The 185,567-nt window shown below is 72.6% G+C and carries 67 protein-coding genes and 1 pseudogene; 35 read left to right on the top strand and 33 right to left on the bottom strand.

Annotated features, from left to right (window positions below):
- The 11 genes from ABTY62_RS34320 to ABTY62_RS34270 form a co-directional block, all read right to left on the bottom strand.
- On the bottom strand, positions 1–3,456 hold a 3,456-nt coding region (locus tag ABTY62_RS34320), incomplete at its 3' end, for a beta-ketoacyl synthase N-terminal-like domain-containing protein (protein ID WP_352133320.1).
- 127 nt (positions 3,457–3,583) lie between these two features.
- Positions 3,584–4,045 carry an Lrp/AsnC family transcriptional regulator gene (locus ABTY62_RS34315; protein WP_352133319.1) on the bottom strand — a complete coding sequence of 154 codons (462 nt, stop codon included), beginning with the start codon at positions 4,043–4,045 and terminating at the stop codon, positions 3,584–3,586.
- A gap of 41 nt (positions 4,046–4,086) precedes the next feature.
- The gene (locus ABTY62_RS34310; RefSeq protein WP_352133318.1) at positions 4,087–5,019 is read right to left on the bottom strand and encodes an NAD(P)-dependent oxidoreductase; all 933 of its coding nucleotides are present in this window, start codon (positions 5,017–5,019) and stop codon (positions 4,087–4,089) included.
- A gap of 267 nt (positions 5,020–5,286) precedes the next feature.
- Positions 5,287–6,078 (bottom strand): ABC transporter permease, encoded by a 792-nt coding sequence (locus ABTY62_RS34305; RefSeq protein ID WP_352133317.1) that lies wholly within the window; start codon positions 6,076–6,078, stop codon positions 5,287–5,289.
- Positions 6,075–7,052: an ATP-binding cassette domain-containing protein gene (locus ABTY62_RS34300; protein ID WP_352133316.1), complete on the bottom strand. Its 978-nt coding sequence runs from the start codon at positions 7,050–7,052 to the stop codon at positions 6,075–6,077. Before ABTY62_RS34300 ends, ABTY62_RS34305 begins: the two co-directional genes overlap by 4 nt.
- Before the next feature lie 67 nt (positions 7,053–7,119).
- A complete protein-coding gene (locus ABTY62_RS34295; RefSeq protein ID WP_352133315.1) occupies positions 7,120–7,464 on the bottom strand; it encodes a hypothetical protein in 345 nt (114 codons plus the stop codon).
- A gap of 195 nt (positions 7,465–7,659) precedes the next feature.
- Positions 7,660–8,085 carry an SHOCT-like domain-containing protein gene (locus ABTY62_RS34290; RefSeq protein ID WP_352133314.1) on the bottom strand — a complete coding sequence of 142 codons (426 nt, stop codon included), beginning with the start codon at positions 8,083–8,085 and terminating at the stop codon, positions 7,660–7,662.
- A 20-nt stretch (positions 8,086–8,105) separates the two neighbouring features.
- Positions 8,106–8,366 carry a hypothetical protein gene (locus tag ABTY62_RS34285; protein ID WP_352133313.1) on the bottom strand — a complete coding sequence of 87 codons (261 nt, stop codon included), beginning with the start codon at positions 8,364–8,366 and terminating at the stop codon, positions 8,106–8,108.
- Positions 8,363–8,725, bottom strand: coding sequence for a DUF2089 domain-containing protein (locus ABTY62_RS34280; protein WP_352133312.1), 363 nt, complete (start codon positions 8,723–8,725; stop codon positions 8,363–8,365). The genes ABTY62_RS34285 and ABTY62_RS34280 overlap by 4 nt, the downstream gene beginning before the upstream one ends.
- A gap of 123 nt (positions 8,726–8,848) precedes the next feature.
- Entirely contained in the window at positions 8,849–9,178 is a 330-nt protein-coding gene (locus ABTY62_RS34275; protein ID WP_352133311.1) for a branched-chain amino acid transporter permease, read from the bottom strand.
- Positions 9,171–9,815 carry an AzlC family ABC transporter permease gene (locus ABTY62_RS34270; protein WP_352133310.1) on the bottom strand — a complete coding sequence of 215 codons (645 nt, stop codon included), beginning with the start codon at positions 9,813–9,815 and terminating at the stop codon, positions 9,171–9,173. The genes ABTY62_RS34275 and ABTY62_RS34270 overlap by 8 nt, the downstream gene beginning before the upstream one ends.
- A gap of 165 nt (positions 9,816–9,980) precedes the next feature.
- Here ABTY62_RS34270 and ABTY62_RS34265 point away from each other — a divergent pair, with 165 nt between their 5' ends.
- A complete protein-coding gene (locus ABTY62_RS34265; RefSeq protein ID WP_352133309.1) occupies positions 9,981–10,439 on the top strand; it encodes an Lrp/AsnC family transcriptional regulator in 459 nt (152 codons plus the stop codon).
- Between the two features lie 80 nt (positions 10,440–10,519).
- Here the strand turns inward: ABTY62_RS34265 and ABTY62_RS34260 are convergent, their stop codons facing one another.
- Positions 10,520–11,566, bottom strand: coding sequence for an amidohydrolase family protein (locus tag ABTY62_RS34260; RefSeq protein ID WP_352133308.1), 1,047 nt, complete (start codon positions 11,564–11,566; stop codon positions 10,520–10,522).
- Positions 11,567–11,597: 31 nt separating this feature from the next.
- Positions 11,598–12,194, bottom strand: a complete 597-nt coding sequence (locus ABTY62_RS34255) for a 2-keto-4-pentenoate hydratase (RefSeq protein ID WP_352133307.1) — start codon at positions 12,192–12,194, stop codon at positions 11,598–11,600.
- Positions 12,195–12,211: 17 nt separating this feature from the next.
- On the opposite strand from ABTY62_RS34255, the pseudogene ABTY62_RS34250 reads away from it, so the two are divergent.
- From ABTY62_RS34250 to ABTY62_RS34240, 3 genes and pseudogenes are all read left to right on the top strand, one after another.
- Positions 12,212–12,424: pseudogene (locus tag ABTY62_RS34250) on the top strand (alpha/beta fold hydrolase); the annotation flags it as partial.
- On the top strand, positions 12,421–13,455 hold the full coding sequence (locus ABTY62_RS34245) for a VOC family protein (RefSeq protein ID WP_352133306.1): 1,035 nt from the start codon (positions 12,421–12,423) through the stop codon (positions 13,453–13,455). The pseudogene ABTY62_RS34250 and the gene ABTY62_RS34245, both read left to right, overlap by 4 nt.
- A 178-nt stretch (positions 13,456–13,633) precedes the next feature.
- The gene (locus ABTY62_RS34240) at positions 13,634–14,251 is read left to right on the top strand and encodes a TetR/AcrR family transcriptional regulator (protein ID WP_352133322.1); all 618 of its coding nucleotides are present in this window, start codon (positions 13,634–13,636) and stop codon (positions 14,249–14,251) included.
- A gap of 1 nt (position 14,252) precedes the next feature.
- Here the strand turns inward: ABTY62_RS34240 and ABTY62_RS34235 are convergent, their stop codons facing one another.
- Positions 14,253–14,888 (bottom strand): TetR/AcrR family transcriptional regulator, encoded by a 636-nt coding sequence (locus ABTY62_RS34235; RefSeq protein ID WP_352133305.1) that lies wholly within the window; start codon positions 14,886–14,888, stop codon positions 14,253–14,255.
- Positions 14,889–15,060: 172 nt separating this feature from the next.
- On the opposite strand from ABTY62_RS34235, the gene ABTY62_RS34230 reads away from it, so the two are divergent.
- Complete coding sequence (locus ABTY62_RS34230) at positions 15,061–16,692, top strand: MFS transporter (protein ID WP_352133304.1); 1,632 nt, start codon at positions 15,061–15,063, stop codon at positions 16,690–16,692.
- Positions 16,693–16,759: 67 nt separating this feature from the next.
- Here ABTY62_RS34230 and ABTY62_RS34225 read toward each other — a convergent pair whose 3' ends face one another.
- The 4 genes from ABTY62_RS34225 to ABTY62_RS34210 all read right to left on the bottom strand — a co-directional run bounded on the left by ABTY62_RS34225 (position 16,760) and on the right by ABTY62_RS34210 (position 20,884).
- On the bottom strand, positions 16,760–17,818 hold the full coding sequence (locus ABTY62_RS34225) for an iron-siderophore ABC transporter substrate-binding protein (protein ID WP_352133303.1): 1,059 nt from the start codon (positions 17,816–17,818) through the stop codon (positions 16,760–16,762).
- 130 nt (positions 17,819–17,948) lie between these two features.
- Positions 17,949–18,767 (bottom strand): ABC transporter ATP-binding protein, encoded by an 819-nt coding sequence (locus ABTY62_RS34220; protein WP_502997577.1) that lies wholly within the window; start codon positions 18,765–18,767, stop codon positions 17,949–17,951.
- Between the two features lie 18 nt (positions 18,768–18,785).
- Complete coding sequence (locus tag ABTY62_RS34215; RefSeq protein WP_352133301.1) at positions 18,786–19,892, bottom strand: FecCD family ABC transporter permease; 1,107 nt, start codon at positions 19,890–19,892, stop codon at positions 18,786–18,788.
- A 2-nt stretch (positions 19,893–19,894) separates the two neighbouring features.
- Complete coding sequence (locus ABTY62_RS34210; RefSeq protein WP_352133300.1) at positions 19,895–20,884, bottom strand: FecCD family ABC transporter permease; 990 nt, start codon at positions 20,882–20,884, stop codon at positions 19,895–19,897.
- 280 nt (positions 20,885–21,164) lie between these two features.
- Between ABTY62_RS34210 and ABTY62_RS34205 the strand changes: the two genes are divergently transcribed.
- The 12 genes from ABTY62_RS34205 to dgoD all read left to right on the top strand — a co-directional run bounded on the left by ABTY62_RS34205 (position 21,165) and on the right by dgoD (position 41,130).
- Positions 21,165–23,111, top strand: coding sequence for a potassium transporter Kup (locus ABTY62_RS34205; RefSeq protein ID WP_352133299.1), 1,947 nt, complete (start codon positions 21,165–21,167; stop codon positions 23,109–23,111).
- Positions 23,112–23,253: 142 nt separating this feature from the next.
- A complete protein-coding gene (locus ABTY62_RS34200; RefSeq protein WP_352133298.1) occupies positions 23,254–23,757 on the top strand; it encodes a hypothetical protein in 504 nt (167 codons plus the stop codon).
- A 6-nt stretch (positions 23,758–23,763) separates the two neighbouring features.
- Positions 23,764–25,323, top strand: a complete 1,560-nt coding sequence (locus ABTY62_RS34195) for an ATP-binding protein (protein ID WP_352133297.1) — start codon at positions 23,764–23,766, stop codon at positions 25,321–25,323.
- Between the two features lie 307 nt (positions 25,324–25,630).
- Positions 25,631–25,720: a K(+)-transporting ATPase subunit F gene (kdpF, locus tag ABTY62_RS34190; protein WP_009326374.1), complete on the top strand. Its 90-nt coding sequence runs from the start codon at positions 25,631–25,633 to the stop codon at positions 25,718–25,720.
- Between the two features lie 8 nt (positions 25,721–25,728).
- A complete protein-coding gene (gene kdpA, locus ABTY62_RS34185; protein WP_352133296.1) occupies positions 25,729–27,393 on the top strand; it encodes a potassium-transporting ATPase subunit KdpA in 1,665 nt (554 codons plus the stop codon).
- On the top strand, positions 27,390–29,522 hold the full coding sequence (gene kdpB / locus ABTY62_RS34180; RefSeq protein WP_352133295.1) for a potassium-transporting ATPase subunit KdpB: 2,133 nt from the start codon (positions 27,390–27,392) through the stop codon (positions 29,520–29,522). Before kdpA ends, kdpB begins: the two co-directional genes overlap by 4 nt.
- Positions 29,523–29,527: 5 nt before the next feature.
- Entirely contained in the window at positions 29,528–30,184 is a 657-nt protein-coding gene (locus ABTY62_RS34175) for a potassium-transporting ATPase subunit C (protein ID WP_352133294.1), read from the top strand.
- Between the two features lie 462 nt (positions 30,185–30,646).
- Positions 30,647–35,473, top strand: a complete 4,827-nt coding sequence (locus ABTY62_RS34170) for an amino acid adenylation domain-containing protein (RefSeq protein ID WP_502997575.1) — start codon at positions 30,647–30,649, stop codon at positions 35,471–35,473.
- Positions 35,470–37,845, top strand: coding sequence for an AMP-binding protein (locus ABTY62_RS47600; protein WP_502997574.1), 2,376 nt, complete (start codon positions 35,470–35,472; stop codon positions 37,843–37,845). Before ABTY62_RS34170 ends, ABTY62_RS47600 begins: the two co-directional genes overlap by 4 nt.
- Complete coding sequence (locus tag ABTY62_RS34160; protein WP_352133293.1) at positions 37,842–39,011, top strand: FAD-dependent monooxygenase; 1,170 nt, start codon at positions 37,842–37,844, stop codon at positions 39,009–39,011. Before ABTY62_RS47600 ends, ABTY62_RS34160 begins: the two co-directional genes overlap by 4 nt.
- Before the next feature lie 138 nt (positions 39,012–39,149).
- Positions 39,150–39,926, top strand: coding sequence for an SDR family NAD(P)-dependent oxidoreductase (locus ABTY62_RS34155; RefSeq protein ID WP_352133292.1), 777 nt, complete (start codon positions 39,150–39,152; stop codon positions 39,924–39,926).
- Between the two features lie 58 nt (positions 39,927–39,984).
- A complete protein-coding gene (gene dgoD, locus ABTY62_RS34150) occupies positions 39,985–41,130 on the top strand; it encodes a galactonate dehydratase (protein ID WP_352133291.1) in 1,146 nt (381 codons plus the stop codon).
- Between the two features lie 19 nt (positions 41,131–41,149).
- Here dgoD and ABTY62_RS34145 read toward each other — a convergent pair whose 3' ends face one another.
- From ABTY62_RS34145 to ABTY62_RS34125, 5 genes are all read right to left on the bottom strand, one after another.
- Positions 41,150–43,552, bottom strand: a complete 2,403-nt coding sequence (locus tag ABTY62_RS34145) for a beta-galactosidase (RefSeq protein ID WP_352133290.1) — start codon at positions 43,550–43,552, stop codon at positions 41,150–41,152.
- A gap of 174 nt (positions 43,553–43,726) precedes the next feature.
- Positions 43,727–45,076 carry a cytochrome P450 gene (locus ABTY62_RS34140; RefSeq protein WP_352133289.1) on the bottom strand — a complete coding sequence of 450 codons (1,350 nt, stop codon included), beginning with the start codon at positions 45,074–45,076 and terminating at the stop codon, positions 43,727–43,729.
- A 314-nt stretch (positions 45,077–45,390) separates the two neighbouring features.
- Complete coding sequence (locus ABTY62_RS34135; RefSeq protein ID WP_352133288.1) at positions 45,391–46,959, bottom strand: PfaD family polyunsaturated fatty acid/polyketide biosynthesis protein; 1,569 nt, start codon at positions 46,957–46,959, stop codon at positions 45,391–45,393.
- Entirely contained in the window at positions 46,956–49,433 is a 2,478-nt protein-coding gene (locus ABTY62_RS34130; protein WP_352133287.1) for a hotdog family protein, read from the bottom strand. The genes ABTY62_RS34135 and ABTY62_RS34130 overlap by 4 nt, the downstream gene beginning before the upstream one ends.
- Positions 49,426–55,632, bottom strand: a complete 6,207-nt coding sequence (locus ABTY62_RS34125; protein WP_352133286.1) for a beta-ketoacyl synthase N-terminal-like domain-containing protein — start codon at positions 55,630–55,632, stop codon at positions 49,426–49,428. Before ABTY62_RS34125 ends, ABTY62_RS34130 begins: the two co-directional genes overlap by 8 nt.
- 375 nt (positions 55,633–56,007) lie before the next feature.
- Here ABTY62_RS34125 and ABTY62_RS34120 point away from each other — a divergent pair, with 375 nt between their 5' ends.
- Complete coding sequence (locus ABTY62_RS34120; RefSeq protein WP_352133285.1) at positions 56,008–57,597, top strand: ricin-type beta-trefoil lectin domain protein; 1,590 nt, start codon at positions 56,008–56,010, stop codon at positions 57,595–57,597.
- Positions 57,598–57,679: 82 nt separating this feature from the next.
- Here the strand turns inward: ABTY62_RS34120 and ABTY62_RS34115 are convergent, their stop codons facing one another.
- Positions 57,680–58,789: a LacI family DNA-binding transcriptional regulator gene (locus ABTY62_RS34115; protein WP_352133284.1), complete on the bottom strand. Its 1,110-nt coding sequence runs from the start codon at positions 58,787–58,789 to the stop codon at positions 57,680–57,682.
- 153 nt (positions 58,790–58,942) lie between these two features.
- On the opposite strand from ABTY62_RS34115, the gene ABTY62_RS34110 reads away from it, so the two are divergent.
- From ABTY62_RS34110 to ABTY62_RS34080, 7 genes are read left to right on the top strand one after another with little or no spacing between them, the layout of a single operon-like run.
- On the top strand, positions 58,943–62,071 hold the full coding sequence (locus ABTY62_RS34110) for an alpha-mannosidase (protein WP_352133283.1): 3,129 nt from the start codon (positions 58,943–58,945) through the stop codon (positions 62,069–62,071).
- Between the two features lie 41 nt (positions 62,072–62,112).
- On the top strand, positions 62,113–63,417 hold the full coding sequence (locus tag ABTY62_RS34105; RefSeq protein ID WP_352133282.1) for an ABC transporter substrate-binding protein: 1,305 nt from the start codon (positions 62,113–62,115) through the stop codon (positions 63,415–63,417).
- The gene (locus ABTY62_RS34100) at positions 63,414–64,367 is read left to right on the top strand and encodes a carbohydrate ABC transporter permease (protein ID WP_352133281.1); all 954 of its coding nucleotides are present in this window, start codon (positions 63,414–63,416) and stop codon (positions 64,365–64,367) included. Before ABTY62_RS34105 ends, ABTY62_RS34100 begins: the two co-directional genes overlap by 4 nt.
- The gene (locus tag ABTY62_RS34095) at positions 64,367–65,236 is read left to right on the top strand and encodes a carbohydrate ABC transporter permease (RefSeq protein ID WP_352133280.1); all 870 of its coding nucleotides are present in this window, start codon (positions 64,367–64,369) and stop codon (positions 65,234–65,236) included. The genes ABTY62_RS34100 and ABTY62_RS34095 overlap by 1 nt, the downstream gene beginning before the upstream one ends.
- Before the next feature lies 1 nt (position 65,237).
- Positions 65,238–66,539 carry a glycoside hydrolase 5 family protein gene (locus ABTY62_RS34090; RefSeq protein WP_352133279.1) on the top strand — a complete coding sequence of 434 codons (1,302 nt, stop codon included), beginning with the start codon at positions 65,238–65,240 and terminating at the stop codon, positions 66,537–66,539.
- Positions 66,526–68,817, top strand: a complete 2,292-nt coding sequence (locus tag ABTY62_RS34085; protein WP_352133278.1) for a glycoside hydrolase family 3 N-terminal domain-containing protein — start codon at positions 66,526–66,528, stop codon at positions 68,815–68,817. Before ABTY62_RS34090 ends, ABTY62_RS34085 begins: the two co-directional genes overlap by 14 nt.
- Before the next feature lie 17 nt (positions 68,818–68,834).
- Positions 68,835–71,504 carry an endo-beta-N-acetylglucosaminidase gene (locus ABTY62_RS34080; protein ID WP_352133277.1) on the top strand — a complete coding sequence of 890 codons (2,670 nt, stop codon included), beginning with the start codon at positions 68,835–68,837 and terminating at the stop codon, positions 71,502–71,504.
- Positions 71,505–71,553: 49 nt separating this feature from the next.
- Here ABTY62_RS34080 and ABTY62_RS34075 read toward each other — a convergent pair whose 3' ends face one another.
- Complete coding sequence (locus ABTY62_RS34075; protein WP_352133276.1) at positions 71,554–75,687, bottom strand: Pls/PosA family non-ribosomal peptide synthetase; 4,134 nt, start codon at positions 75,685–75,687, stop codon at positions 71,554–71,556.
- Positions 75,688–75,971: 284 nt separating this feature from the next.
- Here ABTY62_RS34075 and ABTY62_RS34070 point away from each other — a divergent pair, with 284 nt between their 5' ends.
- The gene (locus tag ABTY62_RS34070) at positions 75,972–77,801 is read left to right on the top strand and encodes an FAD-binding dehydrogenase (RefSeq protein ID WP_352133275.1); all 1,830 of its coding nucleotides are present in this window, start codon (positions 75,972–75,974) and stop codon (positions 77,799–77,801) included.
- Positions 77,802–77,876: 75 nt separating this feature from the next.
- Here the strand turns inward: ABTY62_RS34070 and ABTY62_RS34065 are convergent, their stop codons facing one another.
- Genes ABTY62_RS34065 through ABTY62_RS34040 form a run of 6 tightly spaced genes read right to left on the bottom strand, consistent with a single transcriptional unit; the run spans position 77,877 to position 84,178 of the window.
- Positions 77,877–78,593 (bottom strand): sulfite exporter TauE/SafE family protein, encoded by a 717-nt coding sequence (locus tag ABTY62_RS34065; protein WP_352133274.1) that lies wholly within the window; start codon positions 78,591–78,593, stop codon positions 77,877–77,879.
- Entirely contained in the window at positions 78,590–79,654 is a 1,065-nt protein-coding gene (locus ABTY62_RS34060) for an ABC transporter ATP-binding protein (RefSeq protein ID WP_352133273.1), read from the bottom strand. The genes ABTY62_RS34065 and ABTY62_RS34060 overlap by 4 nt, the downstream gene beginning before the upstream one ends.
- Positions 79,647–80,660, bottom strand: coding sequence for an ABC transporter ATP-binding protein (locus ABTY62_RS34055; protein ID WP_352133272.1), 1,014 nt, complete (start codon positions 80,658–80,660; stop codon positions 79,647–79,649). The genes ABTY62_RS34060 and ABTY62_RS34055 overlap by 8 nt, the downstream gene beginning before the upstream one ends.
- On the bottom strand, positions 80,657–81,637 hold the full coding sequence (locus tag ABTY62_RS34050) for an ABC transporter permease (protein ID WP_352133271.1): 981 nt from the start codon (positions 81,635–81,637) through the stop codon (positions 80,657–80,659). The genes ABTY62_RS34055 and ABTY62_RS34050 overlap by 4 nt, the downstream gene beginning before the upstream one ends.
- Before the next feature lie 14 nt (positions 81,638–81,651).
- The gene (locus ABTY62_RS34045; RefSeq protein ID WP_352133270.1) at positions 81,652–82,581 is read right to left on the bottom strand and encodes an ABC transporter permease; all 930 of its coding nucleotides are present in this window, start codon (positions 82,579–82,581) and stop codon (positions 81,652–81,654) included.
- A gap of 1 nt (position 82,582) precedes the next feature.
- Positions 82,583–84,178, bottom strand: coding sequence for an ABC transporter substrate-binding protein (locus ABTY62_RS34040; protein ID WP_352133269.1), 1,596 nt, complete (start codon positions 84,176–84,178; stop codon positions 82,583–82,585).
- 295 nt (positions 84,179–84,473) lie between these two features.
- Here ABTY62_RS34040 and ABTY62_RS34035 point away from each other — a divergent pair, with 295 nt between their 5' ends.
- Genes ABTY62_RS34035 through ABTY62_RS34020 form a run of 4 tightly spaced genes read left to right on the top strand, consistent with a single transcriptional unit; the run spans position 84,474 to position 88,764 of the window.
- Complete coding sequence (locus ABTY62_RS34035) at positions 84,474–85,442, top strand: 2-hydroxyacid dehydrogenase (protein ID WP_352133268.1); 969 nt, start codon at positions 84,474–84,476, stop codon at positions 85,440–85,442.
- A 57-nt stretch (positions 85,443–85,499) separates the two neighbouring features.
- Positions 85,500–86,774 carry a glucarate dehydratase family protein gene (locus ABTY62_RS34030; protein WP_352133267.1) on the top strand — a complete coding sequence of 425 codons (1,275 nt, stop codon included), beginning with the start codon at positions 85,500–85,502 and terminating at the stop codon, positions 86,772–86,774.
- Between the two features lie 7 nt (positions 86,775–86,781).
- On the top strand, positions 86,782–87,780 hold the full coding sequence (locus ABTY62_RS34025; protein ID WP_352133266.1) for a 2-hydroxyacid dehydrogenase: 999 nt from the start codon (positions 86,782–86,784) through the stop codon (positions 87,778–87,780).
- 42 nt (positions 87,781–87,822) lie between these two features.
- Complete coding sequence (locus tag ABTY62_RS34020) at positions 87,823–88,764, top strand: NAD-dependent epimerase/dehydratase family protein (protein WP_352133265.1); 942 nt, start codon at positions 87,823–87,825, stop codon at positions 88,762–88,764.
- A 17-nt stretch (positions 88,765–88,781) separates the two neighbouring features.
- Here ABTY62_RS34020 and ABTY62_RS34015 read toward each other — a convergent pair whose 3' ends face one another.
- Positions 88,782–89,357 (bottom strand): helix-turn-helix transcriptional regulator, encoded by a 576-nt coding sequence (locus ABTY62_RS34015; protein WP_311723955.1) that lies wholly within the window; start codon positions 89,355–89,357, stop codon positions 88,782–88,784.
- Between the two features lie 806 nt (positions 89,358–90,163).
- On the opposite strand from ABTY62_RS34015, the gene ABTY62_RS34010 reads away from it, so the two are divergent.
- A complete protein-coding gene (locus ABTY62_RS34010) occupies positions 90,164–91,198 on the top strand; it encodes a GDP-mannose 4,6-dehydratase (RefSeq protein WP_352133263.1) in 1,035 nt (344 codons plus the stop codon).
- Between the two features lie 322 nt (positions 91,199–91,520).
- The gene (locus tag ABTY62_RS34005) at positions 91,521–120,383 is read left to right on the top strand and encodes a type I polyketide synthase (RefSeq protein WP_352133262.1); all 28,863 of its coding nucleotides are present in this window, start codon (positions 91,521–91,523) and stop codon (positions 120,381–120,383) included.
- Positions 120,384–120,475: 92 nt separating this feature from the next.
- Here ABTY62_RS34005 and ABTY62_RS34000 read toward each other — a convergent pair whose 3' ends face one another.
- Complete coding sequence (locus tag ABTY62_RS34000; protein ID WP_352133261.1) at positions 120,476–121,840, bottom strand: glycosyltransferase; 1,365 nt, start codon at positions 121,838–121,840, stop codon at positions 120,476–120,478.
- 338 nt (positions 121,841–122,178) lie between these two features.
- Here ABTY62_RS34000 and ABTY62_RS33995 point away from each other — a divergent pair, with 338 nt between their 5' ends.
- The 3 genes from ABTY62_RS33995 to ABTY62_RS33985 form a co-directional block, all read left to right on the top strand.
- Positions 122,179–144,705 (top strand): type I polyketide synthase, encoded by a 22,527-nt coding sequence (locus ABTY62_RS33995; protein WP_352133260.1) that lies wholly within the window; start codon positions 122,179–122,181, stop codon positions 144,703–144,705.
- A 41-nt stretch (positions 144,706–144,746) separates the two neighbouring features.
- Entirely contained in the window at positions 144,747–177,341 is a 32,595-nt protein-coding gene (locus ABTY62_RS33990; RefSeq protein ID WP_352133259.1) for a type I polyketide synthase, read from the top strand.
- 40 nt (positions 177,342–177,381) lie between these two features.
- Positions 177,382–185,567, top strand: an 8,186-nt coding sequence (locus tag ABTY62_RS33985) for a type I polyketide synthase (RefSeq protein WP_502997576.1), incomplete at its 3' end; no start/stop codon positions are given.

Genomic DNA, 185,567 nt, shown 5'->3' with positions numbered 1-185,567 from the left:
GTTGATGGACTGGGCGAAGACGGGTGAGGTTTCCAGCAGGCGCAGTCCCATCCCGGCCCACTGACCACCCTGACCCGGAAACACAAACACCACCCGGGCACTGGCCCTGCCGGCCAGACCGGTCACCACCGAAGCATGGGGCTCGCCGGATGCCACCGCCTCCAGGCCGGGCAGGAAGTCGGTGCGGTCCTGGCCCAGGATGACGGCGCGATGATCGAAGGCCGACCGGCCCACGGCCAGCGAGTGCCCCACATCGGCCGGATCCAGCTCCGGCTCGGCGCTCACGAACGCGTGCAGCTGTCGTGCCTGAGAGCGCAGCGCCTGCGCGGACTTCGCTGAGATCACCCAGGGCAGAGGCAGTGGCGGGCGGGTGGCCACAGGGCTGCCGTCCGAGGTGTCGGCGGGCTCCGCGGCGGGTGCTTCTTCGAGGATGACGTGGGCGTTGGTGCCGCTGACACCGAAGGAGGAGACACCGGCTCGGCGCTGGTGACCGTGGTCCGGCCAGGCGACCGAATCCGTCAACAGCCGCACCGTCCCGGCCGACCAGTCCACGTAGTCGGACGGCCTGTCCACGTGGAGCGTGCGCGGCAGCACACCGCGCCGGATGGCCAGCACCATCTTGATGACCCCGATGACGCCGGCGGCCCACTGGGTGTGTCCGATGTTCGACTTGACCGACCCCAGCCACAACGGCCGGTCACCCGACCGGCCCTGCCCGTACGTCGCCAGGAGCGCCTGCGCCTCGATCGGGTCGCCCAGTTTGGTGCCCGTGCCATGCCCCTCCACCGCGTCGACGTCCGCGGCCGTCAGCCGGGCGTTCGCCAGGGCCGTGCGGATGACACGCTGCTGTGACGGACCGTTGGGCGCCGTCAGGCCGTTGCTCGCCCCGTCCTGGTTGACGGCCGACCCCCGCACCACTGCCAGGACCCGGTGCCGGAGTCGGCGAGCGTCGGAGAGCCGCTCCACGAGCAGCATGCCCGCGCCCTCGCCCCAGCCGGTGCCGTCGGCCCCGGCCGCGTAGGCCTTGCAGCGCCCGTCCGGCGCCAGTCCCCGCTGCCGTGAGAACTCGATGAACATGCCGGGGGTCGACAGCACGGTCGCCCCGCCGGCCAGCGCCAGCGAGCATTCCCCCGACCGCAGCGCCTGGATCGCCAGATGCAGCGCCACCAGGGACGAGGAACACGCCGTGTCCACGGATATCGCGGGCCCCTCCAGGCCCAGGACATAGGAGATCCGCCCCGAGGCGGCGGCGCCGATATTGCCGGTGACCAGATAGCCCTCCAGCTCCGGTGACGCCTGGTGCATGCGGGGGCTGTAGTCGAGCGGAGCCACACCCGCGAACACCCCGGTACGGCTCCCGCGCAACGTCTCCGGGGCGATGCCCGCCCGCTCGATGGCCTCCCACGCGGTCTCCAGCAGCAGTCGCTGCTGAGGATCCATCGCCACCGCCTCGCGCGGGCTGATCCCGAAGAACTCGGCGTCGAACTTGTCGGCATCCCGCAGGAAACCGGCTTCCCGCTGGTAGTACGTGCCGGGCCGGGCTGGGTCCGGGTCGTAGAACTTCTCCGGATCCCAGCCGCGGTCCGACGGAAAGGGGGAGAGCGCGTCGACGCCGTCGGCAAGCAGCTCCCACAGCTCCTCCGGGGTGCGCGCGCCCCCGGGAAACCGGCCGGCCATGCCGATGATGGCGATCGGGTCCTCGTCGGTGATCGCCGCGCCCCCCGGGGCAGCCGGACCGCGGCCGTCGGCCGGGCTCGGCTCCGCGCCGGTGTCCTCGGGGGCGAAGAGGAGGGAGTGCAGATGGTCGGCGACCGCGGTGGGCGTCGGGTGATCGAAGGCCAGAGTGAAGGGCAGGAGCAGCCCGGCGGCGTCGCTGAGCCGATTGCGCAGTTGGACCGCGGCTGCCGAGTCGAAGCCGATGGCGCCGAAGTTCTCCTGTCGCGCCACGGTGGGGAGCGCGGCGTCGGCCTCCGCGACGCTCCCGAGGACATGGGCGGCCTCAGCGCGGACCAGGTCGCTCAGCCGCCGCTTGCGCTCCGCCACAGAATACGGAGCCAGTCGGTCCACCAGGGCTGATGTGCCGGGTTCCGCGGTGTCCGCGGTGTCGTCGGGGCCGTCTGGGTCGTCGGACGTGTCCGTCGGCAGCTCGACCGGACGGCCGCCGGGCACCGAGAACGCCGGTACGGGATCAATCGGCGCGCCCCGTACGTACAGCTCGGCCAGCGCGGTGCGGAATCCGTGGAGTCCCGGCTGGCCACGGTGCAGTGTCGGCGCGACCACCACACGCTCGCCGCGGACCACCTCCTCCGCGGTGGCCTGCACGCACATGGCCAGCGTCGGATGCGGGCTCACCTCGACGAAGCACCGTTGCCCCGCCCGCAGCACCTCCGTCGTCGCGCTCTCGAACCGGACCGTGGTGGCGACGTTCCGGTGCCAGTAGGACGCGTCGAGTCCTTCGGTGTCCAGGAGCCCTCCGGTGACCGACGAGTAGAACGGCACCCGCGAGGCCCCCGCGACGATCGATGACAGCGAGCCGACCAGATCATCCCTCAGCACGTCCACCAAGGCCGTGTGCGCGGCGAAGTCGATCGCCACCTCGCGGGCCCGGACGCCGGTGTCGGCGAGGTGGGCCAGCAGTTCTTCGGCGGCTTCCCGATCGCCGCCCACGACCGTCGCCATGGGGCCGTTGACCGCGGCGATCGTCAGCCGGCCCGCCCACCGTCGCAGCAGCGGACGCAACTGCGCTTCGGACTGTGCGACCGCGATCGACGCCCCGCATCCGGAGAGCGCCATCTCGGCGCGGCTGCACTCGATCACCACTCGCGCCGCGTCGGAGAGCGACAAGGCGCCGGCCACATGAGCCGCAGCGGCCTCTCCGATGCAGTGTCCGACGACGGCCGTCGGCTCGACCCCGTGGGACCGCCACAGCTCGCTCAGCCCGACCATGACGGCGAACAACGCGGGTTGCACCACATCGGTCCGCTCCAGGAGCGGTGCGCCAGGAGCACCCCGGAGCACCGCCTCCAGCGACCAGGCGACGTGTGGTTGGAAAGCGTCCGAGCAGTCGTCGATGGCCTGCCGGAAGACGGGGCTGGTCGTCAGGAGATCCGCCGCCATCCTGGGCCACTGGGTGCCCTGGCCGGGAAAGATGAACACCACGCCGTCGCCCGCAGCCGCCGCCGTACCCCGGACGACACCGGGGGCGTCCTCGCCCCGGGCCAACGCGTCGAGCCCCCGCAGATACCCCTCCCGGTCCGGGGCGAGCACCGCCGCGCGGTGCGCCGACGCCGGACGCGTGTGCGCCAGCGAGTGGCCGATGTCCTCCACCGGGAGCCGAGGGTGGTCGGCGACGTGGTCATGGAGCCGTCGCGCCTGAGCGAGCAGGGCGGCGGTGGTACGCCCGGAGAGGATCCACGGAAGACCGGCGGCCGCGCTCTCGCCCCGAGGCTTGGGCAAGTGAACCATCTCCAAATCCGGCAGAGGCAACAGTCAGGACCAGACGTTCATGGACTTATATGGCAGTCCGGTAGAGGGCTGGTCGGTTCAGACTTGAAAGTGCCTCAACGCCGTGGTGACAGTTGCCTTAGAGCGGAAGTTCGGAAGTCAGCTTGATCTTCTGCATCGGGATCTCCGTCTTGACGCTCTGCACACCCCTGATGCGTGTCAGATGGTCGAGCTGGAACTTGCGGTAGGCGTCGAGATCCGCTGCCACCACGCGGAGCAGAAAGTCGCAGTCGCCCGCCATCAGGTGGCATTCGACGATCTGGGGCAGCAGCTTCACTTCCTCGGTGAAGTGTTCAACGGTTTCGGCGTCCTGGCCGGTCAGCCAGATCCGTGCGAACACGGTGAGGCCCATGCCGATCTTCGCCGGGTTGAGCAGCGCCACATAGCGCTCGATCACTCCGGCCTCTTCCAGCATCTTCACCCGGCGCAGGCAGGGTGAGGGCGACAGCCCCACCTTCTCTGCCAGTTCGACGTTCTGGATCCTGCCGTTCTCCTGGAGCGCCCGGAGAATGCGGCGGTCGATGGCGTCCAGCTCCTTCACGGAGGCCTGCCCTTCTTCCTGTTTGTGAGGCATCTGAGGCATCAGGTGCGGTTGGCCGGGTCGATCGCTTCGGTGCGGGCCTCGATGGCCTCGATGACCGACACCATGTCGAGTCGGCCGTTGCCGAGGCCCACACTCTCGCCGTAGAGGGAGCTGCTCAGGTCGAGCAGGGGGGACGCCACTCCCGTGGCGCGCGCCGCGTCGGCGATGAGCCGGGTACTGGCGTACGCGTCGGAGGTGGCCGCCTGGACCGAGAAGTTCCGCTCGATGAGCATGGGGATCTTCACCCGGGTGACGCCGCAGGCCATCGGGCCCGCGTCGACGGCCTCCTTGAAGTTGTCGAGGTCGAGGCCGTGGCGGTCGGCGAAGTGCACGGCTTCCGCCAGGCCGGCGAGCATGGTGTTCAGATACAGGTTGACGGCCAGCTTCATCAGGAGCCCGTTGCCGACCGGACCGCACACCACGGTTTCCCGGCACATCGGGGCGAGCAGCGGACGGACCTCGGACACGGTGTCCGGAGCGCCGCCGAGCATGGCGACCAACTGGCCGGCCTCGGCGGGCTTCTTGGAACCGGACACGGGTGCCTCGACGAACCGGCCGCCTGCGGCGTCGACGTCCGCCGCGAGCCCGCGCGCATAGTCGGGTGCGGTCGAGCCCATGGACACGATGACATGGCCGGACACCAGCTTCGCGAACTCGGGCGTGCCGCGGCCCAGTACCGCGTCCGTGACCTGCTCGTTGACTAGCATGACGATCACCGTGCGGGTGCGGCTGAACACCTCGTCCACACTGCCCGCGACGGACGCGCCGAGGGCGCGCAGTGGTTCGGCGCGCTCGGTGGACCGGTTCCACACCACGAGGCGGGTACCGGCCTTGGCGAGGTTGAGAGCCATGGGCTGGCCCATCACGCCGAGCCCGACAAAGCCGATCTCCGCCTCGGGCGGGGAAACGGGGCGCTCTGCCGTGTGTGTCATCTTCGGAACTCCTGGGCGTAGTGGAGGGCCGATCTCCGGTCCCTTTCCGCGGTGGGATGTAGCCCACTTATCGACTCATGGCAGGGTAGTTCAGACAGCGCGGCATTCGATTGCGCAGAATGCCGAAGAGTGACTTCTGTGAGGAATCGAATGCCATGGATTCTGATGTCCATGGCATCGCCTGCTGCGGTGCTGGTGTCAGGGGCGGCGGCCTTTCCTGGCTGGGGCGGGACGAGCTGCGGGAGGTGGCCCGCGCGCTCGTGGCGGTTACTTCGGGTCGCGCTTGAACGACGCCGTCGACCAGCGGTAGCCGAGCGCGGCCAGGCCGATGGACCAGGCGACCGCGATCCACCCGTTGTGGCCGATCTCGGTGCCGAGGAGCAGGCCGCGCAGGGTTTCGATGGTGGGTGTGAAGGGCTGGTATTCGGCGATCGGCTGGAACCACCCCGGCATCGCGTCGATCGGGGTGAAGGCGCTGGAGACGAGCGGGAGGAGGATCAGCGGCATGGCCATGTTGCTGGCGGCTTCGGCGTTCGGGCTGGCCACGCCCATGCCGACGGCGATCCAGGTGAGTGCCAGGGCGAAGAGTGCGAGGAGTCCGAAGGCTGCGAGCCAGTCGAGGGCGGTGGCGTCGGTGGAGCGGAAGCCGATGGCCACGCCGACGGCGCCGACGAGGATCACGCTGGCGATGGCTTGGAGGACGCTGCCGATGACGTGGCCGATGAGTATGGAGCCGCGGTGGATGGCCATCGTACGGAAGCGGGCGATGATGCCCTCGGACATGTCGATGGAGACGGACACCGCGGCCCCGATGACGGTGCTGCCGATGGTCATCAGCAGGATTCCCGGGACGACGTAGGCGATGTATTCGGAGCGGTCGGCGCTGCCGCCGCCGATGCCCGAGCTCATCGCGTCGCCGAAGATGTAGACGAACAGCAGCAGCATCATGATCGGCGTGAGCAGCAGGTTCAGGGTGCCGGAGGGGTAGCGCCACGCGCGCAGCAGATTGCGGCGGAGCATCGTGTTCGAGTCGCGGGCGGCGAGGGAGAGGGAGCTCATCGGACGTTCTCCTTGGGCTGGTTGGTGGCGCTGGTGAGGGCGAAGAAGACGTCGTCGAGGTCGGGGGTGTGGACGGTGAGTTCGTCGGCTTCGATGCCGGCGGTGTCGAGCCAGTCGAGGATGGAGCGCAGTTCGCGTTGGCTGCCGTCGCTGGGGATCTGGAGCGACAGCGCCTCGTCGTCGCGGGTGGCCTCGCGGAGCGTGGTGGCGGCGGTCTGGTACGCGCCGGGGTGGGTGAAGCGGAGGCGGATGTGTCCGCCGGGGATGAGGCGCTTCAGTTCTTCGGCGGTGCCTTCTGCGGCGATGTTGCCGTTGTTGAGGACGGCGATGCGGTTGGCGAGTTCGTCGGCTTCGTCGAGGTATTGGGTGGTGAGGAAGACGGTGACGCCGTCGGTGACGAGTTCGCGGATGATCTGCCACATGTTGTGGCGGGAGCGTGGGTCGAGGCCGGTGGTGGGTTCGTCGAGGAAGATGATGCGTGGGTTGCCGACGAGGGTCATGGCGATGTCGAGGCGGCGTTTCATGCCGCCGGAGTAGGTGGAGGCGGGCTTCTTCGCGGCCTCGACCAGGTCGAAGCGCTCCAGCAGTTCCGCGGCGACCCGCCGCCCCTCCCGCTTGGAGAGGTGGTGGAGGTCGGCCATGAGGAGCATGTTCTCCTCGCCGGTGATCAGGCCGTCGACGGCGGAGAACTGCCCGGTGACACCGATCGCGGCACGCACCCCGTCCGGTGACGTGGCGAGGTCGTGGCCTGCGACCTGGGCCTGCCCGCCGTCGGCGGTGATGAGCGTGGAGAGGATCTTCACGGCGGTGGTCTTGCCGGCGCCGTTGGGTCCGAGCAGCGCGAACACGGACCCGGCCGGGATGTGCAGATCGATGCCGTCGAGGACGGTCTTGTCGCCGTAGGACTTGCGGAGACCGACGGTGGAGATGGCGGCCGGCGACTGCGGACCATCGCCCCGACTGGATGTGGGCATGACAGAAGACCCTCCCATTCGAAGGCTGAAGTGACGGGGGGAGTGCGCGAGTTGGCGGGGCCGGTGCTCAGACCTGGACGCGAACGATGCCGACGTTGCTGTGGGCGGTGGTCGCGTGGACGTTCAGGCCAACGGTGGTGACGGCGGCCAGGGAGGCGGAGAATCCGCGGGCGGCGGCGCCCGACACGTCGTCGGCCTGAGTGCACGGTACGACCATGCCGCGCACGGCTTCGGCGATCCGGATGTCGCCTTTTGGGGTGTTGATCTCCGCTGGGCCGCCGCCCAGGCGGTCGACCGACACGTTGGCGGCGAGGAGAGTGAGACGGGCGCTCGCGGCCTCGTAGAACTTGGTCGAGCCCCTGCGTGCCCTCGAAGGCGAGGTCGCCGAGCCGACGGGCAGCCGGATGGTCACCTCAAATGGATCCGGAGCTGCCGAGGATCCGGTTCTTCGCCGGTGAGGCGCGATCCGCGGGACGCCGCCGCCTTCACGTCGCGGCCCTTCAGGGCGTCCGCGGGCAGGGCCTCGACCGTGGTGTCGGTCCGGTCGGCCGCGATGAACCGGACGTGTCTCGCGGGGATGTCGAGGGCGGCCGAGACCGCGGCGGTGTCACTCGCAGAACACCTGCACCTTTCCGCCGGGGTCGTCGACATCGACGGTGACCTCGTCGAGGTGCTCGACGAGCTCCTCGAGGTGCTGCGGCTTGAGCTCGGCGAGGTCGATCGGTACCCCTGACTTGTGCAGCTCCGCGTTGACCTTGGTGACCGCCTGCGGAGGGATGAGGCTCGTGAGCCGGACCCCGGCGCGCAGCAGTTGTAGCGGGACCTGGACGTTGATGTGGCCCGGCCCGTCGCCGTAGTCCGCCCAGCTCACGACCACGCGCAGGTACTTGGGCCGGCGCTTCGGGCGGGTCGTGGCTCCCGGCAGCGACTCGGGCCGTTCTCGTTCGAGGGCGTCCATCAGCCTCTCGGCCTCGTCCGCGGTGATCTTTCCCGCGGCCAGCATCTCCAGGATCTGGCGGCGCTGCTCGTTCATCGTTGCTCTTCCCCTCGGGCTCATCTGATGCTTACCAGCACTGCCGTTCGGCCTTGGTCGAGCTCGAACCGGGTGCCGGGCAGCGCCCACAGCAGTTGCCCGGCGCCGCGCAGCGCGCCCACCGGGCTCACCCGGGTGGCGAGGCATGCGATCACTCCGCCCACCACGGCGAGCAGCAGCAGCGGCGATAACACCACCGCTACCGGCAGGACCGGGACGTACAGCCGCCGCCAGCGGCCGTCGGGGCGGCGACGGCGTACCGTGACCAGCTGCGGGATCATCGGGACCTCTCCAGCTCGGCCAGCGCCTCCTGGGCACTGATCTCCCCCCGCTGTAGGCGGTCGATGACGTCGGCGCTGGTGGGCGCCGGGTCGGTGTCGACGAAATCGAGGTGCTCGGCGATCCGTCTCAGCCGGGACTTGATCGTCGGGTAGCTCACCCCGAAGATCCGCTCCATCTCCTTGATCGAACCGTGCGACCGTACGAACGCGGCGACGAACACTTGGTCGTCGACGCCGAGCCGTGCCAGCTGCGGTGGCTCGAACTGACCCTCGACCGCGACGCCGCTGCCGACCAGCCGGATCCGCTCGACCACGAACGGCTGCCCCTGCGTCAGGTCCGTCAGTTCCTGCCAGTCCACCCTCGGCTCCCCTGTTCTCGGCGGCATGCTGTTGATTCATTTTTATCTTGAGTTTTTTAAGGCGTCAACGCGCAAAGCTTAATTTCTCTGATCTGATCTTCAATGATTCGGCCTGCGAGGTCGTCAGCTTGCGAAGACGGTGCTGGTGAGGGCGACGTAGGCGGCCGTGCCCGTCAAGATGCTCAGCAGAGCGTTGCGGCGCCACAGGTGGAGGCCGACCGTGGCGGTGAGCGCCACCAGCGGGGCCACCGCGCCGGACGCGCTCATCGGCACGTCCCGCAGGCAGTAGACGAGCAGGATCACCATGACCCCCGCCGGCATGCGGGTGCTCAGGTACTGGATGGTCCGGCTGGCGCGCAGTGGTGCCAGGAGGGTGAAGGGGAGGGCGCGCAGCGCCCAGGTGACGGCGGCGGAGAGGACGACCGCCGAGAGGACGTACAGGGGATCAGGCATGTGAGGCCCCCTTGCGCGCGATGGCGTGGCGCGCCAACAGCGCGGTGGTGAACAGGGCGAAGGCGCCCAACAGCGGCTGACCGGGCAGGACCAGCCGCGCCACCAGCGCGCTCAGCAGCGCCAGGAGGGGGGTGGGCAAATCGCCGCGCCGCTCGCGCACCGCGTCGACGGCCAGCACGGCGAAGAGGGCGGTCATGGCGAAGTCGAGCCCGGTGACGCCGTCGGGGATGAGCGAACCGAGCAGGGCGCCGGCGGTGGCCCCACCGATCCAGTACAGGTGCATGAAGCCCTGGAGCCAGATGACGCGCCGCCCCGACCAGGAACGTGCCCGCTCGCCGGTGGTCAGGGCGTAGGCCTCGTCGGTGAGGGCGAAGGTGCTGTAGGCCTTGGCGAGTCCGCCCCGCACACGGTCCAGGGGGAAGGACAGCGCGTAGAAGACATGGCGGACGTTCACCAGGGAGGCGGTCAGGGTGATCGTCGTCAAGGGTGCCGCCGCGCCCAGCAGGCCGACCAGCAGGAACTCGAACGATCCGGCGTAGATCAGGCTGGTGAACACGCTCGCCCACCACCAGTCGAGACCGGACTGGGTCACGAACACTCCGAAGGCGAGCCCCAGGGGCACCAGTCCCAGGCCCACGGAACCCGAGTCCCTGAGAGCGGACCGGAGGTCGGAGGCGGCACCGGGAGGCGGGGCGGGATGGGGGAGGGCGGAGTGTTCTGCGACAGTCGGTTCTCGCATATGGGAAATGATAGAAGGAAAATCGGGCATTTTGATTGCCAATAGTGGCGTTAGAATCCGATCATGGGCAATCAATCGCAACTGGATGTCGTCGACCGCGCAATCATCTTTCAACTCCAGCAGGATGGCCGACTGACCAATCTCGAGTTGGCGAAACGGGTCGGCCTGACCCCGGCGCCCTGTCTGCGCCGGGTCAAGCGTCTTGAGGAGGCCGGCGTCATCGTCGGCTATCGGGCGGTCGTCGACCCCGTCGCCCTCGGGCGTGGCCTCCAGGTGTGGGTGGAGGTCGAGGTGTACGCCACCGACCAGAAGACCATCGAGACGTTCGAGGACACGGTGGCCGGATACGACGAGGTCGTGGACTTCCACCGGATGTTCGGCCGCCCCGACTACTTCCTCCGCGTGGCCGTCGCCGACCACGCGGCCTACGAGGGTTTTGTGACCGGGAAGCTGACCGGTCTGCCCGGTGTCCAGCGGATCACGTCCCACCTCGCCATGAAGAAGATCAAGGCCGAGGCCTGAGGTCCGGCCTCCGGCCCGGCCTACGAGGAGCAGGAGGCCGCCACGGGCGTGAGCTCCCCGTAGCCGGTGGTGAGGGGCCCTCAGTTGGTCCCGGGCTGGATGAGCTTGAAGAAGAGGCGGGCGCCGGCCCGCTGCGCGGACTGGCGCAGCCGCACCGGGAGCGGACGGGCCGGAGCAGGCGTGGGGGCGCCGGCCAGGCGGGGGAAGAGCGCCTCGGCGTTGGTGCGGTTGACGGCCGGGAGGGTGCCGGGGCCGACGCCGCTGTCGAGGCCGTTGGCGAAGTACTGGCCGGCGGCGGCCGGCGCGAACGGCCAGTCGCTGCCGAACAGGACATGGCCGGGGCGGGCGAAGGCGAGCAGCGTGGGCAGGGCGGTGGGGCTGGAGGAGAGCGCGGTGTCGAAGTAGAAGCCACGGAAGTCATCCAGGATGTCGAGGGGGCTGCGCCCGGTGTCGCTGCCGAGGGCGACGGCCATGCGGTGGGAGGCGTACGGGAGGAAGCCGCCGCCGTGGCTGAGGATGAACCGGATGTTCGGGTACCTGCGCGGGATGCCGTTGCGTACGAGGAGGTAGGCGGCGCGGGTGGTGTCGAGGAGGAAGTCGGTGGCGAACGGCGGGATGCCGTCGACGGCGGGCGCGGGCAGTTCGGCCGGGTGGACGAGCACGACGCCGCTGTGTGCGTCGAGGACCCGCCACAGGGCGTCCTGGCCGGCGTCGCCGAGATAGATGCCCCGGTTGTTGGCGAGCAGGGTGACACCGTCGGCCCCCAGCTCGGCCAGGGACCGCTCGGCCTCCTTGGCCGACGCGTCGACATCGGGCATGGGCAGGGTGGCGAACCAGCCGAAGCGGTCGGGGCGCTCGGCGGTGAGCGCGGCGGAGCAGTCGTTCAGGCGCCGGGCCAGGGTGGCGGCTTCGGCCGGGTCGGTGAGAAAGCCGGTGCCGGGGGTGGAGACGGAGAGGATCGCCGTGGCGGTGCCGAGCAGGTCCATCAGTTCCAGGGCCGACTCGGGGCTCCAGTCGGGCAGGGTGCGGCCGCCCGCCTCGGTGATGCCGCGCTTGGCGAGCGCGTCGCGGTAGAGGGGCGGGACGAGGTGGTGGTGGACGTCGATCCGGCGGGGGGTGGTGGTCATGGGGCAGGCCTCCCGGCTTCTCTCGAACGGGTCAGACGAACGTCACCGACACGGGCCCGAGGCCACCGAAGCGCGCCTCGGCCCGCTGGCCGGCGCGGACTGAGGGGGCGGTGGTCATGGCCCCGGGCAGCACCACCTGGCCCGGTTCCAGGGCCGTACCGAAGGTGGCGAGGGTGTTGGCCAGCCAGGCGACCGCGGCGGCCGGATGGCCCAGCACCTCGCGCCCGCTGCCCGACGCCACCGGCTCGCCGTCGACGAGCAGCTCGGTGGTGACGGCGGCGAGGTCGGGCACATCGGCCAGGGGCGTCCAGGGCCCGTGGACGAGCCCGGCGGAGCTGGCGTTGTCGGCGACGGTGTCGACGAGGGTGATCTTCCAGTCGCGGATGCGGCTGTCGACGATCTCCAGGGCGGGCGCGACGGCGTCGGTGGCGTGGAGTACATCCTCGACGGTGATGTCGGGGCCGCGCAGGGGCCGGGCGAGGCGGAAGCAGATCTCGGGTTCGACGCGGGGCAGGCAGTAGCGCGCGGCTGGGACGCAGGCGGCGGGGAAGGGGCCGGCGTCGCGGTGGACCATGTCGTCCAGCAGATGGCCGAAGTCGGGCTCGTCGACGCCCAGGAGCCGCCGCATCGGGGCCGAGGTGAGGCCGAGACGCCCGGCTCGCCCGGCTATCCGTGCCCACCCTGGTGCTGTGGGGTGCCGCGGACAGGGTCAACCGGCCCAGCGGTGGCCGGATGCTGGCCGGGCGCATGCCCAACTGCGATCTGTACATGGTCGCGAACACCGGCCACTGGGTGCAGTGGGAGCGCGCCGAGCTGTTCAACCGGATGTGCGCCGACTTCCTGGCAGGCCGCCGGTGAGCACGTACGACGCCCCGTCCGTCTTCGGCGCGGTCCATCTCGGCTACCTCGTCATCGAGACCAACCGCTTCGCCGACTGGCGCCGCTTCGGCACCGACGCCATCGGCATGCACCACGACGGCCTCGACGCCGGCCTGATGCGCTTCCGCCTCGACGACCACGAATGCCGTTTCCTGCTGCGGCGCGGACCTGCCGAGGACGTCGTCGCCACCGGCTGGCACCTCGACGACCACACCACCTTCGAGCGGATCGAGGCCCGGGTACGCGCCCATGGCGTCCCCGTCGTCGAGGGCAGTGCCGAGGAGGCGAGGACGCGCGGAGTCGAACGCCTGCTGCGGTTCCCCGGGCCCAAGGGCATCGCCCAGGAGATCTGCACCACGCCGGTCGTCTCGCCGGAACCCCTGCGGATGCTCGCGTCCGGATGGATCACGGGTGACTCGGGCATGGGCCATGTCGCGATCACCTCGGCCAGACCGGGCCTGATGCGCCGCTACTTCAGCACCGTCTTCGACGCACGTCTCACCGACCGCATCGACGAGACCATCAGCGGCGTCAAGCTCAGGATCCGCTTCCTGCGCGTCAACGAGCGACACCACTCCCTCGCGATCGCCGCCGTCCGTGGTCTGCCGATCGACCCGGTCCACACCCGCGTCCAGCACCTCAACATCCAGGCCGCCGACCTCGACGACCTGGCTCGCAGCTATGAGCGGGTGCATGAACTGGGCTTCGGCATGGCCCTGTCCGTCGGTCAGCACACCAACGACAAGGAGTTGTCCTACTACGCCCGCACGCCCTCGGGGTTCGAGTGGGAGGTCGGCTGGAACCCCCTCGTGATCGACGAGAGCACCTGGGAGCCCAGCACGCACCAGGGCATCAGCGTCTGGGGCCACACCCCGGTCGGCCGGACCATCGTCGACAAACTCGCCCAGTTCCGCCTCGGGGCCCGCTCCCTCGCCCGCCCGGAGAAGACCGTTCCGGCCCTCAGCGGCGCCGGAAAACGGGGAAAGGTGATGAAATCATCAGAAATGTGACGTCGAAGCCCGCGTTGCTAGACTCACACGTATGCCGACGTCAGCACCGTCCCGCAACCGCTTCGAGCGGCGTCGCGCCGAGACCCGGCAGGCCCTCGTCCGCCGTGCGGCCGAGCTCGACTGACGAGGGATGAGTGCCTTGCCCAAGCCTGCCGTCCGCGCCGCCGTCCGTGAACCGATGCGGCGCAACTCGCGCTCCAACCGGGCGCGCATCCTGGCCGCCGCCCGGGAGGAGCTCGGCCGGAACCCCGATGTGACCCTGGAGGAGATCGCGCGGGCCGCCGGGGTGGTCCGCCGTACGCTCTTCGGGCACTTTCCGGGGCGCGCGGCCCTGCTGGACGCCCTCGCCGAGGAGGCGTCCGAGGCTCTGCGCGGCGTCGTGACCCGGGCGCCCGGCGCCGAGGAGACGCCCCAGCGGGCCCTGGCCCGGTTCGTGCTGTCGATCTGGCCGGTCGGCGACCGCTACCGGCTGCTTCTCGCGCTCGCCCGCCAGGACCTGGGCACGGAACGGGTGTCCGAGATCCTCGCCCCGGCCCGCGACGAGGCCACCGCCATCCTGGAGCGAGGCCAGGGGGCGGGCGTGTTCCACGACCACCTGCCCGCGGCGGTGCTGAGCGCCGCCCTGGAGGCCCTGACCCTCTCGCTGCTGGAGAGCGTCAACGCGGGGACGTGGGAGGACGACGGGACGCGCACCGCGGTGGCCTCGCTGGTCGCGGCGGGTGTGTCCGATCAGTCGGCGACCGTGATCGTCGAGGACATGGCGTCGGAGCTGCGAGCCGAAGCCTCCGACGGCTGACCTAAGCGCTGACGGGCTCGGTACGGCCGAGTTCCTGGACCCGGGCGACGGCGAGGCGGCCGTCCGCGCCCACCGCGATCAGGGCGGCCGTCGCGGTGCGTGTGCCGTCGTCGTTCAAGGCCCCGGTGTTCACGCACTCCAGGAGTGCCAGCAGAAGCCTCTCGAGTGCTCTGCTCAGCGGCGCGGGCGGAACGCCGGTCCGGAAGACGCCCTGCCGCTGCCCGCGCTCGATGATCGCCGTCGCCATGTCGCGGGCGGGGGAGAGGATTTCGTTCGCGCGTTCCGCCCCCAGGCCCTGGGGCGCGAGCCTCAGCAGCATGCGATAGCGGTCGCCGACGGGCCACAGGGCCAGGACGAAGCGCGCCATGGCGGTGGCGGCGTCGGGGTCCGGGGCCGCCACGCCCGCGAGGGCGCGTCTCAGTGCCTCCGCGGCGTCCGCGGCGAGCCCCTCGATCAGCGCCGGCCGGCCGGCGAAGTGGTCGTAAACGGTGCGGCGCACCACGCCGGCGGCCTCGGCGATGTCGGTGAGGCTGCTGTCGGGATCGCGGCCGAGCTCCTGCCGTGCCGCCTCGAGGATGCGGGCCCGGGTGTGCCGCGTCCGGCGGCGCCCACCCCCCGTGACGTGCGTGCTGGTCATGTCGGACCTCCGGTTGGCGGGAGAGGGCGGCTCAATATTTGCACATCGATGGGCAACAAATTAGTCTGCACATCGATGGGCAAATAACTGCCCGCGGTGCCGTGGCCGTGCTCGCACTGCTCCCGCCGATCCGCGCATCCCCGTAGCCGCCGCTACGCACTGAGGAGCTCCGATGCCGTTCTTCGTCAACACACCGGCCGAGAAGATGACGGCGCCCTATCCACGGCGCTGGTGGGCCCTGCTGGTGCTGTGCCTGAGCCTGCTGATCGTCGTCATGGCGAACACGTCACTGATCGTGGCGGCGCCCGACATGACGCGGGATCTCGGCCTGTCCAGTAGTGACCTTCAGTGGGTCATCGACGGCTACACGGTCCCGTACGCCGCGTTGATGCTCGTACTGGGCTCGATCGGGGACAAGTACAGCCGCCGCGGTGCGCTGATCCTGGGCCTGCTGATCTTCACGGGCGGCTCGGTGATGGGCGGCCTCGTCGACGAGACCAACCTGGTCATCACCGCCCGCGCGATCATGGGTGTGGGCGCCGCCGTCGTGATGCCGGCCACCCTCTCCCTGCTCGTCGCGATCTTCCCGAGGGCGGAGCGCGCCAAGGCCATCACGGCCTGGAGCGCCACCTCCGGCCTCGCCATCGCCGCCGGCCCGCTGGCCGCCGGATGGCTGCTGGAGAGCCACGCCTGGGGCTCCACCTTCCTGATGAACGTCCCCGTCGCGGTCCTCGGCGTCGTCGGCGCGCTGCTCCTGGTGCCGCCGTCCAAGGCGGAGAAGATGGGCCGGATCGACTACGTCGGCGGTCTGCTCTCGATCGTCTCCGTCGGCAGCCTGGTCTACGCGACCATCGAGGGTCCGCACTTCGGGTGGGGCGTCGGCCCGGTCACCGCGGCCGTGGTCGCCGGCGTCGGCCTGCTGGCCTTCGCCGCCTGGGAGCTGCGCCACCCGCACCCCATGCTGAACGTGCGCAAGTTCAAGGAGCGCGCCTTCAGCGGCTCGATGCTCGCGGTGCTGTTCTTCTTCTTCGGCACCTTCGGCTCGATCTACTACGCCACCCAGTTCCTCCAGTTCATCCTCGGCTACGACGCGCTGGAGACCGGCATCCGACTGCTGCCGCTGGCCGGAGCCGTCTTCGCCGGCGCCGCGGTGACCGGCCGGCTGGCCCCGAAGCTGGGCGTGAAGCCGGTGGTCGGGACCGGCATGGCGATCGGCACGGCGGGCGTCTTCCTGCTCACGCGGATCGAGTCGGGCTCGGCGTACACCGACTTCCTGGCGCCGCTGCTGCTGCTCGGCTTCGCCATCGGCCTGAGCCTGGCCCCGGCCACCGACACCGTCATGGGCTCCTTCCCCGAGTCGGAGCTGGGCGTCGGCGGCGGTGCCAACGACACCGCGCTGGAACTCGGCGGCTCTCTGGGCATCGCGATCCTCGGCTCGCTGCTGGGCACCGCCTACCGCGACAAGCTGACCGACCTGGTCGGTGGCCACCTCCCGGCCGCCGCGCTGGACATCGCCAAGGACTCGGCGGGTGGCGGCCTCGCCGTCGCCGAGCAGGTCGCGAAGAACCCCGGCGGCGGGCCGCAGCAGGCCCAGGCCCTGGTCGACGCGGTCCATGAGTCCTTCGCCCACGCCGTCGCCCACACCAGCCTCATCGGCGCCGCCATCATGGCCGTCGGAACCCTGATCGTCGTCGCGGTCCTGCCCGCCCGAAAGGCCGCCCGAAAGGCTGCGGGAAAGCACCGCGAGGAGGGGCCGGCGGCGGAAGCGGCCCGGGCCGAGGAGTACGCGGACGCCGTTCGGTGATCAGCCCGGACCCCCGGGAACCCTGCCCGGCCTCGCCCCGACGAGGCCGGGCAGGCGCCCGTCGCGGTCAGGACGCGGGCTGTGTCACCTTGGTGGCGGGCTTGCCGTCGACCGCGGCGGCCAGTTGCGGGACCAGCCGGTCGAGCGTGTACGGCAGACTCAGGACCGTCACGAAGGAGATGGCGTTCCCGTAGTCGCTGGACTCCTTGACGTACACCTCGCGGTCCTGTTGAGCCACCTTCAGATCGGCGTAGAGGGGGTTCTTGCCGAGCTTGGCCTCGTCCTCGGCCGGGTCGGCGACGATCCACACGATCGCGTCGGTGTCCAGCAGATCGGTGCGCTCCTTGCTGATGTTGGCGCCGAACTCGTCACCGATCACCTTGTCCAGGTCGGCGGGGAGGGTGAAGCCGAGATCGGTGAGGACACGGGAGCGGGGGTCCTGGCTGCCGAAGACGAAGATGCCGTCGTAGGGGGTGGCCATCACCGCGTCGGCCCCCGCGAAGGCCGGGTGTTCGGCGGTCGCGGCCTTGAAATCGGCCTGGACGCCCTTGACCAGTTCCTTCGCCTTGGTCTGCTGCCCGAGCGCGGTACCGATGATCTCGGTCTGCCGCTGCCACGGAACGCCGAAGTCGTTGTACTCCTTGGGCTGGGCGACCACGGGCGCGAACTTCGACAGGGTCTCGTACTGCTCCTTGGCGAGGCCGCCGTAGACCGCGAGGATCAGGTCCGGCCGGAGCGCGGCGATCTTCTCCGTCTGCGGCCCTGTGCCGGTGTCCTTGAGCACGGTCGGCGTCTCCGCGTCGCCCAGTTCGTCCCGGGCCCAGGGGCCGATGGCGCCCTTGTAGCCGCCGTTCCACTCGGTGGTGCCGACCGGAACCTTGCCCAGGGCGAGGACGGCGTCCTGGTCGGTCAGTCCGACCGTGACGATCCGCTTGGGCTCGCTCTTGACGGTGGTGGTGCCGTACTTGTGCGCGATGGTCACCGGAAAGGCGCCGCCCGAGGCGGCCGGCTTCCCGTCGTCGGTCCCGGAGTCCTCCCCGGAGCCGCAGGCGGTGGCGGTGCCGAACAGGAGCAGTACGGAGGCGAGCACCGCGGCGAGCCGGGTGCCTCTCAAAGAGCCGCGCATCAGTGGTCCTTCATGGTCGGGTCAGGTCGGGTCGGTGCCGTGACGGTGCGTGGTGGGTGTGCGGCCGCGGGCCGCCCACTCGGTGGCCCACCCCAGGAGGCGGACTCGGTCCCCGGCCACCAGGCCGGCGCTAAGTCGATATCCGGCGCTCCCGGTGGTGGCGCCCCATCGGGATGACCATCGGGGTGCCGCTGACCGGGTCCGGGGCGACCTGGCAGCTGAGGGCGAAGACGTCCTCGACCGTCTCGGCGGTGATGACCTCGGCGGGGGCGCCCTCGGCGACGATCCGCCCCGCCTTCATGGCCACCACGTGGTCGGCGTAGCGGCAGGCCTGGTTGAGGTCGTGCAGCACCATCACCACGGTGCGGCTCTCCCGCCGGTTGAGGTCGGTGACCAGGTCCAGGACATCGATCTGGTGCGCCAGGTCCAGATAGGTCGTCGGCTCGTCCAGCAGCAGCGCCGCGGTGCCCTGGGCCACCGCCATGGCGATCCAGGCGCGCTGGCGCTGGCCGCCGGACAGTTCGTCCAGCGGCCGGTCCGCCAGCTCGGCCATGCCGGTGGCGGCCAGCGCCCGGTGGACGGCCTGCTCGTCGGCGCTCGACCACTGCCGCCACCACGTCTGGTGCGGTGAACGGCCGCGCCCCACCAGGTCGATGACGGTCAGCCCGTCCGGCGCGGCCGGGCTCTGCGGCAGGATGCCCAGCCGCTGGGCCAGCTCCCGGGTCGGGATGGAGCGCAGATCCCGGCCGTCGAGGTGGACGGCGCCCCCGCGCGGCGCGAGCAGCCGGGCCAGGGCGCGCAGCAGGGTGGACTTGCCGCAGGCGTTGGCGCCGACGATGGCCGTGATCCGGCCGGGGGGTACGGCCAGGTCGAGGCCCTCCACCACCGTCCGGTTGTCGTAGGCCAGGCGCAGACCACTCGCCCGCAGGTCCGGGTCGGGCGCCGACAGGGGATCAGCCGACATGGATCAACCTCCTGAGCCCGCGCGGTTGGCGCGGACGAGCAGCCAGAGCAGGACGGGCGCGCCGAGCACGCCGGTGACGATTCCCACCGGCAGCTCCGTGCCGGAGATCAGGGTGCGGGCGATGAGGTCGCCGCCGAGCACCATCAGCGCCCCGGCCAGCCCCGAGGCGACCGTGGGCGGCCAGGCGGTGCCCGCCAGCCGCTGGGCGATCTGCGGTGCGGCGAGCGCCACGAACGCGACCGGGCCGGCCGCCGCGGTGGCGAAGGCGATCAGCCCCACGCCGGTGAGCAGGACGGCGAGCCGCACCGGCTGCACCCGGGTGCCGAGGCCGGTGGCGACGTCGTCGCCGAGTTGCAGGGTGCGCAGCAGCCGGCCCAGCAACAGCGCCGCCGGCAGCAGCACCGCCAGGGCGGCGACGAGCGGCACGGTCTGGGACCACGTCCGGCCGTTGAGGTTGCCCACCAGCCAGCCGAGGGCGGCCTGCGCCTGGAAGCGGCCGCCCTTGGCCATCAGGTAGTCGGTGGCGCTGGTGCAGATCCAGGCCACCCCGATGCCCACCAGGATGATCCGGTAGCCGGTCGCGCCGCGCCGCCACGCGAGCGCGTACACGGCCAGCGCGGTGACGAGCGCGCCGAGCAGTCCGAGCGTCTGGGTGCCGAGCCCGCCGTCCCAGCCCAGCACGATGCCCGCCACCACGGCGGTGCCCGCGCCCTGGGTGAGGCCGATCATGTCCGGGCTGGCGAGCGGATTGCGGGTCATGGTCTGGAAGAGGCCACCGGAGACGCCGAAGGCGATCCCGGCCAGCAGGCCGACCAGGGCCCGCGGCAGCCGCAGCTCCCGTACCACCAGGACGGTGGCCGGGTCGCCGGAGCCGGTGAGGGCCCGTACGACATCGGTGAAGGCGATCGGGTAGTCGCCGATCGACAGTTCCCAGCAGAACAGGAGGAAGACGGCGGCGGCGAGCAGCGCGCACAGCGCCACCAGCCGGGGCCGGAGAATCCCGGACACGGGCGGTACGGCGAGCCGGTAGCCGCGGAAGGACCGTACGGGCGGACGTCCTTCGGCGGCCGGGATCCTCGGCGGCCGGGGCGTGGAGCGGAAGACGGCCATCGTCACACCTCCGCCAGCCTGCGCCGGCGGACCAGGGCGATGAAGAACGGCCCGCCGATGAAGGCGACGATGACCCCGGCCTGCACCTCGGTGGGGCGGGCGATCATCCGGCCGACGATGTCCGCGGCGAGCAGCAGACCGGCCGCGAGCACGGCGGACAGCGGCAGCAGCCAGCGGTGGTCCGGGCCGAGCCCCGCCGACTGGGCGAGGACGCGGGCGAGGTGAGGGACCACCAGGCCGATGAAGACGACCGGCCCGATGGCCGCGACCGCCGCGCCGGTCAGCAGGGTGATCGCGGCGACCCCCTGGAGCCGGACCAGGCCCAGCCGCCGCCCCAGCGAGGTCGCCACGTCGTCGCCGAGGGCCAGGCTGTTGAGGGCCGGTGCGCAGGCGAGGGCCAGGGCGGCGCCCGCGAGAAGGAAGGGCAGCATACGCAGCACCGTGGCACCGTCCTGGTCCGCCATCGAACCGGCCGACCAGAAGCGGAAGCGGTCCAGCGCGTCGGGGTCGGTCAGCACAACGGCGCTGGTGAGCGACGAGAGCAGCGAGGTCACCGAGATGCCGGCCAGCGCCAGCTTGACCGGTGACGGGCCGGAGCGCCCGAGCCCGCCGAGGAGATAGACCAGGAAGCTCGCGGCGAGGGCGCCGGCGAAGGCGAACCAGATGTACCCGTGGAACGAGCCGAGCCCGAACACCCCCGCCGCCAGCACGATGGCGAACGACGCGCCCGCGCTGACCCCCAGCACCCCGGGGTCCGCGAGCGGATTGCGGGTCAGGGCCTGCATGACGGCGCCGGACAGGCCGAGGGCGGCGCCCGCCGTGAGGCCGAGCGCGGTACGCGGTACCCGGGCCGACCAGACGATGTTGTCCACGAGCCGGCTCGGCGGGTCGCCGAACAGCGCCCGCACCACCTGGTCCGGCGGGATACTGGCCGCGCCGAGGGCCAGGGACAGCAGACAGATCATCCCCAGCGCCACGACCAGCAGCGTCATGAGCAGCAGGGGACGGGCTCTCTCTCCTCGCCTCACCGCACGGTCCCCGACGGGCAACTCCGTTGAATCCGGAGTGGTTTCATCGCCCTGCGGAACATGGGATCCCCCACTCAGCGCCCCTTTTGGTTAGGCAAACCTTACCTTAGTTTGATCGCGATCCTCAGGCTGAGCCGCGCGCGACGCACAGCACGGCGTCCGACCCGTCGCGCGGTGGGATCGGTATCGTCCGCTCCAAGGCACCAGGCCCGCGGCGCGGCAGCCCACGCGGAGGAGGAACACGATGGTCGATCGCGGTTCCGCGGCGCGGCCGCCGGAGGCTCGTCGGCCGAGCGCGTACGACACGGCGCGTCTCGGGCTGGTGGTCGGCGCTCTCGGGGTGGTCTTCGGCGACATCGGGACCAGCCCGATCTACACCCTCCAGACCGTGTTCAACCCGCGCGACCCACACCCCGTACCGGTCACCACCGAGAACGTGTACGGGGTGGTGTCGCTCGTGTTCTGGTCGGTGGTGATCATCGTGATGGTCACCTATGTGCTGCTTGCGATGCGCGCCGACAACGACGGCGAGGGCGGCATCATGGCGCTGATCACCCTGCTGCGACGGTGGAACTCACAGCAGGGCCGGCGCACCACCGCCGCCCTGGCCGCGCTGGGCATTCTCGGCGCGTCGCTGTTCTTCGGCGACAGCATGATCACCCCGGCGATCTCGGTGCTGTCCGCGGTCGAGGGGCTCAAGGTCGTCGAGCCGTCGCTGGAAAGCGCGGTCGTGCCGATCACGGCGGCGATCATCGTGGTCCTGTTCGTGGTGCAGCGCAGGGGAACCGCGGCGGTGGGCCGGGTGTTCGGGCCGGTGATGATCGCCTGGTTCCTGGCCATCGGCGCATGCGGTGTCCTCGGCATCGTCGACCACCCGGAGATCCTCAGGGCGCTGTCGCCGTCATACGCCCTGGGCTTTCTGTACGGCCATTTCGGCACCGCCTTCTTCGCCCTGGCCGCGGTCGTGCTCGCGGTCACCGGCGCCGAGGCGCTCTACGCCGACATGGGCCACTTCGGCCGCCGGTCGATCACCCGGGCCTGGCTGGTCCTCGTCTTCCCCGCGTGCGTGCTGAGCTACCTCGGCCAGGGCGCGCTGATCCTCGCCGATCCGCGCAACATCAGCAGCCCGTTCTTCCTGCTCACACCCGACTGGGGACGGCTGCCGATGGTCCTGCTGGCCACGGCGGCGACGGTGATCGCCTCCCAGGCGGTGATCACCGGCGCGTACTCGGTCGCCTCGCAGGCCGCCCAGCTCGGCTATCTGCCGAGGCTGCGGATCGCGTACACCTCCGAGTCCACCATGGGCCAGGTCTATGTCCCCTGGGTCAACTGGCTGCTGATGGTCTCGGTCCTCACCCTGATCTTCGCCTTCCGCAGTTCCACGGCGCTGGCCTTCGCGTTCGGCATGGCGGTCACCGGCACCATCACCATCACCACCCTGCTGTTCTTCCACGTCGCCCGCGCCAAGTGGGGCACGCCCGTCTGGCTGCTCACCATCGGCGCGACCGCGCTGCTCCTCGTGGACCTGCTGTTCGTGGCGGCCAACCTGACCAAGCTCGTCCACGGCGCATGGCTGCCGCTGCTGATCGGCCTCACGGTGTTCACCATCATGACGACCTGGCAGCGCGGCCGTGAGCTCGTCACCGCGGAGCGGGTACGGCTCGAGGGCTCGCTGAGCGAGTTCATCGAACAGCTCCGCGGCGGGAGAGCGACGCTGCTCCGGGTCCCCGGCACGGCGGTCTTCCTCAACCGGGGCAGGCAGACCGCGCCACTGGCCCTGCGGGCCAACGTCCAGCACAACCACGTGCGCCACGACCACGTCGTGATCCTGTCCATCGAGACCGAGCCCGTGCCGCGCGTCCCCGCCGACGAGCGGACCGTCATCGACGACCTCGGCTACGCCGACGACGGGATCGTCTATGTCGCCGCCCGGTTCGGCTACATGGAGACGCCGGACGCGCCCGGAACGCTGGCGATGCTCGATCCGGCCCGGACCGAGGGGCGGTTGCGGCTGGACGAGGCGTCCTACTTCCTGTCGAAGATCGAGCTCCGGCGCGGGACGGCCACGACGATGGCGCCCTGGCGCAAACGGCTGTTCATCGCCACCTCCTACATCACGGCCGACGCCGCCGAGTACTTCGGCCTTCCCCGCGACCGCACGGTCATCATGGGCTCGCGCATCGAGGTGTAGGCGCGCGCCGGTCGCCGAGGGCGGTCCGGGGCTCTGAGCGCGGTCGGTGGCGTCAGAGGGGTGTCAAGGATGGGCGCCACGGCGTCAGGGCGGCGTCAGTCCCGGTGCCCGGCCGGGCACACCGCCGCGCGCCGTGCCTCACGTGAACCGCATGGAGAGGGGAGCCAGGCCCGACGGCACGACCGATGACCGCCACTGGCGGCCGGACGCCCGGTACGCGGGATTGTGCGCACTGGGGTTCGCCGGGCTGACGCTCCTGCTCGACTGGGGCTCGGGCGGGCTCACCGTGGCGCGCGCCGACCTGTGGGCCACCCGCCTCGTCCTGCGGGACACGTACGGCGGCTCGGTGGCCCTCGGCCCCGAGACCCTGGTCGCCAATCCGCTGCTGTGGCACCGGCTGGACGCCGGGGCCCACCGCTTGCGCGAGCGCGGCACCCTGCGGTACGGCGTGAGCACCCTGCGGCAACTGGGCGAGCGCATCGACGGGGGGAACGGCCCGGGACGTGCTCAGGGCCTCCGGGCTGGAGTAGAGAGCTCCGCCGGACATGGCCGGCCGGGCCTCGTCAAGGCGGTGTCAATCTCTCCGCGGGCAGCGCAAGAGAAACGTCAAGATCCATGGCCGGAGCGCGAACCGACGCTTTGCTGAGGGCTGATGAGTGACGTACGGGCCGGACGGCTCAAGGTCTATCTCGGGGCGGCCCCCGGCGTGGGCAAGACCTGCCGCATGCTCGAGGAGGGCCGCAGCCGGGCGTCGCGCGGCGCCGACGTGGTGGTCGGGTTCGTGGAGTGCCACGGGCGGCCCCGTACGGAGGCGATGCTCGACGGCCTGGAGGTCGTGCCGCGCGCCCACCGCGTCCACCGAGGCCGGGACTTCGCGGAGATGGACCTCGCCGCGGTGCTCGCGCGCCGCCCCCAGGTCGCGATCGTGGACGAGTTCGCGCACAGCAACGTCCCCGGCGGTCGCAACGCCAAGCGCTGGCAGGACGTCGAGGAACTGCTCGCCGCGGGCATCGACGTCATCACCGCGGTCGACATCCAGCAGCTGGCGTCCCTCAACGATGTCGTCGAGAGGATCACCAGGGCGCCGCAGGGCGAGACCCTCCCCGACGAGGTCGTCCGGCGGGCCCGGCAGATCGAGCTGGTGGACATGGAGCCCGAGGGGCTGCGCCGTCGCATGGCGCACGGCAACATCTACGCCCCCGAGGAGATCGACGCTGCCCTCGCCGACCGCTTCCGGCCCGGAAACCTGACCGCGCTGCGGCAACTCGCCCTGCTGTGGGTGACCGACCGGGTCGACGAGGCGCTTCGGAGGTACCGCGCCGAGGACGCCACAGGCAGCGTGTGGGAGACCCGGGAGCGGGTGGTCGTCGGGCTCACCGGCGGGCCCGAGGGGGACACCCTGATCCGGCGGGCGGCCCGGATCGCCGACCGGTCCGCGGGCGGCGATCTGCTCGCCGTGCACATCACCCGCAGCGCCGTCGAGCGGGCCCGGCTCGCCGAGGCCGCGGCCGAGATAGAGCCGATCAAGGCCGCCGACCGGATGCGCACGGCACTGCTGCGGGCCGTCGGGCACGATCTGCGCACGCCGCTCGCCGCGGGCTGGGCGGCCGTGACCTCGCTGCGCGGCCGGGATGTGGAGTTCTCGGACGAGGACCGCGAGGAACTGCTCGCCACCGCCGACGAGTCCCTCGCCAAGCTCAGCCGGCTCGTGGAGAACCTGCTGGACCTCAGCCGTCTCCAGGCCGGCGTTCTCACCCTCGACCTGCGCGGCACCACGCTCGAAGAGGTTCTCCCGGCGGTACTGGCCGACACCCCGGACGTCGAGGTGGGGGAGCTGGAAGAGATCCCCGCCGTCCTGGCCGACCCGCCCCTGCTGGAGCGCGTGATCGCCAACCTGGTCGAAAACGCCGCCCGCCACACCCCGCCCGGCGGCAAGGTCGTCCTGACCGCCGGCGCCCACGCGGGCCGGGTCGAGCTGCGTGTCGTCGACCGCGGTCCCGGCCTGCCGCGGACCGGCCGGGACCGGATCTTCGAACCGTTCCAGCGGCTGGGCGACACCGACAACACCACCGGACTCGGCCTGGGGCTGGCTCTGTCCAAGGGCCTGACCGAGGCGATGGACGGCACGCTCGTCCCCGAGGACACCCCCGGCGGCGGCCTGACGATGGTGCTCTCCCTGCCGTTCGCGGAGCGGGCGGCGTACTCCCGGTAGCTCCGTGGCCGCCTGGCCGCCCCCATCCCGGTGGTGTGCGCCACACGCGCGTCAGGGATGCGTCAAAGCGGCGGTCGGGGCCCGAAGTGGCGGCCGTAAGGGACGCGTCAAGGCTGCGCGGGCGGCCGTAAGAGCGCCGTCAACGACGGCCGAAACCAGCCACAAAGGCGCTTTCCTCGATTCGTCCGTGCTTGTCATTCTCGTTCGAATCTCACTAGGAGCTCGCGATGGCCGACGTGGCCTTCGTCGTCACCACGATCGCGGTGTTCGCGCTCGTGGCTCTCGTCGCCAAGGGGGTGACGAAGCTGTGACCGCCGAAAATGTCGTCGGCCTCGTCGTGGCCGTCGCCCTGCTGGGCTATCTCGTCCTCGCCCTGATCTTCCCGGAGAGGTTCTGAGCCCCGTCATGAGTCCCGTTCTTGCCGGCGTGCTCCAGCTGCTCGCGCTCGTAGCGGCGCTGGCGCTCGTCCACATCCCCCTCGGCAACTACATGGCCCGGGTCTACTCCTCCGACAAGCACCTGCGGGTCGAGAAGTGGATCTACAAGGGGATCGGTGCCAACCCCGACACCGAGATGCGCTGGCACGCGTATCTGCGCGGTGTGCTGGCGTTCTCCGCGGCCGGTGTGCTGTTTCTGTATCTGCTCCAGCGGCTTCAGGGTGTGCTGCCCGGCTCGCTCGGCTTCGCCTCGATCGACCCGGACCAGGCGTTCAACACGGCCGCGTCGTTCGTGACCAACACCAACTGGCAGTCGTACTACGGCGAGCAGGCCATGGGCCATGTCGTACAGACCGCCGGTCTGGCCGTGCAGAACTTCGTCTCGGCCGCGGTGGGCATGGCGGTGGCCGTGGCGCTGGTGCGCGGCTTCGCCCGTTCGCGCACCGGTGAGCTGGGCAACTTCTGGGCCGACCTGGTGCGCGGCACGGTCCGCATCCTGGTGCCGGTCGCCGCGATCGCGGCTGTCGTCCTGGTGGCGTGCGGCGCGATGCAGAACTTCTCCGGCATCCACGAGGTCGGCCAGTTCATGGGCGGCTCGCAGCAGTGGAACGGGGGCGCGGTCGCCTCGACGGAGGCCATCAAGGAGGTGGGCACCAACGGCGGCGGCATCTTCAACGCCAACAGCGCCCACCCGTTCGAGAACCCCACCCCGTTCACCAACCTCTTCGAGATCTTCCTGATCCTGGTGATCCCGTTCTCGCTGACCCGGACGTTCGGCGTCCTGGTCGGCTCGGTGAAGCAGGGGTACGCGATCCTCGCGACGATGGTCACCATCTGGATCGGCTTCACGGCGCTGATGATGTGGACGGAGTTCGCCCACCGCGGCCCGGCGCTCGAGATCGCGGGCGGGGCGATGGAGGGCAAGGAGGTCCGCTTCGGTGTCGGCGCCTCGTCGATCTTCGCGGTGGCGACCACGCTCACCTCGACCGGCGCGGTGGACTCCTTCCACTCCTCGTTCACCGGCCTGGGCGGCGGCATCACCATGCTCGGCATGATGCTGGGCGAGATCGCGCCCGGCGGTGTGGGCTCCGGCCTCTACGGCATGCTGATCATGGCGATCATCGCGGTGTTCATCGCGGGACTGATGGTCGGCCGCACGCCCGAGTACCTGGGCAAGAAGATCGGCACCCGCGAGATCAAGCTGGCCGCCCTGTACATCCTGGTGACCCCCACCCTGGTGCTCGTCTTCACAGCCGCGGCGATGGCCCTGCCGACCCCGGGCAACTCCATGACGAACAGCGGGGCGCACGGCTTCTCCGAGATCCTCTACGCCTACACATCCGGGGCCAACAACAACGGTTCCGCCTTCGCCGGCCTGAACGCGGACACGCAGTGGTTCAACACCACGATCGGCCTGGCGATGCTGCTCGGCCGGTTCATACCAATGGTGTTCGTGCTGGCGCTGGCGGGCTCGCTGGCGGAGCAGAAGCCCGTTCCGGCCACCGCGGGCACCCTGCGGACCGAGAAGCCGCTGTTCACCGGCCTGTTGGTGGGCGCGATCCTGATCATCACCGGGCTCACGTACTTCCCGGCGCTCGCGCTGGGCCCGCTCGCCGAGGGGATGGCGGCATGACCACCGATACCAAGAAGCACGAGGACCCGATGTCCACAGCCACTCCGACCCGGGCGCCGCACAGCGATGTACCCACCGGGCACAGGCCCGCCGAGGGCCGTGTCGGCGCGGGCCTGTTCGACCCCGGGCAGCTCGTCAAGTCGCTGCCGGACGCCTTCCGCAAGCTCGACCCGCGGGTGATGGTCAAGTCGCCCGTGATGTTCGTGGTGCTGGTCGGCTCGGTCCTGACGACGGTCTTCTCGATCAAAGACCCGACCGACTGGTTCGGCTGGGCGATCAGCGCCTGGCTGTGGCTGACCGTGGTCTTCGCGAACCTCGCGGAGGCGGTCGCCGAGGGGCGCGGCAAGGCGCAGGCCGACACCCTGCGCAAGGCGAAGACCGACACGGTCGCACGCCGGCTCAGCGGTGCCACGGAAGAGCGGGTGCCGGGCACCGAGCTGAGGATCGGCGACCTGGTCGTGTGCGAGGCGGGCGACATCATCCCCGGCGACGGAGATGTCGCCGAGGGCGTCGCCTCGGTGGACGAGTCGGCCATCACCGGCGAGTCGGCACCCGTCATCCGCGAGTCGGGCGGCGATCGCAGTGCCGTCACCGGCGGAACGAAGGTGCTCTCCGACCGCATCGTCATCAAGATCACGACGAAGCCGGGCGAGACCTTCATCGACCGGATGATCAATCTCGTCGAGGGCGCGGCCCGGCAGAAGACGCCCAACGAGATCGCGCTGAACATCCTGCTCGCGTCCCTGACGATCGTGTTCCTTCTCGCATGCGCCACGTTGCCGCCGTTCGCCGACTACGCGGGCAAGCACCTGACCATGGTCGTGCTGGTGGCGCTGCTGGTCTGCCTCATTCCGACCACGATCGGCGCGCTGCTGTCCGCGATCGGCATCGCCGGCATGGACCGGCTGGTCCAGCGCAATGTGCTCGCCATGTCCGGCCGCGCCGTCGAGGCCGCCGGTGATGTGTCCACCCTGCTGCTCGACAAGACCGGCACCATCACCCTCGGCAACCGCCGGGCAGCGGAGTTCGTGCCGGTGCGCGGCACCACGGAGGCCGAGGTCGCGGACGCCGCGCAGCTGTCGTCGCTGGCCGACGAGACACCCGAGGGCCGTTCCATCGTCGTCCTCGCGAAGGAGAGGTACGGGCTGCGCGAGCGGCACCAGGGTGAGCTGACCGATGCCGAGTGGGTCGCCTTCACCGCCCAGACCCGTATGTCGGGCGTCGACGTCGACGGCAGGAAGGTCCGCAAGGGCGCGGCCGGTTCGGTCGTCGCCTGGGTCGAGAAGCAGGGCGGCGCGGTCGCGAAGGACGCGGGCGAGATCGCCGACCGGATCTCCGAGGCGGGCGGTACGCCCCTGCTGGTCGCGGTCCGAGACGATCAGGGCGCCCGGATCCTCGGCGTCATCCACCTCAAGGACGTCGTCAAGGAGGGCATGCGCGAGCGGTTCGACGAGCTGCGCCGCATGGGCATCAAGACCGTCATGATCACCGGTGACAACCCGCTGACGGCCAAGGCGATCGCCGAGGAGGCAGGCGTCGACGACTTCCTCGCCGAGGCCACCCCCGAGGACAAGATGGCCCTCATCAAGCGCGAGCAGGCGGGCGGCAAGCTCGTTGCGATGACCGGTGACGGTACGAACGACGCGCCCGCGCTGGCGCAGGCGGACGTCGGCGTGGCGATGAACACCGGCACCTCGGCGGCCAAAGAGGCCGGCAACATGGTCGACCTCGACTCCAACCCGACCAAGCTCATCGAGATCGTCGAGATCGGCAAGCAACTCCTCATCACCCGGGGCGCCCTGACGACGTTCTCCATAGCCAACGACGTCGCCAAGTACTTCGCGATCATCCCGGCCCTGTTCGCGGCGGTCTACCCGGGCCTGGACAAGCTCAACATCATGGGCCTGTCCTCGCCCGACTCCGCGATCCTGTCCGCGGTCGTCTTCAACGCGCTGATCATCATCGCGCTGGTGCCGCTGGCCCTGCGCGGAGTCCAGTACCGCCCGGTCAGCGCCGACAAGATGCTCCGCCGCAACCTCACCATCTACGGCCTCGGCGGGCTCGTCGCGCCCTTCATCGGCATCAAGCTCATCGACCTGCTCATCTCGCTCATCCCCGGGATCGGCTGAAGGACATGAACAACTCCCTGAAGAACACCGCCCGGCTGCTGGGCGCGGGTCTGCGCGCCCTCCTCATGCTGACCCTGGTGACGGGCGTCATCTATCCACTGGTCATCACCGGCATCGCCCAGGGGCTGTTCAGCGACAAGGCGAACGGCTCCGAGATCACGGCGGACGGGAAGGTCGTCGGCTCGTCCCTGATCGGGCAGTCCTACAACCTGCCGCTGAAGAAGGGCCAGGAAACGCCGGAGCCCGACCTCAAGTGGTTCCAGGGCCGCCCGCGGAACGGCCTCGGCAGCAACAGCGTCAACACCCAGTACAAGCTCATCCTCTCCGGCGCCACCAACCGCTCCGCGGACAACGAGGAGCTCATCCAGTGGGTGAAGGACGCCAAGGCCGCCGTCGTCAAGGACAACTCGGTGCCCGGCCACAGGGTCGAGCCCTCCGACGTGCCCGCCGACGCGGTGACCTCATCCGGCTCGGGCCTGGACCCGGACATCTCCCGGGACTACGCCGACCTCCAGGTCCGCCGCGTCGCCGAGAGGAACGGCCTGTCCGTCTCCCAGGTGCGGAAGCTGGTCGATGAGCACACCGAGGGCCGCACCCTCGGCTTCATCGGCGAACCCCGGGTGAACGTGCTCGAGCTGAACATCGCCCTCAAGGGCCTGTAAACCTCGGCACCTCCCCGGCTACCTCCGGACGAGTAATGGCCCGGTGCTCGTCCGGAGGTTTTCCCGTATGCGCGGCAACTCACCCGGAAAATATGGGAGAATTCACGGTTTGAAGCGACGGGGATTGAAAACGGAGTATCAGCCACCGTTCATCGCAAGGATAAAGTGGCGCACGTCACAGTGGCTGCTTTCTCTGGCGCAGGCTAAGCTACGTTCGCTGAGCCGCCCTTTTTCGCGCAGGTCCGTCGACTGTCGATAAGAAGAAATTCAAGGAACAGTGCAGTTCCCTGTTCTCCTTCCCTGACCTGGATTTCCCTTACGCCGACGCGGAAGCGCGGGCCGCTCACCGTTTCCCGTCCGGGAAACGCCGTGGGTGCCTTCTGGCGCGCCCTCACCTCGGTCTTCTCATTCTTTCGTTCGACCGGTAGCCGACCCTCATCGTCTCACCCGGAGATCGTGACAATGACTTCGCCCGAGCCCTTCCCTTTAACGCGCTATCAACTCGACATATGGGTCTCCGCCGCACAATCCGAGGAATCACCGCAGTACAACGTCTCGCTGTACGAGAAGCTCACCGGGAACGTGAATCTCGACGTCCTCCGCCAGTGCGTCGAGCAGGTCCTGCGACGTCATGACGCGCTGCGTCTGCGATTCGACGAGCGGGACGGGACACCTCTTCAGTGGGTCGAGCCCCGGATCCCCGTCGTGGAGACGGCCGACCTGTCACAGGAAGGTGACCCGGCGGCGGCCTGCCGCCGCTGGGTGCGCGCATTCCAGCAGCGCCCGATGCCGCTGCGCGATCAGCCCATGGTCCGGGCGGCGCTCCTGGTGGAGAGCGCCCGCGTGACGCACCTCCGACTGGTCGCGCACCACCTGGTGATGGACGGCCGGACCCTCGGCCAGGTGAGCGCCGAGATCCTCGACGGCTATGCGTCGATGACGGCGGGCACCACCGCCGTAGAGAACAGCGCGCCGTCATACCGCTTGTTCTCCGAGCGGGATGCTGTGTACCAGGGATCCGAGGAGAACACCGCGGACCTGGCCGCCCACTGTTCCGCCCTCGCCGGCGCGGTCCCCGCGCTGTTCCCCAGGAAGCCGGCGAGCGCCCCCCGCGAAGCCGCGCGCTATTCCTTCAGCCTGGACCGTTCATGGGCGGCCCGCGTGCGCAAGGCGCAGTTGCCGCTGTTCCCCTATATCGCCACCGTGCTGGGCGCGTATCTGTCGCGCGTACACCGCGCCGAAGAGGTGACCCTGGGCGTTCCGGTGCTGAACCGGCCGAGGGAATTCATGGATACGGTGGGGCATTTCGCGAACACCCTGCCCTTGCGCCTGCCCGCCCACCACGGGATGCCGCTGCGCGACATCGTCAGCCGGACACGGACCGCCACCCGCGCGCTGCGCGTGCACGAGCGGGCGGCGCTGGGAGACGTGGTGCGCCGATTACGCGATTCCCACGGCGGAAACCGGCAGCTTTTCGACGTCACCTTGTCCTACCTCCGGACCGGCCACCCGGACCCCGGGCCGGGTATCGATGCCGAGACGTCGCTGGAATCGCCCTGCCATGAGCAGGATGCCCTCTCGGTGGTGGTGCTCGACTTCGACAACTCCCCGGAAATCCGCTTCGACCTGGATTACGCCACGGATGTCTTCGACGACGACTTCCCGGTCGAGGCGATGGCGGAGCACTTCAAAAACCTCCTCGAAGCGGCTGTGGACATGGCGGACGGGCCGATGTCCGCGGTGCCGATGCTCTCGGCCGCGGAGCGGGCGGAACTGATCCGGTACGGCAGGGGAGAGAACGTCGCATATCCGCGGGACGCCACCCTCTCCGGGCTCTTCGAGCGGCAGGCCGCCCGCGGCCCGGCGCGGATCGCCGTGGTGGGCCCGGGCCCCGACGACGCCCTGACCTACGCCGAACTGGACGCGCGAGCCAACCAGGTCGCCCGGGCGCTGCGGGCGGACGGCGTGGGCCCGGGCGACCGGGTCGCCGTCATGATGGAGCGCGGCCCGGACCTGCTCGTCGCGCTGCTGGGCGTGGGCAAGGCGGGCGGTGCCTATGTCCCGGTGGACCCGGGATATCCGCGCGAGCGCATCCGCTTCCTGCTCGACGACAGCCGCCCGGCCGCCGTCCTGACCTCGGACGAGAGCGAGCCACGGATCTCGACGGCGGCGGGCGTGCCCGTGCACCGCGTCCCGGACCTGCTGCACGGCGACGACACCCCGCCGGAGCCGCTGGCCGACGGCTCGGACCTCGCGTATGTGATCTACACCTCCGGTTCCACCGGCAGGCCCAAGGGCGTGCTGGTCCGCCACCACTCGGTGGCCAACCGGCTGGCCTGGATGCAGCGCGCGTACCCCATCGGCGAGGGCGACGTACTGCTCCAGAAGACGCCCGTGTCCTTCGACGTGTCCGTGTGGGAGCTGTTCTGGTGGGCCATCGAGGGGGCGAGCGTGGCCCTGCTGCCGCCGGGCGGTGAGAAGGACCCCCGCGTGATCGGCCGGACCATCCACGACCGGGGCGTCACCGTCGCCCACTTCGTGCCGTCCATGCTCGGCGCCTTCCTCGACGCCGTGGAGCAGGACCCGGACGTACACGCCGGAACGCGGACGCTGCGCCGGGTCTTCTGTAGCGGAGAGGCGCTGCCGGCCGCTCGTGTCGACCGGTTCAACCGGATCTTCCACGGTGCCGAGCGCGCCACGCCGGCCCTGGTGAACCTGTACGGCCCGACCGAGGCCACCGTCGACGTGACGTTCCACGACTGCCCCGGGGAGCCCGGCCGCCCCGTCGGCCGTGTGCCCATCGGACGGCCGATCGACAACACCTGTCTGTATGTGGTGGGGCAGGACGGGCAGCCACAGCCCCAGGGGGTCCCGGGCGAGCTGTGGATCGGCGGCGCCGGGGTGGCCGCGGGATATCTGAACCGGCCCGCCCTGACGGCCGAGCGGTTCATCACCGACCCGTTCACCGGCGAAGGCAGTCTGTACCGCACCGCTGACCTCGTGCGGTGGCTCGCCGACGGCACGCTCGAATACCTCGGCCGCCTCGACGACCAGGTGAAGATCCGCGGGAACCGGGTGGAGCCGGGCGAGGTCGGCGGGGCCCTGATCGCCGTGCCCGGGGTCCGGGACGCCCTGGTGGTGGACCGCACCGATGACGAGCGGGGTGTCCATCTGGTCGGCTACTACGTCGCGGAGGACGGGATCGCCGCCGCGGACATCCGCCGCCATCTCGCCGACACGCTCCCGGAGTTCATGACCCCGGCACTGCTGGTGCCGCTCGACCGCATTCCGCTGACGCCCAACGGCAAGGCGGACCGCCGGGCGCTGCCGGATCCGGTGGCCCGCGGCGGCGCACCGGTCTCACGCCCGCTCACCTCCGCGGAAGAGATCGTGGCGGACGTGTGGCAGGAGGTGCTGCGGTGCGGACCGGTGGCTGCCGAGGACGACTACTACGCGCTCGGCGGCGACTCGCTACAGATGCTGCGCATCCGCGCCCTGGCCGAGCAGCGCGGCCTGCGCTTCTCCCTGGCCGACCTGGTACGGCACTCCACCGTCGCCGGCCTGGCCGCGCGGGCCCGCCTCGACGAATGCCCCACCGACGTGTCCGAGGGCGGAACGCTCCCCTTCGAGACGGTCCCCGGTATCGACCGGGCGCGGCTGGGCTCGGTCTCGGACGCCTACCCGCTCACCCGGATGCAACTCGGCCTGATCTACCACAGCCGTCAGCAGCGCCGATCCTCCCTCTACAAGGACGTGTTCCGCTACACACTGCGGTGCGACTGGGACGAGCAGCCCTTCCGCGCGGCCTTCGACGGGCTCGTACGGCGCCATCCGGCGCTGCGCACCAGCTTCGGCCTGGCCGGGTTCACCGAACCGCTCCAGCTGGTGCACGCTCCCATGGAGGACGGCCTCGAAGTCGTCGATCTGCGGGCGCGTGACGGCGACGACGCGGAAGCGGAGGTGCTGCGGCACATCGAAGAACGCCGCCACCACGAGTACGTTTTCGACACCGCGCCCCTGTACTCGCTGCGCGTCCACATCCGCCGCTCCACGATCGACCTGGTCCTGAGCTTCCACCACGCCCTGTTGGACGGTGCGAGCGTCGCCAACCTCATCGGCGAGCTGCTGCGCGACTACGGGCACGCCCTGGGCCTGCACCCGACCCCGGTGCCCGAGGTCCGGCTGCCCTCGCCCGCCGCACACCTGCTGGCCGAGCGCCGGGCCCTGGCGTCGGAGGCCGACCGCCGGTACTGGCGGGCGGAGCTCGACGGAAGCGAGCCCGTCTCGATCGGCACCTTCCGCCCGCACCAGCCCCCGTCGTCCGTGAGCAGGCGGGGGTCGCACCGCTTCAACCTGCCGGCCGGGCTCGGCGAAGACGTGCGGACATTCGCCCGCGAGCAGGCGCTGCCGGTCAAGTCGGTGCTGTTCGCCGCCCACTGCATGACACTGCGGCTGTTGTCCGGCCGTGAGGACATCATGACCGGGCTCATCGCGCACAGCCGACCGGAACACCCCCACGCCGAGCGCATGGTCGGCCTGTTCCTCAACACCCTGCCCATGAGGGTGAACACGGCCCAGGCCAGCTGGCTCGAGGCGGTACGGGAGGCGTTCCGGCGCGAGCAGGGCGCGTATCCCCACCGCCACTACCCCATGAGCGCCATCCCGGAGGAACACGGCGGCGGACCGCTTTTCGACACCGTCTTCAACTACGTACGGTTCCAGCAGCTCACGGACGCACTGGGGGAGCCGGGGCTGGAGCTGACGGACTTCCGCACCGTGGAGGAGACCAACTTCACGCTCCTCGTCAACGCCGTGACGGACCCCGTCGACCAGAACATCTGGCTGCGCATCGACAACGACGGACAGACGGTCACCCACGATCAGGTCAGGCTCTTCGCCGACTACTACACGCGCATCCTCGGCCACCTGGTCCACCATCCCCTGGAACAGCCCGGCTGGGACTTCCTCACGCCCGTGCCGCAGCCGCTTCCGCCCGCCACGGACGTGGCACGGAGCGCGGTGGACCGCTTCGCGGAACAGGCCGCGCGCACCCCGCACGCCCTCGCCCTGACGACGCACGACGAGCGATGGACCTACGCGCGGCTCGACCGGGCGACCGCGGCCGTGGCCCGCAACCTGATCGCCCTGGGCGTGCGGCCCGGCGCCGTCGTCGGCCTCGCCGCGGACCGGTCACCCGAGGTGATCGCCGCCATCCTCGGCATCATGCGGGCCGGGGCGGCGGTCATGCCCCTGGACACCGGATACCCCGCCAAACGCTCTCCCGCATGATCGAGGAGGCCGACCCCTTCCTTGTCGTCGCCAGCCGGCACGATGCCTTCCCCGACCAGGACGCGCCGGCCGTACGGTTCGAGCAGATCGCCGGGCCGCCCACCGGTGAAGCGCCCGCCGCGACCCTCCGGACGCTCGCCCCGGACAGCACCGCCTGCGTCCTGTTCACCTCGGGCTCCACGGGGCGGCCCAAGGGGGTCGACATCCCCCACCGCACCCTGGCGGGCCTCGTAACCTGGCAGAATCGCGCCCGAAGCGCCTCGCAGGGCATCACCCTCCAGTACGCACCGCTGAGCTTCGACGTCTCCCTCCAGGAGATCTTCTCCACCCTGTGCGCGGGCGGCACACTCCGCCTGGTGCCGGAGGACATCCGCAGGGACATGCCGGCCCTGGTCCGCCTGATGCATCGGGAAGCGGTCGAGCGGATCTTCCTGCCCTACATCGCCCTCCAGCAACTGGCGCTCGCCTCCGCGGCGCTGGGCCTCGCACCGGCCGCGCTGCGCGTCATCGTCTCCAGCGGCGAACAGCTGAGGATCACCGACGAGATCCGGCGGCTGTGCTCGGCCCTGCCCGGAGTGGTGCTGGAGAACCAATACGGGCCCACCGAGACCCATGTGGTGACCCGCCACACCCTGACCGGACCGCCGGCCGACTTCCCGGACCTTCCCCCGGTGGGCACCGCCGTCGACGGCGCCCAGGTCGTCGTGGTGGACCCGCGGCTGCGCCCCGTGCCGCCGGGCGTGACGGGCGAGTTGTACCTCGGGGGCGCCTCGGTCGCGCGCGGCTATCTGGGCCGTGACGACCTGACCAAGGAACGCTTCGTCACGCTGCCCGGCACACCCGGCCGCTTCTACCGCTCCGGCGACCTCGGCTTCGCGCTGCCGAGCGGCGAGATCGTGTGCACCGGCCGCGCCGACACCCAGGTCAAGGTCCGCGGATTCCGGGTCGAGACGGCCGAGGTGGAGCTGGCCATCCGCGACCTCGTCCCCCGCCATCCGGGCATCGCGGAAGCCGCTGTCGTCGCCCACAGCCGCCCCGGCACGGACACGGTCCTGGTGGCGTTCCTGACCGGCGATCCCTCGACCGTGGACACCGGCGCGCTGCGCGGCAGGCTGCGGGAGACGCTCCCCGACTACATGGTGCCGTCCTACGTCCAGTGGCTCCCCGCCATGCCGTCCACCCCCAGCGGGAAACGGGACGACGCCGCCCTGCGGGCCATCCCGCTCGAGGCACCCGCCGACCACGACACCACCCCGCCGCGCACCCCGCTCGAAAAGGCCCTCGCCGAGATCCTCGCGGACCTGCTGCATCTGCCCGAAGTCGGCATCAACGACAGCATGTTCGACCTGGGCGGCACCTCACTGACCGCGATGCGGCTCATCGCCACGCTGGAACAGCGCTTCGGCACCGTCATCCCGCTGTCGGAGTTCATCGCCGCGCCGACCGTGGCCGCCATGGCCACCCGGCTGCGCTCCGGCGCGGCGGCACCGGCCCGCTTCGACCCGATCGTGCCGCTCAACAAGGCGGGTTCGCGGACCCCGCTCTTCCTGGTCCACCCCATGGGCGGCAATGTGCTGTGCTTCCTGCCCTTCGCCAGACACCTCGACCGCGAGCAGCCGCTGTACGCCCTCCAGGCGGCCGGCGCCGACCCCGGCACCGAACCGCTGGACACCATCGCCGACATGGCCCGCGGCTACCTCACCGCGGTCAGACGGATCCAGCCCGAAGGCCCTTACAAGATCAGCGGCTACTCCTTCGGCGGTTTCGTCGCCTTCGAAATGGCCTGCCAACTCCGCGCGGCCGGTGAGCAGGCCGAGGTGCTGATCCTGGACACCGTCGCCCTCAACCCACACCTGCGCGAGCTGTACACCGAGGACGCGCTGCTCGGCTGGTTCTTCTGGGAACTGCTCTGGCCCGTACGCGGCGGCGCCTCGCCACTGGACGAGATGCCCGAGCACGCCACCACGCTGGACGCGAAGTTCGCACACATCGCGCGGTGCGCCGTCGACCTGGGCGTATTGCCCGCCGACAGTTCCGGAACCGTCATCAGGCGCCTGTTCCGCCTCTACCGGGCGAACTGGCTGGCCACCCTGGACTACCGGCCGGACACCGTCGACCAGGACATCGTCCTCCTGCGGGCCGACGAACCGCTGCCCGCCATCCTCGAGGCCATGCACGGCGCCGCGGGCAGCCTGCACTACGAGCCGACCAACGGCTGGCGGCGGATGACCACCGGCCGCATCCAGGTGATCGGCATCCCCGGCGACCACCTCTCCATGATCGAGGAGCCCGGCGTCGCGCACGTGGCCAAGACGGTCGCCGACATCCTGCACCCCTCAACCCATCTCCGAAGGGACACCCGAGCCTCATGACATCCCACCGGCCCAAAGCAGTGGTCATCGGGGCGGGGATCGGCGGCCTCACACTGGCCGCCGCTCTGCGCCAGGTCGACATCGACGTCGAGGTGTACGAGCGCGCCACCGAATTAAGAGCCGCCGGTTCCGGCCTGGGTGTGCTGAGCAACGGCGGCGCCGCGCTGGACGCCCTCGGCATCGACATCGGCTTGGAAAAACGCGGGCAGGTCCTCCAGCGCTTCGGCATCAACGACGCCGAGGGCAACCACATCACCTGGTATCCCATTCCGGAGCTCAGCGAGGAGCTGGGGCTGCCGCCCACCGTGGTCATCAGCCGCAGCGCCCTGCAACAGGGCCTCCTGGAGGCGGTGGGAGACACCCCCATCACCCTCGGCGCCGCCGCCGTGGGCTATGAGAACGGACCGGACGGAGCGACCGTGCGCTTCGCCGACGGCAGCCGGGCCCACGGCGACATCGTGGTCGGGGCCGACGGGATCAACTCCGCCGTCCGCCGCCAGATCACCGGCCCGGAGCCGGTGTACGAGGCCGGATATGTGTGCTGGCTCGCCATCGTCCCGTTCAGCCACCCCAGCTTCGAGACGGGCTCGGTCCTGCACTACTGGGGGAGCGGACAGCGTTTCGGACTGCTGGACGTGGGCCACGGACAGACCTACTGGTTCGGCACCAAGAACATGTCCGTCGAGCGGGCCGCCGACTGGCGGGGCACGAAGGACGAGATCGTCCAGGCGTACGCCGGCTGGGCGGACGAGGTCCAGGCGGCCATCCGCGTGACGCCCGAAGAGGACATCATCGCCATCCCGGCCCGCGACCGCGCCTTCCTGGAGCACTGGGGCGACGGCCGGGTCACCCTCCTCGGAGACGCCGCGCATCCCATGCTCACCAGCCTCGCCCAGGGGGCTGGGATGGCCATCGAGGACGCCGTCGTCCTGGCCGGGACACTGGCCCGGGCCGGCGATCTCACCGCCGGTCTGCGCAGCTATGAGGACCAACGCCGCGAGCGCACCCGGCTCATGGTCAACGCCTCCCGCGCGCTGAGCGAACAGGAGCAACTGGAGGACCCGCGGCAGCGGCACGAGCGGGACGAGCAACTGCGCCGGACGACCTACGCCGCCTTCGCGGAACAGCAGCGGGACGTCCTCATGTTCCCCGGGATCCACCCCTAGGTACCGCAAGGCCGCAGGACGTTGACGAGGCCGCAGCGCTGTGCGCTGCGGCCTCGACGTGTGCGTCACCTCTTGGCACGTCGCATTAATTCATATTTAATGCGGTGAGTTGCTGCCGCCACCCGCAGGAGTCCTCCCGTGCATCCCACCCCCACCCCGTGCCCGGACCGCCTCGCCGGGCGGTGCGCGCTGGTCACCGGTGCGGCCTCCGGTATCGGCGCCGCCACGGCTCACCGGCTGGCCGCCGAAGGAGCCCGCGTGGTCGTCGCCGACATCGACGAGCCGGGAGGCGCGGCGGTGGCCGCGGCCATACGGGACGCCGGAGGCAGCGCGCGGTTCCAGCGCTGCGATGTATCGGACGAGGCGTCATGGGCCCAGGCCGTGAGGTCGGCCCGCGAGGCCTTCGGGCCCGTGCACGCGCTGGTGAGCAATGCCTACGCGGTCCGTGTCGCGGCGGCCCACGAGACCAGCGAGGCCGAGTGGAACCGACAGCTCGCCGTGAGCCTCACCGGGTCGTTCCTCGGGGTGCGCGCCTGCCTGGACGATCTGATCTCGACGGGCGGCAGCGTGGTGCTCGTCTCCTCGGTGCACGCCCTGGTGGGACTGCCCGGTCGGCCCGCGTACGCCGCGGCGAAGGCCGGGCTCACGGGGTTGGCCCGGCAGTTGGCCGTCGAGTACGGCGGCCGGATCCGGGTGAACAGCGTGCTGCCGGGACCGGTCCTGACCAGGGCCTGGGACGGCATCGGCGAGGCGGACCGGCGGGCAGCGGCCCGGGAGACCGCCGTGGGACGCCTCGGCCGGCCGGAGGAGGTCGCCGCGGCGGTCGCCTTCCTGACCAGTGCCGACGCCTCGTTCGTGACCGGGGCCTCGCTCGTCGTCGACGGCGGCTGGAGCGTGCTGAAGAACTCCTCGTGAGCCCCGGGGCGACCACGCCCTGTCCGGTCCTCCCGCGCCTGCCTTTGGAGCGACACTCTTGAGAATCACCCAGGTCGAAACGTTCGCCGTGCCGCCCCGTTGGCTGTTCTGCCGTATCGAGACCGACGAAGGGGTGGTGGGGTGGGGCGAGCCGGTCGTGGAGGGACGGGCGGCGACGGTCCGCACCGCCGTTCACGAACTCGCCGAGTATCTGGTCGGCCGGGATCCGATGCGGATCGAGGATCACTGGCAGCTGATGACGAAGGGGTCGTTCTACCGGGGCGGCCCGGTGCTCTCCAGCGCCGTCGCCGGAATCGACCAGGCGCTGTGGGACATCGCCGGCAAGACGCTCGGGGTGCCGGTCCATGTGCTGCTGGGCGGTCCGGTGCGCGAACGGGTGCGGGCCTACAGCTGGGTGGGCGGCGACGAGCCCGGCGAGATCGCGGAAGCCGTGACGGCACAGGTGGAGGCGGGCTTCACCGCCGTCAAGATGAACGCCTGCGGTCGGATGAACCGGCTGGCCACCGCCGCCGACATCGCCGCCGTCGTGGAACGGGCCGCCACCGCCCGCGACGCGCTGGGACCCGAGCGGGACTTCGCGATCGACTTCCACGGGCGGTTCAGCGCCGCCAACGCGCGCCGGGTCCTGCCCCATCTCGCACCGCTGCACCCGCTGTTCGTCGAGGAACCCGTCCTGCCCGAGTACGCCCACCGGCTCGGCGACGTGGTCTCGGCCTCCGCGATCCCGATCGCCACCGGCGAGCGGATCTACTCGCGCACCGAGGCACTCCCCGCGCTCCAGGCGGGCATCGCGGTACTCCAGCCGGACCTGTCGCACGCGGGAGGCATCTCCGAGGTGCGGCGCCTCGCGTCGCTGGCGGAGACGTTTGACGTGCTGCTCGCCCCGCACTGCCCGCTGGGGCCGATCTCGCTGGCCGCGAGTCTCCAAGTGGCCTTCAGCACACCGAACTTCCTCATTCAGGAGCAGAGTATCGGCATCCATTACAACAAGGGGTCCGAACTCCTGGACTACGTCATCGACCCCGAGGTGTTCCGGTTCGACGGGGGACACCTCCGCCGCCCGCTCGGCCCGGGCCTGGGCATCGAGGTCGACGAGCAGGCGGTGCGCCGTGCCGACGGCAGCGCGCCGGACTGGCACAGCCCCGTGTGGCGACACGACGACGGGTCGTTCGCGGAATGGTGACCGCGCTCCGGGCGTGCCGTCAGGCCATGGGGTAGGCGCTCGGCGCGGGCAGCGCCGTGCCGGTGGAGCCGACGAGGGTGGCGCGCGCCACGGCCACCAGCTCGGCGGCCTCGACCGCGGCCCGGGTGCGGGCGGCGTCCAGGCCCTCGCGCACCGAGGCGTCGACATGGACGCGCGCGGCGGGGTTCAGCGGCAGGACGCGGATCTCCACGCCGTACCGCACGGCGGCGTCGGCGAAGCGGCGCAGCCCGATCTCCCAGTCGGGCCCGTACCAGAAGTGGTCCGCGACGAGTGTCCCGCCGATGTACGCACGGGCGGCATCCCCGGTGTAGCGCAGCCGCAGCAGCACCTCCGCCTCCCCGTCCAGGGCCGATGCCGGGATGGTGACGCGGTACACGGCGGCCTTGTCGAAGTCCTCGTCGCGCGGCGCGGAGGCGCGCCGATGGGAGCCGCCGGTTCGGGCCGGGGCGGCGACGGCCTGGGCGTGACGGCATTCCAGGGCGGGCTGCGGCAGCCGCGGTGCGGGGTTCAGCGGCCAGCGGGTGAAGACGCCGTCCGGTCCGGGAAGCCCGACGCCTGCTCCCCGCAGGGCGGCCGGCGCGGGCAGCAGGGCGATGGACGGGGACGAGGAGGCGAGGTGCAGCCGCAGTTCGTCTCCGTCGGCGAGCACCAGGTCGTCGCCGAGCACGAGCCGGTCCCGGCCGAAGACACGTAGTCGGCTCAGCCGCAGCGCCTCGCGGTGGGGGAGCACCAGGACCCGGGCGCCGCCGGACGGGGCGGTCAAGGTCAGCAGTGCCCCGGTGCCCGGCTCGGTGACCGTCACGAGGGTGCCGTCAGCGCCGCGCTCCACCCGTGCCGGCCCCTCCACCCGCACGTCCGCGGGCAGGGACAGCGAAGCGGGGATGCCGTCGACGGCCGCCAGCACGGTCAGCGTGGTGCCGTCCGTCCCGAGCCGGGTGACGGGCTGGGCGGTGGCCCAGTCCAGGTGCAGCCCGGCGCCGAGATCCAGGCCGATCGGCCATACGAAGTGCGCGCCGGAGGGCACGGAGACGGGCCGCGCGGGCAGGGTGACGGTGCGTCCGCCGTCGAGATGGACGCGGAAGCGGACGCCGTCGTGGTCGGGCAGCGTCTCGTGCGGCTGGTGGTTGTTGACGAACAGAAAGCCCCGGTCGCCCGCCGAGCGAACGGCCCAGCGCAGCGTGGTGCGGTCGTCGAGCGAGGAGGGTTGGTCATCGGGCAGCCACAGCGGCATCCGCGCCAGTTCGGCGCCGTAGCCGCGCAGGAACAGGTGTTGCAGACGCAGCGCGTGGAAGGAGGGCCTGACCTGTCCGTACTCGCCCAGGGGCGCCTGGAAGTCGTAGGTGACCGTCGGCAGGTCGTTGGGGTAGCCGGTGTCATGGCTCTCCTGGTTGGGCTCCTTGAGGTCCAGCCGCTGCGAGCAGCCGTGATACAGGTAGTAGCCCTGCCAGACCGAGCCGCTGCCGAGCTTGGCCAGCGCCAGTGACGTGATGTCCTCGGCCGGCACCAGGGGCCGGCGGTGGTAGGCGATCGCCATGCCGCCGCCCAACTCGCAGGTGGCGTAGGGATAACGGCGGGGGTCGGGGCCGGTGCCGACCGGGGCGGTGGAGCGCAGGTCGGCGCCGATCGCGTGATCGTCGCGGATCGGCGTGAAGAAGTAGTGGCGGCGCATCTCCCGCGTCCACCCGTCGTACGCGTCCTCCCAGAACGCTTCCGGGTAGCCGCCGTGCAGCGGCAGCAACGTGTCGCGCGGAAGGTCCGCCGCGCCCCACCCGGTCGCGGTCCACAAGGGTGCGCGCATGCCGGCGTCCTCGGCCATGCGCCGCAGGGTGGTCAGATGTCCGGGCTGGTCGTAGAGCTCGTTCTCCACCTGGACCGCCACGATCGGGCCGCCGTCGTCATGGAAGAGGCCGCGCAACTCGTGGGCGATGCGCCGGTAGTAGGGCTCGACCAGTGCGAGATAGGCCGCGTCGTCGGTGCGCGGGGTGCAGCCCGTCTCCGCCAGCCAGTCCGGGAAGCCGCCGTTGCGGCACTCGCCGTGGGACCAGGGGCCGATCCGCACGGCCACGGCCAGGCCGAGCTCATCGCACAGGGTCACAAAACGGCGCAGGTCCAGATCGCCGTCGAAGCGCAGTGTGCCGCGCTCGTTCTCGTGCTGGTTCCAGAACAGGTAGGTGGCCAGCAGGTCCACACCACCCGCCTTGACCTTCAGGAGTTCCTCGCGCCACCCGGCCGCCGGGCAGCGGCTGAAGTGGAACTCGCCCATCACCGGGATCCACGGGCGGCCGTTCCTGATCAGGCTCTGGCTGTCGACCGTCACCGAGCGGGGAGCGGAAGCGGAACTGCCCATGGGCAGATGGCCGGTCAGCGGCGTGGGGGGTTCTTGGGCGTGCAGGGACAACATGACAGGCGGCTCCTGCGACGAAGGCTCAGTGAAGTGCGTTCATCGTGGGTGGGGCCCGAAACCCTGTCAAGATGTATTCATAATTAATGACTGAAGCGCGCTCTCCGGCGGCCGGGCGGGGGCGCCGCCCGGCCACCGGAGGCCACCCGGCCACGGCGTCGCCGCGAAGCACGGTCAGGGCTGGCCGCCACGTCGCAGGCTCGCGAGGAAGCGCCACAACGCGGAGCGGGGCCGGTCCTGCTCCGCGGAGATGGCGGCCGCCACGGGTTCCAGCGCCGTGGAATCGTCCGCCGCACCGGCGGCCGGGGCGCTCCGCGCGGTGGTGTTCTTCGCCTCCCGCATCCGGAAGCGGACCGGGAACGACCGCAGGCCGCGCACATAGGTGGAGGAGCGCCAGGGCAGCTGGTCGACCGAAAGGCCCAGCTCGAAGTCACACCGCTCGAACAGCCGGCTGACCGCCGTGGTCACCATCATGTCGGCGAGCCCGCGCCCCGGGCACGCGTGTACGCCGGTGCCCCACGCCAGATGGGCACGCGAGCTCTTGGACGCCTCGTGGTCCATCGCGCTCAGGAACTGCGGGTCCCCGTGCGCCGCCGCGATCGACGCCATGACCGCGTCGCCGGCCGCCAGCCGGAAGTTTCCCAGGTCCGTGTCGGCGACGGGGAAACGGAAGGTGCAGTTGGTCCACGGTGGCGAGGCGATGTGCACCCGGTTGACCAACTCGTCGGCATGGCCGGTCGTGAGGCTGGTCCGCACCCCGGAGTTTCCGGTGAGCACCTCCAGCACACTGTTGGTGATCGAGTGGCCCACGAGCTCGGACATGATCACAAGGATCGCGTACAGCTCGATACCGACCTGTTCCACCGACAGGGGCGGGTCGGCCGCCAGCAGCCGCGTGGTCAGGTCGTCACCGGGATGGGACTGCTTGTAGGCGGCCAGCTCGGTGGTCGCCTTCACCAGCCGCTCGGCCGCCGGGGCGGCGTCAGGGCCGGCGTCCACCATCCGCCAGGAGTCCATGAAGATGTCGTCGCCCTGCTCGACGGGGAACCCGAACAGCCGGTTGAGGACCATCAGCGGGAGCGGCCGCGCGACCTGGGCGCACAGATCCACCCACCCGCTGGTGGCGCCCTCCGCGAAGAACGTGATCAGCTCGTCCATGTGCTGGGACACGGCCTGGTTCAGCGCGAAGGCCTGCGGCTCGCCCGGGTCCTGGAACGGCTTGAGCGCCATGTCCACGGCCTGGCGTGTCGTCTTGTGCCGCTCATCGTCGCGCAGCAGCATGTGGCCGAACCCCTGCGACGCCATCAGCGGCCAGTCGGACGCCACCCGGCCCTCGCGCAGCGCGCGCCAGTTCTCCATGTCCTTCTTCCAGTGGCTCTCGTCGCGCATCACCTCCCGGACCTCGTTGAAGCCGAGAATCAGCCATGCGCGGGCACCGAACACATCCACCGGCGCCACCTGGCCGTACCGGTTGCGCAACCGCTCGTACACCTGCGCGGGCCGCGTCTCGAATTCCCTGGTCATCAGGGGTTCCACAGAGGTGAGGGAGTACAGGTCCGAGGGGGCGGCAGAGGTGTCCGAATCGGGAGGCAGTTGCGAATCCATGAACCATGTCCTTAGCACGACAGCGACGACCCACCGGCCAGGCGTCCGTCCGCGGGAGAAAAGCCGCACGTCATCCCAGGTGGAGAGCGCGGAAGTGCCGGGAACACCCTCCGATGCGGAGACAGACTAATCACGTTTGACGCGGCTGAATAGTCACCCCATCAAAACCGCCACAGAGCACCCGAATTGACGTCCGTGGTGTCCATGCACACCGTTTTCGGGCGCGCGCCGGGTCAGGGCGTGGCGGACACCGCCGAGGGCGCCGGTGGCAGGCGGTAGGAGGCGCACGCCGCCGGGATCCGCACCCCGCTGAAGCGAAGGTGGGCGAGACGGCGGTGGAACGCGGCGCCGTGCAGCAGATGGCGCGCCACCTCGGCGACCCGGCGCCGGCCGGGATCGGCCAGGACGGAGCCGGCGGCCCACTCGTTGAACGCGCCCATCGCCGGCCCGCACCAGACCTGGTAGTCGGCGGCGCGCTCGGCGCCGGTGACGGCCCAGCGGGACGACTGGGCCAGGTACCAGCGGAAGACCAGGGCCATCCGGTGCCTGGGGTCGATCTCGGCGCGGAGGAGCTGTTCGGGGTGGTGTTCGGCGAGATAGTCCGCGGTCTCCTGCCAGACCTCGGACAGCGGGCGCCGGAACACCTTCGCCTCCAGGCGCCGGCGGTCCGGGGCGGGGATCTCGTCCAGGCCGGCGTGGGCGCGGTAGAGCTCGTGCAGCTTGCGCGCCCGGCCGGCGAAGAGGCTGCCGCTGCGGAGGACCTGGACCTCGGCGCCCCCCTCGAACATGTCGGCGGCCGGGGCCATCGCGTAGTCGGCGGGCCCGGCCGCGGCGAGCAGGGCCTTGACCGCCGGCGAGGTGCCCGCCTCCAGACAGGCCTGGTTGACGGAGCCGGTGACGACGTAGGCGGCGCCCAGGCTGAAGGCGGCCAGCGCCGCCTCCGGGGTGCCGATGCCGCCGCCCGCGCCGATGCGTACCGGCGGCACCGCGTGGCCCAGCTCGCGGGCGACGCGGTCCCGCAGCCGCAGCATCGCGGGCAGCGCGGTGACCAGCGGGCGGCGGTCGGTGTGTCCCGCGGAGTCCGCCTCGACGGTCAGGTCGTCCGCCATCGGGACGAGCCGCGCCAGCGCGACCTGCTCGGCCGTGATCTCGCCGCGCTCGAACAGGGCGCGGACCATCGGCTCGGGGGCCGGACGCAGGAACAGCTCGGCCACCTCGGCGCGGGACACCTTGGCGATCAGCCGGTTCTCGGCGTACGCCCCGCCACCGGGGCCGGTGCGCAGCCCCGCCACCCGGTAGCGGACCAGGTCGGGGGTGAGCTGGACGAACGCCGAGGCCTCGACACAGCGCAGCCGGTGCCCCAGGTAGAGGTCGACAAGCGCCCGCTCCAGTTGGGGGGCGTGCGGCGCGTGGATGAGGTTGGCGGCGTGCGGCAGGCCGGGGATCTCCCGGGCGAGCCGCGTCAGGGCCCGCTCGACCCGCTCGGGGGGCAGGCCCGCGGCGCCGTAGGAGGCGAGGAAACCGGCGCGGGCCAGCGCCGCCACCAGCTCCTCGGAGGCGATGCCCGCGGCCATGGAACCGGCGAGATACGCGTGGGACACGCCGTGACGGCGCCGGAAGCCGGACTCGCCGAGCCGCGTGGACGGCATCGGCCCGGCGGCGGCCAGCAGGGTCAACGGGCCGCCCGCCGCAGGTGGTTCGGCGCTCGCGCCGACCCGGTCCCCGTTACGGACGACATAGCAGGGGGCGTCGAGGTCGGCGAGGACGGCGTACACCCCGTCCGGGTCGTATCGCACCGTCATGGCCGCACCTTCTCGTCCACGGTCCCACCGGTGTTCGGCAGGATCTCGACGCCGATGTTGTCCACCTGGTAGATCCGCAGATCGTCGCGCCACACGCTGCCGTCGGCGACCAGGAGCAGGCCATCGCCCTGACGCCGCACCCCGCGGATGTGCACCTCGCCGCGCATCCGGCGGTGATCGGGCGTGATCTGCCCTCGGTACTTCCAGGCCAGCTCCACATGGGCCGCGGGCCGCGCGGCCGGGTCCGGCAGGGCGTCGGCGAGGCCGGTGTGCAGGGCGTATGCCGCGACGGACTGGAACAGCGCCTCGACGCCCACCGAACCGGGCATCACCGGGTCGAAGCGGAAGTGGTGCGCCATGAACCAGTCGTCCTCCGGCACCGTCCGCTCCCACAGAAGGTATCCGGCGCCGTGTTCACCGCCGTCCGGCACCAGGTCGGCCTCGCGCAGCAGCGCGAACCGCCCGCGGCCGAGCCGGGTGTCATGGGAGAGGTCGAGCCGGCGGAGCTTTGCGGGCCGCGTCGGAAGGCGGTCCAGCCAGGGCGGAACGTACTGTCCGCCGTCGAGCCCCTGCTGGTTGTCCAGGACCTCCTTGGTGAGGAAGCCATGGACCGACTCGCCCGAGTAGACCGGCCCGTCGGGAAGGCTGAGTTGATAGGTGTAGCGATGGAGGATCGCCCCGGGCAGCTTCGAGTGGTCGGCCAGCGTGATGCGGTGCCGCAGGGCGAGACCGCGCGGGTCGGCGTGCCGGAGCAGGGTGGCACGCCCCTCCAGGTTCCGGCAGACGAAGGCGCTGTCGCGGTGCTGGTGAAGGATGCCCTGGATGGCGCTCAACTGGGCGGCCGCCTGAAGGCTTGACTCCATGTACAGCAGATTGGGCACGGCGCCGGAGCCGTTCTCCCGGCAGAACCAGGGGTCGGGGTGGACGCCGTACTCGCTGGTGAGGGTGGCACCCGACCGGAAGTCCAGAGGCTCGGCGTCGTAGTCGAGCGCCCGGTCGACCATCAGCAGGTCGCCGCGCGGCAACCGGGGCCGTACGGTCACCGAGGACGCCTCGATCTCTCCGGTGACGGCCGACAGGTCGCCCTCGGACGAGTGGGCGAGCAGCATCCGCTGAAGCGAGCCGCGCTGCCGCAGCGAATCGTGGGCGGCGGAGGAGTCCCGCGCCTCCCAGATCGTCAGGGCGCCGAGTTCGGTGCCCGGCGGCTCGTGGAGGGCGACGCCGATGCCGTGCAGACGGGCCACCGGCCGGTCGCCGGCGAACACCACGGCGTCGGCGACGACATGCGGGCGGGGTACGAGCCCCACCTCGGCCACATCCACCTCGCAGCGCAGGGCGGCGCCGAGCGCGGTCGGGTCGATCACCTCGATGGCGGCCGGGCCGCCGTCCCAGGGCTGGAACCGCGCGTCGGGCAGGCACAGATGCAGCCCGCAGCGGAGCGCGTACACCTGGAGGACGCCGGAGACGGCCTCGGCCAGCAGCGCGGTGGCGTCCGCTCCGCGCGCCGGCCCGCCGCCGTGGAAGGTGAGCTGGGCGGTCAGCGTGCCCTGCCCGTACCGGCCGCCCTCGCAGGTCGCCTCCGTGACGCTGCCGATCAGCCGCGGGGCGGGTCCTGGCAGCCGCGGGCCGGTGCCCTCGCCCTCGAAGTCGGGGCCGAGGACCTCCGCGAGGAATCCGCTGGCCAGGGCCCGCAGCTCCTGCCAGGTCAGCCGGGACCGCCCGGTGACCGCGAGCGGGCGGAACTGCCTCGGGTAGCGCGGAACTTGACGCTCCGGCCAGGGGGTTTCGTCCGGCAGGGGCTCGGCGGCGTGCTCGGGCGTCAGGAAGCCGCCCGCGCCGGTGGCCTCCACCAGGAGGTTCCCCTCGACGTGGACCTGCCAGTCGAAGGTGAAGCGGGTGCCGTGTTCGTCGCGGTGGACGGCCTCGGCGCCCGCCCGTACCAGGAGCTCCGCTCCGGCCTCCGGCAGCTCCCGGTGCCAGGTGAGGAGGGTGCGACCGGGCCGGTGGACGGTGCCGGCCGGGGCGAGACCGCGCTCCCCGAGCAGTGGCAAGGCCGCCGCGGCGGCGTCGAGGATCCACGCCGGGTCGGCCTGGCCCGACACGCTGTAGGCCGCGTCCGCCGGGACCGTCCGGACCAGCTCGACGCGCGCCGGGCCGTCCACGGGACGCGGCGCGGGCGCCGCCGGAGGCCGCGCGCCCGGCGCGCAGCGCGCGAGAAGGTGGCGCTGGACGGCCTCGTGGGCCTCCAGCACCGCGGCGTGCGCGCGGCCGACCCGGTCGGCGATGTCGCGCGCGAGGTGGCTCAGGTCGCCGAGGGCCCGCGGTGAGGTCTGCCGGGCGGGCGGGGTGGACGGTGCGGACGGGACGGGGACGAGGAACGGCTCACCTTCGAAGCCCAGTTCCTCGGCGCCTCCGAAGCCCGATTCCTCGACGGCGACGGCCGCGCCGCCGTCCGGAGCGCCAATGTCAGCCATGCCGCCCCCCGCGCTCCGCGGGCAGGAAGATGCCGCTGTCCTTCATCTCCGGCGAGGTGAAGATCATGCCGATCCGGCCCCACCGCTGGAGCACCTTGCCCTCCGGCGTGCAGGCGGTGACCGTACAGATCAGGTGCAGCGGGCTCTCCTCGACGGACTCGGCCACGAGGACGAACGGCGCGTCCGCGGGCAGCGGCGCGAAGAGCTCGACCCGCTCCACCGACACCGGCAGACAGAGCAGGCCGAGGCGCTGGCGGCCGAGCAGCGCCGCCGCCTGGAGCAGCAGATCGGTGAGGGCCGGGCTGTACCTGGCCCCGGCGAAGGCGCCCTGCCCGAAGACCGGGTCGGCCATCCGGGCGGCGAGGACCAGCCTGCCCGGCTGCTCCTCCAGCGTCGGGCCGAGGCCGCGCAGGGTCGGCCCGTGGAAGAGGAAGCCGTCGTAGGCCTCGTGGGTCTGGGGGTCGAAGTCGGGGAGCTCGTAGGGCGGCAGCTCGATGTCCTGCGGCTGGGCGGCCCGTTTCTCGAGCAGGAAGCCTCCCTCGAAACGGAGCACCGGCGCGGCGCCCTCCCGCTCGCTCTGGAGCCGGACGCCGATGGCGGTCGAGTCCCCGCCCTCGGGCGGCGAGACCGTCAGCAGGAAGCGGTCGTCCTCGGCCGTGCCGTCGAAGACCAGCCCCTTACTGATCTTGAAGTCGCGGCACTCCATCACCGGCTGCCCGCCGTGCATCGCCTCCACGACGCGCACGCCCCAGCCGACCGCGGCCGTCAGGGGCAGCACCGGCCACCCGTGGATGCGGTGGTCGGTGAGCAGCGGCTCGCCGGCGAGCTCCGCCATCCGCCGCTCCACGACCACGCCACCGTCCGGCAGCGTCTCGCCCCGCCGGTACATGGGCTCCAGCGGGCCGATGACCGTCACCAGGTCCGCGGCGTGCTCGGGGCTCATCTGCTCGGTGAAGTAGCCGGTACCGGTGTCCCGGGCGAGCATCGGCACCCCGTGCTGCATGAAGAGCTTCTGGACGCCGGGGGTGGCCATGCCGCCGGCCCACGGCCCCCAGGCCAGGGCGGTGGCGTGGCGGCCGGGGTGCCTGGCCTTCCAGGCGCAGACAAACCGGCTCAGCGCCTCGTTGGCCAGGGCGTAGTCGGCCTGCCGGAGGTTTCCGTAGATGCCGGAGACGGAGGTGAAGGCGACCAGGTGGTGGAGGCGTTCGGCATCGAGCGCGTCCAGTACGTTGCCGAGGCCGGTCAGCTTGGTGGCCAGCACCCGCCCGACAGACTCCGCGTCCTTGTCGGCGAGGAACTGGTCGGCGAGGACGCCGGCCCCGTGGACGACGCCGGTGACCCGGGCGGCGTGCGGGCGCAGCGCCGCGCGCACCGCCGCGCCGTCGGTCAGATCCACGGCCACGTACTCGGCCTGGGCTCCCGCGTCTCGCAGGGCGGCCAGGGTGGCGCGGATCTCGCGTCCCGCGGTGATCTCGCGTACCTGCCGGGCGATCAGCTCGGCGGTGGCCGGCTCCTCCGGGTCCTGGCCGGTGGCGCGCAGCTGGTCGGCGGCGGCCGCCGTCAGCTCCTCCCGGCCACCGAGTCCGGCCGCCCAGTCCGGCTCGTCGGCCAGCGGTGTGCTGCCGAGCAGCAGGTAGCCGCAGGCCACCTGCCGCGCCAGGGCGATGGCGCACCAGGCGGTGATGCCCCGCGCGCCGCCGGTGACCAGGAGAACATCGCCGGTGGTCAGCTCCGCGGGCGGCTCGACGGCCCCGTCCCGGCCGTCCGGCGCTGCCGCGCCGACCAGCGGGACCGGCTCGGCGACCAGGGCCGGCGTGCGGCGCCCGGCCGGCCCGGCGGCCACCTCGTGCAGGTCGACGGCGGCGTCGGCGATCTCGCCCGCGAGGCAGGCGCCGACCTCCTCCTCGGTCAGCTCGGGAGCCAGGTCGACCGTCCGGCAGAAGAGCTCGGGCGCCTCCAGCGCCAGCGACTTGACCAGCCCGGTGACACCGCCGGCCAGCGCCCGCTCGGGCTCGCCGCCCGACCCGGCGTAGCCGAGCGCGCCGTCGAGCCGGGTGACGGCGACGAACCCGGCGCGGCTGCCGTCGGCCGCGGCCCCGGTGAGGGGCTGACGCAGATGCTTGGCGACCAGGACGGCGTGGGCCAGGCGGCGCACCGCGTCCTCGCGGTCGGCCCCCGGGGCGTGGCTGAAGGGGAGCAGGCACAGGTCGATGCGTGGCACCGCGGCACCGAGGAGGCCGACCTGCTCGGCCAGGCTCTCCTCGCCCCAGTCGGCCAGGTGCCAGGTGTCCGGTCCGGCCTCTCCCGACGCGGCCGGGGTCCCGGGCAGCGCCAGCCGGGCGACCCGCCAGCCGCGCGACCGGAGCGCCGTGGCCACCCAGCCGCCCAGCTCCCCGCCGTCGTCGACCAGTACCGCGCAGGGCGCCTCGCCATAGGCGCCGAGCAGCAGGTCCGGCTCGGGCAGGGGGCGCCAGCCGATGTGCGCCCGGCCCAGCGGTACGGAGGTGGCGACGCGGAGATTGGTGGTGGGGTTCTTCAGCACCTCGGGGATCAGCGTGGCGAAGTCCCTGACCGTGCGGGCCGCCGTGAAGCGGAAGATCTCCTCACGGGAGAACACCGGGTAGCGGCGCCAGAGCTCGGAGGCGATCTCCAACTGCTTGAGGGAGTCGATGCCGAGCTCCGTCTGGAGGTCGATGTCGGGATCGATCATGTCGATCGAGTAGCCGGTCTTCTCGGCCACCACCTCGCGCATCACCTGCTCGATCTCCACGGGATCGAGGTTGGCCAGCTCGGCGCGGAGCTCGGGGTCGATCGCGGCGTCGAAGTCGGTGTCGCGCAGCATCTCCAGCGCGGACTTGTTGTTCGGCGGGGCCGCTTCGACGAGTTCACCGGTGATGACGGCTTTGTCGGCTTCGGCGGGTTCGACCGGGGCCGGGATCTCCGGCGGCCCGTCCAACGAGGGGAGCCGGTCGGTGTGCGGCGGTGTGCCGAGCGCGTGTCCCTCGGACGTGCCGTTGCGCGTGCCGTTGGGCGTATACCCCGTCGGTGTCCCGCCCCCGGGAAGGCGCAGCAGATCGGTGAGCACCTCGCTGGCGCGGGCGTGGGCCTCGCCGAGCGCCACGCTGTGGTCCCGGACGGCGGTGATCCCGGCGAGGACCGCTTCGGGCGAGCCGCTGCCGACGCCCTCGTTCAACAGGCTCACCAGCTGGTCGGCGGTCCGAAGCTGCCCGTCGAGGTAGCGGGTGTGCATGGTGAGGTGCTCGGCCGCGGCGCGCCCCAGCGGATCGTCGTGAGCGGCGGCAACGGGCTGCGGCTCGGCAACGGGCTCGGGCTCCCGGCCGACGGGCTCGGCCGACCGGTAGGGCGTGCCGAGGACGCGCTGGTACTCCTCCTGGCGGGCGATCGTGGCGAACTGCGGGCCGTCGAGGACCCGGGCCACCGCGGACGCGACGGGGGGCAGCGGCACCGGCTCGTCGTGCCGGTCGATGCCGCGCAGCGGCAGGCCCAGAACGGCCAGTTGGACGGCGGCCTGCTTCAGGGCGAGGGCGCTGTCGCCACCGGTGCCGATGTCCGTCCAGACGATGTCCACCCCGTGTTCGCCGAGCGTCTGCTCGACGAACTGGGAGAGCGTGCGCTTGGGCCCGAACTCCACGAAGACCCGGAAGCCGTCCGCGTACATCTCCCGCAGCCTGGCCTGAAAGTCGACGGTGTTGATGATCTGCCGGGTCAGGATCCCGCGGTTCGCCTCGGGGTCGTCGCCGTAGCCCGCCCCCGGCGTGTTCGCGTACACCGGGACCCGTGGGGCGTGGAGCGGGATGTCGGCGATCCCGCGCGCGAAGGAGGCGACGGCGTGCTGGACATGCGGGGTGTGGAACGCCGCCCCGACGGGCAGCCGCTGCGCCGGGATGCGGCGCTCGCCGCACGTGGCGGTGAACCGCTCGACGGTGGCCGTGGGACCGCCGACGACGACCACCTCGGGCGCGTTGCGGTTGCAGACGTGCAGCTCGGGGAACTCGCCCATGAGCGCGATGAGCTGCGCGTTCGGGATGCGCACACTGGCCATGGCGCCCGGGTCGTGCCCGGCGGTGTCGGCGGGCGGGGCCATCGTCCGGGCGCGGGCCGCCGTGGCGGCGAGGAAACCCGCGTCGTCGAGGCAGCCGGCGGCCCACAGGGCGGTCAGCTCGCCGAAGCTGTGGCCGAGCACGCCGTCCGGCGCGAAGCCGAGTTCGGAGAGGTAGCGGAACTGTCCCATCGACAACGCGCCGATGGCGGGTTGCGCGTAGGTGGTGCGGCGCAGCCGCTCGGAGGCGCGCCGCAGATCCTTCCCGTCCCGCCCCGGGGCCGGGTAGACGACGTCGGACAGCAGCTCGTGATGCGGACCCCCGTCCGCGTGCAGCGCGTTGGCGGCATCGAAGGCGGCACGCACCGGCGGGACGGAGAGAAGCGCCTCGCGGCCCATGTTGACGTACTGGCTGCCCTGGCCGGCGAAGAGCGCCGCCACCTTGCCGCCCGAGGGGAGCGCGGCGGCCCGGTACCAGATGCCGTCCGCGTGGGTCCAGCTCGCGAGGCCCGGGTGCGCGTCGAACTGTGCCACGGCCTTGGCGAGCATGTCGGGGTAGGTGTCGTCGGTGGCGGCGAAGCCCAGCCGGGCGTGGTCGGCGGGAATCTCGCCGGGGGCGGCGGGCTGTTCGCCGTGTTCGAGCAGTTCGCGCAGCGCCTCGGGGGTCGGGGCGTGCCAGAGATGGGCGCGCGGGGTGGTGTGGAGCGTGCGCGGCGCGTCGCTGAAGGGCTGGTGTTCCTCCAGCACGGCGTGCACATTGACCCCGCCGAAGCCGAACGCGGACACTCCCGCCCGGCGCACCGGGCGACGCGGGTCGCGGATCCACGGGCGGGTGGTGGTGTTGACGTACAGCGCCGCGTCCTCCTGCCGGGCCGCGGCGCTGGGGGTCCGGACATTGATGGTGGCGGGCAGCACCTTGTGGTGGAGAGCGAGGGCCGCCTTGATCAGCCCGGCCGCGCCGGCCGCCGCCTTGGTGTGCCCGATCTGGGACTTCACGCTGCCGACGGCCGCGTACCGCCGGTCATCGGGTGTTGCCATCAGTGCGTTGAGCGCGCCGAGTTCCACTTCGTCACCGGTGGAGGTGCCGGTGCCGTGGGCCTCGATCAGACCGACCGAGGACGGCGCGCAGTCGGCGTCCTCGTAGGCCCGGCGCAACGCGGTGAGCTGGCCGTCTCCGCAGGGCGCGAAGATGCTCTGGGACCGGCCGTCGCTCGAGGTGCCCAGGCCGCGGATGACGGCGTAGATCCGGTCCCCGTCGCGCTCGGCGTCGGCCAGCCGCTTGAGGGCCAGCATCCCGATGCCCTCCCCGACGAGGGTGCCGTCGGCGTCCTCGTCGAAGGGGCGGATCTCGCCGCTCGGCGAGAGCGCCGGGGTCTTGCTGAAGCACATGAAGGAGAAGATGGTGTTGTCCGCGTCGGCCCCGCCGGTGATCATGAGGTCGGCGCGGTGCCCGACCAGCTCGCTGACGGCCATCCGCAGCGCGGCCAGGGAGCTGGCGCAGGCGGCGTCCACCGTGCCGTTGAACGCGCCGAGGTTGAGGCGGTTCGCCACCCGGCCGGAGACGACGTTGCCGAGGAAGCCGGGGAAGGAGTTCTCCGTCCAGGGCGGGAAGGCCGCCGTGTACCGGCGCGCGATCTCCTCGGCGTCCCGCTCGCTCAGACCGCAGCTGAGGACCGCCGCCTTGAGCGCGGGTGTCTGGAGCCGCGCCGCCAGGGGCATCATGCTCGAGCTCCCGCCGCACACTCCCAGCACCACCCCGGTCCGCGCCGGGTCGTACCAGGCGGAGGTGTCGCAGCCGGCGTCCCGCAGCACATCCCTGGCCACATGGAGGCTGAGCAGCTGGATCAGGCCGGTGGCGTCCAGGGTGTTGGGCGGGATGCCGAACTCGCGCGGGTCGAAGTGGAACGGGGGCAGGAAACCGCCGCGCCGGCAGTAGGTCTTGTCCTCGGCGAAGGGGTCGGGGTCGAAGTAGTCGGCGACGCTGAACCGGGTGGCGGGGACCTCCTCGGTGCAGTCGGTGCCGGCCACGATGTTGTTCCAGAACTCCCGCACGTTCATCGCCCGGGGGAAGAGTCCCGCCAGCCCCACGATCGCGACGGGATTTCGGGCCAGCCGGTTGTCGACGGCGTCAGCCAGCATAGGGGGCTCTCCTGAGGGGAGATGGGGAAGGGTACGGGGGTGTCAGGAAGATCAACTGACCCTGGGAGTCTATTAGATGAGAACTCCGCTTCCGTCGCCGGTGATGATCACGTTTCGGTTGCCGCCCGGGCTGTGACGAGCGCGGTTTCTTCGCGGGATGTCCGATAGGGGCGGTCCGTGGCGGTCATGCCGCACCCGGAAAGTTCACCCGGACGAGCGAGAGCTGATGGTCCGTCGGCTGATTCCGGTTACCCAGCGGTACCCCTTTCCTGCGCGATGTTTCGCACCGCTATGGTTCACCCCTAGCCGGCCGGTACCTCTCAACTCTCAGACGTGCCCGCCGGGCAGTGGCAGAGGGTTCGAGGGAGGCACGGGATGACCCGGGCGGCGCGGGACGACGGCGGCATCGAGGCCGACGAGGATGGCCTCGGCGAGATGTCCGATGTCCAGCTCACCAAGTGGCTGCGGACGGGCTCCCCGGCCGCCTATCCGGCCATGCGCGAGTTGCGCACACGTCACCGTTCCGCGGTCCTCGCCTATGCGCGCGTGTGCACGGCCGACGAGAACGCGGCCCGGCAGCTCGCCGCCCAGGCGTTCGCACTCGCGGCCCGCGACACGGTCCGCGGCGAGGAACCGGACGGCCCCTGGCGCCACCAACTCCTGCTGCTGACCGGTCGCGTGGCCGCCGCCTGGGCCGCGGACGAACGCGCCGCCCGTCTCGACACCGACCTGGTCACGTATGCGTGCGGGGCGGCTCCCGAGGTCCCGCAGCCACCGATGCTCGCGGCGTTCCAGGAACTTCCGGTCCGCGGGCAGGGCCTGGTCTGGCACTGCGTCGTCGAGCAGGAGCCCCAGGAGCGGGCGGCCCATCTGCTGGGCCTGTCCGCGCAGGACGTGGCATACGGCATCGAACCGGCGTTATGGAGACTGCGCCAGTCCCTGCTGGAAGCCCGGCTGGCCGCCTCCGGCGATCAGCGCTGTCAGGGTTTCCAGCGGCTGATCGAGCAGTCGGTGCGACCCAGCACCCGGCGCCAGAGCGCGGATCTGCACAACCACATGGTCCACTGCGGGCACTGCGCCGCCGCGTACGAGGAGCAGTCGCAGTTGCGTGACACTCCCCGTACGGCGCTGGCGGAGGGACTGCTCCTGTGGGGTGGCGCGGCATACGTCCGGGCGGACACGGGCGAGCGGGCCGGGGTCGGCGCCGACGGACTCTCGAGCTGGTGGCCCTCCCGGCGGGTCGCGCTGGGCGCGACGGCCCTGGGGGCGGCGGCCGCCCCGCTGCTGGTCTACCTGCTGATCTCGGGCGGTTCGGAGGAAGTGCGAGCCGCGAGCGGCGTCCACACGCCGCCGCCCTCGCCGACGGCCGCCGAGGTGATGATCTCGGAGACGCCGTCCCCCTCCCCGACGTCGAAGACGAAGTCGCCGCGCCCGACTCGGACCCCGAAGCCGTCCTCGTCGAAGACGGCACACCCGGCGCCCCCGAAAACGAGGACCGCGTCCAAGCCGACGCGGAAACCGAAGCCGAAGCCAACGGCCAAGCCGCCCGCGGCACATCCCCCGAACGGTACGTATGCCCAGATGGTGAACGTCGGCTCGGGCCGGTGCCTCGACATCCGCGGCGGTGTGATGGATCTGGGCACGGACGTCATCACCGCGCCCTGCACCTCGTCCGCCACTCAGCGCTGGCGCGTCGACGCCGCGCGCGGTGTCGTCCAGTCGCTCGCCGACCCCGGCTTCTGCCTGGACAGCCGGGGTGCCACGGACAAGGGCGTCGGCATCTGGGAGTGTTCCGCGGTCCACAGCCGCAATGGCCGGAACCTGCGCTTCGCCGTCGACTCCCGCGGTGTGGTCCGCCCGGAGATCGCCCCGGGCCACGTGGTGACACCGTACTGGGGCGACGGGCTGTTCCTGCTGCCGGACCGAGGCGGCGACGACCGGCGGTGGAAGGCCGGGGCGAAGTGACCCGAGGCGGAGGGTAGAGCCGCTTCTCGCCGTCGCCTTCTCGCCGTCGCCGCGGACGGGGCGGACCAGGGCGGCGGCCGGCCTACCGGGGCGCTGCCCCCTCGGTGGGAGAGGCGGTGCTCTGCCGTACGACGAGCTGCGGGGTGGGGGCCTGCACGGCGCGGGGTTCGGGGCGCTCGGCCATCACGCGGAGCAGTTCGGTGGCCGTGAGGGTGCCGAGCGCGAAGGTGTCGCGGGTGAGCGCGGTGAGCGTGGGCCGCGCCATGGTGGTGAGGACGGAGTCGTCGAAGGACACCACCGAGACCTCGTCGGGAACGGCGATGCCCATCTCGGTGGCCACGCCGAGCCCGGCGACCGCCATGACGTCGTTGTCGTAGACGATCGCCGTGTAGCGGGGGTCCGCTTCCAGCAGACGGCGGGTCGCCGACGCGCCCTGGGCGTCGGAGTAGTCGGTGGCGATGGAGGTCACGTCGATGCCGACGGATTCGCGCACTTCGGCGATGGCCTGGAGGCGGCGCTGTGTGTGCTGGTAGGACACGGTGCCGCTGACGTGGGCGATGCGCCGGTGTCCGAGGCCGACCAGGTGGTCCAGGATGCTGACCGCCGCGGCGTGGTCGTCCACCCAGACGCTGGTCATCGGCATGGGGTTCCCGTGGCTTCCCAGCACCACCGCGGGGATGCCCAGGTCGGCGACGAGCTGTGGCCGGACGTCGTCGACCGCGAGGTCGAGCAGGACGACCCCGTCGACCCGGTTCTCGGCGGCCCAGCGCCGATAGACCGCCATCTGGGCCTCGGTGTCCTCGACGATGAGCAGCTGGGTGGCGATCCCCCGGTTGGACAGGCAGGACTGGAGACCGGAGAGGAACTGGGCGAAGAAGGGCTCGACGCCGAGTGTGCGTGCGGGGCGGGCGATGACGATGCCGACCACGTCGTTGGTCGCGCCCTTGAGCGCGCGTGCGGCCAGGTGCGGGCGCCAGTTGAGCTCATCGGCGACGTCGAGGATGCGCTTGCGGGTCGCGTCGCTGAGGCCGGGGCGACCGTTGACCGCGATGGACACCGCCGAGACGGAGACCCCCGCGAGCCGGGCGATGTCGGTGCTGCGCAGCCGGGGCGGCGGTTCCCCGGTGTGCGGGCGGCCGGGGGAGCCCGAGTCTGCCCCCGCTCCTGGCGTGGGGTGGTTCTTCGCTGGCATGGATCCTCCATCGTGGCCCACGTGGACTTTACATAAACGTGATGATGCGCCGCGGTGACCGCGCTTCTAAAACGTATTAGTCTGCCGCCACTCGCACCACTACTAAAACGTATTACATGGCCTGTCGCTCCTCCTCCGTGGAGAGAACAACGCATGCACAATCACTTCAGCAGGACGCTTGAGCGGCTCGAGCGCGTACGCCGGGAACGGATCCTTCCGCAGGTCCACCGCCACCTGGGGGACGTCGAGATCGAGGCATGGGCGGTCGGGGACGACGGCGAGCCGGTGAGCCCCCGCCACGCGCTCGGGCTGGCGTCGGAGCCCGGCCGCAGCCGCCCCGACTACCGCCCCTTCGCCCTGGGCGACGCATGGGGGCCGGCGTGGTCCACGACCTGGTTCCGCGTCCGCGGCCAGGTCGAGCCCGGGACGCCCGGACCGGTCGACCTGCTGCTCGACCTGGGGTGGTTCGACCACTCCGTCGGAGGTCACTGCGAGGGCCTGGTCTTCACCCCGGACGGCACCATCGTCAAGGGCCTGCACCCGCGGCAGACGGCGATCCGGCTCGCCGGGGGCGAGGTCGACCCCGGGCTGCTCGGCCCGGACGGCCGCTTCGTGCTCTACGTGGAGGCCGCGGCGAACCCGCTCCTGCTGGGCCTGCCGCCCTTCGTCGTCACCGAGCACGGCGAGAAGGGGGCGCGGGAGCCGTTCGACCAGTTCCGGCTGCGGCGTGCGGAGACCGCTGCGTTCTCGCCCGAGGTGCACGCCCTGCTGTCCGACCTGGACGTGCTCGGCGGCCTGGCCGCCGAACTGACCGAGGACGAGCCGCGCCACTGGCGGCTGCTCCGCGGGATCGAGCAGGCCCTCGACGTCTACGACGAGGCGGACGCCGAAGCCGGTGCCCGCCGGGCGCGCGCCGTGCTGGCGCCGCTTCTGGCCGCTCCCGCGCACTCCACCGCCCACCGGATCACCGCTGTGGGGCACGCCCATATGGACTCGGCGTGGCTGTGGCCGCTGCGTGAGACGGTGCGCAAGCTCGCCCGGACCGTCTCCAACGCCCTCGCCCTGCTGGACGCCGACCCGGACCTCGTCTACACCATGTCGGCGGCGCAGCACTTCGCCTGGCTCGAAGAGCACTACCCGGAACTCTTCGCGCGGCTGCGGGACCATGTCGAGCGGGGGCGGGTGGTGCCCGTCGGCGGTATGTGGGTGGAGCCGGACGGCGTCATACCCACCGGCGAGTCCATGGTGCGCCAACTGACCTACGGCAAGAGGTACTTCCTCAGCCGCTTCGGCATCGAGGCGCGCGAGGTGTGGCTGCCCGACTCGTTCGGCTACTCGGGCACGCTGCCGCAGTTGGCGCGCCGGGCCGGGGCCCGCTGGTTCCTGACCCAGAAGATCTCCTGGAACGACACCACGACCTTCCCGCACCACTCCTTCTGGTGGGAGGGCATCGACGGCACCCGGATCTTCACCCACTTCCCGCCCGCGGAGACCTACGCCGCCGAGGTCACGGCGCGCGAACTGCGCCACGCGGTCACCAACTTCAAGGACAAGGCGATCGCCTCCCACTCGCTGCTGCCTTACGGCTACGGCGACGGCGGTGGCGGCCCCACCCGGGAGATGGCCGAACGGCTGCGCCGCTTCGCCGACCTGGAGGGCGCGCCGCGCGTGGTGTCCCGGACTCCCGCGGAGTTCTTCGAGGACGCCGAGGCGGAGCTGCGCGAGGTCGAGTCGGCCGCGCGGCCGCTGGCCCCCGTCCACCGGGGAGAGCTGTACCTGGAGCTGCACCGGGGCACCCTGACGTCCCAGGTGGCGATGAAGCGGCACAACCGGGCTTGCGAGTCGCTGCTCCGGGCGGCCGAGTACCTTGGCGCCGCCGCCGCGGTGTTGCGGGGAGCGCCCTATCCGCAGGAGAGCCTCGACGAGATCTGGCAGAGCGTGCTCCTGCACCAGTTCCACGACATCCTCCCGGGGACCTCGATCAGCTGGGTGCACCGCGAGGCCCGGGACACCTACGAGGCCACCGAGGCCCGCCTGCGCCGGCTCATCGGCCAGGCCACCGAGGCGCTCGGCACTCCGACGGCCGGGGAGCCGGCGGGGCCGCTCCCTCCGTTCGTGTCGGCGTGCGCCGCCGACGCGGCGGGGGAGCCGCAACCAGTGCAGGTCTCCGACGGGGAGGCCGGTGCCACCGTTCTGGACGACGGCCTGCTGCGGGTCGTCGTCGACGCCGACGGCCACGTCACCTCGCTGCGCGACCTGCGCGGTGGCCGGGAGGTGGTGCCGCCCGGCGGGCGCGCGGGCGTACTCCAGCTTTTCCGCGACGAGCCGGTGCGGTGGGACGCGTGGGACGTGGACCGCCACGCCCTGCGGAACTTCCAGGTGGTCGACGATGTCACCAGCCGGACGGTGGTCCAGGACGGGCCCGACGCCGGCGTCGAGGTCGTCCGGCGGTTCGGCGCGTCGACGGTCACGCTGACGATGTGGCTGAGGGCGGGCACCGGGCGGTTCGAGACGGAGTGCGAGGTCGACTGGCAGGAGCGTGAGCGGCTGCTCAAGGTCGCTCTGCCCGTCCATGTCATGGCCCGAACGGCGCGGTTCGAGACGCAGTACGGATACGTCGAGCGGCCGCTTCTGGTGAACACCGCGGCGGAGGACGCGATGTTCGAGGCCGCCATGCACCGCTACATCCAGGTGGCCGACGCCGACTACGGCGTGGCCGTCCTCAACGACACCATGTACGGCGCCGACGCGCGCGCCGACCGCGACTCCACCGTGGTCCGGCTCTCGCTGCTGCGCGGCAGCCGCTTCCCCGACCCGGACGCCGACGCGGGCCGCCACCACTTCCGCTGGGCGCTGCTCCCCGGCGCCGATGTGCCCGCCACGGTGGAGGCCGCCGCCGCGTTCAACGCGCCCGACATCGCGGCGCTTCCGCCGCTGGAACCCCTCGTGGCGCTGGAGCCGCTGGCCGGCCACGCGATCGTCGACTGGGTCAAACTCGCCGACGACGGCTCGGGCGATCTCGTGGTGCGCGTCTACGAGACGCAGGGAAGCCGGGCACGGGCCCTGCTGCGTCCCTGCGCGGAGCTCGGCGCGGACGCCGTCGTATGGGAGACCGACCTGCTGGAGCGCGAGCTGCTGACCGCGAACGGCGCCGATGACGTCGTCGAGGACGACCTGCCCGCGGCGCTGCCCCGGACGCCGGCCGGCACCCGCCGTCCCGCCGACGGCGCCGCCCTGAATCTCGGCCCCTTCCAGGTGGCGACCCTGCGGATCGCCACCTGACACGAAGGCGCCACCAGACACCCCATATGAGGAGAAGACGAATGAAGTCAGTGAGAAGACGGGCCGTGTTCACCGCGGGGCTCGCTGTTGGATCGTTGATGCTGTCCGCCTGCGTCACCGGCGGTGGCGGCGGCGACTCGACGGGCAAGTCTTCGGACGGAAAGCTGTCCGGAAAGATCACCTTCCAGACCTGGAACCTGAAGAACGACAAGTTCACCTCGTACTTCAACGACCTCATCGCCGCTTTTGAGAAGGCCCACCCGGGCACCGACATCAAGTGGGTGGACCAGCCCGCCGAGGGCTACCAGGACAAGCTCTCGGCGGACGCCGCGGCGGGCTCCCTCCCCGATGTGGTCGACATGGGGCCGGAGGCCGCTTACACCCTGGCGCAGGCGGGCGTCCTGCTCGACCTCAACAAGGCCGACGCGAAGGCCAAGGGCAAGTACCTGGACAAGGCCTGGGAAGCCATGACGTTCAAGGGTCTGGGCGGCGGCACGTACGGCTACCCGTGGTACCTGAACACGGGGCCGTCGTTCTTCAACAAGGCCCTGTTCAAGAAGTGCGGGCTGAACCCCGACAAGCTGCCCGCGAACTACGACGAGCTGTTCGACCAGGCGGAAGCCATGGCCGAGAAGTGCTCGGACACCATGATGATCGCCAGGATGCCCGCCATCGAGACCTTCGGCGAGTACGGCGTGCCGCTCATGGACGAGCGCGGCGAGAAGTTCACCTACAACGACGCCAAGGGCGTGGAGTACGTCGAGCGGTTCCGCAAGCTGTACGACAAGAAGGGCATGGACGAGGAGGCGCTGAACAACCTCCAGACAAAGGAGGTCGAGGAGTTCAAGGCGGGCCGCCTGGCCTATCTGCCCGGCAGCTCCTACACGCTGGGCGACCTCAAGGCCACCGCGCCCGACATCTACAAGAACCTGGGCATCGGGCCGCGGATCAGCAACAGCGCTCCCAACATGTACATCGAGTCCCTGGTCGTCAACGCGGGCAGCAAGAACCAGTCCCTGGCCGCCGCCTTCGCCAAGTATGTGACGAACAGCGCCAACCAGCTCGCCTTCGCCAAGAAGGCGTCGGTCTTCCCCTCGTCGGCCGGGACACTGGACGACCCGTACTTCACCAAGGACGACGGGGACCCGGCCACCAAGGTGCGGCTGGAGAGCACCGACCAGGTGAAGAAGGCGGTCGTGTGGTGGCCGCCGGCGTTCTCCGGGGCGGCCGACAGCCAGACGCTGCGTGAGCAGATAGCTCAGGCGCTGCTGGGCAAGAAGTCGGTGAAGAAGGCGCTGGACGAATCCGTCCGCTACTCCAACGAGCGCCTGGACGCCAACAAGTGACCGTCTCCGTTCAGCGTGGGACCTCCCTGAAGCGAGGCGGCCGCCCGCCTCGCCGCAGGGGGACCGTCCTGGCAACGCATCGCTGGATCCTGACCCCGTGGCTGTTTCTGCTGCCCGGGCTGACCGTCATCGTGCTCATGGTCATGGTGCCGTTCGCGAACACCCTGGGGCTCGCCTTCACGGACTCGACCCTGCTGCGGCAGGGGCAGTTCGTCGGCTGGGAGAACTTCCAGCGGATGTTCGACGACGAGCGCTTCACCACCGCCCTGCTGAACTCCACGCTCTACACCGTGTGCGTGGTGCCCTGCATGGTGGTGCTCCCGCTCATCCTCGCCACGCTGGTGAGCGGGGCGGGACGGCTCTCGGGATTCTTCCGCACCACCATGTATCTGCCCGTCATCATGTCGCCGGTGGTCGTCGGGCTGATCTGGACGAACATGCTCGACAAGCGGGGCCTGGTCAACGCGCTGTTCAGCACGCTCCACATGGTCGCCGAGCCGGTTCCCTTCCTCAGCGACCGGTGGCTGCTGCTCTTCAGCGCGATGTTCGTGACCGTGTGGACTGGCCTCGGCTACTACATGGTCATCTACCTCGCGGCCCTGGCCAACATCGACCAGAGCCTGTACGACGCGGCGGCGATGGACGGCGCCGGTGTGGTGCGCACCTTCCTCAACGTCACGGTTCCCGGGGTGCGCTCGACCATGTCACTCATCGCCGTGCTGTCCTCCGTGGCGGCCTTCCGGGTGTTCGGTGAGATCTACGTCCTCACCGGCGGCACCGGGGGAGTGGGTGGAGGCGATCTCACCATGACCATGCTGATCCAGCGCGAGGGCACGGGGCTCCAGGCGCGCACCGGCTACGCGGGCGCGATCAGTCTCTTCATGTTCGTGATCCTCGGCGCGCTGCTGCTGGTGCAGCTCGTCATGCAGCGGAAGCAGAGGAGTTCCTGATGGCTCGGACCTCTCCCCGCTCGCACACCACCGCCGCCCGGCGGCGCAGGGCCCGGCCGGGCTCGGTGGCGCGCTACCTCGTCCTCCTGCTCATGGCCGTGCTCCTGGCGGGACCGCTGGTGTGGCAGCTCTCGCTGTCCCTCAAAGGCGCCGGCGAACCGCTGTACACCCGGCCGCCCGAGCTCATCCCCCAACACCCCACGCTCGATCACTTCGCCACGGTGCTCGACCGCGTTCCCGTGCCGCGCTATCTGCTGAACTCCCTGGCGGTGGCGGCCATGGCCGTGGTTGGCAACGTTGTCGGGGCCACCTGCGCCGGCTATGCGCTGGGCAAGCTGCGCTTCCGCGGCAGGGGCCTGGCGACCGCGGTCGTCGTGGCCGCCCTGCTGGTCCCCTCGGAGACCGTCCTGATCGCGCAGTTCCTCACGATCAGGACCGCCGGGCTGGTGAACACGCTGATCGGGGTAGCCCTGCCGACCCTGGTGGCGGCGCTGAACGTGCTGCTGATGCGCAACGCCTTCCGCAACCTCCCTTCGGAGTTCGAAGAGGCCGCCATCGTCGACGGCGCCAACGCCTGGCAGCGGTTCATCCGGGTTTCCGTGCCCCAGGTCAAGGGCGTGATCACCGTGGTGGCGATCTTCGCCTTCGTCGGCTCGTGGAATGACTTCCTCTGGCCCCTGATCGTCCTGTCGGACGAACAGAACTACACCCTCACCGTCGGCCTGAACCGGTTGCGCGGCACCTTCTACGACGACCCGCGCCTCATCGCGGCCGGCACCATCATCGCCCTGGTTCCCATCGTGGTGTTCTTCGCCGTCTTGCAGCGCTACTTCTTCCGCGGGCTGGAAGCCGGCGGCCTGAAAGGTTGAAATGCTGAGGTTTGGAGTCAACTACACGCCTTCTCAGGACTGGTTCTACTCCTGGCTGGCCCCCGACCGGGAGGTCACCCGCCGCGATATGAAGGCCCTGGCCGGCCTGGGCATCGACCATGTACGCATCCTGCCGCTGTGGCCCGTGGTGCAGCCGAACCGGACCCTGATCCGCCGCCGCGCACTCCAGGACATCCGCGAGGCGGTGGAGATCGCCGGAGAGGCCGGTCTCGACGCCAGTGTCGATGTGCTGCAAGGACATCTGTCCGGCTTCGACTTCGTACCGAGCTGGCTGGCGAACTGGCACCTGCGCAGCATGTTCAGCGACCCCGATGCCATCGCCGCCCAGGCCCAGCTGGTCGAGGCGTTCGAGGAGCACCTGCACGACCTGCCCAACTTCCTCGGACTGACCCTGGGGAACGAGGTCAACCAGTTCACCTCGGCGGTGCACCCCAACCGGATGTCCGCCACGCCACAGCAGGTGACGTCCTGGCTGGACGCCCTGCACGGCACCGGGCCGCGCGACCCCCGCCACTTCCGGCTCAACGCCGAATACGACGCCGTCTGGTACGCCGACGACCACGCCTTCGTCCCGGCCCACTCCAGCCGGCACGGCCAGATGAGCGTGGTGCACTCGTGGATCTTCAACGGGACCGCGCAGGGCTATGGCGCCATGTCCCACGAGAGCGTCCACCACGCCGCGTATCTGGTCGAGCTGTCACGCGCCTTCGCCCTCGACCCCGCCCGCCCGGTGTGGCTCCAGGAGGTCGGGGCCCCGCTCAACCACCTCACCGAGGACCAGGCGCCCGACTTCTGCGAGCAGACGGTACGGGCGGCGGCCGACAGCGAGGCGCTGTGGGGAGTCACCTGGTGGTGCTCGCACGACGTGGAACGCCGGCTCGGGGACTTCCCCGATCTGGAGCACAGCCTGGGCCTCATCGACGCCGATGGCCGGGTGAAGCCGATCGGACGGCGCTTCGCCGCGCTCGCCGAGGAGCTCCGGAACCGGCCCCGCCCCGCGCCTCGCCGAGAGGCCGTCGTGGTCCCGGTCGACGGCGAGGACGTCCCCGTCTCCCGCGCCGAACTGTCCCCGGGCGGCGGTGTGTTCGAGGCGTGGATGCGACGTGCCCGCGCCGGGGCGCGCCCCGCCCTGGTCACCTCCGCCACCGCCGCCGACCCGGGCGCGCTCAGCGCGCGCGGAATCGAATCCCTCGTCCACGCCGAGCCGACCGGGCGCACCTTCTACAGCTCGGTCAGCGACGCGGAAGTACTCAACCGGACTCACACGCATGCCGAACACTGAACACGCGGGCGCCCCCGCGCCCGCCGCCGTCGAACGCGTCCTCACCCAGCTGTCCCCGCGGGAGAAGGTCGGCCAGCTCAACCAGCGGCTGTACGGCTGGCAGGCCGTCGAGCGCGCCCCCCGGGGCGGCTTCCGGCTCACCGACCGGGCCCGCGCCGAGATCGACCGATGGGGTGGCCTCGGGGCGCTGTACGGGCTGTTCCGCGCCGACGCCTGGTCGGGCCGCTCGTGGGCCGACGGCATCCGCCCCGAGGAGCGCGCCGAGGTCGCGGCCCTGGTCCAGGACGAGGTGGCGCGGGCCGGCCGCCACCGGATCGGGGTGCTGCTCTCAGAAGAGGCACCCCACGGCCACCAGGCCCTCGGCGGGACGCTGCTGCCCACGAACCTGGCCGTCGCCGCGGGCTGGGACCCCGACTCGCTGACCGAGGCCGCGGCGGCGGTGGCCGCGGAACTCGCGGCGAGCGGGGTGCATCTGGCGCTGGTCTCGGCGCTCGACCTGCTGCGCGACCCTCGCTGGGGGCGGGCGGAGGAGTGCTTCGGGGAGGACCCGCTGTTGGCCGCCGAACTCACCCGCGCCGTGGTGACCGGAATGCAGGGCGGGCCGGGCGGCCCGCGGGGCGCCGGCGGCGTCGCCGTGGTGCTCAAACACCTGGCGGCCCAGGGCGAGGCGATCGGCGGGCGCAACGGCCAGTCCGCCGTCATCGGCCGCCGCGACCTGCGCGAACTGCATCTGCCGAGCGTCCGGGCGGCGGTGGAGGCGGGGGCGCTGGGGTTCATGGCCGCCTACAACGACATCGACGGCGTGCCCTGCTGCGCCAACCGGGAGCTGCTCACCGGCTTCCTGCGCGCCGAGTGCGGGTTCGACGGCATCGTCATGGCGGACGGCCTCGCCGTGGACCGCCTGGTCGCGATGGCCGGAAGCCCGACGGCCGCGGCCGTGGCCGCCCTCGAGGCGGGCGTGGATCTCTCGCTGTGGGACGAGTCCTTCGCGCTGCTGGAGTCGGCCGCCGCCGAGGACACCCGGGTGGCCGAGTTGGTGGACGCCGCCTGCCGCCGGGTGCTCACCCTCAAACACCGCCTGGGCCTCCTGCCGGAGGACGACGCCGGTGCGGAGGGGCAGGCCCCGCCGGCCGGGCGGGAGCGGCTCGAGCCGGCCTTCCGTACGACGGACCGGCTGTCCCGGCGCCTGGCCAGGCAGTCCCTGGTCCTGCTGCACAACCCGGACCGGCTGCTGCCGCTGGCCCCGCGCGCCCTCACCAAGGTGGTGCTCGCCGGCCCCAACGCCCGTGAGGTCACCGCGATGCTGGGCGACTACGTGCCGCCACTCCCCGAGCGGTCGGCCGTACCGCTGGAACACGCGCTGCGTCAGGCGCTGCCCCACGCCGAGCTCGTGTGCCCGCCCGGCCTGCCCTCGCAGGCAGACCTGAGCGGCGCCGACGTCGTGATCCTCGCCCTCGGCGGCACCAGCCACCGCGCGTACGACGACGGCTTCGCCGCCAACGGGGCCGTCTCGGGCCCCGCTTCCGTGGCGACCGCCGGAGAGGGCGTCGACCTCGCGGACGTGTCCCTGCCCGGAGGCCAGGACGACCTGGTGGCCGCCGTGCGCGCCCGGTCCGACTGCCCCGTCGTCGCGGTGGTCATCGCGGGCCGCCCGCATGTGCTCACCACCGTGACGGACCATGCCGATGCCGTGCTGTGGGCCGGCTACCCCGGCCCGCACGGCGCCGAGGCCATCAGCGACGCGCTCCTCGGCGGCTGTGAACCGGTGGGCCTGCTGCCGTTCACCGCGCCCCGCCACCCCGGCGCGGTGCCGGTGCGCTACAACGACCGTCACTCGGCCGCCGGCGTCTACCGGGACGCGCCCGACCCCGTGCTGTTCCCCTTCGGATTCGGGCTGCGCTACACCAGCGTCGGATTCGACCGCCTCACCGCCGAGGTGTCCGGGCGATCGGTGCGCGTCGAGGTGGACGTCACCAACCCCGCCCCCACCGAAGCCGAGGTCATCACGCCGCTGTTCGCCCACCGCACCGGCGGGGCGGTGCTGCCCCGGCGACGCGAACTGCTCGCCTTCCGCCGGGTCACCGTCCCGCCGCGCACCCGCGTCACCGTCGCCTGGGTCCTGCCCGCGGAGCGCTGCTTCGCCGAGGGCGCGACCGCCGCCCAGGCCCGCACCGACCTGTACGTGATGGATCTGGGCACCACGATCCGCCCGTACGCCACCCCCCTGGCCGACACCACCCAGGTTGTCGGCCCCGCCACCCAGGCCGGACCACACTAGGGAAAGCGAGGAAAGGCATGGCACGACCACACGACACCAGAAGACGGGCCTCGGCCCGTGCACGTACCAGTGTCCTGGCAGCGGCACTGGCCCTGACCCTGGGCGCCGGCACCGCCCTGGCCAGTGACACCCTCCCCTGGCCGGGAGAGAGCGCCGTCGGAGCCAACCAGCCCTACCAGCACGGCTACTCCTCCACCGATCTGCTGCGGTGGAACCCGGCGGACGACACCGACGCCGAGCTGCTGCGCGCCAAGGTGCCGCTCCAGTCCCGTATCGCCCCCAACGCCAAGACCCAGCGCAACCCGGCGCTGCCCGCCGACACCCAGCAGCTCACCCTCGCGGGCGACTACGGCAACGCCTTCTTCGAGAGCCACCCGTACACCAACGAGTTCAGCCAGTACCTCTTCAACTACTGGCAGTACTCCGATGTGTACGCCTCCTGGCACGGCATGCCCACCGAGGGCGTGCCCGTGAACTACTACGACCCCAACCTCGACTGGAAGGAGAAGTGGTTCGAGTTCGGGGCGGTCAACCTGCCCAACCCCGGCTACACCAACGCCGCGCACGCGAACGGCGTGCGGTCGCTGGGCTGCATCTTCTTCTCCCCGAACGACCGCGGCGACCAGACGTACTCCGAACTGCTCGTCCGGGACGCCGACGGCGGCTTCCCGGCCGCCGCGAAGCTCGTCGAGGTCGCCAAGTACTACGGCTTCGACGGCTACTTCTTCAACCAGGAGGACTCGGTCGCCCCGGCCGACATCCCCGCCTTCAAGCAGTTCCTCAAGCAGCTGCGCGACGGCGGCATGTATGTGCAGTGGTACGACTCGATCGACAACTCCACGGGCCGGGTCTCGTACCAGAACGAGTTCAACTCGGTCAACGCTCCCTTCGTCCGGGACAAGGCCGCGGGGGACGTGTCCGACTCCGTCTTCCTCAACTACTGGTGGGACAAGTCCAAGCTCACCCGGTCCAAGAGCTACGCCGAGAGCCTGGGTCTCGACCCCCGCAAGAGCGTCTTCGCCGGTGTCGAGGCCGGCATGTACCAGTTCGACCAGCCGTACAACCTCGACAACAACCTCGGCGCCGACGGCAGTCCCATGAACGCCATCGCCACGCTGGGCGCCGACTTCGTCTCCTCCGACTACGCCAACAAGACCGACGACAAGGCCCAGTCGACGGTCTTCGACCGGGAACGCCGCTGGTGGACCGGGTCGTCCCAGGGGTCCACCACGCCGGAGGGCAGCTGGAAGGGGATGTCGAAGTACATCGCCGAGCGCTCCGTCATCAAGGGCAGCACCTTCGCGACGTCCTTCAACACCGGACACGGCCTGTCGACCTGGAGCGACGGCAAGCTCTCCAATGACGCCGAGTGGGGCAACATCAACCTCCAGGACATCCCGGTGACCTGGCAGTGGTGGATCGACGCCGCGAGCTCGCCGCTCAAGGCCGACTTCGACTACGGCCCCGAGTACACGCCCGCCGGCCGCTTCTCGTACCAGAAGATCGGCGCCTACAACGGCGGCAGCTCCCTGGTCCTCAGCGGCAAGCTCGACAGCGACAACACCGTGCGCCTCTACAAGACCGACCTGAGCGTCAAGGCGGAGTCGACACTCTCCCTGACCTACAACAAGCCCTCGGCGGACGACGACTCCCAGCTCCGGCTCGCTCTGGTGCTGGCCTCCGACCCCGACAAGGTGGTGCAGGTGCCGCTGTCCGGCACCGGCAGGCGCACCGACGGCTGGAGCACCGTCTCCGCCGACCTGTCGGACTACGCCGGCGAGCGCATCGCCTCCCTCGGCCTCGTCGTGGCCGCGGGCGCGCAGCCGATCGAGAACTACCAGGTCAACCTGGGCGCCCTCGCGCTGCACGACGGCGTGGACCGCACCCCGGCCAAGCCCGAGAAGCTGCGCATCGACCAGCTGCTGCCCGACAGCGACGAGCTGTTCCTGTCCTGGCAGCGAAGCGACTACGACACGGTGCGCCGCTACGACGTCTACCTGGACGACACCTACCTCGGCGGCATCTACGACGACGTGTACTACGTCAAGCGATTCACCGCCACATCCGGGAAGCTCAAGCTGGTCGCGGTCGGCCCCGACGGGTCCCGGAGCAAGCCGGCGACGGTGTCCTTCGACCTGTCCACGGCTCCGTCCGGGGTGACCGCCAAGGCGGCGGCCGACGGCACGCTGAAGGCGGCGTGGACCCCGAGGCAGACGGGTCAGCCCCTCACCGTGGAGGTCCGCGGCCTCGATTCGTCCAAGCCCTTCACCAAGAAGGTCACGGTGCCGGGCAAGCAGACGGGCACGACCCTGACCGGCGTACCCGTCAACGGGGACGAGTACCTCCTCACCGTGAAGACCGAAGACGGCACGGCGACCGGCGTGCGCGGCACGTTCGCCGACACCGAGGTCGGCGCCTACCCCGCCTCAGCCGTGAAGATCGCGGGGAACACCTTCACCTTCTCCCGCCCGACCCTTCCGGACTGGCACACGCTGACCGTCCTGGAGGACGGGCAGCCGAAGTCGTTCGCCACGACGTACGGGTCGGGCAGCAAGCCGTATATCGTCCGCGGCCGCACCACCCGTGCGGCGATGACGGTGACCATGTCCAGCTCCACCAGTAAGGTCGTCGCCGTACTGGAGGACTACGCGGGCAACAAGGTCTCGACGGTGCTGCGCGGCAGCTGACCCGAGGGTGTGCGGGAGACGCCTTCCCGCCCGGGAGGACGAGGCCGGTTCACGGCTCCTGTCCCCCCGGCGGGAGGGCACTCTCGACCGCCGGGTTGCCGCGCCACTGGGCGTGCGCCGGTACGTGTTCGCCCTTCATCAGGAAGGAGTCGGCGTCGATGCGGGCGTCGTCGCCGATGACCACGCCGTAGTGCAGGAAGGCGCTGGTGCCGAGCGTGCAGCGGTTGCCGACGACGACGCGGTCGGACTTGAAGACACCTTCTTCGAGGGAGTGTGCCTGGATGATGCTGCCCGCGTTGAGGACGCAGTCGTCGCCCACCCGGGTGAGGGTCCGCTCCAGGATCCGGCAGCCGTCGTCGAAGACCCGGTGTCCCATGCGGACGCCGAGCAGCCGCCAGATGGCGGGCTTGAAGGGGGTGCCGTTGAAGAGGGCGAGGTAGTGGATGGTCGGCACCTTCCAGTACCGCTCGTGCCGCCAGAAGGGCCGCTCGTAGACGGAACAGAACCGTGGCCGCAGCCGGCCGAACCCCAGCACGGCCCGCTCGACCGCGACGAAGAAGGCGACGGTGAAGACGAGCTCGAGCAGGATCGTGCCGAATGTCTCCAGCCAGTACAGCCCTTCGCTGTTGGCCAGCGGGAGCATGGCGATCAGCAGCAGGCCATAGACGTACAGGCATCGCACGGCCAGGAACAGGGCCATGGTCACGGCGTTGTGGCGGTTCTTGGCGGCGAGGCCGCGCCGCAGCTCGGGTCCCGTGGCGAGGTGGTCGAAGCGGCGGTCGCGCTCGACGGAGCGGGGAATCTCGATCGGGGGCGAGCCGAGCAGCCCGGTGTTCTCCCTGAGCGGACCGCTGACCGGGATCATGACCTTGGTGGCCAGCAGACAGTTGTCGCCGGTCCTGCCGCCGGCCGGATAGACGATTTTGTTGCCCAGGTAGTTGTGGCTGCCGATGACGGCCGGTGCGGTGCGGAAGGAGGTGCTGGAGAACTCGGCGTTCGCGATGGACAGCCCGTCGGAGACCATGCTCCCGGTGCCGACGCGGCTGAGCGAGGGCACCTCGTGTTTGAGCATCGCGCCGAAGTTGGTCCCTGTCTGCTGGATCGGTGCCAGACGGTAGCCGAGGGCCTTCAGATAGTGCACGCTCGCCGAGCTGTCGCCGAACAGGGCGATGTGGAAGCGGGTGTTGGCCAGCCGGGCGACGGTGCGCTGGAGTGCGAATCGGGCTCCGTACAGCGGGTAGACCGTGTCCGGCCTGAGGGGAAGGGACAGCAGGCGCGACAGGGCCGGGATGAGGACCGCCCCGAGGAGGGCGAGACCGAGGATCGCCGCCGCCGCGATCTCCAGGCCCTCGGCGTAGTACGCCCAGTGTCCCGGGCCGACCGTCCCGGTGACCGTGTGGATCAGCGCGGGCCGTGAATCCAGCAGCGCGGCGACGGCCACGTCCGTCACGCCCACGGTGGTCGACAGCACCAGCAGCAGTACGAGGCAGTGGCACACGCGCCGCAGCCGGCCGCAGCGCCCCGGCGGAACGGTGAGGTAGTCGCACCCGTCCGGCGCGGGCTGGGCGGGCGAGCCATGCCAGCACTGCCCGGCCGGTATCGACTGGCCTTCGTGCAGCGAGGAGGCATGGCCGAGCTGGGCTCCGTCGCCGAGGCGAGTGCCGATGTCGAGCGTGCTGCGCTCGCCGACGAAAGCGCCGCGGCCGATGGACACCGGGCCGGTCTCGATGACCCCGTCGCGTGCCCGGTAACCGCTGAGGAAGGTGTCCTTGCGGATCACGGTGTCGGCCCCGACGGTCAGCAGGTCGGTGCAGACCGGCACCCACCGGGTGAAGATCAGGGTGCGTGGGCCGATCTTGGCCCCGAGCGCCCGCAGATACAGCGTGAACAGCGGCGTTCCGACGGCCAGCCGGGCGATCGGGTTGGCGCCGACCAGGGTTCTGACACACCAGAAGCGGAAGTAGGCCATGCTCCACAGCCGGATGCGCTTCGGTTTCCACCGCCCGATGAGAGTCCACTTGGCGGCGATCGGCAGCAGCGCCGCGCAGCACAGCGCCGCGGCCCCGAGGGCGACCGCGCGCTCGTAGACACCGAACCACCCTTGCCCCCGCGCCATCCAGCCGGTTCCCACGTCCAGCGCCACCGCGGCCAGACACGCGTACACCAGGAACACCAGGCCCTGAAGGATCGCGCACAGCACATACCGGGGTGTGCCCACGGCCGGAGCGGCCGGCTGCCGCGATACGCGGTCCGGCACGGCCCGGGCGGGGGGTGGCACATCGCTCAGGGCGGTGGCGAGGCCGCGCACCGTGGGATGCAGATAGACGTCCTTCATCGACACACCGGGCAGGTCCGGACGCTCGCGGACGGCCGCGTTGAAGCGTGCCATCAGCAGGGAGTTGGCCCCGAGGTCGTCGAAGAAGTGGCTGTCCACGGAGACCCGCTCGACCTGGAGGACCCCGGCCAGCAGCTCGGCCAGCGCCCGTTCGGCAGCGGTGCGCGGCGCCGCGTAGTCGCCCTGTGCGGTGAGCCGGCGCGGGCCGGTTGGCTTCGGCAAGTGCCGGCGATCGGCCTTGCCACCGGGCAGCGTCGGTATCGAGGCGAGGTGTTCGAGATGGGCGGGGACCATATAGCCGGGCAGCCGTTCCCGCAGGTGCGCCATGGCCTGCTCGGGGTCCACGGCCATGCCCTCGCAGGTGGTGTAGTAGGCGCACAGCTCCACGTTCCCCGGGGTGGTTTCCTGGCCGCTGACCACCGCTTGGGCGATTCCGGGCACGCGCAGCAGCACCGACTCGACCTCGGTCGGCTCGACGCGATATCCACGGATCTTGACCTGGGTGTCAATCCGGCCGTGGTGCTCGATCTCGCCGTGTGTGTTGATCCTGCCCAGGTCCCCGGTGCGGTAGATCCTGCCGGAGGGGTTGCCGGGGATATCGAGAAAGTCCGGCACGAAGGCGTGTTCCGTCACCTCGGGCCGGTTGAGGTAGCCGCCGGCCAGCCCGATGCCGCCGATCGCGATCTCGCCCATCGTGCCCGGCGGCAGGGCCGTGTTCCGTTCCGGATCGAGGACGGCGATCGAGTACGTCGGCAGCGGGACACCGATCGTCACCGGCCGGCCGGCGGCCAGCAGGGTCCAGGTGGCCGTGACGGTCGCCTCGGTCGGGCCGTAGACGTTGAGGAAGCGCCGGTCGGGGCGGCACCAGCGGGTGACGAGGTCCTGCGGGCACGACTCCCCGGAGACCAGCAGAAACCGCAGCGCCGAGGTGTTCTCGTCCAGCGTGGCCAGCAAGGTGGGAACGCAGCACAGGGCCGAGATCCGCCTCTCGCGCAAAAACGCGTCCAGCTCGGCACCGAGCAGGCTCGGCCCCTGGGGCCTGGGCACCACGGTGGCACCGGCCATCCAGGGCACCCATGTCTCCTCGACCGAGAAGTCGAACGCGATGGTCATCCCCTGGTAGACCCGGTCCTCGGTCCTGATGCCATAGACCTCCGAGGCCACCGACACGAAGTTGCACACCGCGGGGTGTCCGATGGCCACCCCCTTCGGGCGGCCGGTGGATCCGGAGGTGTAGATGACGTAGCACAGGTCGTCGGCCGGGTCCCCGACGGACAGTGGATCGAGGCGCTCGGGGGACTGCGCCGCGATCCCCGCCCGCGCCCGGTCCAGACACAGCAGCCCGACGCCGTCGGCGAGACGTTCGGCCCGTTCGGCGAGCCGGGAGAGCGACAGGACCATGCGCAGCGAGGCGTCGGAAGCGATGTACGACAGACGATCCGGCGGAAACCCGACGTCGAGGGGCACATACACGGCGTGCGCCTTCAGCACCGCCAGCATCCCGGTATAGGCGTCCACCGCCTCGTCGAGCAGCAGCCCGATCCGGTCGCCCGGCCGTATGCCTCCGGCCATCAGGAAGCGGGCGAGCCGGTTGGCTTCGGCGTCGAGTTGCGCGTATGTCAGGGCCACCTCACCGGCGTCCACCGCGAGCCGGTCCCCGTCCCCCTGCGCGCGCATCCGGTCGCAGCGCTCCTCGAACAACCGCTCAAGGCGGTCGCCCTTCCGCCACTGGACGGAACCGTCCCATCCGGCGCAGGTGAGCAGTCCGTCCGGGCGCCCCTGCGACGTCGGCGCCCAGTCACCCGGCGACCCCCGCTCACCCGCATCGTTCCGGCCACGTCCCGACATAAGGCCTACCTCATGGCGTATCGACAAGGGGAGCCCATAAAGGGCTTTTAGGTCGGGGTACCCCTTTTGTTTGCCATCACACGGCTCCTGCCGTACCGGCCGGAATCCCTGCCTTGTCGCCGACGGAGCGTGGCGGTCGTGTCACCGTCCGCCGCGGCGGGCGGCTGGTGGCGCGGCACTCTGGCGGCCGGACACCCCCTGGGCTACCGTCGGTAACACCCTGCCGCCTCGGTAGTCCCACGCACATCTCCCGCGCCCTCGGCCCCCCTTCCGGAAGGCAGCCCATGGAGAACCTCAGAGCAAGCTCCGCAGCGCAGCACGGGCTCGGCTCGGAGCCCCCCGCCGGACTCACCCGCCGCCACGCCCTGACGGTGGCGGGCGGCGTGCTCGCCGGCGCGGCGCTCGCCCAGGCGGCGGTCCCGGCCTTCGCCGCGCCCGCGGCGTCGGCGGACGCGGACGCGATCGTGGTGGGCCACGGGCTGGCCGGGCTGGTCGCGACGGCCGAGCTGGCCGCCGCGGGACGCAAGGTGCTGCTCCTGGACCAGGAGCCGGAGAGCAATCTGGGCGGGCAGGCGTTCTGGTCCTTCGGCGGCCTGTTCTTCGTGGACTCCGACGAGCAGCGGCTGATGGGCATCAAGGACTCGCGCGAACTGGCCTGGCAGGACTGGCTGGGCACGGCCGGCTTCGACCGGGGGATCGACGACCCGGCCGGCCAGGACCACTGGGCGTACAAGTGGGCCGAGGCGTATGTGGACTTCGCCGCCGGCGAGAAGCGGTCCTGGCTGTACGGCCTGGGCGTGCGCTGGTTCCCGATCGTCGGCTGGGCCGAGCGCGGTGGCGGACTCGCGGACGGGCACGGCAACTCGGTGCCCCGCTTCCATGTCACCTGGGGCACCGGACCGGCCGTCGTCGAGCCGTTCGAGAAGAAGGTGCGGGACGCGGCGGCGGGCTCCAAGGTGACCTTCAAGTTCCGGCATCGCGTCGACGGCATCGTGACGACCGGCGGCGCCGTCACCGGCGTACGCGGCGCGGTCCTGGAGCCGAGCGACGCCGCGCGCGGCAAGCCCAGCTCCCGCACCGTGGTGGGCGAGTTCGAACTCCGCGCCCCTGTCGTGATCGTCACCTCCGGCGGCATCGGCGCCAACCACGACCTCGTACGGCAGAACTGGCCGGCCCGCCTCGGCACCCCGCCGAAGTTCATGGTCACCGGCGTGCCCGCGCATGTGGACGGCCGCATGCTCGCCATCACCGAGAAGGCGGGCGGACGGATCGTCAACCCCGACCGCATGTGGCACTACACCGAGGGCCTCAGAAACTACGACCCCATCTGGCCCGGCCACGGCATCCGCATCCTGCCCGGCCCGTCGTCCATGTGGTTCGACGCCACCGGCAAGCGCTTCAACACGCCCGACATCCCCGGGTACGACACCCTGCACACGCTCAAGTCGATCACCGACTCCGGCCATGACTACTCCTGGTTCGTCACCACCCAGAAGATCATCGCCAAGGAGTTCGCGCTCTCCGGCTCCGAGCAGAACCCGGACCTCACCGAGAAGAACATCTGGAAGCTGCTGTCGCGGATCTGGCAGACCCCGGAGCCGATCGAGAAGTTCAAGGAGAAGGGGGCCGACTTCGTCGTCGCCTCCACGCTCCCCGAGCTCGTCGCGGGCATGAACAGGCTCACCGGCGACGGCCTCATCGACCTGGCCGACCTCAAACGGCAGATCGACGCCCGGGACCGGGAGATCGACAACCCGTACACCAAGGACGTCCAGGTCATGGGCATCCGCAACGCGCTCAGCTACCCCGGCGACTCGCTCAGCCGCACCGCCCCGGCCCACAAGATCCTGGATTCCGGCGCCGGGCCGCTGATCGCCGTGCGCCTCAACGTCCTCACCCGCAAAACGCTCGGCGGCCTCCAGACCGACCTCTCCGGCCGTGTCCTGGACTCCACCGGAACCCCCATACCCGGTCTCTACGCGGCCGGGGAGGTCGCGGGATTCGGCGGCGGCGGCGTCCACGGCTACCGCTCCCTGGAGGGCACCTTCCTCGGCGGCTGTCTGTTCTCCGGCCGGCAGACGGGACGCGCGGCGGCGGCCGCCACCGCGTCCTGAGGCCGGAACGCGCCGGGCGCCAAGACGGATACCCCGCGGGCGCCCGCGCGTGTCACGCCGGCGCCCGCGTCGGAGTCAGAGCAACTGCTGGATCACCAGGACGGTCGCGCTCGCCACCGCGAGCCCCATGGCGGCGGCCCTGGTGCGCCGCATGTCGAGTCTGCTGGACAGCGGGCGGGCGAGCAGCACACCGATCACCGCGGCCGGGGCCAGCAGGGCGGTGTACCGCAGGCTGTCCTTGTGCACGGCTCCCGTCGCCGCCAGCGAGGCCAGGCTCATCGCGGAGCCGGCCAGGAAGAAACCGCTCATCGTGGAGCGCAGCTTCGGGCCGCTCAAGCGCTGCCACACCATGGCCATCGGCGGCCCTCCGATGGAGGTGGCCGTGCCCATCACCCCCGACACCAGGCCGGCCAGCAGCACGGACCGCCGTCCCGGCCGCGGTACGAAGCCGCGCAGACTCACCGCGACGCCCAGGAGGACGACGCCGGCGACGAGGAACGCGAGGTGCCGGGCGGGCAGCACGGCGACCAGCACCGCGCCGCCCACGACGCCCGGCACCCGGCCGACCAGCGCCCACCCCGCTCCTCGTATGTCCGCGTGTCCGCCTTCCAGCGCCACGACCGCGGCCGTGACCCCGGTGGCCAGCAGCAGGACCACCACCGGGGTGAGCGAGGGGTCCAGTATCGCGATCACCGGGGCGGCGAGCAGGCCGAGGCCGAAGCCGATGGCGACCTGGAGCAGCGACCCGATCGCCACGGTGATGAAGAGCAGGGCGAACTCCGGCAGGCTCATGCTCCCGTCGTCCCGATGCCCAGCGGGAAGTGGCACAGGGCCTCGTGCGCCTCCGGCCCGGTGTCCGCCGCTCCTTCGCGCGTGACGGCCGGGGGAGCGTGGTCGCCGCACAGGGCCTCGCTCTTCCAGCAGCGGGTGCGGAAGCGGCAGCCCGACGGAATGTCGAACGGGGAGGGGATCTCCCCGCGCAGCTGGATCTCCTCGTCGCGGGTCCGCCCGGAGACGTCGAGCGTGGGCGCGGCCGACATCAGGGCGGCGGTGTAGGGGTGCAGGGGCCGGTCGAAGACGTCTTCGGTGCGGCCGTGTTCGATGACCTTGCCCAGGTACATCACCGTCACCCGGTCGGATACGTGCTTGACCACGGACAGGTCATGGGAGATGAACACGTAGGAGACGCCGAGCCGTTCGCGCAGCTCGGAGAGCACATTGAGCACCTGGGCCTGCACCGACAGGTCCAGCGCGGACACCGGCTCGTCGCACACGATGAGATCGGGGTCGAGCGCGAGCGCCCGCGCGATGCCGATGCGCTGCCGCTGCCCGCCGGAGAACTCGTTCGGGTAGCGGTGGGCGTCGCTCTCCCGCAGTCCGACCAGGGACAGCAGCTCACGCACCCGCCGCTCCCGGTCCTTCGCCGTGGGCACGATGTCGCGGTGGGTGCGCCACGGCTCACCGATGAGGTCGGCCGCGGACATCCGGGCGTTGAGCGAGGCGAACGGGTCCTGGAACACCATCTGCACCCGGCGGCGCCAGGCCAGCAGCTCCTTGCCCTTGAGGGTGAACGGATCGGTGCCGTTGAAGCGCACCGTGCCCGAGTCGGGCCGCTCCAGCCCGAGCACCACCCTGGCCAGGGTCGACTTGCCGCATCCGGACTCGCCCACCAGGCCCAGGGTCTCGCCGCGCTCGAGCCGTACGTCGACTCCGTCCAGCGCGGTCAGGCGCCGGCGTCCGTGGCCGAACGACTTGGTGACGCCCTTGACCTCGAGCAGGGGCGGGGAGCCGGCCGGGCCCCGTGGGTGTGTGGCGGTGGTTTCGGTGACGTGGATCCCCGATGTATCAGTCACGGTCGAGCTCCTCGGAGAAGTGGCAGGCGGCCGAGCGTGAGGCGCCGACGGACACCAGCTGAGGACGTTCCTCGGCACAGCGTTCCCTGGCCAGCGGGCATCTGGCCTGGAAGACGCAGCCGGGCGGGACCGCGCTGAGCTCGGGCGGGCTGCCCGGTACGGCGGGCAGCGGGCGGCCCCTGACGGCGTGTTCGGGAACGGAGTCGAGCAACCCCTTGGTGTAGGGGTGGCGGGGGCGGGCGAACACCTCCCGCACCGGGCCGGTCTCCACCACGTTGCCCGCGTACATGACGACCACGTCGTCGGCACGCTGGGCGACCACCGCCAGGTCGTGGGTGATCAGGACGATCGCCATGTCCCGCTCGGTCTGGAGGTCCCGCAGCAGCCGCATGATCTGCGCCTGCACGGTGACGTCGAGCGCGGTCGTGGGCTCGTCGGCGATCAGCACATCGGGGTCGAGGGCCACGGCCATCGCGATCAGCAGCCGCTGGCGCATCCCCCCGGAGAACTGATGTGGGTACGAGCGGGCCCGCAGCCGTGGCTCGGGAATCCCGACCCGGGTCATCAGCTCGATCGCCTTCTCCCCGGCCTCGCGCCGCGACATCCCGCGGTGGATGCGGAACGGCTCGGCGAGCTGCCTGCCGACCGGCTGCACGGGGTTGAGCGCGGTCAGCGCGTCCTGGAAGACGATCGAAAGACCGGGTCCGGCGAGCTTTCTGCGGCCCGCCCGGCTCAGCCGCAGCACATCGGTGCCGGACACCCGCACGGAACCGTCCGTCACCTCGGCCACCGGGTCGAGCAGTCCGACGATGGACAGCGCGGTCATGGACTTCCCGCAGCCGGACTCGCCGAGCAGCGCCAGCGTGCGGCCCTTGTGCACGCTGAAGCTGACGTCGTCGACGGCGCGGACCGTGCCGGAGGGGGTGCGCAACTCGACGCGGAGCCCCTCGACCTCGAGCGCGGCATGACCGGCCGCGGTGGGCGCGGGCAGGGTTGACGGCTTCATGCGATCACCTCCGAGGGAACAGCGGCCCGGGCTCCGCGCCGCTTCTTGGGCAGCGTCAGACGCCAGCGCTGGGCGGGATCCGTGGCCAGGCGCACCCACGCGGCGAGCACCGTGGCCGACACCGTGGTGAGTACGATCGCGATGCCCGGCAGTACGGCGATCCACCAGGCGGTCTGAAGGTACTGGCGCCCCTGGGCCACCATCAGGCCCCAGCTCACATCGGGGGGCTGGATCCCGATGCCGAGGAAACTCAGCGACGACTCGGTCAGCATGACGAAACAGAAGTCGAGCGTGGCCACCGTCAGCAGCGTCGGCAGCGCGATCGGCAGAATGTGCCGGTAGATGATCTGCCAACTCGGGGTGCCGAAGGTCCGGGCCGCGTCGACGAACAGACGGCTTCTCAGCTCGGCCGACTCCGCGCGGGCGGTGCGCAGATAGACGGGGATGCGGGCGACGGCGAGGATCAGCACGATGTTCAGCGCGCTGGGCGCGAAGACGTACAGCACGACCACCGCGATCAGCAGGGACGGGAAGCTGAGGATGACATCGGCCACGCGCATCGCGATGTTCTCGCGCCAGCCCCCGTGGTAGCCGGCCCACATCCCCAGCGTGGAACCGATCAGCAGCGAGCACAGCACCGCGGGCACCGCGACGTACAGCGTCGTCCCGGCGGCCTCGATCAGCCGGGCCACCACGCTGCGGCCCAGCACGTCCGTGCCGAGCAGCCCGTAGAAGCCGTGGTCGAGGGACGGCGGGCGCAGCGAGGCGCGGAGGTCCTGGCGGGTCGCCCGGTCGCCGATGAACAGCCGGCCGAACAGCGCCACCAGGAACACCAGGGAGAGGATGACGGCGGCGACGGCCGCGCCACGGTCCCTGCCGAGCAGCAGCCACCAGCGGGGCGGACGGGTGCGCGGCGCGGGGGTCTCCCCGGCGGGACGGTCAACAGCGTCGGCGGGACGGTCGACGGGGTCGGTCATGGTGGCTCCTTCGCTCACGCCGGCACCGCCTGGCGCACTCGGGGGTCGATCAGGGCGTGGCAGACGTCGACGAGGATGTTCAGCGCGAAGATCGTCACCGCGGTGATCAGGACGGCGGCCTGGAGCACGGCGAAGTCGCGCTGGAGAATCGAGTCGATCATGAGTTTGCCGATCCCGGGCCAACCGAAGATCGTTTCCACGATCACCGCGCCGTTGACCAGACCGACGGTGAGATCCCCGGCGACGGTCAGCACGGGCGTGACGGCGTTGCGCAGGGCGTGCCCGAACACGACGCGCCCGGCGCCGGCCCCCTTGCTGCGGGCGACCTTGACATAGGGCGCGGAGAGGGCGCCGACCATGCTGCCGCGGACCACCTGCACCAGCACGCCGAACGGGCGGATCAGCAGGGTGGCGATGGGCAGCACCCACACCTCGGGGCCGCCCAGGGTGCCGGAGGTCGGCAGCCAGCCCAGGCCCACCCCGAAGACGAGCACACCCATGATCGCGAACCAGAAGTCGGGGATGCTGGCTGCGATCATCGACAGCAGACCGGCGATCCGGTCGATGAGCGAGTTGGGCCGGTAGGCGGCGAGGCTGCCGATCAGCAGTGCGCCGAGGATCGCCAGCAGCATGGTCATACCGGCGAGTTGGAGGGTGACGGGGAACGCGTCGAGCACCATGGTGGCGGCCGACTGCCCGGTGCGCAGGGACGTGCCGAAGTCGAACTGCACGGCCTGGCCGAGGTAGTCCCACAGCTGCACCGGGATGGAGTCGTCGAAGCCGTGCGCGGCGGAGAACTCGGCGCGCTGCTGCGGGGTGGCGCTCAGCGGCAGGTAGAGGTCGACCGGGTTGCCGGTCAGGCGTGCCAGGCAGAACACGCCCAGCACCACGAACACCAGGGGGATCGCGCTGGAGATGATGCGCTTGCCCAGGAAGGAGGTCATATCAGTGCTTCCCCGCCTTCGCAGGGCTGACCTCGGCCAGCCGCATCTCGTCTCCGGTGGCGGAGTTGGGCCGGTAGTGGACCGACGGCGACAGACCCAGCAGTCCGCGCATATGGGCCAGGTAGGCGAACTGCGCCACCTTCTTGTTCTGGTAGGCGAGCAGATCGGCGAAGGCCTTCTCGCGGGCCTTGCCGGACAGCGCGTTCGCCGCGGCGATGCGCCGGTCCAGCTCCTTGGTGCCGAACGTGGACTGGGGGCCGTCGCTCAGCAGGTACTGGCTGGTGGTGAAGGCCGCGTCCCCGGCCTGGTTGCCGTGCTGGACCAGCATCGCGATCGGCCCGACGCCGCGGGGCAGCGGGCGCAGCTGGTACTGGAGACTGGTGGCCGTGTCCGCCATGCGAATCCTTACGTTCAGCCCTATCTGATCCATCTCGTACTGGAGGGCCTCGGCCGTCTCCGCGATCCCGGCGAACTGGCCGTTGCGCGCGACGATGGTGATCCGCCGCTTGACGGGGACGCCGTCGGCGGCCGCCTCCTTGACCAGCGCGCGGGCCGCGTCCACGTCGTACGAGGGCGGGACGAGGTCGTCGTTGTGGCCCACCACACCGGGTGGGACGAGTTGCGCGGCGGGCTTGGCTTTCCCGTCGAGCAGGGCGTCGATGATGCCGTCGCGGTCGATGGCCATGCCGATCGCCTTGCGCACCCGGATGTCGTCGAGCGGTGCCTCGCGGCCGTCAAGACGCAGGGCGGTCGTCTCGTTGTTGGGGTAGGCGACCGAGTTGTCCTTGGTCGCGTCCATGGGGTCCAGCGATGTGGTGATGTCGGCCTCGCCCTTGTTGATCATGGCGGCCCGGACACTGGCATCGCTGCGCCAGACATACGTGGCCCGGGGGTAGGCGGGGGCCTTCCCCCAGTACTTGCCGTAGCGGGCCAGGGAGATCGAGACACCGGTCTGCCACTCCTTGACGGCGTAGGGGCCGGTGCCGATCGGTATGCGCACCTTGGCCTTGGAGTCGGTGGTGCGCGGCACGATCTCGATGAAGCTGAGCCGCAGCGGAAGGATGGGGTCGGCCTTCTTGGTGGTGACGGTCAGCCGGGTGGGGGAGACGGCGCGCACATCGAGCTTGTCGTCGCCGAAGACATAGCCGTCCACATTGCAGGCGAGGTCGGAGTTGACGGCGCGGTCGATGGAGAAGGCGGCGTCTTTCGCCGTGAACGGCTGCCCGTTCTGGAAGGTCACGCCGGAGCGGATGTCGAAGGTCCATGTCGTGGGCTTCGTCTGCCGCCAGCCGGTCGACAGCAGCGGTTCCAGCTTGCCCGAGGTGGGGTCCCGTTCAATCAGCGGTTCGGTGATGTTGGAGCGCACCACGACACCGGTCGCGGTGGTCGATGACTCGCAGGGCTCCAGGGTCGGGGGTTCCTGGGTGAGTACCACACGTAGGGTGCGGCCGTCCGCGCTGCCCGCGTCACCCGCGGCGTCGCTGTTCGCCACGGCGCACGCGCTGGTCAGCAGCATCGTGCCCGCGGTCAGGAGGGTGAGGGCCGGGCGAACCCGGCCCGGTCCTGGGCGCGGGATGGAGCGTACGGAGGACTTCATCGTCGGCGTATCTCCGAAAGGGCTGAAGTGGTGCTGCCCGAGACGCGACTGTCGACATGGCTGTCCATACATGCGTACCCGGTCTGCATTTGTAAACGCCGAAGCTAAGGCTGAGGTGCGGGGGCGTCAAGAGATCTGACCAAAGCGACGATTGGCAAGGTTGACCAGGTCGGGGCGAGGGCCCCGGCCGCTCACATGATGCGGAGAAGGTATTGATCAATACACTTTGAGTCTTAGACAGGCATCGAAATCGGCCATACGCTCCCGGCCATTCCACAAGAACGGGAGTGGCCCCATGTCCTCAACTGGCAACGACGGCACTGACGGCACTGTTCTTCAGGTGTGTCCGCTGCTGCCGGCCCTGGAGACCGCGCTGGCCGAGCACCATCACACCGTGAAACTCGCGGATCTGCCCGACCCCGCCGCCTATCTGCGCGACCACGGCGCCGAGGTGGTGGCCGCGGTGACCAGCGCGCGGATCGGAGTGTCGAACGAGCTGATGGACGCCCTGCCCGCGCTCCGCGCGATCGTCCACTTCGGAGTCGGCTACGAGACCACGGACGTCTCCCGGGCCCGCGCGCGTGGCATCGATGTCAGCAACACCCCGGACGTGCTCACCGACTGCGTGGCCGACCTCGCCGTCGGCGCCCTGATCGATGTGATGCGCCGCCTGTCGGCCGCCGACCGCTTCGTCCGCCGCGGCGCATGGGCCTCGGACACCTTCCCCCTCGCGGCCAAGGTGAGCGGGAAACGCGTGGGCATCCTCGGGCTCGGCAGGATCGGCCGCGCCATCGCGCGGCGGCTGGAGGGCTTCGGCGTGGAGCTCCTCTATTTCTCGCGCACGCCCGTCGAGGATGTGCGCTATCGCCGGGTGTCCTCGCCCACCGAGCTCGCCGCGGAATGCGACGCGCTGGTCGTGGCGGTCGCCGGGGGCGGCGCCACCCAGGGCCTGGTCTCGGCGGAGGTGCTCGAGGCGCTCGGCCCTCGGGGCTACCTGGTGAATGTCTCGCGGGGCAGTGTCATCGACGAGCCGGCACTGGTGGACGCCCTGGTGAACGGCGGGATAGCGGGCGCGGCGCTCGATGTGTTCGCGGACGAGCCCCACGTTCCGAAGGCCCTGCTGGACCTCGACACGGTCGTGCTGCTGCCGCATATCGCCAGTGCGACACACGAGACGCGTGAGGCCATGGGCGAGCTCACGTTCCGCAATCTGCATCACTTCATGACCGAGGGCACGCTTGTCACGCCGGTACCGACGCATTGACAGCCACATCGCCCCTGTTTACAAATGAAGACACCAGCTACATATGAGGATGGTGTTATGGCCAGGCCGGCTGAACGCATCGCCGACGTCACCGTCACCCCGGTGGCGTTCCGGGACTACCCCCTGCTCAACACGGTGGGAGTGCACGAGCCGTACGCGCTGCGCTCCATCGTGGAAGTCACCACCGAGGGCGGCGTCACCGGCGTTGGCGAGACCTACGGCGGAACCGTGCACCTGGAGCGGCTGCGCCGGACCGCCGAGGAACTCGTCGGCATGGACGTCTGGAGCCTGAACGACCTGCTGCTGCGCACCCGTCGCTCGCTCGGTTCGGACACCTCCGGAGGGGACGGCATGTCCGGCATGGTCACCGGCAGCAGCACGGTGGACCGGGTCGTGTCCCCGTTCGACGTGGCCTGTCTGGACATCCAGGGCAAGCTGGTGGGACGGCCGGTCAGCGACCTCCTCGGCGGCGCCGTGCGCCCCAGCGTGCCCTACAGCGCCTACCTCTTCTACAAGTGGGCGGGACACCCGGGCCAGCCGGACGACGACTGGGGCGCCGCGCTGGACCCGGAGGGATTGGTCGAACAGGCCCGCCGCATGATCGACCAGTACGGCTTCTCCTCCATCAAGCTCAAGGGCGGTGTCTTCCCTCCTGACGAGGAGATCGCCGCGATCCGCGCCCTGCGGGCGGCCTTCCCCGACCTGCCGCTGCGGCTCGACCCGAACGCCGCCTGGAGCGTGGAAACCTCGCTGCACGTCGCGCGCGAACTCGACGGCACCCTCCAGTACCTGGAGGACCCGACCGAGGGCATCGCCAACATGGCGGCCGTGGCCGGGCGGACCGACACCCCCCTGGCGACCAACATGTGCGTCGTCTCCTTCGACGACCTCGCCCCCGCCGTCGCCCAGGGCGCGGTGGGCATCGTACTGTCCGACCACCACTTCTGGGGCGGGCTGCGACGCTGCGCACAGCTCGCCGCGATCTGCGAGACCTTCGGCCTCGGCCTGTCCATGCACTCCAACTCCCACCTGGGCATCAGTCTCGCCGCGATGACCCATCTGGCCGCCGCCACGCCACGGCTGACCTACGCCTGCGACACACACTGGCCGTGGAAGCAGCCGGACGAGGACGTGATCGCCCCAGGAGTCCTGCGGTTCACCGAAGGGCGGGTCGAGGTGCCCACCGCCCCGGGCCTCGGCGTCGAGCTGGACCGGGACGCGCTCGCGCGGCTGCACCAGCAGTACCTCGACTGCGGGCTGCGCGACCGCGACGACACCGGCTACATGCGCCGCTTCGACCCCGCGTTCGAGCCCAAGACGCCCCGGTGGTGACCGCGCCATGCGCATCATGCTCAACCACCGCATCCTGAGCAGGTTCACCGAGCGGCTGAGGACACTGACCGACGGCCGGCACGAGTGGCTCGAGGCCTCCGACTGGGACCCGGAGCGGATCGCCGGCGCGATTGCCGACGTCGACGTGTACGTCGGCTCACAGCTCGGCGAGGACGACGCGCGGCGGGCCCGACGGCTCCGTCTCGTCCACGTGGTCGGCGCGGGCTACGACGGCATCCCCCTGGAGGCGCTGGGGCCGGAGGTGACCGTGGCCAACACCCACCACCACGGCAGATCTATCGCCGAACACGTCCTGATGTGTGTGCTGATGCTGTCCCGGCGCGTGCTCACCGCCGATCGGGAGCTGCGCGCCGGGCGGTGGCGGAACGTCGCCGTCGACCCCGAGCTGCCCTTCGGTGACACTCTGCGGGGGCGGCGCGTCGGCGTCATCGGCTTCGGGGAGACGGGGGCGGAGATCGCCCGGCTGTGCCAGGCGGTCGGCCTGGGCGTGCGGGCCGTGCGCCGCGATCCATCGGCCCCTCTGCCGGCGGATCTGCGACCCGACTGGGTGGGCGGCACGGACCGGCTCCCGGAACTGCTGGCCGAGTCCGACGTCGTCGTGGTCACCGTTCCGCTGGGTCCCGCGACCCGCGGACTGATCGGACCGGCCGAACTGGCCGCGATGGGCCGCCACTCCCTCCTCGTCAATGTCGCCCGCGGCCCCGTCGTCCAGGAGGAGGCCCTGTACGAGGCGCTGTCGGCCGGCACCATCGCCGGCGCGGCCCTCGACGTGTGGTGGGCAGGCCCTCCGCACGCGCCGAGCCGCCTGCCGTTCCACACCCTGCCCAACGTGGTGATGACACCGCACAACTCCGGCCATACCGAGGAGACCTTCGCCTCCCGGGCCACGGAGATCGCGGCCAACATCACCTGCCTGGAACAGGGGAGTCCGCTCACCGACGTGGTACGCCCCGGCCGTGCGACCACGCACCCGCTTCCCGGCTGACGCGGGCGCGAAGGCAACACGCGCTCGCGCTAGTGTGCGTGTGTGAGCCTTCATGTCGTGATGGGATTCGGGCCCGCCGGAGCCGCCACCGCCCGGCTGCTGGTCGAACAGGGGCATTCGGTACGGGTCGTCACCAGGTCCGGCCGAAGCCCGGAGCCTGGCATCGAGCACGTGGCGCTGGACGCGGCGGACTCGGAGCGACTGATCGCGGCCGCGCGGGGCGCGGCCGCGATCCACAACTGTGCCGCACCGCCCTACCACCGCTGGACGCGTGACTGGCCGCCGCTGGCCGCGTCGGTCTGCGCGGTGGCCGAGGAGACCGGGGCCGTGCTGGTCATGCTGGGCAACCTCTACGGCTACGGCCCGGTGGACGGCCCCATGACCGAGGCGCTGCCGCTCGCCGCGACCGGTCCCAAGGGGCGCGTGCGCGCCGCCGTCTGGGAGCAGGCGCTGGCACTGCACGAGCAGGGCCGTATCAAGGCGGTCGAGGTGCGGCCCTCGGACTTCTTCGGGCCCGGCGTGACCGACGGCGGACACCTGGCGGCCCGTGTCATGCCTCGACTGCTGCGCGGCAAGCCGGTCTCCACGCTCGGGGACCCGGACGCCCCGCACAGCTGGAGCTATCTCCCCGATGTGGCCCGGGCCCTGGTCGAGGTCGCGGGGGACGAACGGGCCTGGGGGCGGGCCTGGCACGTGCCGACGGAGCCCGCGCTGTCCGTCCGGGAGATGGTCGGCCTCCTCGCCGCGCGGGCGGGAACGGGGCCGGTCGCGGTGCGCGGGCTGTCGCCGGCCGTACTGGGTCTCGCATCGGTCTTCTCCCCGCTGCTCCGCGAACTGAAGGAGATCCGCTATCAGTTCGACCGGCCGTTCGTGGTCGATTCGAGCGCTTACGAAGCAGAGTTCGCAGGACGGGCCACCCCACTCGACGAGCAGGTCGAGGCGACCGTGGACTGGTGGCGTGAGCGGCTGTCCGCCACCGGGTGACGAGAGGGACGGCCGGTCTACTTCACGAAGTCCGAGACGACCCGGGCCGGCCAGGTGCCCACGGTGAGCATGCCCGCCGAGTACGCCCGGGATATCAGGGCGGCGCGGTTCGGGGCCTTCATCTTCCGGAGCATCGAGCCCACGTGGTATTCGACGCCCTGCCTGCTGAGATAGAGCTTGGAGGCCATCTGCACGGTCGACGCGCCGGTGGCCACCCCCTCCAGGATCCGGGCCTCCAGCGGTGAGAGCAGCAGACGGCGCTGGGCGCGGGGCTCGTCCTCCGGCGACTGGTTGTCCGGCTTGACCAGGACGACGATGGCCGACAGCCCGTCCGAGGAGCCCTGGACGGCGGTCGCGGTCAGCACCCCCGAGAACGGGTGCCCAGTGGAGCGGTATCCCACGACCCGTTCGGTGAACCGGGTGCGCCGGCCGTCGTGCAGCCGCAGGAAGTGTTCGCGGAGGACGGAAGGCGAGCTGGGACGCAGCAACTCGAACAGGTTCCGGCCGCACAGCTCCGCCGAGGATCCGGCGAAGTAGCGGAAGAAGTCGTCGTTTCCCGCCTGGACCCGGAGGTCCGGATCCAGGGTGGCCATGCCTGTGCCGTACTCGGCCGTGGACACTCGGGCCCGGCTCCCTTCGTCTCTCTGACCGGGTGCCGAGTGTGTCACCGGAATGGTGTTGGAGAGGGTCAAGAGGAGTCACCTCTTTCGGTCGTTTCAGCGACGACGCGAGGGACCTTGCCCATGAAATGCTCAGGGCGCGGACCTGATGTGCGGCCTCGGCGACGTCAATTGACCATGCTTTAAGTTTGCTTTCAGTGATCCGTTTCCCCGAGCGGATCGAGGAAACGGCGGATATGTTTCGCGCTACCCCCGCGAAGGTCAACTGGTGATATCGCTAGGGGTTCGAGTGACGGGTGTTAGGCGCAGTTCCAAGTGTATATCCGAACCCCGCTCCGACCCGCTGCCCGTATGTCGCCTTGTGGTGACCGTTCTTGCCCGAGTGCCCGCGTCGGTCACCGGTTGTGTGCGGGGCGGGCAGTGTAAGAGCGGGGGCGCGGCCGCGGTGTGAAGGAGTCTCGGTGGGTGGAAACGGAATACGATCATCGGCGGGCCGAAACTGGTCAGTATCCCCTTGCCACCTGCGAGAACATGAAAAATGGCGAACCCGGAGAGGCGCTTCAAGTCTCGGAAATCCCCTAGCGTACAGCCGGTTCCTTGACATGATTCCTGAGCGGCTGTGAAGGTTGGGCTAGACAACCTCGCATTCGGAACCGGGCAACCGACCCATGGCCATTGCGGGTGTGCCTCAAGCAGTGGAATGCGTCAAATTCCCTGTGCCGCCCACTGCGCGAAAAAACCACTCGACGGTCTTTCCGTGGTCGTGGAAGGGGTCCTTTATGTCCAAGCGTGCGCTGATCACCGGAATAACTGGCCAGGATGGATCTTATCTGGCCGAACACCTGATCGCCCAGGGCTATCAGGTCTGGGGACTGATCAGGGGCCAGGCGAATCCAAGAAAGCTGAGGATCAGCCGGCTGGCCTCGGACGTCACCTTTATAGACGGCGATCTGATGGACCAGGCGAGCCTGGTCGCGGCCGTCGACGCCGTTCAGCCGGACGAGGTGTACAACCTCGGCGCCATTTCGTTCGTGCCGATGTCCTGGCAGCAGTCCGAACTCGTCACCGAGGTCAACGCCATGGGTGTGCTGCGGATGCTCGAGGCGATCCGCATGGTGAGCGGGCTGGACAAGTCCCGCGGTGGCGGCGGTGGCGGCGGGATCCGCTTCTATCAGGCGTCGTCCTCGGAGATGTTCGGGAAGGTCACCGAGACGCCACAGCGGGAGACGACGATCTTCCACCCCCGCAGCCCGTACGGCGCTGCCAAGGCGTACGGGCACTTCATCACCCGCAACTACCGCGAGTCCTTCGGGATGTACGCCGTGTCCGGCATGTTGTTCAACCATGAATCTCCGCGCCGTGGCGCGGAGTTCGTGACCAGGAAGATCTCGCTGGCGGTGGCCCAGATCAAGCTCGGGCTCCAGGACAAACTCTTCCTGGGCAACCTGGACGCGGTGCGCGACTGGGGCTTCGCGGGGGACTACGTCCGCGCCATGCACCTGATGCTTCAGCAGGACGAGCCGTCCGACTATGTGGTGGGAACCGGCCGCATCCACTCGGTACGCGACGCCGTGCGCATCGCCTTCGAGTGCGTGGACCTCGACTGGGAGGACTATGTGGCCATCGACCCGACCCTGGTCCGCCCCGCCGAGGTGGAGACGCTGTGTGCCGACAGCACACGGGCCCGCACCCAGCTGGGCTGGGAGCCGGCCGTGGACTTCCGTGAACTGATGGCCATGATGGTGGAGTCCGACCTCAGCCAGGCCTCCCGCGAACGCGACTACGGAGATCTGCTGTCGGCCACGAGCTGGTGAACACCTCCGCATAAGTTGCCCGGTGGCGCGCCGAGCGCCACCGGGCACCGTCGTGTTCCCTGGACACCGGTCCCGGATGACTAGGGGTTTCCTCGCGGGCCCGTGATGACACTGGGCTGCGGGAGCCTGGTTCGCCATCGCTCATGGCCACCACCGAGGGGCCGCGGCCGCCGCTTCCCATGTGGGGGGAAGCCGGGCGGCCGCGGACCCGCCCTTGGTGGCCCCGGCCCCGGCCGCGTGTGTCCGGTGGGTTCGGCCGCGCCGAATCCGCTCCCCTGCCCTGCGGTTTGCCTGCCGCCTGCGTCGAGACGGGTTGAGTGAGATGGACAACGAACAGAAGCTCAGGGACTATCTCAAGCGGGCGAGCGCCGATCTCCGGCGGACCCGCCGCCGGCTGGGCGAGATCGAGGCCGCGGCACAGGAGCCCATCGCCATCGTCGGGATGAGCTGCCGCTACCCGGGCGGGGTGACCGGTCCCGAGGACCTCTGGCGCATGGTCGAGTCCGGTGAGGACGGCATCTCCGGTCTGCCGGCCGACCGGGGCTGGGACCTCGGCGAGCTGGCCGGGACGGCCGTCTCCGGTGGTTTCCTGCACGACGCGCCCGAGTTCGACGCGGACTTCTTCGGGATCTCCCCGCGCGAGGCGCTGGCGATGGACCCGCAGCAGCGGGTGCTGCTGGAAGCGGCCTGGGAGGCGTTCGAGCGGGCCGGAATCGAACCGGGCACCCTGCGTGGCAGCCGGACCGGCATGTTCGTGGGCGCGATGGCGCAGGACTACCGGGTGGGCCCGGCCGACGGCGTGGAGGGCTTCCAGCTCACCGGCAACACCACCAGCGTCATGTCCGGCAGACTCTCCTACACCTTCGGCGTCGTCGGACCGGCCGTCACCGTGGACACGGCGTGTTCGTCCTCGCTGGTGGCCCTGCATCTGGCCACCCAGTCGCTGCGCGCGGGGGAGTGCTCGCTGGCGCTCGCGGGCGGCATCACCATCATGTCGAGCCCGGCCACCTTCATCGAGTTCGGCCGCCAGGGCGGTCTGTCGGCCGACGGCCGCTGCCGCTCGTTCGCCGACTCCGCGGACGGCACCGGCTGGGCCGAGGGCGTCGGCGTACTCGTCCTGGAACGGCTGTCGGACGCCCGGCGCAACGGCCACGAGGTGCTGGCCGTGGTGCGGGGCACGGCCGTCAACCAGGACGGCGCGTCCAACGGGCTGACCGCGCCCAACGGCCCGTCCCAGCAGCGCGTGATCGAGCAGGCGCTGATCAACGCCCGGCTGTCCGCCGACCAGATCGACGCGGTGGAGGCACACGGCACCGGCACGACGCTGGGCGACCCGGTCGAGGCCCAGGCCCTGCTGGCCACCTACGGCCAGAACCGCGGCGACCGGAGCCCGTTGCTGCTCGGGTCGGTCAAGTCGAACCTCGGGCACACCCAGGCCGCGGCGGGCGTCGCGGGCATCATCAAGATGGTCATGGCGATGCGGCACGGGGTGCTGCCGCGCACCCTGCACATCGACCGGCCCTCGACCCATGTGGACTGGGCGTCCGGCGCCGTGGAACTGCTGACCGAGCCGACCCCCTGGCCGGCGACGGGCGAGCCGCGCCGGGCCGGGGTCTCCTCGTTCGGCATCAGCGGCACCAACGCCCACACCATCATCGAACAGGCCCCCGCCGCGGCGCCGGACGGGGACGGGGAGGACGAGCAGGCCGGCCCCGGCGACACGGCGGCCGCGGAGGACCCGCACACCGCCGAGACACCCGAACCCGTCGCGACCCTCGACCCGGGCATGGTGCCGCTCCCGGTGTCGGGCCGGACCCCCGAGGCGCTGCGGGAGCAGGCCGCCCGGATCCGTACCCTCCTGGACACGGCCCCCGGGCCCGGCCTCGCCGACCTCGCCTTCTCGCTGGCCACCACCCGGGCGGGCTTCGAGCACCGGGCCGTCATCACCGCGGGCGAGCGGGCCACCGCGGCCGCCGCACTGTCCGCGCTGGCCTCCGACGACGCCCCCGCCGGCCTGGTCAGGGGCACCGCGCGCGCCACTCGAAAGCTGGCGTTCCTGTTCGCCGGGCAGGGCAGCCAGCGGCCGGGCATGGGACGCGAACTGGCCGAGCGCTTCCCGGTGTTCGCCCAGGCGCTGGACACCGCCGTCACCGCCCTGGACGCCGAGCTCGGCCGCCCGCTGCGCGAGGTCCTCTTCGCGGCCGAGGGCACCCCCGAAGCCGCCCTGCTGGACCGCACCGCATACGCCCAGCCCGCCCTGTTCGCCGTCGAGGTCGCCCTGTTCCGCCTGGTCGAGTCCTGGGGCATCACCCCCGACTTCCTGGCCGGACACTCCATCGGGGAGATCGCGGCCGCCCACGCGGCCGGGGTGTTCTCGCTGGCCGACGCGGCGCGCCTGGCCGTGGCGCGCGGCCGGCTGATGGAGGAGCTCCCGGCCGGCGGCGCGATGGTGTCCGTACAGGCCACCGAGTCCGAGGTGGCGCCACTGCTGACCGGGCGGACCGACCACGTCTCCATCGCGGCGGTCAACGGCCCCTCGGCCGTCGTGGTGGCGGGCGACGAGGACGCGGTGGCCGAGATCGAGGCGCACTTCGCGGGCGAGGGCCGCAAGACCAAGCGGCTGCGGGTCAGCCACGCCTTCCACTCGCCCCGCATGGAACCGATGCTCGCGGAGTTCCGCGCCGTGGTCGCGGAGCTGTCGCCGCAGGCACCGGTCGTGCCGGTCGTGTCGAACCTGACCGGTGTCCAGGCGACCGTGCGACAGCTGACGTCCGCCGACTACTGGGTGGACCACGTACGCCAGGCGGTGCGGTTCGCCGACGGCATCGGCTGGCTGCACGGACACGGCGTCGACACCTATCTGGAGCTGGGCCCCGACGGCGTCCTGTCCGCGCTGACCCGGACCTGCCTCGAGAACACCGCCACCGACGGCGCCGCGGGCGAGCCCGGCGCCGCCGTCCCGCTGCTGCGGCCGGGCCGCCCCGAGCCCGCGACGCTCACCACCGCCCTGGCCGAGCTGTACGTACGCGGCGTCCCGGTCCACTGGGACCGCTACTTCGCCGGGACCGGTGTCCGCCGGGTGGACCTGCCGACCTACCCGTTCCAGCGCCGCCGGTACTGGCCCAAGGGCGTCCTCACCCCGGCGGGCGATGTGCGGGCCGCGGGCATGGGCGCCGCGCACCACCCCCTGCTGGCCGCCGCCGTGTCCCTGGCGGACTCCGACGGCTTCCTGCTCACCGGCAGGCTCTCCCTGCGGTCCCACCCCTGGCTGGCCGACCACGCCGTGCACGGCACCGTCATCCTGCCCGCGACCGCCTTTCTGGAGCTGGCCATCCGCGCCGGTGACGAGGTCGGCTGCGACCGGGTCGAGGACCTCACCCTCGCCGCGCCCCTGGCCCTGCCCGAACACGGCGGCGTCCAGGTGCAGATGTGGATCGGCGGCCCGGACGAGTCCGGCCGGCGAACCCTCAACCTCTACTCCCGGCCCGACGGCGACAGCGACGGCGACGGCGGCGGCGACGGCGGCGACGAGCTGCCCTGGACCCGGCACGCGACCGGTGTGCTCACCAGCGGCGGCACCCGGATCGCCTTCGACGCCGTCCAGTGGCCCCCGGCCGACGCGCGGCCCCTCGCGCTGGACGGCCTCTACGACCGGCTGGCGGCGGACGGCCTCGCCTACGGGCCGCTCTTCCAGGGGCTGCGCGCCGCCTGGACACGCGGCGAGGAGACCTTCGCCGAAGTGGCGCTGCCGCCCTCCGCGCAGGGGCCGGACGGCTCGTTCGGGCTGCACCCCGCCCTGCTGGACGCCGCCCTCCACGCGATGCTCGCCGAGCCCGGCCGGGATCCGGACCCCGACGGCCGGGGCACCGCCCTGCCGTTCTCCTGGGAGGGCGTGTCCCTGCACGCGACCGGCGCGTCCGAGGTACGGGTACGGATGTCCCGGGCCGATGACGACAGCCTGTCGATCGCGGTCGCGGATCCCACCGGCCAACCCGTCGCCTCGGTCGAGGCGCTGACGCTGCGCGCCCTGCCGGCCGGCCGTCCGGGTGACGGCGCCGCGGCCGGGCGCGACTCGCTCTTCCACGTGGCCTGGACGCCGTTGCCCGCCCCGGCGACGGACGGGACGCCGGCGGGGGCCGCACCCGGGCCCGTGGCCGTCCTCGGCCCCGACGCCCTGGGGCTCGCCGAGGCCCTGCGGAGCTCCGGCACCGAGGCGGAGGTCCATGACGACCCGGCCGCCCCGACCGGATCCGGCGCCCCGCTGCCCGGTACGGTGCTGGTCCCGCTCGTGGGCGACACCGCCGCCGAGATGGCCGATGCGGTCCGCGCGCTGACGTCACGTGCGCTGGACCTGCTGCGCGCCTGGTCGGCCGAGGAGGGGCGCGCGGGCACCCGGCTGGTGTTCGTGACCCGCGGGGCGGTGGCCGCCGACCGCGACGAGGCCGCGCCCGGGCAGGCTCACGGCGAAGGCGGCGATGCGGCCCTCGACCTCGCGGCAGCGGCCGTCTGGGGCCTGGTGCGCTCCGCGCAGGCCGAGGCGCCCGGCCGGTTCGCCCTGGTGGACCTGGACCCCGAGGACCCCTCGGCCGCCCTGCCCCTGAGCGCGTTGACGGCGGACGAACCCCAACTGGCCATCCGTCAAGGCACCGTGCTGGTGCCGCGGCTCGCCCGGGTCACCGCGCCCGCGCCGGACGCCGCGGACACGCCAGACGCGGCCGGCCCGGCGCCCGGCTGGAACCCCGAGGGCACGGTCCTGATCACCGGCGGCACGGGCGGGTTGGGCGCCCTGGTCGCCCGCCATCTGGCCGCCGAGCGCGGTGTACGCCACCTGCTGCTGCTGAGCCGACGCGGCGGCGCGGCCGAGGGCGTGGCCGACCTGGTCGCGGATCTCGCCGATCTCGGCGCGGACGCGACCGTCGTGGCCTGCGACGCGGCCGACCCCGCCGCGCTGGCCGCCGTCCTGGCGCGCGTCCCCGGCGAGCATCCGCTGACCGCGGTCGTCCACGCGGCCGGAGTGCTCGACGACGGCATGATCGGCTCGCTGACGGCCGAGCGCATGGCCACCGTGCTGCGGCCCAAGGTCGACGCGGCCTGGGCCCTGCACCGGGCGACCGGCGGGCCGGAGCCGGCCGCGTTCATCGTCTTCTCGTCGCTGGCCGGCACCGTCGGCACCGCGGGCCAGGGCCACTACGCGGCGGCCAACGCCTTCCTGGACGCGCTCGTCCGCCACCGGAGGTCCCAGGGCCTGCCGGCCCAGTCCCTCGCCTGGGGGCCGTGGGCCCTCTCGGACGGGATGACCGGCTCGCTCACCGAGACGGACCTGCGGCGGCTGGCCCGCATGGGCACCCCCGCCCTCTCGCCCGAGCAGGGCCTGGCCCTGTTCGACACCGCGGTCACCAGCGGCCACCCCGTCCTGCTGCCGGTACGGCTCGACCTGGCCGCGCTCCGCGCCCTCGCCGACGTACCGCATCTGCTGCGCGGGCTGATCCGCAGGCCCCACCGCCGATCGGTGGTGGCGGGCTCGGGCACCGCGTCCGGGCTGACGCAGCGGCTGGCCCGGCTGGACGGTGACCAGCGCACCCGGACCGTGGTGGAGCTGGTCCGGGCCCAGGTCGCCACCGTGCTCGGACACTCGGGACCCGAGGCCGTCGACCCGGCCCGCGCCTTCCAGGACCTGGGGTTCGACTCGCTGACCGCGATCGAGCTGCGCAACCGGCTCAGCGCGGCCACCGGGCTGCGCACCTCCGCCACCGCCGTCTTCGACTACCCCACGGTCACCGCGCTCGCCCGCCACGTACTCGACGAACTCCTCGGCAGCCGTGCCGCGGCTGACCCCGACCCGGCACGGCCGAATTCCGCCACGGCTGCCGAGGACCCCGTCGTCATCGTGGGAATGGGCTGTCGCTATCCGGGCGGCGTCAGCTCCCCGGAGGAGCTGTGGCGGCTGGTCAGCGAGGGCACCGACGCGATCTCCGGGCTCCCCGTCAACCGCGGCTGGGACCTGGAGACGCTCTACGACCCGGACCCCGACCACCACGGCACCACCTACACGCGTGGCGGCGGATTCCTCTACGACGCGGGCGAGTTCGACGCCGCCTTCTTCAACATGAGCCCGCGCGAGGCGCTGGCCACCGACACCCAGCAGCGGCTGCTGCTGGAGACCTCCTGGGAGGCCGTCGAACGGGCCGGGATCGACCCGGTGTCGCTGCGCTCCAGCCGGACCGGTGTGTTCACCGGGGTGATGTACAACGACTACGGCACCGTCCTCGCGGGCGGCGGCGACTTCGAGGGCTTCCTGGGCAGCGGAACCTCCCCGAGCGTGGCCTCGGGCCGGGTGTCGTACACCCTGGGCCTGGAGGGCCCGGCGGTGACCGTGGACACCGCGTGTTCGTCCTCGCTGGTGGCCATCCACCTGGCGGCGCAGGCGCTGCGGGAGGGCGAATGCTCGCTCGCGCTCGCCGGCGGCGCCACGGTCATGTCGACACCGGCGTCGCTGATCGAGTTCTCGCGGCAGCGGGGGCTGTCGCCGGACGGGCGGTGCAGGGCGTTCTCGGACTCGGCCGACGGCGTGGGCTGGTCCGAGGGCGTGGGCGTGGTCGTGCTGGAGCGGCTGTCGGACGCGCGGCGCAACGGGCACGAGGTGCTCGCTGTGGTCCGGGGTTCGGCGGTCAACCAGGACGGCGCGTCCAACGGCCTGACCGCGCCGAACGGTCCGTCGCAGCAGCGGGTGATCCGTCAGGCGCTGGCGAGTGGGGGGCTGTCCGTCTCGGATGTGGACGCGGTGGAGGCGCACGGCACGGGCACCACGCTGGGCGACCCGATCGAGGCGCAGGCCCTGCTGGCCACGTACGGGCAGGATCGGGAACGGCCCCTGTGGCTCGGGTCGGTGAAGTCGAACATCGGGCACACCCAGGCCGCGGCGGGCGTGGCCGGTGTGATCAAGATGGTGATGGCGATGCGGCACGGTGTGCTTCCGGGCACACTGCACGTGGACGCGCCGTCGTCGCATGTGGACTGGGAAGCGGGCGCGGTCGAACTGCTCACTCAGGCGGTGGAGTGGCCGTCGACGGACCGGGTGCGCCGGGCGGGCGTGTCCTCGTTCGGCATCAGCGGCACCAACGCCCACCTGATCGTCGAACAGCCCGCGCCGTCGAGCCCCGAGCCCGGCGAGCCCACGCAGCCGACCGACGGCCGCGGCGCCGTTCCCTGGCTGCTGTCCGGCCGCGGCCGCGCGGCGCTGCGGGCCCAGGCCGCCCGTCTGGCGTCCCGCGTGGAGGCCGACCCCGCGCTGGACGCCACCGATGTGGCGCTCTCGCTCGCCACCACCCGCTCGGCCTTCGAGCAGCGCGCCGCCGTGGTCGCGCAGGACCGGTCCGGGCTGCTGCGCGCCCTGGCCGCGCTCGCCGAGGGCCGCCCCGACCCCGCCGTGGTCGAGGACGAGGCGGGAGGCGCGGACAGGCCGGCGCTGCTCTTCTCCGGCCAGGGCAGCCAGCGGCCGGGAGCGGGCCGGGAACTGTACGCGGGGTTCCCGGTGTTCGCCCGGGCGCTGGACGAGGTCTGCGCCGAGCTGGACCCGTATCTGGACCGCCCCCTGCGCGAGCTGCTGTTCGCCGGCGAGGGCACGCCCGAAGCCGAGCTGCTCGACCTGACCGGCTGGACGCAACCCGCCCTGTTCGCCGTCGAGGTGGCGCTCTTCCGGCTGATGCTCTCCTGGGGCGTCGAACCCGGCTGTGTCGCGGGCCACTCGATCGGCGAGCTGGCCGCGGCACACGCCGCCGGTGTGCTGACCCTCCCGGACGCCTGCGCCCTGGTGGCCGCGCGGGCCCGGCTGATGCAGGCCCTGCCCGCGGGCGGGGCGATGGTGTCCGTGCAGGCCACCGAGGACGAGGTGGCGCCGCTGCTGGCCGGCCGGGGCCACGAGATCGCGGTGGCCGCGGTGAACGGCCCGACCGCGCTGGTCCTCTCCGGCGACGAGGCGGCCGTGCTCGAGGTCGCCTCCTACTTCTTCGACCTGGGCCGCAAGACCAAGCGGCTGCGGGTCAGCCACGCCTTCCACTCGCCCCGCATGGACGCCATGCTCGACGGCTTCCGCGAGGTGGCGCGCGGCCTGGCCTACGCCGCGCCGACCCTCCCGATCGTGTCCAATGTGACCGGCGAGTTCGTCGGCGAGGAACAGATCTGCTCCCCGGACTACTGGGTGGAGCACGTGCGCGGGACGGTCCGCTTCGCCGACGGCGTGCGCACCCTCCGCGACGCGGGCGCGACCACCTTCCTCGAACTCGGCCCGGACGGCGTCCTGTCCGCCATGGCCGAGGACACGCTCGGCGATGACTCCGCGGCCGAGGCGGTGCCCGCGCTGCGGGCCGACCGCGCCGAGGACCTGACCGTCGCGGCGGCCCTGGCCAGGCTGCACGTCCGCGGGGTGCGCGTGGACTGGCCCCGGTACTTCGCCGGCCGCGGCGCGCGCCGTGTCGACCTGCCGACGTACGCTTTCCAGCACGACTTCTACTGGCCCGACACCGCCGCGCGCACCAGCCCGGAGGCGGTCGCGGATCCGGCGGACGAGCGGCTGTGGAGCGCGGTCGAGCGCAGGGACGCCGAGGAACTGGCCACCGTACTCGGGCTGGAGGACGAACACCACGCGTCGCTGTACGCCCTGCTGCCCGCGCTGTCCTCGTGGCGTCAGAACAGGCATGAGAAGGCCGTGCTGGACTCCTGGCGATACCAGGTGGAGTGGAAGCCGCTGCGCGTGTCCGCGCCACCGGTGCCGGCCGGCACCTGGCTGGTCGTCACGGCGGACGATCCGCACGACGACCGGTTCGAGGACGGCGTGGCGGACGCGCTGCGCGAGCACGGCGCCCGCGTCCACCGGGTGGTCCTGGACGACGCGTGCGCCGACCGAGCCGTCCTGGCCGCACGGCTCGCGGACGCTCAGGGAGACGTTCGGGGAGCGGACGGCACCGTGGACGGGGTGCGCTTCGGCGAGGTGTCCGGAGTGCTCTCACTGCTCGCCGTCGCCGAGCGCCCCGACCCCGCCCATCCGGCGCTGCCCGCCGGCCTGGCGCTCACCGTCGCCCTGGTGCAGGCGCTCGGCGACCTCGGTGTCACCGCCCCGCTGTGGAACGCCACGCGGGGCGCCGTGTCCACCGGGCCGTCCGACCCGGTCACCAGCCCGCTCCAGGCGGCGATCTGGGGGCTGGGGCGGGCCGCCGCGCTGGAACACCCGGACCGGTGGGGCGGACTGGTCGACCTTCCCGAGGTGCTCGACCGGCCCGCCGCCCAGCGGCTCGTGAGCGTGCTGGCCGGACCCGCCGCGCCCGCCTCCGACCACCGCGACGAGGACCAGGTGGCGATCCGCGCCACCGGAGTGTCCGCCCGCAGGCTGGCCCATCGCACGGTGGACGGCCTGCCCGCCCCCCACGACTTCACCGCCCGTGGCACCGTCCTGGTCACCGGCGGCACCGGCGCCCTGGGTGCCGAGGTCGCCCGGTGGCTGGCGCGCGCCGGCGCCGAACACCTGGTGCTGACCAGCCGCCGGGGCGCCCAGGCCCCCGGCGCGGACGAACTGCGCGCCGAACTCGAGGCCCTGGGCGCCGGGGTGCGCATCGTGGCCTGCGACGCCGCCGACCGCGACGCGCTGGCCGCCGCCCTCGCCGACCTTCCCGCCGACTCCCCGCTCACCGGGGTCGTACACACCGCGGGTGTCGCCTCGGCCGCACCGCTGAAGGGCATGGCGCCCGCGGAGTTCGAGGAGGCGGTCGCCGCGAAGCTGGCCGGGGCCGCCCACCTCGACGCCCTGCTGGGCGACCGTGACCTGGATCTGTTCGTGCTGTTCGGCTCCCTCGCCGGCGTGTGGGGAAGCGGCGGCCAGAGCGCCTACGGCGCGGCCAACGCCTACCTGGACGCGCTGGCGGAACACCGCCGCGCCCGCGGACTCGCGGCCACCTCCGTGGCCTGGGGCCCCTGGGCCGAGTCCGGCATGGCCACCCACGAGGCGATGGCGGACCGGCTCAAGCGGCACGGTCTGCGGTTCCTGACGCCCGAGCGGGCCATCGCCGAACTGCGCCGCGCCGTGGTGCAGGGCGACACGACCGTGACCGTCGCCGACGTCGACTGGGACCGGTATCTGCCCGTCTTCACCTCCGTACGGCCGAGCCCGCTGCTCGGCGACCTGCCCGAGGCCCGTGAGCAGGCGCGGGCGCAGGCGGGCGGGCGGTCCGCGGCCTCGGACGCGGACGGCGGATCGGAGCTGGCCCGGCGGCTGCACGGGCGCGCCGAGGCCGAGCAGGAACGGCTGCTGACCAGCCTGGTCCGCGCCGAGGCGGCCGCCGTGCTCGGGCATGCCTCCGCCGACGGCGTACCCGAAGAGCGTGCCTTCCGCGACCTGGGGTTCGACTCGCTGACCGCGGTGGAGCTGCGCAAGCGGCTGGTCACCCTGACCGGGCTGAGCCTGCCGAGCACCACGGCCTTCGACTACCCGAGCCCCGTGGCGCTGGCGCGGCATCTGCGCACCCTGCTCCTCGGCACCGGGGCCGCCGTCACCGGGCCGGTGGCCCTCTCCTCGGCCCATGACGACGAGCCGATCGCCATCATCGGGATGAGCTGCCGCTTCCCCGGCGGCGTGCGCTCCCCCGAGCAGCTGTGGCGGCTCGTGGCCGAGGGGACGGACGCCATCTCGGAGTTCCCCACCGACCGCGGCTGGGACACGGCCGCGCTGTACGACCCCGACCCCGACCGGGCGGGCAGGACGTACTCGACACTGGGCGGTTTCCTGCACGACGCGGGCGAGTTCGACCCGGCGTTCTTCGGTATCTCGCCACGTGAGGCGCTGTCCATGGATCCGCAGCAGCGACTGCTGCTGGAGACGGCCTGGGAGAGCTTCGAACGGGCGGGCATCGACCCGAGGTCGCTGCGCTCCAGCCTCACCGGCACGTTCATCGGATCGACCTACCAGGACTACGGCACCGGGGTGGCGGACGGCACCGAGGGCCACATGGTCACCGGAAGCAGCCCCAGCGTGCTCTCCGGCCGGCTGTCCTATGTGTTCGGCCTCGAAGGCCCCGCCGTCACCGTGGACACCGCGTGTTCGTCGTCGCTGGTGGCCCTGCACCTGGCGTGCCGGTCACTGCGCGAGGGAGAGAGCTCGCTCGCCCTGGTCGGCGGAGCGACCGTGATGGCCACGCCCGCCCCGTACCTCGCCTTCAGCCGACAGCGGGCGCTGGCCGCGGACGGCCGGTGCAAGGCGTTCTCGGAGGCCGCCGACGGCATGACCCTGGCCGAGGGCGTCGGCATCCTGCTGGTCGAACGGCTCTCCGACGCCCGACGCCACGGACACCCGGTGCTGGCGCTGGTCCGCGGCTCGGCGGTGAACCAGGACGGCGCGTCCAACGGCCTCACCGCGCCCAACGGGCCGTCCCAGCAACGGGTCATCCGGCAGGCCCTGGCCAACGCGCGGCTGTCCGCGGGCGACGTGGACGCCATCGACGCGCACGGCACCGGCACATCGCTGGGCGACCCGATCGAGGTCCAGGCGCTCCAGGCGGTCTACGGCGAGGAGCGCGCCCCGGACCGGCCGCTGCTGCTCGGCTCGGTGAAGTCCAACATCGGGCACACCCAGTCCGCGGCCGGAGTGGCGAGCGTGATCAAGATGGTCATGGCGATGCGCCACGGGCTGCTGCCCGAAACCCTGCACGCCGAGCGACCGTCGTCGCACATCGACTGGTCACCCGGCACGGTGGCGCTGCTGACCGACCCCGTCACCTGGCCGGACACCGGGGCGCCGCGCCGCTGCGCCGTCTCCTCGTTCGGCGTGAGCGGCACCAACGCGCACGCCGTGCTGGAGCAGGCGCCCGCGACCGAGCCGCCGCCGACCCCCGCCGAGGAGCCGCGACGGGACGTCGGGGCCCTCCCGTGGGTGCTGTCGGCCCGTGGCGCCGCCGCGCTGAAGGAGCAGGCCGCAAGCCTGCTCTCCCACCTGGACGGCCACCCCGGGACGGCGTCCGCCGACATCGCGTATTCGCTGGCCACCTCGCGGTCCCTCTTCGAACACCGGGCCGTGGTCGTCGGCGAGCGCACCGAGGATCTCCGGCGGGAACTGGAGACGCTCGCCGAGGGCGCCTCGTCGGCCGCCGTGGTGCGGGGCGTTGCCGATGTGGAGGGGAAGTCGGTGTTCGTCTTCCCCGGGCAGGGTTCGCAGTGGGCGGGGATGGGCGCCCGGCTGTTGGCCGAGTCCGTGGTGTTCGCGGAGCGGCTGGGGGAGTGCGCCGCTGCCCTGACACCGTTCATCGACTGGTCGCTGATGGACGTGGTGCGGCAGGTCGAAGGCGCGCCGTCGTTGGAGCGGGTGGATGTGGTGCAGCCGGTGTCGTGGGCGGTGATGGTGTCGCTCGCGGCGGTGTGGCGGTCCTGCGGTGTGGAGCCGGACGCGGTGGTGGGCCATTCCCAGGGCGAGATCGCCGCCGCGTGTGTGGCGGGTGCGCTGTCCCTGGAGGACGGTGCCCGAGTGGTCGCGCTGCGCAGCCAGGCGATCGCACGGCGGCTTGCCGGTGCGGGGGGCATGGCGTCGGTGCCGTTGCCGGTCGGCGAGGTGGAGGCCCGGCTGGAGCGGTGGGACGGCCGGGTGTCGATCGCCGCGGTCAACGGTCCCCGGTCGGTCGTGGTGTCCGGCGACCGGGAGGCGCTGGACGGCCTGGTCGAGCAGCTGACGGGCGAGGATGTGCGGGTGCGGCGGATCGCCGTGGACTACGCCTCGCACTCCGCCCATGTGGAGGAGCTCCACGAGGAGCTGCTGGAGCGGCTGGCGGCGCTGCGCCCGCGCGCCTGCGACGTACCGTTCTTCTCCACCGTGACCGGTGACTGGCTCGACACCACGGGCATGGACGCCGACTACTGGTACCGCAACCTGCGCCGGACCGTGGGCTTCGAACCGGCCATCCGCGCCCTCCTGGCCGCGGAACACCGGGCGTTCATCGAGATCAGCGCCCACCCCGTGCTCGCCGTCGGGATCCAGGAGACGGTGGACACCGCCGGCTGCCCCGCCGTCGTCTGCGGCACGCTGCGCCGCGACCACGGCGGTCTCGACCGCTTCCTCACCTCGCTGGCCCAGGCGTTCGTGCGCGGTGTGCCGGTCGACTGGCCGGGAATGTTCGCGGACCACGGCGCACACCGGGTGGAGCTGCCCACCTACGCGTTCCAGCGGGAGCACTTCTGGGCGCTGCCCGCCGGGCCGGACCCGGACGGCCGGGCGGGCCCGGAGGACACCCGTTTCTGGACCGCGGTCGAGCGGGAGGACCTCGCCTCCCTGACCTCCGCCCTGCACATCGACGAGACCTCGCTGGCCGCGGTGTTGCCCGCGCTGTCGTCCTGGCGCAGGCGGCGCCAGGACCGGGCCACCGTGGACGGCTGGCGGTACCGGGTCGCCTGGCGCCCGCTGCGCGGCGTCCCCACCGCGTCCCTGTCCGGCACCTGGCTGGTCGTCACCGTCGACGGCGCGTCCGACGCCGCCACCGACGCCGTGACGGCCGCGCTCGGCGAACACGGTGCCGCCGTACGCCGGCTGGCGCTGGACGAATCCTGCGCCGACCGTGCCGTGCTGGCGGCGCGCCTCGACGACGTCAACTCACCCCCTGAGGACGGCTCCCCGGAATTCGCCGGGGTCGTGTCCCTGCTCGCCGCCGCCGAGGAGCCGCACAGCCCCCACCCCGCGCTGGCGGCCGGCCTCGCCCTGACCGTCGCCCTGGTCCAGGCCCTCGGCGACACCGGCATCGAGGCGCCGCTGTGGTGCCTCACCCGGGGCGCGGTGTCCACCGGGCGCTCCGACCGAGTGGCGAACCCCGTCCAGGCCCAGGTGCACGGCGTCGGCTGGACCGCCGCGCTCGAACACCCCGACCGCTGGGGCGGCCTGGTCGATCTGCCCGAGACCCTCGACCGGCGCGCCGCCCGGCGGCTGGCCGCCGTCCTGGCCGGGGCCACCGGCGAGGACCAACTGGCGATCCGCTCCTCCGGTGTGCTGGCCCGGCGTGTCGTACGCGCTCCCGCGGGCGACACCGAACCGGACACGCCCTGGACCCCGCGCGGGACCGCGCTGGTCACCGGCGGTACCGGGACCCTGGCGCCGCATCTGGCCCGCTGGCTGGCCGGGCAGGGCGCCGAGCACATCGTGCTGACCAGCAGGCGGGGCATGGCCGCGCCCGGCGCGCCCGCCCTGGTGGCCGAACTCGCCGAGCTGGGCGCCGAGGCCGAGGTCGTGGCGTGCGACGTCACGGACCGCGAGGCGCTCGCCGCCCTGCTGGCGCGGCTCAAGGCCGACGGCCGCACGGTCCGTACCGCCGTGCACACGGCCGCGACCATCGCGCTGCACAGCCTGGACGAGACCACCATGGCCGAGTTCGCCGAGGTGGTCGGCGCCAAGGTGGCCGGCGCCCGGCACCTGGACGAGCTGCTCGACGACGAGGAACTCGACGCGCTCGTCCTGTACTCGTCCACGGCCGGGACCTGGGGCAGCGGCCGGCACGCCGCCTATGTGGCGGGCAACGCCTTCCTCGGCGCGCTGGCCGACCACCGCCGCGCCCGAGGGCTGCCCGCCACGGCGCTGGCCTGGGGCATCTGGTCCGACGACACCCGGCTGGGCCGGGTCGACCCGGAGCAGATCCGCCGCAGCGGCCTGGTCTTCATGGACCCCGAACCGGCCCTGGCCGGACTGCGGCAGGCCCTGGACGACGACGAGACCGCGCTGGTCGTGGCGGACGTCGACTGGGAGCGCTACTACCCGGTCTACACCTCGGTGCGGCCGACGCGTCTGTTCGACGAGGTGCCCGAGGCACGGCGGCGGGCGGAGGCGGCCGAGCCGACAGGTGGCGCCGGCGGTGAGTTCGCCGCGCGGCTGCTGGCCCTGCCCGACGCCGAGCGGGACCGGCAGCTGCTGGACCTGGTCCGCACCGAGGCCGCCGCGGTCCTGGGACACCGGTCGCCGGAGGCGCTCACGGAGGAACGGGCCTTCCGGGACATCGGGTTCGACTCGCTGACCGCGGTGGACCTGCGCAACCGGCTCGCCGCCGCCACCGCGCTGACGCTGCCGACCACCCTGGTCTTCGACCACCCGAGCCCGGCCGCCCTGGCCGCGTATCTGCGCGCCCGGATCGCCACCGACCAGGACACCCCTGCCGCGTCCGCGCCCGCCCTCGCGGCCGCCGCGCCCGACGAGCCCATCGCCATCATCGGCATGAGCTGCCGGTACCCGGGATCCATCGGATCCCCCGAGGAGCTGTGGGACCTCGTCGTCGGCGGCGGGGACGCCATCACCGGTTTCCCGGCGGACCGCGGCTGGGATGCCGAGGCCCTCTACGACCCGGACCCGGACCGCAAGGGCAGGACGTACTCCACCCAGGGCGGCTTCCTGCACGACGTGGCCGACTTCGACGCCGCGTTCTTCGGGATCTCGCCGCGCGAGGCCGTGGCGATGGACCCCCAGCAGCGGCTGCTGCTGGAGACCGCCTGGGAGGCGTTCGAACGCGCCGGCGTCGACCCGGCCACGCTGCGCGGCAGCGACACCGGGACGTTCATCGGCGCCAGTTACCAGGACTACACCACGGGCGTGCGGGGGGCCGCCGAGGGCTCCGAGGGCCACATGATCACCGGCACCCTGTCCAGCGTGCTGTCCGGCCGGGTGTCCTATGTGTTCGGGCTCGAAGGCCCCGCGGTCACCCTCGACACGGCGTGCTCCTCCTCGCTGGTGGCGCTGCATCTGGCCTGCCAGTCGCTGCGCGACGGGGAGAGCTCCCTCGCCCTGGCGGGCGGCGTCAGCGTCATGGCCACCCCCAGCGCCTTCGTCGGCTTCAGCAGGCAGCGGGCCATGGCCACCGACGGCCGGTGCAAGGCGTACTCCGACGCGGCCGACGGCATGAGCCTGGCCGAGGGCGTCGGCCTCCTCCTGATCGAGCGGCTGTCCGACGCCCGGCGCCACGGCCACCCGGTCCTCGCGCTCGTCCGCGGCTCCGCGGTCAACCAGGACGGCGCGTCGAACGGGCTGACCGCCCCCAACGGCCCGGCGCAGCAGCGCGTGATCCGGCAGGCCCTGGCCAACGCCCGGCTGACCGCGGGAGAGGTCGACGCGATCGAGGGCCACGGCACGGGCACCGCGCTCGGCGACCCGATCGAGGCCCAGGCGCTGCTGGCCACCTACGGGCAGGACCGCGAACGCCCGCTGCTGCTCGGGTCGGTCAAGTCCAACATCGGCCACACCCAGATGGCCTCCGGCGTGGCCGGCGTGATCAAGATGGTCATGGCGATGCGCCGGGGACTGCTGCCCCCCACCCTCCACGTCGACCGGCCCTCCTCCCATGTGGACTGGTCGGCCGGTGCCATCGAGCTGCTCACCGAACCGGTCGAGTGGCCCGCCACCGGGCATCCCCGGCGGGCGGCCGTCTCCTCCTTCGGCCTCAGCGGGACCAACGCCCACACCGTGCTCGAACAGGCCCCCGAGGCGACAGAGCCCGCGGAGCCCGCCGAGCAGCACACCCCCGGTACCCCGGTGCCCGTCACCCTCTCCGCCCGTGGCGACGAGGCCCTGTGCGCCCAGGCGGCCCGGCTGCTGTCGCTGCTGGGGGCCGGGCCCGAACTGCCCCTGACGGATGTGGCCTTCTCCCTGGCCACCACCCGCTCCGCGCTGGAGCGCCGCGCCACGGTCGTGGCGGCGGACCGCACGGAGCTGCTGAGCGGTCTCGCCGCGCTGCGCGACGGCGCCCCGCACGGCTCCCTCGTCCAGGGAGGCGCGGCCGGCGGCCGGACCGCCTTCCTCTTCTCGGGCCAGGGCAGCCAGCGGGCCGGGATGGGCCGGGAGCTGTACGAGGCCTTCCCGGTGTTCGCGGAGGCCCTGGACGAGATATGCGCACACCTGGACGGCCACCTCGAACGGCCGCTGGGCGAGGTGCTGTTCGCCGGGGAGGGCTCGGCGGAAGCGGAGCTTCTGGACCGTACGGGCTGGACCCAGCCCGCCCTGTTCGCCGTCGAGGTGGCGCTGTACCGGCTCGTCGAGTCCTGGGGGATCACGGCGGACTACCTGGCGGGTCATTCGATCGGTGAGATCGCGGCCGCGCATGTGGCGGGGGTGCTGTCGCGGGCGGACGCGTGCGCGCTGGTGGCGGCGCGGGCCCGGCTGATGCAGGAGCTGCCCCCGGGCGGGTGCATGGTGGCGGTCGAGGCGGCGGAGGACGAGGTCGTCCCCGAGCTGGCCGAGGGGGTGTCGATCGCGGCGGTGAACGGGCCGCGTTCGGTGGTGGTGGCCGGTGACGAGTCCGCGGTCGGGCGGATCGCCGCGCGGTTCGCGGACGAGGGCCGCAAGACCCGGCGGCTGACCGTCAGCCACGCCTTCCACTCGCCGCTGATGGAGCCGATGCTGGCGGAGTTCCGGCGGGTGGTGGAGGAGCTTTCGTACCAGGCCCCGCGCGTCGCCCTGGTGTCGAACCTGACCGGCGGGCCGGTCTCGGCCGAGCAGGTGTGCTCGCCGGAGTACTGGGTGGAGCATGTGCGCCGCACCGTGCGGTTCGCCGACGGGGTGGAGTGGCTGGCCGGGCAGGGCGTCACCGCCTTCGTGGAGCTGGGCCCCGACGGGGTGCTGACCGCGATGGCCCAGGAGAGCCTCGCGGACCGGCCGCGGACGGCGCTGCTCCCGCTGCTGCGCAAGGGCCGTGCCGAGGTGTCCGCGATCGTCTCGGCGCTGGCGCGGCTGCACACCCACGGCGTCGCCGTGGACTGGACGGCGTTCTTCGCCGGGTCCGGGGCACACCGGATCGACCTGCCCACCTACGCGTTCCAGCGGAGCCGCTTCTGGCCCGAGACCGCGGTCGGGGCGGACGGCGACGCGGCACCGGCCGAGGACGCCGAGTTCTGGTCGGCCGTGGAGCGGGCAGACATGGATTCGCTGGCCTCGGCCCTCGACCTGGACGACGGCGTCCTGACGGCGATGGTGCCCGCGCTGTCGACCTGGCGCAGGCAGCGCCGCGACCGCTCGGCCACCGACAGCTGGCGTTACCGCGTCACCTGGAAGCCCGTCACCGGCGACGCGACCCGGGCGCCCGCGCTCTCGGGACGCTGGCTGGTCGTGGCGCCGCCCGGAGCGGCCGAGGACAGCTGGACACGCTCGGTCCTCGACGGCCTCGGCGTACCGACCGTGCTGGTCGAGCCCGCGGACGGGGACCGGGCCACGCTGGCCGAACTGCTGCTGCGGCGGGCGGACAGGGAGGAGGCGGACACCGAAGAGCCGGGGTTCGCCGGAGTCCTGGCGCTGCCCGCGCACAACACGCCCGGGGACGACGGGGATCCGGCCACGGCCGCGGCCCACGCCACCACGGTGGTCCAGGCCCTGGGCGACGCGGGCATCGAGGCCCCGCTGTGGTGTCTCACCCGGGGTGCGGTGTCCATCGGCCGCTCGGAGCCGGTCCACGCCCCGGCGCAGGCCGCGGTGTGGGGTCTCGGCCGGGTGGCCGCGCTGGAACACCCGGAGCGCTGGGGCGGCCTCGTCGACCTGCCGGCCGAGCCCGACCCCAAGGCGGTACGCCGACTCGCCGGGGTGCTGGGCCGGGGCGCCGACGAGGACCAGGTGGCGGTGCGCGCCTCCGGCACCTTCGTACGACGGCTGACCCACGGGCCGGCCGAACCGGCTGCCAAGACAGGGGAGTTCACCCCGAACGGCACCGTGCTGATCACCGGTGGCACCGGCGCGCTCGGCGGGCACCTCGCCCGCTGGATGGCCGCCGAGGGCGCCGCGCATCTGGTGCTCCTCAGCCGCCGGGGGCCGCGCGCGCCGGGGGCGGAGGCGCTCGTCCAGGAGCTGGCCGAGCTCGGCGCCCGGGTCACCGTCGCGGCCTGCGACGCCGCGGACCGCGAGGCCCTGGCCGCCGTGCTGGACGCGATCCCCGCCGACACCCCGCTGACGGCCGTGTTCCACACCGCCGGTGTGCTGGACGACGGGGTGGTGGACGCCCTCACCCCGGACCGGTTCACCGCCGTGATGCGGTCGAAGGCACAGGCCGCCCGCAACCTCGACGAGCTGACCGAGGGCCACGATCTCGCCGCGTTCGTCCTGTTCTCCTCGGTCGCGGGCACCATAGGCGCCCCCGGGCAGGGCAACTACGCCGCGGCCAACGCCTATCTGGACGCCCTGGCCCAGCGCCGCCGGGACCGCGGTCTGGCCGCCACGTCCCTCGCCTGGGGGCCGTGGGCCGAGGCCGGGATGGTGGCCGACGGCGCGGCGCTGGAGGGCCGTGTGCGCCGGGGCGGCTTCACCCCGATGCCCCCGCGGCTGGCCGTCGCCGCGCTCCGGCAGGCGATCGAACGCGACGAGCGGGTGCTGACCGTCGCCGACATCGACTGGGACCGCTTCCTGGACGCCTTCGCCACGGCCCGGCCCGCGCCCCTGGTGGCCGACCTGCCGGAGGTACGGCGCGCCCGGGAGGTGGCGGACACCGGCCGGGGCGGCACGCCGTCGGACCAGCCGACGCTGCGCGGCCGGCTGACGAGCCTGCCCGAGACCGAGCGGGGCGGGTACGTGCTCGACCTGCTGCGCGGCCGGGTGGCCGCCGTACTCGGCCACGGCGACACCGCGGCCATCGCCCCCGACCAGGCGTTCCGGGACCTGGGCTTCGACTCGCTCACCACGGTCGAGCTGCGCAACGCGCTGGCGGCGGAGACCGGGCTGACCCTGCCGTCCTCCCTGGTCTACGACTACCCCACGCCGTACGCGCTGGCGGACTTCCTGCTCACCGAGGTGCTCGGCGCGGCGGCTGACAGCTCCGCGCCCCCGGCGCACTCGGCGACACCGCCCGTGGACGACGACCCGGTGGCCATCGTCGGCATCAGCTGCCGGTTCCCCGGCGGCGTGGCGTCGCCGGAGGACCTGTGGCGGCTGCTCGCCGACGGCGGGGACGGCATCTCCCCGTTCCCCACCGACCGGGGATGGGACCTCGACGCGCTCGCGGACGGCGCCTCCGCCACGCGGGAGGGCGGCTTCCTGCCCGACGCGGGCGACTTCGACGCCGCGTTCTTCGGTATCTCCCCGCGCGAGGCCCTCGCCATGGACCCGCAGCAGCGGCTGCTGCTGGAAACCTCGTGGGAGGCGCTGGAACGGGCCGGGATCGACCCCGCCACGCTTCGGGGCAGCGACACCGGCGTCTTCGTCGGCACCAACGGACAGGACTACGCGGGTGTGCTGCGCAAGGCCACCGCCGATGTGCGCGGACACGTGGCCACCGGCAACACGGCCAGCGTGATGTCGGGCCGGCTGTCGTACACCCTGGGGCTCGAAGGGCCGGCCGTCACCGTCGACACCGCCTGCTCGTCCTCGCTGGTGTCGCTGCACTGGGCGGCCCAGGCGCTGCGGCGCGGCGAGTGCTCGCTCGTCCTGGCCGGCGGCGTCTCCGTGATGTCGAGCCCGGACTCCTTCACCGAGTTCAGCGTGCAGGGCGGACTCGCCCCGGACGGCCGGTGCAAGGCGTTCGCCGACGCCGCCGACGGCACCGCCTGGTCCGAGGGCGTCGGGGTGCTGGTCCTGGAGCGGCTCTCGGACGCCGTACGCAACGGACACGAGGTCTGGGGCGTGGTGCGCGGCACCGCGGTCAACCAGGACGGCGCGTCCAACGGGCTGACGGCGCCCAACGGCCCCGCGCAGCAGCGGGTGATCCGGCAGGCCCTGTCCGACGCGCGGTTGACACCGGGTGACGTCGACGCGGTCGAGGCACACGGCACCGGCACCACCCTGGGCGACCCCATCGAGGCGCACGCCCTGCTCGCCACCTACGGCCGGGAGCGCCGGGAACCGCTGCTGCTGGGCACCGTGAAGTCCAACATCGGCCATACGCAGGCCGCGGCCGGTGTGGCCGGTGTGATCAAGATGGTCATGGCGATGCGGCAGGGTGTGCTGCCCCGGACACTGCATGTGGACACGCCGTCCTCGCACGTCGACTGGGCCTCGGGCGCGGTGTCCCTGGTGCGCGAGGCCACGCCGTGGCCGCGGACGGACCGGCCGTGGCGGGCCGGTGTGTCGGCCTTCGGCGTCAGCGGCACCAACGCCCATGTGATCGTCGAGCAGGCGCCCGTGGCCGAACCCGCCGGGCCGCACGAGCCCGGGCCGATCCCGGCCGTGGTGCCGTGGCTCGTCTCGGGCCGCGGCCAGGAGGCGCTGAACGCGCAGCTCGACCGGCTCACCTCCTTCGTTGGCATGAGCGCCCCGCGGCCGTCCCCCGTGGACGTGGGGTACACGCTGGCCCTCGGCCGCCCGGCGTTCGACCACCGCGCGCTGCTGCTGGCCACCGGCGACGGGTTCACGGAGGCGGCGCGCGGGGTGGTACGCGCCCCCGGTGGCAGGACGGCGTTCCTCTTCTCGGGCCAGGGCAGCCAGCGGCCCGGCATGGGGCGGCGGCTCTACGACCGCTTCCCCGCCTTCGCCGAGGCGCTGGACGACGTGCTGGCCCATCTGGACATGGAGCTGGACCGTCCGCTGCGGGAGGTGATGTTCGCCGACGCCGGGACGGCCGCGGCGGAGCTGCTGGACCGTACGGGATACACCCAGCCCGCCCTGTTCGCCGTCGAAGTGGCCCTGTTCCGGCTGCTGGAGTCGTGGGGCGTACGCCCGGACCTGCTCGCCGGGCACTCCATCGGGGAACTGGCGGCGGCCCACGCCGCCGGGGTGTTCTCGCTCGCCGACGCGTGCCGGCTGGTGGCGGCGCGGGCCCGGCTGATGGACGCGTTGCCCGCCGGTGGCGCGATGGTCTCGCTGGAGGCCACCGAGGACGAGGTCGCCCCGCTGCTGGCCGGACACGATGCCCTGGTCTCCGTCGCGGCGGTCAACGGCCCCACCGCGACGGTGATCGCCGGTGACGAGGAGGCGGTGGCGCGGATCGCCGGGCAACTGGAGTCCCGAGGGCGCAGGACCAGGCGGCTGCGGGTCTCGCACGCCTTCCACTCGCCGCTGATGGAACCGATGCTCGACGCGTTCGCCGCGGTGGCCGGACAACTGGCGTACCAGGAGCCGCGGATCCCCGTCGTCTCCAACCTGACCGGCCGACAGGCCACGGCCGAGGAGCTGTGTTCCCCCGGCTACTGGGTGCGCCAGGTGCGGGAGCCGGTGCGGTTCGGCGACGGAGTGCGCACCCTGCGGGACGCGGGCGCGACCGCCTTCGTCGAGCTGGGCCCCGACCGGGTGCTGGCGGCGATGGCCCGGCACACGCTGACCGACGAGGGGCCCGAACCGCTGGTGGTCCCGCTGCTGCGCACGGACCGCGACGAGGAACCCGAGATCACGGCTGCGCTGGGCGCGCTGCATGTGCACGGCGTGCCGGTGGACTGGGCCGCGTACTTCAGCGGGTCCGGTGCGCGCCGGACCACCCTGCCGACGTACGCCTTCCAGCACGAGCGGTTCTGGCCCGAGTTCGCGCCGGACACGGCGGGGCCCGTGGCGGCCGACCCGGTGGACGCGGAGTTCTGGTCGGCCGTGGAGCGGGAGGACCTGGAGTCGCTGTCGTCCACGCTGGAGGTGGACGGAGACTCGCTGACAGCGGTACTGCCCGCGCTCTCGTCGTGGCGCCGGTCCCGCCACGACGAGTCCGTCGTGGACGGCTGGCGCTACCGGGTGAGCTGGACACCGCTCACCGGGCCGGCCTTCGCCGGAACGCGGACCGGTGCCCCGGAGGGGACCTGGCTGCTGGTCGTCCCCGGCACCGACGGGGCCAGGGTGGTCGACGAGGAATGGGTGGCGGCCGTCGCCGAGGTGATGGGGCCGGACACCGTGAGCATCGAGGTGGCGGACGCCGACCGGGCCGCCCTGGCCGGGCGGCTCGGGGAGATGCGGGAGCGGTTCGCGGGTGTGCTGTCCCTGCTCGCCCTCGGGCGGACCGGGCCCGAATCCACCGCGCTGACCTGCGCCTTGATCCAGGCGTTGGGCGACGCGGGCATCGAGGCACCGCTGTGGTGCGCCACCCTGGGCGGGGTCCGCGTGGGCCGCGGCGACGCCCCCGCGGATCCGGGGCAGGCCGCGGTGTGGGGCCTGGGCCGGGTGGCCGCGCTGGAACACCCGGAGCGCTGGGGCGGTCTCGTCGACCTGCCCGGCTCCCTCGACCAGCGGGCCCGTGCCCGGCTCGCGGCCGTCCTGGCCGGCGGCGCGGACGACCCCGCCGAGGACCAGGTGGCGGTGCGCGCCACCGGGGTCTTCGGCCGCCGGCTGGTGCGGGCCGCGGCGCCGGTCGCCGACGGGCGGTGGCGGCCGCGGGGCACGGTCTGGCTCACCGGCGGCAGCGGCGCATCCGCCGGGCAGCTCGCCCGGTGGCTGGTCGCGGAGGGGGCCGGGCATCTGGTGCTGACCGGCCCGCAGGACCCCGACGCGCCCGACACCGCCGAACTGCTGGCCGACCTCACCGAGTCGGGCGTCCGGGTGACCGCGCGGGCGTATGACCCGGCCGACCGCGACGCCCTGGCGGCGCTGCTCGACGAGTTCCCGCCGGACGCGGTCGTGCACGCCGGACAGCCAGACCTGTCGCCCGCCCCGCCCGGCGCCACCGACCGGATCGACGCGACCGCGGCCGGGGAGCCGGCCGCGGCGGTGGCGGACCGGATCGCGGAGGCGGCACATCTGGACGAACTGCTGGGCGACCGGCCCCTGGACGCATTTGTGCTGCTCACCTCGGTCGCGGGGGTGTGGGGCGTGGCGGGACGGGCCGCCGACGCGGCCGCCGACGCCGCCCTCGAAGCGCTGGCCGACCGGCGCCGGGCGCGCGGGGCCGCGGCCACCTCGGTGGCGTGGAGCGCCTGGGCCACATCACCCACCGACACCTCCGACGGGATGGCGGCACATCTGCGGCTCAGCGGACTCCCCGGCCTGCCGCCGCGGCTGGCCGTGACCGCGCTGGGCCGGGCGGTGGACGGCGAACAGGACGCGGTGACGCTCGCGGACGTGGGCTGGGACCGGTTCGCCCCCGCGTTCACCGCCGTACGCCCGAGCGCGCTGTTCGCCGCGCTGCCCGAGGCCCGTACGGCGCTGGAGGCCGCGGCGGCCGGGCGGGACACCGACGTTGCCGGCGCCACGGGCACGGCGGCCGAACTGCGGACACGGCTGCTGGCCCTGCCCGGCGTCCAGCGCTCCCACGCCCTGCTGGACCTGGTCCGCGGCGCGGTCGCCGAGGTGCTGGGGCACACGGGCGCCGAGGCGATCGAGGCCGACCGGGCCTTCTCGGACCTCGGATTCGATTCCCTGACCGCGGTGGACCTGCGCAACCAACTGACCCGGGCCACCGGTCTGCCCCTGCCCACCACCCTCGCCTTCGACCACCCGACCCCGGCGGCGCTCGCCGGCCACCTGTGGGCCGAACTGCTCGGCGAGGACGGCGTGGACGGCGACGACCACACGGCTGCGCTGCCCGCCCGCACCACCGACGACCCGATCGTGATCGTCGGCATGAGCTGCCGCTACCCCGGCGGTGTGCGCTCGCCCGAGGACCTGTGGCAACTGGTCGTGGACGAGGCCGACGCCATCGGCCACCTGCCCACCGACCGCGGCTGGGACCTCGGCACACTGGCCGACGGCGCCCCGGACGGACGCGGGCGCAGCGCCGCCCGGGGCGGCGGGTTCCTCTACGACGCCGCCGATTTCGACCCGGGCTTCTTCGGTATCGCGCCGCGCGAGGCCATGGTGATGGACCCGCAGCAGCGGCTGGTGCTGGAGGCCGCGTGGGAGGCGCTGGAGCGGGCCGGTGTCGACCCGCACACGCTGCGCGGCGGCGACACGGGCGTCTTCGTCGGCGCCACCAGCGGCGACTACCGCCCGCCCGCCGACCAGCGCGGCCACGCCCAGACCGCGCAGGCGGCCAGCCTGATCTCCGGCCGCCTCTCGTACAGCTTCGGCCTGGAGGGCCCGGCGGTGACCGTGGACACCGCCTGCTCCTCGTCGCTGGTGGCGCTGCACCTGGCCGCCCAGGCGCTGCGCTCGGGCGAGTGCTCGCTGGCGCTGGCCGGCGGGGTGACGGTGATGTCCACGCCGGTGGGGATCGTGGAGTTCAGCGACATGGGCGCGCTGTCCGCCGACGGCCGGTGCAAGGCGTTCGCCGAGGCGGCGGACGGCACGGGCTGGTCCGAGGGCGTCGGCATGCTCGTGGTGGAGCGGCTGTCCGACGCCCGGCGCAACGGCCACCGCGTCCTGGCGGTCCTGCGCGGCTCGGCGGTCAACCAGGACGGCGCGTCGAACGGGCTGACCGCGCCCAACGGCCCCTCGCAGCGCCGGGTCATCCGCCGCGCCCTCGCGAACGCCGGGCTGTCCCCCGCGGACGTGGACGTGGTCGAGGCCCATGGCACCGGAACCACACTCGGCGACCCCATCGAGGCCCAGGCGCTGCTGGCCACCTACGGCCAGGACCGCGAACGGCCCCTGCTGCTCGGCTCGGTCAAGTCCAACATCGGACACACACAGTCGGCGGCGGGCGTTGCCGGTGTGATCAAGACGGTCATGGCGATGCGCCATGGCGTGGTGCCCAGGACGCTCCATCTGGACGCCCCCACCTCGCATGTGGACTGGTCCGCCGGTGCGGTGGAACTGGCCGCCGAGGCCACCGCTTGGCCGCGGACCGGGCGGGCGCGCCGGGCCGGGATCTCCTCGTTCGGCGCCAGCGGCACCAACTCCCATGTGATCATCGAGCAGGCCCCCGACGACGAGCCCGCCCGGACCCCCGCCGCGCCACGGCGCGACGGCGCGCCGTGGCCCGTCGCCCTGTCGGCCCGCACCCCCCAGGCGCTGCGCGAGCAGGCCCGCCGACTGCTCGGCCATGTCGCCGCGCACCCGGAACTCGGCCTCGCCGACCTGGCGTTCTCGCTGGCCGCCACCCGGGCGGCCTTCGAGGAACGGGCCACGGTGCTGAGCGCGGACCGCGACGAGCTGGCCGAGGGCCTTCAGGCGGTGGCCGAAGGACGCCCGTCCGCACGGGTGATCGAGGACACCGCGGCCGGTGGCCGGACCGCCTTCCTCTTCTCGGGCCAGGGCAGCCAGCGGGCGGGCATGGGCCGGGAGCTGTACGGCGCCTTCCCGGCGTTCGCCGAGGCGTTCGACGCGGTGTGCGCACACCTGGACGCCCACCTCGAACGGCCGCTGGCCGAGGTGGTGTTCGCGGAGGCCGGGACGGCCGGGGCGGAGCTGCTGGACGAGACGCGCTGGACCCAGCCCGCGCTGTTCGCGGTCGAGGTGGCGCTGTTCCGGCTGCTGGAGTCCTGGGGGATCGTCCCGGACTATCTGGCAGGGCATTCGATCGGCGAGATCGCGGCGGCCCACGTGGCGGGCGTCTTCTCGCTGCCGGACGCGTGCGCCCTGGTGGCGGCGCGCGGCCGGCTGATGCAGGAGCTGCCGCCCGGGGGAGCGATGGTGGCGCTTCAGGCCACCGAGGAGGAGGTGGCGCCCCATCTGGGGGAGCGGGCCTCGGTCGCGGCCGTGAACGGTCCGCGGTCGGTGGTCGTGGCGGGCGACGAGGCCGCCGTGCTGGACGTGGCGGCCCGGTTCGCCGAGCAGGGTCGCAAGACCAGTCGGCTGACGGTCAGCCATGCGTTCCACTCCCCGCTGATGGAGCCGATGCTGGCGGAGTTCGGCCGGATCGTGCGCGGCCTGACGATGGCGGCGCCGCGGATCGCGCTGGTGTCCAACCTGACGGGCGACGTGGTGTCGGCCGAGCGGGTGTGCGCGCCCGAGTACTGGGTGGAGCATGTCCGCCGTACGGTGCGGTTCGCCGACGGCGTCAGCCGGCTCGCCGCCGAGGGCGTCACCACCTTCCTGGAAGTGGGGCCCGACGCCGTACTGACCGCCATGGCGCAGGAAACCCTCGGCGAACGGTCGGCGGGTGCCCTGCTCGTCCCCGCGTTGCGCAGGACGCGCGACGAGGAGGCCGCCCTGGTGTCGGCCGTGGCCCGGCTGTACGCGCACGGCGCCGGAGTCGACTGGGCGGGCTTCTTCGCCTCCTCCGGCGCCCGGCGGATCGACCTGCCCACCTACCCCTTCCAGCACCAGCGCTTCTGGCCCGAGGACACCACTCATGAGGAGGCCGCGGCCCCCGATACGGCGGACGCGGACTTCTGGGCCATCGTGGAACGGGCCGACCGGGCGGACATCGCCTCGCTGGCGACGGCGCTGGACGTCGAGGACGAGGCGTTGACGAAGGTCCTGCCCGCGCTCTCGACCTGGCGCCGCAGGCGCCACGAGCAGTCCGCCGCGGAAAGCCGGCGGTACCGGATCGGCTGGACGCCGCTCACCCGCATGGCACCGGCCGCCCCCTCGGGGACATGGCTGGCCGTGGTCCCGGCCGGACACGCCGAGGACCCCTGGGTGGGCGCGGTGGTCGAGGCGCTGGGCACCGGAACGGTACGGCTGGAGGTCACCGGACCGGACCGTGCGGCGCTGGCCGGGCGGCTGCGCGAGCTGGTCGCCGAGGGCCTCCGGCCGGCCGGTGTGGTGTCGCTGCTGGCCGTGGCCGACTCCGCGGACGTGGCCGTTCCGCCGGGGCTCGCCCTGACCGCCGTACTGGTGCAGGCCCTGGGCGACGCCGGGATCGAGGCCCCGCTGTGGTGTGTCACCCGGGGCGCGGTGTCGACCGGCGGGGAGGACCGGGTGACCGCCCCGCGGCAGGCGGCGGTGTGGGGGCTCGGCCGGGTGGCCGCGCTCGAACACCCGCAGCGCTGGGGCGGGTTGGTCGACCTCCCCGAGGAGCTGGACGGGCGTACGGCCTCGCGGCTCGCCGGGGTGCTGGCGCAGCCCGGTGGACCGGAGCCCGCCGAGGACCAGATCGCGGTGCGCGCCGCGGGGGTGTTCGGCCGCCGGCTGCAACGGCCGGTCGGCGCCCCGCCCGAGGACGGCTGGAAGCCCTCGGGCACGGTGCTGGTCACCGGGGGCACCGGGACCCTGGGCGGCCATGTCGCCCGGTGGCTGGCGCGCGAGGGCGCGGAGCACATCCTGCTCGCCAGCCGCAGCGGCCCGGAGGCCGAGGGCGCCGGGGAGCTGCGGTCCGAGCTGGCCGGGTTGGGCGTCCGGGCGTCGATCGTGGCCTGCGACGCCGCCGACCGGCGGCAGATGGCGGACCTGCTGACGGGCATCCCCGCCGACTGCCCGCTGACTGCCGTGGTGCATGCGGCGGGTGTCCTGGACGACGGTGTCCTCGACGGCCTGTCGCCACAGCGGTTCGAGGCGGTGTTCCGGTCCAAGGTGGAGTCGGCGGCCGTCCTGGACGAGCTGACCCGGGAGCTGGACCTGACGGCGTTCGTGCTGTTCTCCTCCGCGTCCGGCGCCGTGGGCAACGCAGGCCAGGCCAACTACGCCGCCGCGAACGCGGCGTTGGACGCGCTGGCCGAGCGGCGCCGGGACGAGGGCCTGCCCGCCACCTCGGTGGCCTGGGGCGCCTGGGCCGGTGGCGGCATGGCGGCGAGCGCCCGCGCCGAGGAGGCGTCGCAGCGCACCGGGGTGAGCGCGATGGCCCCGGAGGCCGCGCTGTCGGCCATGCGCGTCGCGGTGGCGTCCGGGGACCCCACCCCCGTGGTCGCCGACATCGACCAGGCCCGGTTCATCCACGCCTTCACCACCCGGCGGCCCAGCCCCCTGCTGCGCGAGCTGCCCCGGTATGCGGAGCTGACCGCGGGCGCCGTCGTCTCCCCGCGCGACCAGGCGTCGGCCGCGGCCGAACTGCGGGAGCGGCTGCTCGGCCGCCCGGCGGCGGAGCGGCCCCGCATGGTGCTGGACCTGGTCCGCGCCCAGGTCGCCGAGGTGCTCGGGTACGCGGGGCCCGAGGCCGTCGGCGCCGAGCGGGCGTTCAAGGACCTCGGCTTCGACTCGCTGGCCGCGATCGAGCTGCGCAACCAGCTCACCGCGACGACCGGGCTGAGCCTGTCCGCCACGCTCGTCTTCGACCATCCGACGCCCGTCGCCCTCGCCGGGCATGTGCTGCGGGAGCTCGTACCCGAGACGGGCGGCGGTTCCGTCGCCGATGAGCAGGAGCACGAGATCCGGGCGCTGCTGACCTCCGTGCCCCTCGCCCGGCTGCGGGAGGTCGGGCTGCTGGAGCCCCTGCTCCAGCTGGCCGGCCACCCGGCGGCGGCGGAGGACCAGGCTCCGGGGGATTCGATCGACGCGATGGACCTGGACGACCTGGTCAGGGCCGCGCTGGACGGCAACGCGCCCTGACCGCACCCCGGTCGCGCCACGGCAAGCGGCCCGATGACGGATCCAGCGGGGCTGGAACCGTCATCGGGCCGCGAGGTCCGGAAGAGCGGAGGTCAGGGTGTCAGGGCGGGGGAGCCGAGGATCAGATCGGCCGCGGTGCGCAGACCGCCCGCCTCCCGCTGCACCTGGGCGAAGTGCCGGGCGCGTGCACCGAACGAGGGGTCGGTCAGTACCCGGGTCAGCTTGTCCAGCACATCGTCGACGTCGAAGGTCTCGGGGCGGTCCAGCGTGAGGCTGACCCCGCTGTCCGCGCCGCGCACCGCCTGGTCGTAGCAGTCGATCCACAGCGGCCGGACCACCAGCGGCTTGCCGAAGTAGATCCCCTCGTGGAAGCCGTTGCCCCCGCCGTGGGTGAAGAAGACCTTGACGTTCGGGTGGGCCAGGGCGTCGAGCTGCGAGGGTACCCAGCTCTCGATCCGCAGATTGGCCGGCAGCTCGCCGTCCGGCGGCAGCAACTGCTGCTGGTCCTTGGGGAGCTTCCACAGCACGTGGTGGCGCCCCTCCAGCCGGCGGACCACCTCCACCAGGGCGCGGACCTGCTCCGCGGTCAGCCGGGTGACCGTACCGAAGCCCATGTAGACGACCGAGTCATGGGCGTCGAGCCACCGCGAGAGTCCGCCGTCCTCGGGCGCCTCGGGCAGCGGAGGAATGATCGCCCCCAGCAGACGCATGTTGTCGGGGAAGGGGAACGGATACTCAAGCCCGGTGACCGAGTAACACAGAATCAGCTCGGCCAGATCCGTCCGTGCCGAGAACTTGACCGTCTCCGGGGAGATTCCCAGTTTTTCCCGCGTCTTTTTGGAACTGCCGAGCACTGTCAGCATGCTCGGCTTGAAGAACATCGACACCTTACGGATCTTGAACCAGCGATTGGCCATCCGCTGGCCGAAGGTCATGTTCAGCGGAAGACCCGAATGCGCCGACGGGAAGTTCTTCCACAGGCTGGTCATATAGAGATTGCTGGGCAGGAAGGGCACGCTCAGCATGAACGGGATCTTCCTGGTGACCGCCACCTCCACCCCGAAGAACGACACGCTGTCGATGATCATCAGCGCCGGCCGGACCTCCTCGGCCACCGCGTCCAGCGCCCGGTACTTGGGCACCATCAGATGCGGGTTGAAGGTGTGCTCCACGAGGGCGCGGTGGGCCTTCCACCGCGACGGCTGGGTCACCCGCCGATAGGTCTCGTCGTCCCAGGTGGGGGAGGACAGCTCGGGCACCACCTCGCCCAGCGAGGCGAAGCGCACCGGACTGCCCGCGTCGATGCCCTCGATGTCCTCACGCCGCTTTTCGTCGGTGGCGAACCAGAGGTCGGGCACCCCCCGCCGGGACAGCTCGGTGGCGATGAGAAAGAGCGAGTTGAACAATCCGCTCTCCGGTGAGCTCACAAACATGATCGGCCGCCGGGGCGAGGTCACGATCAACACCTCCGCAGGTGCGGGATGGATGACGGAAGGCATGCCGAACGCGCCCGTGTGCCGGTCGGCGGCGCACGGGCCGGACCATCGGAGTTCGATCGGCAGCCCGGACTTCCTTGCTACCGGCTCGGGAACAAAGAAATCCCCAGTGATTCGGCGGACACCGGGCGCTGAACAGCGACGGGGCGAACAAACAGCCAATGACTAGGGGATTGCCAGTGGGCCGTGGATTTCACTTTCCAGTTATGGACCCCGATCGGCGGGGCGGTGCTCCGGAACCCGCGTACACGGCGCACGCAGACGCTGTCCACTGATCCGCTCGAATTACGGAGTTGGCCATGGCTACGCCCAGCGAGAAGGTCGTCGAAGCGCTCCGGGCCTCCATGAAGGAGACGGAACGGCTGCGTCGGCAGAACCAGACTCTGGTCGCCGCCGCGACGGAGCCGATCGCGATCGTGGCGATGAGCTGCCGGTTCCCGGGCGGGGTGCGCTCACCGGAAGATCTGTGGGAACTTGTCGCCGACGGCCGCGACGCGGTCTCCGGGTTTCCCGCCGACCGCGGCTGGGACCTGGACGCCCTGGCCGCGGATGACGGCCGTCCGGGCTCCAGCGTCACCCGGGAAGGCGGATTCCTCGACGGCATCGCTGACTTCGACCCCGGCTTCTTCGGGATCTCGCCGCGCGAAGCGCTGTCCATGGACCCGCAGCAGCGGCTGCTGCTGGAGACCTCCTGGGAGGCGGTGGAGCGGGCCGGGATCGACCCGACCCGGCTGAGGGGCTCCCGCACCGGGGTCTTCGTCGGCATGAGCGGCCAGGACTACTCGTATCTGACCGTGAACTCCCTGAGCGATCTGGAGGGAAACGTCGGCACCGGCATGGGCGCCGGCGCCGCCTCCGGACGGCTCTCCTACACCCTGGGCCTCGAAGGCCCCGCCGTCACCGTGGACACCGCCTGCTCCTCGTCGCTGGTGGCACTGCACTTCGCCGCCCAGGCGCTGCGCACCGGAGAGTGTTCGCTGGCGCTGGTCGGCGGTGTCACGGCGATGTCGACACCGGGGGCCTTCATCGAGTTCAGCCGCCAGGGCGGGCTCGCCCCGGACGGCCGCTGCAAGGCGTTCGCCGAGGCGGCCGACGGCACCGGGTGGGCCGAGGGCGTCGGCGTGCTGGTCGTGGAGCGGCTGACGGACGCGCGCCGCAACGGACACCGGGTGCTCGCCCTCGTCCGCGGTTCGGCCGTCAACCAGGACGGCGCGTCCAACGGCTTCACCGCGCCGAACGGCCCGTCGCAGCAGCGGGTGATCCGTCAGGCGCTGGAGAGCGCGGGGCTGTCCGCGGCGGACGTGGACGCGGTCGAGGCGCACGGCACCGGTACGACGCTGGGCGACCCGATCGAGGCCCAGGCGCTGCTCGCCACCTACGGGCAGGGCCGCGAACGGCCCCTGTGGCTGGGGTCGGTGAAGTCGAACATCGGCCACACCCAGGCGGCAGCGGGCGTGGCCGGGGTGATCAAAATGGTCATGGCGATGCGCCACGGTCTGCTCCCCTCGTCCCTCCACGTGGACGCGCCGTCCTCGCACGTCAACTGGTCGACGGGGGCGGTGGAGCTGCTGACCGAGGCCGTGACCTGGCCGGACGGCGACCGCCCGCGTCGCGCCGGGGTCTCCTCGTTCGGCGTCAGCGGAACCAACGCGCACACCATCCTGGAGCAGGCGCCGCCGGAGGACACAGAAAGAGAGGACGCGGAAGGCGGGGACGCGGCTGCCCCGGGCGCGCCGCCAGCCGTGGTGCCGTGGCTGCTGTCCGGCAGGACCGAGCCCGCCCTGCGGGCTCAGGCCGCCCGGCTGCTGTCCCATCTCGAACGCGCCCCGGCGGCGAAGACGCTGGACGTGGCGATGTCCCTGGCGACCACCCGGCCGGGCTTCGAGCACCGGCTGGCGGTGCTGGCGCACGACGCCCCGGGGCTGCGCGCCGCGCTGTCCGCCTGGCTCGCGGATGAGCGCCCGGCGACGGCTCTGCGCGGCTCGGTGCGGGCGGACGGCGGACTGGCGGTGCTGTTCTCGGGGCAGGGCAGCCAGCGGGCCGGGATGGGCCGCGAGCTGTACGGGCGGTTCCCGGCGTTCACCGAGGCTCTGGACGAGGTGTGTGCGCATCTGGACGGACACCTCGAACGGCCTCTGCGCGACGTGATGTTCGCTGAGAAGGGCTCCGCCGAGGCCGGGTTGCTCGAACGGACGGAGTGGGCTCAGCCGGCGCTGTTCGCGGTCGAGGTGGCGCTGTTCCGGCTGCTGGAGTCGTGGGGGCTGCGGCCCGACCAACTGGCCGGGCACTCGGTCGGGGAGATCGCCGCGGCGCATGTGGCCGGGGTGTTCTCGCTGGCGGACGCGTGCACGCTGGTGGCGGCGCGGGCCCGGCTGATGGGCGAGCTGCCGCCGGGCGGGGCGATGGTCTCACTGCGGGCCACCGTGGCGGAGGTGACGCCGCACCTGGGCGATGAGGTGTCGATCGCGGCGGTCAACGGGCCCGGCGCGGTGGTCGTCGCGGGCGACGAGACGGCCGTGCTGGAGGTGGCGGCCCGCTTCGAGCGGGACGGGCGCAAGACCAGGCGGCTGCGGGTGTCGCACGCCTTCCACTCGCCGCTGATGGACCCGATGCTGGCGGAGTTCGGCGAGGTGGTGCGCTCTCTGTCGTACCAGGCCCCGCTGATCCCGCTCGTCTCCCTGGTGACCGGCGAAGCGGCCACGGCCGACCTGGTGTGTTCCCCCGAGTACTGGGTGCGGCATGTGCGCGAGGCGGTGCGGTTCGCCGACGGCGTCGCCGCGATGAGCGCCGCGGGAGTGACCTCCTTCCTGGAAGTCGGCCCCGACGGCGCGCTGACCGCCCTGGCCCTGGAGTCGGCGCCGCGGGCCGCCGTCGCGGTCCCGGTCCTGCGCGGCGACCGCGGCGAGGAGGCCGCGCTCATCGAGGCGCTGACCCGGTCGCACCTCGCCGGGGTGGGCTGGGACTGGGCCGCGTTTTTCGCGGGCACCGGGGCCCGACCCGTCGATCTGCCCACGTACGCCTTCCAGCGCGAGCGATTCTGGCCCGAGGCCGCCACGGCGGAGCCGGCCGCTGCGGCGGACCCGGTGGACGCCGAGTTCTGGGCCGCGGTGGAGCGGGAGGACCTCGGCTCCCTGGCGTCGAGCCTGGACATCGAGGGCGCGGTGCTGGAGCCCGTGGTCCCGGCGCTGTCCTCGTGGCGGCGGCAACGGCGCGAGCGGACGGCCGTGGACGGCCTGCGGCACCGCGTCACCTGGAAGCCGCTGACCGGCGCGGACCACGGACCACCCCCGGGCACCTGGCTCGTGATGGTTCCGCGGGGCCGGGCGGCGGACCCGTGGGTGTCCTCGGTGGTCGCCGCGCTGGGCGCGGCGACGGTGCCGCTGGAGGTCGGTGACACCGACCGGGCCGCGCTGGCCGGGCGGCTGCGGGAGGCCGTGGCGACGGGGCCCGTCGCGGGCGTGGTGTCGTTGCTGGCGCTTGAGGAGTCCGCGGAGGCGCGATGCCCGGCCGTACCCGCAGGTGTGCTGCTGACCACCGCGCTGCTCCAGGCGCTGGGCGACGCGGGCGTCGACGCGCCGGTGTGGGCCGTGACCCGGGGAGCGGTGGCCGTCGGCCGCTCGGAGTCGGTGCGCGCCGTGGCACAGGCCGCGGTGTGGGGCCTGGGACGGGTGGCGGCGCTGGAGTTTCCCGGCCGGTGGGGCGGGTTGGTGGATCTGCCCGAGGTGGTGGACGGGCGGGCCGCGGCCCGGTTCACCGCGGTGCTGGCCGGTCTCGGCGGGGAGGACCAGGTCGCGGTGCGCGCGTCCGGGGCGTACGGCCGGCGGCTGGTCGCGGCCCCGGCCGAGCCGGGCGCGGAGTGGCGGCCGTCGGGCACGGTGGTGATCACGGGCGGCACGGGTGCCCTGGGCGGCCATGTCGCCCGGTGGCTCATGCGCGGCGGGGCCGCCCATGTGGTGCTGGCCAGCCGCAGCGGCGACCAGGCGCCGGGGGCCGCCGAACTCCGCGACGAGCTGGCCGAATCGGGCGCCCGGGTGTCCATCGTGGCGTGTGACGTGGCCGACCGGGAGCAGGTGGCCGCCATGCTCGCCGCCATCCCGGCCGACTGCCCGTTGACGGGTGTGGTGCACGCGGCGGGGGTGCTGGACGACGGAGTGCTGGAAGGGCTGTCACCCGAGCGCTTCGAAGCGGTGTTCCGCTCCAAGGTGGCGTCCGCGCTGGTCCTGGACGAGCTGACCCGCGAGCTGGATCTCTCGGCGTTCGTGCTGTTCTCGTCGGCGGCGGGCGCGCTGGGCAACCCGGGCCAGGCCAACTACGCGGCCGCCAACGCCGTGCTGGACGCGATAGCCGAGCGCCGCAGGGCCCGGGGCCTCGCCGCGACGTCCATCGCCTGGGGCGCCTGGGCCGGCGGCGGCATGGCGGGCGACGGCCGCGACGAGGCGCTCTCCCGGCGCACCGGCACGTTCGCGCTGGAGCCCGGTCAGGCGATCTCCGCGCTGCGCGGCGCCGTCGCCGACCGCGACCCGCTGCTCGTCGTCGCCGACATCCGGCGGCCCGAGTTCCTCCGGGTGTTCGGCGGCGTCCGGCCGAGCCCCGTCCTGTCCGACCTGCCGGGCTACCGCGAACTCGCCGACACCGGAGCCATCCGCCGCCCGCAGGCCGCGCGATCGGCCCCCGCGCTCCTCGAACGGCTGGCGGGCCTGCCGGAGCCGGAGCGCCCCGCCGTCGTGCTGGACCTGGTCCGTACCGAAGTGGCCGCGGTGCTGCGGTACTCCGGAGCGGACGCGATCGAGGCCGACCGGGCATTCAAGGACCTGGGCTTCGACTCGCTGACCGCCGTCGAGCTGCGCAACCAGCTCGCCGCCACGACGGGGCTGAGCCTGCCCGCCACGCTGGTGTTCGACCACCCCACCCCCACGGTGCTCGCGGAGTTCCTGCTGGCCGAGGTGGCGGGGCGGCACGACGAGGTGTCGGCCCCCGCGCCGGTCGCCGTCGGCACGGCCGACGACCCGATCGCGATCGTCGGGATGAGCTGCCGCTTCCCGGGCGGCATATCCTCCCCGGAGGATCTGTGGCGGCTGGTGGCCGCGGGCCGGGACGCCATCTCGGACTTCCCCGCCGACCGCGGCTGGGACCTCGCAGCCCTCACCGGCGACGGCCCCGGAAGCAGCGACACCGGCAGGGGAGGTTTCCTGCGTGACGCGGCCGGGTTCGACGCCGACTTCTTCGGGATCTCGCCGCGCGAGGCGATGGCGATGGACCCCCAGCAGCGGCTGCTGCTGGAGACCGCGTGGGAGGCGTTCGAGCGCGCCGGGATCGACCCGGCGTCGGTCCGGTCCAGCCGGACCGGGGTGTTCGTGGGAACCAACGGCCAGGACTACTCGGATCTGGTGCGGGCCTCGAACTCCGACACCTCCGGTCACACCGGCACCGGCATCGCCGCCAGTGTGGCCTCCGGCCGCCTCTCCTACACCCTCGGCCTCGAAGGCCCCGCGCTGACGGTCGACACCGCCTGCTCGGCCTCCCTGGTGGCGCTGCACCTGGCGGCCGGGGCCCTGCGCTCCGGAGAGTGTTCCCTCGCCCTGGCGGGCGGTGTGACGGTGATGTCCACCCCGGGCGGGTTCGTGGGCTTCAGCGGGCAGAACGGGCTGGCCCCGGACGGCCGGTGCAAGGCGTTCGCCGACGCGGCCGACGGCACGGGCTGGTCCGAGGGCGTGGCCCTGCTGGTGGTGGAGCGGCTGTCGGACGCCCGGCGCAACGGCCACGAGGTGCTGGCGGTGGTGCGGGGCTCGGCGGTGAACCAGGACGGCGCGTCGAACGGCCTCACGGCGCCGAACGGCCCGTCGCAGCAGCGCGTGATCCGGCAGGCCCTCGCCGACGCCGGTCTGTCCCCCTCGGACGTGGACGCGGTGGAGGCGCACGGCACCGGTACGACGCTGGGCGACCCGATCGAGGCCCAGGCCCTGCTCGCCACCTACGGCCGGGACCGCGAACGGCCGCTGTGGCTCGGGTCGGTGAAGTCCAACCTCGGCCACACCCAGGCGGCGGCGGGCGTGGCCGGGGTGATCAAGACGGTGATGGCCATGCGGCACGGAGTGCTGCCGCGCACGCTGCACATCGACCGGCCCTCCTCGCACGTGGACTGGTCCGCCGGCGCGGTGGAGCTGCTGACCGAGCCGGTCGAGTGGTCGCGGGCGGACCGGCCGCGCCGGGCGGGTGTCTCGTCGTTCGGGATCAGCGGCACCAATGCCCACGTCATCCTCGAACAGGGCCCGGACGCCGAGCTCCCCGACACCTCGCCCACACCCCCCGGCGTGGTGCCGTGGCCGGTCTCGGCCAAGACCGAGGAGGCGCTGTCCGACCAGCTGGACCGCCTGCGGGAGTGGGCCCAGGAACACCCGGACCTGGCGCCGGTGGATGTGGGCCACTCCCTGGCGACGGGCCGTTCGGCGTTCGAGCACCGCGCGGTGCTGCTGGCCGACGGCCGGGGCGAGGCGGAGCTCGTCGCGAGCGGTGTCGCCGGGCCGGGCGGCGGGCTCGGGGTGCTGTTCTCGGGGCAGGGCAGTCAGCGGGCGGGGATGGGCCGGGAGCTGTACGAGGCGTTCCCGGTGTTCGCCGAGGCGCTGGACGAGGTGTTCGCGCATCTCGATCTGCACCTCGAACGGCCATTGCGCGAGGTGATGTTCGCCGAGGCCGGTTCGGCCGGGGCGGAGTCGCTGGATGGGACGGGGTGGACGCAGCCCGCGCTGTTCGCGCTGGAGGTGGCGTTGTTCCGGCTGGTGGAGTCGTGGGGTGTGCGGCCGGATTACGTGGCGGGGCATTCGGTCGGGGAGATCGCGGCGGCGCATGTGGCCGGGGTGTTCTCGCTGGCGGACGCGTGCACGCTGGTGGCGGCGCGGGCCCGGCTGATGGGCGAGTTGCCGTCGGGCGGCGCGATGGTGTCATTGCAGGCCGCCGAGGACGAGGTGACGCCGTATCTCGGGGAGCGGGTGTCGATCGCGGCCGTGAACGGGCCGCGCTCGGTGGTGGTCTCGGGCGACGAGGTCGCGGTGCTGGAGCTGGCGGGCCGGTTCGGGAGGGAAGGCCGCAAGACCAAGCGGCTCGCGGTCAGCCACGCCTTCCACTCCCCGCTGATGGACCCGGTGCTCACGGACTTCCACCGGGTCGTGGCGGGCCTGTCGTTCCAGGACCCGGCCATCCCCGTGGTGTCCAATCTGACCGGCGGCCTCGCCGAGGCCGGGGAGCTGACCGCTCCCGAGTACTGGGTGCGCCACGTCCGGGAGACCGTGCGGTTCGCCGACGGCGTCGGCACGCTGGCCCGGGCGGGGGTCACCGCCCTGGTCGAACTGGGCCCGGACGGTGTGCTGTCGGCCATGGCCCACGAGTCGGTGCCGGACGGCACCACCGTGGTGCCGGCGCTGGGCAGGGCACGGGACGAGCGGTTCGCGGTGGTGACGGCGCTTGCGCGGCTGCATGTGACGGGCGTCCGCGTCGACTGGCCGGCCTTCTTCGCCGGAGCCGGGACCGGAGCCGGAGCCGGCGCCCGTCGTGTGCCCCTCCCCACGTACGCGTTCCAGCACGAGAGGTTCTGGCCCTCGCCCTCGGCGCGCGCCGCCGACCTCACCGGCGCCGGACTGGAGCCGACCGAACACCCGCTGCTGGGCGCGGCCATGACGGTGGCGGGCTCCGACGAACTCGTACTGACCGGCACGCTGTCCCTGACCACCCACCCCTGGCTGGCCGACCACCTGGTGGGCGGGCAGGTGTCCTTCCCCGGCACCGGCTTCCTGGAACTGGTGATCCGCGCCGCGGACCAGGCCGGGTGCGATCGGGTCGAGGAGCTGACCCTGACCAGCCCCCTGGTGCTGCCCGAGCGGGGCGCGGTGCGGGTGCAGCTGTGGGTGGGGAGCCGGGACGACCTCGGACACCGGCGACTGCGGTTCCACTCGCGCCCCGCCGACGGCCCCGGGCAGGAGTGGACCCCGCACGCCGAGGGAGTCCTCGCCGAGGCAGTCCTCACCGAGGACGCCGACTTCGACACGACGGCCTGGCCGCCGCACGGCGCGACCGCGATGGACCTGGACGGCCTGTACGACGCCCCTGAAGAGGCGGGGCCCGCCTACGGACCGGTCTTCCGCGGACTGCGGGCGGTGTGGCGGCGCGACGCGGAGGTCTTCGCCGAAGTCGCCCTGCCCGAGGACGTACGGGACGCGGAAACCTTCGGTGTGCACCCGGCGCTGCTCGACGCGGCACTGCACGCGACCCGGTTCATCGGCGGCGACGGCGACCGGGACCTGCTGCCGTACGCCTGGAGCGGGGTGTCGCTGCACGCCTCGGGGGCCGCGACGCTGCGCGTCAGAATCACCGGGAGCGGCCAGGACACGGTCGCGCTCACCGCGGTCGACGTGCAGGGCGATCCGGTGATCTCGGTGTCCTCGCTGACGCTGCGCCCGGCCTCGGCCCAGCCCGCGGAGGGTGCGGGAAGCCGCGAGGCGGAGGACTCGCTCTTCCGGGTCGCGTGGGTCCCCCAGGTGCTGGACACGGCGGCGCGGAGCGCCCCGTGGGCACTGCTGGGACCCGACGAGTGGGACCTGGCCGCGGCACTGGAGTCCGACGGCCGGACCACGGTCCGTACGGTGTCCTCGCTCGCCGAACTGACCGAACTGAGCGTACTGACCGGCCCCGAGGACACCACGCGGCCACGGGTGGTGGCCGTCGAGATCGCGGGCGGCCCGGACGGCGGCCCCGCGGCCGTGCGCGAACTGACCCACCGCGCCCTGCGGCTGGTGCAGGACTGGCTCGCCGAGGACCGGCTCGCCGGATCACGCCTGCTGTTCCTCACCCGGGGAGCGGTCGCCGACGAGGACGACCAGGAGGTCACCGACCTGGCCGCGGCGGCGGTATGGGGCCTGGTGCGGTCCGCGCAGGCGGAACATCCCGGCCGGTTCCTGCTGGTGGACCTGGACGACCCGGCCCGGTCCGCCGCGGCGCTGCCCGCGCTCCCCGCCCTGCTGGACGCCGACGAGCCGCAGGCCGTGGTCCGCGCCGGTGCGGTACGGGTGGCGCGGCTGGCGCGGCTGGCCTCCGCCGACCGCCTGGTGCCGCCGACCGGTACCCCGTGGCGGCTGGACACCCGCGCGAAGGGCGGCCTGGACGGGCTGACGCTCGCCGCGTGCCCCACGGCGCTCGAGCCACTGACGGGCCGCGAGGTGCGGGTGGCGATACGCGCCGCCGGGGTGAGCTTCCGTGATGTCCGCGACGCGCTCGGCACGCATCCCGGGGAAGCCGGGCCGTTCGGGTCCGAGGCCGCCGGTGTGGTCGAGGCGATCGGCCCCGAGGTGACCGGGCTCCGGCCGGGAGACCCCGTGATGGGCCTGCTCTCCGGCGGACTCGGCCCCGTGGGGGTGGCGGACGAACGGCTCCTCACCCGCGTACCCGACGGCTGGACGTGGCAGACCGCCGCCTCGGTGCCGCTGGCGTTCCTGACCGCGTACCACGCCCTGGTGGACCTCGCCGGTCTGCGCGCCGGGGAGAAGGTGCTGATCCACGCGGGTGCGGGCGGCGTCGGCATGGCGGCGATCCAACTGGCCCGGCACCTGGGCGCGGACGTGTTCGCCACCGCGAGCGAGAGCAAGTGGGACACCCTGCGGTCGCTGGGCGTGGCGGAGGATCACCTCGCTTCCTCGCGCACCACGGAGTTCGCGCCGAGGTTCGCCGATGCCACGGGTGGTGGCGGGGTCGATGTCGTACTCAACTCCCTGTCGGGGGAGTTCGCCGACGCCTCACTGCGCCTGCTGGCACCGGGCGGCCGGTTCCTGGAGCTGGGCCGGGCCGACCTCCGCGACCCACAGGCGCTGCCGGAGGTGCGCTACCAGCCGTTCGACCTGGGGTCGGCGGACCCCGAGCACATCCAGCGGACACTGGTCGAGCTGGTCCGGCTGTTCGGCGACGGATCCCTGCGGCCGCTTCCGGTGCGCACCTGGGACGTGCGCCGGGCCCGCGAGGCGTTCCGGTATCTGAGCGAGGGCCGGCACATCGGCAAGGCCGTACTGACCACGCCCCGCCGCTGGGACGCCGAGGGCACCGTACTGATCACCGGCGGCACCGGTGGGCTCGGTGCCGAGCTGGCCCGGCATCTGGTCACCCGGCGAGGCGCCCGGCACCTGCTGCTGGCCAGTCGGCGCGGCCTCGCCGCGCCCGGCGCCGCCGAGCTGCGGGACGAGCTGGCCGCACACGGCGCCGAGGTCACCGTGGCCGCCTGCGACCTGTCCGAACGAGCCGCCACGGCCGAACTGCTCGCCGCCGTCCCGGCCGCGCACCCGCTCACCGCGGTGGTGCACACCGCGGGCGTACTGGACGACGGAGTCGTCGGATCGCTGACCCCCGAGCGGCTGGACACGGTGCTGCGCCCGAAGGTCGACGCCGCATGGCATCTGCACGAACTCACGCGCGACCTCGACCTGGCCGCGTTCGTCTGCTACTCCTCGGTGTCCGGTGTGATGGGCACCGCGGGCCAGGCCAACTACGCGGCGGGCAACGTCTTCCTGGACGCCCTGGCGCAGCACCGGCGCGCCCACGGCCTGCCCGCGGTCTCCCTCGCCTGGGGAGCCTGGGAACAGGGCACGGGCATGACCAGCACCCTGGGCGAGGACGAGCTGCGCCGGCTCAGGGAGACGGGTATGCCACCGCTGTCGGTCGAGCGCGGGCTGGCACTGTTCGACGCCGCCACCGCCTGCGACGAGGCACTGGTCCTGCCGCTCGGAGTCGGAAACGGTGCGCTGCGGCTGCCCGGCGGGGTACCCGCCATCCTGCGCGGACTGCTGCGGCCCGGCCGCCGTGCGGCCGCGGGCGGTGGCGCGGAGCGGTCCCGGACGGGCCTCGCCGAGCGGCTGGCCGGGCTGCCGGAGGACGAGCGGTCGCGGTTCCTGGTCGACCTGGTGCGCGCGGAGGTCGCCCGGGTGCTGCGGCACTCCCGGACTGCGGCCATCGGCGCCGACCGGGCGTTCAAGGACCTGGGCTTCGACTCGCTGACCTCGATCGAGTTGCGCAACCAGCTCGCCGCGACCACCGGACTGAGCCTGCCGTCCACGCTGGTGTTCGACCACCCGACGCCCGCGGCGCTGGCACAGCTGCTGCTGACCGAGCTCACGGGTACGCCGGCCGAGACCGCTCTCCCCACCTCGCCGGCCGCTCCGCTCACGGACGACCCGATCGTCATCGTCGGGATGAGCTGCCGCTTCCCCGGCGGTGTGCGCTCTCCCGAGCAGCTGTGGGACCTGGTCGCCGAGGGCCGTGACGCGATCTCCCCGTTTCCCACCGACCGCGGCTGGGACCTCGGCATGCTCTCCGACGATCCCGACGGGAAGGGTGGCGGAGCCGTCCGCGAGGGCGGGTTCGTCTATGACGCGGCGGAGTTCGACGCGGGCTTCTTCGGGATCTCGCCGCGTGAGGCGCTGGCGATGGATCCGCAGCAGCGGCTGCTGCTGGAGGCCTCGTGGGAGGCGTTCGAGCGCACCGGGATCGACCCCGCGTCGCTCCGGTCCAGCCGGACCGGCGTGTTCGTCGGCACCAACGGCCAGGACTATTCGACTCTGGTCATGAACGCCGGGGAGGAGTTGGCCGGGCACGCCGGCACCGGGCTCGCCGCGAGCGTGGCGTCCGGGCGTCTGTCGTACACGCTGGCCCTGGAAGGTCTGGCGATGACGGTGGACACCGCGTGTTCCTCCTCGCTGGTGGCGTTGCACCTGGCGGCCCAGGCGCTGCGGTCGGGGGAGTGCACGCTGGCGCTGGCGGGCGGGGTGACGGTGATGTCCACCTCGGTGGGATTCGCCGGGTTCAGCCGCCAGGGCGGGCTGGCACCGGACGGCCGGTGCAAGGCGTTCGCCGACGCGGCGGACGGTACGGGCTGGTCCGAGGGTGTCGGCATGCTCGTGGTGGAGCGGCTGTCGGACGCCAGGCGCAACGGCCACCAGGTGCTGGCGGTGGTGCGCGGCTCGGCGATCAACCAGGACGGCGCGTCCAACGGCCTGACGGCGCCGAACGGTCCGTCGCAGCAGCGGGTGATCCGGCAGGCCCTGGCGAGTGCGGGGCTGTCCACGCCGGACGTGGACGCGGTGGAGGCGCACGGTACGGGGACCCGGCTCGGTGATCCGATCGAGGCGCAGGCGCTGCTGGCCACGTATGGCCGAGGCCGCGCCCCGGAACGGCCGCTGTGGCTCGGGTCGGTGAAGTCGAACATCGGGCACACCCAGGCGGCCGCGGGGGTGGCCGGCGTGATCAAGATGGTCATGGCGATGCGGCACGGTGTGCTGCCCTCGACGCTGCATGTGGACGCCCCGTCGTCGCATGTGGACTGGGCGGCCGGCGCGGTCGAGCTGCTGAGCGAGCCCGTCGCGTGGCCGGAGACCGGCCGGCCGCGGCGCGCCGGCGTCTCGTCGTTCGGGATCAGCGGCACCAACGCCCACATCATTCTCGAGCAGGGCCCGGCTCCCGTGGCACCCGAGGCGCCCGAGGTCTCTCCCGCGGCGCCGGGCCCGGTGCCGTGGCCGGTGTCGGGCAAGAGCGAGCCCGCGCTGCGCGCCCAGATCGACCAGCTCATGTCGTTCGTGGCCGCGAACCCCGGTCCGGCGCCGCTGGACGTGGGCTTCTCGCTGGCCACGAGCCGGTCGGTGTTCGAGCACCGCGCGGTGCTGCTGGCCGACGGGGAGGGCGCGACGGAGGTCGCCGAGGGCACTGCCCACCCCGAACCCATGGTGGCGTTCCTGTTCTCCGGACAGGGCAGCCAGCGGGCCGGGATGGGGCGCGAGCTGTACGGGCGGTTCCCGGTGTTCGCCGACGCGCTGGACGGGGTGTGCGCGCATCTGGACCCGCACCTGGACCGGCCCTTGCGCGAGGTGCTGTTCGCGGAGCCGGGGTCGGCCGAGGCGGCACTGCTGGACGGGACGGGGTGGACTCAGCCCGCGCTGTTCGCGGTCGAGGTGGCGCTGTTCCGGCTGGTGGAGTCCTGGGGACTGCGGCCCGACTATGTGGCGGGGCATTCGGTCGGGGAGATCGCGGCGGCGCATGTGGCGGGCGTGTTCTCGACGGCGGACGCCTGCGCGCTGGTGGCGGCGCGGGCGGGGCTGATGCAGGGGTTGCCGTCGGGTGGGGCGATGATGTCGTTGCAGGCCACCGAGGACGAGGTGGTTCCCCGGCTGACGGACCGGGTGTCGATCGCCGCGGTCAACGGACCGCGCTCGGTGGTGATCGCCGGTGACGAGACGGCGGTGTCGGCGGTCGCGGCCCACTTTGCGGCGGAAGGGCGCAGGACCAGGCGGCTGCGAGTGTCGCACGCTTTTCACTCACCGCTGATGGAGCCGATGCTGGACGGGTTCCGGCGGGTGGTGGAGGGGCTGTCCCCCGAGGCTCCGCGGATCCCGCTGGTGTCCAACGTGACGGGTGAGGTGGCGTCGGCGGAGCTGGTGTGCTCGCCGGAGTACTGGGTGCGGCATGTGCGGGAGACGGTGCGGTTCGCCGACGGGGTGGCCGCGATGAACCAGGCCGGGGTGACCGCGTTCCTGGAGGTCGGCCCCGACGGTGTGCTCTCCGGCATGGCCCAGGACACCCTGCCCGAGCCGTCCCCCGACACCGTCGTGACCGCGGCCCTGCGCAGGGACCAGGACGAGGAGAGGGCGCTGCTCACCGCGCTGGCCCGGCTGTATGTCACCGGCGTACGGGTCGACTGGCAGGCGCTGTTCGCCGGAACGGGCGCCCGACGGGTGGAGCTGCCCACCTACGCCTTTCAGCGCCGGCGCTACTGGCCGGCGACATCGCTCCGTACCACGGACGCCTCGGGGCTGGGACTGGCGCCCGCGCGCCATCCCCTGCTGGGCGCGGCGGTGGAGCTGGCCGATGGCGGCGGCATGCTGTTCACCGGCCGGCTGTCGGTGGCCACGCACCCGTGGCTGGCCGATCACGCGGCCGGCGGTGTGGTGCTGTTCCCCGGCACCGGCTTCCTGGAGCTGGCGATCCGCGCCGGTGACCAGGTCGGCTGCGGTTCGGTGGAGGAACTCACCCTCGCGACGCCCTTGGTGGTGCCCGAGCGGGACGCGGTGACGGTGCAGCTGTGGGCGGGCGAGCCGGACGGTTCGGGACGCCGCAGCCTGAACGTGTACTCCCGCCCGGCCGACGCCGCGGAGGGGCCATGGGTACGGCACGCCACGGGCGTGCTCGCGGCGGGCGAGCACCGGGCGGAGCCCGATGGCGCGGTGTGGCCGCCCGAGGGTGCGGCCGAGGTCGGGCTGGAGGGGTTCTACGAGCGGTTCGCGGAAGGCGGGTTCGCCTACGGGCCGACCTTCCAGGGGCTGCGCGCGGTGTGGCGGCGCGGAGACGAGATCTTCGCCGAGGTCGCACTGGACGAGCAGGTCGGCGACGCCGAGTCCTTCGGGGTGCACCCCGCGCTGCTGGACGCCGCGCTGCACGCGGCGCTGTTCGTGGACCTGGACGCGAGCGCGGCCGGCCGGTTGCCGTTCTCCTGGAGCGGGGTCTCCCTGCACGCCGGTGGCGCGTCCACGCTGCGGGTACGGCTGACCAAGGCCGGTCCGGAAGCGGTGTCCCTGATGGCGCTCGACACCGCCGGGGACCCGGTGGTGTCGGTCGACGCGCTCGTCCTGCGGCCGGTGTCCACCGAACACATGGCCGCCGCTTCCGTACGGCGCCACGAGTCGCTGTTCCAGCTGGAATGGGTCCCCCTGCCGGCCGCCGGGTCCGTACCCGGCACCGAGAACCTGCGGTGGGCCGTGCTCGGAACGGACGAGTTCGCCCTGGAAGCGGCCCTCACGACACCGCAGACCCCGGTCACCGACCACCGGGACGCGGGATCCCTGGACGAGGTGCTGGGCGACGACGACTCCGCCCCGGCCGTCATCGTGGTCCCGATCCGCGGCGACGCCCCCGGCGGCGAGGAGAGCACGGACACGGTGGCCGCCTCGGCGCGGACACTCACCTCCCGGGCGCTGCTGCTGGTTCAGGACTGGTCGGCCGACAACCGGTCGGCCCGGTCCCGACTGGCGTTCGTGACCAGGGGCGCGGTCGCGGCGGACGACGGGGACGGCGTCCTCGACCCGGCCGCCGCCGCCGTGTGGGGGCTGGTGCGGTCCGCGCAGGCGGAGCACCCCGACCAGTTCGTGCTGATCGACCTCGACGAGAACGACAACGCCGCCGCGGCGATCCCCGCCGCGCTCGCTTCGGGCGAGCCACAGGCGGTCATCCGCGACGGCGCCGTCCGGGTCGGACGGCTGGGCCGCCCGGCCCCCGGGGCGCCCGAGCCGCGCCCGTGGGATCCGGCCGGCACGGTCCTGATCACCGGTGGCACGGGCGGTCTGGGCCGTCTGTTCGCACGGCACCTGGTGGCCGAGCACGGGGTGCGGAATGTGCTGCTGGCGAGCAGGCGCGGTGGCGAGAGCGACGGAGTCGTCGAGACGGTCGCCGAACTGACCGCGCACGGCGCCGAGGTCAGGGTCGTCGCATGCGACGTGGCGAACCGGGCCGCCGTGGCGGGACTGCTCGCGGACATCCCCGAGGGACAGCCGCTGACCGCGGTCATCCACACCGCGGGTGTCCTGGACGACGGTGTGATCGGATCACTGACACCGGACCGGCTGGACACCGTCTTCCGGCCCAAGGTGGACGGGGCCTGGCATCTGCACGACCTCACCCGGGACCTGAACCTCGCGGCGTTCGTGCTGTTCTCGTCGGTCACCGGCCTTGTCGGGGGCGCCGGGCAGGCCAACTACGCCGCCGCGAACAGCTTCCTGGACGGCCTGGCCCACTACCGGCGAGCGCACGGCCTCGCCGCGACGTCCCTGGCGTGGGGCCCCTGGGAACAGAGCGCGGGAATGACCGGCGGGCTCGGCGAAGCGGACGTCAAACGGATGGCCCGCGGCGGAATGCTGCCGCTGACCGCCGAGCAGGGCCTGGCGCTGTTCGACACCGCGCGCACGCTGGACCATGCGCTGCTGGTGCCCGCCCGAGTCGATGTGGCCGCGCTGCGGGCCCGGCGTGAGGTGCCGTGGCTGGTGCGCGCGGTCGCCGATCGGATGCCGCGCCGCCGCGCCGCAGGAAGCGACCCGGCCGCGGTGACCACGCTCACCCGGCGGCTGACGGAGCTGCGCCCGGCGGACCGGGTCCGTGCCGTGGTGGACCTGGTGAGCACGGAGGTGGCCGCGGTCCTCGGGCACGCGTCGCCGACCGCGGTGGAAGTCCGGCGCGAGTTCCGTGAACTGGGCTTCGACTCGCTGACCGCGGTGGAACTGCGCAACCAGCTGGCCCACACCACCGGCCTGCGCCTGCCGTCCACCCTCGTGTTCGACTACCCCACGCCGATGGCGCTGGCCGAGCACCTGGTGGCCGAACTCGTCGGCACCGACAGCGGCCCGCTCGCGCCGGAGCCACGCCACACGCCCGTCGATGACGACCCGATCGCGATCGTGTCCATGGCCTGCCGCTACCCCGGCGGCGTGGACTCCCCGGAGAGCCTGTGGCAGCTCGTGAGCGGAGAGCGGGACGGTGTCTCCGGATTCCCGACCTCCCGGGGATGGGATCTGGACGCGCTGTACAACCCGGACCGGGACACGCGCGGGAACACCAGCTATGTGCGTGAGGGCGGGTTCCTCCACGAAGCCGGGGAGTTCGACCCGGCCTTCTTCGGGATCTCGCCGCGCGAGGCGCTGGCGATGGATCCGCAGCAGCGGCTGCTGCTGGAGACCTCGTGGGAGGCGATCGAGCGGGCCGGCGTCGACCCGCTGACGCTGCGCGGCAGCCGGACCGGTGTCTTCGCCGGGGTGATGTACCACGACTACGGCACCGGCGCGGAGTTCCCGGAGGAGGCGATGAGCTTCATCGGGACCGGCACGGCGGGCAGCGTGATGTCGGGCCGGGTCGCCTACGCCCTCGGCCTGGAGGGCCCGGCGGTGACGGTCGACACAGCCTGCTCCTCGTCGCTGGTGGCCATGCACTGGGCGGCCCAGGCGCTGCGCGCCGGTGAGTGCGCCCTGGCGCTGGCCGGCGGAGTGACGGTCATGGCCACCCCGGGGCCCTTTGTGGACTTCAGCGCGCAGGGGGGCCTGGCGGCCGACGGGCGATGCAAGTCGTTCTCCGATCGCGCCGATGGCGTGGGCTGGTCCGAGGGCGTCGGCATGCTGGTGCTGGAGCGGCTGTCGGACGCGCGGCGCAACGGCCACGAGGTGCTGGCCGTGTTGCGGGGCTCGGCGGTGAACCAGGACGGCGCCTCGAACGGGCTCACGGCGCCGAACGGCCCGTCCCAACAGCGGGTGATCAAGCAGGCTCTGGCCGATGCCGGTCTCTCGCCCACCGACGTCGATGTCGTGGAAGGGCACGGTACCGGCACCACGCTGGGCGATCCCATCGAAGCCGAAGCGCTGCTGGCGACGTACGGCCGGGACCGGGACGCCGATCACCCGCTGTGGCTGGGATCGGTGAAGTCGAACATCGGACACACGCAGGCGGCGGCGGGCGTGGCCGGTGTGATCAAGATGGTGATGGCCATGCGGCACGGCACGCTGCCGCCCACCCTGCACGTCGACGAGCCCTCGTCGCACGTGGACTGGTCGTCCGGTGAGGTCCGCCTGCTGACCGAGGTCCGCGAGTGGACGGCGAACGGCCGGCCGCGCCGCGCCGCGGTGTCCTCCTTCGGGATCAGCGGCACCAACGCGCACACCATCCTGGAACAGGCTCCGCGGGAGGAGGCCGGGGACGGTCAGGCGGAGTCTCCCGCCCCGGTGCGGGTGCCGGGTGTGGTGCCGGTGGTGGTGTCGGGGAAGTCGGACGAGGCGCTGCGGGCGCAGGCGTCCCGGCTGGTCTCCCGGGTCGAGGCCGATTCCGGTCCGGGCCTGGCGGATCTGGGGTTCTCGCTGGCGACCTCGCGGTCGGGGTTCGAGCGCCGCGGTGTGGTGCTGGCGGGCGCCCGGGAGGGGGCGGTGGAAGGCCTGCGGGCTGTGGCGTGTGGCGAGCCGGATGTGAATGTGGTGCGTGGGGTGGCCCGGGAGGACCGGGTGGTGGCGTTCCTGTTCTCGGGGCAGGGCAGTCAGCGGGCGGGGATGGGCCGGGAGTTGTACGAGGCGTTCCCGGTGTTCGCCGAGGCGCTGGACGAGGTGTTCGCGCACTTGGACGGCCACCTCGAACGGCCGCTGCGCGAGGTGATGTTCGCCGAGGCGGGCTCGGCCGAGGCGGAGTCGCTGGATGAGACGGGGTGGACGCAGCCGGCGTTGTTCGCGCTGGAGGTGGCGCTGTTCCGGCTGGTGGAGTCGTGGGGTGTGCGGCCGGACTATGTGGCGGGGCATTCGGTCGGGGAGATCGCCGCGGCGCATGTGGCCGGGGTGTTCTCGCTGGCGGACGCGTGCACGCTGGTGGCGGCGCGGGCCCGGCTGATGGCGGAGCTGCCGCGGGGCGGCGCGATGGTGTCCCTCCAGGCCACTGAGGACGAGGTGACCCCGCAGCTGACTGAGGGCGTGTCGATCGCGGCGGTCAACGGGCCGCGATCGGTGGTGGTCTCCGGTGATGAGGCGGCCGTGCTGGATGTGGCCGCCCGGTTTGCGGAGGAAGGCCGTAAGACTAGGCGTTTGCGGGTCTCGCATGCGTTTCACTCGCCCTTGATGGACGGGATGTTGGCGGAGTTCGGACGGGTGGTCCGGGGCCTGTCGTTCCAGGCTCCGACGGTGCCGCTGGTGTCGAACCTGACCGGTGAGCCCGAGTTGGCGGAGGAAGTGGTGTGTGAGCCGGAGTACTGGGTGCGGCATGTGCGGGAGCCGGTGCGGTTCGCCGACGGGGTGCGCTGGCTGGACGGGTGCGGAGTGAGCGCGTATCTGGAGCTGGGGCCGGACGGTGTGCTGTCGGCGATGGCTCAGGAGAGCCTGTCCGAGCAGTCACCCGCCACCACGGTGGTCGTCTCGGCGCTGCGGAAGGGCGTGGAGGAGGAGCGGGCGGCGGCCACCGCCCTGGCCCGCCTGTACGCCCAGGGGGTCGACGTCGACTGGGAGGCGTTCTTCGCGGGCACCGGAGCCCGGCGGGTGGATCTGCCCACCTACGCCTTCCAGCGAGAGCTGTACTGGCCGGCGCCCGCCGCCCGGACGGGAGACGTGACCGCCGCCGGACTCGGAGCCCCGGGACACCCCTTGCTGGGCGCGGCGGTGGAACGGGCCGACGCCGAAGGCGTGCTGTTCACCGGGCGCCTTTCGGCGGCGACCCATCCGTGGCTGGCCGATCACGTCATCGACGGATCGGTGTTCTTCCCCGGCACCGGCTTCCTGGAGCTGGCGTTCCGCGCCGGCGACGAGGTCGGCTGCGGCCTGGTCGAGGAGCTCACCCTGGCCTCGCCGCTGGTCATACCCGACCGTCAGACGGCGGTCATCCAGCTGTGGGTCGGCGGACCGGACGAGTCGGGCCGCCGCACCGTGAACCTCTACTCCCGGCCGGCCGACGCCGTGGACCGGCCCTGGACCCACCACGCCACGGGAGTCCTGGCGCCCGGGCAGCCGAACCCCGGGGGCGAGATGCGGGCATGGCCGCCCGAGGGCGCCACCCCGGTCCCGGTGGACGGCTTCTACGAGCACGTGGCCGACGGAGGCTTCGGCTACGGGCCGGTGTTCCAGGGGCTGCGAGCGGTCTGGCGGCGCGACGGCGAGGTCTTCGCGGAGGTCGCCCTCCCCGAGCAGGTGGACGACGCCACCTCGTTCGGGGTGCATCCGGCCCTGCTGGACGCGGCCCTGCACGCGGTGGCGTTCGTGGACCTCGGGGAAGCGGAGCGAGGACGGCTGCCCTTCTCCTGGAACGGGGTGACCCTGCACGCCGCGGGAGCCTCCCTGCTGCGTGTGCGGCTGACCAGGGTCGGCGCGGAGTCCGTGTCGCTGACGGCCTTCGACCCGACGGGTGCGGCGGTGATGTCCGCCACGACGCTCGCCCTGCGCCAGATGTCCGCCGCGCAGCCCGAGGGCGGACGGCGCGCCGAAGAGGACATGCTGTTCCGGCTCGACTGGGTGCCCGCCGGGGCCATCACGGCGGACGGCGCTGAACCCACCACCGTGGAGCTGCCCGCCGGCGCCCCGGGCCTGGCGTCGCTGACGACGGTGCCGGATGTGGTGACGGTCGCCATCGGATCGGCCGACTCCGGCGATGTCGTGCGCTCGGTGCACGAGGAGACCGCGCGGGTCCTGGCCCTGGTCCAGGAGTGGCTGGCCGAGGAGCGGTTCGCCGACGCGCGTCTGCTCTTCGTCACGCGGGGTGCTGTGGCGGCCGACGACGGTGCGACGGTGACGGATCTGGGCGGGGCCGCGGTGTGGGGGCTGGTGCGGTCGGCACAGGCCGAGCACCCGGGGCGGTTCCTGCTCGTGGATGTGGACCAGCACGAGACCTCCATGTCGGCGCTGCCCGCGGCGCTCGCCTCGGGCGAGCCCCAGGTCGTGGTGCGCGACGGCGTGGTGCGCACGGGTCGGCTGGCCAGGGTGTCCACGGGGGCAGGTCTGGTGCCTCCGGCCGGTGGGGCGTGGCGGCTGGAGAGCGGGGAGCGGGGGAGGCTGGAGAACCTCGCTCTTCAGGCGGCGCCGGAGGCCGGCAGGCCGCTGGCGGCCGGTGAGATCCGGTTGTCGGTCCGGGCTGCCGGGCTGAACTTCCGTGATGTGCTGAGCGCGTTGGGCATGTACCCGGGAGAGGCCGGGCCGCTGGGTGGTGAGGCGGCCGGTGTGGTCGTGGAGACCGGCCCCGAGGTGACCGGGTTGTGTGCCGGCGACCGGGTGATGGCCCTGGTGCCCGGTTCCTTCGGCCCCCTCGTGACCGTGGACCAGCGTGCCGTGGTGACGGTCCCCGACGCGTGGTCGTTCGAGGACGCGGCGGCGGTGCCGCTGGTGTTCCTGACCGCGTACTACGGCCTGGTGGATCTGGCGGGGCTCGCGGCGGGTGAGTCGGTGCTGGTGCACGCGGGTGCCGGTGGGGTGGGTATGGCCGCGATTCAGCTGGCCCGGCATCTGGGTGCTGAGGTGTTCGCGACGGCGAGTGAGGGCAAGTGGGACGCGCTGCGCTCGCTGGGCATCCCGGACGATCACATCGCCTCTTCCCGGACGACCGAGTTCGAGGAGCGCTTCCGGGAGGTGAGTGGCGGGCGCGGTGTGGATGTGGTGCTCAACTCGCTCGCGGGCGAGTTCATCGACGCCTCCGCGCGGCTGCTGCGCCCCGGCGGGCGGTTCCTCGAGATGGGCAAGACCGATATCCGCGAAGCGGAGGCGGTGGACGGTCGCTACGTCCCCTTCGATCTGGCGGATGTGGAGCCGGACCGGGTCCAGGGGATGCTGGTCGAGCTGTTGGGGTTGTTCGAGGCGGGTGTGTTGCGGCCGTTGCCGGTGGCGGCGTGGGATGTGCGGCGGGCGCGGGACGCGTTCCGGTTCATGAGCCAGGCCAGGCACACGGGCAAGATCGTGCTGACCATGCCGCGTGAGTGGGACTCCGAGGGCACGGTGCTGATCACCGGGGGTACTGGTGGTCTGGGCGGTGTGCTGGCGCGGCATCTGGTGGAGGATCGCGGGGTGCGGCACCTGGTGCTGACGAGCCGTCGGGGTACGGCTGCTCCGGGCGCGGAGGAGTTGCGGGCGGAGCTGTCGGCGCTGGGTGCCGAGGTGTCGGTCGTGGCCTGCGATGTGGCGGACCGTGATGCGGTGGCGGGTGTGCTGGCGTCGATTCCGGCGGAGCATCCGCTCACGGCGGTGGTGCATACGGCGGGTGTGCTGGACGACGGCGTGGTGGGGTCGCTGACGCCCGAGCGGTTGAGCACGGTGTTGCGGCCGAAGGTGGACGCGGCGTGGCATCTGCACGAGCTGACGCGGGACCTGGACTTGGCGGAGTTCGTGGTGTTCTCGTCGGTGGCGGGTTCGATGGGCGCTCCGGGTCAGGCGAATTATGCGGCGGGGAACGCGTTCTTGGACGCGTTGATGGTGTGCCGGCGGGCCGAGGGGCGTGTGGGGCAGTCGTTGGTGTGGGGGCCGTGGGCGCAGGAGAGCGGGATGACCCGTGGTCTGAGTGAGGCCGATGTGGAGCGGATGAGCGCCGCCGGGCTGCCGCCCATCAGCGCTGAGCAGGGCATGGCCCTCTTCGACGCGGCCACCGCGCTGCACGACCCGGTCGTCGTCCCCGCACCGTTCAATCTGGCCGCGCTGCGCGCCCTGGGCACCCCGCCGCCGGTGTTCCGCGGCCTGATCGGCACGGGCGCCCGGCCGATGGCCCACTCCACCGTCGCGGAGACCTCCGAGTCGCTGCGCGACCGGCTGCTCGGCCTGCGCGCCGGGGAACGCCGCGAGCAGTTGGTCCGGCTCGTACAGGAACAGGCGGCCCTCGTCCTGGGATATGCGTCCGCGGACAAGATCGACCCGGCCCATCGCTTCAGCGACCTGGGCTTCGACTCGCTGACCGCGGTCGAACTGCGCAACGGGCTGAGCCTGCGCACCGGGCTGCGGCTGGCCCCCACCCTGATCTTCGACTATCCGGTCCCGGCGGCGCTGGCCGGATATCTGGAGAGCGAACTCGTGCCCGCGGACACCCCCGACCCGACACCGTCGCTGATGGCGGACCTCGACCGGCTGGACGCCGGACTGTCCGAACTGTCGGACGGCGGCGTCGACGAGATCACCCGGACCGGTGTAGCCCTCCGGCTCCGGCAACTGCTGGCGAAGGTGACCAAGAACGAGGCGGAAAGCAACGGCTCCGGTCCCGCCGACCCGTTCGAATCGGCCAGTGCCGACCAGATTCTCGACTTTATCGACAACGAACTGGGCCGACTGAACGACCGGTGACCCCGGCGCCCAGATTCCAGCCAAACGGAGGTTCCCCAGCCATGCCTGACGACCGGAAGCTCGTCGATTACCTCAAGTGGGTCACCGCAGATCTGCACCAGACCCGTCGGCGCCTGGAAGAGGTCGAGGCGGGCCGGCAGGAGCCCATCGCGATCGTATCGATGGCCTGTCGCTACCCCGGCGGCGTGTCCTCCCCCGAGGACCTGTGGCGCCTTGTCATCGGTGACGGTGACGCCATCTCCGGCTTCCCCACCACTCGCGGATGGGACCTGGACTCCCTGTACGACCCGGAGGGGGACGGCCGCGGCACCACGAGCTATGTGCGGGAGGGCGGGTTCCTGCACGAGGCCGGGGAGTTCGACCCGGGCTTCTTCGGGATCTCGCCGCGCGAGGCGCTGGCCATGGACCCGCAGCAGCGGCTGCTCCTCGAGGTGTCCTGGGAGGCGATCGAGCGGGCCGGCATCGACCCGCTCTCGCTCCAGGGGAGTCAGACCGGTGTCTTCGCCGGGCTGATGTACCACGACTACGGGAGCGGCGCCGAATTCCCCCAGGAAACCATGGCGTTCCTGGGCACCGGTACTGCGGGCAGCGTGATGTCCGGCCGGGTCTCCTACACCCTCGGGTTCGAAGGCCCCACGGTGACGCTGGACACCGCGTGCTCCTCGTCCCTGGTCGCCATGCATCTGGCCGCTCAGGCGCTGCGCAACGGCGAGTGCGGACTGGCGCTGGCCGGCGGTGTGACCGTGATGGCCACCCCCGGTTCCTTCGTGGACTTCAGCGCCCAGGGCGGGCTGGCCCGGGACGGCCGGTGCAAGTCGTTCGCGGACGCCGCGGACGGCGTGGGCTGGTCGGAGGGCGTCGGCGTGCTGATGCTGGAGCGGCTGTCGGACGCACAGCGCAACGGCCACGAGGTGCTGGCCGTCATGCGCGGTTCGGCCGTGAACCAGGACGGTGCCTCGAACGGCCTGACCGCGCCGAACGGCCCGTCCCAGCAGCGGGTCATCAAGCAGGCCCTGGCTGTCGCAGGCCTGTCCACCACCGACATCGACGCGGTCGAGGCACACGGCACCGGCACCACGCTGGGCGACCCGATCGAGGCCCAGGCGCTGCTCGCGACCTACGGCCAGGACCGTCAGGCGAACCGCCCGCTGCTGCTGGGCTCCGTGAAGTCGAACATCGGACACACCCAGGCCGCGGCCGGGGTGGCCGGTGTGATCAAGATGGTCATGGCGATGCGGCACGGAGAGCTGCCCGCCACCTTGCACCTGGACGCGCCGACCCGGCACGTCGAGTGGTCCACGGGCGCGGTGAAGCTGCTCGCCGAGCGGTCCCCGTGGCCGGAGACCGGCCGGCCACGCCGGGCGGCCGTGTCGTCGTTCGGGATCAGCGGCACCAACGCGCACACCATCATCGAGCAGGCCCCGGCCCCGGCGGAGCCCGCCGAGGACACCGTCCCCCCGGCGGCCGTGGCGCCCGGCGTCGTGCCACTGCTGGTGTCCGGAAAGACGGTGGGCGCGCTCCGCGGCCAGGCGGCACGACTCGCCGACCGCCTGGACGAGGCGCCGGACCTGAGCCTGACCGATGTCGCTTTCTCCCTGACGACCACCCGCTCGGCTTTCGAGCGGCGCGGTGTCGTGGTGGCCGGGGACCGCGCCCAGGCCATCGGGGCGTTGCGGGCGCTCGCCGAGGGCACCACGGCGCCCGGTCTGCTGGATGGGACCACCAGGCCGGGCGGCGGGCTCGGGGTGCTGTTCTCGGGGCAGGGCAGCCAGCGGGCGGGGATGGGCCGGGAGCTGTACGAGGCGTTCCCGGTGTTCGCCGAGGCGCTGGACGAGATGTGCGCGCACTTCGAAGGGAAGCTCGACCGCCCCTTGCGCGAGGTGCTGTTCGCGGAGCCGGGGTCGGCCGAGGCGGCACTGCTGGACGAGACGGGGTGGACGCAGCCCGCGCTGTTCGCGGTCGAGGTGGCGCTGTTCCGGCTGCTGGAGTCGTGGGGGGTGCGGCCCGAGCAGGTCGCGGGGCACTCGGTCGGGGAGATCGCGGCGGCGCATGTGGCCGGGGTGTTCTCGGCGGCGGACGCCTGCTCGCTGGTGGCGGCCCGGGCCCGGCTGATGGCGGAGCTGCCGTCGGGCGGGGCGATGGTGTCCCTCCAGGCGAGCGAGGAGGAAGTTCTCCCGTATCTGGGCGACCGGGCGTCGATCGCGGCCGTGAACGGACCGCGTTCGGTCGTGGTCTCGGGTGATGAGGCCGCCGTACTGGAGATCGCCGACCGGTTCGAGGGCGAGGGCCGCAAGACCAAGCGGCTCGCGGTCAGCCACGGCTTTCACTCGGCCCTGATGGACCCGATGCTGGCGGAGTTCCGGCGGCTGGCCGAGGGGCTGTCGTTCGAGGCGCCGCGGATCCCGCTCGTGTCCAACCTGACGGGCGAGGTGGCATCGGCGGAGCTGGTCTGCTCGGCGGAGTACTGGGTGCGGCACGTCCGGGAGCCGGTGCGGTTCGCCGACGGGGTGGCGGCGATGGGCACCGCCGGGGTGACGGCCTTCCTGGAGGTCGGCCCCGACGGCGTGCTGTCCGCCATGGTCCAGGACGCCCTGCCGGAGTCGGCCGACGAAACGGTCGTGACCTCTTCGCTGCGCAAGGGCCAGGACGAGCGGACCGCCCTGATCACGGCGGTGTCCCGGCTGCACATCGCGGGTGTCGACGTGGACTGGGCGGCCTACTTCGCGGGCACCGGCGCACACCGGGTCGATCTGCCCACCTACGCCTTCCAACACGAACACTACTGGCCCAACGCGCAGGTGCGGACCGGTGACGCCACCGGGCTGGGGCTGATGCCCGCCGAACACCCGCTGCTGGGGGCCGCCGTCGGCCTGGCCGACTCCGGCGGTGTGCTGTTCACCGCCCGGCTGTCCCTGCGCTCGCACCCCTGGCTCGCGGACCACGCCGTGGGCGGTGCGGTGCTGTTCCCGGGCACGGCCTTCCTCGAACTCGCGCTGCGCGCCGGCGACCAGGTCGGCTGCGGACGCGTGGAGGAATTCACCCTGGCCGAACCGCTGATCCTGGGCGAGCGCGACGCGGTCGCCATCCAGCTGTGGGTGGAACCCGCCGACGAGGCCGGCCGCCGCGGCATACACCTGTATGTACGGCCTGCCGACGCGCCCGAACAGCCATGGGTGGAACATGCCTCCGGCGTGCTCGGCGCCACCGAGCACACGCCGGAGTTCGACGCGTCCGTCTGGCCGCCCGAGGGAGCGGCCCCGGTGGACCTGGACGGGTTCTACCAGCGCTTCGCCGAGGCCGGATTCGCCTACGGCCCGCTGTTCCAGGGGCTGCGCGGCGTCTGGCAGCGCGCGGACGAGATCTTCGCCGAAGTGGCGCTGCCCGAGCAGGCCACGGACGCGGAGTCCTTCGGCGTACACCCGGCGCTGCTGGACGCGGCGCTGCACGCGGTGTCCTTCCTGGACTTCGGCGACGCGGGCCAGGGAAGGCTGCCGTTCTCCTGGAACGGCGTCTCGCTGCACGCCGACGGGGCGTCCGTCCTGCGCGTACGGCTGGCCAGGGCCGGAGCGGAGGCGGTGTCCCTGACCGCTGCCGACGCGGTCGGCGCGCCGGTGCTCACCGTCGAATCCCTGGCGCTGCGCCCGGTGACCGCCGATCAGCTGGCCGGCTCCGGTACGGCGCGACAGGACTCGCTGTACCGCCTGGAGTGGGTGCCCGCACCCGCGCCGACCTCCCCGATGGACGCGATCGCCGGCTTGGACGTGGCCGAGCTGAGCACCGATGTGGCGTCCTTGGAGGGCAGCCCCGACCTGGTCGTCGTGGCCATCGACCCCGCTGATTCAACCGACACACCCGACGCCGTGCACGAGGTCACGACACGAGTGTTGGGCCTCATCCAGGACTGGCTGGCCGAGGACCGGCTCGAGGGCTCCCGTCTGCTCTTCGTCACCCGGGGAGCCGTCGCGGCCGACGACGGCGCGACGGTGTCCGATCTGGCCGCGGCCGCGGTGTGGGGGCTGGTGCGGTCGGCACAGGCCGAGCACCCGGGGCGGTTCCTGCTCGTCGACGTCGACCAGCACGAGACCTCCATGTCCGCGCTGCCCGCCGCCCTTGCCTCGGGCGAGCCCCAGGTCGTGGTGCGCGACGGTGTCGTACGCACCGGACGGCTCGCCAGAATGGCCACGGGGGCGGGTCTGATGCCTCCGGCGGGCGCGCCGTGGCGGCTGGACAGCAAGCAGCGGGACAGGCTGGACAACCTGGCCCTGCAAGCATCGCCGGAGGCCGCCAGGCCACTGGCGGCCGGCGAGGTCCGGCTGTCCGTACGGGCCGCCGGGCTCAACTTCCGCGATGTGCTCAGCGCTCTGGGCATGTACCCGGGAGAGGCCGGGCCGATGGGCGGCGAGGCGGCCGGTGTGGTCGTGGAGACCGGCCCCGAGGTGACCGGGCTGCGCGTCGGCGACCACGTCATGGGCCTGGTGTCCGGCTCCTTCGGCCCCCTCGTCGTCGTGGACCAGCGTGCCTTGATCACGGTCCCCGACGCGTGGTCGTTGGAGGACGCGGCGGCGGTGCCGCTGGTGTTCCTGACCGCGTACTACGGCCTGGTGGACCTGGCGGGGCTGGCGTCGGGTGAGTCGGTGCTGGTGCACGCGGGTGCCGGTGGTGTGGGTATGGCCGCGATTCAGATCGCCCGGCACCTGGGCGCCGAGGTGTTCGCGACGGCGAGTGAGGGCAAGTGGGACACGCTGCGCTCGCTGGGCATCCCGGACGACCACATCGCTTCGTCGCGTACGACGGAGTTCGAGGAGCGCTTCCGGGAGGTGAGTGGCGGGCGTGGTGTGGATGTGGTGCTGAACTCGCTCGCGGGCGAGTTCATCGACGCCTCCGCACGGCTGCTGAGCGAGGGCGGCCGATTCCTGGAGATGGGCAAGACCGACCTCCGCGACGCGGGGACGATGGACGGCGAGTACCTCCCCTTCGACCTGGCGGATGTGGCGCTCGACACGACACAGCGGATGCTGGTCGAGCTGAAAGTGCTGTTCGAGGCGGGTGTGCTGCGGCCGTTGCCGGTGGCGGCGTGGGACGTGCGGCGGGCGCGGGACGCGTTCCGGTTCATGAGCCAGGCCAGGCACACGGGCAAGATCGTGCTGACCATGCCGCGTGAGTGGGACTCCGAGGGCACGGTGCTGATCACCGGGGGTACGGGTGGTCTGGGCGGTGTGCTGGCGCGGCATCTGGTGGAGGATCGGGGGGCGCGGCACCTGGTGCTGACGAGCCGTCGCGGGCCGGACGCTCCGGGTGCGGGGGAGCTGCGGGCGGAGCTGTCGGCGCTGGGTGCCGAGGTGTCGGTCGTGGCCTGCGATGTCGCGGACCGTGACGCGGTGGCGGGAGTGCTGGCCTCGATCCCGGCCGAGCATCCGCTCACGGCGGTGGTGCATACGGCGGGCGTGCTTGACGACGGTGTGGTGGGGTCGCTGACGCCCGGGCGGTTGAGCGCCGTGCTGCGGCCGAAGGTGGACGCGGCGTGGCATCTGCACGAGCTGACCCGCGACCTCGACCTGGCCGCCTTCGTGGTGTTCTCGTCCGTGACGGGCTCGATGGGTGCTCCGGGGCAGGCGAATTACGCGGCGGGCAACGCCTTTCTCGACGCGCTGATGACCCGCCGGCGCGCGGAGGGGTGCACGGGGCAGTCGCTGGTGTGGGGCCCGTGGGCGCAGGACGGCGGGATGACCGCCGGTCTGAGCGAGGCCGACCTGCGGCGGATGAGCGCCGCCGGCCTGCCGCCGATCAGCGCCGAGCAGGGCATGGCCCTCTTCGACGCCGCCACCGCGCTGCACGACGCCGTGGTCGTCCCCGTACCGCTCGACCTCGCGGCCCTGAGGGCGAGCGGCGAGGTGCCGCCCCTGCTGCGCGGGCTCGTCCGGGCGACGCGCCGTACGGCGGCCGCGGCGCTGCCCGCCTCCGGCGCCGCCGCCGAACTCACCCGGCGCCTGGCGGGGCTGCGCGGCGCCGACCGGGTCCAGATCCTGGTGGATCTGGTGCGCGCCGAAGTCGCGTCCGTCCTGGGCTACGCGTCACCGGACGCGGTGGACGTCCGGCGGGAGTTCCGCGGGCTGGGCTTCGACTCGCTGACCGCCGTCGAACTGCGCAACCGGCTGAACACGGCCACCGGGCTGCGTCTGCCGTCCACCCTCGTGTTCGACTACCCGACACCGGCCGTGCTGGCCGACTTCCTGGTGGCCGAACTGGTCGGCACCGACAGCGATGCCACGGCCCCCGTGGCCGGGGCGGTCCGGGTGGACGACGACCCCGTGGTCATCGTGTCGATGGCCTGTCGCTACCCGGGCGGGGTGGCGTCGCCGGAGGACCTGTGGCGACTGGTGATCGACGGAGCCGACGGCATCACGGAGTTTCCGACCGCACGCGGCTGGGACCTGGACTCCCTGTACGACCCCGACCGCGATCGCCGGGGCACCAGCTATGTGCGTGAGGGCGGGTTCCTGCACGAGGCCGGGGAGTTCGACCCGGGCTTCTTCGGGATCTCGCCGCGCGAGGCGCTGGCGATGGATCCGCAGCAGCGGCTGCTGCTGGAGACCTCGTGGGAGGCGATCGAACGGGCCGGAATCGACCCGACCTCGCTGCGCGGCAGCCAGACCGGCGTCTTCGCCGGAAGCCTGCACCACGACTACGCCTCCGAGCGGATGGAGTTCCCGCCGGACGCCAGGTCCTTCCTCGGCACCGGCACGGCGGGCAGCGTGATGTCGGGCCGGATCTCCTACACCCTGGGGCTCGAGGGCCCGGCGGTCACGGTGGACACGGCGTGTTCGTCCTCGCTGGTGGCCATGCACTTGGCGGTGCAGTCGCTGCGGTCGGGGGAGTGTGCCCTGGCCCTCGCCGGCGGTGTGACCGTGATGGCCACCCCCGGGCCGTTCATCGACTTCAGCGCCCAGGGCGGGCTGGCCCAGGACGGCCGCTGCAAGCCGTTCGCGGAGGGCGCCGACGGGACCGGCTGGTCCGAGGGCGTGGGCGTGGTCGTACTGGAGCGGCTGTCGGACGCGCGGCGCCATGGGCACGAGGTGTTGGCGGTGGTGCGGGGTTCGGCGGTGAATCAGGATGGTGCGTCGAATGGTCTGACGGCGCCGAATGGTCCGTCGCAGCAGCGGGTGATTCGTCAGGCGCTGGCGAACGCGGGTCTGGCTCCGGCGGAGGTGGACGCGGTCGAGGCGCACGGCACCGGCACCACGCTGGGCGACCCCATCGAGGCGCAGGGACTCCTCGCCACCTACGGGCAGGGCCGCGAACGCCCGCTGTGGCTGGGATCGGTGAAGTCCAACCTGGGGCACACCCAGGGGGCGGCCGGTGTGGCCGGTGTGATCAAGATGGTGATGGCGCTGCGCCACGGTGTGCTGCCCAAGACCCTCCACGTGGACCAGCCGACCACGCATGTGGACTGGTCCATGGGGGACATCCAGCTGCTCACCGAGTCCGTGGCATGGCCGGAGCACGGGCGGCCGCGGAGGGCTGCGGTCTCCTCCTTCGGGCTCAGCGGTACCAACGCCCATGCCATCATCGAGCAGGCGCCCGAGGAGCCGGTGGACGTCGAGGGTGCGGCTGAGGCGCCTGTCGTTGACGTGGCGGCGGTGCCGTGGGTGGTGTCGGCGAAGTCGGCTGCCGCGTTGCGCGGCCAGGCGGCCCGGTTGCTGTCCCACGTGGAGACCCACCCCGAGGCCACGTCGGTCGATGTCGGCTACTCGCTGGTGTCGGCGCGTGCGGTGCTTGAGCACCGGGCCGTGGTGGTCGGTGGGGATCGCGAGGAGCTGCTGTCGGGTCTGCGTGCCCTGGCTGATGATGAGCCTGGCTCGGGCTTGGTGCGTGGGGTTGTCGATGTGGAGGGGAAGACGGTGTTCGTCTTCCCGGGGCAGGGTTCGCAGTGGGCCGGGATGGGTGCCCGGTTGCTGGAGGAGTCTCCGGTGTTCGCCGGGCGGATGGCGGAGTGTGCCGCGGCTCTTGCGTCGTTCACGGACTGGTCGTTGATGGACGTGGTGCGGCAGGTGGAGGGTGCCGCGTCGCTGGAGCGGGTGGATGTGGTGCAGCCGGTGTCGTGGGCGATGATGATCTCGCTCGCCGCGCTGTGGCGCTCTCACGGTGTGGAGCCGGATGCGGTGGTGGGTCACTCGCAGGGTGAGATCGCGGCGGCTTGTGTGGCGGGGGCGCTGTCGTTGGAGGATGGCGCCCGGGTGGTGGCGTTGCGCAGTCAGGCGATCGCGCGGCGGCTTGCGGGTGCCGGGGGTATGGCGTCGGTTCCGCTGCCGGTGGGCGACATCGAGGCGCGGCTGGAGCGCTGGGACAGCCGGGTGTCGGTCGCGGCCGTCAACGGCCCCCGCTCGGTGGTCGTCTCCGGTGACCGTGAGGCGCTGGATGAGCTGATTGAGGAGCTGACCGGCGACGACGTCCGGGTCCGGCGGATCGCGGTGGACTACGCCTCCCACTCCGCCCACGTCGAGGGAATCCACGACGAGCTGTTGGAGCAGCTCGCGCCGGTCACACCGCGTGGGGTGGAGGTGCCGTTCCTGTCGACAGTGACCGGTGAGTGGCTCGACGGCGGGGAACTGGACGCCGAGTACTGGTACCGCAACCTTCGTCGGACGGTGGGCTTCGAGCCCGCGGTCCGGGAGTTGCTGGCCGGGCGCCACCGCGTGTTCGTCGAGGTCAGCGCCCATCCGGTGCTGACGGTCGGGGTCCAGGAGACCGTGGACGACGCCGAGGTGAGCGCCGTTGTCGCGGGCACTCTGCGGCGCGATCAGGGTGGCAGCGACCGGTTCCTGACCTCCTTGGCCGAGGTCTTCGTCCGTGGCGGCGGTGTCGACTGGGCGGGTGTGTTCGCGGACACCGGCGCACGCCGCGTCGATCTGCCCACCTACGCCTTCCAGCACGAGCTGTACTGGCCGAAGGCCGCCATGCGGGTGGGCGATGTCACGGGCCTGGGCCAGGTGGCCGCCGGGCATCCGCTGCTCGGCGCCGCGGTGGAGCTGGCCGACGCGGGCGGTGTGCTGTTCACCGGCCGGCTGTCGCTTCGGTCGCACCCCTGGCTGGCGGACCACGCGGTGGGCGGTGTGGTGCTCTTCCCGGGCACCGGTTTCCTGGAGCTTGCGATCCGCTCCGGCGACCAGGTGGGCTGCGACCTGGTGGACGAACTCACCCTGCTCGCACCGCTGGTGCTGGGGGAGCGCGACGCCGTCGCCGTCCAGCTGTGGGTGGGGGCGCCGGACGAGGGCGGCCGCCGCACCCTGAACGTGTACTCGCGCCCCGCCGACGCCGCCGAGCAGCCATGGGTGCGCCATGCCACCGGCGTGCTCGCCCAAGGAGAGCGCACGGCACGCTTCGACGCCGCCGTATGGCCGCCCGAGGGCGCGGTCGTCGCCGACATGGAGGACTTCTACGAGCGGCTCGCCGACGGCGCGTTCGCCTACGGACCGGTCTTCCGGGGGCTTCGGGCCGTGTGGCGGCGCGAGGACGAGGTGTTCGCCGAGGTCGCCCTGCCCGATCAGACGGGCGAGGCCGCCGAGTCGTTCGCGATGCACCCGGCCCTGCTGGACGCGGCCCTGCACGCCGTTTCGTTCGTGAACCTCGAAGCGGCCGAGGGCGGACGCCTGCCCTTCTCCTGGAGCGGGGTGTCCCTGCACGCCTCGGGCGCCTCCATGCTGCGCGTCCGACTGGCCCGGCGGGACGCGGAGTCCGTCTCGCTGGCGGCCGTGGACACCGAAGGCGCGCCCGTCCTGTCCGCGGACTCACTGGTGCTGCGCCCGGTGTCGGCCGAGCAGCTGGCCGGTGCCCGGGCCGGTGAGCGGGAATCGCTGTTCCGGCTGGAGTGGGTGCCGGTCCACGTCGACACGGCGGCGGCCGGCGCGCTCGACATGGTGGAACTGACCGTGGAGCAGGCGACGGACCCGGCGTCGCTGGAGACCGTGCCGGAGGTGGCGACGGTCACCTGGGCACCGGCCGACTCCGCCTCGCCTGCCGAAGCGGTGCACGCGGAGACCGCGCGGGCGCTCCAGCTCGTCCAGAACTGGCTGGCCGACGACCGGTTCGAGGACTCCCGGCTGGTCTTCGTCCTGTGCGACGCGGTCGCCGTCGACTCGCCGGACATGGTGGCGGCGGCGGTCTGGGGGCTGGTGTCCAGCGCCCAGAGCGAGAACCCCGGGCGGTTCGTGCTCGTGGACGCGGCTTCCCCGGACGAGGTGCGGACCGCGCTGGCGTCCGGAGAGCCGCAGGCCGTGGTGCGCGACGGCGGCGTACGCGTCGGCCGGCTGGCCACCGTGGCCTCGGGCGGCGGGCTGCTGCCGCCGCCCGGGGGAGCGCCCTGGCGGCTGGACAGCAGGGAGAAGGGCAGCCTGGACAACCTGGAACTGCTCAGCTACCCCGAAGCGGCCGAACCCCTGGCGCCCGGGCAGATCCGGGTGGCCGTACGCGCCGCCGGGCTCAACTTCCGGGACCTCCTCAACGGGCTGAACGCCCTGGGCTCCTTCCAGGACAAGGTGGGGGCGCTCGGGAGCGAGGCGGCCGGTGTGGTCGTGGAGACAGGCCCCGAGGTGACCGGGCTGCGCGTCGGCGACCGGGTGGTCGGACTGGTCGACGGCTCCTTCGGGCCCCTCGTGGTGGCCGCGGAGCAGGCGGTGACCCGGATGCCGGACAGCTGGCGGTTCGAGGACGCCGCGTCCGTCCCGGTCGCCTTCCTGACCGCGTACTACGGCCTGGTGGACCTGGCGGGGTTGGCGGCGGGTGAGTCGGTGCTGGTGCACGCGGGTGCCGGTGGTGTGGGCATGGCCGCGATCCAGATCGCCCGGCATCTGGGTGCCGAGGTGTTCGCGACCGCGAGTGAGGGCAAGTGGGACGCGCTGCGCTCGCTGGGTATCCCGGACGACCACATCGCCTCCTCCCGCACGACCGACTTCGAGGAGCGGTTCCGGGAGGTGACCGGCGACCGGGGTGTGGATGTGGTGCTCAACTCGCTCGCGGGCGAGTTCATTGACGCATCCGCGCGGCTGCTGGCTCCCGGCGGCCGGTTCGTCGAGATGGGCAAGCTGGACATCCGCGACGCCGACAGCTTCACCGACGCGACGTACCACTGGTTCGACCTGCTCGACGCCGGCCCCGAGCGCCTCCAGCAGATGCTGGTCGAGCTGATGGAGCTGTTCGAGGCGGGCGCCCTGCGGCCGCTGCCGGTCATGACCTGGGATGTGCGGCGGGCGCGGGACGCCTTCCGGTGCATGAGCCAGGCCAGGCACACCGGCAAGATCGTGCTGACCATGCCGCGCGCGTGGGACCCCGAGGGCACGGTACTGATCACCGGTGGCACGGGTGGTCTGGGCGGTTTGCTCGCGCGGCACGTGGTGGGTGTGCGTGGGGCGCGGCGTGTGGTGTTGACGAGCCGTCGGGGTGCGGCCGCCCCGGGCGCGGAGGAGTTGCGGGCGGAGCTGTCGGCGCTGGGTGCCGAGGTGTCGGTCGTGGCCTGCGATGTCGCGGACCGTGACGCGGTGGCGGGAGTGCTGGCCTCGATCCCGGCCGAGCATCCGCTCACGGCGGTGGTCCACGCGGCGGGTGTGCTGGACGACGGCGTGGTGGGAACGCTGACGGCGGAGCGGCTGGGCGGGGTGCTGCGGCCGAAGGTGGACGCGGCGTGGCATCTGCACGAGCTGACCCGCGGCCTCGACCTGGCCGCCTTCGTGATGTTCTCCTCGCTCGCCGGAGTGATGGGCAACCCGGGCCAGGCCAACTACGCCGCCGCCAACTCCGCCCTCGACGCCCTGGCCCGTGCGCGCCGGGCGGCGGGCCTCGCCGGCCAGTCGCTCGTATGGGGCCTGTGGGCGCACGAGAGCGGCATGACCGGCAAGCTCACCGACACCGACATCCAGCGCATGAGCGCCGCCGGCCTGCCGCCGATCACCGGTGAGGAGGGCATGGCCCTCTTCGACGCGGCGACGTCCTGCGACGAGCCGGTGGTGGCACCGGTGCACCTGGATCTCCCCACGCTCCGCGCCCAGCCCGGGGTGCCGGGCCTGCTGCGCGGGCTGGTCCGTACCACCCGCCGGGTGGCGGCGTCGGCACCGGTGTCCGCGTCGGGCGCGGCGGCCGAACTCAACCGGCAACTGGCGGCGGTGGCACCGGCCGAGCGCCCCCGGATCCTGGTGGACGTCATCCGCGCCCAGGCGGCCGCGGTCCTCGGGCATGCCTCGGCAGATGCGGTCGAGGCGCGCCGGGAGTTCCGGGCACTGGGCTTCGACTCGCTGACCGCCATCGAACTGCGCAACCGGCTGAACACGGCCACCGGGCTGCGGCTGCCGTCCACGCTCGTCTTCGACTACCCCACGCCGCTCGTCCTGGCGGACCACCTGCTCTCCGAGCTGGTGGGCGAACGCGGCGAGGTGGTGGTCCCGGCCGCCGCGACCTCCGGATCCATGGACGACCCGATTGTGATCGTCGGGATGAGCTGCCGCTACCCGGGCGGCGTCCGGTCCCCGGAAGACCTGTGGCGGCTGGTCGCCGAGGGCAAGGACGCCATCGCCGAACTCCCCACGGACCGCGGCTGGCAGGTGTACGGGGACATCGACTTCGAAGGCGGCTTCCTCTACGACGCCCCCGAGTTCGACGCCGGCTTCTTCGGTATCTCGCCGCGTGAGGCGGTGGCCATGGACCCGCAGCAGCGGCTGCTGCTGGAGACCTCCTGGGAGGTCTTCGAGCGCGCGGGCATCGATCCGGCCGACCTGCGCGGCACCGACACCGGTGTCTTCATCGGCGCCGCCAGCAGCAGCTACGTACCGCCGGATGAGTCCCGCGGCCACCAGATGACCGGCCTGCTGACCAGCGTCGCGTCCGGCCGGCTGTCCTACACCTACGGCCTCGAAGGCCCGGCGCTGACGGTGGACAGCGCGTGTTCGTCGTCGCTGGTGACCATCCACATGGCGGCGCAGTCGCTGCGCTCGGGCGAATGCTCCCTGGCGCTGGCCGGCGGTGTGACGGTGATGGCCACCCCGGCGGCCTTCGGGGAGTTCGACCAGCACGGCGGGCTGTCCCCGGACAGCCGCTGCCGCCCCTTCGCCGACGCGGCCGCCGGTACGGGCTGGTCGGAGGGGGTCGGCCTGGTCATCCTGGAGCGGCTGTCGGACGCGCGGCGCAACGGACACCAGGTGCTCGCGGTGGTGCGGGGTTCGGCGGTGAATCAGGATGGTGCGTCGAATGGTTTGACGGCGCCGAATGGTCCGTCGCAGCAGCGGGTGATCCGTCAGGCGCTGGCGAACGCGGGTCTGGCTCCGGCGGAGGTGGACGCGGTCGAGGCGCACGGCACCGGCACCACGCTGGGCGACCCGATCGAGGCCCAGGCGCTGCTCGCCACCTATGGTCAGGACCGCGAGCTGCCGCTGCGGCTGGGCTCCATCAAGTCCAATGTGGGGCACACCCAGCTGGCGGCCGGTGTGGCCGGTGTGATCAAGATGGTGATGGCGCTGCGCCACGGTGTGCTGCCCATGACCCTTCACGTGGATCAGCCGACCACGCATGTGGACTGGTCGGCGGGCGCGGTGGAGCTGTTGACCGAGTCGACGGAGTGGCCGGAGACCGGGCGTCCGCGCCGGGCCGGTGTCTCCGCGTTCGGTGTCAGCGGCACCAATGTGCACGCCATCCTGGAGCAGGCGCCCGAGGAGCCGGTGGACGTCGAGGGTGCGGCGGAGGCGCCTGTCGTTGACGTGGCGGCGGTGCCGTGGGTGGTGTCGGCCAAGTCGGCCGCGGCGCTGCGTGGGCAAGCGGTCGCTCTGCTGTCCCATGTGGAGGCCGACCCGGAGCTGCGGCCGGTGGATGTGGGTCATTCGCTGGTGTCGGCGCGTGCGGTGCTGGAGCACCGGGCCGTGGTGGTCGGTGCGGATCGCGAGGAGCTGCTGTCGGGTCTGCGTGCCCTGGCTGATGATGAGCCCGGCTCGGGCTTGGTGCGTGGGGTTGTCGATGTGGAGGGGAAGACGGTGTTTGTCTTCCCGGGGCAGGGTTCGCAGTGGGCCGGGATGGGTGCCCGGTTGCTGGAGGAGTCTCCGGTGTTCGCCGGGCGGATGGCGGAGTGTGCCGCCGCTCTGGTGTCGTTCACGGACTGGTCGTTGATGGACGTGGTGCGGCAGGTGGAGGGTGCCGCGTCGCTGGAGCGCGTGGATGTGGTGCAGCCGGTGTCGTGGGCGGTGATGATCTCGCTCGCCGCGCTGTGGCGCTCTCACGGCGTGGAGCCGGATGCGGTGGTCGGTCACTCACAGGGCGAGATCGCCGCGGCCTGTGTGGCCGGCGCGCTCTCCCTGGAGGACGCGGCCCGGGTGGTGGCGTTGCGCAGTCAGGCGATCGCGCGGCGGCTGGCGGGTGCCGGGGGTATGGCGTCGGTGCCGCTGCCGGTGGGCGAGGTGGAGGCGCGGCTGGAGCGCTGGGACGGCCGGGTGTCGGTCGCCGCGGTCAACGGTTCCAGGTCGGTCGTGGTCTCCGGCGACCCGGAGGCACTGGACGAGCTGATCGACGAGCTGACAGGGGAGGACGTCCGGGTCCGGCGGATCGCGGTGGACTACGCCTCCCACTCCGCCCATGTCGAAGAGATCCACGACGAGTTGCTGGCGGAGCTCGCGCCGGTCACACCGCGTGGGGTGGAGGTGCCGTTCCTGTCGACGGTGACCGGTGAGTGGCTCGACGGCGGCGAACTGGACGCCGAGTACTGGTACCGCAACCTTCGTCGGACGGTCGGTTTCGAGTCGGCCGTGCGGGAGTTGCTGGCCGGGCGCCACCGCGCGTTCGTCGAGGTCAGCGCCCATCCGGTGCTGACGGTCGGGGTCCAGGAGACCGTGGACGACGCCGAGGTGACCGCTGTGGTCACCGGCACGCTGCGGCGTGACCAGGGCGGTAGCGACCGGTTCCTTGCCTCGCTGGCGGAGCTCTTCGTCCGTGGTGGCGAGGTCGACTGGGCGGGTGTGTTCGCGGACACCGGCGCGCACCGCGTCGATCTGCCCACCTACGCCTTCCAGCGACAGCACTACTGGCCCTCCGAGCCCACGCGAGCGGGCGATGTGACCGCCGCCGGTCTGGTGTCCCCGGAACACCCGCTGCTCGGCGCCGCGGTGGAGCTGGCCGACGCGGGCGGTGTGCTGTTCACCGGCAGCCTGTCGCTGCGGTCGCACCCCTGGCTGGCCGGTCACGCCGTGGGCGGTGTGGTGCTCTTCCCCGGCACCGGCTTCCTGGAGCTTGCGATCCGCGCCGGCGACCAGGTGGGCTGCGACCTGGTCGACGAACTCACCCTCGCGGCACCCCTGGTGGTGCCGGAGCGCGACGCGGTCGCCCTCCAGGTGTGGGTGGGCGTGCCGGACGAGTCCGGCCGCCGTGGCTTCAACGTCTACTCACGGCCCGCCGACGCCACCGAGCAGCCGTGGCTGCACCACGCCACCGGTGTGCTGGCGGCCGGCGAGCGGACGTCGGACTTCGACGCGACCGTGTGGCCGCCCGCCGGTGCGGTCGTCGCCGACTTGGAGGGTTTCTACGAGCGGTTCGCCGACGTCGGCCTCGAATACGGCACGGTCTTCCAGGGGCTGCGCGCGGTCTGGCAGACCGACGACGAGGTGTTCGCCGAGGTCGCCCTGCCCGATCAGACGGATGACGCCGAGTCGTTCGCGATGCACCCGGCCCTGCTGGACGCGGCCCTGCACGCCATGTGGTTCGCCGAGGTGGCAGGGGTCGACTCGGGCGCGGGACAGACCTCGCTGCTGTTCTCGCTGAGCGGCGTCTCCCTCCACGCCCATGGCGCCTCCGTCCTGCGGGTGCGGCTGGCCCACGGCGCCGCCGGGGCGGTGACCCTGGAGGCGGCCGACCCGACCGGTGCGCCCGTCGTCTCGGTCGAGTCCGTGACCACCCGCCCGCTGTCCGCGCGGCAACTGGCCGCCGGAAACCCCGTCGGCCACGCGTACGACTCGCTCTACCGGCTGGACTGGGTGCCGGCTCCGGCCGCCTCACGGCCCGACGGCGAGCCGGACACGCTCGAGCTGTCCACGGACGCGCTCGGGCACCTGGCGTCCCTCGAAACGGTGCCGGACGTGCTGGTGGTCGAGGTCGGCTCGCTCGCCGCCACCGGCCCCGCCGACGGCACCGGGGCCCCGGACGACCCGGCGGGTTCGATGCGCCATGTGACGGCCCGGGTCCTGGAGCTGGTCCAGCACTGGGTGGCCGACGAGCGGCATTCCGAGTCCCGTCTGGTGTTCATCACGCGCGGCGCGGTCGTGGCGCGGAGCGGTGACACCCTCACCGATCTCGCCGCGGCGGCCGTATGGGGGCTGCTGCGCACCGCGCAGACGGAGTACCCGGGACACCTCGTCCTGGCCGATCTCGACCACCGGCAGCAGACCGCCGAGGTGCTGGCCGACGTGCTCGCGTCCGGTGAGCCGCAGGTCGCGGTCCGGGACGGCGCCGTACTCGTCGGCCGGCTGGCCTCCGTCGCCACCTCCTCCCGGCTGCTGCCCCCGGCCGACGGGGTGCCGTGGCGGCTGGACAGCCGGCGCAAGGGCAGCCTGGACGCCCTCGACCTGATCACCGAGACGCCTCGGGAGCAGCTTGCCCCCGGTGAGGTACGGATGGCCGTGCGCGCCGCCGGAGTCAACTTCCGTGACGTGCTCAACGCCCTGGACATGTACCCCGGGGACGCCGGGGCGATGGGCAGCGAGGCCGCCGGGGTGGTCGTGGAGACCGGCTCCGAGGTGACCGGGCTGCGCGTCGGCGACCGGGTGCTCGGCGCCGTCCAGGGCGGCATCGGCCCGTCCGTCGTCGTCGACCAGAACGAGCTCCTGCCGATCCCGCAGGGCTGGCGGTTCGAGGACGCCGCGTCCGTCCCGATCGCCTTCCTGACCTCGTACTACGGCCTGGTGGACCTGGCCGGCCTGGCGGCGGGCGAGTCGCTGCTGGTGCACGCGGGCGCCGGTGGTGTGGGCATGGCCGCGATCCAGATCGCCCGGCACCTGGGCGCCGAGGTGTTCGCCACGGCGAGCGAGGGCAAGTGGGACGCGCTGCGGTCGCTGGGTATCCCGGACGACCACATCGCCTCCTCGCGTACGACCGACTTCGAGGAGCGGTTCCGGGAGGTGACCGGCGGGCGTGGCGTGGATGTGGTGCTCAACTCGCTCGCGGGCGAGTTCATCGACGCGTCCGCGCGGCTGCTGGCTCCCGGTGGCCGGTTCATCGAGATGGGCAAGACCGACATCCGCGACGCGGAGGCGATGGGCGCCGGCTACCGGCCCTTCGACCTGGCGGAGGCCGGGCCGGCCCGCCTCCAGCAGATGCTGGCCGAGCTGATGGAGCTGTTCGAGGCGGGCGCCCTGCGGCCGCTTCCGGTGACGGCCTGGGATGTGCGGCGGGCGCGGGACGCGTTCCGGTTCATGAGCCAGGCCAAGCACACGGGCAAGATCGTGCTGACCATGCCGCGCGTGTGGGACCCCGAGGGCACCGTGCTCATCACCGGTGGCACCGGCGGTCTCGCCCGCAGCCTCGCGCGCCATCTCGCCGCCGACCGGGGCATGAGGCATCTGCTCCTGGTCAGCCGCCGCGGGCCGGACGCGCCCGGCGCGGCGGACCTGCGGGCGGAGCTGAGCGCGCACGGCGCCGAGGTCACCATCGCCGCGTGCGATGTGGCGGACCGCGCCGCGCTGGAGGCGCTGCTCGCCGGGATTCCGGCGGAGCACCCGCTGATCGCGGTCGTCCACACAGCGGCCGTGCTTGACGACGGGGTGTTCGCGTCGCTGACACCCGAGCGGCTGGCCACGGTCTACGGACCGAAGGCGGACGCGGCCTGGCATCTGCACGAACTGACCCGCGACCTCGGCCTGGCCGCCTTCGTGACGTACTCCTCGGTGGCGGGTCAGCTGGGCGCCGCGGGGCTGGCCAACTACGCCGCCGCGAACTCCTTCCTCGACGCGCTGGCGCACCACCGCAGGGCCCTCGGCCTGCCGGGCCAGTCGCTGCTGTGGGGCCCGTGGGTCCAGGACAGCGGCATGACCAGCGAGCTCAGCCACACCCACATTCAGCGGATCAGCGGGGCCGGCATGCCGCTGCTGACCGAGGAACAGGGCGCCGCGCTGTTCGACGCCGCGGTCGCCTGCGACGAGCCCGTGGTCGCACCCGTGCGCCTGGACCTCGCGGCGCTGCGCGCCCAGAGCGAGACCCCCGGGCTGCTGCGCGGCCTGGTGCGTACGGCCCGCAGGGCCGCGGGCGGCGTCCGTGACTCCGACTCGGGCGCGGCCGACGCGCTGGCCCGCCGGCTCGCCGGGCTGCGCGACGGTGACCGGCTGCGCCTGCTGACGGATCTCGTACGCGGCCAGGCGGCCGCCGTCCTGGGGCACCCGTCGCCGGACGCGATCGAGGTCCGGCGGGAGTTCCGCGAGCTGGGCTTCGACTCGCTGACCGCCGTCGAGCTGCGCAACCGGCTGAACACGGCCACCGGGCTCCGGCTGCCCGCCACCTTGGTGTTCGACTACCCCACCCCGACCGTGCTGGCCGAGTTCCTGCTGCGTGAGCTGCTGGACGAGCACGTCGACGCGATCACGCCGACGGCCGTCGCCACCGCCGGTCTCGCGGACGACCCGATCGTGATCGTCGGGATGGCCTGCCGCTACCCGGGCGGCGTCCGGTCCCCGGAGGACCTGTGGCGGCTGGTCGCCGAGGGGCGCGACGCCATCGCCGAACTGCCCACCGACCGCGGCTGGCGGCTCGACGCGGACGCCGGCTTCCGAGGGGGTTTCCTCTACGACGCCGCCGATTTCGACGCGGGCTTCTTCGGGATCTCGCCGCGTGAGGCTGCGGCCATGGACCCGCAGCAGCGGCTGCTGCTGGAGACCGCGTGGGAGGTGTTCGAGCGCGCCGGCATCGACCCCACCTCCGTCCGCGGCACCGACGCGGGCGTGTTCGTCGGCGCGACCGGCTTCGGCTACGTCCCGCCGGAGGAGTCCCGCGGCCACCAGATGACCGGCCAGGCCACCAGCGTGATCTCGGGCCGGCTGTCCTACACCTTCGGCCTCGAGGGCCCTGCCGTCACCGTGGACACCGCCTGCTCGTCCGCCCTGGTAGCGATGCACCTCGCCGCCCAGGCGCTGCGCTCGGGCGAGTGCTCGCTGGCACTGGCCGGCGGTGTCACGGTGATGTCGACGCCGGTCGGCTTCAGCGAGTTCAACGAGCAGGGCGGGCTGGCCCCGGACGGCCGGTGCCGCGCGTTCGCCGAGGCGGCGGCCGGGACCAGCTGGGCCGAGGGCGTCGGCCTGCTGGCGCTCGAACGGCTGTCGGACGCGCGCCGCAACGGCCATGAAGTGCTGGCCGTCGTGCGGGCTTCGGCCGTCAACCAGGACGGCGCCTCCAACGGGCTGACGGCGCCGAACGGCCCGTCGCAGCAGCGGGTCATCCGCCAGTCCCTCGCCAACGCGGGGCTGTCCGGACGCGACGTCGATGCCGTGGAGGCACACGGCACGGGCACCACGCTGGGCGACCCGATCGAGGCGCAGGCGCTGCTCGCCACCTACGGACAGGACCGCGAGCTGCCCCTGTGGCTGGGGTCGGTGAAGTCGAACATCGGCCACGCCCAGGTGGCCGCCGGCGCTGCCGGTGTGATCAAGATGGTCATGGCGCTGCGCCACGGTGTGCTGCCCATGACCCTCCACGTGGACCAGCCGACCACGCATGTGGACTGGTCGGCGGGCGCGGTGGAGTTGCTGACCGAGTCGACGGAGTGGCCGGAGACCGGGCGTCCGCGCCGGGCCGGTGTCTCCGCGTTCGGCGTCAGCGGCACCAACGCGCACGCCATCCTGGAGCAGGCGCCCGAGGACGCCGAACCGAAGCCGGCCGACCCCGACACCACCGCCGCGACCCCTGCCGCCCTGCCCTGGGTGGTGTCGGCCAGGAGCGACCGCGCGCTGCGCGAGCAGGCGGTCAATCTGTCCTCCCACCTGGAGAACCTTCCCGAGGCGACGTCGGCCGATGTCGGCCACTCGCTGGTGTCGGCGCGTGCGGTGCTGGAGCACCGGGCCGTGGTGGTCGGCGGGGACCGCGGGGAGCTGCTGTCGGGTCTGCGTGCCCTGGGCGAGGACGGGCCGGGGTCGAGCGTGGTCCGCGGCATCGCCGATGTGGAGGGGAAGACGGTGTTCGTCTTCCCGGGGCAGGGGTCGCAGTGGGCCGGGATGGGTGCCCGGTTGCTGGAGGAGTCTCCGGTGTTCGCCGGGCGGATGGCGGAGTGTGCCGCCGCTCTGACGCCCTTCACGGACTGGTCGTTGATGGACGTCGTACGCCAGGCCGAGGGTGCCGCGTCGCTGGAGCGCGTGGATGTGGTGCAGCCGGTGTCGTGGGCGATGATGGTGTCGCTCGCGGCGCTGTGGCGCTCCCACGGCGTGGAGCCGGACGCGGTGGTCGGTCACTCACAGGGCGAGATCGCCGCCGCCTGTGTGGCCGGCGCACTCTCCCTGGAGGACGCGGCCCGGGTGGTGGCGTTGCGCAGTCAGGCGATCGCCCGGCGGCTTGCGGGTGCGGGTGGCATGGCCTCGGTACCGCTGCCGGTGGGCGACGTCGAGGCGCGGCTGGAGCGCTGGGACGGCCGGATATCGGTCGCGGCCGTCAACGGCCCCCGCTCGGCGGTGGTTTCCGGTGACCGTGAGGCTTTGGACGAGCTGATCGAGGAGCTGACCGGCGACGACGTCCGGGTCCGGCGGATCGCGGTGGACTACGCCTCCCACTCCGCCCACGTCGAAGAGATCCACGACGAACTCCTGGAACGTCTGGCACCGCTGCGCCCCCGCGCCGCCGAGGTGCCGTTCTTCTCCACTGTGACCGATGAGTGGCTCGACGGCGGTGAACTGGACGCCGACTACTGGTACCGCAACCTGCGGCGGACGGTGGGCTTCGAGCCCGCGGTCCGGGGGCTGCTCGCCCAGCACCACCGGGCGTTCATCGAGGTCAGCTCGCACCCCGTGCTCACCGTAGGGGTCCAGGAGACCATCGACGCGACAGGCGACCACGCCGTCACCGTCGGCACGCTGCGCCGGGACGAGGGCGGCCTCGGGCGCTTCCTGACCTCGGCGGCCGAGGTGTTCGTCCGCGGTGTCGAGGTCGCCTGGGCGGGCTGCTTCGCCGGCACCCGGGCCCGCCGGACCGAGCTGCCCACCTACCCGTTCCAGCGCGAGCGCTACTGGGCAGACGAGGCCAGGCCCGTCGCCCAGGCCACGGAGACCGACCCGGTGGACGCCGAGTTCTGGTCCGCCGTCGAACAGGAGGACCTGGAGTCCCTGGCCGGCTGGCTGGAGATCGACGGAGACTCGCTGGGCGCGGTGCTGCCCGCCCTCTCCGCCTGGCGGGGCAGGCGCCGTGAGGAGTCCACCGTGGACTCCTGGCGCTACCGGACCGAGTGGCGGCCGCTGCGGATGTCCTCGGTGCCCGTGCTGACCGGCACCTGGCTGGTCATCACCGCCGACGGCGTCGCGGACGACGAGGTGACCGCCGCGCTCGCCGGACACGGCGCTCAGGTCCGGCGGCTGGAGCTGGACGAGCCGTGTGTCGACCGCGCCGAACTCGCGTCCCGGCTCCAGGGCGTCGAGGGCGTCGAGGACCTGCGCGGCATGGTGTCGGTGCTGGCCTTCGCCGAGCAGCCGAGCGCCACCCACCCGACGCTGTCCACCGGGCTCGCGCTGACCCTCGCGCTGGTGCAGGCGCTGGACGACCTCGACACCGGGGCGCCGCTGTGGTGCCTCACCCGGGGCGCCGTGTCCACCGGCCGCTCGGACGGCCTGACCAGCCCGGCGCAGGCACAGGTCATCGGCCTGGGCCGGACCGCCGCGCTGGAGCACCCGCGCCGCTGGGGCGGCCTGGTGGACCTGCCCGCCGAACTCGACCAGCGCGCGGCGCAGCGGCTGGTCGGCGCGCTCGCCGGCACCGAAGGCGAGGACGGCGAGGGCGAGTTCGCGATCCGGTCCTCCGGAGTGTTCGTACGCCGCGTGGTGCGCGCACCCCTCGACGACCGTGGCCCCAACGGCGGTTGGGAGCCGCGCGGCACCACGCTGATCACCGGCGGCACTGGTGTGCTGGGCCAGTATCTGGCCCGGTGGCTCGCGCACAACGGGGCCGAGCACCTGGTGCTGACCAGCCGGCGCGGCATGGACGCGGCCGGCGCAGCCGAGCTGGTGGCCGAGCTGACCGAGCTGGGCACCGCCGTGGAGGTAGCGGCCTGCGACGTGGCGGACCGGGCCGCGGTGGCCGCGCTGCTCGACCGGCTCACGGCCGAGGGGCGGGTCATTCGCACCGCCGTCCACGTGGCCGCTTACATAGACCTCGGCTCGCTGACCACCATGGACCACGAGACGTTCGCCTCGGTCGTCGACGCCAAGGTCGCGGGCGCCCGCCATCTCCACGAGCTGCTGGACGAGGAGCAACTCGACGCAGTCGTGTACTACTCGTCGATCGCCGGCATCTGGGGCAGCGGCGACCACGGCGCGTACGGGGCGGCCAACTCCTACCTGGAGGCGCTGGCGGAACACCGGCGCGCCCAGGGGCTGCGCGCCACCTCCATCGCGTGGGGCATCTGGCGGGACGACCAGGTGCGGGTCGATCCGCAGCAGATCCTCGGCAGCGGTCTGCGCTTCATGCAGCCCGACCTCGCCCACATCGGGCTGCGGCAGGCACTGGAGGACGACGAGACCCTGCTGACGATCGCCGACATCGACTGGGACCGCTACTACCCGGTCTACACCTCGGTTCGCCCCAGCCCGCTGTTCGGCGAGGTGCCCGAGGTGCGCGGCATCCTCGAGAAGGCCGAGAACACCGTCGCCACCTCCGCGGACGGCGAGTTCGCCGCGCGGATCCGCGCCCTGTCCGCCACCGAGCAGGAGCGCGCGCTGCTGGACCTGGTGCGCGCCGAGGCGGCAGCGGTCCTGGGGCACACCTCCCCGGAGGCGATCTCGGAGCGCCGGGCGTTCCGCGACGTCGGGTTCGACTCGCTGACCGCGGTGGACCTGCGCAACCGGGTGGCCAGGGCCACCGGTCTGACCCTGCCGTCCACCCTGGTCTTCGACTACCCGAGCCCGGTGGCCCTGGTGGAGTTCCTGCGGTCGCGGATCGTGGGTTCGGCCGCGGCGCTGCCGGGCGCGCCCGCGCCCGTGGTGTCCGCGGCCTCCGACGAGCCGATCGCGATCATCGGCATGGCCTGCCGCTTCCCCGGCGGGATCGGTTCGCCGGAGCAGCTGTGGGAGGTGGTCGCGGGCGGACAGGACGTCATCTCCGAGTTCCCCGCCGACCGTGGCTGGGACGCCGAGGGGCTCTACGACCCGGACCCGGACAAGCTGGGCAAGACGTACTCGACGCGCGGTGGCTTCCTGCACGACGCGGCGGAGTTCGACGCGGGCTTCTTCGGGATCTCGCCGCGTGAGGCGCTGGCGATGGACCCGCAGCAGCGGCTGCTGCTGGAAACCTCCTGGGAGGCGTTCGAGCGGGCCGGAATCGACCCCGCGTCGGTCAGGGGCAGCCTGACGGGCACGTTCATCGGCTCCAGCTACCAGGACTACGGCTTCGGGCCGCACGCCGACCAGGAGGGGGCCGAGGGCTACCTGCTCACCAGCTCGGTGCCCAGTGTGCTGTCGGGCCGGATCTCGTATCTGTTCGGTCTCGAGGGTCCGGCGGTCACCCTGGACACGGCGTGCTCCTCGTCGCTGGTGGCGCTGCACCTGGCGTGCCAGTCGCTGCGCAACGGCGAGAGCACACTGGCGCTGGCCGGCGGCGTCACGGTGATGACCACCCCCGGCTCGTTCCTCGCCTTCAGCCGCCAGCGCGGCATGGCCGCGGACGGCCGGTGCAAGGCATTCGCGGAATCGGCCGACGGGATGAGCCTGTCCGAGGGCGTGGGGCTGCTCCTGGTGGAGCGGCTGTCGGACGCCCGCCGCAACGGTCACCCCGTGCTGGCGGTGGTGCGGGGCTCGGCGATCAACCAGGACGGCGCGTCGAACGGTCTGACCGCGCCGAACGGCCCCTCGCAGCAGCGGGTGATCCGTCAGGCGCTGACCAACGCCAGGCTGACGGCGAACGACATCGACGCGGTGGAGGCGCACGGCACGGGCACCACGCTGGGCGACCCGATCGAGGCCCAGGCGCTGCTCGCCACGTACGGGCAGGAGCGCGAACAACCCCTGCTGCTGGGCTCGGTCAAGTCCAACCTCGGCCACACCCAGCTGGCCGCCGGCGCCGCGAGCGTGATCAAGATGGTCATGGCGATGCGCCACGGCGTACTGCCCGAGACGCTGCACATCGACGAGCCGACGTCCCATGTGGACTGGTCGTCCGGTGCGGTGGAGCTGCTGACCGAGCAGGCCGAGTGGCCGGAGACGGAGCACCCGCGCCGGGTCGGCGTGTCGGCCTTCGGTATCAGCGGCACCAACGCCCACACCATCCTGGAGCAGGTCCCGCAGCCGCAGGCCGACGACGACGCCCCGGTGGCATCTCCGTCGCCGGCTCGGGAGCCGAGTGTGCTGCCGGTGGTGGTGTCGGGGAAGTCGGAGGAGGCGCTGCGGGCGCAGGCGGCGCGGGTGCTTTCCCGTGTCGAGGAAGAGCCCGGTCTCGCATGGAGCGATCTGGCGTTCTCGCTGGTGACGTCGCGGTCGGGGTTCGAGCGGCGCGGCGTGGTGTTGGCGGGGGCGAGGGCCGGGGCGGTGGAGGGCCTGAGGGCTCTGGCGTGTGACGAGCCGGGTGTGGATGTGGTGCGTGGGGTGGCCCGGGAGGACCGGGTGGTGGCGTTCCTGTTCTCGGGGCAGGGCAGTCAGCGGGCGGGGATGGGCCGGGAGTTGTACGAGGCGTTCCCGGTGTTCGCCGAGGCGCTGGACGAGGTGTTCGCGCACCTGGACGGCCACCTCGAACGGCCGCTGCGCGAGGTGATGTTCGCCGAGGCGGGTTCGGCCGACGCGGAGCTGCTGGACGGGACGGGGTGGACGCAGCCCGCGCTGTTCGCCGTCGAGGTGGCGTTGTTCCGGCTGGTGGAGTCGTGGGGTGTGCGGCCGGATTACGTGGCGGGGCATTCGGTCGGGGAGATCGCGGCGGCGCATGTGGCCGGGGTGTTCTCGCTGGCGGACGCGTGCACGTTGGTGGCGGCGCGGGCCCGGCTGATGGGCGAGCTGCCGCCGGGTGGAGCGATGGTGTCCCTCCAGGCCACCGAGGACGAGGTGACCCCGCAGCTGACCGAGGGAGTCTCGATCGCGGCGGTCAACGGGCCGCGCTCGGTCGTGATCTCGGGCGACGAGGCGGCGGTGCTCGAGCTGGCCGGCCGGTTCGAGGGCGAGGGGCGCAAGACTAGGCGTTTGCGGGTCTCGCATGCGTTTCACTCGGCTCTGATGGACGGGATGGCTGCTGAGTTCGAGCGGGTGGTGCGGGGCCTGTCGTTCGGGGCTCCGGCGGTGCCGTTGGTGTCGAATCTGACGGGAGAGGTGGCGTCGGCCGAGCTGCTGTGCGCGCCCGAGTACTGGGTGCGGCAGGTGCGCGAGGCGGTGCGGTTCGCCGATGGCGTGCGTCGGCTGGACGAGTGTGGTGTGAGTACGTATCTGGAGCTGGGGCCGGACGGTGTGCTGTCGGCGATGGCTCAGGAGAGCCTGTCCGAGCAGTCGCCCGCCACCACGGTGGTCGTCTCCGCGCTGCGGAAGGGTGTGGACGAGGAGCGTGCGGTGGTCACCGCGCTGGCCCGGCTGTACGCGCACGGCGTGGAGGTCGACTGGCCGGCGTTCTTCGCGGGCACCGGCGCCCACCGGGTCGAACTGCCCACGTACGCCTTCCAGCACCAGCGCTACTGGCCGAACGTGTCGGCGCCGGCGCCCGCCGCGAACACGGGAATCGCGGAGGCGGACGCGGACACGGACTTCTGGGCCACGGTCGAGGGGGAGGACCTGGAGTCCCTGGCCTCGCGGCTGGAAGTCGACGGCGACTCGCTCGGCGCGGTGCTTCCCGCGCTGACGACGTGGCGCCGCCGCCGACGTGAGCAGTCGGTCGTGGACGGCTGGCGCTACCGGGTCACCTGGACGCCACTGGCCGACCCGACCCCCCGGGCCCAGCGCGGCAGCTGGCTCGTGGTCGTCCCGGCCGAGCAGGCCGACGACCCGTGGGCGACCTCCGTGGCCGAGGCCATGACCACCCCGACGGTACGCGTCGAGATCGGCGAGCCGGACCGCGCCGCACTGGCCGACCGGCTGCGTGAGGCGGCGGCGGAATCGGGCCCGTTCGTGGGCGTCCTGTCCCTGCTCGCACCGTACGAGCCCGCCTCCGGCGGACACCCGGGCGTACCGGCGGGCGTGGCCCTGACGATCACCTTGGTGCAGGCGCTGGGCGACGCGGGCATCGAGTCGCCGCTGTGGACCGCCACGCGAGGCGCGGTGTCGGTGAGCCGCTCGGACACCGCGCCGAACCCGGCGCAGGCGGCCGTATGGGGCCTTGGCCGGGTCGCGGCGCTGGAGTACCCGCGGCGCTGGGGCGGACTGATCGACCTGCCCGACACTCTCGACCGGCCCGCCGGCCGACGGCTGGCCGCGGTGCTGTCCGGTGCCGGTGCCGGCACCGGCGACGAGGATCAGCTCGCGGTGCGCTCCTCCGGCCTCTTCGGCCGGCGCGTCGTCCACTGCCCGGCCGACGGCGATCCGGACGAGACCGGCTTCATCGCCACCGGAACGGTCCTGATCACCGGCGGCACCGGCGGACTTGGCGGCCATGTGGCCCGCTGGCTCGCCCGCGGCGGCGCCGAGCACCTGGTGCTGACCAGCCGTCGGGGGCCGGACGCACCCGGCGCCCGCGAACTGTGCGACGAACTCGCCGAGCTGGGCGCGCGGGTCACGATCGCCGCCTGCGACGTGGCCGACCGGGAGGCGCTCGCGGCCGTGCTGGCCGACATCCCCGACGACCGCCCCCTGACGGGCGTCGTGCACACCGCGGGCATCGCCCAGGCGGCCGCCCCGCTGGACGGCGCGAGCGACGCCGAGACGGCCGAGGTGATGACCGCCAAGGTGGTCGGCGCGGCCAACCTCGACGCGCTGCTCGGCGACCGTGAGCTCGACTTCTTCGTCCTCTTCTCCTCGGTCGCCGCCACCTGGGGCAGCGGCGGCCAGGGCGCCTACGGCGCGGCCAACGCCTACCTGGACGCGCTGGCCGAGGCCCGTACGGCCCGGGGGCTGACGGCGACATCCGTGGCCTGGGGCGCGTGGGCCGACGGCGGAATGGCGGCCGCCGACGGCGCCCAGGACTACCTGGCGCGCCGCGGGCTGATCCTCATGGCGCCGGAGACCGCCATCGCCGGGCTGAGTCGCGCCCTGCGCAACCGGGACGTGACCGTCGCGGTCGCCGACGTCGACTGGGACCAGTTCGCCCCCGCGTTCACCCTGGCACGGCCGAGCGCGCTGCTGCGCGACCTGCCCGGCGTACGCCGCGCGCTCGCCGCGGACGCACCCGTGCGGTACGACGACGCGTCGGAGCTCAGCTCGCTGCGCGGACGGCTGCGGGCCACGCCGGACGACGAACGGCTCGATCTGCTGCTCGGTGTCGTCCGGGAACAGGTGGCCCTGGTGCTCGGCCACTCGGGCGCGGAGGCCATCGAGGCCGACCGGGCCTTCAAGGACCTCGGCTTCGACTCGCTGACGGCGGTGGAGCTGCGCAACCGGCTCGCCACCGCGACCGGACTGGCCCTGCCCACCACCCTGGTCTTCGACTACCCGTCCCCGGCGGCGCTGGTCGACCACCTCCGCGCCGAACTGCTCGGGGAGCAGCCGGGCCCGGGCGGCTCGGCCGTCCTCACCGCCCTCGGGAGCGTGGCGGACGACCCGATCGTGATCGTCGGGATGAGCTGCCGCTACCCGGGCGGTGTCCGGTCGCCCGAGGATCTGTGGCGTCTGGTGGCCGAGGAGCGGGACGCGATCTCCCCGTTCCCGTCCGACCGTGGCTGGAACCTCGACGCGGAGAGCGCTTTCGAGGGCGGATTCGTCCACGACGCCACCGAGTTCGACGCCCGGTTCTTCGGCATCTCGCCGCGTGAGGCGCTGGCCATGGACCCGCAGCAGCGGCTGCTGCTGGAGTCCGCGTGGGAGGTGTTCGAGCGGGCCGGAATCGACCCGACGGGGCTGCGCGGCAGCGACGCGGGCGTCTTCATCGGCGCCACCGGCGGCGGCTACGTCGCCCCTGAGGAGTCACTCGGCCACATGATGACCGGCCAGGCGACGAGCGTGGTGTCCGGCCGGCTGTCCTACACCTTCGGCCTGGAGGGCCCGGCGGTCACGGTGGACACGGCGTGTTCGTCCTCGCTGGTGGCGATGCACATGGCGATGCAGGCGCTGCGCGGCGGCGAGTGCTCGCTGGCGCTGGCCGGCGGGGTGACGGTGATGTCCAACCCGGCGGGGTTCGCGGAGTTCCGGCAGCAGGGCGGACTGGCGCGGGACGGCCGGTGCAAGTCCTTCGCGGAGGGCGCCGACGGCACCGGCTGGTCGGAGGGCGTGGGCCTGGTGGTGCTGGAGCGGCTGTCGGACGCGCGGCGCAACGGTCATGAGGTGCTGGCGGTGGTGCGGGGTTCGGCGGTGAACCAGGATGGTGCGTCGAATGGTCTGACGGCGCCGAATGGTCCGTCGCAGCAGCGGGTGATCCGTCAGGCGCTGGCGAACGCGGGTCTGGCTCCGGCGGAGGTGGACGCGGTCGAGGCGCACGGCACCGGCACCACGCTGGGCGACCCGATCGAGGCCCAGGCGCTGCTCGCCACCTACGGACGGGACCGGGAGCAGCCGCTGCGGCTCGGCTCCATCAAGTCCAACATGGGGCACACCCAGTCCGCCTCGGGCGTCGCCGGTGTGATCAAGATGGTGATGGCGCTGCGCCACGGCGTGCTGCCCAGGACGCTGCACGTGGACGCGCCGACCACGCATGTGGACTGGGCGACCGGTGCGGTGGAGCTGTTGACCGAGCCCGCCGAGTGGCCGGAGACCGGGCGCCCGCGCCGGGCCGGCATCTCCTCCTTCGGCATGAGCGGCACCAACGCCCACGCCATCATCGAGCAGGCCCCCGAGGACGCGGTGGACGCCGAGAGCGTGTCGGACACGCCCACGGTCGACGCGGTGACGGTGCCGTGGCTGGTGTCGGCGAAGTCGGCCGCGGCGCTGCGTGGTCAGGCGGCCGGTCTGCTGTCCCATGTGGAGGGCGCACCGGAGCTGAGTCCCGTGGACGTCGGCTATTCGTTGCTGTCCACGCGGTCGGTGCTGGAACACCGGGCGGTGGTGGTCGGCGGGGACCGTGAAGCGCTGCTGTCGGGCCTGCGCGCCCTGGGCGATGACGATCCCGCGCCCGGTGTGGTGCGTGGCGTCGCCGACGTGGAGGGGAAGTCGGTGTTCGTCTTCCCCGGGCAGGGCTCTCAGTGGGCCGGGATGGGTGCCCGGCTCCTGGAGGAGTCTCCGGTGTTCGCCGAGCGGCTGGCTGAGTGCGCGATGGCTCTGGCGCCTCACATCGAGTGGTCGTTGGTGGATGTGGTGCGGCAGAGCGAGGGTGCCGTGTCGCTGGAGCGGGTGGATGTGGTGCAGCCGGTGTCGTGGGCGGTGATGGTGTCGCTTGCGGCGCTGTGGCGGGCCCATGGTGTGATTCCGGACGCTGTCGTCGGGCACTCCCAGGGCGAGATCGCCGCCGCCTGTGTGGCGGGCGCGCTGTCGCTGGAGGACGGTGCCCGGGTCGTGGCGCTGCGGAGCCAGGCGATCGCGCGACGGCTGGCCGGTGCCGGAGGCATGGCGTCGATTCCGTTGCCGGTCGATGAGGTCGAGGTCCGGCTGGAGCAGTGGAGCGGCCGAGTGTCGGTCGCGGCGGTCAACGGCCCCCGGTCGGTCGTGGTCTCCGGCGACCCCGAGGCACTGGACGAGCTGATCGAGGAACTGACGCGCGACGACGTGCGGGTGCGGCGGATCGCCGTGGACTACGCCTCCCACTCCTCCCATGTCGAGGAGCTTCACGAGGAGTTGCTGGCGGAACTCGCGCCGGTCACCCCGCGCGGAGTGCGGGTGCCGTTCCTGTCGACAGTGACCGGTGAGTGGCTCGACGGTGGCGAGCTGGACGCCGAGTACTGGTACCGCAACCTTCGTCGGACGGTGGCCTTCGAACCCGCAGTCCGCGAGCTGCTGGCCCGCCGCCACCGCGCGTTCGTCGAGGTCAGCGCGCACCCTGTGCTGTCCGTCGCGGTCCAGGAGGCCATCGACGACGCCGACGAGGTCGCCGTGGTCGCGGGCACGCTGCGCCGCGACCAGGGGGGACTCGACCGCTTCGCCCAGTCGCTGGCCGAACTCTTCGTCCGTGGTGTTCCCACCGGCTGGGCCGGGTTCTTCACCGCGACCGGCGCCCGCCGGGTGGAGCTGCCCACCTATGCCTTCCAGCGGCAGCGGTTCTGGCCCGAGGCGGCCGAGAGCCAGGCGCTGCCCGGTGACCAGGACACGGTGGACACGGAGTTCTGGGCCGCCGTCGAAGGGGAGGAACTGGACTCCCTGGCCTCGCGGCTGGAGGTGGACGCCGACTCGCTCGGCGCCGTGCTGCCCGCGCTGTCGTCATGGCGGCGCCAGCGGCGCGAGCGTTCCACGGTCGACGGCTGGCGCTACCGGACCACATGGAAGCCCGTGACCGCGGACGCCATCGCCCCGTCGGGAACCTGGCTGGTGGTCGTACCGCAGGGCCTGGCCGCTGACGCGTGGGTGTCCGCCCTGGTGGACGCGGTGGGCACCGGTTCGGTGCCGCTGGAGGTCGGGGCCGCCGATCGCACCGAGCTGGCCGACCGCCTCGCGTCATGCGCCGCGGATCGCGCCGGTGGCGCGGACGGCGGGGAGTTCGCGGGCGTGGTGTCCCTGCTGGCGCTGAGCGAGAACGCCCTTCCCGAGTATCCGTCGGTTCCGGCCGGAGTGGTGCTGACCGCGACCCTGATGCAGGCCCTGGGCGACGCGGGGATCGAGGCGCCGGTGTGGGCGGTCACCAGGGGCGCGGTGTCGCTGGGCGGTTCGGACCCGGCCACGGCCCCGCTCCAGAACGCCGTCTGGGGCTTCGGCCGGGTCGCCGCGCTGGAGTACCCGCGCGGCTGGGGCGGTCTGATCGACCTGCCCGCCGAGCTGGACGACCGGATCACCGCCCGCTTCGCCGGCGCGCTGACCGCCCCCACGGGCGAGGATCAGATCGCGGTCCGTGCCACCGGCGTGTTCGGCAGGCGGCTGGTGCAGGCCCCGGCCCAGGCCCCGGACCAGCAGTGGCAGCCGAGCGGCACGGTGCTCATCACCGGTGGCACGGGGGCGCTGGGCGGACATGTCGCCCGGTGGCTGGCCGGCCACGGTGCCGAACACCTGCTGCTGACCAGCCGCCGTGGCCCCGACGCCCCCGGTGCGGAGGAACTGCGCGCCGAGCTCCGCGCCCTGGGCACACAGGTCACCATCGCCGCGTGCGACGTGGCCGACCGGGACGCGCTGACGGCCCTCCTGGGCACCGTCCCGGCCGAGCATCCGCTGACCGCTGTCGTCCACACCGCGGGTGTGCTCGACGACGGCCTGATCGACGGGCTCGCCCCCGAACGCTACGAGCAGGTCTTCCGCTCGAAGGTGGCGTCGGCGCTGCTGCTGGACGAGCTGACCCGCGATCTGGACCTGACGGTGTTCGCCCTGTACGCGTCGTCCTCGGGCGCGATCGGGAGCCGTGGCCAGGCGAACTACGCGGCGGCCAACGCCGTACTGGACGCCCTGGCCGAGCGGCGTCGCGCCCAGGGTCTCGCCGCCACCTCGGTGGCCTGGGGGCTGTGGGCCGGAGCCGGAATGGCCGCCGACACACCGGTGGAGGCGGTGTCCCGGCGGGCCGGTGTGGTGGCGATGGACCCGGAGCTGGCGGTGACGGCGCTGGCCGGGCTGGTCGCCGACACCGAGCCGACCGCCTTCGTCTCGGCCCTCGCCTGGGATCGGTTCGCGCTGACCTTCAGCGCCGTCCGGCCGAGTCCGCTGCTGAGCGAGATCCCGGAGGCCCGGCGCGCCATGCGGGCCGGGGCGGACGACGGCGCCGAGGGGACCGGCGAGTCGCTGCGTGAGCGGCTGGCGAAGATGCCCGAGCCGGAGCGCGTCTCGGCCGTCGTGGGGCTCGTACGCAAGACGGCCGCGGCCGTGCTCGGGTACGACTCGGCCGAGGCGGTCGAGTCCGGCAAACCGTTCCGCGACCTCGGGTTCGACTCGCTGACCGCGGTGGAGTTCAGCAACCGGCTGGCCGCCGCCACACAACTGCGGCTGAAGCGGGCGCTGGTGTTCGACTACCCGAGCCCGACCGCGCTCTCGCAGCACCTGCTGGAGCAGCTGCTGCCGGACGGCACCGACGAGCCGGGCACGGTCGGTGGCGCGGGCGGCCAGGGCCAGGTGCTCGCCGAGATCGACCGGCTGGAGGCGACGCTGGCCGCCGCCACCACCCGGCGGGAGACCCGTCTACAGGTCCGCGAGCGCCTGACCAAGCTGCTCGCCCAGTGGGGCGACGAGGACCTGCACGACGGCCCGGGCGGAGTCGACGAGCAACTGCTCCAGGCCTCCGACGAGGAGGTGTTCGACTTCATCGGCAAGGAGTTCGGCATCTCCTGACAGTCGGCACCAGGTTCCGCGGCCATTGGGATTGAGAGAGATTCAGATGGAAAACGAAGACAAGCTCCGTTACTTTCTCAAGAGGGTGACCGCCGACCTTCATGAGACCCGGCAGCGCCTGCGGGACGCCGAGTCCGGGCGGCATGAGCCGGTCGCGATCGTGGGCATGGGATGCCGGTTCCCCGGCGGTGTGGACGGCCCCGAATCGCTGTGGGAGCTGCTGGCCGAGGGGCGGGACGCCATCTCGCCCTTCCCGGCGGACCGAGGCTGGGACACCGACGGGGTGTACGACCCGGAGCAGGGGCAGCGCGGCACCTCCTACGTCCGGGAGGGCGGGTTCCTCACGGACGTGGGCGGCTTCGACCCCGCGTTCTTCGGGATCTCCCCACGCGAGGCCCTGGTGATGGACCCGCAGCAGCGGCTGCTGCTCGAAGTGTCCTGGGAGGCCCTGGAAAGAGCCCGCATCGACCCCCTGTCGCTGCGTGGCAGCCGCACCGGCGTGTTCGTCGGCAGCAACGGCCAGGGATACGGCCGGCTCGCGGCCCGCAGCGAGGGCGCCGTGGACTACATGACCACCGCCGCCACCTCCAGCGCGCTGTCCGGGCGGGTGTCGTATGTGCTGGGCCTCGAAGGCCCGGCGCTCACAGTGGACACCGCGTGTTCGTCGTCGCTGGTCTCGCTGCACCTGGCCGCGCAGGCGCTGCGCCAGGGCGAGTGCTCGATCGCCCTGGCCGGCGGGGCGACGGTGATGGCCGACCCCGGCCTGTTCATCGGGTTCAGCCGGCAGGGCGGACTGGCCGCGGACGGCCGCTGCCGTACCTTCGCGGCCGGGGCGACCGGCACCGCGTGGGGCGAGGGCGCCGGGATGCTGGTGCTGGAGCGGCTGGCCGACGCCCGCGCCAACGGGCATCGCGTACTCGCCGTGATCAGCGGCAGCGCGGTGAACCAGGACGGCGCGTCGAACGGCCTGACCGCCCCCAACGGGCCCTCGCAGGAGCGGGCCATCCGTGCCGCCCTGGCCAGTGCGGGGCTGACCACCGACGATGTGGACGCGGTCGAGGCGCACGGCACCGCCACCCCGCTGGGCGACCCGATCGAGGCCGAGGCGCTGCTGGCCACGTACGGGCAGGGCCGCACCGCCGACCCGCTGTGGCTCGGCTCGGTCAAGTCCAACATGGGCCACACCCAGGCCGCCGCGGGGGTGGTCGGGGTCATCAAGATGGTGCTGGCCATCGAGCACGGACTGCTGCCGAAGACGCTGCACATCGACGAGCCGACGCCCGCCGTCGACTGGACCAGCGGAGCGGTGTCGCTGCTGACGGACGCGCGGCCGTGGCCGCCGACCGGCCGGCCCCGCCGCGCGGGAGTGTCGTCCTTCGGGGTCAGCGGCACCAACGCACACCTCATCGTCGAGCAGGCACCGGAGCCCGCGTCGGCTGAACCGCCCGGGTCCGGCGAGCCGTTCGTGTCCGCGGAGCCCCCGGTGGCCGCCACCACCGCCCCGCCCGTGCTCGCCTGGCCGCTGTCGGCGCGCACCGGCCAGGCCCTGCGGGCACAGGCCGGCCGCCTGCTGGCACACCTGGACGCCCACCCCGAGACGGCCGCCGCCGACCTCGGACTGTCCCTGGCGACGACCCGGGCCGCCCTCCAGCACCGGGCGGCCGTGGTCGGCGCCGACCGGGACGGACTGCGCACCGCCCTCACCGCCCTCGCCGACGGCACACCCGCCCCCGGCGTGGTCCAGGACGTCGCGGGCGACGGCCACCTCGCCTTCCTGTTCACCGGGCAGGGCGCGCAGCGCGTCGGCATGGGCCGCGAACTCCACCGCGGCCACCCCGTGTTCGCCGAGGCGTGGGACGCCGTCGCCGCCGAGCTGGACAAGCATCTCGACCACCCCCTGAACAGCGTCGTACACGGGACGGACCAGAGCCTCCTCGACCGGACCGCATACGCCCAAGCGGGCCTGTTCGCCCTCGAAGTGGCGCTGTTCCGGCTGCTGGAGTCGTGGCGGGTGCGCCCCGACTACCTCGTGGGCCACTCGATCGGCGAGATCGCGGCGGCACACGTGGCGGGTGTGTTCGACCTGCCCGACGCCTGCGCACTGGTGGCCGCGCGCGGCCGGCTGATGCAGGCGCTGCCCGAGAACGGGGCGATGCTGGCGGTGCGCGCCCGCGAGAACGAGGTGCTGCCGCTGCTGGACAAGCGGGTGGCGATCGCCGCCGTCAACGGGCCCGAGTCCGTGGTGGTCTCCGGTGACGCCGAGGCGGTCGACCGGCTCGCCGGCCACTTCCGCGCCCTGGGCCGCAAGACCAAGCGGCTCCAGGTCAGCCACGCCTTCCACTCCCCGCTGATGGAGCCGATGCTGGCCGAGTTCGAGAAGGTCGCCCGCGGCCTGTCGTACGCGCCACCGGCCATCACCGTGATCTCCGATGTCACCGGCGAGGCGGCGGGCGCCGAGCAGCTCGGCGACCCCGCGTACTGGGTCTCCCACGTACGCCACACCGTGCGGTTCCACGACGCCGTCCGCTGGCTCGCCGACCGGGACGTCACCAGGTACGTCGAGCTGGGCCCGGACGGGACGCTCTCGGCGATGGCGCAGGAGGCCGTCGGCCGCGAGAACGCGCTCTGCGTCCCCCTGCTGCGCGAGGGCCGCCCCGAGCCCCGCACCCTGCTCACCGCCGTGGCCCGGCTCCATGTGAACGGCCTGTCACCCGACTGGGCCGCGGTCTTCGCCGGGTCCGGCGCACAACAAGTCGACCTGCCCACCTACGCCTTCCAGCACGAGCGCTACTGGCTGGACCTGCCGCCCGAGGAGCCCGGAGCGGACAGGCTGGGGCTCACCCCGGCGCCACACCCGCTCCTCGGCGCCCAGCTGGCCCTCGCCGACGGCGACGGCCACGTCTTCACCTGCCACCTGTCGACCCGCTCCACCCCCTGGCTCGCCGACCACGTGATCACGGGCTCGGTGCTGTTCCCGGGCACGGCCTTCGTCGAACTGGCCCTGCACGCCGGACACCAGGTCGGCTGCCCGCTGCTGGAAGAGCTCACCATCCAGGCGCCCGTACCGCTGCCCGAGGGCGGCGGCGTCCGGCTACAGATCCTGATGGGCGGCCCGGACGGGACCGGCCGCAGGCCGCTGACCGTGTACGCGCGCCCGGACGACGGGCCCGACGACATGCCCCACGGCGCCGAGTGGATCCGACACGCCGAGGGAACGCTCGCGCCGGGCGGGCAGGTCGCGACCGAACCGCTCACGGCGTGGCCACCGGCCGGCGCCGACCCCATCGACCTCGACGGCTACTACGACCGGCTCGCGGAATCCGGCTCCGACTACGGTCCGGCGTTCCGGGGCCTGCGCGCCGCGTGGCGCCTGGGCGACCAGGTGTTCGCCGACATCGAGCTGGACCAGGAACACCACGCCGCGGCCGAGTCCTTCGGGGTGCACCCGGCGCTGCTGGACGCCGCCCTGCACGCCGTGGGCGGGCTGCGCCAGGACCAGGGCCCGGGCGTCCGGTACCCGTTCGCCTGGCAGAACGTGGCGCTGCACGCGGTCGGCGCGTCGGCGCTGCGGGTACGGCTGACCCCCAACGGCTCCGACGGCGTGTCGGTGCTGGCCGCCGACGCGACGGGCCAACCGGTCGCCACCATCGGCTCGCTGGTGCTGCGGCCCGCGTCCCCGGCGGACGGCGTGTCGCACCCCGGGCTCCGCGACGCGCTGTTCGGCGTCGACTGGCTGCCCGTGACCACCACACCCGTCGGCGCCGGTCAGACGCCGACCGCCGAGGGCTGGGCGGTGATCGGCCCGGAGGGAACAACGCTGGCCGGCCCCGCCGATACCCGCTACCCGACCCTGGCCGAACTCGCCGAGGCGGTCGACCGGGGAGCGCCGCCCCCCGAACACGTCGTCGTCGACCGCTCCACGCCGCCCGGCGACCCCGCCCTGCCGACAGCGGTGCGCGAGGCGCTGTACGACACGCTGGAGCTGGTCAAGGGGTGGCTCGCCGATGAGCGGTTCGCCGCCTCCCGGCTCGTGGTGGTCACCCGCGCGGCCGTCTCCGCCCTGCCCGACGAGGACATCCCGGCACCCGCGCTCGCCCCGATGTGGGGGCTGCTGGCCTCGGCGCAGGCCGAACACCCGGGCCGGATCGTCCTGGCCGACCTGCCCGCCGCCGAGGACGGCCCGGCCGGCGTCGCCGCGCTGCGCGGCGCGCTGGCGTCCGGCGAACCCCGTATCGCCGTGCGCGGCGGCGAGGTCCACGCCGCGCGGCTGACCCGGCTCGCCGCCCCGCGCGGGGAGGCGGCGCCCTGGACCGACACGGCGGGCACCGTACTCATCACCGGCGGCACCGGCGGCCTCGGCAGCCTGGTGGCGCGCCACCTGGTGACCCGACACGGCGTACGCCATCTGCTGCTGACGAGCCGGCGGGGCCTCGATGCGCCCGGCGCCACCAGGCTGCGTGACGAGCTGGCCGCCGAGGGCGCACAGGTCACCGTCGCCGCGTGCGACGTGTCCGACCGGGCCGCACTCGCGGAACTGCTCGACACCGTACCCGCCGACCACCCCCTCACGGCCGTGGTGCACACGGCCGGAGTGCTCGACGACGCGACCATCGAATCGCTCACCCCGGAGCGGATGGACACCGTGCTGCGGCCCAAGGTCGACGCCGCCTGGAATCTGCACGAGCTCACCGGGGAGCTGTCCGCCTTCGTCCTCTTCTCCGCGGCCGCCGGCCTCCTCGGAGGACTCGGCCAGGGGAACTACGCGGCCGCCAACACCTTCCTCGACGCGCTCGCCCAGCACCGCAGGGCCCGCGGACTGCCCGCCGTCTCCCTCGCCTGGGGCGCCTGGGAGCCCCAGGACGGCATGACCGCCACCCTCACCGACACCGACCTCGACCGGATGAGCCGCCTCGGCACCCGGATGATCTCAGCCGAGCAGGGGATGGCACTCCTCGACGCCGCGATGGCCACCGACCGCGCCGTGGTGGCGCCGTTCCGGCTCGACACCGCGATGCTGGAGCACCTGTCCGACGTCCCGCCGATCCTGCGCCACCTCGTACGGGGCCCGGCCCGCCGCGCGGCACACCGGGGCGCGCCCCAACCGACGGAACTCGCGGACCGGCTCGCCGGCGCGGCCGAGGCCGAACGGCCCCGCATCCTGGTCGAGCTGGTGCGCGGCCAGGTGGCCGCGGTCCTCGGATACGCGGCCACCTCCCAGATCGAGGAGGACCAGGCGTTCAAGGACCTCGGCTTCGACTCGCTCACCGCACTCGAACTGCGCAACACCCTCAACGCGGCCACCGGGCTGCGACTGTCCGCCACCCTCATCTTCGACTATCCGACGATCCGCGAGCTCGCCGGACATCTGCACGACGAGCTGGTGGCGCCCGGCAGCGCGGTGCACACCGCCAGGGGTGCCCGGCCGCTGCGCACCGCCGCGCCCGCGGACGACGACCCGATCGCCATCGTCTCGATGAGCTGCCGCTATCCCGGCGGCGTACGGTCGCCGGCCGACCTGTGGGACCTCGTCACCGCGGACCGGGAAGGGATCTCCGGGTTCCCCGAGGACCGGGGCTGGGACCTGGAGTCCCTCTACGACCCCGACCCCGAACACCGGGGCACCACCTACACCCGGGAGGGCGGCTTCCTCGAGGACGCGGGCGCCTTCGACGCGGGCTTCTTCGGCATCTCACCCCGCGAGGCCCTGGCCATGGACCCCCAGCAGCGGCTGCTGCTGGAAACCTCCTGGGAGGCACTGGAACGGGCCGGGCTCGACCCGGTGTCCCTGCGCGGCAGCGACACCGGTGTCTTCGCCGGGATCATGTACCACGACTACGCGAGCGGCGACGCCGACTTCCCCCCGGAATCCCTGGGTTTCCTCGGCACCGGATCCTCGGGGAGCGTGCTCTCCGGCCGGATCTCCTACACCTTCGGCTTCCAGGGACCGGCGCTGACGGTGGACACCGCCTGCTCCTCGTCGCTGGTCACCCTCCATCTCGCCGCCCAGGCGCTGCGGCAGGGCGAGTGCTCCATGGCGCTGGCCGGCGGCGTGACGGTGATGGCGGGCCCCGAGACCTTCCTCGACTTCGGAACGCAGGGCGGCCTGGCCGCCAACGGCCGGTGCAAGTCCTTCGCGGACGCGGCCGACGGCGTGAGCTGGGCCGAGGGGGTCGGCGTCCTGGTCCTGGAGCGGCTCTCCGACGCGCGCCGCAACGGCCACCCGGTGCTCGCCCTGGTCCGCGGCTCCGCCGTCAACCAGGACGGCGCGTCCAACGGCCTGACCGCGCCCAACGGCCCGGCGCAGCGGCGGGTCATCCGCCAGGCCCTCGCGAGCGCCGCGCTGTCGCCCGCCGACATCGACGCCGTGGAAGGACACGGCACCGGCACCACCCTGGGCGACCCGATCGAGGCCCAGGCCCTGCTCGCCACCTACGGGCAGGGCCGCGCCCCCGACCGGCCGCTGCTGCTGGGCTCGATCAAGTCGAACATCGGCCACACCCAGGCGGCCGCCGGGGTGGCCGGGGTGGTCAAGATGGTGCAGGCGATGCACCACGGCCTGCTGCCCCGCACCCTGCACGTGGACCAGCCGTCCACCCATGTGGACTGGGCCGCCGGGGACGTGGCGCTGCTCACCGACCCCACGCCGTGGCCGGAGACCGGCGGACCGCGCCGCGCGGCGGTGTCGTCCTTCGGGATCAGCGGAACGAACGCACACGTCATCCTGGAACAGGCGCCGCCCCCGCATGAGCCCGCACCACGCCACGACGCGGACGTGCGGCACGACGCGGCAGAGCGGCCGGACCCCGTTGTCGTACCGTGGCTGCTGTCGGCCAGGACACCGCAGGCGCTGCGGGCACAGGCCGCCGGGCTGCTGCCCCTCGTGGCGGGCTCGGCCGACCCGGGCCCGCGCGCCCTGGACATCGGGTACTCGCTGGCGACCTCGCGCGCGGCGTTCGAACATCGCGCGGTGGTCCTCGCCGAGGATCCCGAGGAGGCCGTGCGGGCGCTGACCGCGCTGTCCCACGGCGAGACCGCGGCAGGACTGCTCGTGGGCGACACGCGCGCGGGGGGCGCGACCGGGTTCCTCTTCGCCGGTCAGGGCTCCCAGCGGCTGGGTATGGGGCGGGAACTGGCCGAACGGTACCCGGCGTTCGCCACCGCGCTGGAGCCGGTGCTCGACGAGCTGGACCGCCACCTTCCCCGGCCGCTCCGGGAAGTGCTCTGGGGCTCGGACGACCAGCTGCTCGACCGCACGGACTTCGCCCAGGCCGCGCTCTTCGCCGTCGAGGTGGCCCAGTTCCGGCTGGCGGAGTCGTGGGGGCTTCGGCCGGACTACGTGGCAGGGCACTCGATCGGGGAGATCGCCGCCGCGCATGTGGCCGGTGTCCTGTCCCTCGCGGACGCCTGTGTCCTGGTGGCCGCGCGCGGCAGGCTGATGGCCGAACTGCCCTCAGGCGGCGCGATGGTGGCGCTCCAGGCGGCGGAGGACGAGGTGTCCTCCCTGGTCAGCGATCGGGTGAGCATCGCCGCGGTCAACGGGCCCCGGTCGGTCGTGATGTCCGGAGACCAGGGCGTGGTCGAGGAGATCGCCGCGCGATTCGCCGCGGAGGGGCGCAGGACCCGCATGCTGCGGGTGTCGCACGCCTTCCACTCGGTGCTGATGGAGCCGATGCTCGCGGGGTTCCGGGCCATAGCCGAGGGCCTGACGTACAACACGCCGACGATCCCGCTCGTCTCGAGCGTCACGGGCGCGGCCGCGGGCCCGGAGGACATGTGCTTCGCCGAGTACTGGGTGCGGCATGTCCGGGCCACCGTACGGTTCGCCGACACCGTCCGATTCCTGGCGGACCAGGGCGTCTCGCGCTTCGTGGAGCTGGGCCCGGACGGGTCGCTGAGCGGGGTGGCCCAGGAGTCGGTGACCTCCGATACGGCGGTGTTCGTCCCCCTCGTACGCAAGGACCGGCCGGAGCCCGCCGCGGCGCTCACCGCGCTCGGCCGTCTGCATGTCCACGGCGTACCGGTGGACTGGTCCGCCTTTTTCGCGGACAGCGGCGCCCGGCGGATCGACCTCCCCACCTATCCGTTCCAGCACGAGCGCTACTGGGCCAAGAGGCGCGGCGGCACGGCCAACCCGGTGGCGTTGGGGTTGGGTGGGGTGGGGCATCCGGTGTTGGGTGCGGTGGTGGTGTGTGCGGGTTCGGGTGGTGTGGTGTTGACGGGTCGGTT

The organism is Streptomyces sp. NPDC097640 (assembly GCF_040302705.1).
Lineage (GTDB): Bacteria > Actinomycetota > Actinomycetes > Streptomycetales > Streptomycetaceae > Streptomyces.
This window is presented reverse-complemented; position numbering and strand designations above follow the sequence as displayed.

What these genes read in the sequence shown, in the direction of transcription:
- ABTY62_RS34010 (WP_352133263.1), top strand. Translation starts at nt 90,164, where the DNA reads ATGTCCAAGCGTGCGCTGATCACCGGAATAACTGGCCAGGATGGATCT.
- ABTY62_RS34255 (WP_352133307.1), bottom strand. Translation starts at nt 12,194, where the DNA reads ATGCGGCGGCTCCTGGGCGTCGACGAGCCCGACTTCGGCCATCTGCTG.
- ABTY62_RS34005 (WP_352133262.1), top strand. Translation starts at nt 91,521, where the DNA reads ATGGACAACGAACAGAAGCTCAGGGACTATCTCAAGCGGGCGAGCGCC.
- ABTY62_RS34050 (WP_352133271.1), bottom strand. Translation starts at nt 81,637, where the DNA reads ATGACCGACCCCGTCGACCGTCCCGCCGACGCTGTTGACCGTCCCGCC.
- ABTY62_RS34310 (WP_352133318.1), bottom strand. Translation starts at nt 5,019, where the DNA reads ATGACACACACGGCAGAGCGCCCCGTTTCCCCGCCCGAGGCGGAGATC.
- ABTY62_RS33995 (WP_352133260.1), top strand. Translation starts at nt 122,179, where the DNA reads ATGGCTACGCCCAGCGAGAAGGTCGTCGAAGCGCTCCGGGCCTCCATG.
- ABTY62_RS34120 (WP_352133285.1), top strand. Translation starts at nt 56,008, where the DNA reads ATGACCCGGGCGGCGCGGGACGACGGCGGCATCGAGGCCGACGAGGAT.
- ABTY62_RS34205 (WP_352133299.1), top strand. Translation starts at nt 21,165, where the DNA reads ATGGTCGATCGCGGTTCCGCGGCGCGGCCGCCGGAGGCTCGTCGGCCG.
- ABTY62_RS34260 (WP_352133308.1), bottom strand. Translation starts at nt 11,566, where the DNA reads ATGACCACCACCCCCCGCCGGATCGACGTCCACCACCACCTCGTCCCG.
- ABTY62_RS34130 (WP_352133287.1), bottom strand. Translation starts at nt 49,433, where the DNA reads ATGGCTGACATTGGCGCTCCGGACGGCGGCGCGGCCGTCGCCGTCGAG.
- ABTY62_RS34085 (WP_352133278.1), top strand. Translation starts at nt 66,526, where the DNA reads ATGCCGAACACTGAACACGCGGGCGCCCCCGCGCCCGCCGCCGTCGAA.
- ABTY62_RS34305 (WP_352133317.1), bottom strand. Translation starts at nt 6,078, where the DNA reads ATGAGCTCCCTCTCCCTCGCCGCCCGCGACTCGAACACGATGCTCCGC.
- ABTY62_RS34045 (WP_352133270.1), bottom strand. Translation starts at nt 82,581, where the DNA reads ATGACCTCCTTCCTGGGCAAGCGCATCATCTCCAGCGCGATCCCCCTG.
- ABTY62_RS47600 (WP_502997574.1), top strand. Translation starts at nt 35,470, where the DNA reads ATGATCGAGGAGGCCGACCCCTTCCTTGTCGTCGCCAGCCGGCACGAT.
- ABTY62_RS34105 (WP_352133282.1), top strand. Translation starts at nt 62,113, where the DNA reads ATGAAGTCAGTGAGAAGACGGGCCGTGTTCACCGCGGGGCTCGCTGTT.
- ABTY62_RS34225 (WP_352133303.1), bottom strand. Translation starts at nt 17,818, where the DNA reads ATGCGCGGCTCTTTGAGAGGCACCCGGCTCGCCGCGGTGCTCGCCTCC.
- ABTY62_RS34125 (WP_352133286.1), bottom strand. Translation starts at nt 55,632, where the DNA reads ATGCTGGCTGACGCCGTCGACAACCGGCTGGCCCGAAATCCCGTCGCG.
- ABTY62_RS34240 (WP_352133322.1), top strand. Translation starts at nt 13,634, where the DNA reads ATGCGGCGCAACTCGCGCTCCAACCGGGCGCGCATCCTGGCCGCCGCC.
- ABTY62_RS34210 (WP_352133300.1), bottom strand. Translation starts at nt 20,884, where the DNA reads ATGACGCTGCTGGTCGTGGCGCTGGGGATGATCTGTCTGCTGTCCCTG.
- ABTY62_RS34290 (WP_352133314.1), bottom strand. Translation starts at nt 8,085, where the DNA reads ATGAACGAGCAGCGCCGCCAGATCCTGGAGATGCTGGCCGCGGGAAAG.
- ABTY62_RS34070 (WP_352133275.1), top strand. Translation starts at nt 75,972, where the DNA reads ATGGAGAACCTCAGAGCAAGCTCCGCAGCGCAGCACGGGCTCGGCTCG.
- ABTY62_RS34275 (WP_352133311.1), bottom strand. Translation starts at nt 9,178, where the DNA reads ATGCCTGATCCCCTGTACGTCCTCTCGGCGGTCGTCCTCTCCGCCGCC.
- ABTY62_RS34040 (WP_352133269.1), bottom strand. Translation starts at nt 84,178, where the DNA reads ATGAAGTCCTCCGTACGCTCCATCCCGCGCCCAGGACCGGGCCGGGTT.
- ABTY62_RS34110 (WP_352133283.1), top strand. Translation starts at nt 58,943, where the DNA reads ATGCACAATCACTTCAGCAGGACGCTTGAGCGGCTCGAGCGCGTACGC.
- ABTY62_RS34035 (WP_352133268.1), top strand. Translation starts at nt 84,474, where the DNA reads ATGTCCTCAACTGGCAACGACGGCACTGACGGCACTGTTCTTCAGGTG.
- ABTY62_RS34075 (WP_352133276.1), bottom strand. Translation starts at nt 75,687, where the DNA reads ATGTCGGGACGTGGCCGGAACGATGCGGGTGAGCGGGGGTCGCCGGGT.
- ABTY62_RS34300 (WP_352133316.1), bottom strand. Translation starts at nt 7,052, where the DNA reads ATGCCCACATCCAGTCGGGGCGATGGTCCGCAGTCGCCGGCCGCCATC.
- ABTY62_RS34140 (WP_352133289.1), bottom strand. Translation starts at nt 45,076, where the DNA reads ATGACCAGGGAATTCGAGACGCGGCCCGCGCAGGTGTACGAGCGGTTG.
- ABTY62_RS34030 (WP_352133267.1), top strand. Translation starts at nt 85,500, where the DNA reads ATGGCCAGGCCGGCTGAACGCATCGCCGACGTCACCGTCACCCCGGTG.
- ABTY62_RS34175 (WP_352133294.1), top strand. Translation starts at nt 29,528, where the DNA reads ATGAACAACTCCCTGAAGAACACCGCCCGGCTGCTGGGCGCGGGTCTG.
- ABTY62_RS34265 (WP_352133309.1), top strand. Translation starts at nt 9,981, where the DNA reads ATGGGCAATCAATCGCAACTGGATGTCGTCGACCGCGCAATCATCTTT.
- ABTY62_RS34195 (WP_352133297.1), top strand. Translation starts at nt 23,764, where the DNA reads ATGAGTGACGTACGGGCCGGACGGCTCAAGGTCTATCTCGGGGCGGCC.
- ABTY62_RS34025 (WP_352133266.1), top strand. Translation starts at nt 86,782, where the DNA reads ATGCGCATCATGCTCAACCACCGCATCCTGAGCAGGTTCACCGAGCGG.
- ABTY62_RS34145 (WP_352133290.1), bottom strand. Translation starts at nt 43,552, where the DNA reads ATGTTGTCCCTGCACGCCCAAGAACCCCCCACGCCGCTGACCGGCCAT.
- ABTY62_RS34065 (WP_352133274.1), bottom strand. Translation starts at nt 78,593, where the DNA reads ATGAGCCTGCCGGAGTTCGCCCTGCTCTTCATCACCGTGGCGATCGGG.
- ABTY62_RS34285 (WP_352133313.1), bottom strand. Translation starts at nt 8,366, where the DNA reads ATGATCCCGCAGCTGGTCACGGTACGCCGTCGCCGCCCCGACGGCCGC.
- ABTY62_RS34015 (WP_311723955.1), bottom strand. Translation starts at nt 89,357, where the DNA reads ATGGCCACCCTGGATCCGGACCTCCGGGTCCAGGCGGGAAACGACGAC.
- kdpB (WP_352133295.1), top strand. Translation starts at nt 27,390, where the DNA reads ATGACCACCGATACCAAGAAGCACGAGGACCCGATGTCCACAGCCACT.
- ABTY62_RS34080 (WP_352133277.1), top strand. Translation starts at nt 68,835, where the DNA reads ATGGCACGACCACACGACACCAGAAGACGGGCCTCGGCCCGTGCACGT.
- kdpA (WP_352133296.1), top strand. Translation starts at nt 25,729, where the DNA reads ATGAGTCCCGTTCTTGCCGGCGTGCTCCAGCTGCTCGCGCTCGTAGCG.
- ABTY62_RS34135 (WP_352133288.1), bottom strand. Translation starts at nt 46,959, where the DNA reads ATGACGGTGCGATACGACCCGGACGGGGTGTACGCCGTCCTCGCCGAC.
- ABTY62_RS34160 (WP_352133293.1), top strand. Translation starts at nt 37,842, where the DNA reads ATGACATCCCACCGGCCCAAAGCAGTGGTCATCGGGGCGGGGATCGGC.
- ABTY62_RS34230 (WP_352133304.1), top strand. Translation starts at nt 15,061, where the DNA reads ATGCCGTTCTTCGTCAACACACCGGCCGAGAAGATGACGGCGCCCTAT.
- ABTY62_RS33990 (WP_352133259.1), top strand. Translation starts at nt 144,747, where the DNA reads ATGCCTGACGACCGGAAGCTCGTCGATTACCTCAAGTGGGTCACCGCA.
- ABTY62_RS34090 (WP_352133279.1), top strand. Translation starts at nt 65,238, where the DNA reads ATGCTGAGGTTTGGAGTCAACTACACGCCTTCTCAGGACTGGTTCTAC.
- ABTY62_RS34055 (WP_352133272.1), bottom strand. Translation starts at nt 80,660, where the DNA reads ATGAAGCCGTCAACCCTGCCCGCGCCCACCGCGGCCGGTCATGCCGCG.
- ABTY62_RS34115 (WP_352133284.1), bottom strand. Translation starts at nt 58,789, where the DNA reads ATGCCAGCGAAGAACCACCCCACGCCAGGAGCGGGGGCAGACTCGGGC.
- ABTY62_RS34170 (WP_502997575.1), top strand. Translation starts at nt 30,647, where the DNA reads ATGACTTCGCCCGAGCCCTTCCCTTTAACGCGCTATCAACTCGACATA.
- ABTY62_RS34215 (WP_352133301.1), bottom strand. Translation starts at nt 19,892, where the DNA reads ATGGCCGTCTTCCGCTCCACGCCCCGGCCGCCGAGGATCCCGGCCGCC.
- ABTY62_RS34235 (WP_352133305.1), bottom strand. Translation starts at nt 14,888, where the DNA reads ATGACCAGCACGCACGTCACGGGGGGTGGGCGCCGCCGGACGCGGCAC.
- ABTY62_RS34095 (WP_352133280.1), top strand. Translation starts at nt 64,367, where the DNA reads ATGGCTCGGACCTCTCCCCGCTCGCACACCACCGCCGCCCGGCGGCGC.